This is a genomic window from Klebsiella sp. TF21-TM, from assembly GCF_019753495.1.
Taxonomy (GTDB): Bacteria; Pseudomonadota; Gammaproteobacteria; order Enterobacterales; family Enterobacteriaceae; genus Klebsiella; species Klebsiella quasipneumoniae.
Genome location: NZ_JAIJYL010000006.1, coordinates 1 through 220,592 on the forward strand (window position 1 = coordinate 1; position 220,592 = coordinate 220,592).

General features: G+C 58.7%; 224 protein-coding genes, 10 pseudogenes and 1 other annotated feature. Of the genes and pseudogenes, 118 read left to right on the forward strand and 116 right to left on the reverse strand.

The features are described from left to right. Positions 1-267 precede the first annotated feature (267 nt). Entirely contained in the window at positions 268-759 is a 492-nt protein-coding gene (locus tag K5R89_RS07520; protein ID WP_087827943.1) for a hypothetical protein, read from the forward strand. A 493-nt stretch (positions 760-1,252) separates the two neighbouring features. On the opposite strand, the gene K5R89_RS07525 is transcribed toward K5R89_RS07520, so the two are convergent. The 4 genes from K5R89_RS07525 to K5R89_RS07540 form a co-directional block, all read right to left on the reverse strand. Beyond that, positions 1,253-2,374 carry a cupin domain-containing protein gene (locus K5R89_RS07525; protein ID WP_004206634.1) on the reverse strand — a complete coding sequence of 374 codons (1,122 nt, stop codon included), beginning with the start codon at positions 2,372-2,374 and terminating at the stop codon, positions 1,253-1,255. Between the two features lie 85 nt (positions 2,375-2,459). Next, a complete protein-coding gene (gene phoQ, locus K5R89_RS07530) occupies positions 2,460-3,926 on the reverse strand; it encodes a two-component system sensor histidine kinase PhoQ (RefSeq protein WP_004206635.1) in 1,467 nt (488 codons plus the stop codon). Next, a complete protein-coding gene (phoP, locus tag K5R89_RS07535) occupies positions 3,926-4,597 on the reverse strand; it encodes a two-component system response regulator PhoP (protein ID WP_004206636.1) in 672 nt (223 codons plus the stop codon). The genes phoQ and phoP overlap by 1 nt, the downstream gene beginning before the upstream one ends. 41 nt (positions 4,598-4,638) lie before the next feature. Continuing rightward, positions 4,639-4,857: a hypothetical protein gene (locus K5R89_RS07540; RefSeq protein ID WP_137910536.1), complete on the reverse strand. Its 219-nt coding sequence runs from the start codon at positions 4,855-4,857 to the stop codon at positions 4,639-4,641. 21 nt (positions 4,858-4,878) lie between these two features. Between K5R89_RS07540 and K5R89_RS07545 the strand changes: the two genes are divergently transcribed. Together K5R89_RS07545 and K5R89_RS07550 are read left to right on the forward strand one after the other, a co-directional pair. Continuing rightward, positions 4,879-5,685: an AraC family transcriptional regulator gene (locus tag K5R89_RS07545; RefSeq protein ID WP_023289162.1), complete on the forward strand. Its 807-nt coding sequence runs from the start codon at positions 4,879-4,881 to the stop codon at positions 5,683-5,685. Between the two features lie 83 nt (positions 5,686-5,768). Further along, complete coding sequence (locus K5R89_RS07550) at positions 5,769-6,131, forward strand: cupin domain-containing protein (protein WP_087827586.1); 363 nt, start codon at positions 5,769-5,771, stop codon at positions 6,129-6,131. A 54-nt stretch (positions 6,132-6,185) separates the two neighbouring features. Here K5R89_RS07550 and purB read toward each other — a convergent pair whose 3' ends face one another. Genes purB through rluE form a run of 5 tightly spaced genes read right to left on the reverse strand, consistent with a single transcriptional unit; the run spans position 6,186 to position 10,544 of the window. Continuing rightward, the gene (gene purB / locus K5R89_RS07555; protein ID WP_004176557.1) at positions 6,186-7,556 is read right to left on the reverse strand and encodes an adenylosuccinate lyase; all 1,371 of its coding nucleotides are present in this window, start codon (positions 7,554-7,556) and stop codon (positions 6,186-6,188) included. Positions 7,557-7,559: 3 nt separating this feature from the next. Continuing rightward, positions 7,560-8,201, reverse strand: a complete 642-nt coding sequence (gene hflD / locus K5R89_RS07560) for a high frequency lysogenization protein HflD (protein ID WP_004140557.1) — start codon at positions 8,199-8,201, stop codon at positions 7,560-7,562. 54 nt (positions 8,202-8,255) lie between these two features. Then, positions 8,256-9,362 carry a tRNA 2-thiouridine(34) synthase MnmA gene (gene mnmA / locus K5R89_RS07565; RefSeq protein ID WP_012542211.1) on the reverse strand — a complete coding sequence of 369 codons (1,107 nt, stop codon included), beginning with the start codon at positions 9,360-9,362 and terminating at the stop codon, positions 8,256-8,258. 56 nt (positions 9,363-9,418) lie between these two features. Beyond that, positions 9,419-9,877: an NUDIX hydrolase gene (locus tag K5R89_RS07570; protein ID WP_004150802.1), complete on the reverse strand. Its 459-nt coding sequence runs from the start codon at positions 9,875-9,877 to the stop codon at positions 9,419-9,421. Between the two features lie 16 nt (positions 9,878-9,893). Continuing rightward, complete coding sequence (gene rluE / locus K5R89_RS07575; protein ID WP_217259094.1) at positions 9,894-10,544, reverse strand: 23S rRNA pseudouridine(2457) synthase RluE; 651 nt, start codon at positions 10,542-10,544, stop codon at positions 9,894-9,896. Positions 10,545-10,784: 240 nt separating this feature from the next. On the opposite strand from rluE, the gene icd reads away from it, so the two are divergent. Beyond that, on the forward strand, positions 10,785-12,035 hold the full coding sequence (gene icd / locus K5R89_RS07580) for an NADP-dependent isocitrate dehydrogenase (protein WP_023289166.1): 1,251 nt from the start codon (positions 10,785-10,787) through the stop codon (positions 12,033-12,035). A 112-nt stretch (positions 12,036-12,147) separates the two neighbouring features. On the opposite strand, the pseudogene K5R89_RS07585 reads toward icd, so the two are convergent. After that, a pseudogene (locus K5R89_RS07585) lies at positions 12,148-12,858 on the reverse strand (tyrosine-type recombinase/integrase); the annotation flags it as partial. A gap of 299 nt (positions 12,859-13,157) precedes the next feature. Between K5R89_RS07585 and K5R89_RS07590 the strand changes: the two are divergent. Together K5R89_RS07590 and K5R89_RS07595 are read left to right on the forward strand one after the other, a co-directional pair. Continuing rightward, the gene (locus K5R89_RS07590; protein WP_023289199.1) at positions 13,158-13,577 is read left to right on the forward strand and encodes a translesion error-prone DNA polymerase V autoproteolytic subunit; all 420 of its coding nucleotides are present in this window, start codon (positions 13,158-13,160) and stop codon (positions 13,575-13,577) included. 1 nt (position 13,578) lies between these two features. Then, positions 13,579-14,844, forward strand: coding sequence for a Y-family DNA polymerase (locus K5R89_RS07595; RefSeq protein WP_087827271.1), 1,266 nt, complete (start codon positions 13,579-13,581; stop codon positions 14,842-14,844). 5 nt (positions 14,845-14,849) lie between these two features. On the opposite strand, the gene K5R89_RS07600 is transcribed toward K5R89_RS07595, so the two are convergent. After that, positions 14,850-15,110, reverse strand: a complete 261-nt coding sequence (locus K5R89_RS07600) for a hypothetical protein (protein ID WP_137910534.1) — start codon at positions 15,108-15,110, stop codon at positions 14,850-14,852. A 527-nt stretch (positions 15,111-15,637) separates the two neighbouring features. Then, positions 15,638-16,315, reverse strand: a complete 678-nt coding sequence (locus tag K5R89_RS07605; RefSeq protein WP_087827273.1) for an SOS response-associated peptidase — start codon at positions 16,313-16,315, stop codon at positions 15,638-15,640. Between the two features lie 592 nt (positions 16,316-16,907). Here K5R89_RS07605 and K5R89_RS07610 point away from each other — a divergent pair. Continuing rightward, positions 16,908-18,005, forward strand: a complete 1,098-nt coding sequence (locus tag K5R89_RS07610) for a hsdR (protein WP_244350961.1) — start codon at positions 16,908-16,910, stop codon at positions 18,003-18,005. Between the two features lie 117 nt (positions 18,006-18,122). Here the strand turns inward: K5R89_RS07610 and K5R89_RS07615 are convergent. Together K5R89_RS07615 and K5R89_RS07620 are read right to left on the reverse strand one after the other, a co-directional pair. After that, a pseudogene (locus K5R89_RS07615) lies at positions 18,123-18,509 on the reverse strand (recombinase); the annotation flags it as partial. Positions 18,510-18,518: 9 nt separating this feature from the next. Then, entirely contained in the window at positions 18,519-18,932 is a 414-nt protein-coding gene (locus K5R89_RS07620; protein WP_040235833.1) for a hypothetical protein, read from the reverse strand. 239 nt (positions 18,933-19,171) lie between these two features. On the opposite strand from K5R89_RS07620, the pseudogene K5R89_RS07625 reads away from it, so the two are divergent. Continuing rightward, positions 19,172-19,339, forward strand: a pseudogene (locus tag K5R89_RS07625) (NADP-dependent isocitrate dehydrogenase); the annotation flags it as partial. Between the two features lie 273 nt (positions 19,340-19,612). On the opposite strand, the gene K5R89_RS07630 reads toward K5R89_RS07625, so the two are convergent. The 4 genes from K5R89_RS07630 to K5R89_RS07645 all read right to left on the reverse strand — a co-directional run bounded on the left by K5R89_RS07630 (position 19,613) and on the right by K5R89_RS07645 (position 21,641). Then, positions 19,613-20,326: a helix-turn-helix transcriptional regulator gene (locus K5R89_RS07630; RefSeq protein ID WP_085550708.1), complete on the reverse strand. Its 714-nt coding sequence runs from the start codon at positions 20,324-20,326 to the stop codon at positions 19,613-19,615. After that, positions 20,323-20,715, reverse strand: coding sequence for an amino acid-binding protein (locus tag K5R89_RS07635; RefSeq protein ID WP_032452460.1), 393 nt, complete (start codon positions 20,713-20,715; stop codon positions 20,323-20,325). Before K5R89_RS07635 ends, K5R89_RS07630 begins: the two co-directional genes overlap by 4 nt. Then, entirely contained in the window at positions 20,708-21,031 is a 324-nt protein-coding gene (locus K5R89_RS07640; protein WP_004203706.1) for an antibiotic biosynthesis monooxygenase, read from the reverse strand. The genes K5R89_RS07635 and K5R89_RS07640 overlap by 8 nt, the downstream gene beginning before the upstream one ends. A 136-nt stretch (positions 21,032-21,167) precedes the next feature. Next, the gene (locus K5R89_RS07645; protein ID WP_023289207.1) at positions 21,168-21,641 is read right to left on the reverse strand and encodes an OsmC family protein; all 474 of its coding nucleotides are present in this window, start codon (positions 21,639-21,641) and stop codon (positions 21,168-21,170) included. A 157-nt stretch (positions 21,642-21,798) separates the two neighbouring features. Here K5R89_RS07645 and K5R89_RS07650 point away from each other — a divergent pair, with 157 nt between their 5' ends. Together K5R89_RS07650 and K5R89_RS07655 are read left to right on the forward strand one after the other, a co-directional pair. Next, entirely contained in the window at positions 21,799-22,440 is a 642-nt protein-coding gene (locus K5R89_RS07650) for a GntR family transcriptional regulator (protein WP_087827277.1), read from the forward strand. Between the two features lie 290 nt (positions 22,441-22,730). Further along, positions 22,731-23,276: a cysteine hydrolase family protein gene (locus K5R89_RS07655; RefSeq protein ID WP_217259095.1), complete on the forward strand. Its 546-nt coding sequence runs from the start codon at positions 22,731-22,733 to the stop codon at positions 23,274-23,276. Positions 23,277-23,330: 54 nt separating this feature from the next. Here K5R89_RS07655 and K5R89_RS07660 read toward each other — a convergent pair whose 3' ends face one another. Together K5R89_RS07660 and K5R89_RS07665 are read right to left on the reverse strand one after the other, a co-directional pair. Beyond that, a complete protein-coding gene (locus K5R89_RS07660) occupies positions 23,331-23,558 on the reverse strand; it encodes a DUF1272 domain-containing protein (RefSeq protein ID WP_044522234.1) in 228 nt (75 codons plus the stop codon). Between the two features lie 111 nt (positions 23,559-23,669). Next, on the reverse strand, positions 23,670-24,863 hold the full coding sequence (locus K5R89_RS07665; protein WP_023289212.1) for a zinc-dependent alcohol dehydrogenase: 1,194 nt from the start codon (positions 24,861-24,863) through the stop codon (positions 23,670-23,672). A gap of 610 nt (positions 24,864-25,473) precedes the next feature. Here K5R89_RS07665 and K5R89_RS07670 point away from each other — a divergent pair. The 6 genes from K5R89_RS07670 to cydB all read left to right on the forward strand — a co-directional run bounded on the left by K5R89_RS07670 (position 25,474) and on the right by cydB (position 30,149). Next, positions 25,474-25,659 carry a general stress protein gene (locus tag K5R89_RS07670; protein WP_004150795.1) on the forward strand — a complete coding sequence of 62 codons (186 nt, stop codon included), beginning with the start codon at positions 25,474-25,476 and terminating at the stop codon, positions 25,657-25,659. 90 nt (positions 25,660-25,749) lie between these two features. After that, complete coding sequence (locus tag K5R89_RS07675) at positions 25,750-26,244, forward strand: ferritin-like domain-containing protein (RefSeq protein ID WP_217259119.1); 495 nt, start codon at positions 25,750-25,752, stop codon at positions 26,242-26,244. Between the two features lie 26 nt (positions 26,245-26,270). Further along, the gene (locus K5R89_RS07680) at positions 26,271-26,777 is read left to right on the forward strand and encodes a ferritin-like domain-containing protein (protein ID WP_023289214.1); all 507 of its coding nucleotides are present in this window, start codon (positions 26,271-26,273) and stop codon (positions 26,775-26,777) included. A gap of 15 nt (positions 26,778-26,792) precedes the next feature. After that, entirely contained in the window at positions 26,793-27,680 is an 888-nt protein-coding gene (locus K5R89_RS07685; RefSeq protein ID WP_050533966.1) for a manganese catalase family protein, read from the forward strand. A gap of 55 nt (positions 27,681-27,735) precedes the next feature. After that, complete coding sequence (locus K5R89_RS07690; protein WP_023289216.1) at positions 27,736-29,142, forward strand: cytochrome ubiquinol oxidase subunit I; 1,407 nt, start codon at positions 27,736-27,738, stop codon at positions 29,140-29,142. Continuing rightward, positions 29,139-30,149: a cytochrome d ubiquinol oxidase subunit II gene (gene cydB, locus K5R89_RS07695; protein WP_023289217.1), complete on the forward strand. Its 1,011-nt coding sequence runs from the start codon at positions 29,139-29,141 to the stop codon at positions 30,147-30,149. The genes K5R89_RS07690 and cydB overlap by 4 nt, the downstream gene beginning before the upstream one ends. On the opposite strand, the gene K5R89_RS07700 is transcribed toward cydB, so the two are convergent. From K5R89_RS07700 to K5R89_RS07710, 3 genes are read right to left on the reverse strand one after another with little or no spacing between them, the layout of a single operon-like run. Beyond that, positions 30,143-31,063 carry an HlyD family secretion protein gene (locus K5R89_RS07700; protein ID WP_023289218.1) on the reverse strand — a complete coding sequence of 307 codons (921 nt, stop codon included), beginning with the start codon at positions 31,061-31,063 and terminating at the stop codon, positions 30,143-30,145. The genes cydB and K5R89_RS07700 overlap by 7 nt on opposite strands. Continuing rightward, entirely contained in the window at positions 31,060-31,272 is a 213-nt protein-coding gene (locus K5R89_RS07705; protein WP_023289219.1) for a DUF1656 domain-containing protein, read from the reverse strand. The genes K5R89_RS07700 and K5R89_RS07705 overlap by 4 nt, the downstream gene beginning before the upstream one ends. Then, positions 31,265-33,322, reverse strand: coding sequence for an FUSC family protein (locus tag K5R89_RS07710; protein WP_217259096.1), 2,058 nt, complete (start codon positions 33,320-33,322; stop codon positions 31,265-31,267). The genes K5R89_RS07705 and K5R89_RS07710 overlap by 8 nt, the downstream gene beginning before the upstream one ends. 77 nt (positions 33,323-33,399) lie before the next feature. Here K5R89_RS07710 and K5R89_RS07715 point away from each other — a divergent pair, with 77 nt between their 5' ends. Next, positions 33,400-34,194 (forward strand): helix-turn-helix domain-containing protein, encoded by a 795-nt coding sequence (locus tag K5R89_RS07715; RefSeq protein ID WP_044522244.1) that lies wholly within the window; start codon positions 33,400-33,402, stop codon positions 34,192-34,194. Positions 34,195-34,253: 59 nt separating this feature from the next. On the opposite strand, the gene K5R89_RS07720 is transcribed toward K5R89_RS07715, so the two are convergent. After that, the gene (locus K5R89_RS07720; protein ID WP_023289222.1) at positions 34,254-34,451 is read right to left on the reverse strand and encodes a hypothetical protein; all 198 of its coding nucleotides are present in this window, start codon (positions 34,449-34,451) and stop codon (positions 34,254-34,256) included. Positions 34,452-35,019: 568 nt separating this feature from the next. On the opposite strand from K5R89_RS07720, the gene K5R89_RS07725 reads away from it, so the two are divergent. The 4 genes from K5R89_RS07725 (at position 35,020) to K5R89_RS07740 (ending at position 37,514) form a co-directional block, all read left to right on the forward strand. After that, positions 35,020-35,652, forward strand: coding sequence for a helix-turn-helix domain-containing protein (locus tag K5R89_RS07725; RefSeq protein ID WP_023289223.1), 633 nt, complete (start codon positions 35,020-35,022; stop codon positions 35,650-35,652). 45 nt (positions 35,653-35,697) lie between these two features. Then, complete coding sequence (locus K5R89_RS07730) at positions 35,698-35,853, forward strand: hypothetical protein (protein WP_048298651.1); 156 nt, start codon at positions 35,698-35,700, stop codon at positions 35,851-35,853. 428 nt (positions 35,854-36,281) lie between these two features. Next, positions 36,282-36,968, forward strand: coding sequence for an EAL domain-containing protein (locus K5R89_RS07735; protein WP_049014933.1), 687 nt, complete (start codon positions 36,282-36,284; stop codon positions 36,966-36,968). A gap of 135 nt (positions 36,969-37,103) precedes the next feature. Beyond that, positions 37,104-37,514, forward strand: coding sequence for a Spy/CpxP family protein refolding chaperone (locus K5R89_RS07740; RefSeq protein ID WP_023289225.1), 411 nt, complete (start codon positions 37,104-37,106; stop codon positions 37,512-37,514). 84 nt (positions 37,515-37,598) lie between these two features. Here K5R89_RS07740 and K5R89_RS07745 read toward each other — a convergent pair whose 3' ends face one another. Continuing rightward, positions 37,599-39,101: a UbiD family decarboxylase gene (locus K5R89_RS07745; RefSeq protein ID WP_023289226.1), complete on the reverse strand. Its 1,503-nt coding sequence runs from the start codon at positions 39,099-39,101 to the stop codon at positions 37,599-37,601. Between the two features lie 120 nt (positions 39,102-39,221). Here K5R89_RS07745 and K5R89_RS07750 point away from each other — a divergent pair, with 120 nt between their 5' ends. Beyond that, positions 39,222-40,121 (forward strand): LysR substrate-binding domain-containing protein, encoded by a 900-nt coding sequence (locus K5R89_RS07750; RefSeq protein ID WP_023289227.1) that lies wholly within the window; start codon positions 39,222-39,224, stop codon positions 40,119-40,121. Here K5R89_RS07750 and K5R89_RS07755 read toward each other — a convergent pair. Both K5R89_RS07755 and K5R89_RS07760 read right to left on the reverse strand, forming a co-directional pair. Further along, positions 40,118-41,902, reverse strand: coding sequence for a diguanylate cyclase (locus K5R89_RS07755; RefSeq protein WP_101989508.1), 1,785 nt, complete (start codon positions 41,900-41,902; stop codon positions 40,118-40,120). The genes K5R89_RS07750 and K5R89_RS07755 overlap by 4 nt on opposite strands. Positions 41,903-41,974: 72 nt before the next feature. Then, positions 41,975-43,183 carry an HD domain-containing phosphohydrolase gene (locus K5R89_RS07760; protein ID WP_101989507.1) on the reverse strand — a complete coding sequence of 403 codons (1,209 nt, stop codon included), beginning with the start codon at positions 43,181-43,183 and terminating at the stop codon, positions 41,975-41,977. Between the two features lie 303 nt (positions 43,184-43,486). Between K5R89_RS07760 and fraE the strand changes: the two genes are divergently transcribed. The 4 genes from fraE (at position 43,487) to K5R89_RS07780 (ending at position 47,241) form a co-directional block, all read left to right on the forward strand. After that, on the forward strand, positions 43,487-44,530 hold the full coding sequence (fraE, locus tag K5R89_RS07765) for a fructose-asparagine asparaginase (RefSeq protein ID WP_044522254.1): 1,044 nt from the start codon (positions 43,487-43,489) through the stop codon (positions 44,528-44,530). Positions 44,531-45,204: 674 nt separating this feature from the next. After that, positions 45,205-46,119: a kdo(2)-lipid IV(A) palmitoleoyltransferase gene (lpxP, locus tag K5R89_RS07770; protein ID WP_023289231.1), complete on the forward strand. Its 915-nt coding sequence runs from the start codon at positions 45,205-45,207 to the stop codon at positions 46,117-46,119. Between the two features lie 89 nt (positions 46,120-46,208). Next, positions 46,209-46,847 (forward strand): leucine efflux protein LeuE, encoded by a 639-nt coding sequence (leuE, locus tag K5R89_RS07775; protein WP_004203730.1) that lies wholly within the window; start codon positions 46,209-46,211, stop codon positions 46,845-46,847. A gap of 130 nt (positions 46,848-46,977) precedes the next feature. Then, entirely contained in the window at positions 46,978-47,241 is a 264-nt protein-coding gene (locus tag K5R89_RS07780; protein ID WP_004203731.1) for a DUF2534 family protein, read from the forward strand. A 59-nt stretch (positions 47,242-47,300) separates the two neighbouring features. Here the strand turns inward: K5R89_RS07780 and K5R89_RS07785 are convergent, their stop codons facing one another. The 4 genes from K5R89_RS07785 to K5R89_RS07800 all read right to left on the reverse strand — a co-directional run bounded on the left by K5R89_RS07785 (position 47,301) and on the right by K5R89_RS07800 (position 48,791). Next, positions 47,301-47,426, reverse strand: a complete 126-nt coding sequence (locus tag K5R89_RS07785) for a hypothetical protein (RefSeq protein ID WP_004203733.1) — start codon at positions 47,424-47,426, stop codon at positions 47,301-47,303. Between the two features lie 118 nt (positions 47,427-47,544). Continuing rightward, positions 47,545-47,619 (reverse strand): protein YoaJ, encoded by a 75-nt coding sequence (gene yoaJ / locus K5R89_RS27850; protein WP_137910537.1) that lies wholly within the window; start codon positions 47,617-47,619, stop codon positions 47,545-47,547. Beyond that, positions 47,619-47,720: a YoaK family small membrane protein gene (locus K5R89_RS07795; RefSeq protein ID WP_004150782.1), complete on the reverse strand. Its 102-nt coding sequence runs from the start codon at positions 47,718-47,720 to the stop codon at positions 47,619-47,621. Before K5R89_RS07795 ends, yoaJ begins: the two co-directional genes overlap by 1 nt. 57 nt (positions 47,721-47,777) lie before the next feature. Then, complete coding sequence (locus tag K5R89_RS07800) at positions 47,778-48,791, reverse strand: sensor domain-containing diguanylate cyclase (RefSeq protein ID WP_087824675.1); 1,014 nt, start codon at positions 48,789-48,791, stop codon at positions 47,778-47,780. 300 nt (positions 48,792-49,091) lie between these two features. Between K5R89_RS07800 and K5R89_RS07805 the strand changes: the two genes are divergently transcribed. After that, positions 49,092-49,331: a DUF333 domain-containing protein gene (locus K5R89_RS07805; protein ID WP_023289245.1), complete on the forward strand. Its 240-nt coding sequence runs from the start codon at positions 49,092-49,094 to the stop codon at positions 49,329-49,331. Here the strand turns inward: K5R89_RS07805 and K5R89_RS07810 are convergent. Both K5R89_RS07810 and K5R89_RS07815 read right to left on the reverse strand, forming a co-directional pair. After that, a complete protein-coding gene (locus K5R89_RS07810; protein WP_221853862.1) occupies positions 49,321-49,659 on the reverse strand; it encodes a DUF488 domain-containing protein in 339 nt (112 codons plus the stop codon). The two genes, K5R89_RS07805 and K5R89_RS07810, sit on opposite strands and share 11 nt — an antisense overlap. Positions 49,660-49,663: 4 nt before the next feature. Beyond that, entirely contained in the window at positions 49,664-50,173 is a 510-nt protein-coding gene (locus K5R89_RS07815; RefSeq protein ID WP_023289247.1) for a DUF523 domain-containing protein, read from the reverse strand. Between the two features lie 145 nt (positions 50,174-50,318). Between K5R89_RS07815 and K5R89_RS07820 the strand changes: the two genes are divergently transcribed. Beyond that, on the forward strand, positions 50,319-51,011 hold the full coding sequence (locus tag K5R89_RS07820; protein ID WP_032452478.1) for a CTP synthase: 693 nt from the start codon (positions 50,319-50,321) through the stop codon (positions 51,009-51,011). A 31-nt stretch (positions 51,012-51,042) separates the two neighbouring features. Here K5R89_RS07820 and K5R89_RS07825 read toward each other — a convergent pair whose 3' ends face one another. Then, on the reverse strand, positions 51,043-52,218 hold the full coding sequence (locus K5R89_RS07825) for a CynX/NimT family MFS transporter (protein WP_072096660.1): 1,176 nt from the start codon (positions 52,216-52,218) through the stop codon (positions 51,043-51,045). Positions 52,219-52,325: 107 nt separating this feature from the next. Here K5R89_RS07825 and K5R89_RS07830 point away from each other — a divergent pair, with 107 nt between their 5' ends. Continuing rightward, positions 52,326-53,120 (forward strand): helix-turn-helix domain-containing protein, encoded by a 795-nt coding sequence (locus tag K5R89_RS07830; RefSeq protein ID WP_072096654.1) that lies wholly within the window; start codon positions 52,326-52,328, stop codon positions 53,118-53,120. On the opposite strand, the gene K5R89_RS07835 is transcribed toward K5R89_RS07830, so the two are convergent. From K5R89_RS07835 to K5R89_RS27370, 3 genes and pseudogenes are all read right to left on the reverse strand, one after another. After that, positions 53,104-53,550 (reverse strand): DUF441 domain-containing protein, encoded by a 447-nt coding sequence (locus K5R89_RS07835; protein WP_004203746.1) that lies wholly within the window; start codon positions 53,548-53,550, stop codon positions 53,104-53,106. The two genes, K5R89_RS07830 and K5R89_RS07835, sit on opposite strands and share 17 nt — an antisense overlap. Positions 53,551-53,667: 117 nt before the next feature. Then, positions 53,668-54,168, reverse strand: a complete 501-nt coding sequence (locus tag K5R89_RS07840; protein ID WP_023289251.1) for a YbaK/prolyl-tRNA synthetase associated domain-containing protein — start codon at positions 54,166-54,168, stop codon at positions 53,668-53,670. A 95-nt stretch (positions 54,169-54,263) separates the two neighbouring features. Next, positions 54,264-54,420: pseudogene (locus tag K5R89_RS27370) on the reverse strand (hypothetical protein). Here K5R89_RS27370 and K5R89_RS07845 point away from each other — a divergent pair. Continuing rightward, positions 54,415-55,551 carry a glycosyltransferase family 9 protein gene (locus K5R89_RS07845; RefSeq protein ID WP_072096653.1) on the forward strand — a complete coding sequence of 379 codons (1,137 nt, stop codon included), beginning with the start codon at positions 54,415-54,417 and terminating at the stop codon, positions 55,549-55,551. The pseudogene K5R89_RS27370 and the gene K5R89_RS07845 overlap by 6 nt on opposite strands. Positions 55,552-55,712: 161 nt before the next feature. Here the strand turns inward: K5R89_RS07845 and K5R89_RS07850 are convergent, their stop codons facing one another. The 3 genes and pseudogenes from K5R89_RS07850 to K5R89_RS07860 all read right to left on the reverse strand — a co-directional run bounded on the left by K5R89_RS07850 (position 55,713) and on the right by K5R89_RS07860 (position 56,871). Beyond that, the gene (locus K5R89_RS07850) at positions 55,713-55,955 is read right to left on the reverse strand and encodes a DinI family protein (RefSeq protein ID WP_004203750.1); all 243 of its coding nucleotides are present in this window, start codon (positions 55,953-55,955) and stop codon (positions 55,713-55,715) included. Positions 55,956-56,172: 217 nt separating this feature from the next. Continuing rightward, positions 56,173-56,448: pseudogene (locus K5R89_RS07855) on the reverse strand (IS3 family transposase); the annotation flags it as partial. Positions 56,449-56,565: 117 nt separating this feature from the next. Beyond that, entirely contained in the window at positions 56,566-56,871 is a 306-nt protein-coding gene (locus tag K5R89_RS07860; RefSeq protein ID WP_050584164.1) for a DUF596 domain-containing protein, read from the reverse strand. A 926-nt stretch (positions 56,872-57,797) separates the two neighbouring features. Between K5R89_RS07860 and K5R89_RS07865 the strand changes: the two are divergent. Beyond that, positions 57,798-58,250, forward strand: a pseudogene (locus tag K5R89_RS07865) (DUF4113 domain-containing protein); the annotation flags it as partial. Positions 58,251-58,256: 6 nt separating this feature from the next. Here K5R89_RS07865 and K5R89_RS07870 read toward each other — a convergent pair. Next, positions 58,257-59,162 (reverse strand): LysR family transcriptional regulator, encoded by a 906-nt coding sequence (locus K5R89_RS07870; protein ID WP_048297297.1) that lies wholly within the window; start codon positions 59,160-59,162, stop codon positions 58,257-58,259. Positions 59,163-59,329: 167 nt separating this feature from the next. On the opposite strand from K5R89_RS07870, the gene K5R89_RS07875 reads away from it, so the two are divergent. Then, a complete protein-coding gene (locus tag K5R89_RS07875; RefSeq protein WP_012542112.1) occupies positions 59,330-60,079 on the forward strand; it encodes an SDR family oxidoreductase in 750 nt (249 codons plus the stop codon). 88 nt (positions 60,080-60,167) lie between these two features. On the opposite strand, the gene K5R89_RS07880 is transcribed toward K5R89_RS07875, so the two are convergent. Both K5R89_RS07880 and K5R89_RS07885 read right to left on the reverse strand, forming a co-directional pair. Continuing rightward, positions 60,168-60,767 carry an ester cyclase gene (locus K5R89_RS07880; RefSeq protein WP_180265721.1) on the reverse strand — a complete coding sequence of 200 codons (600 nt, stop codon included), beginning with the start codon at positions 60,765-60,767 and terminating at the stop codon, positions 60,168-60,170. Beyond that, positions 60,764-61,873, reverse strand: coding sequence for an alkene reductase (locus K5R89_RS07885; protein ID WP_104466982.1), 1,110 nt, complete (start codon positions 61,871-61,873; stop codon positions 60,764-60,766). Before K5R89_RS07885 ends, K5R89_RS07880 begins: the two co-directional genes overlap by 4 nt. A gap of 100 nt (positions 61,874-61,973) precedes the next feature. On the opposite strand from K5R89_RS07885, the gene K5R89_RS07890 reads away from it, so the two are divergent. The 8 genes from K5R89_RS07890 (at position 61,974) to K5R89_RS07925 (ending at position 69,223) form a co-directional block, all read left to right on the forward strand. Next, positions 61,974-62,882 carry a LysR family transcriptional regulator gene (locus K5R89_RS07890; protein ID WP_050533954.1) on the forward strand — a complete coding sequence of 303 codons (909 nt, stop codon included), beginning with the start codon at positions 61,974-61,976 and terminating at the stop codon, positions 62,880-62,882. Positions 62,883-63,006: 124 nt separating this feature from the next. Next, entirely contained in the window at positions 63,007-63,864 is an 858-nt protein-coding gene (locus K5R89_RS07895) for a MurR/RpiR family transcriptional regulator (protein ID WP_110243559.1), read from the forward strand. A gap of 128 nt (positions 63,865-63,992) precedes the next feature. Further along, positions 63,993-65,321: an aspartate aminotransferase family protein gene (locus K5R89_RS07900; protein ID WP_048297302.1), complete on the forward strand. Its 1,329-nt coding sequence runs from the start codon at positions 63,993-63,995 to the stop codon at positions 65,319-65,321. Further along, positions 65,318-65,872, forward strand: coding sequence for a carboxymuconolactone decarboxylase family protein (locus K5R89_RS07905; protein WP_171005034.1), 555 nt, complete (start codon positions 65,318-65,320; stop codon positions 65,870-65,872). The genes K5R89_RS07900 and K5R89_RS07905 overlap by 4 nt, the downstream gene beginning before the upstream one ends. A gap of 127 nt (positions 65,873-65,999) precedes the next feature. Continuing rightward, positions 66,000-66,752: a glutamine ABC transporter substrate-binding protein GlnH gene (glnH, locus tag K5R89_RS07910; protein WP_023289263.1), complete on the forward strand. Its 753-nt coding sequence runs from the start codon at positions 66,000-66,002 to the stop codon at positions 66,750-66,752. Positions 66,753-66,803: 51 nt separating this feature from the next. Beyond that, positions 66,804-67,460 carry a glutamine ABC transporter permease GlnP gene (gene glnP / locus K5R89_RS07915; RefSeq protein WP_049014957.1) on the forward strand — a complete coding sequence of 219 codons (657 nt, stop codon included), beginning with the start codon at positions 66,804-66,806 and terminating at the stop codon, positions 67,458-67,460. Between the two features lie 2 nt (positions 67,461-67,462). Beyond that, positions 67,463-68,185, forward strand: coding sequence for a glutamine ABC transporter ATP-binding protein GlnQ (gene glnQ / locus K5R89_RS07920; protein ID WP_048295788.1), 723 nt, complete (start codon positions 67,463-67,465; stop codon positions 68,183-68,185). 21 nt (positions 68,186-68,206) lie between these two features. Next, on the forward strand, positions 68,207-69,223 hold the full coding sequence (locus K5R89_RS07925) for a C45 family peptidase (RefSeq protein WP_023289266.1): 1,017 nt from the start codon (positions 68,207-68,209) through the stop codon (positions 69,221-69,223). Here the strand turns inward: K5R89_RS07925 and K5R89_RS07930 are convergent. Next, positions 69,220-70,410 carry an MFS transporter gene (locus tag K5R89_RS07930; protein WP_087827928.1) on the reverse strand — a complete coding sequence of 397 codons (1,191 nt, stop codon included), beginning with the start codon at positions 70,408-70,410 and terminating at the stop codon, positions 69,220-69,222. The genes K5R89_RS07925 and K5R89_RS07930 overlap by 4 nt on opposite strands. 175 nt (positions 70,411-70,585) lie before the next feature. Here K5R89_RS07930 and K5R89_RS07935 point away from each other — a divergent pair, with 175 nt between their 5' ends. Next, a complete protein-coding gene (locus K5R89_RS07935) occupies positions 70,586-71,467 on the forward strand; it encodes a LysR family transcriptional regulator (protein ID WP_087827927.1) in 882 nt (293 codons plus the stop codon). A gap of 70 nt (positions 71,468-71,537) precedes the next feature. Here K5R89_RS07935 and K5R89_RS27375 read toward each other — a convergent pair whose 3' ends face one another. After that, positions 71,538-71,633, reverse strand: coding sequence for a hypothetical protein (locus K5R89_RS27375; RefSeq protein ID WP_227523333.1), 96 nt, complete (start codon positions 71,631-71,633; stop codon positions 71,538-71,540). A 91-nt stretch (positions 71,634-71,724) separates the two neighbouring features. Here K5R89_RS27375 and K5R89_RS07940 point away from each other — a divergent pair, with 91 nt between their 5' ends. Next, complete coding sequence (locus tag K5R89_RS07940) at positions 71,725-72,036, forward strand: hypothetical protein (RefSeq protein ID WP_044522295.1); 312 nt, start codon at positions 71,725-71,727, stop codon at positions 72,034-72,036. A gap of 122 nt (positions 72,037-72,158) precedes the next feature. Here the strand turns inward: K5R89_RS07940 and K5R89_RS07945 are convergent, their stop codons facing one another. Continuing rightward, a complete protein-coding gene (locus tag K5R89_RS07945; RefSeq protein WP_087827926.1) occupies positions 72,159-72,641 on the reverse strand; it encodes a glutathione peroxidase in 483 nt (160 codons plus the stop codon). A gap of 158 nt (positions 72,642-72,799) precedes the next feature. Here K5R89_RS07945 and K5R89_RS07950 point away from each other — a divergent pair, with 158 nt between their 5' ends. Beyond that, the gene (locus K5R89_RS07950; protein WP_072413014.1) at positions 72,800-73,363 is read left to right on the forward strand and encodes a hypothetical protein; all 564 of its coding nucleotides are present in this window, start codon (positions 72,800-72,802) and stop codon (positions 73,361-73,363) included. A gap of 45 nt (positions 73,364-73,408) precedes the next feature. On the opposite strand, the gene K5R89_RS07955 is transcribed toward K5R89_RS07950, so the two are convergent. Next, entirely contained in the window at positions 73,409-74,692 is a 1,284-nt protein-coding gene (locus K5R89_RS07955; protein ID WP_012968476.1) for a YeaH/YhbH family protein, read from the reverse strand. Positions 74,693-74,777: 85 nt separating this feature from the next. Continuing rightward, complete coding sequence (yeaG, locus tag K5R89_RS07960) at positions 74,778-76,712, reverse strand: protein kinase YeaG (protein ID WP_004203779.1); 1,935 nt, start codon at positions 76,710-76,712, stop codon at positions 74,778-74,780. Positions 76,713-77,128: 416 nt separating this feature from the next. On the opposite strand from yeaG, the gene K5R89_RS07965 reads away from it, so the two are divergent. Both K5R89_RS07965 and K5R89_RS07970 read left to right on the forward strand, forming a co-directional pair. Continuing rightward, complete coding sequence (locus K5R89_RS07965; RefSeq protein ID WP_023289272.1) at positions 77,129-77,875, forward strand: MipA/OmpV family protein; 747 nt, start codon at positions 77,129-77,131, stop codon at positions 77,873-77,875. A gap of 91 nt (positions 77,876-77,966) precedes the next feature. Further along, complete coding sequence (locus K5R89_RS07970; protein ID WP_048334776.1) at positions 77,967-78,821, forward strand: aldo/keto reductase; 855 nt, start codon at positions 77,967-77,969, stop codon at positions 78,819-78,821. A gap of 60 nt (positions 78,822-78,881) precedes the next feature. Here the strand turns inward: K5R89_RS07970 and K5R89_RS07975 are convergent, their stop codons facing one another. Together K5R89_RS07975 and gapA are read right to left on the reverse strand one after the other, a co-directional pair. After that, positions 78,882-79,766 carry a D-hexose-6-phosphate mutarotase gene (locus K5R89_RS07975; RefSeq protein WP_023289274.1) on the reverse strand — a complete coding sequence of 295 codons (885 nt, stop codon included), beginning with the start codon at positions 79,764-79,766 and terminating at the stop codon, positions 78,882-78,884. A 74-nt stretch (positions 79,767-79,840) separates the two neighbouring features. Then, on the reverse strand, positions 79,841-80,836 hold the full coding sequence (gene gapA, locus K5R89_RS07980) for a glyceraldehyde-3-phosphate dehydrogenase (protein ID WP_004203784.1): 996 nt from the start codon (positions 80,834-80,836) through the stop codon (positions 79,841-79,843). Between the two features lie 337 nt (positions 80,837-81,173). On the opposite strand from gapA, the gene msrB reads away from it, so the two are divergent. Both msrB and K5R89_RS07990 read left to right on the forward strand, forming a co-directional pair. Further along, on the forward strand, positions 81,174-81,587 hold the full coding sequence (gene msrB, locus K5R89_RS07985; protein WP_004203786.1) for a peptide-methionine (R)-S-oxide reductase MsrB: 414 nt from the start codon (positions 81,174-81,176) through the stop codon (positions 81,585-81,587). A gap of 43 nt (positions 81,588-81,630) precedes the next feature. After that, complete coding sequence (locus K5R89_RS07990; RefSeq protein WP_004203787.1) at positions 81,631-81,909, forward strand: YeaC family protein; 279 nt, start codon at positions 81,631-81,633, stop codon at positions 81,907-81,909. Between the two features lie 94 nt (positions 81,910-82,003). Here the strand turns inward: K5R89_RS07990 and yajD are convergent, their stop codons facing one another. The 5 genes from yajD to sppA all read right to left on the reverse strand — a co-directional run bounded on the left by yajD (position 82,004) and on the right by sppA (position 87,596). Beyond that, positions 82,004-82,348 carry an HNH nuclease YajD gene (yajD, locus tag K5R89_RS07995; protein WP_002901254.1) on the reverse strand — a complete coding sequence of 115 codons (345 nt, stop codon included), beginning with the start codon at positions 82,346-82,348 and terminating at the stop codon, positions 82,004-82,006. 160 nt (positions 82,349-82,508) lie between these two features. After that, complete coding sequence (locus K5R89_RS08000; RefSeq protein WP_032452507.1) at positions 82,509-83,762, reverse strand: glycoside hydrolase family 18 protein; 1,254 nt, start codon at positions 83,760-83,762, stop codon at positions 82,509-82,511. A 171-nt stretch (positions 83,763-83,933) separates the two neighbouring features. Then, positions 83,934-84,575 carry a bifunctional nicotinamidase/pyrazinamidase gene (pncA, locus tag K5R89_RS08005; protein ID WP_087827925.1) on the reverse strand — a complete coding sequence of 214 codons (642 nt, stop codon included), beginning with the start codon at positions 84,573-84,575 and terminating at the stop codon, positions 83,934-83,936. Positions 84,576-84,584: 9 nt separating this feature from the next. After that, the gene (ansA, locus tag K5R89_RS08010; protein ID WP_023289277.1) at positions 84,585-85,604 is read right to left on the reverse strand and encodes an asparaginase; all 1,020 of its coding nucleotides are present in this window, start codon (positions 85,602-85,604) and stop codon (positions 84,585-84,587) included. Between the two features lie 138 nt (positions 85,605-85,742). Then, complete coding sequence (sppA, locus tag K5R89_RS08015; RefSeq protein ID WP_004203792.1) at positions 85,743-87,596, reverse strand: signal peptide peptidase SppA; 1,854 nt, start codon at positions 87,594-87,596, stop codon at positions 85,743-85,745. A gap of 166 nt (positions 87,597-87,762) precedes the next feature. Here sppA and K5R89_RS08020 point away from each other — a divergent pair, with 166 nt between their 5' ends. After that, complete coding sequence (locus tag K5R89_RS08020; protein WP_117136851.1) at positions 87,763-88,314, forward strand: NAD(P)H nitroreductase; 552 nt, start codon at positions 87,763-87,765, stop codon at positions 88,312-88,314. Positions 88,315-88,786: 472 nt separating this feature from the next. Here K5R89_RS08020 and phoC read toward each other — a convergent pair whose 3' ends face one another. Then, the gene (gene phoC, locus K5R89_RS08025; protein WP_217259097.1) at positions 88,787-89,533 is read right to left on the reverse strand and encodes an acid phosphatase PhoC; all 747 of its coding nucleotides are present in this window, start codon (positions 89,531-89,533) and stop codon (positions 88,787-88,789) included. Positions 89,534-89,758: 225 nt separating this feature from the next. Between phoC and selD the strand changes: the two genes are divergently transcribed. From selD to K5R89_RS08040, 3 genes are all read left to right on the forward strand, one after another. Continuing rightward, on the forward strand, positions 89,759-90,802 hold the full coding sequence (gene selD / locus K5R89_RS08030) for a selenide, water dikinase SelD (RefSeq protein WP_217259098.1): 1,044 nt from the start codon (positions 89,759-89,761) through the stop codon (positions 90,800-90,802). Positions 90,803-90,806: 4 nt separating this feature from the next. Then, positions 90,807-92,753: a DNA topoisomerase III gene (locus K5R89_RS08035; RefSeq protein ID WP_181479646.1), complete on the forward strand. Its 1,947-nt coding sequence runs from the start codon at positions 90,807-90,809 to the stop codon at positions 92,751-92,753. Positions 92,754-92,927: 174 nt separating this feature from the next. Continuing rightward, positions 92,928-93,908 carry an NAD(P)H-quinone oxidoreductase gene (locus K5R89_RS08040; RefSeq protein WP_217259099.1) on the forward strand — a complete coding sequence of 327 codons (981 nt, stop codon included), beginning with the start codon at positions 92,928-92,930 and terminating at the stop codon, positions 93,906-93,908. 43 nt (positions 93,909-93,951) lie between these two features. Here the strand turns inward: K5R89_RS08040 and gdhA are convergent, their stop codons facing one another. Together gdhA and K5R89_RS08050 are read right to left on the reverse strand one after the other, a co-directional pair. Next, on the reverse strand, positions 93,952-95,295 hold the full coding sequence (gene gdhA / locus K5R89_RS08045) for an NADP-specific glutamate dehydrogenase (RefSeq protein ID WP_004176526.1): 1,344 nt from the start codon (positions 95,293-95,295) through the stop codon (positions 93,952-93,954). Positions 95,296-95,477: 182 nt separating this feature from the next. Beyond that, entirely contained in the window at positions 95,478-95,888 is a 411-nt protein-coding gene (locus K5R89_RS08050; RefSeq protein WP_049015058.1) for a pyrimidine (deoxy)nucleoside triphosphate diphosphatase, read from the reverse strand. Between the two features lie 86 nt (positions 95,889-95,974). On the opposite strand from K5R89_RS08050, the gene K5R89_RS08055 reads away from it, so the two are divergent. Then, positions 95,975-96,589: a CDP-alcohol phosphatidyltransferase family protein gene (locus K5R89_RS08055; protein WP_032452514.1), complete on the forward strand. Its 615-nt coding sequence runs from the start codon at positions 95,975-95,977 to the stop codon at positions 96,587-96,589. A gap of 51 nt (positions 96,590-96,640) precedes the next feature. On the opposite strand, the gene K5R89_RS08060 is transcribed toward K5R89_RS08055, so the two are convergent. The 7 genes from K5R89_RS08060 to K5R89_RS08090 form a co-directional block, all read right to left on the reverse strand. Beyond that, positions 96,641-97,948: a sulfurtransferase gene (locus tag K5R89_RS08060; protein WP_217259100.1), complete on the reverse strand. Its 1,308-nt coding sequence runs from the start codon at positions 97,946-97,948 to the stop codon at positions 96,641-96,643. 93 nt (positions 97,949-98,041) lie between these two features. Continuing rightward, the gene (locus tag K5R89_RS08065; protein WP_104466989.1) at positions 98,042-98,674 is read right to left on the reverse strand and encodes an ATP-binding cassette domain-containing protein; all 633 of its coding nucleotides are present in this window, start codon (positions 98,672-98,674) and stop codon (positions 98,042-98,044) included. Next, entirely contained in the window at positions 98,674-100,209 is a 1,536-nt protein-coding gene (locus K5R89_RS08070; RefSeq protein ID WP_217259101.1) for an ABC transporter permease subunit, read from the reverse strand. The genes K5R89_RS08065 and K5R89_RS08070 overlap by 1 nt, the downstream gene beginning before the upstream one ends. Further along, the gene (locus tag K5R89_RS08075; protein WP_217259102.1) at positions 100,182-101,360 is read right to left on the reverse strand and encodes an ABC transporter substrate-binding protein; all 1,179 of its coding nucleotides are present in this window, start codon (positions 101,358-101,360) and stop codon (positions 100,182-100,184) included. The genes K5R89_RS08070 and K5R89_RS08075 overlap by 28 nt, the downstream gene beginning before the upstream one ends. Before the next feature lie 2 nt (positions 101,361-101,362). After that, a complete protein-coding gene (locus K5R89_RS08080) occupies positions 101,363-101,923 on the reverse strand; it encodes a carboxymuconolactone decarboxylase family protein (protein ID WP_217259103.1) in 561 nt (186 codons plus the stop codon). Continuing rightward, on the reverse strand, positions 101,920-102,630 hold the full coding sequence (locus K5R89_RS08085) for a TVP38/TMEM64 family protein (protein ID WP_147733765.1): 711 nt from the start codon (positions 102,628-102,630) through the stop codon (positions 101,920-101,922). The genes K5R89_RS08080 and K5R89_RS08085 overlap by 4 nt, the downstream gene beginning before the upstream one ends. Further along, complete coding sequence (locus K5R89_RS08090) at positions 102,617-103,255, reverse strand: TVP38/TMEM64 family protein (protein ID WP_228744796.1); 639 nt, start codon at positions 103,253-103,255, stop codon at positions 102,617-102,619. The genes K5R89_RS08085 and K5R89_RS08090 overlap by 14 nt, the downstream gene beginning before the upstream one ends. On the opposite strand from K5R89_RS08090, the gene K5R89_RS27380 reads away from it, so the two are divergent. Then, positions 103,187-103,330, forward strand: coding sequence for a hypothetical protein (locus tag K5R89_RS27380; protein ID WP_023289292.1), 144 nt, complete (start codon positions 103,187-103,189; stop codon positions 103,328-103,330). The genes K5R89_RS08090 and K5R89_RS27380 overlap by 69 nt on opposite strands. A 155-nt stretch (positions 103,331-103,485) precedes the next feature. Here the strand turns inward: K5R89_RS27380 and xthA are convergent, their stop codons facing one another. Beyond that, positions 103,486-104,292, reverse strand: a complete 807-nt coding sequence (gene xthA / locus K5R89_RS08095) for an exodeoxyribonuclease III (protein WP_023289293.1) — start codon at positions 104,290-104,292, stop codon at positions 103,486-103,488. Between the two features lie 438 nt (positions 104,293-104,730). Between xthA and K5R89_RS08100 the strand changes: the two genes are divergently transcribed. The 6 genes from K5R89_RS08100 to spy all read left to right on the forward strand — a co-directional run bounded on the left by K5R89_RS08100 (position 104,731) and on the right by spy (position 111,583). Next, the gene (locus K5R89_RS08100; RefSeq protein ID WP_147733766.1) at positions 104,731-105,951 is read left to right on the forward strand and encodes an aspartate aminotransferase family protein; all 1,221 of its coding nucleotides are present in this window, start codon (positions 104,731-104,733) and stop codon (positions 105,949-105,951) included. Beyond that, positions 105,948-106,982: an arginine N-succinyltransferase gene (gene astA / locus K5R89_RS08105; RefSeq protein WP_217259104.1), complete on the forward strand. Its 1,035-nt coding sequence runs from the start codon at positions 105,948-105,950 to the stop codon at positions 106,980-106,982. Before K5R89_RS08100 ends, astA begins: the two co-directional genes overlap by 4 nt. Beyond that, the gene (astD, locus tag K5R89_RS08110) at positions 106,979-108,457 is read left to right on the forward strand and encodes a succinylglutamate-semialdehyde dehydrogenase (RefSeq protein ID WP_221853861.1); all 1,479 of its coding nucleotides are present in this window, start codon (positions 106,979-106,981) and stop codon (positions 108,455-108,457) included. The genes astA and astD overlap by 4 nt, the downstream gene beginning before the upstream one ends. Continuing rightward, on the forward strand, positions 108,454-109,779 hold the full coding sequence (gene astB / locus K5R89_RS08115; protein WP_044522417.1) for an N-succinylarginine dihydrolase: 1,326 nt from the start codon (positions 108,454-108,456) through the stop codon (positions 109,777-109,779). The genes astD and astB overlap by 4 nt, the downstream gene beginning before the upstream one ends. A gap of 9 nt (positions 109,780-109,788) precedes the next feature. Then, positions 109,789-110,754, forward strand: a complete 966-nt coding sequence (gene astE / locus K5R89_RS08120; RefSeq protein WP_217259106.1) for a succinylglutamate desuccinylase — start codon at positions 109,789-109,791, stop codon at positions 110,752-110,754. A 343-nt stretch (positions 110,755-111,097) separates the two neighbouring features. Further along, positions 111,098-111,583: an ATP-independent periplasmic protein-refolding chaperone Spy gene (spy, locus tag K5R89_RS08125; RefSeq protein ID WP_072096650.1), complete on the forward strand. Its 486-nt coding sequence runs from the start codon at positions 111,098-111,100 to the stop codon at positions 111,581-111,583. 87 nt (positions 111,584-111,670) lie between these two features. Here the strand turns inward: spy and cho are convergent, their stop codons facing one another. Then, the gene (gene cho, locus K5R89_RS08130) at positions 111,671-112,534 is read right to left on the reverse strand and encodes an excinuclease Cho (protein WP_023289300.1); all 864 of its coding nucleotides are present in this window, start codon (positions 112,532-112,534) and stop codon (positions 111,671-111,673) included. Positions 112,535-112,633: 99 nt separating this feature from the next. Beyond that, positions 112,634-113,461 carry an ammonia-dependent NAD(+) synthetase gene (gene nadE / locus K5R89_RS08135; RefSeq protein WP_023289301.1) on the reverse strand — a complete coding sequence of 276 codons (828 nt, stop codon included), beginning with the start codon at positions 113,459-113,461 and terminating at the stop codon, positions 112,634-112,636. A 282-nt stretch (positions 113,462-113,743) separates the two neighbouring features. Between nadE and osmE the strand changes: the two genes are divergently transcribed. The 8 genes from osmE (at position 113,744) to chbG (ending at position 119,668) form a co-directional block, all read left to right on the forward strand. Beyond that, on the forward strand, positions 113,744-114,082 hold the full coding sequence (gene osmE / locus K5R89_RS08140) for an osmotically-inducible lipoprotein OsmE (RefSeq protein ID WP_023289302.1): 339 nt from the start codon (positions 113,744-113,746) through the stop codon (positions 114,080-114,082). 278 nt (positions 114,083-114,360) lie between these two features. Beyond that, entirely contained in the window at positions 114,361-114,681 is a 321-nt protein-coding gene (gene chbB, locus K5R89_RS08145) for a PTS N,N'-diacetylchitobiose transporter subunit IIB (protein ID WP_002901547.1), read from the forward strand. Between the two features lie 19 nt (positions 114,682-114,700). Then, entirely contained in the window at positions 114,701-114,817 is a 117-nt protein-coding gene (locus tag K5R89_RS08150; protein WP_032429133.1) for a hypothetical protein, read from the forward strand. Positions 114,818-114,828: 11 nt separating this feature from the next. Further along, positions 114,829-116,187 carry a PTS N,N'-diacetylchitobiose transporter subunit IIC gene (chbC, locus tag K5R89_RS08155; RefSeq protein WP_217259107.1) on the forward strand — a complete coding sequence of 453 codons (1,359 nt, stop codon included), beginning with the start codon at positions 114,829-114,831 and terminating at the stop codon, positions 116,185-116,187. Between the two features lie 53 nt (positions 116,188-116,240). After that, on the forward strand, positions 116,241-116,588 hold the full coding sequence (gene chbA / locus K5R89_RS08160) for a PTS N,N'-diacetylchitobiose transporter subunit IIA (protein ID WP_023289303.1): 348 nt from the start codon (positions 116,241-116,243) through the stop codon (positions 116,586-116,588). 27 nt (positions 116,589-116,615) lie between these two features. Next, the gene (chbR, locus tag K5R89_RS08165) at positions 116,616-117,440 is read left to right on the forward strand and encodes a transcriptional regulator ChbR (RefSeq protein WP_004203825.1); all 825 of its coding nucleotides are present in this window, start codon (positions 116,616-116,618) and stop codon (positions 117,438-117,440) included. A gap of 110 nt (positions 117,441-117,550) precedes the next feature. Further along, complete coding sequence (locus K5R89_RS08170) at positions 117,551-118,897, forward strand: 6-phospho-beta-glucosidase (RefSeq protein WP_135732948.1); 1,347 nt, start codon at positions 117,551-117,553, stop codon at positions 118,895-118,897. Positions 118,898-118,909: 12 nt separating this feature from the next. Next, the gene (gene chbG / locus K5R89_RS08175) at positions 118,910-119,668 is read left to right on the forward strand and encodes a chitin disaccharide deacetylase (protein WP_023289305.1); all 759 of its coding nucleotides are present in this window, start codon (positions 118,910-118,912) and stop codon (positions 119,666-119,668) included. A gap of 56 nt (positions 119,669-119,724) precedes the next feature. Here the strand turns inward: chbG and katE are convergent, their stop codons facing one another. Beyond that, on the reverse strand, positions 119,725-121,983 hold the full coding sequence (gene katE, locus K5R89_RS08180) for a catalase HPII (protein WP_124074144.1): 2,259 nt from the start codon (positions 121,981-121,983) through the stop codon (positions 119,725-119,727). A 190-nt stretch (positions 121,984-122,173) separates the two neighbouring features. Here katE and cedA point away from each other — a divergent pair, with 190 nt between their 5' ends. Next, complete coding sequence (gene cedA, locus K5R89_RS08185; protein WP_008807754.1) at positions 122,174-122,428, forward strand: cell division activator CedA; 255 nt, start codon at positions 122,174-122,176, stop codon at positions 122,426-122,428. 57 nt (positions 122,429-122,485) lie between these two features. Here the strand turns inward: cedA and K5R89_RS08190 are convergent, their stop codons facing one another. The 4 genes from K5R89_RS08190 to hxpB form a co-directional block, all read right to left on the reverse strand. Beyond that, positions 122,486-123,877: an L-cystine transporter gene (locus K5R89_RS08190; RefSeq protein ID WP_023289308.1), complete on the reverse strand. Its 1,392-nt coding sequence runs from the start codon at positions 123,875-123,877 to the stop codon at positions 122,486-122,488. A gap of 135 nt (positions 123,878-124,012) precedes the next feature. After that, positions 124,013-124,603: a metal-dependent hydrolase gene (locus K5R89_RS08195; RefSeq protein ID WP_023289309.1), complete on the reverse strand. Its 591-nt coding sequence runs from the start codon at positions 124,601-124,603 to the stop codon at positions 124,013-124,015. A 91-nt stretch (positions 124,604-124,694) separates the two neighbouring features. Then, the gene (gene kduD, locus K5R89_RS08200; RefSeq protein ID WP_032452531.1) at positions 124,695-125,456 is read right to left on the reverse strand and encodes a 2-dehydro-3-deoxy-D-gluconate 5-dehydrogenase KduD; all 762 of its coding nucleotides are present in this window, start codon (positions 125,454-125,456) and stop codon (positions 124,695-124,697) included. Between the two features lie 149 nt (positions 125,457-125,605). Next, on the reverse strand, positions 125,606-126,274 hold the full coding sequence (gene hxpB, locus K5R89_RS08205) for a hexitol phosphatase HxpB (RefSeq protein WP_017898668.1): 669 nt from the start codon (positions 126,272-126,274) through the stop codon (positions 125,606-125,608). A gap of 188 nt (positions 126,275-126,462) precedes the next feature. Here hxpB and K5R89_RS08210 point away from each other — a divergent pair, with 188 nt between their 5' ends. Continuing rightward, positions 126,463-126,999, forward strand: coding sequence for a YniB family protein (locus tag K5R89_RS08210; protein ID WP_023283571.1), 537 nt, complete (start codon positions 126,463-126,465; stop codon positions 126,997-126,999). A gap of 29 nt (positions 127,000-127,028) precedes the next feature. Here K5R89_RS08210 and yciA read toward each other — a convergent pair whose 3' ends face one another. From yciA to K5R89_RS08230, 4 genes are all read right to left on the reverse strand, one after another. Continuing rightward, on the reverse strand, positions 127,029-127,427 hold the full coding sequence (gene yciA / locus K5R89_RS08215) for an acyl-CoA thioester hydrolase YciA (protein ID WP_002901629.1): 399 nt from the start codon (positions 127,425-127,427) through the stop codon (positions 127,029-127,031). Between the two features lie 107 nt (positions 127,428-127,534). Further along, entirely contained in the window at positions 127,535-128,074 is a 540-nt protein-coding gene (locus K5R89_RS08220; RefSeq protein ID WP_004203842.1) for a septation protein A, read from the reverse strand. Positions 128,075-128,128: 54 nt separating this feature from the next. Then, entirely contained in the window at positions 128,129-128,872 is a 744-nt protein-coding gene (locus K5R89_RS08225) for a YciC family protein (RefSeq protein WP_023289311.1), read from the reverse strand. 25 nt (positions 128,873-128,897) lie between these two features. Beyond that, positions 128,898-129,311 carry a YkgJ family cysteine cluster protein gene (locus tag K5R89_RS08230; RefSeq protein ID WP_023289312.1) on the reverse strand — a complete coding sequence of 138 codons (414 nt, stop codon included), beginning with the start codon at positions 129,309-129,311 and terminating at the stop codon, positions 128,898-128,900. 269 nt (positions 129,312-129,580) lie between these two features. On the opposite strand from K5R89_RS08230, the gene ompW reads away from it, so the two are divergent. Then, positions 129,581-130,219, forward strand: coding sequence for an outer membrane protein OmpW (gene ompW / locus K5R89_RS08235; protein WP_023289313.1), 639 nt, complete (start codon positions 129,581-129,583; stop codon positions 130,217-130,219). A gap of 78 nt (positions 130,220-130,297) precedes the next feature. On the opposite strand, the gene ybiX is transcribed toward ompW, so the two are convergent. From ybiX to K5R89_RS08250, 3 genes and pseudogenes are all read right to left on the reverse strand, one after another. Further along, a complete protein-coding gene (gene ybiX, locus K5R89_RS08240) occupies positions 130,298-130,975 on the reverse strand; it encodes a PKHD-type hydroxylase YbiX (RefSeq protein WP_032428774.1) in 678 nt (225 codons plus the stop codon). Between the two features lie 48 nt (positions 130,976-131,023). Beyond that, positions 131,024-133,309, reverse strand: a complete 2,286-nt coding sequence (locus K5R89_RS08245) for a catecholate siderophore receptor Fiu (RefSeq protein ID WP_217259108.1) — start codon at positions 133,307-133,309, stop codon at positions 131,024-131,026. A 322-nt stretch (positions 133,310-133,631) separates the two neighbouring features. After that, positions 133,632-133,970 (reverse strand): annotated as a pseudogene (locus tag K5R89_RS08250) (short-chain dehydrogenase); the annotation flags it as partial. 162 nt (positions 133,971-134,132) lie between these two features. Between K5R89_RS08250 and K5R89_RS08255 the strand changes: the two are divergent. Further along, positions 134,133-134,395: pseudogene (locus K5R89_RS08255) on the forward strand (MarR family transcriptional regulator); the annotation flags it as partial. 47 nt (positions 134,396-134,442) lie between these two features. Here K5R89_RS08255 and K5R89_RS08260 read toward each other — a convergent pair. Further along, the gene (locus tag K5R89_RS08260) at positions 134,443-135,351 is read right to left on the reverse strand and encodes a LysR family transcriptional regulator (RefSeq protein WP_217259109.1); all 909 of its coding nucleotides are present in this window, start codon (positions 135,349-135,351) and stop codon (positions 134,443-134,445) included. A 127-nt stretch (positions 135,352-135,478) separates the two neighbouring features. On the opposite strand from K5R89_RS08260, the gene K5R89_RS08265 reads away from it, so the two are divergent. Genes K5R89_RS08265 through K5R89_RS08275 form a run of 3 tightly spaced genes read left to right on the forward strand, consistent with a single transcriptional unit; the run spans position 135,479 to position 139,154 of the window. Then, positions 135,479-136,789 (forward strand): MFS transporter, encoded by a 1,311-nt coding sequence (locus K5R89_RS08265; protein WP_217259110.1) that lies wholly within the window; start codon positions 135,479-135,481, stop codon positions 136,787-136,789. A gap of 14 nt (positions 136,790-136,803) precedes the next feature. After that, positions 136,804-137,892: a tartrate dehydrogenase gene (locus K5R89_RS08270; protein ID WP_004203857.1), complete on the forward strand. Its 1,089-nt coding sequence runs from the start codon at positions 136,804-136,806 to the stop codon at positions 137,890-137,892. Positions 137,893-137,894: 2 nt separating this feature from the next. Continuing rightward, positions 137,895-139,154 carry a glycerate kinase gene (locus tag K5R89_RS08275; protein WP_217259111.1) on the forward strand — a complete coding sequence of 420 codons (1,260 nt, stop codon included), beginning with the start codon at positions 137,895-137,897 and terminating at the stop codon, positions 139,152-139,154. Positions 139,155-139,370: 216 nt separating this feature from the next. Here the strand turns inward: K5R89_RS08275 and trpA are convergent, their stop codons facing one another. Genes trpA through K5R89_RS08300 form a run of 5 tightly spaced genes read right to left on the reverse strand, consistent with a single transcriptional unit; the run spans position 139,371 to position 145,902 of the window. Beyond that, positions 139,371-140,180, reverse strand: coding sequence for a tryptophan synthase subunit alpha (gene trpA, locus K5R89_RS08280; RefSeq protein WP_023289322.1), 810 nt, complete (start codon positions 140,178-140,180; stop codon positions 139,371-139,373). Further along, positions 140,180-141,373, reverse strand: coding sequence for a tryptophan synthase subunit beta (gene trpB, locus K5R89_RS08285; RefSeq protein WP_032452535.1), 1,194 nt, complete (start codon positions 141,371-141,373; stop codon positions 140,180-140,182). The genes trpA and trpB overlap by 1 nt, the downstream gene beginning before the upstream one ends. A 9-nt stretch (positions 141,374-141,382) precedes the next feature. Continuing rightward, complete coding sequence (gene trpCF / locus K5R89_RS08290) at positions 141,383-142,741, reverse strand: bifunctional indole-3-glycerol-phosphate synthase TrpC/phosphoribosylanthranilate isomerase TrpF (protein WP_023289324.1); 1,359 nt, start codon at positions 142,739-142,741, stop codon at positions 141,383-141,385. 3 nt (positions 142,742-142,744) lie between these two features. Then, positions 142,745-144,340, reverse strand: a complete 1,596-nt coding sequence (trpD, locus tag K5R89_RS08295; protein WP_023289325.1) for a bifunctional anthranilate synthase glutamate amidotransferase component TrpG/anthranilate phosphoribosyltransferase TrpD — start codon at positions 144,338-144,340, stop codon at positions 142,745-142,747. Then, a complete protein-coding gene (locus tag K5R89_RS08300) occupies positions 144,340-145,902 on the reverse strand; it encodes an anthranilate synthase component 1 (protein ID WP_023289326.1) in 1,563 nt (520 codons plus the stop codon). The genes trpD and K5R89_RS08300 overlap by 1 nt, the downstream gene beginning before the upstream one ends. Before the next feature lie 33 nt (positions 145,903-145,935). Beyond that, positions 145,936-146,031: a sequence feature (Trp leader region), on the reverse strand. Between the two features lie 159 nt (positions 146,032-146,190). On the opposite strand from K5R89_RS08300, the gene rnm reads away from it, so the two are divergent. The 4 genes from rnm to rluB all read left to right on the forward strand — a co-directional run bounded on the left by rnm (position 146,191) and on the right by rluB (position 149,718). Then, positions 146,191-147,054 (forward strand): RNase AM, encoded by an 864-nt coding sequence (gene rnm / locus K5R89_RS08305; protein WP_023289327.1) that lies wholly within the window; start codon positions 146,191-146,193, stop codon positions 147,052-147,054. Between the two features lie 16 nt (positions 147,055-147,070). Then, positions 147,071-147,691 carry an L-threonylcarbamoyladenylate synthase gene (locus tag K5R89_RS08310; RefSeq protein WP_023289328.1) on the forward strand — a complete coding sequence of 207 codons (621 nt, stop codon included), beginning with the start codon at positions 147,071-147,073 and terminating at the stop codon, positions 147,689-147,691. 81 nt (positions 147,692-147,772) lie between these two features. Then, a complete protein-coding gene (locus K5R89_RS08315) occupies positions 147,773-148,435 on the forward strand; it encodes a response regulator (RefSeq protein WP_023289329.1) in 663 nt (220 codons plus the stop codon). 380 nt (positions 148,436-148,815) lie between these two features. Then, positions 148,816-149,718, forward strand: coding sequence for a 23S rRNA pseudouridine(2605) synthase RluB (gene rluB, locus K5R89_RS08320; protein WP_023289330.1), 903 nt, complete (start codon positions 148,816-148,818; stop codon positions 149,716-149,718). A gap of 60 nt (positions 149,719-149,778) precedes the next feature. Here rluB and cobO read toward each other — a convergent pair whose 3' ends face one another. Together cobO and K5R89_RS08330 are read right to left on the reverse strand one after the other, a co-directional pair. Continuing rightward, on the reverse strand, positions 149,779-150,369 hold the full coding sequence (cobO, locus tag K5R89_RS08325; protein WP_217259112.1) for a cob(I)yrinic acid a,c-diamide adenosyltransferase: 591 nt from the start codon (positions 150,367-150,369) through the stop codon (positions 149,779-149,781). After that, complete coding sequence (locus tag K5R89_RS08330; protein ID WP_032452539.1) at positions 150,366-151,127, reverse strand: YciK family oxidoreductase; 762 nt, start codon at positions 151,125-151,127, stop codon at positions 150,366-150,368. Before K5R89_RS08330 ends, cobO begins: the two co-directional genes overlap by 4 nt. Positions 151,128-151,382: 255 nt before the next feature. Between K5R89_RS08330 and sohB the strand changes: the two genes are divergently transcribed. Then, positions 151,383-152,429, forward strand: a complete 1,047-nt coding sequence (sohB, locus tag K5R89_RS08335; protein ID WP_064158365.1) for a protease SohB — start codon at positions 151,383-151,385, stop codon at positions 152,427-152,429. A gap of 62 nt (positions 152,430-152,491) precedes the next feature. Here the strand turns inward: sohB and K5R89_RS08340 are convergent, their stop codons facing one another. Continuing rightward, positions 152,492-152,743, reverse strand: coding sequence for a YciN family protein (locus tag K5R89_RS08340; protein ID WP_002901761.1), 252 nt, complete (start codon positions 152,741-152,743; stop codon positions 152,492-152,494). A 406-nt stretch (positions 152,744-153,149) separates the two neighbouring features. Between K5R89_RS08340 and topA the strand changes: the two genes are divergently transcribed. The 4 genes from topA (at position 153,150) to acnA (ending at position 160,540) form a co-directional block, all read left to right on the forward strand. Beyond that, the gene (gene topA / locus K5R89_RS08345) at positions 153,150-155,747 is read left to right on the forward strand and encodes a type I DNA topoisomerase (RefSeq protein ID WP_023289334.1); all 2,598 of its coding nucleotides are present in this window, start codon (positions 153,150-153,152) and stop codon (positions 155,745-155,747) included. A 343-nt stretch (positions 155,748-156,090) separates the two neighbouring features. Continuing rightward, a complete protein-coding gene (cysB, locus tag K5R89_RS08350; protein ID WP_004203875.1) occupies positions 156,091-157,065 on the forward strand; it encodes an HTH-type transcriptional regulator CysB in 975 nt (324 codons plus the stop codon). Positions 157,066-157,310: 245 nt separating this feature from the next. Next, positions 157,311-157,478, forward strand: coding sequence for a YmiA family putative membrane protein (locus K5R89_RS08355; protein WP_002901776.1), 168 nt, complete (start codon positions 157,311-157,313; stop codon positions 157,476-157,478). A 389-nt stretch (positions 157,479-157,867) separates the two neighbouring features. Further along, positions 157,868-160,540, forward strand: coding sequence for an aconitate hydratase AcnA (gene acnA / locus K5R89_RS08360; protein ID WP_023289335.1), 2,673 nt, complete (start codon positions 157,868-157,870; stop codon positions 160,538-160,540). A gap of 47 nt (positions 160,541-160,587) precedes the next feature. Here the strand turns inward: acnA and ribA are convergent, their stop codons facing one another. Further along, entirely contained in the window at positions 160,588-161,190 is a 603-nt protein-coding gene (gene ribA / locus K5R89_RS08365; RefSeq protein WP_023289336.1) for a GTP cyclohydrolase II, read from the reverse strand. 163 nt (positions 161,191-161,353) lie between these two features. On the opposite strand from ribA, the gene pgpB reads away from it, so the two are divergent. From pgpB to yciH, 5 genes are all read left to right on the forward strand, one after another. After that, entirely contained in the window at positions 161,354-162,121 is a 768-nt protein-coding gene (gene pgpB, locus K5R89_RS08370; protein WP_023289337.1) for a phosphatidylglycerophosphatase B, read from the forward strand. 135 nt (positions 162,122-162,256) lie between these two features. Further along, complete coding sequence (locus K5R89_RS08375) at positions 162,257-162,565, forward strand: LapA family protein (RefSeq protein WP_023289338.1); 309 nt, start codon at positions 162,257-162,259, stop codon at positions 162,563-162,565. Between the two features lie 6 nt (positions 162,566-162,571). Continuing rightward, the gene (lapB, locus tag K5R89_RS08380; protein ID WP_004203879.1) at positions 162,572-163,741 is read left to right on the forward strand and encodes a lipopolysaccharide assembly protein LapB; all 1,170 of its coding nucleotides are present in this window, start codon (positions 162,572-162,574) and stop codon (positions 163,739-163,741) included. Positions 163,742-163,932: 191 nt separating this feature from the next. Then, a complete protein-coding gene (gene pyrF, locus K5R89_RS08385) occupies positions 163,933-164,670 on the forward strand; it encodes an orotidine-5'-phosphate decarboxylase (protein WP_023289339.1) in 738 nt (245 codons plus the stop codon). After that, positions 164,670-164,996: a stress response translation initiation inhibitor YciH gene (gene yciH / locus K5R89_RS08390; RefSeq protein WP_002901782.1), complete on the forward strand. Its 327-nt coding sequence runs from the start codon at positions 164,670-164,672 to the stop codon at positions 164,994-164,996. Before pyrF ends, yciH begins: the two co-directional genes overlap by 1 nt. Before the next feature lie 129 nt (positions 164,997-165,125). Here the strand turns inward: yciH and osmB are convergent, their stop codons facing one another. The 3 genes from osmB to K5R89_RS08405 all read right to left on the reverse strand — a co-directional run bounded on the left by osmB (position 165,126) and on the right by K5R89_RS08405 (position 166,618). Then, positions 165,126-165,344: an osmotically-inducible lipoprotein OsmB gene (gene osmB / locus K5R89_RS08395; RefSeq protein ID WP_002901783.1), complete on the reverse strand. Its 219-nt coding sequence runs from the start codon at positions 165,342-165,344 to the stop codon at positions 165,126-165,128. A 271-nt stretch (positions 165,345-165,615) separates the two neighbouring features. Next, positions 165,616-166,365 (reverse strand): DNA-binding transcriptional regulator YciT, encoded by a 750-nt coding sequence (locus K5R89_RS08400; RefSeq protein WP_023289340.1) that lies wholly within the window; start codon positions 166,363-166,365, stop codon positions 165,616-165,618. Between the two features lie 73 nt (positions 166,366-166,438). Beyond that, on the reverse strand, positions 166,439-166,618 hold the full coding sequence (locus K5R89_RS08405; RefSeq protein ID WP_004203883.1) for a hypothetical protein: 180 nt from the start codon (positions 166,616-166,618) through the stop codon (positions 166,439-166,441). Positions 166,619-166,643: 25 nt separating this feature from the next. Here K5R89_RS08405 and K5R89_RS27385 point away from each other — a divergent pair, with 25 nt between their 5' ends. After that, on the forward strand, positions 166,644-166,769 hold the full coding sequence (locus tag K5R89_RS27385) for a hypothetical protein (RefSeq protein WP_254915175.1): 126 nt from the start codon (positions 166,644-166,646) through the stop codon (positions 166,767-166,769). A gap of 7 nt (positions 166,770-166,776) precedes the next feature. Here K5R89_RS27385 and K5R89_RS08410 read toward each other — a convergent pair whose 3' ends face one another. The 4 genes from K5R89_RS08410 to K5R89_RS08425 form a co-directional block, all read right to left on the reverse strand. Next, positions 166,777-168,711: an exoribonuclease II gene (locus K5R89_RS08410; protein ID WP_101990539.1), complete on the reverse strand. Its 1,935-nt coding sequence runs from the start codon at positions 168,709-168,711 to the stop codon at positions 166,777-166,779. 81 nt (positions 168,712-168,792) lie between these two features. Continuing rightward, a complete protein-coding gene (locus tag K5R89_RS08415) occupies positions 168,793-169,950 on the reverse strand; it encodes a carboxymuconolactone decarboxylase family protein (RefSeq protein ID WP_072413031.1) in 1,158 nt (385 codons plus the stop codon). Positions 169,951-170,138: 188 nt separating this feature from the next. Further along, the gene (gene fabI / locus K5R89_RS08420; RefSeq protein WP_023289343.1) at positions 170,139-170,927 is read right to left on the reverse strand and encodes an enoyl-ACP reductase FabI; all 789 of its coding nucleotides are present in this window, start codon (positions 170,925-170,927) and stop codon (positions 170,139-170,141) included. Positions 170,928-171,126: 199 nt separating this feature from the next. Next, entirely contained in the window at positions 171,127-171,669 is a 543-nt protein-coding gene (locus K5R89_RS08425; RefSeq protein ID WP_217259113.1) for a HutD family protein, read from the reverse strand. A gap of 209 nt (positions 171,670-171,878) precedes the next feature. Between K5R89_RS08425 and K5R89_RS08430 the strand changes: the two genes are divergently transcribed. From K5R89_RS08430 to hutH, 5 genes are read left to right on the forward strand one after another with little or no spacing between them, the layout of a single operon-like run. Continuing rightward, positions 171,879-172,724, forward strand: a complete 846-nt coding sequence (locus tag K5R89_RS08430) for a transporter substrate-binding domain-containing protein (RefSeq protein ID WP_217259114.1) — start codon at positions 171,879-171,881, stop codon at positions 172,722-172,724. A gap of 11 nt (positions 172,725-172,735) precedes the next feature. Continuing rightward, positions 172,736-173,455, forward strand: coding sequence for an ABC transporter permease (locus K5R89_RS08435; protein ID WP_217259115.1), 720 nt, complete (start codon positions 172,736-172,738; stop codon positions 173,453-173,455). A 9-nt stretch (positions 173,456-173,464) separates the two neighbouring features. Further along, entirely contained in the window at positions 173,465-174,196 is a 732-nt protein-coding gene (locus tag K5R89_RS08440) for an ABC transporter permease (RefSeq protein WP_023289347.1), read from the forward strand. 1 nt (position 174,197) lies between these two features. Continuing rightward, positions 174,198-174,992, forward strand: coding sequence for an ABC transporter ATP-binding protein (locus K5R89_RS08445; RefSeq protein ID WP_017900863.1), 795 nt, complete (start codon positions 174,198-174,200; stop codon positions 174,990-174,992). Next, positions 174,989-176,488 (forward strand): histidine ammonia-lyase, encoded by a 1,500-nt coding sequence (gene hutH, locus K5R89_RS08450; protein WP_180401841.1) that lies wholly within the window; start codon positions 174,989-174,991, stop codon positions 176,486-176,488. Before K5R89_RS08445 ends, hutH begins: the two co-directional genes overlap by 4 nt. A 29-nt stretch (positions 176,489-176,517) precedes the next feature. Here hutH and sapF read toward each other — a convergent pair whose 3' ends face one another. The 6 genes from sapF to K5R89_RS08480 form a co-directional block, all read right to left on the reverse strand. After that, positions 176,518-177,327 (reverse strand): putrescine export ABC transporter ATP-binding protein SapF, encoded by an 810-nt coding sequence (gene sapF, locus K5R89_RS08455; protein WP_004203898.1) that lies wholly within the window; start codon positions 177,325-177,327, stop codon positions 176,518-176,520. 1 nt (position 177,328) lies between these two features. Next, positions 177,329-178,321: a putrescine export ABC transporter ATP-binding protein SapD gene (gene sapD, locus K5R89_RS08460; RefSeq protein WP_023289349.1), complete on the reverse strand. Its 993-nt coding sequence runs from the start codon at positions 178,319-178,321 to the stop codon at positions 177,329-177,331. Next, positions 178,321-179,211, reverse strand: coding sequence for a putrescine export ABC transporter permease SapC (gene sapC / locus K5R89_RS08465; protein ID WP_004151901.1), 891 nt, complete (start codon positions 179,209-179,211; stop codon positions 178,321-178,323). The genes sapD and sapC overlap by 1 nt, the downstream gene beginning before the upstream one ends. Beyond that, complete coding sequence (gene sapB / locus K5R89_RS08470; RefSeq protein WP_017900865.1) at positions 179,198-180,163, reverse strand: putrescine export ABC transporter permease SapB; 966 nt, start codon at positions 180,161-180,163, stop codon at positions 179,198-179,200. Before sapB ends, sapC begins: the two co-directional genes overlap by 14 nt. After that, on the reverse strand, positions 180,160-181,803 hold the full coding sequence (gene sapA / locus K5R89_RS08475) for an ABC transporter substrate-binding protein SapA (protein ID WP_217259116.1): 1,644 nt from the start codon (positions 181,801-181,803) through the stop codon (positions 180,160-180,162). Before sapA ends, sapB begins: the two co-directional genes overlap by 4 nt. 333 nt (positions 181,804-182,136) lie before the next feature. Further along, positions 182,137-183,045 carry an SDR family oxidoreductase gene (locus tag K5R89_RS08480; RefSeq protein WP_167878222.1) on the reverse strand — a complete coding sequence of 303 codons (909 nt, stop codon included), beginning with the start codon at positions 183,043-183,045 and terminating at the stop codon, positions 182,137-182,139. Between the two features lie 107 nt (positions 183,046-183,152). Between K5R89_RS08480 and K5R89_RS08485 the strand changes: the two genes are divergently transcribed. Then, a complete protein-coding gene (locus tag K5R89_RS08485; RefSeq protein ID WP_101991859.1) occupies positions 183,153-183,995 on the forward strand; it encodes a helix-turn-helix transcriptional regulator in 843 nt (280 codons plus the stop codon). Here the strand turns inward: K5R89_RS08485 and K5R89_RS08490 are convergent. Continuing rightward, positions 183,962-186,283 (reverse strand): annotated as a pseudogene (locus K5R89_RS08490) (helix-turn-helix domain-containing protein). The gene K5R89_RS08485 and the pseudogene K5R89_RS08490 sit on opposite strands and share 34 nt — an antisense overlap. Positions 186,284-186,454: 171 nt before the next feature. Here K5R89_RS08490 and K5R89_RS08495 point away from each other — a divergent pair. Beyond that, positions 186,455-187,624 carry a M20 aminoacylase family protein gene (locus tag K5R89_RS08495; RefSeq protein WP_023289354.1) on the forward strand — a complete coding sequence of 390 codons (1,170 nt, stop codon included), beginning with the start codon at positions 186,455-186,457 and terminating at the stop codon, positions 187,622-187,624. 25 nt (positions 187,625-187,649) lie between these two features. Continuing rightward, entirely contained in the window at positions 187,650-189,041 is a 1,392-nt protein-coding gene (locus tag K5R89_RS08500) for an MFS transporter (protein ID WP_050533916.1), read from the forward strand. Here K5R89_RS08500 and pspF read toward each other — a convergent pair. After that, positions 189,032-190,021, reverse strand: a complete 990-nt coding sequence (pspF, locus tag K5R89_RS08505) for a phage shock protein operon transcriptional activator (RefSeq protein ID WP_072140441.1) — start codon at positions 190,019-190,021, stop codon at positions 189,032-189,034. The two genes, K5R89_RS08500 and pspF, sit on opposite strands and share 10 nt — an antisense overlap. A gap of 152 nt (positions 190,022-190,173) precedes the next feature. Here pspF and pspA point away from each other — a divergent pair, with 152 nt between their 5' ends. The 6 genes from pspA to K5R89_RS08535 all read left to right on the forward strand — a co-directional run bounded on the left by pspA (position 190,174) and on the right by K5R89_RS08535 (position 194,286). Beyond that, positions 190,174-190,842: a phage shock protein PspA gene (pspA, locus tag K5R89_RS08510; protein ID WP_004203910.1), complete on the forward strand. Its 669-nt coding sequence runs from the start codon at positions 190,174-190,176 to the stop codon at positions 190,840-190,842. Between the two features lie 55 nt (positions 190,843-190,897). Further along, entirely contained in the window at positions 190,898-191,122 is a 225-nt protein-coding gene (gene pspB / locus K5R89_RS08515) for an envelope stress response membrane protein PspB (protein WP_023289357.1), read from the forward strand. Continuing rightward, positions 191,122-191,481, forward strand: a complete 360-nt coding sequence (pspC, locus tag K5R89_RS08520) for an envelope stress response membrane protein PspC (RefSeq protein WP_004203911.1) — start codon at positions 191,122-191,124, stop codon at positions 191,479-191,481. The genes pspB and pspC overlap by 1 nt, the downstream gene beginning before the upstream one ends. Before the next feature lie 28 nt (positions 191,482-191,509). Beyond that, a complete protein-coding gene (gene pspD / locus K5R89_RS08525) occupies positions 191,510-191,728 on the forward strand; it encodes a phage shock protein PspD (protein ID WP_002901915.1) in 219 nt (72 codons plus the stop codon). A gap of 102 nt (positions 191,729-191,830) precedes the next feature. Next, entirely contained in the window at positions 191,831-193,228 is a 1,398-nt protein-coding gene (locus K5R89_RS08530; RefSeq protein WP_032452561.1) for a YcjX family protein, read from the forward strand. Further along, positions 193,225-194,286: a YcjF family protein gene (locus K5R89_RS08535; RefSeq protein ID WP_217259117.1), complete on the forward strand. Its 1,062-nt coding sequence runs from the start codon at positions 193,225-193,227 to the stop codon at positions 194,284-194,286. Before K5R89_RS08530 ends, K5R89_RS08535 begins: the two co-directional genes overlap by 4 nt. Before the next feature lie 99 nt (positions 194,287-194,385). Here the strand turns inward: K5R89_RS08535 and K5R89_RS08540 are convergent, their stop codons facing one another. Continuing rightward, the gene (locus K5R89_RS08540; protein ID WP_223825673.1) at positions 194,386-195,255 is read right to left on the reverse strand and encodes a LysR substrate-binding domain-containing protein; all 870 of its coding nucleotides are present in this window, start codon (positions 195,253-195,255) and stop codon (positions 194,386-194,388) included. A 143-nt stretch (positions 195,256-195,398) separates the two neighbouring features. Here K5R89_RS08540 and K5R89_RS08545 point away from each other — a divergent pair, with 143 nt between their 5' ends. The 3 genes from K5R89_RS08545 (at position 195,399) to K5R89_RS08555 (ending at position 199,580) form a co-directional block, all read left to right on the forward strand. Continuing rightward, a complete protein-coding gene (locus K5R89_RS08545) occupies positions 195,399-196,712 on the forward strand; it encodes a 6-phospho-beta-glucosidase (protein ID WP_048297344.1) in 1,314 nt (437 codons plus the stop codon). Between the two features lie 172 nt (positions 196,713-196,884). Next, positions 196,885-198,426: a transcriptional regulator TyrR gene (gene tyrR / locus K5R89_RS08550; RefSeq protein ID WP_023289362.1), complete on the forward strand. Its 1,542-nt coding sequence runs from the start codon at positions 196,885-196,887 to the stop codon at positions 198,424-198,426. 101 nt (positions 198,427-198,527) lie between these two features. Next, a complete protein-coding gene (locus K5R89_RS08555) occupies positions 198,528-199,580 on the forward strand; it encodes an AbrB family transcriptional regulator (RefSeq protein ID WP_023289363.1) in 1,053 nt (350 codons plus the stop codon). A gap of 70 nt (positions 199,581-199,650) precedes the next feature. On the opposite strand, the gene tpx is transcribed toward K5R89_RS08555, so the two are convergent. Next, positions 199,651-200,157 carry a thiol peroxidase gene (tpx, locus tag K5R89_RS08560; RefSeq protein WP_008805229.1) on the reverse strand — a complete coding sequence of 169 codons (507 nt, stop codon included), beginning with the start codon at positions 200,155-200,157 and terminating at the stop codon, positions 199,651-199,653. A gap of 102 nt (positions 200,158-200,259) precedes the next feature. Between tpx and ycjG the strand changes: the two genes are divergently transcribed. Continuing rightward, entirely contained in the window at positions 200,260-201,225 is a 966-nt protein-coding gene (ycjG, locus tag K5R89_RS08565) for an L-Ala-D/L-Glu epimerase (protein WP_048297345.1), read from the forward strand. Here the strand turns inward: ycjG and mpaA are convergent. Beyond that, positions 201,222-201,929 carry a murein tripeptide amidase MpaA gene (mpaA, locus tag K5R89_RS08570; RefSeq protein ID WP_032452569.1) on the reverse strand — a complete coding sequence of 236 codons (708 nt, stop codon included), beginning with the start codon at positions 201,927-201,929 and terminating at the stop codon, positions 201,222-201,224. The genes ycjG and mpaA overlap by 4 nt on opposite strands. A 72-nt stretch (positions 201,930-202,001) precedes the next feature. Between mpaA and K5R89_RS08575 the strand changes: the two are divergent. After that, positions 202,002-202,120 (forward strand): annotated as a pseudogene (locus K5R89_RS08575) (hypothetical protein). Further along, entirely contained in the window at positions 202,117-203,733 is a 1,617-nt protein-coding gene (locus tag K5R89_RS08580) for an ABC transporter substrate-binding protein (RefSeq protein ID WP_023289366.1), read from the forward strand. The pseudogene K5R89_RS08575 and the gene K5R89_RS08580 overlap by 4 nt, the downstream one beginning before the upstream one ends. 167 nt (positions 203,734-203,900) lie before the next feature. Here the strand turns inward: K5R89_RS08580 and K5R89_RS08585 are convergent, their stop codons facing one another. Next, a complete protein-coding gene (locus K5R89_RS08585; protein ID WP_217259118.1) occupies positions 203,901-204,287 on the reverse strand; it encodes a VOC family protein in 387 nt (128 codons plus the stop codon). A gap of 323 nt (positions 204,288-204,610) precedes the next feature. Beyond that, positions 204,611-205,495, reverse strand: coding sequence for a LysR family transcriptional regulator (locus tag K5R89_RS08590; protein WP_087827309.1), 885 nt, complete (start codon positions 205,493-205,495; stop codon positions 204,611-204,613). A gap of 171 nt (positions 205,496-205,666) precedes the next feature. Here K5R89_RS08590 and K5R89_RS08595 point away from each other — a divergent pair, with 171 nt between their 5' ends. The 3 genes from K5R89_RS08595 (at position 205,667) to K5R89_RS08605 (ending at position 209,025) form a co-directional block, all read left to right on the forward strand. Further along, a complete protein-coding gene (locus K5R89_RS08595; RefSeq protein ID WP_087827310.1) occupies positions 205,667-206,803 on the forward strand; it encodes an alpha/beta hydrolase in 1,137 nt (378 codons plus the stop codon). Between the two features lie 72 nt (positions 206,804-206,875). Then, complete coding sequence (locus K5R89_RS08600) at positions 206,876-208,078, forward strand: MFS transporter (protein ID WP_087827311.1); 1,203 nt, start codon at positions 206,876-206,878, stop codon at positions 208,076-208,078. 77 nt (positions 208,079-208,155) lie between these two features. Beyond that, complete coding sequence (locus K5R89_RS08605; RefSeq protein ID WP_023289371.1) at positions 208,156-209,025, forward strand: aldo/keto reductase; 870 nt, start codon at positions 208,156-208,158, stop codon at positions 209,023-209,025. A gap of 24 nt (positions 209,026-209,049) precedes the next feature. On the opposite strand, the gene K5R89_RS08610 is transcribed toward K5R89_RS08605, so the two are convergent. From K5R89_RS08610 to K5R89_RS08620, 3 genes are read right to left on the reverse strand one after another with little or no spacing between them, the layout of a single operon-like run. Continuing rightward, positions 209,050-211,248, reverse strand: a complete 2,199-nt coding sequence (locus tag K5R89_RS08610) for a glycoside hydrolase family 2 TIM barrel-domain containing protein (protein WP_087827312.1) — start codon at positions 211,246-211,248, stop codon at positions 209,050-209,052. Further along, positions 211,238-213,928, reverse strand: a complete 2,691-nt coding sequence (locus K5R89_RS08615) for a response regulator (protein ID WP_087827313.1) — start codon at positions 213,926-213,928, stop codon at positions 211,238-211,240. The genes K5R89_RS08610 and K5R89_RS08615 overlap by 11 nt, the downstream gene beginning before the upstream one ends. A gap of 2 nt (positions 213,929-213,930) precedes the next feature. After that, entirely contained in the window at positions 213,931-214,365 is a 435-nt protein-coding gene (locus K5R89_RS08620; RefSeq protein ID WP_087827314.1) for a globin, read from the reverse strand. A gap of 77 nt (positions 214,366-214,442) precedes the next feature. Between K5R89_RS08620 and K5R89_RS08625 the strand changes: the two genes are divergently transcribed. Genes K5R89_RS08625 through K5R89_RS08640 form a run of 4 tightly spaced genes read left to right on the forward strand, consistent with a single transcriptional unit; the run spans position 214,443 to position 216,768 of the window. Continuing rightward, entirely contained in the window at positions 214,443-214,730 is a 288-nt protein-coding gene (locus K5R89_RS08625; protein WP_032452579.1) for a hypothetical protein, read from the forward strand. 8 nt (positions 214,731-214,738) lie between these two features. Next, positions 214,739-215,953: a PP2C family protein-serine/threonine phosphatase gene (locus tag K5R89_RS08630; RefSeq protein ID WP_087827315.1), complete on the forward strand. Its 1,215-nt coding sequence runs from the start codon at positions 214,739-214,741 to the stop codon at positions 215,951-215,953. Beyond that, positions 215,943-216,281, forward strand: a complete 339-nt coding sequence (locus tag K5R89_RS08635) for an STAS domain-containing protein (protein ID WP_087827316.1) — start codon at positions 215,943-215,945, stop codon at positions 216,279-216,281. The genes K5R89_RS08630 and K5R89_RS08635 overlap by 11 nt, the downstream gene beginning before the upstream one ends. A gap of 19 nt (positions 216,282-216,300) precedes the next feature. Then, a complete protein-coding gene (locus K5R89_RS08640; protein ID WP_087827317.1) occupies positions 216,301-216,768 on the forward strand; it encodes an ATP-binding protein in 468 nt (155 codons plus the stop codon). A 45-nt stretch (positions 216,769-216,813) separates the two neighbouring features. Here K5R89_RS08640 and K5R89_RS08645 read toward each other — a convergent pair whose 3' ends face one another. After that, a complete protein-coding gene (locus K5R89_RS08645) occupies positions 216,814-217,002 on the reverse strand; it encodes a cold-shock protein (RefSeq protein ID WP_087827318.1) in 189 nt (62 codons plus the stop codon). A 302-nt stretch (positions 217,003-217,304) separates the two neighbouring features. Then, positions 217,305-218,219 (reverse strand): LysR family transcriptional regulator, encoded by a 915-nt coding sequence (locus tag K5R89_RS08650; protein WP_087827319.1) that lies wholly within the window; start codon positions 218,217-218,219, stop codon positions 217,305-217,307. Positions 218,220-218,327: 108 nt separating this feature from the next. Between K5R89_RS08650 and K5R89_RS08655 the strand changes: the two genes are divergently transcribed. After that, entirely contained in the window at positions 218,328-219,089 is a 762-nt protein-coding gene (locus K5R89_RS08655; protein ID WP_087827320.1) for an SDR family NAD(P)-dependent oxidoreductase, read from the forward strand. A gap of 143 nt (positions 219,090-219,232) precedes the next feature. Here the strand turns inward: K5R89_RS08655 and K5R89_RS08660 are convergent, their stop codons facing one another. Then, positions 219,233-219,799: a DJ-1/PfpI family protein gene (locus tag K5R89_RS08660; protein WP_023289387.1), complete on the reverse strand. Its 567-nt coding sequence runs from the start codon at positions 219,797-219,799 to the stop codon at positions 219,233-219,235. A gap of 599 nt (positions 219,800-220,398) precedes the next feature. On the opposite strand from K5R89_RS08660, the gene K5R89_RS08665 reads away from it, so the two are divergent. Beyond that, the coding region (locus K5R89_RS08665; RefSeq protein WP_142293027.1) for a type VI secretion system contractile sheath small subunit at positions 220,399-220,592 on the forward strand (194 nt) is incomplete at its 3' end.

The window sequence follows — 220,592 nt, forward strand, 5'->3', positions numbered from 1 at the left end:
AGCAGAGCGGGTACTTGTCTTCGTGCCGGATGGCGGCTGCGCCTTATCCGGCCTACGGTCCAACCGGTGACTGCTGAACCCGTAGGCCCGGCAAGCGCAGCGCCGCCGGGCGGTCAACAGCAGAGCGGGTACTCGTCTTTATGCCGGATGGCGGCTAACGCCTTATCGGGCCTACAGTCCAACCGGTGACTGCGGAACCCGTAGGCCCGGCAAGCGCAGCGCCGCCGGGCAAAAGCGATAAGGCTAATATTGAGGAGGGAACCTCACATGTCTGACTATCGTCGCAGTTATATCCCCGGCGGCTGCTGGTTCTTCACCGTTAACCTGCAAAATCGCCACAGCGATCTCCTGACGCGGCATATTACTCATCTGCGTATCGCTACAGCGCTGGTTAAAAGCAAAAAACCTTTTCTGATTAACGCCTGGGTGGTTTTACCGGAGCATATGCACTGCATCTGGACCCTGCCTGAGGGGGATACCGATTATTCCGGTCGCTGGCGGGATATTAAAAAAACGTTTACCCGGGCGCTGGCGCAGCGCCACATCTGGCAACCGCGCTTCTGGGAACATGCCATCCGTAATGAAGAAGATTACCGGCGGCATATGGATTACGTTTATATCAATCCCGTTAAGCGCGGTTATGTCCGTCGGGTGCAGGATTGGCCGTATTCGACCTTTCATCGTGATGTGCGCCGGGGATGGTACCCCCCGGAGTGGGCGGGTGAGGTAAGCGAATTTGATGCAGGCGAGAGGCGATAATGCTCGGGTAAGACATTGCCGCCATCGAAACCACGAAGTGCCGGATGGCGGCTAACGCCTTATCCGGCCTACGGTCCAACAGGTGACCGCAGACCCCGTAGGCCCGGCAAGCGCAGCGCCGCCGGGCGGTCAACAGCAGAGCGGGTACTTGTCTTCGTGCCGGATGGCGGCTGCGCCTTATCCGGCCTACGGTCCAACCGGTGACTGCTGACCCCGTAGGCCCGGCAAGCGCAGCGCCGCCGGGCGGTCAACAGCAGAGCGGGTGCCTGTCTTCGTGCCGGATGGCGGGTAACGCCTTATCCGGCCTACGGTCCAACCGGTGACCGCAGAACCCGTAGGCCCGGCAAGCGCAGCGCCGCCGGGCGGTCAACAGCAGAGCGGGTGCCTGTCTTCGTGCCGGATGGCGGCTAACGCCTTATCCGGCCTACGGTCCAACCGGTGACCGCGGAACCCGTAGGCCCGGCAAGCGCAGCGCCGCCGGGCAGGATGGCACTCAGTCGCCAAAGAACCAGTAGCCGCTGTTGACCAGCGCCGCCAGCATGGCGAGGAAAGAGGGATCTTCCAGCGCATCGCCAAAATGGTCGGCGCGCAGCGTCAGGTGGGTGGCTAAGGCGTCCAGCGCCGGGCGGTGCGGAGAGTTGATCTTCTCGCCATTGACGAACACCTCGCCGTCAATGCGCAGCACCCGCAGGCCGCCCAAGCGTTCCAGGGTATCGCCCTGCTGCAGGGCATCGTAAATTTCATCGGGCTGATACGGCGGCTCCGGCGGCGCGACGTCGAGCTCATGACGCGACTGAGTGATAAACTCGCCGAACCACTGCTTAAAGTGCTCCGGTTGGTTAATCAGCCCCAGCATCATCTCGCGCAGGCGGTCGAGTTCGGCCGGTAAAATATCCGCCGGATGGTCGCGGGAGGGCACGTCCGGATCGGCGTAGCGCTGGCTGCCCAGTTCGCGCTGGAGAACGTAGTCGGCAAAGCCGCTGAACAGCTCGCGGGCATTCGGCGCGCGATAGCCGACCGAATAGTTCAGCGAATTTTCCAGCGAATATCCCTCATGCGGGAATCCTGGCGGAATATAGAGAATATCGCCCGGCTCCATCTCTTCATCGATGATCGCCTCGAAGGGGTCAACCTGCAGCAGGTCCGGATGCGGGCAGTGCTGTTTCATCGGCACTTTTTCCCCGACGCGCCAGCGCCGACGGCCAGTGCCCTGGATGATAAACACATCATACTGATCCAGATGCGGGCCGACGCCGCCGCCCGGTACAGAGAAGGAGATCATCAGGTCGTCGATACGCCAGTCCGGCAGAGCGCGAAACGGGTGCATCAGCGCCGCCGACGGCTCATGCCAGTGGTTGACCGCCTGTACCAGCAGGGACCAGTTGTTTTCGCTCAGGTGATCGTAGCTTTCGAAGGGACCGTGACTGACCTGCCATTTTCCATCCTGATGGCTGACAAGGCGGCTATCGACCTCGCTCTCCATGGCCAGTCCAGCCAGTTCGTCCGGGCTCAGCGGGTCGATAAAATTGGCGAAGCCGCGCTTCAGTACCACCGGCCGTTTTTGCCAGTAGCGTTCGATAAAGTCGGGCCAGTTAAGCGTTAATTGATAATCCATATTGATATTCCACTGCAGGTGTCTGACAGGGATTATAACGGATGCGGCGCCCCGGCGATGCAGGCGCCGTGAAAAAACTCCACGATTAACTCTCTTTATCTTCCATCAGCTGGCGGCCAAACACCACCTCCATGCAGGCGCCGCCGAGCAGGCTCTCGCCGGCGATGATCTCCCCGTCATATTGTTCGACGATTTCCCGGGCGACGGAGAGCCCCACCCCCTGGCCGGGACGCAGAGTATCTGCCCGCTGACCGCGGTCGAAGACAGCGCGGCGCTGGCTCGGCGGGATCCCCGGCCCATCGTCTTCCACCAGAATGTGCAGATGGCTGTCGGTGGTCTGGCGCACGGAAACCTCCACGAACTCCAGACAGTACTTACAGGCGTTATCGAGAACGTTACCCATCACTTCCATAAAATCGTTCTGCTCGCCGACAAAACTGATCTCCGGCGAGATGTCGAGCGAGATATTGACCCCCTTGCGCTGATAAACCTTATTGAGGGCGGAGGTCAGGCTGTCGAGCAGGGGGGCGATCGGGTGCAGCTCCCGGCTCAGCAAGGTGCCGCCGCTGCGCATGCTGGCGCGATGCAGATAGTAACCAATCTGCTGCGAAATACGGCTGATCTGCTCCAGCATCACCGGCTCCGCCTCGTCGACGCTGATCTTCTCGCCGCGCAGCGAGCGCAACGTGCTCTGCATCACCGCCAGCGGCGTTTTCAGGCTGTGGGTGAGATCGGTGAGGGTGGTACGGTATTTGTCATAGCGTTCACGCTCGCTGCGAACCAGCCGGTTAAGGTTGCTGACCAGCCGGGTCAGCTCGCGGGTGGTGTTGGGATTGAGCTTCTCGCGGTGATGTTCCTCCAGCTCGCGCACCTCTTTGGCCAGCGACTCGATGGGGCGCAGGCTCCACCAGGCGGCGACCCACAGGAGGGGGATCACCAGCAACAGGTTGGCGGCCAGCACGTAGATAAACCAGCTCCACACCATATAGCTGCGCTTGAGCTCCACCGGGATGGTGTCGACCACCACGATACTGAGCTGGGGCATTTTGCTGGTGGCCGGGTAGAAGTTGATCGCCACCGAGTGGGTCATCTCCGAATCGTCGCCCTGTTCGCGGATGGCGTCCAGCTGTTCCTGAACCTCATGGTTATTGCGCAACAGCATACTGCTGCTGTCGACATCGGCTTCAATTTCATGGAAGCCATTGCGTTTCAGCCAATCCGGTTGAATGCGTTTTGTCAGCCAGGGAACATCGCGCTGCGCCCACAGCAGTTTGCCCTTCTCATCGTAAATAAGGGTCACCGTCGGGCTTTCCATATTCAGATTTTCCGGGATATCGACGTCAATGGCGCCGTTCTCCCATTTGGCCAGCATATAAAAGAGATTGCTCTCGCCGCGCAGCAGACGGAAGGTGGTTTTATCGAAGCTGACGCTGTAGCCCACCAGCGCCACCATGCCATAAGCCAGGGAGAGCACCAGCACCACCCCGGCGGTCGCCAGCAGGAAGCGAACCCGTAACGACAGCGGGAAAATATGCCGTAACAGTCCCTTCATCAGCGCAGTTCGAACAGATAGCCCTGGCCGCGCACCGTGGTGATGACGTCCTGCGGGTATTCAGCCTGAATTTTCTTACGCAGCCGGCCCATCAGCACGTCGATGGTATGGCTTTCACGCAGTTCGGCATCCGGGTAAAGCTGGAGCATCAGCGAATCCTTACTGACCACTTTGCCGCGATTGCGGATCAGGGTTTCCATAATGGTGTACTCAAAAGCCGTCAGCTTGATCGGCTGGTCGTTCACCGACAGCTCGCGCCGGGAGAGGTCGACCTGGAACGGCGGCAGAGAGATCACCTGCGAGGCCAGGCCGCTGTTGCGGCGCAGCAGCGCCTGCATGCGGGCGGCAACCTCTTCAATATGGAAAGGCTTGGTGACGTAATCATCCGCCCCGGCGCTCAGCACTTCGACTTTATCCTGCCAACCTTCGCGGGCGGTCAGCACCAGCACCGGCAGTGACACGTCGTGGCTGCGCCAGCGGCGGATCAACGATAATCCATCTTCGTCCGGCAGACCGAGATCGACGATGGCGATATCCGGGAGATGTTCGCCCAGATAGTAATCCGCTTCCTTGGCATCCTCTGCGGCATCGACCTGATGGCCCAGCTCCTGTAGCTGAACTTTGAGGTGGTGACGCAGCAGGGCATTATCCTCAACCACGAGTACGCGCATGGCTGTTCTCCCTAGCAATTTCGAAAGTAGTCTGACGCTTATTATATACGCAAAATATAAACAGCTGTTAAATAAAGCTTTTTATACAAACGGCGTGCAGCATCGCCGGGCAGGTCGGCGTTGGGCGGCGCCTTTTGCGCACGGGCATGGAACTCCTTCATTCTATGCTTAATTTCAGCAAACGCCCAGCGGCAGGGCGCGGGCAGCGGCGGGTTGGTGATGTTAATTTTTTGTGTAATAGTGCTGGAATTATCCCTCAATGACGCCGCAGGTTATCCATTATGTCTCAGCAGCAGAGCGCGGACTGGGTCAGGCTGGCGCAGTCGCCCAGTCGGACGGAGCGCATCGAAGCCTTCTTCGGCGGCCACGGCTATGAGCCGCACCGGCATGACACCTACGCCATCGGCCAGACGATCGCCGGCGTGCAGAGCTTTCACTATCGCGGCGGGCTACAGCACAGTCTGCCCGGCGGGACGATGGTCCTTCACCCGGACGAAATACACGATGGCGAGGCGGGCACCGAGGCGGGGTTTCACTACCGCATGGCCTATATCGAACCCGCGCTGATCCAGAAGATACTCGGCGGCAGACCATTGCCGTTTATCCCCGGCGGCCTGTCGGCGGATCCACGGCTACGTCGCGCCGCGCAACCGTTGTTGAAAGCGGTCACGGCTACCTTCGAGCCGCTGGAGGAAGAGGACGCCCTGTACGACCTGGCGCAGACCCTGGCCGTGGTCGGCGGGCAGCGTTCCCGTCGCCAGGCGTTTGATTATCAGGCGGCGGAGAGGGCCCGGGAGTATATCCATGCCTGTTTTATGCAGGATATGACCCTCGACATCCTGTCGCAGGTCAGCGGCCGGGACCGCTGGAGCCTGAGCCGCGATTTCAGAACGCTGTATGGCACCAGTCCGTGGCGATACGTCATGATGCGCCGGCTCGATTTTTGTCGCCAGCGGATGCGCGCCGGGGAGCGTCTGGTGGATATTGCCGCCGAGGCGGGCTTTGCCGACCAGAGCCACATGACGCGCCAGTTTATCAGCCGCTTTGGCCTCTCTCCGGGGCGCTGGCTGCGGGCGATCCGCGGCTAAGGCGGCGCAGGTTGCACAATCGTTCAAGCGTGACCGCGGCGCGGTGAACTATGCTGACTGCCTTTATCACAAGGAGACAGCCTATGTATCAACTCGTTAATTTTGCTCCTAAATTTTCCCTGTTCAGCGAACAATGGCAGCCCAAAGTGGTGGCCGAAATGAACGACTATCAGTTCAAGATCGTGCGCATCGCCGGCGACTTTATCTGGCACAGCCATCCGGAAACTGATGAGACGCTGATGGTGGTGGAGGGGGTATTGCGCGTGGACTTCCGCGACGGACATGTGCTGGTGAAGGCCGGGGAGATGATCGTCGTGCCGCGCGGGGTGGAACATAAGACCTCGGCGGAGATGGAAGCGAAGCTGCTGCTGATTGAACCGCGCGGGGTGCTGAATACCGGCCACGAGGGCGGCGAGCGGACGGCGGTGAACGACGTCTGGATCTGATCGCCTTCCGGCGATAAAACGCCCCTCTTTCCGGCGGAAAGAGGGGCAGGGCGATTACTTCAGCTCGTCAACCATGGTGGTTGCCCGACCGATATAGTTGGCCGGGGTCATCGCTTTGAGACGCACTTTTTCCTCTTCCGGCAGGGCGAGGCTGTCAATAAACTGCTTCATCCCTTCCGCGTCAACGCGTTTGCCGCGGGTCAGCTCTTTCAGCTTCTCGTACGGTTTTTCGATACCGTAACGACGCATCACGGTCTGGATCGGCTCAGCCAGTACTTCCCAGTTGTGATCCAGTTCGTCCAGCAGGCGATCCTGGTTCAGCTCCAGCTTGCTGATCCCTTTGAGGGTGGACTGATAGGCGATCAGCGCATAGCCGATGCCCACGCCGAGGTTACGCAGGACGGTGGAGTCGGTCAGGTCGCGCTGCCAGCGGGAAACCGGCAGTTTGCTGGCCAGGTGCTGCATGACCGCATTGGCCAGGCCGAGGTTGCCTTCGGAGTTTTCGAAGTCAATCGGATTCACCTTGTGCGGCATGGTGGAGGAGCCGATTTCCCCGGCGATGGTCTTCTGTTTGAAGTGGTTGAGCGCGATGTAGCCCCACACGTCGCGATCGAAGTCGATCAGAATGGTGTTGAAGCGCGCGATGCAGTCAAACAGCTCAGCGATATAGTCATGCGGCTCGATCTGCGTGGTGTACGGGTTCCACTGAATGCCCAGCGAAGTGACAAACTCTTCGCTGAACTGATGCCAGTCGACTTCCGGGTAGGCGGCGATGTGGGCGTTGTAGTTACCCACCGCGCCGTTGATTTTACCGAGGATTTCCACCTGGTTCAGCTGACGGTACTGGCGCTCCATACGGTAGGCGACGTTCGCCATCTCTTTACCCATGGTGGACGGCGTCGCCGGCTGGCCGTGGGTACGGGAGAGCAGCGGTACATCGCGGTACTGGGTCGCCAGATCTTTTACCGCGTCAATCAGCTTGCGCCAGTAAGGCAGAACCACTTCGTCGCGGGCGGTTTTCAGCATCAGCGCGTGGGAGAGGTTATTGATATCTTCGGACGTACAGGCGAAGTGAATAAACTCCGACACGGCGTGCAGTTCGGCGACGTCAGCGACTTTTTCTTTCAGAAAGTACTCTACCGCTTTCACGTCGTGGTTAGTGGTGCGCTCGATGGTTTTGATGCGCTCGGCGTCTTCGACGCTGAAATCGGCGACGATTTTGTCAAGGAAACCGTTTGCGTCGGCAGCAAAAGCAGGAACTTCCTTGATCGCTGCGTGGGCGGCCAGTTTTTGCAGCCAACGTACTTCCACCTGAACGCGGAATTTCAGCAAACCGAATTCGCTGAAGATACCGCGCAGCGCGCTGACTTTATCGCCGTAGCGGCCGTCTACAGGGGAAACGGCGGTCAGTGAGGATAATTCCATAGATCACAACTCCGGGGTTAAATGAGCAAGAATTTGCTTTGCCTGGTTAACCAGACGATTACGGGAAAACATAAGCTGCAGACGTCCGCCGCCCACCTGATGCCAGAGCACCGCGGCGCGAATCCCCGCCAGCAGCGCTGAGCGAACTTTCGCCTGCACCTGCGGGCTTTGCAGCACGGCAGGGGAGCCGGTCACCTGAATACGCGGGCCCAGCGGGCTTATCACATCGACATAGATGCCCGCCATGGCGCTGAGCAGCGTTTCGGACTGCAGGTCAAAGTGCTCCAGCTGACGGTGCAGGCCGGCGATGCGGTTGCCGAGCGTGTCCATCGCCCCTTTACTGGCGGCGAGCTTGCGCTCCAGCACCATCAGGCTCAGGGTATAGCGGGTGAGTTCCGCATTGAGGCCCTGACGGCTGCTGGTATTGAGCACCCCGAGCAGCGTTTCAAGGCCGAGGCGAAGATTGGCTTCACTGCCACCGAACACCGCCAGCGTCGACTCGGGATCGAGGTCGATGATGCTGTTCAGCGACACATGCAGGGCATCGCTGTCGCAATGTCCCTGATGCGCCAGTTGCTGAACCAGTCGCGCCGCCTGGCAAACGCCAGCCAGCGCCAGGGTGATGTCATAGTAATTCTTCGCCACACATACTCCTTGTCAGCCGCCGGGGCGGTTCGTCCCGGCGGAAATAACGCGCGTTCAGGACTGCAGAGGCAGTCGTTGTTCAATAATTCCGCCGCCGAGGCACACTTCACCCAAATAGAACACGGCGGACTGGCCCGGGGTCACCGCCGCGACCGGCTCATCGAAGCGGACTTCGATACGGTCTTCATCCAGCGCGGTAACGGTGCAGGGGATATCGGTCTGGCGATAGCGGGTTTTCACCGTGCAGCGCAGGGTGCCCTGCAGCGGTTCACGGTCAACCCAGTGCAGCTGTTGGGCAATCAGGCCGACGGACATCAGGCGCGGGTGGTCATGGCCCTGGGCGACGATAAGAATATTATTCTCCACGTCTTTATCGACCACGTACCATGGGTCTTCGCTACCCTCTTTGGTGCCGCCGATACCCAGTCCTTTACGCTGGCCCAGGGTATGGTACATCAGCCCCTGATGGGTGCCGATCTCCTCGCCGTCGACGGTGAGGATTTTGCCCGGCTGCGCCGGCAGATAGCGGCCAAGGAAATCGCGGAATTTACGCTCGCCGATAAAGCAGATGCCGGTGGAATCTTTTTTCTTCGCGGTGATCAGATCCAGCTCTTCAGCGATCTTACGCACCTGCGGTTTTTCCAGCTCACCCACCGGGAACAGGCTCTGGGCAATCTGCTCGTGGCTGAGGGTATAAAGGAAGTAGCTCTGATCTTTGTTGCCGTCGAGACCGCGCAGCAGCTGGCTTTTACCGTCGACATCGGCGCGGCGCACATAGTGCCCGGTGGCGATGTAGTCGGCGCCGAGGTCTTCAGCGGCAAACTCGAGGAAGGCTTTAAATTTGATCTCTTTATTGCACAGAATATCCGGGTTCGGCGTGCGGCCGGCTTTGTACTCTTCCAGGAAGAGCTCAAAGACGTTATCCCAATATTCGGCGGCAAAGTTAACGGTGTGCAGTTCAATGCCCAGCTTATCGCAGACCGCTTGCGCATCGGCAAGGTCGGCGGCGGCGGTGCAGTATTCCTCGCCGTCGTCTTCCTCCCAGTTCTTCATGAACAGGCCTTCCACCTTATACCCTTGCTGCAGCAGCAGGTACGCGGAGACCGAGGAGTCGACGCCGCCGGACATGCCGACGATCACTTTTTTCTGGCTTTCTGACATGGAAATACTCGCTACATTGAACTTCGAGGCGGCGTATTCTAGCACGCGCTCACCGTTCATTCACCCCCTGTGAACGGCCAGTTAAATGCGCCAATCAGCGACAGCGGCTGGCGCGGGTCCTGCAGGTAGCAGCGAATGCTTTCGGCAACCAGCGGCGAGCGCAGGTTTGGCGCGTTAAGAATTTCCTCAGCACTGAGCCACAGGCAGCGATCGATATCGCTGTCGTGCGGTTCAGTGGCGCACAGATCGCTAAGTTCGATGGCGAACAGGAAGCGCAGAAACGGGGTGTTATCGGGGGCCAGCCACTGATGCATGCGGATGAAGTGCTGCGGCGTGGCGCGAATGCCTGTCTCTTCCCACAGTTCACGTTCGGCGGCCTGCAGCAGCGTTTCATTGGCCTCGAGATGGCCCGCCGGCTGGTTCCACAATGCTTTGCCGTTAATGGTCTCTTCGACGATGAGAAATTTATCCTGGGCGTGAACCACGCAGGCAACAGTGACATGAGGTTTAAACATCGCTTTTCCTTTTCGGTTATTCGGCTTTGCGCCAGTCGCCGTTGGCCAGCCCGTCGAGGGTGTAGCCGCCCATGGCGTAGCGGATCAGCCGCAGGGTAGGGAAGCCGACGTGGGCGGTCATCCGGCGCACCTGACGGTTGCGTCCCTCGTAGAGCGTGATCTTCAGCCAGCGGGTGGGGATCGATTTGCGCTCACGAATCGGCGGGTTGCGCGGCCACAGCCAGGCGGGCTCCTCCACAAGTTCTACGCCGGCAGGCAGGGTGGGGCCATCGTTGAGGGTGACGCCGTCGCGCAAAGCGGCCAGCGACTCGGGCGTGGGTTCGCCTTCCACCTGGACGTAGTAGATCTTGCCGGTGCGTTTACCCGGCTGGGTCAGCTTCGCCTGCAGCGCGCCATCGTTGGTCAGCACCAGCAGCCCTTCGCTGTCGCGGTCAAGACGACCTGCGGCGTAGACGCCCGCCACGGGAATAAAATCTTTCAGCGTGCTGCGCCCGGCCTCGTCGGTAAATTGCGGCAACACATCATAGGGTTTATTGAACAAGATCACAGTTTTTGGCTGGCGTTCTTTACGTTGTCTGGTGACTTGTTGTGTGCTGAATCGCTCAACGCGATGTTTTCTAAATGAAGTTTTCTGCATGGTATTTTCAGGCTCTATCAATTGCCGCATTATAGCCTAATTACGAATGCCTTTCATGGACGCAAACATTCAGGTAGTATTGACATGCTCATTACAAATTATTAACAAAAAATTGCTCAAACCGATTCGCAACACAGGCAGGAAGGCGACACGGACGCGATAGCTCCGGTTAGCGGGAAGACCCGGTACTCCGAAGCTGGCCGACTCAGCCAACACCAGGCTCGCGTGAAGAGGGAAGAGCAGAACCAGAAGCGCTCGAAGGAGAGGTTAATGGAAAGCAAAGTAGTAGTTCCGGCGGAAGGTCAAAAAATCACCCTGCAAAACGGCAAACTGAACGTCCCTCATAATCCGATTATCCCGTTCATTGAAGGTGACGGTATCGGCGTTGACGTTACCCCAGCGATGCTGAAAGTGGTTGATGCCGCCGTTGAGAAAGCCTATAAGGGCGAGCGTAAAATTTCCTGGATGGAAGTTTACACCGGTGAGAAATCGACCCACGTCTATGGCCAGGATGTCTGGCTGCCAGCTGAAACCCTCGATCTGATTCGTGACTACCGCGTTGCTATCAAAGGTCCTCTGACTACCCCAGTCGGCGGCGGCATTCGTTCCCTGAACGTGGCGCTGCGTCAGGAGCTGGATCTCTACGTTTGCCTGCGTCCGGTACGTTACTACCAGGGCACCCCGAGTCCGGTTAAGCACCCGGAACTGACCGACATGGTTATCTTCCGTGAAAACTCCGAAGATATCTATGCCGGCATCGAGTGGAAAGCCGACTCTGCTGAAGCAGACAAAGTGATCAAATTCCTGCGCGATGAGATGGGCGTGAAGAAAATTCGCTTCCCGGAACATTGCGGCATCGGCATCAAGCCGTGCTCTGAAGAAGGCACCAAACGCCTGGTTCGTGCAGCCATTGAGTATGCGATCACCAACGATCGTGACTCTGTGACCATCGTTCACAAAGGCAACATCATGAAGTTCACCGAAGGCGCGTTCAAAGACTGGGGCTACCAGCTGGCTCGCGAAGAGTTCGGCGGCGAGCTGATCGACGGCGGCCCGTGGGTGAAAATCAAGAACCCGAACACCGGCAAAGAGATCGTGGTAAAAGACGTGATCGCCGATGCCTTCCTGCAGCAGATCCTGCTGCGTCCGGCGGAATACGACGTTATCGCCTGTATGAACCTCAACGGCGACTACATCTCTGACGCGCTGGCGGCACAGGTTGGCGGTATCGGTATCGCCCCGGGCGCCAACATCGGCGACGAGTGCGCGCTGTTCGAAGCGACTCACGGTACTGCGCCGAAGTATGCAGGCCAGGACAAAGTGAACCCGGGCTCCATCATCCTGTCCGCAGAGATGATGCTGCGCCACATGCAGTGGTTCGAAGCCGCAGACCTGATCGTCAAAGGTATGGAAGGCGCTATCGCCGCCAAGACCGTGACCTATGACTTCGAACGTCTGATGGAAGGCGCTAAACTGCTGAAATGTTCAGAGTTTGGCGACGCGATTATCGCGAACATGTAATCCCGTTGGTGGATTAAGTAAAAGCGGGAGCCGATGGGCTCCCGTTTTTTTTGGAGTGTGCGGAGGCTTCCCCAAAACTTCCCCAAAATTCTTCCCCAAAACTGATTGAAGATCATACTGCTTTTTTACCAACAACGATCCACTCTTTGCCGCGGTCATCATTGTATCTGTCAGTCATTTTCGTTGTTTTGTGGCCCAATAGTTTCTGAGTGTCTATTCCTTGCTCACGATACAAGCGCTCTGAAAGAGACCTCTGTTCATGGAAAGTCGGTGCTGTTCCTTCTTCCCAGGTAAGACCGCTTTTTTCCCGTGCTTTCTTGAACGTTGAAGTAAGTGTTTTGGCTGACACTTGGTCACCACGACTAGCCTGTGAGGTGCTATGGCGAAAATGAACAAGATATTGACTCACCACAGCATCTCTACATTTTGAAATAACATCACTCAGAGTAATATTTAACGCTTCATTTCTGAGAGAAAGGGGAATGGCTAAACGAGTTCCTGTTTTCTCCTGCTCAATATGCAGCGTATCATCCCATACATCCGAAAACTTCATAATGCAAATACCCCCGAGGCGTTGCCCTGTTACAATGGCAAGCAACATTCCACATTGCAAATAAGGTTGTTGTTGTTCGGAGGATGTATAAATAGCCTCCCATTCCTCCAGAGATAGCCTTTGTCTGCTTATCTTATTTCGTGGCTGTTTCGTTGTCTGGGCAGGGTTGTATCCTGGAGGAACATAACCAGCATGTTGAGCCTCTTTAAAAACATCTATTAGTACCATGCGTACAACTTGAGCCATCCTGTTATGACCCTCTCTGCGCATCAGTGACAGTGTAAGCATCATCGTCACGATCTGGCGCCAGGAGTCCAGCGGTTGCCCGGCCCGGTCGGGAACGGTGGCCGCAGGCCCATTGACCAGCTTATCCAGGCGATCGGCGTTATCGAGCAACTGTTCGCAAAACCATCAAACAGGCAAGGCCTGAAAACACTTTTAGACTTACCTTACTCGTTACATCAATGTGTTACGTCAATGGCATAAATTGATAGCCAGAGCCTATATTGATATGTCGCTCTGTTAAAACTACTGTATATAAAAACAGTATTAATGTGAGCGAGTCTATTATGCAGTTCTACACGCCCCTTGAGTTACGTCAGATCATGCTGCTCCCGTTGTACAGCGACCTTGTGCAATGTGGTTTTCCTAGTCCAGCGCAGGATTATGTTGAGCAACGTATCGATCTGAACGAGTTGCTCGTTAACCACCCCAGTGCGACGTATTTTGTCAAAGCCGCCGGCGACAGCATGAAAGACGCCGGCATAGGGGAAGGTGATCTTCTGGTCGTGGATAGCTCAAGAACAGCAGTTCATGGCGATATCGTTATTGCTGCTGTGGATGGGGAATTTACCGTTAAGAAGCTGCAGCTGCATCCAAGGGTTCAGCTTAACCCAATGAACCCTGCATATTCGCCGATAGTAGTCGGTAGCGAGGATACTCTCGACGTGTTCGGGGTGGTTACGTACATCATTAAATCAGCTGGCTAAGATGTTTGCGCTTTGTGATGTGAATTCATTTTATGCATCGTGCGAGACTGTATTTCGTCCTGACCTGAAAGGGCGTCCGGTGGTCGTCCTGTCAAACAACGACGGCTGTGTGATCGCCCGCTCGCCAGAGGCGAAGCCCTTCGTCAAAATGGGTGAGCCTTATTTCAAGCAAAAGGACATGTTTCGCCGGCACGGTATTATCGCGTTTAGCAGCAACTATGAGCTTTATGCCGATATGTCCAACCGAGTGATGACAACGCTGGAGGAACTCTCTCCACGCTGCGAAATTTACAGTATTGATGAGGCATTTTGCGATCTTACTGGTGTTCGTAACTGTCGAGATCTTACCGATTTTGGCAGAGAAATTCGCGAGACGGTTCTGCGCAGGACACACCTCACGGTTGGCGTCGGCATAGCCCAGACTAAAACTCTGGCAAAGCTGGCCAATCATGCGGCGAAACAGTGGCACCGGCAGACCGGAGGCGTGGTGGATCTGTCTAATCTTGATAGGCAGAGGAAGTTGATGGCTTTGATTCCGATGGATGAGGTTTGGGGCGTTGGGCGCCGTATCAGTAAAAAACTGGAGGCCATGGGCATTAAAACGGTACTGCAGCTGGCGGATACCGATATCCGTTTTATCCGGAAACACTTTAACGTTGTGTTGGAAAGAACAGTGCGGGAGCTGCGCGGAGAGCCTTGTCTCGGTCTGGAGGAGTTCGCACCGGTAAAGCAGGAAATCGTTTGCAGCCGTTCGTTCGGCGGTCGTATCACTGAATACCATGAGATGCGCCAGGCGATATGTTCATACGCATCGCGCGCAGCTGAGAAACTTCGTGGTGAGCACCAGTATTGCCGGTTTATCTCCGCATTTGTCAAAACCAGCCCCTTTGCGCTGAACGAGCCGTATTACGGGAACAATGCATCAGTAAAGCTGCTAACGCCAACCCAGGACAGCAGGGACATCATCACCGCGGCGACAAAATGTCTCGATGCAATCTGGCGAGACGGGCACCGTTACCAGAAGGCCGGCGTGATGCTGGGCGATTTCTACAGTCAGGGAGTGGCCCAGCTAAACCTGTTCGATGATAACGCTCCCCGGAGGGGGAGTGAGAAACTGATGGAAGTTCTAGATCATCTCAATGCAAAAGGCGGAAGAGGAACTCTGTATTTTGCAGGGCAGGGGATCCAGGCTGCCTGGCAGATGAAGCGAGAAATGCTCTCGCCTCGATATACTACTAGATACAATGATCTATTAGTTGTTAAATAATTATATTATTCTGATTGTTCGTACTTTTTACTTTGACTCATGCGAATGCCACTTAGTTCTTCTGGCGTAAAGATATAAACACCCTTTGTCTTATTTGCGTCTTTTATTTTTATGGCGATAATATTATCGCCATAATTTCTAATTAACTTGTACTCTTCATTTTTATATGTAAAAACATTGAAATTATCAGTGGTTCGAGCTATGAAAGTACCCATTCCACTTGTAATGGCAAAAAATATTAAAGAAAAGAAAAAGGTAAAGGACATAGCGTTATCAATATATGTTTGTATCCCTTTTTTGTTTTCATCTGGACTGTGTTTGTTGGGGGGCGGGTTTTGCGATAAATTAATAGTAAGGCTAACGCATAGAAAAAGGTATGCAATAGTTACTATAGTAAACGTTTGTGTTTTGAATCCAGATGTTAAGAAGAAAATAAGATTGAATAGTATCCACACTGGAGCGAAACTTAATGTGGTTATGATATACTTGTTTTTTATTTTTTTTGCTATGAGATATCACAATAGGGATGGTCGACATCATATATAGAGCCATAATAAATGCAAGGAAAAGAGAAACAGTAGTGATAATGCTACCCGGTGTTACAGAGATTAATTCTGTAGGGATGCCAAAGTAAACAGAAAATCCCCTTTCATATATATATGCCCCCGTGTAGCAAAGTGCAGTAGCCAGTGCAACTATTAATGTCTCTTTTTTAAAAAAACTATGAAGATTTATATTGCCCATTTCATGACCTCATTATGTATGGTGAAAATTCATACATGAAAGGAGCAGTTTAACCTTTTTGAACAATTTTAATAAGCTCTGCACCCTGATTCTTCACGTTACCTACCGCGCGCGAAACGGGGTGCCATGTAAAGTGGTCTGCTGGTACCGCACCATCTGCAATTATCTCCTCCGCCTCTTTACCTCCTACATCCTGCCTCATCCATTCGCGGGCGGCTTCAGGAGTGAGTACTAGCGGCCGGCGGTCATGAATATCGACCAGCCCTTGATCGGCCGCAGCGGTCACAATCAAAAACCCCTCTACTTCATCTCCGCGCTCGAAAGGGACGCTGCCAATAGTCGCCATGAAGATGGGCTTGCCGTCTTTACGGTGAATGAAGTAAGGCTGTTTCCTGTCGCCTTCCTTTTTCCATTCAAACCAGCCGTCTGTAAAACAAATTGCTCTCCCGTGTTGCCATAGAGGCTTGAACATTCTGCTTGTCGCCGCGGTTTCTACTCGAGCATTAATCAGCGGTGGTTTATCCCACCACCCTGGCGCGTAACCCCAATGAACCGGGTCGAGGTGCAACTGCTCGTCGCGTTCACTCAGGAGTAAAACTTTAGTCCCTGGCGCCACATTGTACCGGCCGATTGGTTCTGGATTATAGGCGATGTCACGCTCAGCTTCTTCGGCAAGGTAAGCCAGATATTCTTCGCGTGTCTGTGATTGGGCAAATCGTCCGCACATGGTTACCTCCAGTAGTTATTCGGAAAGTATAGAAGACAGAAAATTGAGCACTTTTTAGGGAGGGAAATAGCCCCGGAGTAGTTGTTATTGATGGGGTTTCTCCCCCGTTTCACCCCACTAACTCCCCGCGCAAAAAGCAGGCATAAAAAAACCAGCCTTAGAAGGCTGGTTTCTCTGGGTTTTTTGGTCGGCACGAGAGGATTTGAACCTCCGCCCCCCGACACTCCATGACACCGCTTTCAAAACGCTGAAAGCCGCGCCATTGCTGGTGGTGTGATGTATTCGTATGTATAAACAAAAAGTGCTTTTTTGAAAAATCTGCGCTATACACATCAATGAGTTAGGAGGTAGTTTCTCCCCATATAATTCTGGTGTATTAACTTCGAAAGTGGCGTAAAACAAAATCAACCAAGATGATGATTAATAATTACATAACCATTCTGAGATACCACTAACGCGTCCAAGTAATGAACTCACGTTAGAGCGGGAAAGTAGTCCACGTTTGTCGATCATATAAACTTGAACGTTTACACTAAGACATACAGACTTTGCTCCAATGTCTATGGGGTGGAAATCATTAAAGGAGAGAATGATGTGCGATGATGACTCAGATCAAGATGTTCCGAAGCAACGTGAGCTCAGTCAGGATGTGCTGGCATTGATCAACAATGGTTTGGAGTTTTTGGATAAGGCCAGGATGGAGTTAGAAAGCTCTAAACTGAAATTTTCTATTGTCAGTTTTTGGACCGCGGTTGAAATTTTATTGAAGGTACCATTGGCTCATGAGCACTGGTCATTGGTATGCAGTCCGAAGAAACCAATAAAAAAACAGGCTTATCTTGCCGGCGATTTTCAATCAGTAACCTATGAAGAAACCCGGGAAAGATTGAAGGACGTACTTGAAAACCCTCTTGATAAAGAAACGAATGATGCCTTTGATAAAGTTAGAAAGCATCGTAACCGTGTTGTACATTTCTTCCATCCAACTTTCAGTGCTGCTGAAGAACATACAATACTCAAAGAACAAGCAGACGCTTGGTTCGCTCTTAACCGATTATTAAGGGACGATTGGAAAATTATCTTCCGAGCTAACCATAATTTTAAGTTGGCTTTAAACGAAACGCGCCTGATAAGAGGGAATGAATTTTACGCTAAAATACGGCTTAAGCAAGTTCAGCCAGAACTCGAACAAATTGCTAAACAAGACATTCAGATAGGTAACTGCACGGAATGCCATCAGGATGCAACAGTAACTGAAACGATAATCATTAGTAATGAAAATCGTAAGCTTGAAGTTACACGGTGTAAGGTATGCACAAGTTCAGTACGAAAAATTACTTTAGCTTGCCCAAGTTGTGAAGTAATTCATGTACTACCTGAAGGTGATGAAGAATTCGAATGTAAAGATTGTGGATACTCATCTGAAAGATATGAATTGTTTGATGAGGAGCTTGTTTACAGTTTGGATCAGCAAGAGTTTTCGGATTTTCCTGCTGGATGTACAAATTGTATGAAACCTGACAGCGTTTGTATCTTCGGAGAAGGGTTTTTATGTGTCGAATGTTTGAATTATTATAAAAAGATGTCTCAATGCAAATATTGTGAACATCTTAGCAACCAGGTTCCTTTAAATAGTCGTGCCTACGGATGTGAATTTTGTGATGGTCCTCAAAATTATATTGGTGACTAAGGTGTTGCCTGAAATATAAATTTCGGCACAGACTTATATTTTATGTTAAGTTTTTTCTCTGTGCCATGGGGGTGGTAATTGATAATAGTGTTAATAAATTTTTTTAATATAATCGCATTACCTAGATTGAATTTCTCCGTGGGGTACAACAACCCAATCTATATGGTTTTGTGTGTAGATCTTTGTCGACTTTGCATCGCTATGCGCCATTCGTCCTTGTGGACCTATACCCTGCTGATCGAAAAGATGAGCGGCCAACGCCCGGATTTCGTGAAAGGTTGGTCTTTCATCCATCGTCAGTTTATCGTATAAACCTTGTTTATCTCGCACCGCGGAAAAGGACCGGCTCAGATAATCTGGAGCAACATGTGTCGGGTGTGAAACCTCTTTACTATGTTTAATTTTCCGCTCAGGAATCCGATGAGCGACAAATGGGATGACCACATTATCGCGGTTGCCGTCAATAATCCATTTCAATTCTTCCCCGAGCGGGATTGCGACATAACGGTGGTACTATTTGACATATGCAGCGCAGGTGTTGCATTTGTATTTGCCAAAGACTTTAAAATGACCACTAACACTACTCATTGAAGACAGTTTATTCTCAGGCCCTTCATAGCATTTTGGGCAAAAAGGTCCATTTGCCTTGCCTTCAATGGGCGTGCGACGCCAATATACAGCATCGCGAAACTCACATTCATCAGAAGCGTTAAGTTTCGCTTGCAGCTCTTCAATTTTCTGTTTCATTTCGAACATTTCAATCTGAGCATCAGCTAGGTCAATCTTAGCATCAGATAACGCTGAATAAAGCTCGCTAAACTTAAGCCTCATCTCAGCATCATTATAAGCGCTAGTCGCATTTTTAAGGTCTTTAGCTAAATCAAAGGCTGTTTTTAGTGCTGCTAAACCAGAAACGATATCTGCCATGCTTTATACCTCTCGTCTATGCGAAGCCTAAAGAATTTAACTCAGGAAGCACATTGTACATTGGAGGAGGTATGAGCGAATGTGAATACCGTCAACTTAGTTTCCTAAAGTTCATTCCCCAAAACGAAGATTTAAATTAGCTAAATCAACAAGTTAAATAATGTGATTTAAGGTGGTAAAAATTCGATTAAATGGCGAAATCAATAATAAAATTAGTCACTTAAATATTTATGTCGTAGATATTGCTGCGCCACATGCAGTGGTTCGAAGCCGCAGACCTGATCGTCAAAGGCATGGAAGGCGCTATCGCCGCCAAGACCGTGACCTATGACTTCGAACGTCTGATGGAAGGCGCTAAGCTGCTGAAATGTTCAGAGTTTGGCGACGCGATTATCGCGAACATGTAATCCCGTTGGTGGATTAAGTAAAAGCGGGAGCCGATGGGCTCCCGTTTTTTTAGCGCATGCAGGCCGTTATTTTACCGGGCGCTCGCTGCGCGGTGCCATCGCCGATTTCCCGCAACACAATGTCCATCAAAGCCATGCACCTCGTGACAGGGATAGCTCAGTTTACCGCGAGATCGCGAGCGGGTATGGATTGAACGCCAGGGGCCATACTGATGGCCCGACTGGCTTAAACCGGCTCCGTTCGGCGAAAATGTGATATAGCCTAAACTCAGGCTATCCGTTCACCTTCAGATTAAACAGTCGGGACAGCGCCGCTCTGCCGCTATCCGTCACTTGCACTTCCCGATATCCCGGCGCGCGGGTTATCCATCCTTTTTGCTCAAACAGCGCCAACAGCGCCGATCCGGCGTCGCCTCCCAGATGAAAACGTCTTTCGCTCCAGTCAAGACAGGGGCAGCAAGGCTTACGTCGCGGTCGAACGTTAAGTACTGCGCCCAGGCTTTCAAGCTGGGTTTTACCGGCTGACGTCAGGGACTGCCCATCTGCCGTCAGCCATTTTTCCCGCAGCATAAACTCATAAATATTCACCGCCAGTTCGCCCGCCAGATGGTCGTAGCAGGTGCGGGCGTAGCGAAGCGTAACCGGCGTGCTGGTGGCCAGCGCCTTATGCGCCTGCATTGAGACGCCCATCAGGTTTTCCAGCAGCCCGGCGATATGCGGGCCCGCCAGACGGTAATAGCGGTGGCGCCCCTGCGCGAGACACACCACCAGCCCGTTGCTGAGCAGCCGGGCAAGATGTCCGCTGGTGGTGGAGGCGGAGACCTCGGCGACCGTGCTGAGCTCGGTCGCCGTCCATGCGCGCCCGTCCATCAGCGCGCAGAGAATACTGACCCTTGACGGGTCGGAGAGGGCTGAGGCCACCATCGCCATCGCGGTTTCCAGTGCCGCCTCTGGCTCACTGTCTTGCTGCGTTTTCAGGAGATTCATTCAGAAAGTATGGCCCATTTTTTGGTCACTTCCGCTGCCCGGGTGTCATCATCGGTAAGGAGAATGAGCCGGTTACGGTGGTCGCTGTACTGTACCAGAATATTAATACCGTTGCGGGCCAGGGTGTCGGCAATGTCTCCCAGTTCCCCGGGTCGTTCCTGGGGTAACTTGCGTATCAGAGGACGGCATACATCGCTGACTGTAAATCCGGCCTCGGTCAGCACCCTGCGGGCTGTCTCACCGTCTGCTACCAGAAAATGTGCATGTCCGGCATCAGGCGTGGTGAATACCCCACCACCTTCGAGACCCACACCGTTGTTGCCCAGCGCTATACCCATTGCGCCAAGCGAGCCCGGCGTGTTGCTGAGAATGACGTGAATATCATACATCTGGCTGTGCTCCCCGATCCGATGAGTAATCCCGGAACACGCGGGCAACGCGTATTCTGTAATATGAAAAAATCGATGCTTTGCCTTCGCGCTGGGCAGCCAGATGCCGCTCATTTTGCTGCCAGTTGGCCACCGATGCTTCATCTTCCCACCAGGATAACGAAAGGATTTTGCCGGGTGAATTCAGGCTCTGAAAACGCTCGATGGCGATAAACCCCGGCGTGTCTGAAAGCAAAGGCGTCAGCCCGGCCGCCAGCTGAAGATATCTTTCCTGTGCTTCCGGTAAGGCGTCGGCCTCAAAAAGTACCGCAATCATAAGTCTGCTCCGTGGTGAATTTCCCTGCAGTCTAATGACGGCCAGAGCAGGATGCTTCGGTGTGCAGCGAAATGTGGCTGAGGTTGGATACCCCAGCCACATTTCCTGAGCGCCGGATGACCGCGCCAGAAACGAGTTACTCTGCGTTAAAGATAATAAATTCAGGCTGGTAGCTGACCGGGAAATTGACCGAGCGGGCGATAAAACAGACGTGATGGATCTGCTGATGAATGGCCGCGGCGGCGTCGAGATCGGTACCTGGTAATACGGTGATTTTCGGCCTGAGGGTAGCAGAAATAAAGCGACCCGCGCCCCCTTTTAATACTTCGCCCGTTGCCACCGGCGAGTCCTGATATTCCATGACCGTAATGCCGGCATCTGAGGCCAGATGTAAGTACCACAGCATGTGACAGGCAGAGAGAGAAGAGAGCAGGAGATCTTCCGGGTTCATTTTGCCGGGATCGCCGCCCAGTAATGGATCATTTGAACAATGAATGGGTTCTTTTCCCTTTACCGCGATATCCCAGGTTCGGGCATAAGCCTTGTAACCAGAGGTACCCGTGCCCTGATTGCCGGTCCATGTGATATGACTGGTATAAGCATGTTCCATTGGTTTGCCTTTCTCTAGAGAGGGATGAATTTCTTCACTGCGGTATCGTCCAGGTGCATTGCCTGAACGAAGCCGCAGGTAGAATCGCAAGGTTGTCATAACGTTGGCTAGAATGGCATAATGGTATACCATTTATGAATGATGTAAAGAGAGCCAAATGAACGCTGCTACCCGTTCGACCGCCGACATCCTTGCCAGTGAGTTAAAAATCTTAATCAACAAGGGGGCATTGCGAGATGGCGACCGGCTTGTGGAGCGCGACCTGGCCTGCCAGTTTTCTGTCAGCCGTATCCCAATGAGAGAAGCGATACAGCAGCTTGAGCGCGAAGGTCTGGTTGAGATTTACAGAAATCGCGGCGCGGTGGTGAAAACGCTGACGGCCGCAGATGTCGATGAAATTTATCAGCTGCGGGCACTCCTGGAAGGTGAAGCCATTTTTCATAGCCTGGAAAATATGGACCCGGAAACGCTTGCCCGGGCAGAGCTGGTGCATCAGCTGCTGAGCAGCGCTTCTGAACCCGAGCAGCAGGGGAGGTATAACCGGGAGTTTCATGAACTGCTGTATCGGAAGTGTAACAATCAGCGCCTGTTGAAGATGATCGGTGAATTGCGCGAGCAGATTGAAAGATATGAGCTTTTTCAGAACAGACTGCTGTCGGATACGCTGAAATTCCAGGATGAGCATCAGCAGATCCTGATGGCCTGCCAGCAAAATAATCCGCAGGAGGCTCGGGCATATACCGTGAAACATATTCTTTCAGCAGGCGAAACCCTTCGCGCCTATATTGTAAGCCGTTAATGGTTGCGTAAAGCGGCTGCGTTGTTCAGGCATAAATTGCAATCCGTCTCAGCTCAATGCTATAAGAAAAGAGCCGTTATAATGGCGCTTATGTTTTATCTGTAAAGAATAAGTGAAGGTCAGATAATGATTACGTCAGTGCAGCCAACCACCACCGTCACCACCACGACCGTAACCTGCGGTGATGTGGGCGTATCTGTGACCGGCTCCTGACAAACAGATCCTCACTCCCCGCCAATGTGGACGGGGAGCGTCTTCTCCGTTCGTGACAGACTGAATGGAGACCCATCATGATTTCATCTGAACATGTCCTGTTAATTATCGATATGCAGCAGGGGCTTTTCCGTGGCCCGGTTTCCCCGTATCAGGCCGATGCGCTTCTGGCGAACGTTTGCCTGCTGATTGAAAAAGCGAGACAGGCTGAGGTGCCAGTCTTCTTTGCCCGCCATACCGGGCCTGACGACTCTCCGTTCTCCGCGCAAAGTCCATTAACCCAACTGCTGCCTGAGATGGGGGTTAACTGCGAGCGGGATATCGTTTTGATTAAAAAATACCCCTCCTGTTTCCAGCAAACTGACCTTGAGCATCAGCTCGCCCAGGCCGGCGTAAAACAGCTGGTTATTGCCGGGATGAAAACCGAATTCTGCGTGGACACGACCTGCCGAGCGGCATCGGCGCTGGGATTACGGACGGTGTTGATCTCGGATGCGCACTCAACCATGGATAACGAACGTTTATCAGCGCCTGACATCATTGGCCATCACAATGTCACCCTTGCGGGGCCCTTTGTGACGCTGTCGACTGCGGCAGAGTGGCGCTTTTCGGCAGAGAAATAAGGATGAAGAAAGGGAGCCTGAGGGCTCCCGTTCGCGACGCCTGCTCATCCGGTTTTACTGCGTAGGGCGACGCAGGGTGGAGGCGGGGTGACGCCGGAGCGCCTCTTCGGGACGCACCGGGCGCCGCACCAGCTCGCCGCCGCAGTTCGGGCAATGGCCGTTCAGCCGGGCCGTCATGCAGTCCTGGCAAAAGGTACACTCGAACGAACAGATAAACGCTTCGGGTGAGTCTGGCGGCAGATCTTTATCACAGCATTCGCAATTCGGGCGTAACTCGAGCATGACCTTCTCCTGTGGTTAATGGCGGTATCCGCCACGGCGGGCCAGCGGATACTGTTTTTATATCACGGCCCGCACTGGCCGCCGAAGGGTTTCGCTGCGTTAACCTCCGCCTCAAAGCGTTGCCTTTCCGGGCTGCATCCCCGGCACGAGGATCACTTTGCGGCATGCCTCTTCACGCTTCTCAAAGATCTGATAGCCGCGCGCGGCCTCCTCCAGCGGCATATGGTGCGTGATAATCTCCTCCGGGGTGAGCAACCCTTGCTCAATTAGCGCCAGCAGATCCGGCAACCAGGCATGGACGTGGGTTTGCCCCATTTTGAAGGTCAGCCCCTTATCAAAGGCATCGCCAAACATAAATCCATGAATGAAACCAGCGTAAACCCCGGGCACGCTGACGATGCCGCCGCGGCGCACGGCGGCGATGCACTGGCGCAGCGCTTTCCCGCTGCTGCCCTCGATTTTCAGGGTGCTGAGGACGGTTTCCGTGAGGCTGCCTTTCGCCTCGAAGCCGACGGCGTCAATCACCGCGTCGACGCCGCGATGGCCGGCGGTGTTGTCGATAATCCACTGCGCCGGGTCGTCATGGTGGTCGAAGTTTATCGGGATCGCGCCATAGCGCTGCTGCGCGAAGTCGAGTCGGTAATCATTATGATCAATGATGAATATCTGCTCTGCGCCATTGAGCCTGGCGCAGGAGGCGCAAAGCAGGCCAACCGGGCCGGCGCCAAAAATAGCCACGCTGCTGCCGGGTTTGACCTCGGCGTTTTTTACCGCCTGCCAGGCGGTGGGCAGAATATCCGACAGAAACAGCACCTTTTCATCGGGTAAGGTGTCCGGCACTTTAAACGGGCCGGTATTGGCTTTGGGAACCCGCACATATTCCGCCTGGCCGCCGGGGATCCCGCCGTACAAATCACTATAGCCAAACAGCGCCGCGGGTGGCGAAATACCTTTGCGATTGAGCGTCGCCCCCTGGCCGCTATTGGTGCTTTCGCAGGCGGCATATTGCTGCAGGCGACAAAAGAAGCAGTCTCCGCAGGCAATGACAAACGGGATAACCACCCGATCGCCTTTACGAACCGCGGTGACGTCCGAACCGGCGTCCACCACTTCCCCCATAAATTCATGGCCGAAAATATCACCATGGTGCGTGCCGGGGATCTTTCCGCGGTAAAGGTGCAGATCGGAACCGCAGATCGCCGTCGCCGTGACGCGCAGAATAATATCGTCCGGCGCCTCAAGGGCCGGGTCGGGCATGGTGTCAACGCTGACATGATGGGGGCCATGATAAGTGAGTGCTTTCATAGAGTCTTCTCCTGGAGAGAATGGCTGATCGCATCAGGCGCAAAGGCAAAGTGACCTGACGCTAATGCCGCCGATAAACCACCGTGAAAATAAAGCGTAGAGTACTAATAATGGAACTGCATGATATTCCAGTCGCTGAATATATGCCACGCTTCGCTTATTTATTGGCGTTATTTGCCTGTTTCCCCTGAATATGCCAGGCTTAATCGGGCATGATATTCGCTCCATTTTATTTTCCAGCCGCTTCCCCAGCGGCTTTTTTTTTGCCTTAAAAACAAGAAAAATTCCTAATTTCAGTCGGGCTACAGGCAATACTGCCGCTTCGTTATATAACCCAACGGGAGTAACCCGCCGGTATAAATAATTCTTTGCCGCATGGGGGGGCTCTACGCATTATTTCCCTGAACACAGTAAGTTAGCGGAAATGTGCCGTCTGGTTGTTTTTGATATGTTTTATAGAATTATTCCGAATTGCTGCTAAAAGGTATCGGAAACACCGGATAATAATTTGACTAACCAGCATTACCCGCTAGATTTAAATATCGAACGACGAGTGATACGGAATATTTTCGTATCGTACTGACATAACCGATATACATGAGGTGAAAATATGGCAGAGCATCGTGGTGGTTCCGGTAATTTTGCTGAAGACCGTGAAAAAGCTTCTGAAGCAGGTCGTAAAGGTGGTCAGCACAGCGGCGGGAACTTTAAAAATGATCCGCAGCGTGCGTCCGAAGCGGGTAAAAAAGGCGGACAAAACAGCCACGGCGGTGGCCGCAAGTCTGATAATTCCTGATTATCCTTTTCCTTGCACCCTGAAGTGAAAGTATCTCCTGCGAGTCTGTCACGGGCTCGCAGTTATTTTCTGACTCCAGAAGGTATTTCTATGAATATGAAAAGCATTGAAGATGTATTTATTCACCTGCTCTCAGATACCTACAGCGCAGAGAAACAATTAACCCGCGGGCTGGCTAAACTGGCCAGAGCGGCGTCCAGTGAAAAACTCAGCGCGGCGTTCAATGCTCATCTTGAAGAAACCCAGGGCCAGATTGAACGTATCGACCAGATCGTTGAGCAGGAATCCGGTCTGAAAATCAAACGCATGAAATGCGTGGCCATGGAAGGATTAATTGAAGAGGCCAATGAAGTCGTTGAGAGCACGGAAAAAAATGAAGTACGTGATGCCGCGTTAATTGCCGCTGCGCAAAAGGTCGAGCATTACGAAATTGCCAGTTACGGTACCCTGGTGACCCTGGCGGAACAGCTGGGTTATAAAAAAGCGGTCAAACTGCTGACCGAAACCCTGGAAGAAGAAAAACAAACCGATGTGAAATTAACCGACCTGGCGGTAGGTAATATTAATAAAAAAGCAGAAAAATAAACGCTCCCTGACACGAGGAAATCACGATGAATCACATTGAACATTATCATGACTGGCTACGAGATGCGCATGCCATGGAAAAACAGGCAGAATCCATGCTGGAATCAATGGCTGGCCGTATCGATAATTATCCGGATCTCCGTGCCAGAATCGAACAGCATATTAATGAGACCAAACGGCAAATTACCGTGCTGGAAGAGATCCTCGACCGCAACGAGATTTCGCGCTCGGTGATTAAAGATTCGATGAGTAAAATGGCGGCTCTCGGCCAGTCCATCGGCGGGATGTTTCCTTCCGATGAAATAGTCAAAGGCTCGATCAGCGGGTACGTCTTCGAGCAGTTTGAGATCGCCTGCTATACCTCTCTGCTGGCGGCGGCTGAAAAAGCGGGCGATACCGCTTCCATTCCGGCCATTGAGGCCATCCTGGCGGAAGAGCAGGCCATGGCCGACTGGCTGATCAAACATATTCCTCAGACCACGGAGCAATTTCTCCTGCGTTCAGATGCTGACGGCGTAGAAGCGAAAAAATAACCAGGAGGCAGGCCTATGTTTCGTCATGTGAAACAACTGCAGTATACCGTGCGCGTTGCTGAACCCAATCCGGGGCTCGCGAATTTACTGCTCGAACAGTTTGGCGGCCCTCAGGGCGAGCTGGCCGCCGCGTGTCGTTATTTCACTCAGGGATTAAGCGATGACGATCCCGGCCGCAAAGACATGCTGATGGATATCGCGACAGAGGAGCTGAGCCATCTGGAGATCATTGGCACCCTGGTCGGCATGCTAAATAAAGGCGCCAAAGGGGCGCTGGCGGAGGGCACCGAAAGCGAGGCGGAACTCTATCGTTCGCTCACCGCCAACGGCAACGACAGCCATATTACGTCGTTACTGTACGGCGGCGGTACCCCGCTGACCAATTCGGCGGGCGTGCCGTGGACGGCGGCCTACATTGATACTATCGGCGAACCCACCGCCGACCTGCGGTCGAACGTCGCGGCGGAGGCGAGGGCGAAGATCGTCTATGAACGGCTGATCAACGTGACCGACGATCCCGGCGTAAAAGACGCGCTGGCGTTCCTGATGACCCGCGAAGCGGCGCATCAGCTCTCTTTTGAGAAGGCGCTGCAGTCAATTCGCAACAACTATCCGCCGGGCAAACTGCCGCCCATTAGCGAGTACGCGAACACCTACTACAATATGTCTGAAGGTGGAGAAGTACGCGGCAGCTGGAACAGTGACAAACACTTCGATTATGTCCAGGATCCGCAGCCGGCCGTGGATGGCGGAGATGGCAGCGCCTCTGTCGGCCTGACGCCGGAGCAGGAAGCGCTGTGCAAAGCGATGCTGAAGCGAACAGAGTCTGACCCGCAGGGTGATCCTTTGACCGGCGCTGAACTGGGCGCCGGTAAGCAAAACACCTCATCATCGGCTAAGTGATGTTCGCATAAGCCCCGGCTGTGGCCGGGGCGTTTCATAATGATGGGTGCGGATTATGTTTGAATTTGACGCGTTTCATCTGGCCCGACTGCAATTTGCCTTTACCGTTTCCTTCCATATTCTGTTTCCGGCCATCACCATCGGCCTTGCCAGCTACCTTGTGGTGCTGGAAGGGATGTGGCTGCGAACCCGGGATAACGTCTGGCGCTCGCTCTACAACTTCTGGCTGAAAATTTTCGCCGTCAATTTTGGCATGGGCGTGGTTTCCGGATTAGTCATGTCCTATCAGTTCGGCACCAACTGGAGCGGATTCTCCCAGTTTGCCGGCAGTATTACCGGCCCGCTGCTGCTGTATGAAGTGCTGACCGCCTTCTTCCTCGAAGCGGGATTCCTCGGCGTGATGCTGTTCGGCTGGAGCAAGGTGCCGCCGGCGCTGCATTTTTTTACCACCTGCATGGTAGCCCTTGGCACCCTGGTCTCCACCTTCTGGATCCTCGCCTCCAATAGCTGGATGCAGACGCCGCAGGGTTTTACCCTCGAAAATGGCCACCTCATCCCGCAGGACTGGCTGGCGATTATCTTTAACCCCTCATTCCCGTATCGCTTGTTCCATATGGCGATCGCCGCGTTTCTCAGCAGCGCCATGTTCGTCGGGGCCTCCGCCGCCTGGCATCTGCTGCGCGGCAACGACTCGCCGGCCATCCGCAAAATGCTGTCGATGGCGATGTGGATGGCGCTGCTGGTGGCGCCCATCCAGGCGGTGGTGGGGGATATGCATGGCCTTAACACCCTTGAGCATCAGCCGGCGAAGATTGCGGCGATTGAAGGACACTGGGAAAACCGGCCGGGCGAGGCCACCCCACTGCTGCTGTTTGGCCTGCCGGATATGGAAGAGGAGCGGACCCGCTATGGCCTGGAGATCCCGGCGCTGGGCAGCCTGATCCTCACCCACAGCCTGCATAAGCAGGTGCCGGCCCTGAAAGATTTCCCGAAAGAGGACCGGCCCTATTCGCCCGCCGTGTTCTGGTCGTTCCGTATCATGGTTGGGATGGGCGTGTTGATGATCGCCTTAGGGATCTGCAGCGCATGGCTGCGCTATCGGCGGCGGCTGTACCATTCGCGTCCCTTCCAGTGGTTTGCGCTCTGTATGGGGCCCGCCGGTCTTATTGCGCTGGTCGCCGGGTGGGTGACCACCGAGATGGGCCGTCAGCCGTGGGTGATCTACGGTTTGCTGCGCACCCGGGACGCGGTGTCGTTGCACAGTACGCTGCAGATGGCTATCAGCCTGCTGGTGTTTATCGTGGTCTACTGCGCGGTGTTTGGCGTGGGGTATTACTATATCTTCCGGCTTATCAAAAAAGGGCCGCAGCCGGTGACGGAGCTGACCTCGCAAACCGCAGGCACCCCGGCGCGTCCGCTCTCGGCGGCAGAGCCGGTGCGGGATGAGGAGAACGCATCATGAGCATCGATATCTCGGTGATTTGGTTTGTCATCATTGTCTTCGCCACGTTGATGTATATCGTGATGGATGGTTTCGATCTAGGCATCGGGATGCTGTTCAGCGTGGTGCATGACGCCGAAGAGCGCGATGTAATGGTTAACAGCGTGGCGCCCGTCTGGGATGGTAACGAAACCTGGCTGGTGCTCGGCGGGGCAGGGCTGTTCGGCGCGTTTCCGCTGGCTTACGCGGTGATCACCGATGCACTGGTTATCCCGCTGACGGCGATGCTCATCGGCCTGATTTTCCGCGGCGTGGCGTTTGAGTTTCGTTTTAAAGCGGTTCCCTCGCATCGCACCTTCTGGGACTATGCCTTCGCCGGCGGCTCGCTGCTGGCGACCTTCAGCCAGGGGATTGTCGTCGGCGCCTTTATCAACGGCTTTGCGGTAGCCGACCGCCGCTTCGCCGGCTCGACGCTGGACTGGCTTACCCCCTTTAACCTGTTCTGCGGTCTGGGGCTGGTGGTGGCCTATCTGCTGTTGGGCACCACCTGGCTCATCATGAAAAGCGAAGGCGCGCTGCAGCAGCGGATGCGCGAGCTGACCCGCAAGGTGCTGCTGGCGCTGATGGTGGTGATCGCGGTGGTCAGCGTCTGGACGCCGTTGGGCTGGCGCTACGTGGCGGAACGCTGGTTTACGCTGCCCAATTTCTTCTGGTTCGTGCCGGTGCCGATCCTGGTGCTGACCCTGAGCCTGTGGATCTGGCGCCTGAGCGCGCGCCCCGCCAGCCACGCTCGTCCCTTTATCCTGACGCTGGGCCTGATATTCCTCGGCTTCAGCGGGCTGGGGATCAGCGTCTGGCCGAACATTATTCCGCCGCACATCTCCCTGTGGGATGCCGCCGCGCCGCCCTCCAGTCAGGTGTTTATGCTGCCGGGGGCGCTGCTGATCATCCCGGTGATCCTGATGTATACCGCCTGGAGCTATTACGTCTTTCGCGGCAAAGTGTCCGGCAGTGAAGGCTATCACTGAGAGGACAGCAAGTCGGCTACTGATGATTGACCGGCGCGCCGCGCCGTCCGGTCAGGGATGACCGAAATGGTCGCGGACAGACCGGCGACCCGCTCCACCCCCGCGGGCAGGGTATCGATATGGATACGCACCGGCACACGCTGCGCCAGCCGCACCCAACTGAACGTTGGCTCGACCTGCGGCAGGCCCAGGGCGCCGGTTTCATCATTGGTATCGCCGATCCCGTGCCCGATGCTCTCCACATGGCCGGTAATAACCGGGTCGTAGCCCATCAGCGTGATGTGCGCGGTATCGCCAATGTGGATGTGGCGCAGACGGGTCTCTTCAAAATACCCCACCACCCAGAAGCTCTGACCATCGATAATGGCGACGGTCGTCACCCCGGCGGTGGCATAGTCGCCGGGGCGCAGCCGGAGATGGGTCACGTAGCCGGATACCGGCGCCCGCACGGTGGCATGCGCTACATTCAGCTGCGCCAGCGCCAGTGCCGCCAGCGCGCCCTGGTAGTTAGCGGCCGCGACGCTGGCCGCGCTGTTGGTCTGTTTCAGATCTTCGCTGGAGATGACGCCCTGGATCTGCGCCCGACGTCTGGCGGCATCCTGGCGCATCGCCATCTCCTGGCGTCGGGCTTCCACCTCCGCCTGAGCGCTGCTGACCGCCAGCTTCAGCCAGCGCGGATCGATGGTATAGAGTACCTCTCCCCGATTGACCCACTGGTTGTCTTTCACCGCCACGCTGGCCACCGGCCCCGAGACATTGGGGGCGATCTGCACCACGTCGGCCCGCATCCGGCCATCGCGGGTCCAGGGCGTCTGCGCCTCCTGTTTCCAGAAAATGAAAGCCAGTAGCGCGGCGGCGGCGACGGCGCCTAAGGTCAGGGCATAGCGGCCCAGAAGTGTCAGATACAGTGTCATACGGATAACCCCAGCGTGTGAACGCCCTGCAGGAGCAGGAAGAAAAGCGCGATAAAAAGGGACAGCCCCCACAGCGGCCGGCACGGCAGGCGACCCGGGCCGCGGGCGGAGAAGATAAGCGGTTGCAGCAACAGTGTAGCGAGCAGGGCGATAAGGCCGACAATCAGCAGCCCGGGGAAAAATACCCCGCCCAGCGCGAGGTCACGCATGGTTCTGGCTCTCCTCAGGCTGGTGTAAGGCGCAATACAGCGCGATGAGCGCTTCCGCGCGTTCGCGCGAGGCGGCATCGGTCGCCGGTAAAGCCTGGGCCAGCAGCGCATTGACCGGTTGCTCCAGGGCCGTCATGTCCGGCTGCGGGTTCAGCGCGTCCAGGAGCGCTTGCACTGCGTCCGCCGACGCACTGTCCGCCTGCTGATAGCGACGGCGCAGATGGATCACGGCGAGACCGGTACGAATATCGCGCAGCATCTTGTCAAGCAACTGACCGGCTGCCGGTCCGCTCTGCGGCAGGCGGGGCAGCAGTAATGCGGTACGGTCGATCATCAGGTTGGTCCAGCGGTGGGCATTGTGCGCCAGCCGGCCGCGAGCGGCGCGGCGGATATCGCGCTGGCACAGCGTCAGCAGACGACGGATAGCGGTTTCCGCCTGCACGGTTTGCAGCAGGCGCATACCAAACGCCGCATAACCGACGGCGATAAACAGCGCGAGCGCGGTATTGATCGCCGTCGCGAAGTCGCCGCGGTAGCTGGCCCCCAACTCGCACAATATCGGCAGCGTCAGGGTGATGCCCATCGCCATAAAGGTGGTGGCTGGCCGCGCCTGCAGCGAGCCGGCCAGCAGATAGACCGGGGCGAGCACCGCCGCCAGCAGCGCAAATTCGTTCACCTGCGGCAGCAGGACGAAGCTGTAGAGCAGGCTGAACAGCACGCCCCACACGCAGCCGATCAGGTATTTCACCAGATGCGCCGCCGGCGCGTCGAAGCTGGCGAACAGGCTACAGCAGACCCCGAGGATCGAGACCGCGGTGCCGCCATCGGGCCAGGCGGATCCTATCCAGATCAGGCAGCCGCTAAGGATGATGACGAAGGCGCCGAAGGAAGTCCGCAGGGCGCTGAGCGGATCGCGATGGAAAACATAACCCTTCGCCGCGCCGGCGTCGGGGGGCAGGGCAGGCGACCGCCGACGATAAACCGCCTTCGCCAGCCGCTCGCTCTCCTGCAGGAGGCGGATGGCTTCCGCCAGATGGCGCGCCAGGCTGAGCCGCAGCGCCTCGTCCATGGTCTGCGCGTCAGCAGCGTACCGGACGATGAGCCGCTCGCAGCGGGAGAGCAGTCCGTCTGCCGAGGGCGGCGTCCTGGCGGCTTGCGGGCCTGTCAGCCAGGCCTCTGCCTCCGCCAGCAGCGCCTGCAGGTCGTCAGGTGGCGGCCCGCTCCTCTGTAAACGGTCATATAATTCGCCATTGACGATCAACAGTCGCGCCAGCCGGTCGTGGATCGCTTTTCTCGCCTGGCGGTGAGGGACAGACTGGCCGTCATCCCAGGGCAGGTGGTGGTTGATGCCCTGGAGAAACTGCAGGCTCAGCGCCAGCCGCAGCGTTTCCGCCGCCACCGGCTTGCCTGCCAGCGTATCGGCGATCCGCTGGCGGGCGGTTGCCAGCGTCTGTGCCAGCGTGCTGTTAAACCGCCCGGCGATGCGCACCGGCAGCACGAAGCGATGGATCAGGCCGGCGCATAAGATACCGATGGCGATCTCTTCCACCCGGGTGACGGCGAGATCAAAGATCGTCCCGGGCGCGGAGACGGCGGGAAAGCCAATCAGGCTCGCAGTGTAGCCCGCCAGCAGGAAGGCGTACCCGCGCGGCGTGCGTTCAAGCAGGGACAGGCAGAGGCTACCCGCGATCCACAGGGCCAGCACGACGCTGCACAGGATCGGCTGGTTAACGAAGGTGGGCACGATGATCACGGTGGCCGCCGCGCCGACGACGGTCCCGACCAGCCGATAGACGCTACGGCTCAACGAGGCGCCCGCCGAGGTCTGCGAGACGATATAGACGGTGATGATGGCCCAGGAAGGCCGCTGCAGACCGATGGAGAGCGCGAGATAGTAAGCCAGCATCGCCGCGGCGAAACTCTTCGCGGCATAGATCACCGCCTGGCCATCGCTGCGCAGCGTGGCTGAGGGTGTTTGCGGCATGAAACGGCGCGCGACGGCGCCTGCGGCCCATAGCCAGCGGGCCTGACGAAAGAGGATGATGTTCATGCCGCCGATTATTGCCGGCTTGCGCTTGCGGAGAAATACTCTATTCTGTCAAAAAATACCTGAATCTTGCCAACCGTATGCCATCACCCTTTGCCAATACGCTGTACGATCCGGACGCGTCTTCCTGCCCGGCCGTCGCGCGCCATCTTGATTTTGTCGAGTATGAAGCCGAAGTGCCGGTGCATAGCCATCGCAAAGGACAACTGATTATCGTGCTGTATGGCGCGGTGCGTTGTCGGGCGGAAAATAACCTGTGGATCGTGCCGCCTCGCTGCGCGGTATGGATCCCTGGCGGTATTGCCCACAGTGTGACCGCCACCTGGAACGCGCGCCTCAACTACCTGTTTATTGAACCCGGGGCGGCGGCGCTGCCCGACAGCTGCTGCGCGCTGGCGCTCTCTTCCCTGATCCATGAGCTGGTGGGGCGGCTCACCCGCGAAGGGGCGGACTACGCGGCGGATAGCCATGCCGGGAGACTGACCCGGGTGACCCTTGACGAGCTGGCGACCATGCCGGCGCAGCGCCTGAATCTGCCCGTCTCAGCGCACCCCAAAATACGCGCCATGGCCGACAGGCTGGTGAGTCATCCTGACGATCGCAGTACCCTGCCGGTGTGGGCGAAACGTCTGGCGCTGAGTGAACGCTCCCTGGCGCGCCTGATGCAGCGGGAGACCGGCCTCACCTTCGGACGCTGGCGCCAGCAGCTGCATCTGATTATTGCCCTGCAGGAGCTGGCCAGCGGCGTTTCGGTACAAAACGTGGCGGCTAAGCTGGGGTATGAGTCGGTGAATGCTTTCATTACCCTGTTTAAAAAAACGATGGGGACGACGCCGGCGCACTATTTTGCCGAACGGCAGACCGGCACTCGTTAAGAAAAAGGGACGGGCGACGACCGCTGGCCTGACGCCCGCCAGAGAGGGCGGGCAGGGACTTAGGCTTTCGGCGACTTGATCTTAATAATAAATCGCTCATTCAGCCGGGTGATCCTCGCGCCAATGTCGCCAAACTCGGTGGCGATTTTAAAAAAATCGTCCGCGGCGACGTCGAAATCGAGTTCAATTTTCTGATGTTGTCCTGTCGCCAGTAATTCATAGAAATGGTCAAGGCTGCGGGCTTTTTCGCTGGGCATCGTATTTCTCCATGGTCAACCAATCAGCAGGGCGTTTATGACTTATCGCGCTTTCCGGATTATTCAGCAGAATGGCAATGGGGCCTGATATAAGATTATGCAATGACAGTAAGAGTGGGGTAGGGCGATATTATTCCGTGTTGTTAAACCGTGCGGTCGCGCGTTTGCCGGCGATACCATGACGGCAGGAACAATCCTGTGGCGTCGGCTGATGATAGACATTGTTTGATGACAATTTGATGTCAGTAAAATGAACCTGCAAGGGCTCGGGATTTCATATCGCTAAATAATTTTTATTCTGTGGCTGATAAGGTAGTTCTTAACTACTTTATGGTGATGGGGCTTTATTTTTTATGGCCAACGGCGAGGGAACAACGATGCAATTACTTGATTTATTCGCAGGCTTATTGTGGTTAAGCAGCGTTATTTTCCTGCTGTTTGTTCTTGATGTGGTCATCACCCGTTATCTTTATCGTAAATAACCGGCAGCGGCGACGGCGCTCGGCGTAGGGTACAGCGCCGGAGGATGATAGTATAACGCCGGGACTGATTCAGGAAGGAATGCGCGGTGGCCGGGAGAGTTGATTACGATATTGAAAAATACCAGTTTACCGAAGCCGGTGAAACGTCGCGACTGCGGGAGCAGTGGCGCGAAGTCTATCAGGAGTGCCGTCAGCTGCAGGCCGGGGCAGAGGAGCGCCTGCGCATTGCGTTACTGAACGTCGACTATGTCACCAGCTTCGAGCTGCCTTTTCGCCTGCTGCTGGTCCGCGCGCCGCAGCTGATCGCCGACGTCCGCGAGACGCTGCAGCTCAGCCGTAAAGCCGCCGTTTTCAACGGCAAACGTTACGGCTGCGTCTACAGTTTGAAGCAGGATTTACAGGCTGTACCGGAGAGCTTTCATTACCACCTGACAAACCGCATTCGTCGCGTCGAAGCGACGGGCCTGACGGCGGCGCCGTACCAGCAGATCGCCCGGGAGATTAAACCTGCCCGGGATCGACTCCGCCAGGCATTAATCGCCGGCCTGCCGGTTACCGCGCTTGATGCCCTGTTCTGGTTCGGCAGTCAGCGGGTGGCGGCGGACATTGCCCAGCTGCGCCGGTCCGGTATGGCTATTGTCACTGAGGAGGTGGAGGTCAGCGACAATCTGTTCAATACCACCCGGCGGGTACCGGTTTATCGTCTGACCAGCGCGTGAGCGGGTCTCGCTTCGCCCAGCCGCTGCCTCTGCAGGCAGTCGACCATTGCGCCATCAAACCAGACGCACAGCCCTCTGGCGGCATGCCGCGGAGCCGGTTCCCGCCACGCGCTGACGCTGAGCATGATCAGCATCAGCGCCAGCGGAACCACGTATATTCTTTTCACTTCCCTTTTCCCGCTTCGCCTTTTCTGCCAGTAAGGTAGCGGGAAAATATGACGTTTCGTTGACCCGGCTGCCTGATTTATCGCCCGCAGAAGGCATGGCCGGCGGGGCGTGCCGGGTGATGCGTTATTCATCTTCGGCATAACAATATGACAAAAACTGGCGGCTTGTTTTTTTCGTTTTTATTACATCATGCTTTTTATCCTGCAGGGAAAAAGCATGATGTCGCCATGCCTGGCGGCGGGGTTATCTTGTAACTGGCTGGTTTGAAACGATATTTTGATTGTGATTTACGCGGGTCTGACAGCGGGGGCAAATTTATATTAATTCACTTTACCGATCAATAAATTATATCTTGATAGCTTTTAGCTATCGAATGTTTCTTATCGATCATTTTAAACTATTTTTGTTAGCGGGAAATATATGACATGCTTTAACCCTTTCTTATTTCTGGTATTTTTTAAATGGTTAATGAAAACGTGAAAAATACCTCTTATCGCTTCGTTCTGGAGCCCGCTATTAGCGATGGTGGCGGCTACCACTCGTGGGAATTGCTCACTAAAGACATTATAGCACCCGCACAAAATAACACCTCAGCGCCCACGTTTTCTTTCTCCACGCTCACCGAAAGCGATAAGCTTGCACTATTTACCCGACAAATCGAGTTGCTTTCCGTATTTGATTTTTCCCAGGTCGATAATAAGCCGATCTCTCTGAATATTGATGATTTATTAAGCCATTTTATTCTGACCGACCGCTATCTCTGTGATTTTCTGCGCTCCTGTAAAAACATTGCTCTGGAAATAAATGAGAATTTTCATGAATTTATCGCTGGCCGTGAACTGACGGCGCTGAGCACGCTGGCGGCGCTTTGCCCGGTCTGGCTGGATGACTTTGGGCGCGGACGAACGACGTTCCGGCTGCTGGAGCGATTTCGCTTTGATTGCGTCAAAGTGGATAAAGACTATTTCTGGGACAAAGAAAACGATCCCGCATTGCCCGGGCTGTTACAGGCTATTCATACCCTGACCGGGCATGTGATTGTGGAGGGGATCGAAACCGAAAAGCAAAAACGGCTCATCACTGCGGCCGGGGATATCATTGGTCAGGGCCGTTACTGGAAGGATGAATATATCTTTCTTTGCTGCTGAGCGCCCGCCGGGGCCAGGTTTCGGTTACCTGCCATTCTTTTCTTATCCAGTTTTAAACGAATGCTTTGTTACAGATAGTCTTTATTCCCGCGATGATAATCCAGTCTCTTTTACTTGCCTGAAGGATAACTCATTGTGAATACACGCTTGCGTAACACCCTGATCGCCATTGCGCTGACCACCTGCTTCACCGCCGCCAGCCAGGCGTCGACCTCGGCTGACGTGCCGTCTGTCTCGCAGGACCCGGTCGTCCAGCACCTGAAGCTGAGTGAGGATCAGGTCGCCAAAATCCAGGCGCTGCGTCAGGGCTTCGAGAACAGTGTGAGCCAGATTAAAATCAGCGGCTATCAGGACGGCGCCCTGGCCGACGTGATTCACTCCGGGAAATGGGATGAAGCCAAAGTCAAACAGCAGCTGGCTGCCTTTAGCCAACTGGATCAGCAGGTGCGCTATTATCGCGTGAAATACTACTTCGACGTCAGCCAGGTGCTGACCGCCGAGCAGCGTGAGCAGGTGAAAAAAGACCTCGCCGCGGCGATCAACTAACCCGCCTCCGCCATCCGCTCCGGATGGCGCTGCATCGGACGACAGACGCCGCGTTTCCGGCGCCTGTCGCCCCGCTTGACTGACTTACTGACCGTGGCCGTTTTCCAGACGGGCAAAATACTCCGGGGCAAACGGACGCGGGTCGACATCGGCAAACGGCGCACGCTCAAAGTGCGCTTTCAGCGCCCAGGGAACCGTGCAGTCAAAAATCGTCTTGCAGCTGATACCTTCCCCGCGGATCGACGGACTGTATTCCGGCGTCTGGGAAGGATCGAGCTGGTGACCGCGGATACCGGGGAGGGTGGTGATGCTGACATCCCCCTGCATGCGGGTGGTCATCGCCCACAGGATATCGTCGCTGTCAAAGATATCGACATCCTCATCAACCAGAATGATGTTTTTCAGTTCGGAATAGGTCGCCAGCGCCAGCAGCGCAGCCTGTCCCTGACGTCCTTCGTCGGCGGGCTGACGTTTTTTCACCTGCAGGATCCCCAGAAACTTACCGCCGCCCGCGGTGTGGGCATAGACGTTTTGTAAAAAGCCCGGGATGGCGGCCTCGACGGCATTCCAGATACTGGCTTCGGTCGGCAGCCCGGCGAGGGTGGTATGTTCTTCCCCCGGTCCCACCAGCGTCTGCAGGATGGCATTGTGCCGCATGGTTACCGCTTTGACTTTGATCACCGGCAGCGACGGGTTGGCGCCGCCGCAGTAGCCGGGAAATTCCGGCATCGCGTGGCCGCTGTTGGTGTGTTGATCTTCTCTGACGCGCACGCCGGGAAGCAGTTCGCCTTCAATGACGATCTCGGCGCGGGCGATGGCTTTCTCCGGGACGCTGACGCCCTGCACCAGCTCCACCGGGCGCTGACGCAGCGCGCCGGCGACGCCCAGTTCGTTATAGCCAAACGGCGTGGTGGGGGCTTCGAAGCAGGCGCCAATATAGATGGCCGGATCGAGACCCATGTTGATGGTTATCGGCAGCGGTTTGCCGGCAGCCTCGGCTTTCTGGCGAAACACTTCGATATGGCGGCCGGCGGCAAGAAACATCGACAGCTCATCCCGGCCCTGCACGCACAAGCGGTGGATGGTGACGTCGGTGAGCGAGGCGTCGTCAGGATCGCTGGCCAGCGCCAGGCCCAGGCAGAAGAAGGGGCCGGCGTCGATCGGGGTGTTGGTGGGTGCCGGGAGCAGGGTGCGCAAATCAAAGTCCGGATCGTCGGCCAGAAAAACCTGCTCCTGACAGGGGGCGCTGCCGGCCGGAACCACCACCGGCGCAACCGGTGTTTTCACCGCTTTACCCACCTCCAGCGCCAGCTGCGAAGCTTCGCAGCCCAGCAGCAGCGCCGCCCGCTGGCGGCTGGCGTGCATGCCCACCAGAATGCGTGAATGCGGATAGCCTTTAATATTGTTAAACATCATCGCCGGGCCTATGCGGGTGGGGCGCTTCACGGTGCCGCCGGCGCCGATATGACGATAGACGCCGGCCAGCTCGGCGTTAGGGTCCACCGGATGATTGGTTTCGAGGTATTGATTGTCATGCTGTTGCAGCAGCGCGATGGCGTCGCGCAGATCCTGAATCGGTGCGGTCATGATGTTCTCCTTAGCGTGTCGATGCGCACAGTATGCTTCGCAGGCTAATGGTTATCAATTGCATCATTCATGCGTTATTGATAAGATTTTTGTTATCAATAAAACCCATGGAGTCCGGCCATGTCCTTGCGAGCGTTACGCCATTTTGTGGTCGTTGCCGAAGAGTTACATATGCACCGGGCGGCGGAGCGGTTACATATCGCCCAGCCCGCCCTCAGCCAGCAGATTAAACAGCTCGAGCAGCGTCTGGGGGTGGTGCTCTTCTCCCGCGCCAACCGCCGTCTGACCCTGACCGCCGCGGGCGAGGCCTTTTGGCAGAAGACGCGGCTGGCGCTGGAGATGGTCGACCAGGCGGCACTGGACGCCCAGCGCACCGCGCGGGGCGAGCAGGGAAGGCTGCATCTGGGGTATGTCTCCAGCGCGATGTACGACAGTAAACTGCCGGGGCTGCTGCGCGAGCTGCGCGCCGACTGGCCGGGGATTGAGCTGTCGCTGGTGCATGGCGATGTGCAAATGCTCTACGAAGCGCTGCTGGATCTGCGCCTGGATATCGCCATCATCCGCGCGCCGCTGGCCTCGCCGCCGGAGGCGCTGGTGGTCAGGCCGTTTGTGCGGGAAAAGCTCTGCCTGGCGCTCTATCAACAGCATCCGCTGGCGGGCGTGGGGGCGCTCAATCTGGCCTCATTGCGCGCGGATAACTGGATCTCGCTTGACGATCCGCAGGGCACCGGGCTGGAGCAGGTGTTTATTGACGCCTGCCGCGTCGCGGGCTTTACGCCGCAGGTGGCGCAGCGGATTAACGACGTCACCTCGATGATTAGCCTGGTCTCCGCCGGGGTCGGGGTGGCCCTGGTTCCGGTCTCGGCGCGGGCCTTACGCCTCGATAACGTGGTGTATATCGATCTTCAGGACCGGCTGGCGGAGAGTGAGCTGAGCATGGTTTACCACCGCCATATTCGTTCGGCGGTGGTGCGGAAAGTTATCTCGCTGCTCAATGCGACCGAGCAATCACCCGGTTAGCTGGTCTTCAGGCGGCCAAAGCTGACAATCCTTGAGCGGCCCAGCTCTTTCGCCCGGTACAGCGCGGCGTCCGCCGCGCGCAGCAGGCTGTCGCTTTGGGTATGCTGCGGGTAGCTGGCGATGCCAATCGACACATCCACCTGGCCTATCTCGGTCAGACCATCGCGCAGCGTCATCGCATGCACCTGGGTATAGATCTCGCTGGCGCACTGGTGCGCCTCGGCTTCGTCAAGGCCGGGGAGCAGCACCAGAAACTCCTCGCCGCCGTAGCGGAAAGCCGTGCCGATATCGCGTACCGCACGCTGCACGATGGTGGCGACGCTCTTAATCACCAGATCCCCGGCCTCGTGGCCGTAGCGGTCATTGATGGCTTTAAAATGATCGATGTCGATCATCAGACAGCTCAGCGGGGTGTGGGTATGGACCGCCAGCGCCATCTGTGAATGCAGCGCTTCGTCAAGATGATGGCGATTACGCAGGCCGGTCAGGGAATCGAACAGCGCTTTTTCCAGCAGGGCGCTGCGTAAGCGCTGATTGGCCAGCGCCAGGCCCAGCGCTTCCGCCATCAGCTCAAGGTAGGCCCGGGAAGGGGCGTCACTGGCGGTAACGTTCTGAAAGGTCAGCAGCCCGATGGCTTCGCCCTGGGCGATGAGCGGTACGCAGAGCGACTGGCCGGCGTGCGCCTCCGGCAGATGATAGCAGGTGATATCGGGTTCGCCCTGCACCGGCGGATGGCTGAGTCCCCGACGTATCGCCCAACAGTCGTCGGGTGAAAAGGGCGTCGTCTCCCCGGCGGGCGCCAGCCACTGCGCCACGCAGCGCATCTGCCAGGGGTCGGTATCCAGAATATACAGTTTCCCGGGGATCGTCGGGGCGATATTCGGCGCAAACAGTTCCGCCACCTTAATCACATCCTCAATGGTTTCACAGCCCTGCAGACGCTGGGTCATGCGCGCCAGCAGTTCGCGGATCGCCCAGTCAGCGTCGCGCTGCTGCTCCAGCTGCTGGCGGGCCAGGCCGTTCTCGCGAAAAATGCGGATGGCCTGGGCCATATCGCCAATCTCATCCACCTGAGTAAACTGCGGCGTCTCCACCGCATAGTCCTGGGAGGCGAGACGCTGCACCACGTCGCTCAGGCGAACCACCGGGTAGAGCACCCGCCGCTTGAGAATAAAGCCGAGGACGAACAAAAACATCAGCGCGGTCAGGCCGACCATGATTTCCGACAGGGTGCGCCAGATCCGCGAGCGTTCGGTGGCCTGGTCAATGGCGACGGCGGCGCGATTTTCGAGCATCTGGCGGAAGCGATCGATCTGCGTCTGCATGCGTTCCAGCTCGGTCTCGTATGCATTGCCGTACAGCACGGCGATGGCCGCTGGCGCATCGCCGTGGGCGACATGCGTCAGGGCGGCCTGTTGTTCATCCTGCAGTTCAGCGGCAATCTGCAGGCCATCGTGGAGCAGCGCCAGCTCCTCGCGGCTGGCGCCGTTATCTTTCAATCTGGCCAGCCGCAGCTCAATGCTTTTGTCGGTCCGCTGCAGCTGCTGGTACTGCTCCAGCGTCTCCGGAGAGGGCTTAACCACGTATAGCCGGGCGAGGTCAGACAGCGCCCAGGCGTCGTTTTCCACCTCGTCGGAGAGGGTATCAAAGACCTGGCGCTGCTGTACCGCCTGGCGTTCGACGCGGTCTGCGCTGGAGGCCATGAGCATGGCGCTCCCGGAGGCCAGCGTCAGGCCGACGGTGATCCCGTAGGCCCAGTTGGTGATGGTGGCGATTCTCACCCTGTGTTTCCTTGCATGCAGATGAAGCTGTTTTAATTATAGAACCCGTCCCCGTCACGACGGCGGTCCGCTTCAGGGACGGTGCTCGCTGCGGGGGTGTTCGAGGGTCTGAAGAATGATGGCGTGTAGCGTTTCCGCATGGTGGCGCAAAACGAGAAAGACATCGCGATCCAGAGCGCCATTTATAACATCCGTTTCCATAATCTGTAAGGCCTCCTGCCAGGCCATCCCTTTACGATAAGGGCGATCTTCGGTCAGGGCGGTGAAAATATCGGCGATGGAGATAATGCGGTCGGCGAGGGTCAGGTGATCCTTTTCGAGATGCAGAGGGTAGCCGCTGCCGTCCAGTTTTTCATGATGATTCGAGGCCCAGTTGATAATGTCGCCAAGCTCGCTGTAGTCGCTAAGGAGATCCCCGGTCATGTAGCTGTGCTCGCGTACCTGGCTCAGCTCGTCGTCATCCAGCTCCCCCTCTTTTTCCAGAATAGAAAGAGGGATATAAACCTTACCAATGTCGTGCAGATAGCCGGCAACCTGTATTTGCTGGCAGATGGGCTCCGGCAGCTGCATCCAGTGGGCAAGCTGGCGGGCGATTTCCCCCACCATAATACTGTGGCTGGCGGTAAAGCTGCTGTAGGTGTCGACAATTTTGGCAATCAGCAGGCAGACATCTTTCAGACCGTCAATATCCAGATACAGCGTGTTGATGGGGGCAATAATTTCCAGCAGCCGTTGAATATGCCCGGGATGCAGGTGCTGCCAGAAGCTCGCATTTTCAGCGACCTCGCACAGGGTATCGCAGAGTAACGGATCGATCTCCCGGTGCAGGGTGACGAACTGCTCCACCACTGCCCGCGTGGGCCAGGCGGTCACGCGGCTATCCGCCGGCAGCAGCCGTTCAAAGGCATCGGCGAAATAGACAATATGCTGTTCGCGGCTGCCGCGGTGCTCCGGGCTAAAGTGGTGGTCGCGAATCAAGGGGACGATGGGCCGGAAGGTGGCTAACCCCTCGAGCATCGCCGCCCCCTGGCGCTGATGCGGATCGTGGATATTATCGATGGCATCCAGCGAATGAATGGTGCGTCTATCACCCAGTACGCCGATATCGTGCAGCAGCGCGGCGCAAAAGATGGTCTGCTGCCGCTCGGCAGGCAAGCCCAGCCTTTGCGCCAGCGTCAGGGCGATTAAGGCCGTTCGTTGCATATGCCGGTGCAGATCAGGGTTAATGATCTGAATGACGTTGGTGGTCAGCATCAGGGCCGACTTCAGGGCAATACGCATTTCTGTTCTCCGTTCGCGTCACCCGGCGGGCATAAATGACCTCGGGGGTGACGGAAGTGTCGATAATCTGATCCCAATGCGTGTTGTGTGTTGCTGAAAGGGTAAAAACTCATAATGTATGGGTTCATGGCGCCTGCCCGGTTCAGATCCAGTCATGCACCAGATTTGGGCGATGTTGATGCGAGAACCTTATTATTGTCTGATAGTTAACCATTTACCCCCCGTAAAAGATATCAATTCTGGCAAGCCCTTTGCATTAAGCAAGCGTAAGTTTGATTAATGTCTATGAAGGGAGTGACTTGTATGAATTTTAGAGCATTACTTGCCATTGCGTTACTGACGATGAGCAGCCTGGCGTTTAGCGAGACGCGCTTACCGCATATTGTCATTTTAGCCACCGGTGGGACGATTGCCGGCTCGGCGGCCAGCAATACCCAGACGACGGGCTATAAAGCCGGGGCGATTGGCGTGCAGACGCTGATTAACGCCGTGCCGGAAATAAGTAAAATCGCCCACGTCGAAGGTGAGCAGGTGGCGAATATCGGCAGTGAGAATATGACCAGCGATATTATTCTGCAGCTCTCGAAGCGGGTGAATGCGTTATTAGCCCGGGATGATGTCGATGGCGTGGTGATCACTCATGGCACCGACACCCTCGATGAAACCCCTTATTTCCTCAATCTGACGGTGAAAAGCAATAAACCGGTGGTCTTTACCGCCGCGATGCGTCCGGCGACGGCGATCAGCGCCGACGGGCCGATGAACCTGCTGGAAGCCGTCACCGTCGCCGCCGACCCGGATGCCCGTGGGCGCGGGGTCATGGTGGTGCTTAACGACCGCATCGGCGCGGCGCGCTTCGTCACCAAAACCAATGCCACCTCGCTGGATACTTTCCGGGCGCCGGAGGAGGGGTATCTTGGCGTCGTGGTGGGGGGAAAACCCCAGTTTGAAACGCGGGTGGATAAAATTCATACCCTGCGCTCGGTCTTCGATGTGCGTCAGCTGAAGGCTCTGCCGAAAGTGGTGATCATCTATGGTTACCAGGACGACCCGGAGTATATGTACGATGCGGCGATCGCCCATCATGCCGACGGTATTATTTACGCCGGCACGGGGGCGGGTTCTGTATCGGTACGTAGCGCCGCTGGTATTAAAAAAGCGCAGCAGGCGGGTATCGTGGTGGTGCGCGCCTCCCGCACCGGCAGCGGCGTGGTGCCCCCGGACGACAGCCAGCCAGGGCTGGTGGCCGATTCCCTCAACCCGGCGAAAGCGCGTATTCTGCTGATGACGGCGCTGACGCAGACGAAAAATCCGCAGCTGATCCAGCAATACTTCCACACTTATTGATCCTCTACGGCCAGGGCGTGGTTCGCGCCCTGGCCGCGTTGTTCTCTCAATGACCCGACGCGAGTGCAAACCGGCGGCGGATCATTGTCCGTCATTCACCCCCGCCTGTTTTTATGCGCGAGGCGTAAAGAAATATTTTTTTAGCAGCCGGCGAGGGCGCCATTAAAATGCCTCCGCAGGAAAAGACGAGTATTTTTAAAGCAGGCTTAAATAAGCCTATTCTTAATTATTGTCTTAAGGCGAATTTAATCTTCCTTATTCTGATAGATTAAACAGGATACATTCCACGGCGCGCGCGCTTTAATTATCACGCCCACAAATGACGATGCGACGCGATGCGCCACGCCGCTGGCCGCGCGGCTTAGCGGACGACATCTCCCCGCAGGCAGGGCGCCCCCCATGAAGAATTCGGTTTTTTCTGCTAGTAACGCGGATGATTAGCGTGAAAATGATATACATGATGAATATATTAAAAAGGCCGCAAGATTTAAGTTTACATTTGGTAACATTTGTGCCGCAATTATGTTTTTTTGTCAGCACGCAGTTTTTTACTTGCCGGAAGGAATTTCGCCGGATTAGTATTGTCGAACTTGCTGTACGTACCGCCTAATGATGATAAATGGACTCTGTTTTCCTTAAGCGTTACCACATAATTAATGTTTACAGGAAAAATCATGGCCTGCGTATTTCATAAACAACTTTTACACCCGCGCAACTGGCTGACCTGGTTCGGGCTCGGCATTCTCTGGTTGATCGTGCAACTGCCTTATCCGCTGCTGCATTTTATCGGCACCAGCGCGGGTCGTCTTTCCCGACGCTTTCTCAAACGCCGCGAACATATCGCCCGGCGCAATATTGAGCTCTGCTTCCCGGAGATGTCGCCGGCGGCGCGCGAGACCCTCATCGATCAAAACTTTATGTCGCTGGGAATGGGACTGATCGAAACCGGCATGGCCTGGTTCTGGAGCGATGAGCGGGTTAAAAAATGGTTTGATGTCGAGGGCTTTGCCAACCTTAATCATGCGCTTAGCGGCGGGAAAGGGGTGATGGTCGTCGGCGTACACTTTATGTCGCTGGAGCTGGGCGGGCGCGCCATGGGGCTGTGTCGTCCAATGATGGCCACCTATCGTCCGCACAACAGTCCGCTGATGGAGTGGGTGCAAACCCGCGGTCGCCTGCGCTCGAACAAAGCGATGATCGATCGCAACAACCTGACCGGCCTGGTACATGCCTTAAAATCAGGCGAAGCGGTATGGTTTGCTCCGGACCAGGATTACGGCCCCAAGGGCAGCGTGTTTGCGCCGTTTTTCTCCGTCCCGCAGGCGGCTACCACCAACGGCACCTATGTGCTTTCCCGTTTATCGGGGGCGAAAATGCTGAGTATCAGCATGGTGCGCAAGCTGGATCGCCAGGGCTACAGCCTGCACATTAGCGAAGTGATGAATGACTATCCGGGTGAGGATAAGCAGATCGCCGCCGGCTATATCAACAAGGTGATTGAGCGCGAGATCCTGCGCGCCCCCGAGCAGTATCTGTGGGTGCATCGCCGTTTTAAAACCCGCCCGCTGGGTGAACCCTCCGTCTATTAACCTTCCCGCACAGGCTGCGCTTTCAAAATCCCGACAGTTGGGGTAACGTGAGCCGGATCATGTTTTAGTCGTGCGCGAAGGAGTGCAGAGTGTTCGCTGAGTTTGGTGTTCTGAATTATTTGACCTACCTGGTCGGGGCGGTGTTTATCATCCTCGTCCCTGGCCCTAATACGTTTTTTGTGCTGAAGACGGGCATTGCCCACGGCGTAAAGAAAGGCTATCTGGCGGCGGCGGGCGTCTTTATTGGCGACGCGGTGCTGATGTTTCTGGCCTTTGCCGGCGTGGCGACGCTGATTAAGACCACGCCGGTGCTGTTTAACGTCGTCCGTTACCTCGGGGCGATTTACCTGCTGTGGCTGGGGGGCAAAATGCTCTATGCGGTGCTGACCCAGCGTGACGGCCAGGCCGACGCCAGCGCAGAGCCGGCGAGCGCAATCCTTAAGCGCTCCCTGACCCTGAGTCTGACCAACCCGAAAGCGATTCTGTTTTATGTGTCGTTTTTCGTGCAGTTTATCGACGTCAACGCCAAAGCACCCGGGGTGGCGTTCTTTATTCTGGCGCTGACCCTCGAGGTGATAAGCTTCTGCTATATGAGCTTTTTGATCCTCTCCGGCTCGTTTGTCACCCGCTACGTCAAAACCCGCAAGAAGCTGGCCAAACTTGGCAACAGCCTGATTGGCCTGGTTTTCGTTGGGTTCGCCGCGCGCCTGGCTACCCTGCAGTCCTGATCCCCACGGGCCGGTTACCCACAGACCGGCCCGCCGCCTCTTATTCTGCCCTGTAACAAAAACCCTTCATTTTTTATTGCATTGGTGTTACATATACAGCCGTTTATCGCTCAGCAAAAAGGAAGCCCGGATGATTCTGCAAAAACTCCTCAGCAATAAAAACTGCAAAAAATACTGTCTGTCGCTCGCGGCGGTGTTTGCTATCGCGCTGGCGGTGGTGGGACGGGCGACCTTTGGCGGCGTGGTGAGCGAGTACAATATGCCGTACTCGGAGTGGACGACGTCCATGTTCTTCCTGCAGGGGGCGATGGTGACGGTGTACAGCATCGTCTTTACCGCGCTCTTCGCTATTCCGCTCGGCTTTATTTTCCTTGGCGACGAGCGTCAGGATTAAGCGTCAATGGGCGAACCAACGTTCGCCCTGTTTTATCGGCTCATCAACAGCGTGAAGCATTAATCATCGTCATGATAGTGATGATGGTGGTGATGGCGATGGTGGTGATAGCCATCGTCAACAATGCATCCCGATAACAGCGTGCACAGCGCAATAATCAACGGTAACACGATCGGTTTTTTCATCCTTACTTCTCCCGCTATTTTTCTTTCCCCGGGGCCGAGAATGCCGCGGCGGATAACGTGAGTGTAAAGCGTTAACTTATTGATGGGATAGGACAACTCCGCAATATCGCCGCGGCGATCACCACCAGCCGAACTGGGCGCCGGCCACCGCCACGATGGCGACAACCAGCATAATAATGGTGCTTTTTTTCATTATGCCCCGCCCGGCGCCGCATAGCCGCCGACAAAAAACCAGCCGAGAAAGACGACGGCGATGATAAAGATCGCCACCGGGAAAAGAATACCCAATTTCATGATAGTGTCCCTGTACCCACGAATGATGCCCAGCATGATACTGGATATCGTGTGACTTTAGTCAATATGAATAAAATTCTCCTGCCGACGAGACTTTTTATCCTGATACATCGCCTCATCGGCAGCGCGTAAGGCCGCTTCAACATCAATACTCTGCGGATCGCAGATGACCACCCCGAAGCTGGCGCCCTCATAGTTGATACGCTGTTCGCCGAGGAAGTAGACGCCGCACAGGGCCTGGCGCAGGGTGGTGACATACGCCTGCTGCGCCGCGGGCGGCGGGGCGCTACCGACGATCAAAAACTCATCGCCGCCAAGGCGGCCAACGATATCTTCCCGGCGCGCGACGGCGGTGAGTCGTTCGCCGACCTGCACCAGAAAGCTGTCGCCGCACGGATGGCCGAATCGATCGTTAATGGCTTTGAAACCGTCGAGATCGATAAAAATGAGCGCGACCTGTTGCTGCTGAGCGCGGGCGGAGGCAAAGCGTAGCGCCAGCTGCTTAAACAGCGCGCGGCGATTAGGGAGCTGGGTGAGCTCATCGGTCGACGAGTGCAGCTCCAGCGCGACGTTTGCCGCCTGCAGCTGTTGCACCAGGGTGTCTTTTTCCACGTAGTGGGAAATGAGCTTCGCGAACAGGCCCATGACCTGTTCACCTTCAAGATTATAAGGCTGTTGTTGCCGGCTGGTGGCGCAGAGGGTGCCGAACAGAGAGCCGTCGGCCAGGCGCACAGGAATGCTTAAAAAGGTGGCGATCCCCAGCTCCTGGGCGGCGATGCAGGAGTGCCAGCGACGGGCGACGTCATTGCTAAACGTACACTGATCCTCAAGGGCGCGTTTGCACAGAGATTCATCCCAGGGTACGGAAAATCCTTCCGGGATCTGCATTTCGCTGCTGTTGTGGGCGAACATGATCTGCTGCCGCTGGGCGTTGATATCGATGCGGGTAAGGTAGGTGGACTCCATTCGCGTCACCGCCTCCAGCATCTCCAGCAGCTGGCGCACCAGGGTTTCCAGGGACTGTTCCGTAGCGAGGGTTTGCGACACCCGGGCAAGAATAAAATCTGACATGAATAATACAGCTCCAGCACGCCAAACGTCACCCCAGCATATTGGGCTGCAAACGGACATCAGCGTCGAGTAAACAGTGATATTTTTAAATTTATCACATCTGTCTGGGGAATACTTGTCGACACGGCGGGAAAAAAGCCCCGTCGGGGGCGACGGGGAAAAACTCATTGATTATGGAATGATCTGTTCTCTGGTCAGTTCGAGAACAGGGGCTACTCTACGGGGGAAAAGTGCAGGCAAGATGGAGAAAACGTGGAGATTCAGGCTAAAATCCCCGGGAATTGAAGAAAGGGAGAAAAGATGAAAAAGTTACTGGCTATTTTGCCCCTGGCGCTGGCCGGCTGCGCCCAGCCGCAGCCCACCGCGCCGACGAAAACCATCGGCATGGCCAATCCCGCGTCGGTCTACTGTCAGCAATCCGGCGGCACCCGGGTGCCGGTGCAAACGCCGCAGGGCGTCAGCACCCAGTGCAAGCTGCCCAGCGGCGAAACCCTCGATGAGTGGGCGCTATGGCGCCGGGACCATCCGGCTAAATCGTAACCGGCAGGGCCGCCAGCCAGGCGGCCAGCACCCGGGCATGATTCTGCTCGGTGTTCTTCGCGGCGTACAGCAGCGTCAGCGGCTGGCGCTGCCCCAGCGCCGCCAGCCGCAGGCCCGTTTCGCGATGGGCATCGAGCTCCTGACGATAGCGCTGGCTGAAGTGGTCGAAATCGATCGCCTCGCCGTGAAAGGCTTTCCGCAGCTCAGCGGACGGCGTTAACTCTTTACACCACTCATCACAGGCCAGCGCCTCTTTTTTAATCCCTCGCGGCCAGAGGCGGTCGACCAGCACCCGGTAGCCGTCGCTGCTTTCCTGTGGATCGTACACCCGTTTACATTGAATCATCATCCTGCTCCCTCTGTGCCATCCAGGCGAGCAACTGCGGGATCTGCCCGTCGGAAAATACCGTGATGCCGTGAGCGCGCAGCAGGTCGGCGGCCACGCCGGCGCCCGCTTTGCGCCGCCCGCGAAAGGAACCGTCATAGATAAACTGACTGCCGCAGGTGGGGCTGCCGTCGGTGAGTAATGCCGCCTGACATCCCGCTTCCCGGGCGGCGCTGAGCGCCAGCCAGGCGGCCAGCTGATAATGTCCCGTGACGTCGCGGCCGTCGCTTTCCACTATCCGCGCCCGTCCGGCAAGCACATCGCCGCCGGCGCCGCCGAGGATCTCCGCCGGCAGGCGGGGCGTCGGCAGACCGGCCGCCAGCTCCGGGCAGTGGATCACCAGACGATCCGCCTGCTGCCAGCGGGACAGGGTCGCCGCCAGCTGCGCTTTCTCGCTACCGTTATATCGCACCTGGAATCCCATCAGGCAGGCGCTGACCAAAAGCTTACTTTTCATCCTCTCTCCCTTTTGCGCTTGCTCCAGTATACCTCACCCACCGGCCACGGCGGGGGGGTGAAAATAAGGATTGTGTTCCGCGGAGGGGATCGCTATCCTGACGTGCCTTGTGCTGCTCGTCTCGTCCAGACATAAGGAACCTGCTATGAAAACCCCTTTACGCCTCGCCCTCGTCGGCGATTATCACCCCGATATTGTTGCCCATCAGGCCATTCCCCTGGCGATAGACGATGCTGCCGCCGTGCTGGAGCAGCCGGTGAAATATGACTGGCTCGCCACCCCGTCGATCGCCTCCGGCGACGCGCTGGCGGAGTACGATGCCGTCTGGGTCGTTCCCGGCAGCCCGTATCGTCACCCGGAAGGCGCGTTTGCCGCTATCCGCTATGCCCGTGAAAACAGCATTCCTTTCCTCGGCACCTGCGGCGGCTTTCAGCATGCGGTGATTGAATACGCCCGTAACGTGCTCGGCTGGCAGGACGCGGGCCATGCGGAAACCGACAGCGAAGGGCGGATGGTGATCGCTCCCCTCAGCTGCTCGCTGGTGGAGACTTCTGCCGTCGTCGAGCTGCGGGCGAATACGCTGATTGCCCGCGCCTATGGTCGGGAGAGCATTGAAGAGGGCTACCACTGCCGCTACGGGGTGGATAGCGCGTTTGCCGCGGAGCTGGAGCAGGGCGATCTGCGCGTCACCGGCTGGGATGAAGAGGGCGAGATCCGCGCCGTCGAGCTGGTGACGCACCCGTTTTTTGTCGCCACCTTGTTTCAACATGAACGCCACGCGCTGGACGGGCGTCCTGCGCCGCTGGTGCAGGCGTTGCTGCGCGCCGCGGCACAATAACCCTACCGGCAGCGGGCGCTGCCGGTCATCTTCAGGGATGAATCTCCCGGTCGCGCCCGGCGAGGGCGCCGCAGACCGCCATCACCAGCGAAATCAGCGCCACCGCCAGCAGCGGAATATGCCAGTCGCCATTGGCATCGTGGATCCTGCCCATCAGCGGCGGTCCGCAGGCGGCCAGCAGATAGCCGACGCTCTGCGCCATCCCCGACAGCGCCGCGGCCTGGTGCGCCGAGCTGGCGCGCAGGCCGATAAACGTCAGGCCGAGGATCATCGTGGCCCCGGAGCCAAAGCCGAACAGCAGCGTCCAGCCGATGGCCAGCCCTGGCAGCAGCCACAGCCCGGCGGCGCTGATAGCGCACATCAGGGCGACCAGCACCGCGATCCCGCGCTGGTCGCGCAGCCGATGCAGGATCAGCGGTATCGCCAGGCCGGGCGCGGCGGTCGCCAGCTGCAGCAGGCCATGCAGCGAGCCGGCCTGCGCTTCGCTATAGCCCATACTCTGCAGAATCGACGGCAGCCAGCCGATAATCACGTAATAGACCAGCGAGTTGATGCCGAGAAACAGCGTCACCTGCCAGGCCAGCGCCGACCGCCAGATCCCCCGGTTATGCATGGCGCCTGAGCCGGTCAGCGGCGCCTCCGCTTGACGCCGGGACTGCGGCAGCCAGCTGACGAGCGCCAGCAGCGGGAAGATCATCAGCAGCAGCAGCGCCCCGCGCCAGCCGAATCCGGCCATCGCCACGGGGACCACCAGCGCCGAGCCAAGCGCCGCCGCGCCGCCCATCGTCAGGGAATAGGCGCCGGTCATCCGGGCGACATGCTGCGAGAAATCCCGTTTAATCAGCCCGGGCAGCAGCACGTTACCCAGCGCAATGCCGCAGCCGATCACCGCCGTGCCGATAAACAGCCATGCAGCGGAGGGCAGGGAGCGCAGGGCAATGCCGGCGCAGATCAGCAGCATCGCCAGCAGCAGGCTGCGCTCCATGCCGAACCGGCGGGCAACCCCAGCCGCCAGCGGCGAGACAAGGCCAAAGGCCAGCAGCGGCAGGGTGGTGAGCAGCCCGGTCTGCGCGGTGGTCAGGCCATAGTCGCTACGAATCGCGTCCAGCAGCGGCGCCGCGCCGGTAAAGACCACGCGCAGGGTGGTGGCGATGAGCAGGATACCGGCAATCAGCAGCGCGGGGCGGCGGCCGGTGGAGGAGATCACAGAAGACATATCATTCTCAAGGTAACTAACGAGGGGGGTTACGATAGCGACTTTGTCCCCTGTTTAAATCAAGCTAAAATGACAGATTATCGCTAATATCGGACAACATGATGATCGGACTGGGTCTGGATGGTTATGAACCGGACAGTGGCCACGAATCGGCTATTGCCTTTCGTATTCGGGTGGTGGAGGCGGAGCAGTATATTCCGGCGCATTCCCACCGTAAGGGGCAGCTGATCCTCGCCCTGCACGGCGCCTTGACCTGCGAGGTGGAGAACGCGATGTGGATGGTGCCGCCGCAGTATGCGGTGTGGGTCCCGGGGCAGCTTTCCCACAGTAACCGCGCCACCCCCGGCGCCCAGGTGTGCTTCCTGTTCATCGAGCCGGGCGCCGCGCCGATGCCGGACCGCTGCTGTACGTTAAAGATTTCCCCACTGGTGCGTGAGCTGATCCTCACCCTGGCGGAACGCGGCGGCGAGTCGCTGGCCGCCCCCGCCACGGCCCGGCTGGTGCAGGTGCTGTTTGATGAGCTGCCCCGGCAGCCGCAGGAGCACCTGCAGCTGCCGGTATCGAACCACCCGAAAATTCGTCAGATGGTGACGATGATGGCCGAGGATCCGGCGCGCTGGCAGACCCTGAGCCAGTGGGCGGCGGAGTTCGCGATGAGCGAGCGCAATCTGGCGCGGCTGGTGGTGCGTGAAACGGGGCTGAGCTTTCGCCGCTGGCGCCATCAGCTGCAGCTGATCCTTGCGCTGCAGCAGCTGATCCGCGGGCAGACGGTGCAGCAGACGGCCCAGGCGCTGGGCTACGATTCCACCACCGCCTTCATCACCATGTTTAAGAAAGGGCTCGGACAGACGCCGGGCCGCTATCACGGCAGCCTGGCTACGACTTCCCAATAAACAACGAGATGATCCCGGCGGCAATCAGCGGCCCGACCGGGACGCCGCGAAACAGGGCGACGCCGAGCACCGTACCGACCAGCAGTCCGGCCACCAGATGCGGCTGGGAGCCCATCAGCGAGACGCCGCGCCCGCCGAGCCACGAAACAAACACCCCGACCGCAATCGCCAGCAGTGATTTCCAGTTCATAAAGGAGTGGATCAGGGTCGACGGCGGCAGCGTGCCGCTGGCGATGGGCGCCATCACGCCGATAGTCAGAATGATGATCCCGACGGTCAGTCCCTGTTTCTCAATCCAGGGAAAGAAGGCGTTCAGCGGCGTGACGCGCACGATAATCAGCACGAGGATGGAGATCGCTACGGTGGTGTTATGGCTGATAAAGCCGAGCGCCGCCAGACCCAGCAGGATCAACAGGGTGGTATCAAACATGTACAGAGGTCCTTGCCAAAAAAAGAATGCCAAAAAATATCCCGCTTACTCTACGCATCGTGGCGTGAATAAACAGGATTTTTGCGCCATGCGGCGGAAATCAGGGCCGATGCCCGGTTAGCTAAGACGGCGAAAGGTCGCGATCTCCGGTCGGGCGATATGTAAATAGTCTTCGGTATCGAGAATGATCGACCGGTCCAGGCGCCCGGCGTTAAAGGCGATTTGTGGAAAGCGCTCAAACAGCAGCGGGTCGGCCACCAGGCGCAGCGCCGGATGGAAGCTGAAGGGGGGAATGGCGCCGAACACGCAGGCGGTGAGCGCCTCCACTTCCGCCGGGCTGGCCAGCGAGGCTTTGCTGCCGCCGATATGCCGGGCCAGGCTGGCCAGATCGGCCTGCTGATCGGCGGCGAGGATCGCCAGCACATGCTGGTTGACGCCGTTTCCTTTCACTTTACAGACTAACGCTTTCGCGCCCTGGCCAAGCGCGGTGCCGCGGATCGCCGAGACGGCTTCGCACTGGCCGACCGCGTCATGCGCCATCACCCGGTAGCGCGCCTGGTGTTCGTCGAGCAGCGCGCACAGCCGCTGGTGGATATTACCTTCTACTGCTTCAAGCATAGCGTCCTCCTGACATCATCAAGCAGCCAGCTTAGCGCTGTTGCGCCAGCCTGCCAACGGTGGGCCGGGAAATTCACCATTCGCTCATTATTGCTTCACAGTGCTGTGTTGCAATCCCGCAGGGCTGGATGAGTTTTGTAAATAAAAAAAAGAATGATTTTCATTTTCAATCGAACTTTTTTTATTTCGCTCAGTCTTTATCGGACGACACAGAATATTAATGATTGCCGTAATGAGGTTAGGATGATGCACGATGCAACCATGCAGGGTTCCCCACGCAAGAAGTTTAATAAAATAAGGGAGCTCAACAGACGGCGAAATTACTTTACTAAGAAAGTACGTAATGCCCTGCGGGTGGGAGTGGCGAAAGCGCTCTGGGATCGCCGACGCCGTCAGCCGGTGGATTTGTCGTCCGCGAAAACTGTCTTACTGATGCGCAATGAGGGGGCGGTCGGCGATGTGGTTGTGGATTCCGCGCTGGTGAAATGCCTGCATCAGTCAGGCTATATCGTTGATTTCCTGCTGACGACCTCTAATAGCCAGGTGATGCGTTATAACCCGCGGATCCGCCATATTTATGAAGCTGACCCGGTCACGTCCGCCGATTTTTTGCGAAAATTTAATCATAACGTTCCCCGCGACGTTATTAATGAACTGGCTAATAATAAGTACGATATTATTATTGACCCTTCGCTGTTCGATATTCCCGTGCATCGTCTACGGCTTTTCCGACAAATAAAAGCGAAATCGGTGCTCGGGTTTAATAAATGGCCGTCGATTAAGCACTACTCCCACTCATTTGATTTTGACTGCCAGCGCTGGCACGTGACGAAAACGTTCGAGTTGATCGCCGACTATCTCAAACTGGACACCTGCGGGCTGGATGCTTACGACCTGGCGATCCCCGGGCCGATTATGCAGGAGGTGGCGCAGTATCTGGCGTCGCTGAGCGGAAAAGCGGTAGTGATTAATATTTTTGCCGGCCATGCCGACCGGAGTCTCTCCCAGACGCAGCTGGCCGAACTCCTCGACAAGCTGCTGGCTCGCCATCCGGGGATCGCGGTGATTCTGCTCGATCACCGGCGCGAGATCCGCATCCCGCTGCCGCCGGAGGTGGTGGTTAATCCATTTAACACGTTGCACCATGCGATGGCGCTGATTGCCCAGGCGGAGCTGATTATCTCCCCGGACACCTCGGTGGTGCACATGGCGGCGGCGTGGAACAAACCGCTGATCGCGGTCTACAAGGACGTTCTGCTCAACAACCGTCTGTGGGCGCCGGGCTATGACAACGCCAGGCAGGTTATCGTTAAATGCGGGAAGGTGCATCAGCATCGCGAGCTGGTGGATCGGATAATGGCGGCGCTGCCGGAGACGCTGTGAGGCGATGAGGGGAGGCTCACCTGCTGGCCGTATGCAAGAGCCAGCAGGTGAGCGAAGGTTGCATTGCCAGTCTGCAACCGCCGCTATTGTACTGTTGCCCGTGGCTCTGCCACATCCGGGAAAGCTCTTAAAGAGGGGGGGGCCGCGAGGGACGGGCGGGATTACTCTTCAGTGAGCCACATGTCCGCCTCTTCAAACATCTCCTGCACCGTGCGGCTGATCAGCTCTTTTTCATGCTTGCTGGCGTCGGTGTTGATCGCCGGGAGCGTCATCATCGGCTTCACCCGCACCTCCGCCTCCGGAAAAATGCGCTGCATGCGTTTGGTCAGCTCGTTAAGAATGGTCTCTCTGGCGCCCGGCAGCCCGGCAAAATTGCGCTTGTCATAAATCAGTTCCACAAACATCTTCTGTCCTCTGTATGCTGATCGCGGGCGATAGTTTTACTGTATTAATGTACAGTGTCAAGCGATTGCCGCGGCGCTGCGCATCCGCCACCACGCGCGACGGGCGGGTTGCGCGCAAAAGCAGCAAACGGTTCGCCACCGACGACGGTGACCTTCAGTGACATCAAGGAGTTATTTCAGTGCTGGCGATTGATAGCTGGAGCCGATATTGACCCTGTAGTGCCAGTTTGCGTGAGAGAGTGGGCTTCATCGACCAGCCGACCACGTTACGGGCGAAGTGATCGTTAACTACTGCCAGATATAACCATCCCAGCCAGGTGTGGATATAAGTAATATTGGTAACCCAGACCTGATTGGCCCGGACAACGGTAAACTGCCGCTACACGCGATTAGGAGCGACCACTGCAGGTCTGCCGGCGATACGATTTGGTGATTTATAACCGCGTGCAGCTTTAATCCGGTTCAGTTGCATGATGCGGCCCACCCGGTTTTTATCTTCGCTCGCTGTGGTCAACTCACGGGAGGACTTTCACCTCTAAGATCGCGCCCATGCTGGGCGCACACATTCTCCCCGTCCTAAATGACGAGGAGAATGTTAAAATATCATTATCTAAGTCCAATCCTGGTAACCGTTTTCGTGAATCCAGACAATACCCGCTGGGCAGTTTTCACTCAAAAACCAAAATCCTTCAAATGCATCGCAATCCATATCATCCTCAGTTTTGGGAAATGCTATTTCAAAAGCTTCGATCTGCTTGTCGATGCTTCCTGAGAGGAACTTTCCATGGCGAGCAAGTTTGATCTCACCATCTTCCAGCAAACGCCTAATAAACCAGATATAAAGCGCTTTTTCTTCTTCATATGTTAGCTTATAGGTGCCATCAACGCTTTCGGGGTCGATATTTTTCCATAGCATGGTAGTAGAAGCCCCTCGAAGAAACTCTTTCCTTTCTTGGTATTTTTTTTCGGTTAAATACATCACGTTATCTCGTCTCCTACCTAAATTTAACTTCAAATCTGTTTAATGACGTTTTGGAGGCAGCTTTAATATCGGAATTCCCAATGATATCAATTGTCCACCTTGCCCCAGTGTCCTCTGCTGAAGCTGAAAAATTTCGTAAATTGATTGTTTGATTATCATTTATTTTTGCCTACATCAGCCTACCGCCTGGAAGAATCTGCTCTTTAAATGGGATGCCACCTGTCAGAGATGTAGCAAAGCTAATTATCTCCGGCGGCTTTCGGGAGTGAGGGGGCAGGTGTGGTATAGCGGAGCATGTCGCGCTGCTGTTGCGTCTGTTCCAGTAATGCCTTTTGTTGTTGCTCAATAGCATTCTGATCAGCAGGACTCAGCGGCGCTGCAGATAGACCTGCTGATATTAAAGCTGCTAAAAGAAGCCCATACTTGGCAGAGGGCAGACACAACATCAAAAACTCCGTTTTTTGAATTGTTATGAAATCTAATGTAACGATTTGTAATTAAATATCCATTAAAATTTTATTTTTGAATAAAAATTATTATTACCGGAGTATGCTGTCAGGCGGCATAAAAGGCGGACACTGGATGAAAACAAGGCTCAGAACTCAGTCCGCCGGGACCCGGTGTAGCCGGCTACCATTTTGATAGATTCAGCCTTATCCACCCCCTCCCTGGAAAGCCATACCCGCTCAAAACGTCTCAGACGCTTCTGTACGCAGTCGGGGAATATCTCCGCGTTAGCGCCGTTCAGGCGCTTGTGAGCGTGTACCCCCTGAACTCACGGCAGCACCCCTTACAGCGATGAAGAAGAGTAGTTACAACACCTATCATTAAAAGCGATGGTGTTTCCCGGCCTTCGCCCGCGGGCAGCAGAAAAGCTGCGCGGTGAGCATCAGTACTGCCGGTTCGTCTCCGCCTTTGTCAAAACCAGCCCCTTCGCGCTGAATGAACCCTATTACGGCAACAGCGCCTCGCTGAAGCTGCTGACGCCGACGCAGGATTCCCGGGATATTATCTCCGCGGCGACAAGCTGCCTGGACGCCATCTGGAAAGCGGGGCACCGCTATCAGAAGGCCGGGGTGATGCTCGGCGATTTCTACAGCCAGGGCGTCGCCCAGCTGAACCTGTTCGACGAGCTTGCCCCGCGGCAGAACAGCGCCAGGCTGATGCAGGTGCTCGACCAGCTGAATGCGAAAAACGGCAGGGGGGCGCTCTATTTTGCCGGCCAGGGGATCCAGCAGCAGTGGCAGATGAAGCGAGAGATGCTATCGCCGCGCTACACCACGCGATACGGCGACCTGCTCCGCGTCAGATAACGCGCTTTATCCTTGCACCGCGTCCGGAAAAACTGCCGCCAGCCAGTCAATAAAGACGCGGAGCCGGGGCGGGACGTGCCGGTGCCGGGCATAGACGACGTGAAAAGGATAGGGGGCCGGGCGCCAGGCGGCGAGGATCTCCACCAGTTTGCCGCTTGCCAGCGCCGGTCTTAGCGAATAGGTAAAGGTCTGCACAATGCCTAAGCCCGCCTCGACGGCGGCAATATGCGCGTTGCTCTCATTGATGCCGAGATGGGGCTCTGTCTTGAGCTCGGTACTGACGCCGTGACGCGTAAAGCGAAACGGAAACGCTCTGCCGCTGGCCGGCGACAGATAGCTGATGAGCTGGTGACCATGATGGAGTTCATCCGGCGAGGCGGGCGTGCCGCAGCGCTGAAGATAGCCCGGGGTGGCGCAGGTAACCAGCGTCGCCTCGCCGATTTTACGGGCGATCAGCGTCGAGTCTTCCATCGGCCCGCCGCGGATGGCGCAGTCAATATTGCCGCTGATGAGGTCCGCGGGTTTATCGGCCACCTGCAAATCAATACGGATATCCGGCCAGGAGGTCATAAAGTCCGCCAGCAGCGGGATCAGCACATCGCGCGCGGTCGACCCGCCGATGGCGATCCGCAGATGGCCCTTCGGCTTATTGTGGGCGGTATTGAAGGAGGCGTCGATCTCTTCCAGGTCTTCCAGCAGGCAGCGAGCTTTTTCATAGTACTCCCGTCCTTCCGGCGTTACGGTAATACGCCGGGTGGTGCGCTGCAGGAGGGAAACCCCCAGGTGCGCTTCCAGTTGCTTGATGGTTTTGCTGAGCGTGGCGTTGGGCATATCCAGCGAGTCCGCGGCGCGGGTAAAGCTGCCGGCTTCGACAACGCGGGTGAAGGCTTTGAGGGCTGAAAACCGGTCCATTATTCGCAGTATCCTGGTTAGCGGGCGTCCATTATCCACGGAGGGGAAAAGTGTTTTTCAGATTAGGCCATTTTTCCGCCTCTGTGAGGCGATTACAGTGCTTTCCATACCCGGCGGGGCGCTTTCGCGAGCCTGGCCTGTTTATACTCTAACCAAGGAAATGCATCATGAGCAAAAAACTTGCGGATAAAGTGGCGTTAGTGACCGGCGGCAGCACCGGGATTGGCCTGGCGTCGGCGAAAGCGCTGGCGGAGCAGGGCGCGAAGGTGTATATCACCGGCCGCCGACAGGAGGAGCTGGATGCGGCGGTAAGATTCATCGGGCCCGCCGCCCGCGGGATCCGCGCCGACGCCGCCGTGTTAAGCGACCTTGACGCGGTATTTGCGACCATTGCCGACGAGTCCGGCCGCCTGGATGTGCTGTTCGCCAATGCTGGCGGCGGGGATATGCTGCCGCTGAGCGCCATCACCGAAGCGCACGTCGAGCGGATTTTCGCCACCAACGTGCGCGGGGTGGTGTTCACGGTGCAGAAAGCGCTGCCGCTGCTCACCGACGGCGCCTCGGTAATTTTGACCGGCTCTACGGCGGCGGTCAAAGGGACGGCTAACTTCAGCATCTATAGCGCCAGTAAAGCTGCGGTACGCAGCCTGGCGCGCTCCTGGGCGCTGGAGGTGAACGACCGCGGGATCCGCATCAATGTCGTCAGCCCGGGGCCGGTGCGTACCCCGGGTCTGGGAGGACTGGTGGCGGAGGCGGACCGTCAGGGCCTGTTCGATGCTCTGGCCGCCAGCGTACCGCTCGGACGGCTGGGCGAGCCGGAGGAGATTGGTCGGACGGTGGTGTTTTTAGCGTCGGATGAGTCGAGCTTTATTAACGCCGCAGAGATCTATGTCGACGGTGGAATGGCGCAAATCTAAGCACAGTCTGTCGCCAGGCGAGCCGCCCTGGCGGAGACCGGGGCGGCTCGTGGTTTTGGCGAGCGTTGACGCACCGTCCGGGAGCAGCTTATTGCGTGCCCAGCTGTTTCATCAGCGTCAGGTTATCTTCAATATGCCAGTTGGCGGCAATTTTACCGCCGCTGATCTGATAGATATCGGTGGCGATAAAATCGATATTTTGTCCTTTACCCTGCCGGGTGCCGAAGGTCCCGGTAAAGTGGCCATGAAAATGTAAGTGTGAGACCACCCGGTCACCGGCCACGATCATTTGTTCGACATCACAGCGTAAATCCGGCACCGCCTGGCGAAACGCTCTGGAGGCGAGGATCGCTCCTTCCGGCCCCTGTTGGCGCCCTTCCGGGGGCGTTTTATCGATAAAATTCCCCGCCAGCGCCGCCCTGGCCAGCGCGTCATCGCCGGTATTCCAGAACGTGGCGTATTGCCTGGCGACATATTCATTGGCGGCGCGTGTGGCAGCGGGAAGGCTGCTATCAACGATGAGCTGGGCTGGCTTCAGCAGATCCTGCGGGGCTGAAAACGCGGAGCCGGACATTCCGGCAAGCAGCAGCGCGGTGGCGCAGCGACGGCGCGTGAGGCCGCGCCTGGCCAGCGTGCGGGCAACAGCGACACCACGCCCGGCAGGTAACATTTTGTCGATCAATTTCACTCTTTATGCTCCGTATAGAAGGGATAGTCGGTATAGCCCGCCGCCGTTCCGCCAAACAGCGTGCCGGGATCGCTGACGGTCGCCAGCGGCCAGCGGTGCTGAAGCCGCTGCGGCAGGTCGGGATTGGCAATAAACGGCCGGCCGAAAGCCACCAGGTCGGCGAGACCGGCGCCAAGAATGCGCTCCGCCTTCTGCTGATCGTAATTCCCGGCCACGATCAGCGTGCCGCTGAAGGTTGCGCGCAGCGTGTCGCGGAAGTGCAGGGGAACGGCTGGGGCATCGTCCCAGTCCGCCTCCGCCAGGTGGATAAAGGCGATACCCTGCTGTTCGCACCAGGCCGCCAGGGCAAGGATGGCGTCGATCACCTGCGGGTCATTCATCCCGCGCTGGGTAATGAAGGGGGAAAGGCGGATGCCCGTCCGCTCGCGGCCGATAGCGTCGCCGATGGCGGTCAGCACCTCCTGGGCAAAACGGATCCGGTTGTTCAGGCTACCGCCGTACTCATCGGTGCGCTGGTTGGCGGTACGCCGCAGGAACTGGTCGATCAGATAGCCATTGCCGCCGTGCACCTCCACGCCGTCAAACCCCGCCGCGATCGCATTGCGCGCCGCCTGGCGGTAATCGGCGACAATACGCTGGATATCCGACCGGGAGAGCGCCCGCGGCGGTGGGCAGTCCACCATCTGGCCCCGGCCCTGCTCATCCACCACCCAGACCTGGGCGTCCGGCGCCAGCGCCGAGGGGGCCACGGGTTGACCATCCGCATGAAAACGGGCGTGCGACATGCGTCCCACGTGCCAGAGCTGAGAAAAAATAACGCCGCCGGCCTGGTGTACGGCCCGGGTCGTCAACTGCCAGCCGGCAATCTGGTCTGCGGAATGCAGGCCGGGCGTCCAGGAGTACCCCTGTCCCTCGGGAGAGATTTGCGTCGCTTCCGTGACGATCAATCCGGCGCTGGCGCGCTGGCGGTAATACTCCGCCATCAGCGCGGAGGGGATATTTCCCGGCTGCAGGGCGCGCGCCCGGGTCATGGGGGCCATGACGATGCGGTTTTTCAGCGGCAGCGTACCGATGCGATGACGATCAAAAAGTGAGAGCGTATTCATAATGATGTCCCTTGCGAGTGGAATGGAAATCACTTTACAGTCGGGATCTGATTTTGATAATTAGACGAAAAATAGATTCACTTTTCGGGAAATGCGAAAAATGGGCAAACTGGAAGATATGGCGCTGCTGGTGGCCGTCGCCGAGGCGGGGGGACTCTCCGCCGCCGGCAGACGGTTGTCGCTCTCGCCGGCCACCATGACTGCACGTCTGAAGGCGATGGAAGAGCGTTATCAGACCCGCCTGTTCCATCGTTCCACGCGGGCTATCACCCTGACCAACGCGGGGGAAGATTTTTATCATGCCGCGCGGCGCGTGCTGGAGGAGGCGCGCCACGCCGAGTCGTTGCTGACGCAAAAAGAGGGGGTCCTGAGCGGCGATATTCGCCTTTCCGCCCCCTCCGACTTTGGCCGACAATACCTTAGCCCGGCCATCGTCGACTTTACCCGCCGTCACCCGGAAGTGACCTTTTCCGTCTACTTAGGCGAGCGCGTGGAGGATCTGGTCGCCAACCGGCTGGATATGAGCATTCGCGTCGGTAACCTGCCGGACAGTAGCCTGGCCATCCGCCACATTCGTCCTAACCATCGGGTGCTGGTGGCCTCGACGGCTTACCTTGCCGCCCGTGGAATGCCTGCTTCGCCCGAGGCGCTGCATAATCATCGCTGCCTGGCGCTGGAGCGGCACGGCGTGGTGATGAACGAGTGGCGCTTTGAGGAGGCGGGAAAAGAGCAGGTCATCCGGGTAACGCCGGCGATGGTCTGCGACGATGGGGCACTGCTGCGGCAGTGGGCGCTCAGCGGGGCGGGGATCGCCGGTAAATCATGGTGGGATGTGAAGAGGGATGTCGAGGAGGGGCGGCTTCAGGTGCTGTTTGCCGACCGCTTCACCGGTTTCAGCCGGTTAGACCGCAAGGAGGTTGGGCTGCAGTTTGTCTTTCCCCAGCGAAAGCTGCAGCCCCCTCAGGTATCGGCGTTTATGGCGTTTTTTATCGACTGGCTTGAGAGGTGACGGGCACGGCGGTTAGTCATGGTCAGAACCGCAAAGGATGGCCTCCGGGTGTTATGCCAGCCTATAGAGTCTTGATCTCAAATATGATTAGATAGCTTTCACTTAAAACCAGTCAGTGGCTGCCATGAATCTCAGGGAAAAAATCATTAATGAATTCGGCGGGTTGTCGCCCGAGCTGCAACGCGCCGCCGAGTTCTCACTGCAAAATGCCAGTCAGCTGGTGGTGTTATCCATGCGCGCCTTCGCGGCGGAAGCCGGGGTAAAACCGGCGACGCTGCTGCGTCTGGCGCAGCGGCTGGGCTACCGCGGCTGGAGCGAGCTAAAAAGCGATTTCATTGACGACCTAGGGCTGCGCAATGATACATACGTATCAAAAGCGGAAAAAATGATGGCCCGCGGCACGCAAACGCAGCTGTATAAAGAGGTATTTCAGGCGCATCAGGCGAACCTGACCTTTACGCAAAACGAAAATGCCCAGCAGATGGAGCAGGCGGTGACCTTGCTCGATAGCGCGGAGAATGTCTATATCTGCGGATTCCGCGCCAGCTTTCCGATCGCGTGGTCGCTGTTCTATGTCTATCGACTGTTCAACCGCCAGGTGTCATTGATCGATGGCCTGGCCAGCAATATCGAAGTCTTTACCCGCGAACTGACCAACCGGGACTGCGTCTTACTCACCAGCTTTGCGCCCTATTCGCGCGAATCACTGGATGTTTTACAGGCAGCCCGGCAGGCAGGGGCGAAGATCCTCGCCATTACCGACTCGCCGGTTTCCCCCTTAGCGCAGGCGGCAGACTGCACGCTGCTGTTTTCCATCGACAGTCCGTCATTTTTCCCTTCCGTGGTCTCCGGCATGGGGCTGGCGGAGTGTCTGCTGGCGATGCTGGTGGTGCGCCACGGCCGGGAGGCGGTGAGTAAAATTGAAAGTGCCGAACGCTATCTCATTGAGTCTGGCGCCTACGTGATCCCCGGTAAGTCCTGATAAATGATTCAAATGTATCAGTTATAAGTATAATGGATGCATTTATATCTTTAATTCGTTGACGTGATCCAAATGGATCCTGCAAGATACGCTCAATTAATGTAGCGGATTCAGGAGCAGAACCCAGTATGAGTCATGTCATTCACCGCAGCCTGCGTAGCACGCCGATGGTGGCCTCACGTGCGCAAGGGGCCTATATCTTTGATGCCCAGGGAAAACCGTATCTTGATGCCTGTGGCGGGGCGGCGGTTTCCTGCCTCGGACACGCGCATCCTGATGTGCTGGCGGCGATGCACCGCCAGATCGATCGGCTGGCCTATGCGCATACCAGCTTTTTCACCAGCGATGCCGTCGAGCAGCTTGCCGAACATCTCACCCGCACGGCGCCCGGCGAGCTTAACTACGCCTACTTTGTCTCGGGCGGTTCTGAGGCGGTAGAGACGGCGCTGAAGATGGCGCGGCAGTACTTTGTGGAGATCGGCCAGCCATCGCGCACCCGCTTTATCGCCCGTCAACAGAGCTATCATGGCAATACGCTGGGCGCGCTGGCGGTGGGGGGGAACGAATGGCGCCGTCGCCAGTTTGCCCCCTTATTAATGGATGTTATCCGCGTCTCCGCCTGCAATGAGTACCGCGATCGCCGGGCTGACGAGACCCAGCAACAGTATACCGAACGTCTGCTCAATGAGCTGGAGCAAGCCATCCTTGAGGCCGGCCCGGAAACGATCATCGGTTTCTGTGCGGAAACCGTGGTGGGAGCGACGACGGGAGCCACGCCGCCGACGCCGGGCTATCTGCAAGGGGTCCGCCGCCTGTGCGACAAATACGGCATCCTGTACATCGCGGATGAGGTGATGTGCGGTATGGGGCGGACCGGGACGCTGCATGCGTTTGAACAGGACGACGTGGTGCCCGATTTAGTGACCATCGCCAAGGGACTCGGCGGAGGCTATCAGCCGATTGGGGCGGTACTGGCGAGTGAGACCATCGTCTCCGCGCTGAAGGCGGGCAGCGGGTTGTTCCAGCACGGTCACACTTACATTTGTCATGCCACCGCCGCGTCGGCAGCCCTGGCGGTGCAGCAGGTGATCGCGCGCGATAATTTACTGGACGCCGTCAAACAGCAGGGCGCCTATCTGCACAAGGCGCTGCGCGAGGTGCTGGGGGAGTTACCGCATGTCGGTGATACGCGCGGACGCGGCCTGTTTGCGGGGGTCGAACTGGTGCGCGATAAAGACGACAAAACGCCATTCGATCCTGCCCTGAAGCTGCACGCCGCGATCAAAGCAAACTGTATGGCGCGCGGACTGATGGTCTATCCCATGGGCGGCACGATCGATGGCCAGTCTGGCGACCACATCCTGATTGCACCGCCATTTATCATCACCCCGGCGCAGCTCGATTTTGTGGTCGATACGCTGAACAGCGTGATCCGCGAAGAGACGGGGAAATTATGATCAATCGTTTACCGCCCCTGGCGGAACAGGAATGGGACGATCGGCAGCGTCAGTTAGCGGAAGAGATCATCAACGGACCGCGCGGCGCCTTGCTGCCGCCTTTTGAGCCGCTGCTGCGTAGCCCCGAGCTGATGGCGCATGCCCAGCGTATGGGGGAGTACCTGCGCTATCGCAGCGCGCTGGGCCAGCGTCTTTCTGAACTGGCGATTTTGCTGACCGCGCGGCACTGGTCGCAGCCGGTAGAGTGGGCGATCCATGCGCCGATAGCCCGCGAGAAAGGGATCTCTGCCGCGGCGGTGCAGGCGATTAAGGAAAGGCGCCGGCCCGCGGATCTGCGGCCCGATGAGCAGGCGATCTATGACTTCTGTCAGCAGCTGCATCAACAGCAAAAGGTCAGCGATGAGACCTGGCAACAAGCCATTGAGTTATGGGGCGAGAAGGGCGTGGTGGATCTGATTGGAATAAACGGTTATTACAGTTTTCTCTCCATGGTGATGAACAGCGCGCAAACGCCAGTACCGGATACCTCTGACGCTCTGTTTTCTGAATAAGTTATCGATTTTATTCGGGCGCATAAAACTGCGCCCGGCATATCAGCTCTTATTATTGGTTCTTCCGGCGAGATATTTCGCAGGATGACGTTCGTTGTAGGCTATTTCAATGACGCTGAGGGTAATTATGAGTGGGTTATTTAAGAAATTAAAGCTGACGCTGGCATTAGTTATTTGTTCAGCCAGTTTTGTGACAGCAGCAGAAGATAAAATAACGGTGGGTGTCGATACTGCCTTTGTTCCATTTGAATTTAAACAAGGCGATAAATATGTCGGCTTTGATATCGATCTGTGGGACGCGATTGCGAAGAAAATGCATATCAGCTACGAATTAAGGCCGATGGATTTCGGCGGCCTGATCCCCGGTCTGCAGTCGCGTAATCTGGATGTGGCGATGGCGGGAATAACGATTACCGATGCGCGCAAGCAGGTCGTGGACTTCAGCGAAGGATATTATAATGCCGACCTGCTCATGGCCGTGAAAAGTACCGACAACTCCATTGTTAAATTCAGTGATTTGACCGGGAAAAAAGTCGGCCTTAAGCAGGGGACGGCGGCAGCCAGCTTTATGAAAAGCAAATATAAAGCGAATTATATCGAGTTCCCGAATATCGATAACGCCTACCTTGACCTGCAGGCCGGTAATCTCGATGCCGTGGTTCATGATTCACCTAATGTCCTTTACTACGTGAAGACGGCGGGTAACGGCAAGGTCAAATCCACCGGTGAGACGGACAGCATTCTGCCACAGCAGTATGGCTTTGCGATGCAGAAAAACAGCAGCCTGACGCCAAAAGTCAACCAGGCCCTGCAGGCTCTGCGCGCCGATGGCACCTACGACAAGATTTACGTAAAGTGGTTTGCTAAACAGCCGAAATAACCCTGCCAGGTCGGAGCGATCCGACCTCATATTTTCTTTACGGGTAGAAGCATGAATTTTGACAGTCGCTATATTTGGGATGCATTGCCGCTGCTGATGCAAGGTTTGCAGCTGACGCTGATTATTTCGTTATCAGGTTTATTAGGTGGATTAATCATTGGCTTGCTGGCCGGGACCTGCCGCGCATTAGGCGGAACAATATCCAAAACGGTATCGCTGGTGTTTGTAGAAGTCATCCGCGGGACGCCAATTATGGTGCAGGTGATGTTTATCTACTTCGCCCTGCCGATGGTGTTGCCAGTGCATATTGACCCGGTTCCCGCCGCCATTATCACCATTGTGATTAACTCCGGGGCTTATATAGCGGAGATCACCCGGGGCGCGATTCTGTCGATTAATAAAGGATTTAAAGAAGCCAGCCTGGCGATGGGATTATCGCCGCGCAGCACCCTGTGGCATGTCATTATGCCGCTGGCTTTTCGGCGGATGATCCCGGCATTAGGCAATCAGTGGATTATCAGTATAAAAGATACCTCGCTGTTTATTGTCATTGGCGTGGCAGAATTAACCCGTCAGGGACAAGAGATTATTGCCGGCAATTTTCGGGCGCTGGAGGTGTGGACGGCGGTGGCGATGATTTATCTGTTTTTGACATTGTGCCTGAGCTTCCTGCTGAAACAACTTGAGAAAAGGATCCATATTTTATGAGCATGGTTGAATTTAGCGCGGTAGCGAAAAACTTCGGCGCCACTCAGGTGCTGCACGATATCAATTTAAAGATTGAAGCGGGCGAGGTGGTGGTGATCATCGGTCCTTCCGGTTCGGGAAAATCGACCCTGCTGCGCTGCATTAACAAGCTGGAGGAGATCTCTTCGGGAACGCTGCTGGTGGCGGGCATGCACATTACGGATCCGCATGCGAATGAGTGTGATATTCGCCGCGAAGCCGGTATGGTGTTTCAACAGTTTCATTTATTCCCGCATCTGACCGCCCTGGAGAATGTCATGTTTGGTCCGCTTCGCGTGCGCAAGCAGAGCAAGGCCGCGGCGCGGGAGCAGGCGCTGGCGTTGCTGGACCGCGTGGGGCTGCGTGAACGCGCCAACCACTATCCGGCAGAGCTCTCGGGCGGTCAGCAGCAGCGCGTGGCGATAGCGCGCGCCCTGGCGGTGAAACCCAAAATGATGTTATTTGATGAGCCAACATCCGCCCTCGATCCCGAACTGCGGCATGAGGTGTTAAAGGTCATGCGATCCCTGGCCGAAGAGGGCATGACGATGGTGATTGTGACCCATGAGATTGGCTTTGCCAGAGAGGTGGCTTCCCGGTTGATCTTTATTGATGGCGGCACCATTGCCGAAGATGGTTCACCTGAGGCGCTGCTCACGGCCAGCAGCAATCCGCGTCTGCAAGAGTTTTTGCAACACGTATCCTGAACATAAGTGAATGATGACTATATGAAAACAATCGCAATCCGTGGTTCCGCCTATGCGGTCGGTCAGCAGCTTGGCGTGTTTGGTCGTGAGGCCTGGCATACTAAAATCAGGCAAACGGCGCTGTGGCAAACCGTAACCGCCCTGAAAACGGCGGAACAGACCCAGCGCATGCGCGCAGCCGTGCAGGCGCAGTTCCCGCTGATTTGGCAGGAGCTGGAGGGCATGGCGGAGGGGCTGCAGGCGCCGGTGGATGAGGTGTTCGCCTGGAACTGTCGCGGCGATCTGGTACGTTCGACGTCAGATGGCTGCACCACCCTGGCGGGGAGAAGCCCGGAGGGCGCGTTGATCATTGCGCACAATGAAGACGGCTTCCCGCAGCTGCGTGAAGAGTGCGCCATCGTCAGCGTAACCCCTGAGGTGGGCCTCGCCTTCACCAGCTTTGCCTATCCCGGCTCCCTGTGCGGGCATACCTTCGCGGTGAATGAGAAGGGGATAGTCAATACGGTCAACAATATTCGCGCCGTGCATCGTCCGGACGGCATGCCGCGCCAGATTGTGGCCCGCGCATCGCTGAACGCCGCCACCTTAGAGGAAGCCGTCACTTTGCTGAGCGCCACGCCGCGCGCGGGCGCGTTTCACCACACCCTGGGCCAGATGGGCGATAGCCGTCTGTTTAGCGTGGAAGCCACCGGCTCCGGCAGCTCGGTGCTCGAGTTGTCCGCCACCGGCGGGCATGCCAACCATCTGATCCATCCCCAGCTTGCGGCCATTGAACAGATCGTGACCGGGAGCTCCGGTTCGCGCCAGCGGCGCCTGGACGCGTGGCTGGCGACGAACCCGCCGCTGGATGGCGTGACAGCGAAAGCGATGCTCTCCGACCAGCAGGATCCGCTGTTACCGATTTACCGGCTGTCTCCCGACGATCCGGATGAGGAAAATACGCTGGCGACGGCCATTTTTACCTTGAGCGCGACCCGCGTCGTGTGGCAGGTCTTCACTCTGGACCGTGAAAACGCGGTCTTACAGGGCAGCGTTTAGCGGGCCGAGGGCGCTTTCAGTAGGGCGATCAGCAGCGTACTGCCCACCATGATCCCCGCCGCCAGCCACACCATTCCCGACAGGCCAGCTGAGGCGATCAGCTGGCCGCCGACAAGCGCCCCGGTGCCGATGGCGGCATTAAAAATGGCCACGTAAATGGCTGATGCCGGCTGGGCGACCGCGCCCGCGCTGCGCAGCAGCCAGGTCTGTAAGCCGACGAACACAATCGCGATGCCGGCGCCCCACAGGGCTAACAGTAGCCCGCTAAAACAGAACGGCAGTGGCGCAAGACGGGCGGCGCCAAGGATCGCCAGCGCGCCACCGCTCAGCAGCAGCGCAGCGAAAATCAGCCCCTTCAGATGACGATCGATAAGCTTACCGGCGATAACGTTACCCAGCAGCCCGGAAACCCCTGACAGCAGCAGCAGGCCGGAGAGGGCGGTCGCCGGGACTCCCTGCAGATTTATCAGCAGCGGTTCAATGTAGGTGAAGGCGGCAAAGTGTGCGGTAATGATGCAGGCCGTGGCGCCATACAGACCACCGAGCAGCGGATTGCGGAAAATATCGCGATAAACACGCAGCCTGACGGAGGCAGGGGCGGCCAGCGGGGGCAGCGTTGAGTACAGCGCCGCAGCGGCGGCCAGTGACAGCAAGGCCATCGCCATAAACGCGTGTCGCCAGCCCGCCAGGGTGGCGATAAAGCTCGCCAGCGGTACCCCCACTACGCTTGCCGCCGACACGCCGCCAAAAATGATCGCCGTGGCCAGCCCCAGCCGGTGCGGCGGCACCAGCTGCGCGGCGACGATGCCAATTAAGGCCCAGAAGGCGCCATGGGCCAGGGCGCCAATCATGCGGGCGCTCATCAGGGCGAACATCGAATAAGACCGGGTTGCGGCGAGGCAGGAAAGCGCCAGGAACAGCATCAGCCCGACCAGCAGCGCCTTGCGGGAAATACGCGCCGGCATCGCGCCGGAAAGCAGAGCCGCCAGGGCGCCCACCCAGCCATAGGCGGTGACGGCGAGGCCCATGCCGGATTCCGTCTGGTGAAAATCCGCCGCCAGGGCGCTGAGCATGCCCACCGGCGCCAGTTCGCTGGTGACGATCGAAAAGGCGCAGATCCCGAGCGCAACGACGGCTATCCAGACGCGCGCCGGCGCCGGGTGGAGGGGTAAAGCAATCTCTTTCATATCAGGCGTATCCTTAGGAAAGGTGCGTTCCGCGCGGTGCGCGGACGTTCAGGTGAGGAGCGAGCAGGCGACCGGATGGCCTGGTTGTCTCCGCGAGTGGCGTGCAGTATCATCCCTGTGAAACTGATAAAAAAGAGCGGAAAACGGAGAGTCGTTTTCCGTAAATGGAAAATAGATGACCGCAGAATTTAACTGGGATGATGCGCGCATATTCCTCGCCATCGCCCGGGCGGGAACGCTGAGCGGCGCCGCCGACAAGATGAACATGGGGATTGCCACGGTCTCCCGCCGGCTGGATCGGCTGGAGCAGGCGTTGAACGTTCCGCTCTTCAGCCGCCATCAGAGTGGCTATCGCCTGACCGACGATGGCGAAGCCCTGCTCGCGCGGGCTGAGGCGCTGGAATACGCAGGCCTGGCGTTCGGCGAAGCGGCGCAACTGCAGGGGCATGTCGCCGGGGTTGTCCGCCTGGCCACCGCGGACAACCTGGCCACGCATTTTATTCTGCCCTCCCTGAAAGGGCTCCTGGACCAATATCCCGAGCTGCGGGTGGAGGTGCTGAGCGGCGTGCAGTCGGTGAACCTGCACCGTCGGGATGCCGATCTGGCGATCCGCATGGTCAAGCCTGAGGCCGGGCATCTGACGTTAAAGCGTCTGGGGACGGTGGGGTTTGGCGTCTATGGCGCCGCCGGCTATCTGGCCGGCGCGGACGGCCAGTCGCTGAGCGAGGCGGACTTTGTGGGGTGGCCGGAAACTCACCAGCACCTGCCGGCCGCCCAATGGATCACGCGCACCCTGCGCGGCCGGCCGTGTAAAGTCGAAGCCAATACGCTCGTGGCCCAGGTTTCCGCGGTATCCGCGGGCCTCGGCCTGGGCGTCCTGCCGCACTTTATGGCGCGGGCCAGCGGCCTGCAGTGCCTGCAGCCGGAGATCGGCGCGGATCAGACCCTCTGGCTGGTGATGCATTCCGACCTGGCCGGGTCAAGACGCGTGCGGGTTCTCGCCGACCATCTCATCGCTCTCTTTGCGGATCATCAAGAGCGGCTGGCGATGCCCTGAAGGGACGCGGCTTGGGCGTGTATCGATAAGACCCCCCGGGGCTGACGAGCCACGATTTTTTCCGCGCCCGCTAACCGTCATACTCACCGCGCAATATTCGGCCCAATGCTGCGCCGCAGTCGAAAATACTACAGAGTGAGGGGATATCCTCGTCCGGCAAAATAATTTTGCGTTGTTGCCAGCGCCGCCTTGTTGCGCTCCCCCAAAAATGCCTGTCGATGTTAGGGTGAGAGGTTGATTACCACAGGAGAACGCAAATGATTGTCAGGACCTGGCACGGCTGTGTGCCATTGCAACATGCCGAGGGGTTTGCAAAGCACCTTGAGCGGACCGGCGTGGAACACGCCCGGGGTATCTCCGGCAACAGGGGCGCGCTGGTGCGCCGGGAAAACCAGGGCGAATGGGCGCATTTCTTTCTCGCCACCTACTGGCAGGATCTCGCGGCGGTCAAAGCCTTCGCAGGCGAAGACTATCACGTCGCGGTCACCTATCCGGACGACGAAGTATTCGAACTGCTCTCCGACCCCTACGTGTTTCAGCATGAGGTTGAGGCCGTGTCGCCGCTGTAGGCTGCGTATCGGGCAGGCGGAAGTTAGGCCAACCACAGACGGTTGCTGGCCGCGTGAGATCGACCTCTACCTTGCCATGGGCAGCCAGCCACCGTTGGGTGAGCGTGGAATGACAGGAACACTTAGCCTTTGAGTGCGGCAACAATGGCGGCTTCCATTTTCTCCGGCGTCGTGAACGGCGCAAAACGCGTGAGGGGAGTGCCGTCGCGACCGATGAGGAACTTGGTGAAATTCCACTTGATCCGTCCGCCGAGCACGCCGGGCAACGCTTGTTTCAAATAACGAAACAGCGGATGCGCGGCGGGGCCGTTGACGTCCACTTTCTCAAACATCGGGAAGCTCACGCCGTAGTTAACGTGACAGGTCTGCTCGATTTCATCCGCACCGCCGGGTTCCTGCTTGCCAAACTGGTTGCAGGGGAAACCAAGCACAACCAGCCCCTGAGCCGCGTACTTTTGGTAGAGCGCTTCAAGGCCAGCATATTGCGGCGTGAAGCCACAATGGCTGGCCGTATTCACCACCAGAACCACCTTGCCAGCATAGTCAGCCATGGAGAGGGGCTGTCCGCGCAGGCGGGTAGCCGTCAATTGATAAAAAGGGGTCATAGCAGGCTCCTGAGAGTAGAAACAGTTCAACGCTGACGATCGCGCGAATGTTTGAAGCAGATTAGGCAGTTATGATACACAGGGTTAGGGATTTGTACCTGGAGTGTTAAAAAAACGCCAGATGTCATAGAAAAAATCGCGAACAGGAACGGCTGAAAATGGTGAAATATATCTTATCGCTGGTCGTAGTGGCGATGCTCGCAGGCTGTACCAGCGCGCCAAACTTGCCGCCTCGGGATACCATTGTGGCGGTGAAACCCACAGAGTCCGGTATTGTCGCCAGCTCAGCGAAATACAGTTACCGCTTTGTCCGTGACGGTGTGCCTGAGGAATATCAGCGTTATAAGACCTTTTATGAGCGCTTTCACCAACAGGCTTCCGGCGTGCGGGTTAACTTTGTCGTGGAACAACATGAGGTAACGGCGGAATATCTGGTGGTGATGGATCAGCGCAAACTGGATGCCGGGCAGCATAGCGAGCTGGTAAATCAGTATCATGCGGTGCAGATTGATAACGATCGCCTCGGGGTGTTGTTTAAAGCGACAGGGTTTTGGACGGCATCGGACGCGTCAGATCTGGCCGCCGCCTACCAGTTAGCTCACCCCGTTGTGGTATCAATCAATGATAAGACCAAAACGATTAGCTCGCTTGGCGCCGTCGCCATGGCCCCGTTGTTTCCGTTTTACATGATGTATGGCTGTGCCATCGGGCCTTGTGTCTGAAGAAAATAGCCAGCAAGTCACTCGACTCACTGGCTGAGTATTTCACTACGCTTCACTTTTAGACGATTGTTTGTGAAACAGTTCGCGGAATACCGGGTAGATATCCTCCTGGTCGCGGATATGCTGCATGGCGAAATTATCAAAGGTCGCCTGCAGGTGTTCATACTCGCGCCACAGGGTCTGATGCGCCCGGCGGGTAATTTCGATATAGCTGTAATAACGCACCACTGGCAGAATTTTCTTCGCCAGCAGTTCGTGGCACAGCGGGGAGTCGTCGGCCCAGTTGTCGCCATCCGACGCCTGGGCGGCGTAGATGTTCCACTGCGCCGGGTCATAACGCGCCTGCACCACTTCATCCATCAGCTTCAGGGCGCTGGAGACGATGGTGCCGCCGGTCTCCTGAGAGTAGAAGAACTCGTGTTCATCCACCTCTTTCGCCTGAGTATGGTGGCGGATGTAGACCACATCGACGTTTTTATAGGTCCGGCTGAGGAACAAATACAGCAGGATATAAAAGCGCTTGGCCATGTCTTTGGTGGCCTGGTCCATCGAGCCTGAGACGTCCATCAGGCAGAACATTACCGCCTGGCTGGAGGGCTCCGGCCGTTTTTCGTAATTTTTGTAGCGCAAGTCAAAGGTGTCGATAAACGGCACCCGTTCAATTTTAGCCCGCAGTTCGGCAATCTCTTTGCGCAGGCGCTCCTCCTCCAGCAGCTGCACCGGTTCGCTGCGGCTGATGGTCTCCAGATCCTCCTCCAGGGCGCGCAGTTCACGGCGCTTGCCGGCGGTCATCGCCGTCCGGCGGGCCAGCGAGTTCTGCAGCGAACGCACCACGCTGATGTTGGCCGGCACCCCGTTAGAGGTAAAGCCCGCGCGATGGGTTTTAAACTCGTTAAGCTGCCGGTGCTGATTTTTCTTCAGGTTCGGCAGGGCGAGATCTTCGAACAGCAGATCCAGGTACTCATCTTTCGAAATCTGGAAGACAAACTCATCCTTCCCTTCGCCATCGGCGCTGGCTTGCCCCTGACCGCCGCCGCCGCCGCCGCCGCCCCCTTGCGGGCGTTCGATGCGGTCGTTTTGCACGAAATGGTCGTTGCCCGGGTGGACGCGGTTGCGCAGCCCGCCGCGACCCTGATGAAACATCGGCTCGTTGATATCGTCCGTCGGGATCGAGACGGATTCTCCGCTCTCAATATCAGTCACCGAGCGCTTGTTGATGGCCTCGGAGATCGACTGTTTAATCTGCGCCTTATAACGGCGCAAAAAGCGCTGACGATTGACGGCGCTTTTGTTTTTCCCGTTCAGGCGTCGGTCTATGAACCAGGTCATATGCCCTCCTGTACTGCATTAGCCAACTTTACTTATCATCATTCAGCTGCAGTTGGCCCGGCGGCGCACCGCCGGGCTGGACGCATCAGGACGATTTACGAACCCGCAGGTACCACTCGCACAGCAGGCGAACCTGTTTGCGGGTGTAGCCTTTCTCCATCATGCGGTCGACAAAGTCGTCGTGTTTTTTCTGCTCATCGGTTGAGGTTTTGGCGTTAAACGAAATGACCGGCAACAGCTCTTCGGTATTGGAGAACATTTTCTTCTCAATAACCGTGCGCAGTTTCTCATAGCTGGTCCAGTTCGGATTACGTCCGCTGTTGTTGGCTCTGGCGCGCAGCACAAAGTTGACGATTTCATTACGGAAGTCTTTCGGGTTGCTGATCCCGGCCGGCTTCTCAATTTTCTCCAGCTCGGCATTCAACGATTCACGGTCAAACAGCTGCCCGGTGTCCGGATCGCGATATTCCTGATCCTGGATCCAGAAGTCAGCGTAGGTGACATAGCGATCGAAAATGTTCTGCCCGTACTCGGAGTAGGATTCCAGATAAGCGGTCTGGATCTCTTTGCCGATAAACTCGGCGTATTTCGGGATCAGATAGCCTTTGAGGAACTCCAGATAGCGCTCGGCCTGCTCCTGCGGGAACTGTTCGCGCTCAATCTGCTGCTCCAGCACATAGAACAGATGCACCGGGTTGGCCGCCACTTCAACATGGTCGAAGTTAAACACCCTTGAGAGGATCTTAAAGGCAAAGCGGGTGGAGAGCCCGTTCATCCCTTCATCCACCCCGGCATAGTCGCGATACTCCTGATAGGATTTCGCTTTCGGGTCGGTATCCTTCAGGCTCTCGCCGTCATAGACCCGCATTTTCGAGTAGATGCTCGAGTTTTCCGGCTCTTTCAGGCGCGACAGAATCGAGAAGCGCGCCAGCGTTTCCAGAGTGCCCGGGGCGCATGGCGCATGCGTCAGTTCGCTGCTGTTGAGCAGTTTTTCATAGATACGGATCTCTTCGGAGATCCGCAGGCAATAAGGCACTTTGACGATATAGACGCGGTCGAGGAAGGCCTCGTTGTTTTTGTTATTACGGAAGGTCACCCATTCCGATTCGTTGGAGTGGGCAAGGATGATCCCGTTAAACGGCAGGGCGGAGATCCCTTCGGTCCCGTTATAGTTACCCTCCTGGGTCGCGGTCAGCAGCGGATGCAGCACCTTGATCGGCGCCTTAAACATCTCGACGAACTCCATGATCCCCTGGTTGGCGCGGCACAGCGCACCGGAGTAGCCGTAGGCGTCCGGGTCGTTCTGCGCATAGTGTTCCAGCTTACGGATATCCACTTTACCCACCAGCGCCGAAATATCCTGGTTGTTCTCATCGCCTGGTTCGGTTTTGGCGATGGCGACCTGCTCGAGAATCGATGGCCAGACTTTGACCACGCGGAATTTCGTGATATCGCCGCCAAACTCATGCAGGCGTTTGGCCGCCCACGGCGACATAATGGTGCCGAGATAGCGGGTAGGGACGCCATACTCTTTCTGAAGGATCTGCGCATCCTCCTGCGGATTGAACAGGCACAGCGGGTGATCGTTAACCGGGCTGCGCTCGCCGTTGGCGCTCAGCACATAGATAGGCACGCGCTGCATGAGGGCTTTCAGCCGTTCAGCCAGCGATGATTTACCGCCGCCCACCGGTCCCAGCAGATAGAGGATCTGTTTCTTCTCTTCCAGCCCCTGGGCGGCATGCTTGAGGTAGGAAACGATCTGCTCAATGGCGTCTTCCATACCGTAAAACTCTTCAAACGCTGGATAGCGTGCGATGACCCGGTTTGAAAAGAGACGGGATAGCCGCGGCTCGAGAGCCGTATCAACCATGACGGGTTCACCAATGGCCATCAACAGACGTTCTGCCGCATTGGCATAGGCACTGCGATCTTGCCGGCAGATGGTAAGAAACTCCTGCAGTGTGAACTCTTCGTCCTTGGCAGCTTCATAGCGCTGGCGATAGTGATCGAATATATTCATGGCATGCCGTCCTTTCGTTTTTTAGCACAGGTTGAGAGCCGTTCATATGAATAGTGGGGGCCCCCGGAAGACATAAGCTGAACATCGCTCTCCTGGTATCCAGCAACCCTTATGCCAGGTTGCGGGTGGGGTAGCGTGAATGTGCCCTGCAATTACACCTTCTAAATTTAAGCGTAGATGCATTTAGAAATCTTGCATGCCGCAGAAAATCAATTTCAATGACATATCAATAACTCATCCTGAAAAAGACGCTTTTTGATTCGCCGGGACGTGAAGCTGTCATCGGGCTGTCACCAGATGGTAAGAGAAGGGTGGGAAAGTGAACGATTTGTGTCATATCGGGTAAAGAATTTGAGGCATGAGACCTACGACGGTAAACTGCACGGGCTGATTATTTGACAACGGGAATATGGATTGTGACTAAAATCAAACTTCTGGCACTCGGCGTGCTGATTGCGACCTCCGCCAGCGCGGCGCATGCCGATGGGAAGTTCACGCTTGGGGCTGGCGTCGGCATCGTTGAGCATCCGTACAAGCAGTATGATGCGGATGTTTATCCGGTGCCGGTCATTAGTTATGAGAGCGATAACTTCTGGTTCCACGGTCTGGGCGGGGGTTACTACCTGTGGAATGACACCAACGATAAGCTGTCGATAACGGCCTACTGGTCGCCGATGTACTTCAAGCCGGGCGACAGCGATAGCGAACAAATGCGTCGCCTGGATAAACGTAAATCGACCGTGATGGCCGGTCTTTCTTATGTCCACAACACGCCCTATGGCTTCCTGCGCACGACGATTGCCGGCGATACGCTGGATAACAGCAACGGTATCAACTGGGATCTCGCCTGGCTGTACCGCTACACCAACGGGAACCTGACGCTGACGCCGGGCATTGGCGTCGAGTGGAACAGCGACAATCAGAACGAATACTACTATGGCGTCTCGCAGCATGAGTCCCGTCGCAGCGGGATGCGCAGCTACGATCCGGACAGCAGCTGGAACCCGTATCTGGAGCTGGCGGCCAACTATCGCTTCCTCGGCGACTGGAGCGTATACGGTATTGCGCGCTACACGCGTCTGTCGGATGAAATTACCGATAGCCCGATGGTGGACAAATCCTGGAGCGGTCTAATCTCAACCGGGATCACCTACACCTTCTGATTGTGCATTATTACAGTGCGCTTTATGCATCAAAACAGGGCTTCGCGCCCTGTTTTGCTTTATGGTGGTGCAGGGCGCGAAGAAGGAGACGATGGTGAAAAAAACAGTATGCTTTGGCGAGCAGGCGGCAGTTCCGGCCATCGGGCTGGGGACCTGGTATATGGGCGAGAACGCGGCGCAGCGTCAGCAGGAGGTGGCTGCACTGCGCGCGGGCATCGACCATGGCCTGACGGTAATCGATACCGCGGAGATGTATGCCGACGGCGGGGCGGAGGAGGTGGTGGGCCAGGCGATCCGCGGCCTGCGCGACCGGGTGACGTTGGTCTCTAAAGTCTATCCCTGGCACGCCGGCGGAGCGGCGATGCGCCGCGCCTGTGAAAACAGTCTGCGCCGGCTGCAGACCGACTATCTGGATATGTATCTCCTGCACTGGCGGGGCGATATCCCCCTGCAGGAGACGGTCGAGGCGATGGAAAGGCTGGTGGCCGAGGGCAAAATCCGCCGTTGGGGCGTCTCCAATCTGGACACCGACGATATGCAGGCGCTGTGGCGCACGGCGGGCGGCGAACGCTGCGCCACCAACCAGGTGCTCTATCATCTCGCGTCGCGGGGAATTGAATACGATCTGCTGCCCTGGTGTCAGCAGCACACCCTGCCGGTGATGGCCTATTGCCCGCTGGCGCAGGCGGGGCGCTTACGCGATGGACTTTTTCAGCATACCGATATCATCAATATGGCTAACGCGCGGGGCGTGACGGTGGCGCAGCTGCTGCTGGCCTGGGTGATTCGTCATCCGGGAATGCTGGCGATCCCGAAAGCGGCGACTATCGAGCATGTGGTGCAGAATGCCGCCGCGCTTGATATCGTTCTCAGCCCGCAAGAGCTTGCGCAGCTGGATCGCCTCTATCCGCCGCCGCCGCGGAAAACCCGGTTGGATATGGTTTAACCCACAGCGCATCGAGGTGGAGAAGAGAAAAAGCCCCGTGATAAACGGGGCTTTTTGCGGTTAGCGTTTTTTCACGCTGATGGTTTGCGCCAGGCGAGACGGGGTCTCTTCACTGGCTTTCTGCGGCTGGGTCACGCAGCAGGTTTCGACGCAAACGAAGGTTTTATAGCCATCGTCCGGCATGTCGCCCATGCTGACGGACAGCGCCGGGCCCGGGTTCCAGGCCACCACGTTGTGCTGATGATGATGCACCACGTCGATCGTGCGGCTGAGCGCGTCGTCGTGGATCACGCTGCAGCCTTCGGCGTCGAGATAGACGCGGTCGGTACGATCCGGGAAGGTCTGCACGCCGTTGTTCAGAACGCCTTCTTCGGCGTTCTTTACTTTATCGATATAGCGCTCGCCAAGACCGCTCACTTTCACCGCTGCGATATCGCCGACGTTGAAGTAGCTGTGCAGGGCAGAGGTGGTCTCGAATTCGCCGTGGGCTTCCAGCTCGATTTCGCAGGTCTTGCCCAGCTTGAAGCGGGCATAGAGGGTGAACTCATGCGGCCACAGCTTCATGGTTTCAGCGCTGTTCTGCAGCGCAAAGGTCAACATCACGCCGCTGTCGTCTTCATCATGCCCTTCCAGGGTCCACGGCAGGTTGCGGGCAAAGCCGTGCGACGGCAGGCCCTGCTGCGCCGATGGGCCAAACCACGGCCAGCAAATCGGCACGCCGCCGCGCAGGGCGACGCCCTGTTTAAATGGGGTGTTGTTGCTCAGCCACAGGACTTCTTCTTCACCGGCGGGTTTCCAGGAGAGCAGGTGCGCCCCCTGCAGCGCCACAGAGGCTTTCACCTGCGGATGGTCGATGACAATCAGCTCCAGGTCGTCCAGCTGGCGACGGGAGATAACGGGCGAAATGGTTTCATTCACCGGGAGAGCAAAAATTTTATTTATCATTGTGCAATCCTATCTCTGCAGACAAAAAAAAGAGCGACCGAAGTCGCTCTTACAGATTACTTTTTCATCTCAACTTATTTGGAGATGTGGGCAATCAGGTCCAGAACTTTGTTGGAGTAGCCAGTTTCGTTGTCGTACCAGGAAACCAGTTTAACGAAGTTGTCGTTCAGTGCGATACCTGCTTTAGCATCGAACACGGAAGTGCAAACTTCGCCGTTGAAGTCGGTAGAAACAACGTCGTCTTCGGTGTAACCCAGAACGCCTTTCATTGCGCCTTCAGAAGCGGCTTTGATAGCTTTCTTGATTTCTTCGTAGGACGCTGCTTTTTCCAGACGAACGGTCAGGTCAACAACGGATACGTTCGGAGTCGGAACGCGGAACGCCATACCGGTCAGTTTGCCGTTCAGTTCTGGCAGTACTTTACCTACTGCTTTAGCAGCGCCGGTAGAGGACGGGATGATGTTCTGAGCTGCGCCGCGGCCGCCGCGCCAGTCTTTGTGAGACGGGCCATCAACGGTTTTCTGAGTAGCGGTGGTTGCGTGGACGGTGGTCATCAGGCCTTCAACGATACCGAAGTTGTCGTTGATGACTTTAGCCAGCGGTGCCAGGCAGTTGGTGGTGCAGGATGCGTTGGAAACGATATCCTGGCCAGCGTAAGTGTCGAAGTTAGCGCCGCGAACGAACATCGGGGTGTTGTCTTTGGACGGGCCAGTCAGAACGACTTTTTTCGCGCCAGCGGTGATGTGTTTACGAGCGGTTTCGTCGGTCAGGAAGATACCGGTTGCTTCAGCAACAACGTCAACACCAACTTCGTCCCACTTCAGGTTAGCCGGGTCACGTTCAGCGGTAACACGGATTTTTTTACCGTTAACGACCAGATGACCGTCTTTCACTTCAACGGTGCCGTCGAAACGACCGTGAGTGGAGTCATACTTCAGCATGTAAGCCATGTACTCTGCGTCTAACAGGTCGTTGATTGCAACGATCTCGATGTCAGAACGTTTCTGAGCAGCACGGAAAACAATGCGACCGATACGGCCAAAACCGTTGATACCTACTTTGATAGTCATATATTCCACCAGCTATTTGTTAGTGAATAAAAGGTTGCCTGTAAAATTACAAAAACCTTACGCAGCGTCAAGCGGAATCGTGTCAATCATTGCGACAAATCAATCCTGAGCACACCTTGCGCGATTGATTTGCCTCACTCTCCCTTTGAGCCCAATTCCATATGGGGGCTGCGCGCGGAATTTTAAAGGGCATTTAAGATAAAAACGTGATTTAAGTCACAATTATCTGGCTGCCTGTGGGCACCGGATAAGTTTAGAACAAAAGTGTACGCTTCATTGTTAATGTTTTGTTAGAATTGGGGCGAAAGTTGTCCATTGCAAAGCGAGATGTAAGCCCATGGCAAATAAACCCTCCCCGGAAGAGCTGAAAAACGGCTTGAGCGAAATGCAGTTTTACGTGACCCAACATCATGGCACCGAACCGCCTTTCACCGGACGGCTGCTGCACAACAAGAAAAATGGCGTGTATCACTGCCTGGTGTGCGATGCGCCGCTGTTCAACTCCCAGACCAAATACGACTCCGGCTGCGGCTGGCCGAGCTTCTACGAGCCGGTAAGCGAAGAGGCCATTCGCTATCTGGACGACAGCTCCCACGGCATGCAGCGCATTGAAATCCGCTGCGGAAATTGTGATGCCCATCTCGGTCACGTGTTTCCGGATGGCCCGCAGCCGACCGGCGAGCGCTATTGTGTCAATTCGGCGTCGCTCAGCTTCACCGATGAGCAGAACGGCGAGCAGATTAAGGGCTGAAGAAACGATTCAGCAAATTATTCCAGGTGGAGGTGAGCGGAAGATGGATATTGAACAAATTATCGACAGCATGACCCCGGAAGTGTATCAGCGTCTGGCGACGGCGGTAGAGCTGGGAAAATGGCCGGATGGCGTGGCGCTGACGCCGGAGCAGAAGGAAAATAGCCTGCAGCTGGTGATGCTGTGGCAGGCCCGGTATAACACCGACGCCCAGCATATGACCATCGACACCCGCGGGCAGATGGTGATGAAGAGCAAACAGCAGCTGAAGGAAGATTTCGGCATCGTGCCGAAGCCAATAGCCACCGTGAAGTTGCAATAAACCGCCGGCCGGCGGGGAGACGTTCCGGCGTCGGGTGATCCGGCGCCGGACTAGGGTAGCGTCAATGACCGCGCCCGGCGGCCAGTCGCTTCGCTTACTTTTTATTCATCATCGCTTTCAGGTCGGCAAACGGGTTGTAGGTGGCCTCGCCGACGCTCTTTTGCGCATCTTCGCCCGCTACCACCGTGGAGCCATACTGATCGGCTTCGGTGTACTTGGAATGTTCGTGATCGTGACAGTAAAGGCACAACATCTCCCAGTTGCTGCCATCTTCCGGGTTATTGGAGTGGTCGTGATCGATATGGTGCACCGTCAGCTCGCGCAGATTGGAGTAGACAAACTCCCGTGAGCAGCGTCCGCATACCCAGGGAAAGAGCTTGAGCGCCTTTTCGCGGTAACCCACTTCCAGACGTGCGTAATTTTTGGGGATATAGGCCATGGCCCCCTGCCTCCTGTCAAACGGTTAAGCTGCGCCAGCCCCTGGCGCAGCGGATAACAGGCATCATAACCTATCCCGGGCGGCGCGATATACCTGCATTGCCGGCGATGCTGCCTGCGTCACGCCGCCCGGCGGCGGCGATGCGGCGGAACAGCCGCGATTAGTGTTTGATCCCCAGCGATTCCGCCAGCTGGCGGGCCAGCTGGTTCTGGTCATCGGCGCCATACTCCCAGAACATCGCTCCGGCGAGGCCTTTCGCCTTGATGTAGTCCGCTTTAATGGCCACCGAGCGCGGGTTCTCGTAGGAGAGGGCGAACAGCGGCTTGCCCTCCGCGGACTGCACCGACAGCCACGGGACTTTCGCCTCATCGTCCCAGTGCTCGGTAAAGCGTTTCTGCGGATCGTTGAGCAATTTGCCCACGATATCATTGTATTTCACGTAGGTGTCTTTGCTCAGGTCATAGCCCAGCGAGGCAAACAGCGCGATCTGCTGTGGACCAAAATAGGGCTGGGTGACCGGGTTCTTTTGCGCATCCGCTTTACTCCAGTCAATCCCCGGCTCGACCGCCCGTTTCGGCACCCGGCCATAAAAACCAATTCCGAGGTTCATCTGGCTGGGTTTAAGCCCGGCGGCCAGGTAATTGTTGACCACAAAATCGGCGCTGTATTTATCCGCCGCGGCGACCGTCGGCCAGTGGCTGGAGTCATACAGGTTCGAGTTGAAGTACTGCGTGCCGTAGGCCATGTCGTAGGTCATCAGGTTGATGTAGTCGAGCGATGACGCAATCGCTTTGACGTCCACCCAGCTTTTCGGGCTTTCGGCGTTGGCGCCCACGGCGATAGTGACCAGTTTCCTGGTACCAAACGCTGCGCGCAGCTCTTTTAACAGCGCGGTAAAGTTATCGCGATCGGCCGGTTGACTGGCAACCAGCCCCCAGGCGCCGTTGACCGGAAACTCCCAGTCGAGGTCAATCCCATCCAGACCATATTTTTCAACAATTTCCTGCGCAGACTGAATAAACACCTTCCGGGTTTCTTTGCTTGCCGCCGCGCCGGAGAAACCGCGCGCCCCCCAGCCGCCGACCGACAGCAGGACTTTGAGGTCCGGGTTCTGTTTACGCAGGGCCGGGAGCTTTTGCAGATCCGCCTGCACCTTCGGCGACAGCCAGATCTCGTGCAAATGAGCAGGATCCTTCAGGGCTGCGTTGGTCTCGTCTTTTTCATCGTTATAGATAAGGCCAAACGAGTAGTTGAGATGGGTGATCTGCCGGACGTCCAGCTTGTCGATATCCCCGCCCGGCCCGGCAGTGACGTCGCCGCCGCCGTTGAAATAGCCGACGGACATCAGCGGTTGGGCAGAGAGCGCGGAAGCGCAAAGCAGGGGCAAGGCTGCCAGCAAGGGCAAACGTTTCATAGTGGTTCCTCTTTGACATAAAAAAAATAACCGCGCCACGGAAATGGCGTGGCGAAAAAACAGCCTTGCCAGACTACCAGCAATAACCTGTTGAAACTGCGAGAGAGTTCAATTTATGGACGATAACGAAGCGGTAGAAAAAGCCCCGGCGCGGGCGCGCCGGGGGCGGGATCAGGCGTGGGTTTCCCGCCAGTCGTCGAGGGTATAGAGCGTGGCGCCTGCGGCGGCCATCTCCATAAACGCCTGGCTGCTGTCCTGCGGCTGAAGATTCACCCCGCGGCAGCCGTCGGTGATGACGTTGACCGTGTAGCCCAGCGCCAGGGCATCCAGCACGGTGAACTTAACGCAGTAATCGGTGGCGAGGCCGAGCACGGTCAGCTCCACGATCCCCTGACCACGCAGCCAGCCGTCCAGTTCAGTTTTCTGCCGGTGACCGTTGTCAAAAAAAGCGCTGTAGCTGTCAATGACCCGGTTTTGCCCTTTGTGGAACACGGCGGCGATGGCCTGCTGCTTGAGCAGGGGATGCAGCGCCGCGCCTTCGCTGTGCTGAACGCAGTGATCCGGCCAGAAAGTTTGCGCCAGGCCATCCAGGTCGCCCACGGTGTAGGGCTCCACCTGGTGCTGGCTGGCGAAGCTGCCGTGATCCGCGGGATGCCAGTCCTGGCTGGCGACGATGGGCTCGCCGCGCGCCAGGCTCCAGTCGATAAGCGCATTGGCCACCTCGACGGTGCTGTCGCCTTCGGGAACCGCCAGCGCGCCGCCGGCGCAGAAGTCGTTCTGCAAATCAACCAGTAACAGCGCTCGATGCGCCATACGTCCTCCTTAAGCTTCGTCAGGGGTCAGTTCGCCACGCAGATTCTGCTGCATCGCCGCGCGAATGGCGTCAACGTCCAGCTGCTGGCTCAGCAGATAGTGTAGCTTGGTCAGCGTCGCTTCCACCGTCATATCGAAACCACTGATGACTCCCGCCTGGGCGAGGGCATTGCCGGTGGCATAGCCGCCCATGTTCACTTTCCCGGACATACACTGCGTCAAGTTGACCACCACAATGCCGCGCTGGCTGGCTTCCGCCAGCACCTGAATAAACTCGCCATTCTGCGGCGCATTGCCGACGCCGTAGGAGCGGAGGATCAGCGCTTTCACCGGCTGGCGCAGGAAATTACGCACCACGTCGGCGGAGATGCCGGGGTAAATCGTCACCACGCCAATCGGCTGCGGGGTGATGGGGTGCACGATAAGCTCACCGCGGCCCTGCGGCGCCGGCGGGGTACCGAGACGGCGGATATGGATCCCGGCCTCCAGCAGCGGCGCGAGGTTTGGCGAGGCGAAGGCGTCAAAGCCGTCGGCATGGGCTTTAGTGGTACGGTTACCGCGGAACAGCCGATTGTTGAAGAACAGCGCCACTTCGTTAATCGGATAGTTGGCGGCGACGTACAGGGCATTGAGCAGGTTGATCTGGCCGTCGGAGCGCAGCTCGGCCAGCGGGATTTGTGACCCTGTCACAATCACCGGTTTACCGAGGTTTTCCAGCATGAACGACAGCGCAGAGGCGGTAAACGCCATGGTGTCGGTACCGTGGAGGATCACAAAGCCATCATACTCCTCGTAATGGCTGCGGATATCGTCAGCGATGTGCTGCCAGTCCTCAGGGGTCATATCGGATGAATCCATCAGCGGATGGTATTCATGGATCGTGAAGTCCGGCATCTCCGGGCGATGGAACTCAGGCATCAGCGCCAGTTGACGCTGGAGATGGCCGGAAACGGGTACATAGCCGTGTTCAGAGCGCTGCATACCGATGGTCCCACCGGTGTAGGCAACGTAAATCGATTTTTTTTGCATAGCATCGCTTAGGTTGGTCGTAGACAGGCGCAGTATAAAGAGACGGAGGAAAAAATACAGTGTTGGCCGCTCGCTTTGTGGCGGCGCTGGCAGGTGCGGAAAAAAGGCTGCCCCGGGAGACGGGGCAGCCGCTGCGTATTAACGGATGTTGGCGCAGGTCAGGCAGAAGGCATAGCGGTTCTGCGGGTCGTTAAACGCCGCCAGCTTGTCGCTTTCGGCTTTCACCGTCTCGGCTGCCGCGGCCACCGGCGCAGGCAGCCAGGCCTGAATGGCGGCCGGCAGCGAGGCGCGTACCGAACCGGTCAGGCTGTCCAGCACCATCGAGAAGAAGGTGGGCTCTTCCTGATAGTAGTTGAGGTGCCAGGTTTTCAGCTTCGCCAGCTCGGCGGCCTTGGCCACCGCGTCGTCGAAGTCGCCGAGGCTGTCGACAAGACCGTTGGCTTTGGCATCTTCCCCGGTCCAGACGTGGCCCTGGGCAATCTGGTCGATTTTCTCCGGCGTGCTCTTACGCGCGTTAGCCACCAGGGTGATAAAGCGTTGATAGCCGTTCTCAATGCTCAACTGCATCAGCTGCTGCACTTCCGGCGGCAGCGCTTTGGTGCTGGAGATATCCGCCAGCGGCGATGTGGCGACGCCGTCGGTATGGACGCCAATCGACCCGAGGGTGTTTTCCACGGTGTTGATCACCCCAAAGATGCCGATGGAGCCGGTGAGGGTGCTTGGGTTCGCGACAATGTAGTCCGCCGGCGTGGAGATCCAGTAGCCGCCGGAGGCCGCCATGCCGCCCATTGAAACGACCACCGGTTTACCCGCGGCTTTGGCTGCCGCCAGCTCTTCGCGAATGATTTCCGAGGCGGTCACGCTGCCGCCCGGGCTGTTGACGCGCAGGACGATGGCCTTAATTTTCGGGTCGAGGCGCGCATCGCGAATTTGCGCAGCGGTGGTGTCGCCGCCGACGTTGCCCGGGGTCTCCTCGCCGTCCATGATGGCGCCGTTGGCGAAGATCACCGCGATGGCGGAACCCTGGTCAGACGGTGTTTTCACGTTGTAGTCGTAATAGCTGATCGCCCGGTAATTGTTATCCGCTTTGCTCCAGCCAAACTGTTTGGTCAGCGCCTTTTCCACTTCCGTGGAGGTCGCCAGCTCATCCACCAGCTTATTGTCCAGCGCATATTTCGCCGTATCGCCGCCCACCTTACGCAGGCCATCGATAATGCCCTGGGCGCCCGGGAAGAGCTGCTGGGCGGTGATCTGCCGGTTGGCGGCGATGGTGTTGAGGTAGTTCTGCCACAGTTCGCCAATCCAGCGGCTGTCCGCTTCGCGGGCGGCAGGGGACATGTCATCGCGAATGAAAGGCTCGACGGCGGATTTATAGGTGCCGACGCGGAAGACATGGGTGGAGACTTTCAGCTTATCCAGCAGCGACTTGTAGTACAGCCCGTTGGTGGCGAAGCCGTGCAGGTCCACCTCGCCCTGCGGAGAGAGCCAGATTTTGTTGGCAAAGCTCGCCAGGTAGTACTGGCCCTGGCTGTAGCTGCTGCCGACGGCATACACCGGTTTGCCGCTGTCGCGGAATTCGCGCAGCGCTTTACCGATGTACTGCATGGAGGGCTGATCGCCGCCGACGAAGTTTTTCAGATCCAGCACAATACCGGTGATATTACGGTCATCCTTCGCCTGACGGATGGTCTGCACGATATCGAACAGAGAATTCTCCTGCAGACGGTCCGAGCTGGCGCCAAACAGCTGGCGGCCAATTACGCCGAGCTTGCTGCTGGCGGACGGTTTATCCACCACCACGCCGGTAATATCCAGCAGCAGCGCGCCGCGCGCGGCATGTTCGCTGGTGGTGCTGCTGAACTGGCTCCAGATGCCGATACACACCAGCACCAGCACCAGGAAGATCGCATTGAGGGCCAGTTTGCGAATAAAGTTGAGTATCCGCCACGTCCATTTAAAAAAGCTGGCAATCAGTCGCCAAAGGGTTCGCATGTATTCTCCCTAACGTTATCTAAAAATGGGCAGGCCGCAGGGGCCGCCGCGTCTGGCTATCCTAAAGAGTGAGCCGTCGGTTGTCAGCAGGAATCACCGACCGCGCTGTAACAAAATCCTTGTGCATGTTAATTTTATGAAAAATGACATCACAGGAGTTATACAGATGGATGCTCTCGACCTACTGCTTAATCGCCGCAGCGCTTCCCGCCTGGCGGAACCGGCCCCGGCCGGCGAACAGCTGGAAAACATTCTGCGCGCCGGGCTGCGCGCCCCGGATCATGGCACCCTGCAGCCGTGGCGCTTTTACATTATCGCCGATGACGGCCGCGAACGCTTTAGTCAACTGCTGGAAAAGGGGGCCCTGGAGGCCGGCCAGGATGAGAAGGGCATAGAGAAAGCCCGCAATGCGCCGTTTCGCGCGCCGCTGATCATTACCGTAGTGGCGCGCTGTGAAGACCACCCGAAGGTGCCGCGCTGGGAGCAGGAGATGTCCGCTGGCTGCGCGGTGATGGCGATGCAGATGGCGGCCCTGGCCCAGGGATTCAACGGCATCTGGCGCAGCGGAGCATTGACCGAGAGCCCGGTGGTGCGGGCCGGCTTCGGGTGCCGCGAGCAGGATAAAATCGTCGGCTTCCTCTATCTGGGCACGCCGCAGCTGAAAGCCTCAACCACCATTGCCCTGCCGGATACCGCGCCGTTTGTGACGCGATTCTGAGTCAGCGCGTGTTACGCCGGGTGGCGGCTGCGCCTTACCCGGCCTACATTCGTGCGACCTGTCGTTAATTTATTCACCATTGTTGCTGAAACTGCCGGTGCTGGCCGCCCCCTGTGTGCTCCCTGCGCCATGCCAGACATAACGCAGAAGACATATCGGGAGCGCCATCTGCCCGGACATAACACAGGAGTGGTAGCCCTGCTAAGCGCAGCGCGAGCAGGGAAATTTACGATTGCGCCGTTATTTCGCCGGGTGGCGGCTGCGCCTTACCCGGCCTACATAACCATCCTTATATCAGACGGATACCCCTTAATGTAGGCCCGCGCAAGCACAGCGCCGCCGGGCGATGGCAGCAGGCTCGGAGCCGCATCTATGCCGGGCGGCGGCGTGCGCCTTACCCGGCCTGCAGCCCCAAAGGTAGCCCGGACAAGGCGCGCCAGGCGCCGTATCCGGGAGTTCAACGGCGATGACGTTACTTCTGCGTTTTGGCGAATTCGTCTTTGGCTTTCTGCAACTGCTGCTGGAAGGCCGGGTTGGTGTGCAGCGTGGCGACCACCGCGGAGCCGACGATGCGCGCCGCATCGACATCGCTCTGCCAGTGATAGCCGCAGATCACCCGGCTCTCGCCGAGCTCATAGCCGCGCTTCAAAATTTCGTTCTGCCGCTGCGGGTTGATCTCCGCCAGCACCAGGGCGGTGGCCCAGCCGATGGAGGTATGCCCGGATGGGTAAGAGCCGTTTTTCGCCAGCTTGTCCTGCTCGGTGGTGTTGCAGGTGGAGACACCGTAGAAGGCAAACGGGCGAATGCGCATATACCTCTCTTTCGCGCCGCGGGTCGCCAGATCGCCGGCGTCTTCAATCATATTGGTCAACAGCTTATGGAGCTGCGGCGCGTCCTTTTCGGTGATCGGCGAGCCAAAGGCGCTGGAGAAGGCGTTAGCCACGCCGCCCGCGCTGAGGTTGGCATCCTCTGCCGCCAGCTTCCCGCGCTCGGTGTTGCGCAGCAGGCGCCCCTGCTCATACATCGCCTGATCGTTTAAGAACGCGATACTGCCCACCGCCGGCGGCGGCGGCAACAGCGCCAGGCTGTCGATGGCCTGGGCATTGGTCAGATAGTAGAGATCGGGCTTGGTGGTGACATCGTTACCGGGGGGAACCAGCGCGAAGGCGTTAACGGAGAAGAAACTGGCCAGGCAAAGGGCAAGAACACGCTTTTTCATTAGAATTTCCTTACGTCATAATCATTCCAGAGAAGACAGTCCTGGGTTGTCACATTTCTGTCATCTTTAAGTAAAAGTGAAAATGGTCGGGAAAAAATTGCCGCGTCTCGCAAAAACGGCTTTTTGTCTGCTTAATGAGCAACCATACGCGATTTCAGACTGTCGTACTTACCACCCTGACGTTTGGGCGCTAACATAGCGGGATTGCAATGACAGGAGATGTCCATGAGCGAGCAAGCCATTCGTTTAACGCAATACAGCCACGGAGCCGGTTGTGGTTGTAAAATTTCCCCGAAAGTGCTGGAAACCATCCTGCATAGCGAGCAGGCGAAGTTTGTCGACCCGAACCTGCTTGTCGGCAACGAAACCAGCGATGATGCCGCCGTTTACGATCTTGGTAATGGCACGTCAATCGTCAGCACCACCGACTTCTTTATGCCGATTGTCGATAATCCGTTCGACTTTGGCCGCATTGCCGCCACCAACGCCATCAGCGATATTTTCGCCATGGGCGGGAAACCGATTATGGCGATTGCCATTCTCGGCTGGCCGATCAACACCCTGGCGCCGGAAATCGCCCGCGACGTGGTGGAGGGCGGGCGCTTTGCCTGCCAGCAGGCCGGGATCGCGCTGGCGGGCGGCCACTCCATTGACGCTCCGGAGCCAATCTTTGGTCTGGCGGTCACCGGCGTGGTGCCCACCGAGCGCATCAAGAAAAACAGCACCGCGCAGGCGGGCTGCAAACTGTATCTCACCAAACCGCTGGGGATCGGCGTGCTGACCACCGCGGAGAAAAAATCGCTGCTCAAGCCAGAGCATCAGGGGCTGGCGACGGAAACCATGTGCCAGATGAACCTCGCCGGCGCCGCGTTTGCCGCTATCGACGGGGTGAAGGCGATGACCGACGTCACCGGCTTTGGCCTGCTCGGCCACCTCAGCGAGGTGTGCCGCGGGGCCGGCGTGCAGGCGCAACTGCGCTATGCCGATATCCCGAAACTGCCGGGGGTGGAGGAGTATATCGCCGCCGGCGCGGTGCCGGGCGGCACCGGGCGCAACTTCGCCAGCTACGGCCATTTGATGGGCGAGATGCCGACGGCGTGGCGCGATCTGCTGTGCGACCCACAGACCTCAGGCGGTCTGCTGCTGGCGGTGGCCCCGGTGGCGGAGGCGGAAGTCCAGGCCGCCGCGGCGGAGTTCGGTATTAAGCTGGCCGCCATCGGCGAGTTGGTGACCGCCCGTGGCGGGCGACCGATGATCGAGATCCGTTGATTCGATGCGGTTGTTTATTGCAGAAAAACCGAGTCTCGGTCGGGCTATCGCCGATGTGTTGCCTAAACCGCACCGCAAAGGCGATGGCTATATTGAGTGCGGCAACGGGCAGGTGGTCACCTGGTGTATCGGTCACCTGCTGGAGCAGGCGCAGCCGGACGTCTATGACAGCCGCTATGCCCGCTGGAATCTCACCGACCTGCCGATTGTGCCGGAGAAATGGCAGCTGCAGCCCAAACCTTCGGTCACCAAACAGCTGAATGTGATCAAGCGCCTGCTCGGCGACGCCGAGGAGGTTATCCACGCTGGCGACCCCGACCGTGAAGGGCAACTGCTGGTGGACGAGGTCCTCGACTACCTGCAGCTGGCGCCGGAGAAGCGCCAGCAGGTGCAGCGCTGTCTGATAAACGATCTCAACCCGCAGGCGGTGGAGCGGGCGATCAACCGCCTGCGCGCCAACAGCGAGTTTGTGCCGCTTTGCGTGTCGGCGCTGGCGCGGGCGCGCGCCGACTGGCTGTACGGCATCAATATGACCCGGGCCTATACTCTGCTGGGGCGCAACGCCGGCTATCAGGGGGTGCTCTCCGTGGGGCGGGTGCAGACCCCGGTGCTCGGCCTGGTGGTGCGCCGCGATGAAGAGATTGAAAACTTCGTCGCCAAAGATTTCTTCGACGTCAAAGCGCATATCGTCACGCCGCAGGAGGAGCGCTTTGTCGCGACCTGGGTGCCGAGCGAAGCCTGCGAACCTTACCAGGATGAAGAAGGGCGCCTGCTGCATCGTCCGCTGGCCGAGCACGTGGTTAAGCGTATCGAAGGCCAGCCGGCGCTGGTGACCGGCTATAACGATAAGCGCGATTCCGAACCCGCGCCGCTGCCGTTTTCGCTGTCGGCGCTGCAGATTGAGGCGGCCAAACGTTTCGGCTTCAGCGCGCAAAACGTGCTGGATATCTGCCAGAAGCTGTATGAAACCCACAAGCTCATCACCTATCCGCGTTCGGACAGCCGCTACCTGCCGGAAGAGCATTTCGCCGGCCGCCATTCGGTGCTGAATGCGATTGCCGTCCATGCGGCGGATCTGCTGCCGCAGCCGGTGGTGGATCCGGAGATCCGCAACCGCTGCTGGGATGATAAAAAGGTCGACGCGCACCATGCGATTATCCCGACCGCCCGCAGCAGCCAGGTCAAACTCACCGATAACGAAGCGAAGGTCTACACCCTGATCGCCCGGCAGTATCTGATGCAGTTCTGCCCTGACGCGGTGTTCCGTAAATGCCAGATTGACCTTGAGATCGCCAACGGCAAATTTGTCGCCAAAGCGCGTTTTCTGGCCGAGGCGGGCTGGCGGACGCTGCTTGGCAGCAAAGAGCGCGATGAAGAGAACGACGGCACGCCGCTGCCGGTGGTGGCCAAAGGCGATGAACTGCTGTGCGAGAGGGGCGAGGTGGTGGAGCGCCAGACGCAGCCGCCGCGCCACTTTACCGACGCCACGCTGCTGTCGGCGATGACCGGGATTGCCCGCTTCGTGCAGGATAAAGATCTGAAGAAGATCCTCCGCGCCACCGACGGCCTCGGCACCGAAGCAACCCGCGCCGGGATTATCGAACTGTTGTTTAAGCGCGGTTTCCTGAGCAAAAAGGGGCGCTATATTCACTCCTCGGAGGCCGGAAGGGCGCTGATTCATTCCCTGCCGGAGATGGCCGGGCGACCGGACATGACCGCCCACTGGGAGTCGGTATTGACGCAAATCAGCGAGAAACAGTGCCGCTATCAGGATTTTATGCAGCCGCTGGTGGGGACGCTGTATCAGCTGATCGAGCAGGCGCGCAGCACGCCGGTGCGCCAGTTCCGCGGTCTGGTGGCGCCTGGCGGGGCGAAAAAATCCTTCAGTAAGGGCAAAGGCAAAGCGAAAGGCAAAAAAGCGGCAGACGATGCCGCGCCGCCGCCGCAATAACCCGCCCGGCGGCCGCGAGGATGCGCTTCCCCGCGGCCGCCGTTTCTCCCCCCGCCAGGTCAATGGTCTACACTAAACAGCCGGGAAGGGGTTGACGACCCCCTCAGAACAGGGATGCCCATTGCCCTTCCCGATGCCGTTGCTCATTTCTCTCCCAGGCGATAAGGAGGACCCGTGAAATATATCGCTATCAGCCAACCGGGTGGCCCGGAAGTATTGCAGATCCGCGAAGGTGAGATCCCCACCGTCGGGGAGCATGAGGTGCTCATCAAGGTGAAAGCGGCGGGCGTCAACCGGCCGGATATTCTGCAGCGCCAGGGGCTGTATCCCATGCCTGAGGGTATCACCCCCGTGCCCGGCCTCGAGGTGGCGGGCGTGGTTGTGAAGGTCGGCGCGCAGGTCACAACCTTTGCCCCCGGGGATCGCGTCTGCGCGCTGACCAACGGCGGCGGGTATGCCGAATACTGCGCCGTCCCGGCAGGCCAGACGCTGCCGATCCCGGCGGGCCTCAGCTTTAGCGAAGCGGCCGCCATTCCGGAAACCTTCTTCACGGTGTGGGCGAACGTTTTCCAGCTCGGTAAGCTGCAGTCCGGCGAGAGCATTCTGATCCACGGCGGCGCCAGCGGGATTGGCACCACCGCGGTCCTGCTGTGTCACGCGCTGGGGATGAGCGTCTATGCCACCGTCGGCCAGGACGAAAAAATTGCCGCGCTGCGACCCTACGCCACGGCGATCAACTACAAAACCGAAGATTTCGCAGAGAAAATTCACCAACTGACCAACGATGAAGGGGTGGATGTCATTCTGGATATCGTGGGCGGCCCTTACTTTAACCGCAACCTGGGGTTACTGAAAAAGGATGGACGGCTGGTGATCATCGGCTTTATGGGCGGGCGAATCGCTCATGAGGTGGATATTCAGACCCTGATGCTCAAGCGGGCGACCGTCACCGGCTCCACCATGCGCGGCCGGACGACGGCGGAGAAACAGGAGATTGCCGAGGCGCTGCGGCGCCACGTCTGGCCGCTGCTTGAGGCAGGGAAATGCAAGCCGATGATCTACGCCAGCTACCCGATGGCGGAGATTGCCGAAGCGCATGCCTGTCTGGACAGTGGTCAGCATCTGGGGAAAGTGGTGATCACGATGACGTCGTGAGACGCCTCCCGGCGGGCAGCCGCCGGGAGGGCGTCAGGGGAGGTTAAATCACGCCCTGGGCGAGCATGGCATCCGCCACCTTCACGAAACCGGCGATATTGGCGCCGCGCACGTAGTTGGTCTGCTTCGCTTCACCGCCGTACTGCACGCAGGCGTGGTGGATATCCAGCATAATGTGATGCAGGCGGGCATCCACTTTTTCCGCTTTCCAGCCCATGCGTGCGGCGTTCTGCGCCATCTCCAGACCGGACGTCGCCACGCCGCCGGCGTTGGCCGCTTTGCCCGGGGCAAACAGCACGCCAGCTTCAAGGAACAGATCGGTCGCGGCGATGGTGGTCGGCATGTTGGCGCCTTCCGCCACGGCCTTCACGCCGTTGGCAATCAGCTGGCGGGCGGCATCGACGTCCAGTTCGTTCTGAGTGGCGCAAGGCAGGGCGATATCCACCGGCACTGACCATGGCTGCTGGCCTTCGAGATAGGTGAGGCCAAACTCGCGGGCGTAGTCGGCCACCCGGCCGTGGGCACGCTCTTTGATGTCGATCAGGCGGGCCAGTTTTTCTTTGGTGAAGCCCGCCTCGTCAACGACGGTGCCGTTGGAGTCGGAGGCGGTGACCACCCGCGCGCCGAGCTCCATCGCTTTCTCAATGGCGTATTGCGCGACGTTGCCGGAGCCGGAGACCGCCACGCGAGCGCCTTCGAAGCCGAGGCCGTGACGTTTGAGCATTGCTTCGGTGAAGTAGATCAGGCCGTAACCGGTGGCTTCCGGACGGATCAGGCTGCCGCCGAAGGAGAGGCCTTTACCGGTGAAGACGCAGGCGCTGTTGTTAGAGAGTTTGCGCATCATGCCGGCCATAAAGCCGACCTCGCGGCCGCCGACGCCGATATCGCCCGCCGGTACGTCGGTATCCGGGCCAAGATGGCGATAGAGCTCGGTCATCAGCGCCTGGCAGAAGCGCATCACTTCGCCATCGCTCTTGCCTTTAGGATCGAAATCGCTGCCGCCTTTCCCGCCGCCCATCGGCAGGGTGGTCAGGGCGTTTTTGAAGGTCTGCTCGAAGCCAAGGAATTTGAGAATCGACAGATTCACCGACGGATGGAAGCGCATCCCGCCCTTATACGGGCCGATGGCCGAGTTGAACTGCACGCGCCACGCGCGGTTGACCTGGACCTGATTGCGGTCGTCCACCCACACCACGCGGAACTGGATCACGCGCTCCGGTTCCACCAGACGTTCCAGCAAAGCAAGCTGACGATAGCGCGGATTTTCCTCAAGGAAAGGCCACAGGGTGGTCATGACCTCCCGGACGGCTTGAGCAAATTCGGTTTGATGAGGATCGCGCTGTTGAACGCGGGTGAGAAAGCCTTCCAGAGTGCACGTCTGATCCATAGATATAAGTTCCCCTTATGGTTGTGGTTGCGTGTATTTATTATGATTCGGTCCTTGAAAAAACCGATTTTCCGACTATAACACCGCTAATCCTTAGGCAAGCAAGGAAAAATTAAGCCGTCAGCAAAATTTATAATTGTCCGCCCGTCATAACTAAAAACGATGACGAGGCGGCGAGCGGATCAGCGGGGAGAAAGGGACGGGCGATGGGCGATAAAGGCGTGCAGGAGGGGGATATCGGCCGGGGCGAGATCGAGGGTTAAGGCGTCGGCAGGAAGGCACCAGCGCAGCTGGCTGTGATAGTGGGCCAGCGGCACGCCCTGAAAGTTCGGTACCCACCAGGCGTGCAGATGGATCTGGCGACCGGAGACTTCCCGCTGATGGCTGGCGATATAGCATGCCGGGTGGGCGATGATGCCCATCTCCTCCCGCAGCTCCCGGGCCAGCGCCTGCGGCTGGCTTTCACCCGACTCCACTTTGCCGCCGGCGAATTCCCACATTCCCGGCTGGTCGGCGTGGGGCGGGCGCTGCGCCAGCAGAATTTTGCCATCCTGTTCAATAATGGCGGCGACAACTTCAATCATTTTTAGCATAAGCATCAACGTTAATAAGACCAAACTGGCCTATTATCACCGCCATAGACCTTTACTGACAACCGCCAACTCTGCTGGAGACCCCCGTGCTTGATAGCCACTTGCATCCTCGCCTCAAACCTCTGCTTAACGCTGCCGCCGGCGCGCTTGACCGCCCGGGTATTTCGCCAGACGGGCTGACGCTGCTCGGTTTTGCCATCGGTGCGCTGGCTCTGCCATTTCTGGCATTAGGATGGTATGGCGCGGCGCTGGCGGCCATTCTTCTCAACCGCCTGCTGGACGGCCTGGACGGCGCCCTGGCGCGGCGGCGCGGGCTTAGCGACGCCGGCGGTTTTCTCGATATCTCTTTGGATTTTCTCTTCTATGCCCTGGTGCCGTTCGGTTTTATCCTGGCGGATCCGCAGAATAACGCCCTGGCGGGCGGCTGGCTGCTGTTTGCCTTTATCGGCACCGGCAGCAGCTTTCTCGCCTTTGCCGCGCTGGCGGCAAAGCACCAGATCGCCAATCCCGGCTATGCCCATAAATCGCTGCACTATCTCGGGGGGCTGACGGAGGGGACGGAGACTATCCTGCTGTTTGTCCTCAGCTGCTTGTTTCCGGCGCATTTCGCCTGGCTGGCGTGGCTGTTTGGCGCGCTATGCTGGCTGACGACGGCGACGCGTATCGCCAGCGGCTACCGGACCTTAAAGCGGGTGGCGTGAGCGGAAAATCGCGCGTCGCCGGCAGGGGGCGACGCGCGCGGGTGGGACGCGTTACTGGCTGCTTTCCGGGCCGCGCTCGCCGCGGGCGACCGGATTGTGCGGGTTGCTGCTCCATTCGTACCAGCCGCCGTCATAGACAGCGACGTGCGGCCAGCCCATGGCCCGGGCATACATGAAGGTTTCCGAGGCCCGCCAGCCGGTCCCGCAATAGAACGCCACCTGCTGGTTCGGCAGGATGTTCCACTGGCGCCACAGGGCAGCGATATCGTCGGCGCTGCGCATGGTGCCGTCCGGGTTATGGAAGTCTTCCATGTGCGTGGAGTCGCTTCCGGCATGGCCCCAGCGGGCGCCGGCGATATCGCCCTTCGGTTTGATATAGCTGTAGCCGCTGGTGGTGCCGATAAACTCCGGCCACGAGCGGACGCTGACCAGCGAGGCGTCCTGACGGTGGAGCAGGCCGCGGGCCTGCTCGGTATCCAGCATCAGCTGCGGCTGGCCGGGGATCGGCGCGCCAAAATCTGGCGCCGGCTGCGGCGTCGGCGGCATGCCGCGCTCCACTGGCAGACCGGCGTCGGACCAGGTCTGCCAGCCGCCGTCCAGCAGGCGCACGTCTTTGACGCCGGCGTACAGCATGATCTGCGCCACCCGCGCCGCGGCGTAGACGTCGCGACCGTAGAGGATCACCGTGGTGTCATGGCGGATGCCGTGCTTCGCCAGCATCGCCTTCAGCTGCGCATCGGACACTTTATTCCAAAGGGGTTCGCTCTCCACCTCATTGGTGTCGATATAGCCCGCGCCCGGGATATGGCTCAGCAGATAGAGCTTCGGCGCTCCCCAGGCGGCCTCAAACACTTTCCAGTCGCCGGCCGGGGCGGCAGCCACGCTTTTCCCTTGCTGCAGATCGTGCAGCCACTGCGGGTAGACCAGCTGTTCAAAGTGCGGCAGCTTTTGCAGACGGTCGCCCTGGCTCAGAGCGTCGCTCAGGACGTTGAGCCGGGTGAAGCCCGCTTGTTTCAGTCGCGCCGCGACGCTGGCGTTATCCTCAGGACTGCCGTACAGCGCGATGGGGGTATCGGGCTGGAGCTGGTGCTGTTTAGCCCAGCTGTGGAGCTGCTCGTCGCTCATGGCGCCGAGCCAGCGGGCGGAAAGGTTCAGCGCCTGCGGCTCATGCCCTTCCTGGCCGTTGACGTGCTGCGGCCAGCCGTTGTAATAAGCGCTCAGGCGGGTGTCGATGGCCACGCCGTGCTGCTGTTGCAGATGGGAGAGGGTGAGCGCTGGCATGGTTTCAGCGGCGCAGGTGGTGGTAGCAGCAAGCCCCATGAGCAGGGCGAGTGCGGTCAATTGAGAAACACGTTTCATCGAAATGCCCGACGGTAAAAAGTGGAGGGCGTATTCTCCGCTTGCCAGGTGTTGATTTCTTTGCGGTAACGCAGGTTTGCACGCTATTGCGTTTCATTGCCAGCGCTCCATCGCCAGGCACCGCCCCGTCGGCGGACAGTCATCGCGATCGTGGGTCACCAGGATCGCCGGAATGGCCTGGCGGGCCAGTTCCTCAAATACCCAGCGGCGGAACGCGGCGCGCAGGGTAGCATCCAGGCGGCTGAAGGGCTCATCCAGCAGCAGCGCCTCGGGGCGCGCCAGCAGGGCGCGCAGCAGACTCACCCGCGCCCGCTGTCCGCCGGAGAGCGTGGCCGGGTCGCGCGCGGCGAAGCCATGCAGCCCGGCGCGACTGAGCGCCTGCTCCACCGCGGCTTTCCGCGCCTCGCCGCGCACGCTTTCCGGTAGCGCCAGCTGTAAATTTTGCCCGACGCTGAAATGGTCGAACAGCAACGGGTCCTGAAACAGGATGCCGATGCGCCGGCGCTCCGTCGGCAGCGTATCGCAGCGCCGATCGTTGAGCCACAGCTCGCCCTCGGCGCGGAAGTCGCCGGCCAGAGCGCCAATCATCCATGCAAACAGCGTCGATTTTCCGCTGCCGGAAGGGCCCATCAGCGTCAGCACTTCACCCGGGGCCACCGAGAAGGCGACCTCCCGCAGCAGCGGCTGACGTTTCACGCTCAGGGTCAGATGGTTTACGGTTAGCACTAGCGAAGTCCTCGTCGATAGCGGCCCGCCAGCCAGGCCAGCAGGGCCGTCAGGGTAAAGCATACCGCCGGCAGCAGTAATTGCCACAGCGCCTGGGCGGCGAGCGTCTGCGCCTCGCCGCCGCTGCTGAGCGCCACCGCCTGGCTGGTAAGCGTCGGGATACGGCCTGCCCCCAGCCATAGCGTTGGCAGATACTGCGCAATGCTTACCGAGAAACCCACCGCCAGGGCGGTTAGCAGCGGGCGGGTCAGCGAGGGCAGGGTCAGCAGCCAGAAAATACGCGTGGGATCCCAGCCGAGCGTGCGGGCGATCACCGCCATCCGCGGATCGCGCTGGCGCCAGGCCGGGCGCAAAATAAACAGCATCCACGGCACCACCCACAGCAGATGGCCCCACAGGACGGTCCACCATTCGCCGTCTAGCCAGGCGTACAGCGCCAGCCGGTACTGGCCGTCGGCCAGCGGCAGGGCCGGCAGCACCAGCGGCAGCCAGACCCAGCCATCTCCCCGCGCCGGGCCGCAGGCCAGCCACAGCAGGCAGACGGCCGCGCCGAGGGCGCAGGCCGCCAGCGCCAGACCAAGGCTGTTAATCAATGCCTCGGTCTGCGGCGGCGCCGAGCGCGCCAGCCCCGCCAGCAATAGCGCGCACAGCAGGCCGCTCAGCGGCAGGGCACTCGCCAGCAGGCGGCCGGGCAGGGCGTGGGGATGGGGATGCCGAACGCCGCGCAGATCGGGCAGTCGTTGACGCTGTAACCGCCATCCGCCCCAGGCGACCAGCGCCAGCCCGCCGAGGATCGCCAGCAGCAGCAGGCTGGCCAGCGCCCCTTTCGCCTGCTGCAGGTCATCGCCCTGGCTTAACCACTGCCACGCCAGCACGGCGAGGGTGGGTGGATTGCCGGGCCCCAGCACCAGGGCGACGTCTACCGTCGACAGGCTCCAGGCCGCGGCGGCCAGCAGCACCATGCCGAGGGCGGGCAGCAGCCCAGGCAGCACCAGCCAGCGCAGGCACTGCCAGCGGCCATAGCCGAGGCTCTTTAGCGCTGTCGCCTGGTCGGCGAGGCGCGCCTCCCCCAGCAGGCCGTAGATCACCCACAGCACAAAGGCGCTCTCTTTCAGGGCCATCGTCAGGCCAAGCCCGATGCCGTACCGGTCGACCGGCGGCGTCAAAAACGGCAGCCGCTGCCAGATCCAGCCGCCTTCGGCGAACAGCAGCAGCGCCGCCGTCGCCAGGGCTAGATGGGGCACCGCCAGCAGCAAGGGCAGGCGGGAAGCCAGTCGCCGCCAGCGGGCCGAAGGCCAGAGGGCGGCGACGATGGTCAGGGCGATCAGTAACGCGCCGCCGACGGACAGCAGCGTGGAAACAAGGGTGGCGGCCAGCGCCTGGCCCAGCTGCGGGTCGGCGAACAGCGCCCGCCAGTGGACCGGGGAGAGCGCCGGCCACACCAGCCCTGCGGCGGCGGGGAATAAGGGCAGATAGATGGCCGCCATCGTCCCCCAGGCCAGCAGAATCAGTGGGTACCGTAGCGGCGCAGCCATTCCTGCTCCAGTGCGTCAACCCACGCCGCGTGCGGCTCGGCAAGCACCGGCGGCAGATCCTGCGGCAGGGTGGCCGCCAGCGCCTGGCGCTGCTTGTCAGGTAGACGCTGCGGGTCCAGGACGCTTGGATCGCCCCAGACGGCGGCATCCGCCTTGCGCAATTGCGCCTCAGGGGAGAGCAGGAAATTGGCCACCACTTTGGCGGCGGCGACGGCGCGCGCGTTGGCCGGAATAGTCACGAAATGAACGTTGCCAAGGGTCCCTCCGGTAAAGCCGAAGCTGTAGCTGTCCGCTGGTAACTCCCCGCTGGCGGCCTTCTGCCGGGCATGGAGCGGATTAAACGTCAGCGACAGGCGGAGGGTGCCCTGGTTGAGCATGGCGTCCATCCGCGCCGGCGACGCCGGGAAATCCTTGCCCGCCCGCCACAGCGCCGGGTGCAGCGTATCGAGATAGCGCCACAGCGGGGCGGTGACCGCCGCGAAAGTCGCCGTCTGCGGCGGCTGGCGCAGGGCGGCAGGCTGGTCGGTGAGGGCGATCAGCAGCTGCTCCAGCAGGGCGGTACCCGTAAAGTCCGGCGGCCGCGGGTAGGTCACGCTGCCGGGATGGGCTCTGGCGAAGGCCAGCAGCGCCTGCGGGCTGGTGGGTGGCTGCGGCGTTTGCCCGCGGCGGGCGATAAACGTCAGCTGGGCGCTGCCCCACGGCGACTCCGCGCCCTCGGTGGCGACAGAAAAATCTTCCTGAACCGGTTTTTGCAGATCGACATAGCGCCAGTTGGGCAGGGATTCTGCCCAGCCGGTGAGCAGCAGGTTGGCCTGTTTTAGGGTGTGAAAGTTCTCGCCGTTGATCCACAGGAGATCCACCGACCCGCCGCGGCGACGGCCGGCCTGCGCCTCAGTCTGGATGCGTTTCACCGCGTCGGCGGCATCGGCGATAGGGACAATACGCAGATCGATCGCGTAGTGGCGTTTGACCTCCTCGCTGACCCACGCCAGATAGCGGTTGACGGCCGGGTCTCCACCCCAGGCGTTAAACCAGACGGTCTGGCCGCGGGCTTCCGTCTGGGTCTGCCGCCAGCTGTCGTCGGCTTGAACCACCAGCGGCCAGAGCAGCAGCAGGCACAGACAGAGGCTGAAATCACGCAAACGGCGCATCGTTACTCCTTATGGTGCGGGGAAGAACCAGGTATCTTGCACAGCCCCTGGGCCGGGATCGCCATCGCGGCGTTGAACCGCGCAGATAAATTTTGCAGGCCAATCAGGGCGGTCAGCTCGGTGAGCGCTCGGGCGTCAAAATGCGCCGCCATCGCGCTGCGCAGGGCATCATCCACCTCCGGCGGCGTCTGACTGGCGGCTTCGGCATAGGTCAGCGCCAGACGCTCTTGCTCGCTAAACAGCGTACTGTTGCGCCAGTCGGCGACCGCCAGCAGTTTGTCGCGACCTCCGCTCCGCGCCGCGAGGGTCATGCTGGTGATATCGATGCAGAATTCGCAGTGGCACAGCTGGGCGATGCGGGCGCTGACCAGCGAGCGCAGCACCGGATCCAGCGGCGAGCGGCGGCGTTCAATATAGCCCACGAACAGCGAGACCAGGTAAAACAGCCACGGGATCCGTCCCCACCAGCGAATGGGGCTCAGCACCTGGCCGTAATGACGACGGTGCAGCCAGGCCTGCGGACGAAGGATCAGGGGGACAGTATCCAGCGGGGGTAAGCTCATGGCGACGATCTCTTATGACGTTCACGGTAAATATTTTTGGCGATGGAGATGACCACCGCCAGGGCAAAAAGCAGCGAAAGGCCAGTGGCCAGCCAGAAGGCGCCTCCGGTCAGCAGACTCCCGGCCCAGGAATAGACGATGGTCGCCGGCAGCTGTCCCACGCCGGTGGCCAGCATAAAGGGCCAGAAGCGCAGCGAAGTCAGTCCGGCGGCATAGCTGACCGGATCAAAAGGGACAAACGGCAGCAGGCGACAGACCAGGATCGTCTGCGGGCCAAAGCGGGCGAAATAGCCGTCGACGCTGCGCAGCACCGTGCGGCCGGTGAGTTTCTCCACCACCTCGCGCCCCAGCGCTCTGGCGATGCAGAAGCAGAGCCCGGCGCCGACCATGGCGCTGAACCACGACAGCGCGCCGCCCCAGAAGGCGCCGAACAGCGCGGCGTTCGCCAGGGTGATCAGGAAGGCCGGCAGCGGGGCGACGATCGCCTGGAGGATCATCAGCGCAAAAGAGACCAGCGCCGCCTGCGCCCCCCAGGCGGCGATAAAGTCTTTAACATGCTGGGGATCCAGCGACGCTAGCGCCGTCAGGCTGTGCTGCAGAAAGGCTCGCCCGCCGGGGAACCACAGCCAGGCGGCCAGAGCGGCAACGACCACCACGGCGAGGGCCAGCCGGGCGCGGCGCAGGTGACGGCGATCAGGTCGGGTCATGGCGCACCTCCTCGCCGGGCGCTGCCACACGGCGGGCGCGGGCAAACCGTTTGCCCATCTGCACCAGGGCAAACAGCAGCCCGCCGGCGAGGCTCAGCTTGAGCGCGAAGGCGAAGGTCGCCCCTTCGCGAGCCAGTTCGCTGGCCATCACCGAATAGATCACCAGGCCCGGCAGGGTGGTCACGGCGGAGATCAGGGTAAAAGGCCAGAAGGGGATCGCCGTCAGGCCGTAGGCGTAATTCTGAATGTTGTAAGGAAAGAGCGGCACCAGGCGGGTGAGGATCAGAAAATCGCTGCCGCTGCGGGCGATACCGCGCTCAATGGCCTGGAAAACGGCGGTATGGCCCACATAGCGCTGCAGCAGATCGCGCCCAAGCCAGCGGGCGATCAAAAACGACAGCGAAGAGGCGACAGTGGCGGCGGCAAACGAGAGCAGAGAGCCGGTCAGCGGGCCGAAGAGCATCCCGCCGGCGATCACCAGCAGGCTGCCGGGGATCAGGCACAGGGTGGCAATGATAAACAGCGCTGCATAGACCAGATAGCCCCAGGCGCCCTGATGGCGCAGGGTCTCCTGCAGCAGATGCAGGTGAGTCAGCAGATCGTGGAGACCGACGCGGTGGCTGATAACGGCCAGCGTGGCCGCCAGCGCGATGAGTCCCAGCCCTTTACCAATGGCCGGATGATGGCTTCTTTTTCATGAAGGGGTCTCCTGTACAGCCTGGACGCGGTGGACATTAAAAAGTGCGCGCGACAGTATCCTGTTCAGACGACGGCCACAATGGTTTACCGTCGCTTTGTTGATTTTGCTCAGGAAATTCTGCCCCCCGCGCGGCGGGAGGCAGGTCAGGACGTGGCTTACGGCCGGAAGGTGGCCCACACCGGCGCGTGGTCGGACGGTTTTTCCATCCCGCGGATCTCATAATCGATTCCGGTCTCCACGCAGCGCTGGGCCAGAGGCTGGCTGGCCAGCAGCAGGTCGATGCGCAGCCCGCGGTTATCGTCGAAGCCTTTGGAGCGGTAATCAAACCACGAGAAGTGCTCCTGATTGTCCGGGTTAGCCTGACGCCAGGTATCCACCAGGCCCCAGCCCAGCAGACGGTCCATCCATTCCCGCTCTTCCGGCAGGAAGGAACATTTGCCGGTGCGCAGCCAGCGTTTGCGGTTCTCTTCACCGATACCGATGTCGAGATCGGTAGGGCTGATGTTCATATCGCCCATGATCAGCACCGGATTCTCTTTATTGAGCTCGGTCTCCAGATAGTTCTGCAGATTCTGATAGAACGCCGCTTTGGCCGGGAATTTGGTCTCATGATCGCGGCTTTCACCTTGCGGGAAATAACCATTAATCACCGTAACGTTACCGAACGGTGACGGGATCTCGGCCATGATGATGCGGCGCTGAGCCTCTTCGCCATCGTCCGGGAAACCGCGGCGGACGGCAATCGGCGTCTCTTTGGTCAGCAGAGCGACGCCATAATGGCCTTTCTGGCCGTGATAAAAGACGTTATAGCCGAGTCTGGCGACCTCTTCGAGAGGGAACATATCGTCGTGAACTTTGGTTTCCTGCAGGCCAATCACGTCCGGCTGGTGCTTTTCGACGATGGCGGCCAGTTGGTGTGGGCGGGCGCGCAGGCCGTTGATATTAAAAGAGACGAATTTCATAGTCGCTGCCACTGTGCAAGGTGAATAGTGCAGGGATGGTAGCAGAAATTCGCCAGGCTGGCTGCCATCCGATGCGTCATTCTGCCAATCGCTGCGCATGAGCGTGCCGTGGGTGCCCCTTTTGCGGGCACGCCGCGCCAAAAAAGGGCAAATAGCTACGATAAATTTCGCAGAAGATCACAATTACAGAATTATATCTTACCTTTGCATAACTTATCTTCTTTAATCACTGTTCATCCCCCTTTATCGGATACTTATTCACTAAGTATGCATTTTATGTGAATAGCGACAGGTTGTAACTCATTGATATTGCGTTATCTCATCCGGTTTATGCATTTTTATCGCTGGCTGGCACGAACCGTGCAATCTACATTTACAGCGTAATAACTCATATTTATTAACATTATTGCTACTTTTAATTTACCGGAAGAGGTCGATATGTCTCAGTCAATTACGCGTAACCACTTTGATGAATGGATGATGCCGGTCTACGCGCCAGCGGCTTTTATTCCGGTGCGGGGCGCCGGGTCGCGGCTGTGGGATCAGCAGGGCAAAGAGTATATCGATTTTGCCGGAGGCATCGCCGTGAACGCGCTGGGGCATGCGCATCCGCGTCTGGTGCAGGCCCTCACCGATCAGGCTGGCAAGTTCTGGCATACCGGCAATGGCTATACCAATGAGCCAATCCTGCGTCTGGCCAAAATGCTTATCGATGCCACCTTCGCCGACCGGGTCTTCTTCTGTAACTCCGGGGCCGAGGCCAATGAGGCGGCGCTCAAGCTGGCGCGTAAATATGCCCACGATCGCTTTGGCAGCGAGAAAAGCGGCATTGTCGCCTTCCAGAACGCCTTCCACGGGCGGACGCTGTTCACCGTTTCGGCAGGCGGTCAGCCGGCCTACTCCCGGGATTTTGCCCCGCTGCCGCCGCAGATCCAGCATGCGGTGTTTAACGATCTCGCGTCGGCAAAGGCCTTAATCAATGACCAAACCTGCGCGGTGATCGTCGAGCCGGTGCAGGGCGAAGGCGGCGTGGTGCCGGCCAGCGTCGAGTTTTTACGCGGCCTGCGCGAGCTTTGCGACCAGCACAACGCCCTGCTGATTTTCGATGAAGTGCAGACCGGGGTCGGGCGCACCGGCGAACTGTATGCCTATATGCACTACGGCGTGACCCCCGATGTGCTGACCACCGCCAAAGCGCTGGGCGGCGGCTTCCCCATCGGCGCGCTGCTGGCGACAGAGGCCTGCGCCAGCGTGATGACCGTCGGCACCCACGGCACCACCTACGGCGGTAACCCGCTGGCGGGGGCGGTGGCCGGCGAGCTGCTGTCGATCGTCAATACCCCGGAAGTGCTCTCCGGCGTCAGACAGCGCCATCAGTGGTTTTGCGAACGCCTGCAGGCGATCAACGCCCGCTATGGTCTGTTCAAGGAGATCCGCGGCCTGGGGCTGCTGATCGGCTGCGTGCTGAACGACGCCTGGGCCGGGAAGGCGAAAACCCTCAGCAACCTGGCGGCGGAAGAGGGCGTGATGATCCTGATCGCCGGCGCCAACGTGGTGCGTTTCGCGCCGGCGCTGAACGTCAGTGAAGAAGAGGTGAACAGCGGGCTGGATCGCGTTGAGCGGGCCTGCGCGCGATTCCTGGCGGGAGTTTCATCATGATGGTTATTCGACCGGTGGAGCCGGGCGATCTGCCCGGGCTGCTGAAGCTGGCGGCGGAGACCGGCGGCGGGCTGACCTCGCTGCCGGTGGATGAAGCCACCCTCGCGGCGCGGATCGCCCGCTCACAGCAAACCTGGCGCGGCGAGCTGCCGAAAAGCGAGCAGGGCTATGTCTTTGTGCTGGAAGAGAGCGAGAGCGGCGCAGTGGTGGGCATCTGCGCGATAGAGGTGGCGGTGGGGCTCAACGATCCCTGGTACAACTACCGGGTCGGCACCCAGGTCCATGCCTCGAAGGAGCTTAACGTCTATCAGGCGCTGCCGACGCTGTTTCTCAGTAACGACCACACCGGCAGCAGCGAGCTGTGTACCCTGTTCCTCGACCCGCAGTGGCGCAAAGAGGGCAATGGCTATCTGCTGTCGAAATCGCGCTTCTTATTTATGGCCGCCTTTCGCGAGCGCTTTAATGAGAAGGTGGTTGCCGAGATGCGCGGGGTGATTGACGAGCACGGCTATTCCCCGTTCTGGGAGAGCCTGGGCAAACGCTTTTTCGCCATGGAGTTTTCCCGCGCCGACTACCTGTGCGGCACCGGACAGAAGGCTTTCATTGCCGCCCTGATGCCCAAGCACCCGCTGTATATCGATTTCCTCACCCCCGAGGCGCAGGCGGTGATCGGCAAAGTCCACCCGCAGACCGCCCCGGCCCGGACGGTGCTGGAGAAAGAGGGGTTCCGCTACCTGAACTACATCGATATTTTCGACGGCGGCCCGACCCTGGAGTGCGATATTGACCGGGTGCGGGCGATCCGCAAAAGCCGTCTGGTGACCACCGAGGCCGGCGAAACGCCGCCCGGCGACGGGCCGCTGTGTCTGGTGGCGAACGAACAGTACCACCAGTTCCGCGCCCTGCTGGTGCATGCCGACCCGAATGGCGACACCCTGACCCTCAGCGCCCGCGAGCTGGATATGCTGAAGTGTCATGCCGGCGACCAGGTGCGCATGGTGCGCCTGATCCCTGAGGAGAAAACCGCATGAGTCTGTGGATTAACGGCGTGTGGCGGCCCGGCGATGGGCCGCGCTTCAGCAAACAGGATCCGGTCAACCTGAAGGTTGTCTGGCAGGGAGAAGCGGCGGACGCCGGGCAGGCCGCCGAGGCGGTGGCGCCTGCCCGCCAGGCGTTCCCTGCCTGGGCGCGGCTGCCGTTTGCCGACCGCCAGGTCATCGTCGAAAAGTTTGCCGCGCTGCTGGAGGCCAGCAAGGCGGAGCTGACGGCGATTATCGGCGCCGAGACCGGAAAGCCGCGCTGGGAGGCTGCCGGGGAAGTGACGGCGATGATCAACAAGGTGGCGATCTCGGTGAAGGCGTACCACACCCGCACCGGCGAACAGCACAGCGAGCTGCCCGATGGCGCCGCGACGCTGCGTCACCGGCCGCATGGCGTGCTGGCGGTCTTTGGCCCCTATAACTTTCCCGGCCATCTGCCGAACGGGCATATCGTGCCAGCGCTGCTGGCGGGCAATACCGTGGTGTTTAAACCCAGCGAACTCACCCCGCACAGTGGCGAAGCGGTGGTGAAGCTGTGGGAGCAGGCCGGCCTGCCCGCCGGGGTGCTCAACCTGCTGCAGGGCGGTCGGGAAACCGGCGAGGCGCTCAGCGGCCAGGCGGATATCGACGGGCTGCTGTTTACCGGCAGCTCGACCACCGGTTTTCATCTGCATCGCCAGCTGGCCGGACAGCCGCAGAAGATCCTCGCGCTGGAGATGGGCGGCAATAACCCGCTGATCGTCGACGATCCGCGGGACGTCGATGCCGCGGTGCATCTGACCATCCAGTCCGCCTTTATTACCGCCGGCCAGCGCTGCACCTGCGCCCGGCGTCTGCTGGTCCGGCGCGGAGAGGCGGGAGATGCTTTCCTCTCCAGGCTCGTGACGGTGAGCCAACGGCTGATCCCCGCGGCGTGGGACGCCGAGCCGCAGCCGTTTCTCGGCGGGCTTATCTCTGAACAGGCCGCGCAGAAAGTGCATCAGGCCTGGCTGCAGCGGGTCGCCGCAGGCGCAGCCACCCTACTGGAGCCGCGCTTATTGCAGGCCGGGACGTCGCTGCTGACGCCGGGGATTGTCGACATGAGCGACGTGGCCCAGGTCGAGGATGAAGAGGTGTTCGGCCCGCTGCTTGGCGTCTGGCGCTACGACACTTTCGAGGAGGCGATTGCCCAGGCCAATGCCACCCGCTTCGGGCTCTCCTGCGGGTTAATCTCCCCGGAACGGGAGAAGTTCGATCGGCTGCTGCTCGAGGCGCGGGCCGGGATAGTCAACTGGAACAAACCGCTGACCGGGGCGGCGAGTACCGCGCCGTTCGGCGGCACCGGGGCCTCTGGCAATCATCGCCCCGGGGCCTGGTATGCCGCCGATTATTGCGCCTGGCCGATGGCCAGTCTCGAATCGCCGACCCTGACGCTGCCCGCCAGTCTCAATCCGGGGCTCGACTTTCGGGCCGGGGAGGCGTCATGACCGCCCGCGAAGTCAACTTTGACGGTCTGCCCGGACTGACCCATCACTACGCCGGGCTCTCCTTTGGCAATGAGGCCTCCACCCGGCACCGCTTTCGGGTGTCGAACCCGCAGCTGGCGGCAAAGCAGGGGCTAAAAAAAATGAAAGCCCTCGCCGACGCCGGCTATCCGCAGGCGGTGATCCCCCCTCAGGAGCGGCCCAACGTGCCGCTCCTGCGTCAGCTGGGCTTTAGCGGCAGCGATGAACAGGTGGTGGCTCGCGCGGCTCAGCAGGATCCGGATCTGCTGTCGGCGGTGAGTTCGGCCTCGGCGATGTGGGTGGCCAACGCCGCGACGGTCTGTCCCTCCGCCGATTCGCTGGATGGCCTGGTACACCTGACGGTGGCGAATCTGCAGGATAAATTCCACCGCGCCAGCGAAGCCCCCACCACCGGAGCGTTGCTGCAGGCGATATTCCCGGACCGCACGCGATTTGCCATCCACCCGGCGCTGCCTGCCTCGGCATGGTTTGGCGACGAAGGGGCGGCGAACCATAACCGTCTCGGCGGCGAATATGGCGCCCCGGGCGTTCAGCTCTTTGTCTATGGCCGCCGCCGGGGAAGCGAAGAGGCGCCGCGTCGCTATCCGGCGCGGCAAACTCTTGAGGCCAGCCAGGCGGTGGCGCGCCTTAACCAGGTCAATCCCCGCCAGCTGATCTTCGCCCGCCAGCATCCGGCGGCGATCGACATGGGGGTTTTTCATAACGATGTCATCGCGGTGAGCAATCGTCAGGTCCTGTTCTGCCATGAGCAGGCCTTTGCCGACCAGAACGCGGTTTTGCAGCAGCTGGCGCAGCAGGTGCCGGGCTTCACCCCGCTGGTGGTTCCTGCAAGCCGGGTCACGGTGGAAGAGGCGGTTGCCACCTATCTGTTCAATAGCCAACTGTTGAGCCGGGCGGACGGCAGCATGGCGCTGATCCTGCCCCAGGAAGCCCAGGCGCATCCGGGCGTGTGGAACTATCTCAATGAGCTGCTGGCCGGGGATAACCCCATCGCCGCGCTGCAGGTGTTTGATCTGCGCGAGAGTATGGCCAACGGCGGCGGTCCGGCGTGCCTGCGTCTGCGGGTAGTGTTGACGGCCGAGGAGTATCAGGCGGTCAATCCGCACGTCCTGATGAACGATACGCTGTTTGCCACCCTCAATGATTGGGTGGATCGCTACTATCGCGATCGTCTCACCCAGGCCGACCTCGCCGACCCCCAGCTGCTGCGGGAAGGGCGCGACGCGCTGGATCGGTTGACCCAGATCCTGCAGCTCGGTTCGGTTTATCCATTTCAGCAATAAGGGGGCGCGGTGGAACACTTTCTGGCATTAACCCTGGCGGGGCGTTTGCCCCATCACTTTCACGGCGAGACGGCCCACTTCCGCTGGCACTGGCTTGGGGAGGGGATCCTTGAGCTGACGCCGCATGCGCGCTGCGAGCGCGGGCTGGTGCTCTCCTGCGCCATCCATGGCAACGAAACGGCGCCGGTGGAGATTGTCGACCGGCTGGTGCAGCGGCTGGTTCGGGAGGAACTCCCCCTGCGCTGGCGGCTGCTGGTGATCGTCGGTAACCCGCCGGCGCTGCGGGCGAATAAACGCTATCTGCACAGCGATATGAACCGGATGTTTGGCGAGCGCTGGCGGCAATTCCCGGCCAGCGAGGAGACGCAGCGGGCGCAGCGGCTGGAGCAGGCGGTGGGCCGCTTCTATCGCGACCACGATGGTCCGCGCTGGCACCTCGATCTGCATACCGCGATCCGCGGGTCGCTGCATCCGCGCTTCGGGGTGCTCCCGGCCCGCGATACGCCCTGGGAGGAGGATTTTCTTCACTGGCTGGGCGGCGCCGGGCTGGAGGCGTTGGTGTTTCATCGCCAGCCAGGCGGGACCTTCACTCACTTCAGCTGCGAGCGGTTCGCGGCGCTGGCCTGCACCCTTGAGCTGGGCAAAGCGCTGCCGTTGGGGGAAAACGATCTGACGCAGTTTGCCGCCGCCGAGGGGGCTATCTCCCGGCTGCTGGTGGGGGATCTGGCCATTGCCGACGGCCCGGTGCCGTTGCGCTACCGGGTGGTGCAGCAGATCACCCGCCATAGCGATGATTTCCGTCTGCATATGGCGGATCGGACGCTGAACTTCACCCCCTTCGCCCCAGGCACGCTGCTGGCGGAGGAGGGGGAGATGCGGTATGTGGTGGGGGCTGAGCCGGAGTATGTTCTGTTTCCCAATCCGGCGGTGGCGAGGGGGCTGCGGGCTGGCCTGATGCTGGAAAAACTACCCTGAGGGCAAGCCGTCCACCGGGCGGCCTGCATAATTTCGCGCGTCGTTTTACATCTTCTTATTTTTTCGTGCGCCAGTGTAAATTTGCAGATTATTCCTGGTAAAATGCTTTGTTTTTAATCTCCCCTCCTTTATACTCTCCATAATTTCTCTGCAAAACAGTAGGTTATTTATTTTTTATTGCAATTCCTCGTTCAAATTCCTTATTTTCTCCATAATTGGTGAGAAACTGTTTTTTACACTTTCATTGTTTTACTCTTGCTCTGACTAATTGACGATTAACGTCGTAAAGTTAATCTCGTCAACACGGCAACGCGCCGTAAGAATAACGTAAAGTAAGGATTGAATGATGAAGAAACTCACTGCACTGTTTGTTGCCTCTACTCTGGCTCTGGGCGCGGCTAACCTGGCACACGCCGCCGATACCACCACCGCGCCGAGCGACAGCAAGCCGATGATGATGCATCATAAAGGCGGCCCGGGTCAGCATGACATGATGTTTAAAGGCCTCAACCTGACCGATGCGCAGAAGCAGCAGATCCGCGACATCATGAAGAGCCAGCGCGAAAACATGAAGCGTCCGTCCCTTGACGAACGCCGCGCGATGCACGAGCTGATCGCCAGCGATACTTTCGACAAGGCGAAAGCGGAAGCGCAGATCGATAAGATGGAGGCGCAGCATAAAGCGATGGCGCTGTCCCGCCTGGAAACGCAGAACAAGATCTACAACATTCTGACCCCAGAGCAGAAAAAACAGTTCAATGCCAATTTTGAGAAGCATCTGACAGAACGCAACGCGCCGGCAGGTAAAATGCCTGCACCCGCTGAATAATGTAGCGTACTGAATCAAGACCGCCGGTCTTGCCCAATAATGCCATCAGGCGTTGGGCAGGGCCGGCGGTTTTTTCTTTCTGGCTTCTCAGCTAAGCGGGTGCAGCGGGTAGTTGCCGCTGAGCAGAGGCTTACAGAGAATTTTGTAACCATCCTGGTCGAATCCGGCGGGCAGGCGGGTGAGCTCAGCGGCCTGGTCGAGCGAGTCGACGGCCCCCAGCCACAGCCAGTTATGAATGACATGATACTGCGTCATATCAGGGCCGCGCTCCTCCAGCGCCACCGGTCCTGCCCAAGGCCAGCACACCAGCTGCAGCTTGCTCATCTGCGCCAGCAGACGCTGGCGGTGCGCCTCCACGCTCTCCTTTCCACAGCAGGCGCCGGCGCAGCGGCCCAGCGCGGATCGAAAGCAGGCGCGACCGCGGCTGAGCGGCTCCAGACCGAGCAGGCCATAACAGAGGCGCTGTTCGTCAGCGAGGCTCTGCAGCATCTGCAGCGCCGCCCGCCGGTTGGCGAACAGACCATAGAGATGCTGCTGATGAGAGAAATCAACCTCGCGGGCATAGACAATCTGCGGCCGGTCGTCCGCAAGCAGCCAGGCGCAGAGTTGCTTGTTACGCCGTAGCCGCTTGTTAAACAGCGGCTGCTGTTCTTTAATTAACCGCGCCTCCAGCAGCAGGGCCCCCAGCTCGCCAGCGGTGCGCTGCCAGGTAATACGCCGGGACTGACGCAGCATCGCGGCCTCTTCAGGCGTGCGCAGGTGGGAGAGCACCCGGCTGCGCAGGTTAACGCTCTTGCCGATATAGAGCGGCATCGTGTCGCTGTCGCCGTGAAACTGATAGACGCCCGGCAGCTTCGGCAGCGCCTCCAGCCACGGGCGAAGGTGTTCGGGATATTCATAGATCGCCGCCGCCTCAAACTCCAGACGCGGGGCAGATTGCTTTCTGGCCACAATAACTCCTGATACTGTCTATCTATCCAGTATAGCAGGCGGTTTTTGCGGCGAAAAGCGCAAAAAATAACCCCGGCGCGGGCCGGGGCGGGGGAGGGACTATTTTTTCCAGAAATCGTCAAAGACGGTGATGGGCGGCCGACGCTTGTGTTCGGTTTTCAGATACCAGCCTTCGATCGTTTTGGCGATGCTGGGGTCCAGCGTTTTGCCTTCCAGATAGTCGTCGATATTCTCATAGGTGACCCCCAGCGCCACTTCATCCGGCAGGGAGGGGCGATCGTCTTCCAGATCGGCGGTCGGCAGCTTCTTATACAGATGTTCCGGGCAGCCGAGATGGGCCAGCAGCTGTTTGCCCTGACGTTTGTTCAGGCGGAAGATCGGGTTGATGTCGGTGCCGCCGTCGCCATATTTAGTGAAGAAGCCGGTAATCGCTTCCGCCGCATGGTCGGTGCCGACCACCACCCCTTTGGTCATCCCGGCGATGCTGTACTGGGCTTTCATGCGCTCACGGGCTTTTTCGTTGCCGCGAACGAAGTCGCTCAGTTCGATCCCCGCTTCGCGCAGGGCCTGTTCGCTTGCCAGCACCGAGGCTTTGATATTCACCGTCAACACGCGGTCAGGCTGAATAAAGGCGATGGCATCCTGGCAGTCCTGCTCATCCGCCTGCACGCCGTAGGGTAAACGGACGGCGATAAACTGCAGGCTGCTGTCGCCAGTTTCGGCGCGCAGTTCATTGATCGCCATCTGGCACAGTTTCCCCGTCAGGGTCGAGTCCTGGCCGCCGCTGATACCCAGCACCAGCGATTTAATAAAAGGGTAAGTCTGCAGATAGGATTTCAGGAAATCGACGCTGCGGCGGATCTCGCCTGCGGCATCAATCTGCGGCTTCGCGCCCAGCGCCTGAATAATCTCTTGTTGTAGCGTCATCGCGCCCTCCGAAAGTGAATCTGTTTGGCAACCTGTTGGCTTAAAGCTACCTCTTTGCCGCTGAAACGACAAGGACCGGGGTTTTGACTGCCGGAAAAGAAGGCAATCAATGACATAGGATTTCATTATAGATGCCCGCGCGCAGGAGAAAGCGCCGGTCGTCGGCGGAGCGTCAATCCTGTTTACGCAATAACACAATCAGACATGATTTCGCTGTTCGGCTTGAAAAATAACACTATTTATTCCAGGCTTATCGTTACACAGTGGAAGAGAGGAACCAAAATGAACAAAAGCTTAGCAGGAATACTGGGCGTCACCGTCGCGTTAACCTTACTCGCGGGCTGTACCGCTTACGATCGTACCAAAGACCAGTTTACCCAGCCGGTGGTGAAAGATGTGAAGAAAGGAATGTCGCGTGAGCAGGTGATGCAGATCGCTGGCAAACCTTCAACGGAAGTGACGATGGTCCATGCCCGCGGCACCTGCCAGACCTATATCCTCGGTCAACGAGATGGTAAAGTGGAGACCTACTTTGTGGCCCTCGACGAAACGGGGCACGTGATGAACTCCGGCTACCAGACCTGCGCTGAGTATGATACGGATCCGCGCAACGCTAAGTAAGCGCCCTACTGTTGACTGAGTTGTACGTAAGCCCGACCACTGGTCGGGCTTTTTTGTGAGTCCTGATGCTTATTTAATTGCGCGAATTATTTGGATGAAAATGTGAGGGTAGTCAAAACCGGAGGTCAATGAGAGACAATTCTGTTCAACAGGGAATTATCACGACGGCTCAGGTTGCCGTATACTCAACCCATAAACAGAATTAACCGGATGTTACCAGTCTTACCGGCTCTCAGCGGTTACTGAAGGCCCTGGTCTCACACATTGAGGAAGCGTTCATGGAAAAGAAACATATTTATCTGTTCTGCTCGGCAGGCATGTCCACGTCACTGCTGGTCTCCAAAATGCGGGCGCAGGCGGAAAAATACGAAGTCCCGGTCATTATTGAAGCCTATCCTGAGACTCTCGCGGGTGAAAAGGGACCGGAAGCCGACGTTGTATTATTAGGGCCACAAATTGCGTATATGTTACCGGAAATTCAGCGCCTGCTGCCGAATAAACCGGTAGAAGTCATCGATTCTCTTCTGTATGGCAAGGTGGATGGTTTAGGGGTATTGAAAGCCGCCGTCGCGGCCATTAAGAAAGCTGCAGCACAATAATTTTAAATTTTAAAACTCGATATATTTTGACGCCTGGCGGCATCCCGTTGCCGGACGTCAAAGAATAAAGAGTTTATTTTCCCGTCAAAGAGTAATTTCATACATCATCGCCGTAATAGTTTATTGCGGCTTTTAAGGGTATTGACTATGAGTAAAGTGATCGACTCGCTTGAAAAGGTACTCCTTCCTTTTGCACTGAAAATAGGAAAGCAGCCGCATATTAATGCGATTAAAAATGGATTCATTAAATTAATGCCGTTGACCCTCGCCGGGGCCATGTTTGTATTAATTAACAACGTTTTTCTGAGCTTCGGCGAAGGCTCTTTCTTTTATTCCATGGGCATTCGCCTGGATGCCTCCACCATTGAAACCTTAAACGGTTTTAAGGCTATCGGCGGTAACGTCTATAACGGCACCCTCGGCATTATGTCGCTGATGGCGCCATTCTTTATTGGCTCCGCGCTGGCGGAAGAGCGCAAAGTCGACCCGATGGCCGCAGGCCTGTTGGCGGTCGCGGCCTTCATGACCGTGACCCCGTATAGCGTGGGCGAAGCCTATGCCGTCGGCGCCAACTGGCTGGGCGGGCAGAACATCATCTCCGGCATGATTATCGGTCTGGTCGTCGCGGAGCTGTTCACCTTCGTGATCCGTCGCAACTGGGTGATCAGACTGCCGGACAGCGTGCCGGGGTCGGTATCGCGCTCTTTCTCCGCGCTGATCCCTGGCTTCTTGATCCTCTCCATCTTCGGCATTATCTCGTGGGCCCTGTCGAGCTACGGCAGCAACTTCCACCAGATCATCATGGACTCCATCTCTACGCCGCTGGCGGCGATGGGCAGCGTGGTCGGCTGGGCATACGTCATCTTTAACTCCCTGCTGTGGTTCTTCGGGGTGCACGGTTCGCTGGCGCTGACCGCGCTGGATAACGGCATCATGACGCCGTGGGCGCTGGAAAACATCGCGCTGTACAACCAGTACGGATCGGTTGATGCGGCGATCGAAGCGGGTAAACAGTTCCACTTCTGGGCCAAGCCGATGCTCGACTCCTACATCCTGCTGGGGGGTTCCGGGGCGACGCTGGGTCTGATCATCGCCATCTTTATCGCTTCCCGTCGCGCTGACCATCGTCAGGTTGCGAAGCTGGCGCTGCCGTCAGGCATCTTCCAGATTAACGAACCGATTCTGTTTGGCCTGCCGATCATCATGAACCCGGTCATGTTCATCCCGTTCGTGCTGGTCCAGCCGATTCTGGCGGCCATTACTCTCGCGGCCTACAGCCTGGGGATTATCCCACCGGTGACCAACCTGGCGCCGTGGACCATGCCAACTGGCCTGGGGGCGTTCTTCAACAGTAACGGCAGCGTCGCCGCTCTGCTGGTCGCCCTGTTCAACCTTGGCGTCTCCACCCTGGTCTACCTGCCGTTTGTGGTGCTGTCGAATAAAGCGCAGACCGTCATCGAGCAGGAAGAGAGCGAAGAAGACATCGCCAACGCACTGAAATTCTGATACCGCGCGGTACGGGCAGCGTCCCGTACCGCCTGAGAAATGAGGGAAATATTATGTTTGATCTGGACAACATCGACGCGGTAGAGACCCCGGAAAACGACCTCGAAGAGGTGGTGATGGGGCTGATTATCAACTCCGGACAAGCCCGTAGCCTGGCCTATGCCGCGCTAAAACAGGCCAAGCAGGGGGATTTTGCCGCGGCGAAATCGATGATGGAGCAGTCGCGTCAGGCGCTGAGCGAGGCGCATCGCGTGCAGACCCAGCTTATCGAAAGCGACGAGGGCGAAGGGAAAATGAAGGTCAGCCTGGTGCTGGTGCATGCTCAGGATCACCTGATGACCTCCATGCTGGCCCGCGAGCTGGTTGCGGAATTGATTGAGCTGCACGAGAAGGTACAATAGGCCATCACGACGATGAGGCAGCCCAGGATGATGACCACCGAGATCAGTACCGCCAGAGAACAGCAGTTGTTCAACGGGAAGAACTTTCATGTGGTCATCTATAACAAAACGGAAAGCGTGAGCGGGCTCCACCAGCATGATTACTACGAATTTACCGTCGTATTAACCGGGCGCTATTACCAGGAGATCAATGGCAAACGGGTGTTGCTGGAGCGCGGGGATTTTGTCTTTATCCCGATGGGCTCGCACCACCAGAGCTTCTACGAATTTGGTGCGACGCGCATCCTTAACGTCGGCATCAGCAGGCGCTTCTTTGAGAAACACTATCTGCCGCTGCTGCCGTTTGGCCTGGTGGCGTCGCAGGTCTATGCCGTGCAGAGCGCTTTTCTCGGCTATATTGAGTCGGTCATCGCCTCACTCAATTTTCGCGAAACGGAATTTGACGAATTTATCGAGCTGGTCTCCTTTTATGTCATTAACCGTTTACGTCACTATCGCGAAGAGCCGGTTGCAGACGTCGTCCCACAATGGTTAAAAAATACCGTTGAGGCCATGCACGATAAACTGGAGTTTGGCGAGAGCGCCCTCGAGAATATGGTTCGGCTATCGGGCAAAACGCAGGAGTATTTAACCCGGGCGACCCAGCGCTATTATGGTAAAACGCCGATGCAGATAATTAACGATATCCGTATCAACTTTGCCAAAAAGCAGCTGGAAATTACCAACTATTCGGTGACGGATATTGCCTATGAATCAGGGTACAGCAGCCCGAGCCTGTTTATTAAAACCTTTAAAAAGCTGACCTCGTTTACGCCGAGCAGTTATCGCAAACATTTGACCAGTATTAATTAAACCCGCGCGGTATTAGCCGCCCGGCTTACACCGTAACTAATTTAAGTTAACTGTCCGCATTTATGCGGAGAGCGGCCTGCGCCCAGGCGCAGCGCCTAAGGGAGAAAAAAATGAGCCAGAAATTAAAAGTCGTCACCATTGGCGGCGGTAGCAGCTATACCCCGGAATTACTGGAAGGTTTCCTGAAACGTTATCATGAACTGCCGGTGACAGAGCTGTGGCTGGTGGATGTGGAAGAGGGCCAGGAGAAGCTCGATATTATCCATGCGCTGTGCGAGCGGATGGTGGAAAAAGCCGGCGTGCCGATGAAGGTTTATAAAACGCTGAACCGCCGCGAGGCGCTGCAGGGCGCGGATTTCGTTACCACCCAGCTGCGGGTGGGCCAGCTGAAGGCGCGTGAAAAAGATGAGCGCATCCCGCTGAGCCACGGCTATCTTGGCCAGGAGACCAACGGGGCGGGCGGGCTGTTTAAAGGGCTGCGCACCATCCCGGTGATTTTCGACATCGTGAAAGATGTGCAGGAGATCTGCCCGGACGCATGGATCATTAACTTCACCAACCCGGCGGGCATGGTCACCGAGGCGGTCTATCGCCACACCAGTTTCAAACGCTTTATCGGCGTGTGCAACATTCCCATCGGCATGAAGATGTTCATCACCGACGTGCTGCAGCTCAGCCCGAGCGATGAGCTGAACATCGACCTGTTCGGTCTGAACCACCTGGTGTTCGTCCGCGATGTGCTGGTTAACGGCGTCTCGCGCTTCGATGAACTGCTGGACGGCGTTGCCTCCGGCCGCCTGACCGCGAACTCGGTAAAAAATATCTTCGACCTGCCGTTTAGCGAGGGGCTGATCCGCTCCCTGCGCCTGATCCCATGCTCCTATCTGCTCTATTACTTTAAGCCAAAAGAGATGCTGGCGATTGAGATGGGCGAGTACTATAAGGGCGGCGCGCGCGCCCAGGTGGTGCAGAAGGTGGAGAAGCAGCTGTTCGAGCTGTATAAAAATCCGGATCTCAAGGTCAAGCCGAAGGAGCTGGAGCAGCGCGGCGGCGCCTATTACTCCGATGCCGCTTGCGAAGTGATCAACGCTATCTATAACGACAAGCAGACTGAGCACTATGTGAATATCCCGCATCATGGCCATATCGATAATATCCCGGCGGACTGGGCGGTCGAGATGAGCTGCACCTTAGGTCGCGATGGCGCGAAGCCGACGCCGCGCATCACCCATTTCGACGAGAAGGTGCTGGGGCTTATCTACACCATCAAAGGGTTTGAAATGGCGGCCAGCCGGGCGGCGATCAGCGGCGAGCTGAACGACGTGCTGCTGGCGCTGAACTTAAGCCCGCTGATCCATTCCGATCGTGACGCCGAGCAGCTGGCGCGGGAGATGATTCTGGCTCATGAAAAATGGCTGCCGAACTTTGCGGCGACGATCGAAAAACTGAAAGCGTAACGGGAGCGGCAAATGGAACGGGTATTGATCGTCAACGCCGACGACTTCGGCCTCAGTAAAGGGCAGAACTACGGCATTATCGAAGCCTGCCGCAACGGCGTGGTGACATCGACTACGGCGCTGGTCAACGGCGCGGCTATTGACCACGCCGCCCAGCTGAGCCGCAGTACGCCGGAGCTGGCGGTCGGGATGCACTTTGTGCTGACGCTGGGCGAACCGCTGTCGGCCATGCCGGGGTTAACCCGCGACGGCCGGCTGGGCAAATGGATCTGGCAGCAGGCGGAAGAAGATACCCTGCCGCTGGAGGAAATTGCCCACGAGCTGGCGTGTCAGTACCGTCGTTTTATCGATCTCTTCGGCCATGAGCCGACGCATCTCGACAGCCATCACCATGTGCATATGATCGCCGCGATCTATCCCATCGTCGCCGCTTTTGCCCGCGATAAAGGCATCGCGTTGCGCATCGATCGCCAGGTGGCGGCGCAGAGCGGTCTCGATCAGCAGGCGGCGCGCAGCAGCGCAGGCTTCAGCAGCGAGTTTTACGGGGAAGCTGTCTCTGAGGCGCTGTTCCTGCAGACGCTGGACGCCTCAATCGCCCGCGAGGAGCGCTCCCTGGAGGTGATGTGCCATCCGGCCTTTGTCGACCAGACCATCATGGGCAGCGCCTACTGCTACCCGCGGCTGGGCGAGCTTGATGTGCTGACCTCTGCCTCGCTGAAAGCGGCGGTGGCCGACCGGGGTTATCGCCTGGGAACCTACCGCGACGTGTAAGCCCGACGGGGGAAAGGAAAGTGAGTCAAGCCCGGCACACCGTGCCGGGCTTTTTGCTACGCCGGAATAGCGGCGATTTTCGGGCTTCTCGACCACACCCGGTGGGCCGTCATCAGGGCGAGCAGTTTATCTGCCGCCGGGGTGTCGAGAGCATCGCTAACGATGACGCCCTCTTCGCCCTGTGCCGGGACCTGGAGAACCGACGTTAACTGCCGCGCATCGCCTGCCAGCAGGATCGGCTTCAGGTGCTTATAGGCCTCCAGCAGGTAGTAGCGCGCATCGCCGCTCTGGCTCAGGGCGCTGAGGTCGCCGCCGGGTACCACCACGGCATCCACCGTCAGCGATGGGGAACCGGCGAAGGTGCCGGCGATCGGCACGGGAGAACCATCGTCGGCGATGACCTCGCCCATCCGCGAATAGAGCAGTTTACTGTGCACGCCCTGGGCCTGTAGCGCCTGCAGGAGATGGACCAGGTCCTGCGCCGAGGTACGCTCATTGAGCAGCACCGCCACCACGCGACCTTTCACATCCCCTTCGGCGTCCGCATAGAGGCTGAGGGTGGGATCTTTCTCCACGCCGTTGACCGGGGAGGGCAGAGTGAGGCTGCGCTGCTCATCGCTCAGTTCGATACCTAAATTCGCCCCGACCGCTTCCGCCAGCCGGGTATCAATATGGGCCAGGTGATCGACCACCCGCTCGCGGATCCAGGTGCGGACCACTTTGCTGAGCTCGAAGCTGAAGCCATCGATAATATGCTGCTGCTCAATCGGCGTCTGGCTCAGCCAGAACAGACGCGGCTGGGCGTAATATTCGCCGAATGAAGGGCTGCGCTGGCGGATCTTCTCACCGTCGACGCGCTCGGCAAGGGACTCGAAACCGCCGCGTTTGGCGGCTGGCGGCGTCTCGCGCGGCCAGTTGTCGTTGATCGAGTTGGGTTCGTAGTTGGCCGGGTTGGTGTCAATCTCCATCCGGTGCATACCGTCGCGCTGGAAGTTGTGGTACGGGCAGGTTGGCCGGTTGATCGGGATTTCATGGAAATTCGGTCCGCCGAGGCGGCTAATCTGCGTATCGGTGTAGGAAAAGAGACGCCCCTGCAGCAGCGGATCGTTGCTGAAATCGATGCCCGGTACGATATGCCCGGGATGGAAGGCCGCCTGTTCGTTCTCGGCAAAGAAGTTGTCCGGGTTGCGGTTGAGGACCATTTTGCCGACCCGTTGCACCGGCACCAGCGCCTCAGGGATCAGCTTGGTGGGATCTAACAGGTCGAAGTCAAAATCAAATTCGTTTTCCTCGGGGATCAGCTGCAGCCCGAGCTCAAATTCCGGGTAGTCCCCGGCTTCAATGGCCTCCCACAGGTCGCGGCGATGAAAATCGGGGTCACGGCCGGTCAGCTTCTGCGCTTCATCCCACACCAGCGACGCCTTGCCGGCGACCGGTTTCCAGTGGAAGCGAACAAAGGTGGCTTTGCCCTCGGCATTGATCAGGCGGAAGGTGTGGATCCCGAAGCCTTCCATGGTGCGATAGCTGCGCGGGATGCCGCGATCGGACATCGCCCACATCACGTTGTGCAGCGTTTCCGGCTGCAGGGAAACGTAGTCCCAGAAGGTGTCGTGAGCGCTTTGTCCCTGGGGGATGGCCCAGTGGGGCTCAGGCTTCACGGCGTGGACAAAGTCGGGAAACTTCAGCGCGTCCTGAATGAAGAAGACCGGGGTGTTGTTGCCGACGAGGTCAAAAATCCCCTCGTCGGTGTAAAACTTGGTGGCGAAGCCGCGAATATCGCGAACGGTGTCCGCCGACCCCGCGCCGCCCTGCACGGTGGAGAAGCGCACAAAGACCGGGGTGATTTTATCGGCTGCCGAGAGAAAATCGGCTTTGGTCAACGCTGTCAGACTTTTGTAGGGCTGGAAGTAACCGTGGGCCGCTGAGCCGCGGGCATGTACGATACGCTCCGGAATTCGCTCATGGTCGAAGTGGGTGATCTTCTCCCGCAGAATGAAATCTTCCAGCAGCGTTGGGCCGCGGGCGCCGGCGCGCAGCGAGTTCTGATCGTCGGCAATGCGCACGCCCTGGTTGGTGGTCAGCGGATAGTCTTCTCCGCCTTTGCGCTGCGGCTCCAGGGCGTCAAGTTTGCTGCTGTGGGTATCAGGCGCTTTCAGGCTGCCAGGGGCGGTCGGTTCAGCGCCAGGGGCGGTGGGTTTCGGCGTGGGGCGCCACTCCCGGTCATCCGGCGCCAGCGAGTCGAGACCCGGCTGCGCTTCCTCGCTGCCGTGAACCGGTGCCTGCTGGTGGTGCGGGTTTGGGTGCTTATCAGACATTGCTCGTCTCCTGCTTTCATTGCTAAAAGTGGTCGTTGATAAACCAAAACCCTTCTAACTATAGAACATTACGCTGGCTGCGCCCGGCGAGGGGGCAGGGAGTTATCCTAAAATGCGCATCGGCGGCAGGGGGGCGACGAACGGGGCCACGATCGGCTATGATAGAGGTTTCTGTTTCCCGCTTTGCTTAGTGAATCCATTTGTTATGAAACCATTGCGCCAACAAAATCGCCCTGTCATTAGCTACGTGCCGCGCGTGGAGCCTGCGCCCCCGGAACATGCCGTGAAAATGGACCATTTTCGCGATGTCTGGATTTTGCGCGGGAAGTATGTCGCCTTTCTGCTGATGGGGGAGCATTTCCGCCGTTCACCGGCGTTCAGCGTGCCGGAGTCGGCGCAGCGCTGGGCTAACCAGGTGCGTCAGGAAGGTGAGATTGAAGCCTGAATCTGCTGCAGAAATAAAAAAACCGCTGATTATCAGCGGTTTTTTTGTGCTTACCGTTTAGCGATGCGCCAGTTCGGCCTCTTCTTCGCTATCGAAAATCGACTTGTCGGTCTGGCGCAGCCACTGACTGGTCAGCGTCCCGGCGGTCATGGAGCCGTTAACGTTCAGCGCGGTACGCCCCATATCGATCAGGGGTTCGACGGAGATCAGCAGCGCCACGAGGGTCACCGGCAGGCCCATCGCCGGCAGGACGATCAGCGCGGCGAAGGTGGCCCCGCCGCCCACCCCGGCGACGCCCGCCGAGCTGACGGTGACGATGCCCACAAGGGTGGCAATCCACATCGGATCCAGCGGGTTGATGCCTACGGTCGGTGCGACCATCACCGCCAGCATGGCCGGGTAGATACCGGCGCAGCCGTTCTGACCAATGGTGGCGCCAAAGGAGGCGGAGAAGCTGGCAATCGACTCCGGTACGCCGAGACGACGGGTCTGCGCTTCCACGTTCAGCGGAATGGAGGCGGCGCTGGAGCGGCTGGTGAAGGCGAAGGTAATCACCGGCCAGACTTTACGGAAGTACTTCAGCGGGCTGATGCCGTTAATCGCCAGCAGCAGGCCGTGAACGACAAACATGATGCCCAGCGCGATGTACGAGGCCACCACGAAGCCGCCAAGCTTGATGATATCCTGTAGATTCGACCCGGCAACCACTTTGGTCATCAGCGCCAGCACGCCGTAAGGGGTCAGCTGCATCACCAGACGAACCAGCTTCATCACCCAGCCCTGCAGGGTATCGATGGCGGTCAGTACGCGCTGGCCTTTTTCCACATCCTCTTTCAGCAGCTTCAGGGCTGCGACGCCGAGGAAGGCCGAGAAAATGACGATGCTGATGATCGAGGTCGGGTTAGCCCCGGTGAGGTCAGCAAACGGGTTCTTCGGCACGAAGGAGAGGATCAGCTGCGGGACGCTGAGATCGGCCACTTTACCCACATAGTTGCTCTGAATGGCGTTCAGACGGGCGGTCTCCGCGCTGCCCTGGACCAGCCCCTCGGCGGTGAGGCCGAACATGTTGGTCACCAGCACGCCAACCAGGGCGGCGATCAGGGTGGTGAACAGCAGAGTACCGATGCTCAGGAAACTGATTTTCCCCAGCTGCGAGGCATTGTGCAGGCGGGCCACGGCGCTAAGGATTGACGCGAAGACCAGCGGCATAACGATCATTTGCAGCAGCTGGACATAACCGTTGCCGACGATATTGAACCACTGGATGGAGTCTTTCAGCACCTGGCTGTCAGACCCATAGATCAGCTGTAGCGCCAGACCGAAGATCACGCCAATCGCCAGGCCGACCAGGACCTTCCTGGCCAGGCTCCACTGTTTATGGCGAGTTTGCCCCAGCGCAAACAGCAATACGGCGAACACGACTACGTTCGCTATTAATGGAAAGTTCATCCCCGTTCTCCTGATATTTTTATAACCTGGGCTGGTGGATAACCAGCTCTTATGACCGCAAGGTTAGCAGAAGGCGTTATCAAGGACTTATATTCAAATGGAATGGGTTATAACCAAATGGCGTTTTCTGCCGGTTTATCGCCCACTCTGGTGACTTATGAAGCGATTGAAGGTGATCTGCAGGGAATTAATCACCCCGGAAGACCAGCGTATCGCGCTGTTGTCCGCCAGCGTCTGCGGCATCCAGACGGCATAGACGAATAGCGCCATGCATAAGGCGCGCTCCAGCTGGTTGCCTTTGCGCGGCGCAAGGATCGGCAGCCGGAAGCGCCAGCGACAGGGCCATAGCAGCGGCACTCCGGCGGGGGTGAGCATATCGGCGAGAATGTGGCTGAGATAGCCCAGCACCAGGCCCTGGAGGGCGTCCGCCGGGACAATCCAGCTGTCAGGCACCTTGAGGTAGAATAGCGTCAGCGCGCCAAACACCGCCAGCAGGCTGTGGGTGAAGCCGCGGTGGCCAAAGGCCCGCGCCACGGGCCTGGAGATCCAGCTCAGCCGCTGGCCAAGAAACGACTTTGGGTGATCGATGTCCGGCAGCAGGCAGGTCAAGACCGCGGAGGGCACAATATGCCACCAGTCGCCCTGCGCCAGCACCGGCGTTAACTCTGCGTTTTTGGCAAATACTGCGCAGGCGATTGAAAAGAAGAGATGGCCTTCCGCCGTCATGATAACACACCCTAAACTGTCGATTCATACAGTATAGGGTTTTTATACAGTGCACGGAAGAGGTGACGGTGTAACTCTTTGTCACAAATTCTCAGCGCGCCAGCCATCCGCCGTCGACGGCCAGGGTATAGCCATGAATATAGTCGGCGGCGGACGAGGCGAGAAACACCGCCGGCCCCTGCAGGTCACCCGGCACCCCCCAGCGACCGGCGGGGATACGCTCAAGGATTGCCTGGTTACGCTCTTCATCTTCGCGCAGCGCCTGGGTGTTATTAGTGGCCATATACCCGGGCGCAATGGCGTTGACGTTGATACCCTGGCCAGCCCATTCGTTGGCCAGCAGGCGGGTCAGACCCAGCACGCCGCTTTTCGAGGCGGTATAAGAGGGGACGCGGATCCCGCCCTGAAACGAGAGCATCGAGGCGATGTTAATAATTTTCCCGCCTTCACCCTGGCGAATGAACTGCCTGGCGACCGCCTGGCAGAGGAAGAAAACCGCTTTCAAATTCAGATCGATGACCGCGTCCCAGTCGCTTTCCGTGAAGGTCAGGGCGTCATGGCGGCGGATAATCCCGGCGTTGTTAACCAGAATATCGACCCGGCCCATCGCCGCCACCGCCTGGTCGACCAGAACGGTCATATCATCCTGATGGCTGAGATCCGCCTGAATGGCATGAAAGCGGCGGCCCAGCGCCTCAACCTGCGCGGCCGTGTCGTGGGGGATTTTGCGATTGATGCCGACGATATCGCATCCGGCCTGCGCCAGGCCCAGCGTCATTCCCTGTCCCAGGCCGGTATCGCAACCGGTCACGATGGCGACCTTACCCGTCAGGTCGAAGGCGTTCAGTACCATATTCACCTCTGCGTGCTGATCTTCAGGCGTACGATGACGCCACCTGTGCCCAGCATAGAGGCAGGAAAACAAAATTACAATTAAAATGAAACGGTGTTTTGATTTTGTTGCCGGCGGCGTGACGGCGATCGCGTCAGCCGCCAGCGGCCTTACCCGAGCAGCGCCTCGACGGTCAGGGCCTGCAGTGACGGCAGCTTGACGTCCGCCAGCACAAAGCGCGGGTCGCGGCTGTTCTCCGCTTCCGGCACCACGATAGCGCGCATGCGCGCAGCTTTGCTGGCGATCATGCCGTTGACCGAGTCCTCCAGCGCGACGCAGCGCTGTGGGTCGACCCCGAGGGCGGCGGCGCAGTTGAGATACACCTGCGGGTGCGGTTTGCTCCAGGGCAGATGCTCCGCCGAGGCGAGGGCATCAAACTGATCGCGCAGCTCGAACATATTGAGCACTTTCTCCAGCATCACCAGCGGCGAGGCTGAGGCCAGCCCAACCTTTAACCCCTGGGCTTTACACAGGGCCACGGCCTCGCGCACCCCCGGCAGCAGCGGACGTGAGGCTTCCACCAGTTCGATGGCGCGACGGATAATGCGCGCGGTGGCTTCCGCGCGGTCCACGCCGCGCCACGGCTGCTGCGCGTACCACAGATCCACCACCAGGTCGATTCGCAGACCCAGCAGGTCGGGCAGTTCATCGCGGCGGCGGGTATCCACCCCCAGGCTCTCCATGACCTCGACCTCCGCCTGATCCCAAAGCGGCTCAGAGTCAATCAGCAACCCGTCCATATCAAAAATCGCAGCCTCAATGCGGCGCTTCGCTGACATATGTCCTTCTCCTGTTGCGTAATCAGATAAACGAATCGGCATTCATGGTATATCATACCGCGCGTTATTGGGCGAAATTCGCCGTGGAAGATAGACTTATACCCGACACATTCGGGTAAGCGAGGAGCGCCTGCGCCACGCAACGGGCGGCAGGCGAACCACTAACGCGTCTTTAACAAGGGGAACTCATGACGTACCAACAAGCTGGACGCATTGCGGTCATCAAACGTATTTTGGGATGGGTCATCTTTATTCCCGCCGTGCTGTCGACGCTGATTTCTGTCCTCAAATTTATGTATGAGCACAGTGAAAAGAAACCCGGCATTGACGCGGTAATGATGGATTTTGCGCACGTCATGATTGAGATGATGCGCTTTAACACGCCGTTCCTGAACTTTTTTTGGTACAACTCACCGCTGCCGGATTTTCACCACAGCCTGAACATCGGCTTCTGGATTATCTTCATTCTGGTGTTCGTCGGTATGGCGCTGCAGGCCTCCGGCGCGCGGATGGCGCGGCAGGCGAAATTTCTCCGCGAGGGGATTGAGGATCAGCTGATCCTCGAGCAGGCGAAAGGCGCGGAAGGGTTAACTCGCGAGCAGCTCGCCGAACGCATTGTGGTGCCGCGACATACGATCCTGGTGCAGTATTTCCCGCTGTACGTGCTGCCGGTGATCGTAATTGTCATCGGCTACTTCTTCTTTTCGCTGCTGGGCTTTCTCTAAGCCAGGTGCCCGGTTAGCCGGGCGCCATCTTATTCCGCCGGCAGAGGGCGTGGTTTACCCTGATTATCGACGGCAACGTAGATAAACAGCGCTTCCGTCGCCTTGTAGCGCTGGCCAATTGGTTCTGAAGAGACTTTTTTCACCCACACTTCGATGTTAATGGTCACCGAGGTATTGCCGCGCTTCACGCAGCGGGCATAGCAGCACACCACGTCGCCGACGGCCACCGGGCGTAAAAAGGTCATCCCATCCACGCGCACGGTCACCACGCGACCCTGGGCGATCTCTTTGGCCATAATGGCGCCGCCGATATCCATCTGCGACATCAGCCAGCCGCCAAAAATATCCCCGTTGGCATTCGTATCCGCCGGCATTGCCAGGGTGCGTAAAACCATTTCGCCCTTCGGGGCGAGATCTGTTGTTGTCATGCTCTACTCTGTTGTGGTCAAAGACGATCAGCGGGATGCTACTATGAAAACGGCGGAGAGAGAATAGGGGATAGCGCCCGCGGAGGCGGGCGCAGGCTGCCGGGGAATTAGTGGTGGTCGTCCTGCGGCATATGGCGGTAGATGTAGATCCCGCTCAGCAAGGTAAAGACCAGCGTGAGAGCGGTTAAACCGAAGACCTTAAAGTTAACCCAGATATTCTGCGGCAACCAGAAGGCGATATAGATATTAGCCAGCCCACAGAGGATAAAAAACGCCGCCCACGCCAGGTTTAGACGCGACCAGACCTGCTGCGGCAGGGTCAGCTCTTTACCCAGCATGCGCTGGATAAGCGGCTTTTTCATTACCCACTGGCTGAACAGCAGCGCGCCGGCGAACAGCGCATAGATCACCGTCACCTTCCATTTAATAAACTCATCATTGTGGAAGAAGAGCGTTAATCCGCCGAAGACGGCCACCAGCACGAAGGTGATCAGCGCCATTTTTTCGATTTTACGGTAGCGCACCCAGCTGTAGATCAGCACGATGGCGGTCGCCACAATCAGCGCCGTGGTAGCGGCGTAGATATCGTAAAGCTTGTAGAAGGCGAAGAAGACCACCAGCGGTAAAAAATCCAGAAACTGCTTCATACATCGATCCCGTCTGTCAGGACGGACCGGGAAATTCCCCGGTCCAGGTTAAAATTAGCTACGGATAAGCATATACACGCGGAATAAATAGATCAGCAACAGGGCGGAAATCAGGTTGCTGATGGTGTTGATGACCACCGCGCCGACGTTCGGCGTCAGCACGGCAAAGCTGGAAGCGAACAGCAGCAGCAGGGTTTTCGCCACCAGCCAGCCGATAATGGCCGGCGCCACCAGCCGCAAATTGGCCCAGGCTAGACGCATGCTGCTGCGCATGGCGCTGAGGATGCCCATTTTGTCCTGCACCAGCATGATCGGCGCAAAGGCCAGCACAATGGCCAACAGGACGCCGGGCACCAGCACTAACATCATCCCCATCTGCACCAGGAAGGTGGTGAAGAGGATCAACAGCAGCAGCTTCGGCAGCACCGGCGCCGAGGCGCCGATAGCGCGCAGAGCGCTGACGCGATGACCGGCAGAGACCAGCTGGATGAGCAGCAGGACGCCGCCGGCGAGGATCGCATTGCCCACCAGACCCGAGAAGGTCGATGCCGCCGAGGCGCGCAGCAGAACCTGCTGCTGCTCCGGCGTCATATTCTGCACCAGCTCGAACAGGCCTGCGCTACCGGCGAGGTTATCGCCTTCGCTGAGTATCGACAGCTGCTCGTCGCTGGGTGAAAAGGCATGGCCAAGTACTACCGTAATGAACGCGCACAACAGCGCAATCAGCAAAATGGTAATGAACTGATTACGAAAAAAATTCCCGGTGTCACGGTAGACGGACTTCGCCGTGATAGACATGCATTCTCCTTGAGTGTCGCAGGTGTTAACTAGCCGGCGATTGTACCGCAAATCGTTCCGTCGTAGCACTCTCTGCGCCGGTCAGGGCAGGTATATCTTTGTAAAGAGGCCGCAATGGCGGCAGGCCATAGCGCGCTCGCGCCCGGTTGCAGGCGTCGTTTTCCTCGCCATCTTCCCCGGACATGGCGAATTCGCGACATGGCGAGGGACGGTTTTCATAGATAGTGCAGTGGACGGCGTCGCCGATCTCGCCCGATAGCGCCGCGCAGCGGCCCTGGCGTTGATTGGTGCCGCTCATGCAGCGCAGGAAAGGGGTTAGCGGCTCGGTCAGCGCGGAGGGCACCAGGCCACCCGCGTCGTCGGCTTCCGCCCAGTAGAAAGAGACACGAAAATACGCACAACAGGCACCGCACGTCATGCACGGGTTGATTTCACTCATAATTACACCTGAAAAAAACGCATCAACACAGATTGTCGGCAGTTAACTTATCCAGCCGCCTCAGCGGCGGCAAGAGGGGCAGAAATAATTTTTTTCGTGAAAAGTGAAAATTGATGTGCGACCGATTCAGCGTATTGCGATCGGTATCAAAAATTAATCTGGATCAATAAATGTTAAATCTAAGGTTTTAGTGTGATCTAAAACAGATCAAACGTAACTCGTTATAGGTATATTTGGCCGCGCTGAAAAACCATAATGAGGAAGTGGATATGAAGAAGTTAGCAGCGGCGGCATTAATTCTAAGCACTCTTTCCACCGGCAGCGTCTGGGCGCATGAAGCGGGTGAATTTTTCATTCGCGCCGGGACCGCCACCGTCCGACCGACGGAGGGCTCTGACAATGTGTTAGGCAGCCTGGGCGGTTTCAACGTCAGTAACAACACTCAGCTGGGTTTAACCTTTACCTATATGGCGACCGATAACATCGGCGTGGAACTGCTGGCGGCAACGCCGTTCCGCCATAAGGTTGGTACCGGGCCAACCGGCACCATCGCCACCGTCCATCAGTTGCCACCCACCCTGATGGCGCAGTGGTACTTTGGCGATGCGCAAAGCAAGGTGCGCCCGTACGTGGGAGCGGGGATTAACTACACCACCTTCTTTAATGAAGACTTTAACGATAACGGCAAGGCGGCCGGGCTTTCCGATCTGAGCCTGAAGGACTCCTGGGGCGCGGCAGGGCAGGTCGGCCTCGATTACCTGATTAACCGTGACTGGCTGCTGAATATGTCGGTGTGGTACATGGATATCGATACCGATGTGAAATTCAAAGCCGGCGGCGTGGACCAGAAAGTCAGCACCCGCCTGGATCCGTGGGTGTTTATGTTCTCCGCAGGCTATCGGTTCTAACGCCTGCTGCAAACTGGCCAGCGGACGGCCAGTTTGTTGCCTCCTCACTCCTCCCTGCGATACCCCTTCGCCTGCGGATCACACTTCCGTCCACTGGCGCAGCAGGTTGTGATACATATTGAGCAGGGAGAGCACCTCTTCTCCGTCGCCAAAGCGAGTTTTGAGCGACTGAATCGTCCGGTCCAGGTCGTAGAGCATCGCGCGCTGCTTATCGTCGCGGACCATCGACTGGATCCACAGGAAAGAGGCCTGGCGTACGCCGCGGGTGACCGGGGTGACGCAGTGCAGGCTGCTGGCGGGATAGAGCACCAGATGCCCGGCCGGGAGCTTCACCCGATGCTGGCCATAGGTGTCTTCAATGACCAGTTCGCCTCCCTCATAGCTTTCCGGTTCGCAGAGAAACAGCGTCGCCGATAAATCGGTCCGCATCCAGCCCGCTTCGCCGTTCTGACGCACCGCGCCATCGACATGAAAGCCGTAGGTCTCCCCCGGCCCGTAGCGATTAAACAACGGTGCGGAAATCGTCCGCGGCAGCGCGGCGGAAAAAAACTGCGGATGGCCGCGCAGCGCGTCGAGTACGGCGGCTTGCAGACGGGCGTACAGCGGCGTGCGGGTATCGATCTGTTGGTTTTGTTTGACGGTCGCCCCCTGGCTGCCGACGGTAACCCGCCCGTCAACCCATTCGGCCTGCGCCAGCAGGCGGGCATATTCAGCCACCTGGTCCGCCGTTAGCACGTCAGGAATGTGATACATCATTGCGGTGTCCTCTCAAAAAGGTGGGGCGCGATGGCCCCACATACAGACTCAGAAATGGACGTTCGCCGTCAGCATAAAGGTACGGGGTTCGCCCGGATGATAGCGATAGCCGCTCTTGTTGATGGAAGCCACGTAATCGGTATCAAACAGGTTGTACATATTGAGCTGCAGATCGAGGTTGCTGTTGACCCGATAGCCCAGTTTGGCGTCGGCGACCCAGTAGCCCTCGGTGTGATCCGGGGTACCGACCGCGCCATCGCTGCCCCGGCGCAGGCTTCCGACATAGCGCACGCCGCCGCCGACGGACAAATCGCTGGTGGCCTGATACTGCGTCCACAGCGTAAAGGCATGTTTCGGGGTGTAGGCCAGCGCGGAAGAGCCATCCTGCGCCACATTCTGCCCCTCTGTCACCTTGGCATGCTGCTGGGTGTAGCCGGCGATGATCGTCCAGTCCGGGGTCAGGTTCCCGGTCGCGGAGAGCTCATACCCCTCCACGCGTTTTTTGCCGTATTGCGACCAGGTTCCGTCATCGTTAGCGGCCACTTCGTTTTCAATATCGGTACGGAATAACGCCGCGCTGAGCAGCAGGCGTTTGTCGAGGATCTGCCACTTGGTGCCCAGTTCGCTGGATTTCGCCTTCTGCGGTTTAAAGTCGGTCCGGTTGGCGCTGTTGCCGCTGCCGCTGGCGGCCAGCGCGAAGCTGCTGCCCCCCGGCGGTTGCTGCGAGATGGCATAGTTGACGTAGATATTGCCCTGCTCGGTTAAGCGATACAGCGCCCCGGCCTTCCAGTTAACCAGGTTACCGGATTTGGCGGTATCGACTGTGGTGACCGGGCTGCCGGTCGACTGTGCTGGCGGGCAGGCGACAGCCCCGCGTCCGCTGCCGCCGCAGGCGGTGGCGCTGTCATATTTGGTATGGTAACTGTCGAGACGCAGCCCGCCGTTGACCTCAACCCGATCGGTCAGCGCCAGCGTATCGAAGGCATAAATGCCGAAGGTATCGGTCTGGCCGTTGGCGTTCGCCCCGTTTCTGTCCAGCCCGCCAAACGACAGGCTGCTCACCGGATGATAGAGATTCACCGCCGGGGCGGTGAGGGCGTTGACGCCATAGTTGGTCTGGTTTTCCCGGGTAAACTCCACGCCGGCGCTGACGTCATGGCCTATCGAGCCGGTATTGAAGGTCGAGGTGATATTGGTCTGGTTGGTCAGAATGCGGTTGCTGACATCTTTGGTATTAACCAGCCGTGACCAGCTCCAGGTGTTGACGTCATTGATGTCGGGGGCGGTGATATTGCTCGCGCCGCCCATCACCGCAGTCAGAAGATACTCCTGCTTCACCCGCGACCAGCGGGTGGTATTGCGCACGGTGGTATTGTCCGTCAGATCGTGTTCGAAGCGCAGGGTGCCGCTGTCGGTGGTGGATTTATCGTAATCGGAGTCGGTGCCATAGAAATTGCTGGTATTGACCTTACCGGCGGAATTGAGCGCGGCATACTTCGGCGAAGGCGCCGAATAGCCCGGCAGGCCGACGGTGGGGATCCCGCCATCCGGGGTGTTGTTCTGCCGGACGTGGAGATAGTTCAGATACAGACGGGTGGGCGTATCGAGGCCAAAGGCCAGCGACGGAGCGATGCCGTAGCGCTCGTTCTCAATCTTATCCCGGCCGGCGTCGTGGGTTTTTTCGCCCATCAGGTTGAGGCGAAACGCGGCGTTGTCGCCGAAGGCCTGGTTAAGATCAAGGGTACCCCGGCGCGACCAGGCGCTGCCGATGCTGGCCGAACCGTCGATCCCGGAGTCAAGGCGCGGCTGCTTGCTGATCATATTGATCGAGCCGGAGGGGGCGCTGCGGCCATAGTCTGTGCCGGCGGGCCCTTTGATGACTTCCACCTGCTGGGTATTGAAGGTATCCCGCGTCACGCTGCCGATATCGCGAATGCCGTCCACATAAATACTGTTGGAGGTGTCCACACCGCGCATAAAGATGGCGTCCCCGGTGGTTGAGCTGCCATTCTCCCCGGCGTAAAACGCCCCAACGCCAGGGACGTTTTTGAGGGCGTCAGTCAGGTTGGTGACGCCCTGATCTTTAATGACCTGTTCGGGGATCACGGTGATGGTGCGAGTGGTATCCACCAGCGGTTTATTAAACTTGGGATCGGCGGAGGCCCCGGGAGAATAAAGCGAAGGCGGGGCGGCTTCCACCACCAGCGTCTCTTCATTATTTTTGACTGATTTTTCCGCTGCCATGCCGGTTGCCGGCGCGGCCCCCAGACACAGACCCGTAAACAATGCCAATGAGTTGAAACTGCCAAACGGCAGAGAAGCGTTTTTTTCCATGATAAATGCAGGCTTATTTTTAGTTATTCGCACATATCACGCCGCGCAAAAGCGACGTTATTCGTCGTCTGGCTTGCGCTGACCCGGCGTGACTCTATAAATGATAAAAAGAATAGTTATCATTCGCCTTAATATTTACACAGAAAGGTTGACGTTTAAACTGATTTCTTCACCCCCGTTTACAAATTTCATAAATTTTGAACAAAAAAGCGGGTTAGCTCGGCAAAGGCGGCGGGACAAAGTGGTACCTGACGTGGAGACCTGGGATCAATGACGCCGGGCGGGCGCCGGAGGACGTCCGGAGGCAGGCGTCCCGGCGGGCTTACCAGGGCACCGTGCGGCCCTGGTAATCCAGATACTCCAGTCCCGGGCGCCGCTGCTTGTCGAGCAGGACGTTCACCAGGCGTGGGATGGTCTCTTCGATAGTCAGGGGGATGTCGGCCCCGCCGAACTCGGTGCGGATCCATCCCGGAGCCATCACTACCAGCGGGTGGGAGGCCGAAGTGGGGCGAGCGGCGAAGCTGCGCATGAACATATTCAGCGCGGCTTTACTTCCGCGGTAGAGCTCCCGCTGGCCGCCGAGATTGTTCGTCAGACTGCCCTGGCCGGAGGACATCACGCCCAGCAGCCCCTGCGGCTTGACCGCTGGCTGCGACAGCTGGTGCGTGAGGTGTGTTGTGAGTAAAAAAAAGCCCGCACAAGTGCGGGCAAAAATACTGGAAGCAATGTGAGCAATGTCGTACTGAATACCTGAGTTATTTACTCAACTATTCAGTAATGAGAAAGATAATATTTCTCATTTAAGATATCAACCCCATCTTTTGTGCGGAAGCGATTTTTATCCAAGGGTAAAGACCGTGCGCTGCTGGATATCATCAGCGTGATGAACCAGCCGGTGCGCGATGAGCCGATCCTCCAGGCGGCCGGCGTCCAGCTGGAACAGATGCTGTTTCCGCTGCTGGTGGCGGTAGGGCGCCATGGCCCGGTGGGGGGGAGCTGGCGGATCATTTAGGGCGCGATTACACCACCGTCAGGCGCCCGGTGAAGAAACTGGAAGCCCAGGGGCTCGCCTGTAAGCAACCGAACTAAATTCTCGCGTGTTGCCGCCCCGGCGCAACAATCATCTTTTTCCGTCACAAATCACGGGTCAGCTCGTCGATGTTGTCGGAAAGTATCTCCAGTAGAGATCGCACATAGACAGTGTTATTTCCCTGATGCCACATCGCGCTGAGGGGAAGGCCTTCGATATGTTTTTTGGGCGCGAGCTTAAGGTATTTCACGCCGTCCGCATTCATATCTTTATATGACGCAGGCACCAGAGCAATGCCCAGTCCAGCGGCAACAAAACTCAGGATAGTCTGCTTCTCTTCGGCATACTGCGCGATGACAGGCATGCTGCCACCCTCCTTGAAAATATTCATTGTCAGGTCATGGCTGTGACGCCGGGTGCCTCTTTCCGGCACGATAACCGGCTCGTGTCGGAAGTCATCGATACTGACTTCGTCATAACTGACCAGGCGGTGGTTAGCGGGCACGGCGAGCACGCAGGTTTCATTGGCGATAAAACGTGTTGTCAGCGTGGCATCAATATGTTCCGGCGGACGTACAAAGACCACATCCAGCCATCCTGAAATGAGTCGGGGGATAAGTTTGTGAGATTTATCTTCCGTAAGATGAATGTCTGCCTCCGGAAAACGCCTGACGAAAAGATTAAGCAGTTCAGGAAGTAATCCTTTGGCTGCGCTATCGATAGCTCCGATCCGCAACGTCCTTTTCTGCAACAGGCTATTTTTACGGAATCGCTGCCGTAGCGCATCGAAATCAGCAATGACCGTTTTGGCCTCATTTAAAAAGGCGGCACCTTCAGGCGTTAGCGACACATTGCGGGTCGATCGATTCAGTAGTCTTATTCCCAAATCATCTTCCAGCAGTTTTATGAAGCGACTCAGTGACGCAGGCATCATTTCAAGTTTACGGGCAGCACGGCCGAAGTGAAGCTCATCACCCAATACCACAAAGCAACGTAGCTGATTTATATCCATTTTTTCACCAAAACCTGATTATGCAAATTATTTATATAAAGCCATGCCGATGATAAAGCGGTTCAAAACTTCATACTGGGTTTATTACAAAACGATAACAACCCTACATCACTATGGAGCATCCGTCATGAAAAACGACCTCGAAAAGAAGGTGATGCGCAAGATTACCCTGCGCATTATTCCTTTCATCATGCTGCTGTACTTCATTGCCTTCCTCGACCGTGTCAACATTGGCTTTGCCGCCCTGACCATGAATCAGGATCTGGGTTTTTCACCCACCGTTTTTGGGCTGGGCGCCGGCATCTTCTTCCTGGGGTACTTTCTGTTTGAGGTGCCGTCAAACTTAATTCTCCATAAAGTAGGGGCCCGCATCTGGATCGCCCGCGTCATGATCACCTGGGGCCTGGTCTCTGGCTGCATGGCTTTTGTGCAGGGTACGACGAGCTTCTACATTCTGCGTTTTCTACTCGGCGTAGCGGAAGCCGGTTTCTTCCCGGGAATTATCCTTTATCTCAGTTATTGGTTCCCGGCAGCCAGACGCGCGCAGGTTACCGCCATCTTTATGGCCGCAGCCCCGCTCTCTACAGCATTGGGATCGCCTGTTTCTGCCGCCCTGCTGGAGATGCATGGCTTTCTCGGCTATGCCGGCTGGCAGTGGATGTTTGTGCTGGAAGCCTTGCCAGCGCTGATACTCGGCGTTGTGGTTCTGTTCTTTCTTACCGATCGTCCGGCCAAAGCCAAATGGCTGACTGACGAAGAGCGTGCATGGCTGGAAAACACCATGCAGGCCGAGGAGCTGGCCCGGGCGGCAAAACAGAACCACAGCAGCGCATGGAAAGGACTGGCGGATAAGCGGGTACTGGCTCTGGCGCTGGTCTATTTCGGTACTTCTGCCGGCTTGTACACACTTGGCATCTGGTCCCCGCAAATCATCCGCAGCTTCGGTGCTACCTCACTGGAGATTGGCTTCCTCAACGCCTTCCCGGCGGTCATCGGCGTCATCGCCATGATCCTGTGGGCGCGGCATTCTGACCGCACCAGAGAGCGCAGCTGGCATGTGATTGGTGCCTGCCTGCTGGCAGCAGCCGGTCTGATTTACGCCGGTAACGTCAGCACACTGTTTACCGTGATTGTTGCCTTAACCCTGGTCACCGCAGGCATCAGCGCCTCGAAACCGCCCCTTTGGAGTATGCCTACCGTGTTCCTCAGCGGCCCGGCTGCGGCCGCGGGTATTGCCACGATTAACTCCATCGGCAATCTGGGCGGCTTTGTCGGCCCGATGATGATTGGCGTGATCCGCGAGCAGACCGGTAGCTACACCTGGGGCCTGTACTTTGTCGCCGGACTGCTGGCTATTTCGGCCCTCATTGTCCTGATCCTTTCTGCCAGGGCGGGTAAACCGCAAACGGCAGAACTCACTCATCCTCATACTCATTAACCGGAGAATTTACTATGCGTAACTATAAAATTGCCGCCATACCTGCCGACGGTATTGGTCCTGAAGTCATCTCGGCAGGTGTTGAAGTGCTGCATGCACTGACACGCCACGATCCGCAGCTGAAGTTTGATGTGGAGACCTTTGACTGGGGGTCGGACTATTACAAAAAACATGGCGTGATGATGCCGGAAGAAGGGCTGAACACACTAAAAAAATTTGATGCCATTTACTTCGGCGCGGTGGGCGCACCGGATGTCCCTGACCACATCACACTCTGGGGTCTGCGCCTGCCAATTTGCCAGGGGTTTGACCAGTACGCCAACGTGCGTCCAACCAAAATCCTGCCGGGTGTCACCTCACCGCTGCGCAACCGCGGGCCCGGCGATCTTGACTGGGTGATTGTGCGCGAAAACTCCGAAGGTGAGTATTCCGGTAACGGCGGCCGTGCACACCGTGGCTTACCGGAAGAAGTCGGCACCGAGGTGGCCATCTTCACCCGCGTCGGGGTTACTCGCATTATGCGCTATGCCTTCAGACTGGCGCAGTCTCGTCCACGTAAACTGCTGACCGTGGTGACTAAATCCAACGCCCAGCGCCACGGAATGGTGATGTGGGATGAGATTGCCGCCGAGGTGGCGCAGGAATTCCCGGATGTGCAGTGGGACAAGATGCTGGTCGATGCGATGACGCACCGCATGACGCTGCATCCCCAGACCCTGGATACCATCGTTGCCACCAATTTGCATGCCGATATCCTTTCCGATCTGGCCGGCGCGCTGGCGGGCAGTCTGGGCGTAGCGCCGACCGCCAATATTGATCCGGAACGCCGCTTCCCTTCCATGTTCGAACCTATCCATGGTTCAGCTTTTGATATCACCGGCAAAGGCATTGCTAACCCGATAGCAACCTTCTGGACTGCGGTACAGATGCTTGAACATCTGGGAGAGCGTAACGCCGCGGCGATGATTATGGAAAGTATCGAATATGTTTGTGAGAAAGGCATTCTGACGCCAGATGTCGGTGGAACGGCCAGTACCGCGGACGTCACCCGCGCTGTAGTGGAATTTATTGAAGCCAGAGCAAATATCGCCGAGACCGTATAACCATGATAAATGAACAGCCTGCAGAGATCCTGCAGGATATTTTTCAGCATGCTGTCGACAGCGCCCGAGCCGGGCCTGCGATCCTGTCTAACCTGCCGGAAAAACCGCGTGGCCGCTGCGTGGTAATCGGTGCCGGTAAAGCCTCGGCGGCAATGGCAGCGGCTGTGGATGCAGCCTGGCCGGATGTGGATGTGTCTGGCGTGGTGGTGACGCGTTACGGTTACGCGGTGCCTGCTGGTCGCATCCGGATTATCGAGGCTGCTCATCCGGTATCGGATTCGATGAGCGAAGTTGCCGCAATGCTGATTGTGGAAGCGCTGCGCGGATTGACCTCTGATGACCTGGTGCTGGCGCTCATTTCCGGTGGCGGTTCGGCGTTGATGGCGCTGCCCGCACCAGGATTAATATTGAAAGATAAGCAGGCCATTACCCGCGCGCTACTGCACAGCGGTGCCAATATCAAAGAGATGAATCTGGTACGTCGTCATCTCTCCGCGGTGAAAGGCGGCAAGCTGGCAAGAATGGCGCAACCGGCCCGTATTGTGTCACTGATTATCAGCGATGTGCCGGGGGATAACCCGGCAGATGTGGCATCAGGTCCTACTGTCGCCGATGACAGCACGCCGCTTGATGCGCTTCGGGTACTTCAGCGCTACGGTATTCAGACCCCGGAACCTGTTCATAAACTGCTAAGCCAGCCGGCAGGCCCGGTTGAAAGCGCAGTGAACAGCGAAGTAAAACTCATTGCCACGCCGCAGCTGGCTTTGCAGGCTGCCGCGCTGGCTGCGTGCAGACACGGACTGACGCCGCTTATTCTCGGCGATGCGTTAGAAGGCGAAAGTCGTGAAGTGGCCATTGTTATGGCCGGGATTGCTAAATCCGTGAAGCAATATGGTCATCCGGTTTCCGGTCCGGCAGTGCTATTGTCGGGGGGCGAAACCACCGTGACGGTAAGTCAGGGTCAGCACGGGAAAGGGGGGCGTAATACTGAATTTGCGCTCAGTCTGGCCTGTGCGTTGCAGGGAGAAAGCGGTATATGGGCAATCGCTGGCGACAGTGATGGTATCGACGGAACGGAAGATGCAGCAGGTGCGCTGGTATTCCCGGACACGCTAACACGCGGCAAAATGGGTGGTCTAAATGCGGCTAGTTATCTTGATGCACACGATAGCTATAGCTATTTTCATGCGCTCGATGACCTGGTAATGACCGGCCCAACGTTAACCAACGTCAATGATATTCGGGTAATATTGATTGCCTGACCTATCGCTCTCCTGTACCAGGGAGAGCGATATTTTTACTTTCAACATGGTGCAAATCTTCGGTATCCGCCCGCCATCAATTTCCACGTTAAAGCGCATCGCCTGGCGTCAAGGTGTCGATCATCGTTCAGTCTGATGTGCAGGCGTGCAAGATGACGTGGAAGGGGAGCTAACGCGAGGAAATCGCCGCCCGGCGCAAGGCCAGGCGGCTGACGGTCAGGCGGTTTTGGTCGCCGCCTTCAGGCTCTGGACGAAGGCTTTCAGCTCGTCGAGCATGGCCTGCGGCTCATCAAGATGGCGTTCGATGATTTTGACGATGGCGGAACCGGAGATCGCCCCGGCGGCGCCGGCGTCAATGGCGGCGCTCACCTGCTCCGGCGCGGAGATGCCAAAGCCCTGCAGCGGCGGCGCGGCGTGATATTCCGCCAGCTTCTCCACCAGATGGTGCAGCGGCAGCGCAGCGCGATTTTCCGCACCCGTCACCCCGGCGCGCGACAGCAGATAGGTGTAGCCGCGGCCATATGAGGCAATCTGGCGCAGTAAATCGTCATCCGCATTGGGCGGGCAGATGAAAATCGGCGCGATGTTATGGCGCATCGCCGCCTGGCGGAACGGGGCGGACTCTTCCACCGGCACGTCGGCGACCAGCACCGAGTCGACGCCGACGCGGGCGCACTGGGCATAGAACTCATCGATACCCGGGCTGAAGACGAGGTTGGCGTACATCAGCAGGCCGATTGGGATCGTCGGATGCTTCTGGCGGATCGCCGCCAGCATCTCAAAGCACTGCGCCGGGGTCACCCCCGCGGCGAAGGCGCGCAGGGCCGCGCCCTGGATGGTCGGGCCGTCCGCCAGCGGGTCGGAGAAGGGGATCCCCAGCTCAAGGGCATCGGCGCCGCCTTCGATCAGCGCATCGATAATTTTCAGCGACTGCTCCGGTCCCGGATCGCCAAGGGTCACAAAGGGGACGAAGGCGCCTTCCTGGCGGTTTTTTAGTTGGGCAAACAGCGTCTCATAGCGTTCCATCAGATTTCCCCTCGCGCTTTCAGGATGTCGTGTACGGTGAAAATGTCTTTATCGCCGCGGCCGGAGAGGTTAACCACCAGCAGCTGCTCTTTTTCCGGGTTTTCGCGCATCATCTTCAGCGCGTGGGCCAGGGCGTGCGAGGACTCCAGCGCCGGGATGATCCCTTCGTGGCGGGAGAGCGCTTTGAACGCGTCCAGCGCTTCGTCGTCGGTGATCGACACATAGTCGGCGCGCCCGGTGCTGTTCAGAAACGCGTGCTGCGGCCCAACGGACGGGAAGTCCAGCCCGGCGGAAATGGAGTAAGATTCCTCGATCTGGCCGTCGGCGGTTTGCATCATCGGCGACTTCATGCCGAAGTAGATCCCAACGCGACCATGCTTCAGCGGCGCGCCGTGCTCCCCGCTTTCGATACCGTGCCCGGCAGGCTCTACGCCGATCAGGCCGACGTGGGTTTCCTCGATAAAATCAGCGAACATGCCGATGGCGTTTGACCCGCCGCCGACGCAGGCGATCACCGCGTCCGGCAGGCGTCCCTCTTTTTCGAGGATCTGCGCTTTGGTCTCTTCGCCAATCATGCGCTGGAATTCACGCACGATGGTTGGGAACGGGTGCGGACCGGCGGCGGTGCCCAGCATATAGTGCGCCTTCTCGTAGCTGCCGGACCAGTCGCGCAGCGCCTCGTTACAGGCATCTTTCAGCGTGGCGGAACCGCTGTGCACCGGGATCACTTCGGCGCCCATCAGGCGCATACGGAAGACGTTCGGCGACTGGCGCTCGACGTCCTTAGCGCCCATGTAGATACGGCATTTCAGGCCGAGCAGGGCGCTGGCCAGCGCTGAGGCGACGCCGTGCTGGCCGGCGCCGGTCTCGGCGATAATTTCGGTTTTGCCCATCCGTTTGGCCAGCAGAGCCTGGCCCAGTACCTGGTTGGTTTTGTGCGCGCCGCCGTGCAGCAGATCTTCGCGTTTCAGGTACAGGGTGGTGCGGGTCCCTTCGGTCAGGTTCCGGCATTTGGTCAGGGCCGTCGGACGACCGGCGTAGTTTTTCAGCAGGTCGGTGAATTCCGCCTGAAAGGCCGGGTCCTTCTGCGCGCTGACAAAGGCTTCTTCCAGCTGGCGCAGGGCGGGCATCAGGATCTGCGGCACATACATGCCGCCGAATTCGCCGAAGTAGGGGTTCAGTAAAGTGCTCATTATTGCTCCTTAATATGCGCGCAGCGTCTGGAAAACGGAGGCCAGCTTGCTGGCGTCTTTAATCCCGGGTTGCGACTCTACGCCTGAATTGAAATCGAGTCCGGCACAGCCGCTTTTGGCCGCTTCCACACAGTTATCGGCGCCGAGGCCGCCGGCCAACATAACGTTGCGCAGATCCTGGCCCTGCAGCAGGCTCCAGTCAAAACGCTGGCCGCTGCCGCCCTGGCCGTTGTCGAGCAGATACTTATCGACATGGCGGAGTGTACGGGCCGGCAAGGTTTCGCCAACGCTCAACGCCTTCCAGATGCGGACGTTATCCGCGAGGGCGTCGCGCAGCGCGTCGATATAGGCCTGGTCTTCATCACCGTGCAGCTGCACGGCGGCCAGCCCCAGGGCCTGGGCGCGGGCGACCACCTCGTCCAGCGGCGCATTGCGGAAGACGCCGACGTACTGCAGCGGCGCGGCGGCGATCACCGCTTTGGCCTGGGCATCATTTACCGCCCGCGGCGAGGTCGGGACGAAGATCAGGCCGCCGTAAATGGCGCCGGACTCCCAGGCCACCTGGGCATCCTGTGGGCGCGTCAGGCCGCACACTTTGTTCTCGCCGAGCAGCACGCGTTTGACCGCCGCTTCCAGATCCGCCTGCTCCATCAGGGCGGAGCCGATCAGGAAGCCGTTGGCGAAGTGGCTCAGCTCACGCACTTCGGCATAGGTATGGATGCCGGATTCGCTGATCACCGTGACATCCGGGCCGAGACGCGCCGCCAACTGACGGGTGCGGTTAAGGTCAATCGACATATCGCGCAGGTCGCGGTTGTTAATGCCCACCACCTTCGCCTTCAGAGCGATGGCGCGCTCCAGCTCCTCTTCGTTGCTGACTTCGGTCAGCACGCCCATATTCAGGCTGTGAGCCACCGCGGAGAGCTGACGATATTGTTCATCGTCGAGCACCGAGAGCATCAGCAGGCAGGCGTCGGCCTGATAGTAGCGCGCCAGGTAGATCTGGTAAGGGTCGATGGTGAAGTCCTTACACAGGATCGGCTGCGGCGCGACCTTGCTGACGATCGGCAGAAAATCGAAGCTGCCCTGGAAATATTTCTCATCACACAGCACCGAGATCGCCGAGGCGTAGTGTTTGTAGATGCTGGCGATCGCCGCCGGATCGAAATCTTCGCGAATCAACCCCTTCGACGGCGAGGCCTTTTTGCACTCGAGAATAAACGCGGTGCGGGTGCCGGCCAGCGCGTCATAGAAATTGCGCTGCGTCGGGACGACCTCATTCTGAAAACTGGCTAACGGTTGTTGTTGTTTGCGGGCTTCCACCCAAATCGCTTTGTCGGCAACGATTTTTGCTAAAACGGTCTGCATTCTTTACCCTCTTGCCGCTAAGGCGGTCACTCTGTCATAGGCCGCGCCGCTGTGCAGCACATCCAGTACCTGCTGAGCGTTAGCTTTCAGATCTTCATGCCCGTGTAAACGCATCAACATGGCGACGTTGGCGGCGACGGCGGCTTCGTGAGCGGCTTCACCTTTACCTTGTAGCAAGCGCGTCAGAATGTCACGGTTTTCTTCCGGCGTACCGCCCGCCAGCTGCGCCTGATGGTAAGGCGTCAGGCCGAAGTCGTCGGCGGTCAACTGATAGCTTTTGATTTCTCCGGCATGCAGCTCGGCGACCACCGTGGGCGCATGCAGCGAGACTTCATCCATCCCGCCGCTGTGCACCACGGCCGCGCGCTGATAACCGAGTACGCGCAGGGTTTCCGCAATCGGCAACACCAGCTCCGGGCTGTAGACGCCAATCAGCGCCAGCGGCGGATGCGCCGGGTTGATCAGCGGTCCCAGCACATTAAACAGGGTACGGGTCTTCAACTGCTGACGGACCGGCATCGCGTGGCGGAAACCGGTGTGATACTTGGGCGCGAACAGGAAGCAGACGCCCAGCTCATCGAGCGCCGCGCGGGATTTATCGGCGTTCATATCGAGATTAATGCCGAAGGCCGCCAGCAGGTCGGAAGAGCCTGATTTACTGGAGACGCTGCGGTTGCCGTGCTTCGCCACTTTCAATCCACAGGCGGCGGCGACAAACGCGCTGGCGGTGGAGATATTAATGCTGTTGCTGCCGTCGCCACCGGTGCCGACGATGTCGGCAAACAGGTAGTCCGGACGCGGGAACGGCGCGGCGTTTTCCAGTAGCGCGGTGGCGGCGCCGGCAATTTCCTGCGGCTGCTCGCCGCGCACTTTCATGCTGACCAGCGCGGCGGCCAGCTGTTCAGGCTTCACTTCGCCGCGCACCACGGCGGAGAACAGCTGGTGGCTCTCCTGCTGACTCAGGGTTTCCGCCTGGTACAGTTTCTCCAGGATCGGCTGGAGGGTATTGGTATGCTCCAGCTTCTGCAGCGCCCAGGCCAGAGTCTGCTCCAGCAGTCGCGCGCCCTGGGTGGTGAGGATGGATTCCGGGTGGAACTGGAAGCCGCACACCCGGTCCGCATCGTGACGCACCGCCATCACCATACCGTTGAAATTGGCGTTAATCGTCAGCCCGGCGGGAATATTGCTGCCGACCAGCGAGTGGTAGCGCGCCACCGGCAGCGGATTAGCCAGACCGGCAAACATCGCCTGGCCGTCGTGCTCAATGCTGGAGGCTTTGCCATGGAGGATCTCGCCCGCCTGGCCGACATAGCCGCCGTAGGCTTCGACAATGGCCTGGTGGCCGAGGCAGATGCCGATGATCGGCAGCTTGCCCCGCATGCGGGTCAGCAATTCCGGCATGCAGCCGGCTTCGCTTGGCGTACCCGGGCCAGGGGAGAGCATCAGCACCGGGTTGTCCATGGTGCCCAGACGCTCAATCAGCGCCTGCGCCGGAACGGAGTTACGGTAAATCACCACGTTATGGCCGTTTGCGCGCAGCTGGTCTGCCAGGTTATAGGTGAAAGAATCGATATTATCGAGCAGCAGAATGTCAGCCATCAGAAAATCTCCTTCGCGTGATGGGCCTGGGCAATGGCGCGCAGCACCGCGCGGGCTTTATTTCGGGTCTCATCCGCTTCCGACTGGGGAACCGAGTCGAGCACAATGCCGGCTCCGGCCTGGACGGTAGCGATACCCTCCTGCACGTAGGCGGAACGGATGACGATGCAGGTGTCGAGGTCGCCGTGGGCGGTGAAATAGCCCACCGCGCCGCCGTAGCTGCCGCGTCGTTTACCTTCGGCGGCGGCAATCAGCTGCATGGCGCGAACCTTCGGCGCGCCGCTGAGAGTGCCCATGTTCATGCAGGCGCGGTAGGCGTGCAGCACATCAAGATCCTGACGCAGTTCACCCACCACCCGGGAGACCAGATGCATGACAAAGGAGTAACGGTCAACCTTGGTTAAATCGGCGACATAGCGGCTGCCCGGGGTGCAGATGCGGGCCAGATCGTTGCGCGCCAGGTCCACCAGCATCAGGTGCTCGGAAAGCTCTTTGTGATCGGTGCGCATTTCCAGCTCGATACGGCTGTCGAGATCGCGATCCAGCGAACCGTCGGCGCGGCGGCCGCGCGGCCGGGTGCCGGCGATGGGGTAGATCTCAATCTGACGGCTGACGGCATCGTACTTCAGCGAGCTCTCCGGCGAGGCGCCGAACAGGGTGAAATCGTTGTCCTGCATAAAGAACATATACGGGCTGGGGTTACTCTTCTTCAGCACATCATAGGCGGCCAGCGGCGACGGGCAGGGCAGCGAGAAGCGGCGGGAAGGGACCACCTGGAAGATTTCCCCGGCGCGGATCGCGCGCTGCATTTTGCGCACCACCGCGCCGTACTCTTCATCGCTCTGGTCAACGTCGCAGCGCATTTCGGCCACGGTGGTGACCGGCAGCGGCAGCGGCGGCTCGTTCAGCTGCTGGCGCAGCTGGCTCAGGCGCTGCTCCAGGCGCTGTTTTTCACTCTCCAGCGGCGTGAACAGGCTCGCCTGAATGCGGGTATGCTTGGTCTGATGGTCGATGACCAGCAGGGTCTCCGCCAGATAGAAACAGTAGTCCGGGCAGGCGGTGTCGCTCTGCAGCGGCGGCAGATCTTCAAAGCCGGCCACCAGGTCATAGGCGAATAGGCCGCCGAAGAACATCGCTTCACGCTCGTTGGCCGGGACGGTCACCAGCTCCTGCAGGAGACGGAAGGCGTCAAACACTGACAGCGAGCAGAGGCGGGCGTCTTCATCGAGCAGGGAGCTGACCGCCGGGAAGGTCAGGATGCGGCCATTGGGCTGGCGCTGATTGGCGATCCCGGAGGGCAGCGCGCCGTCCAGCAGCTCCAGCAGCGCGGCGCCGTTGGCGGAGAGGGCCTGAATGGTGACAGTGTCACCGAGGGCAGTGATGCGCAGCGCGCTGTCGACCAGCAGCAGGCTTTTTAAGTCATCTTTGCTGTCGATGTCAGCCGATTCCAGCAGCAGGGTGGCCGGACGGGCGCCGCACAGTTGGTGGAATAACGCCGTCGGGTTCTCCCGGTAGATGGCGTCGCTGGTGAGAAGCTCGAGTGCCGGTTTGGATGTTTGCATTATTGTTCTCGCCTGTTCGTATTATTTTTGTCCAATAAAAAGCCCGCTCATTGGCGGGCCGGGTATCTGTATGCTGAATGCAAAACGCGATCACGCCGCCCGTTATCAGGAGGTGCGCCACCAGCTGTGCAGAGTGATAAAGTGCATTTTCATCGTGATACCCCTTCATGTGAACTTGCGTACTAGTTAACTAGTTCGATGGAATAAAGTCAACCCTTGTTTGCAGATTTTCTCTGCCTGTCGGTATGATAATGCGCTTATTTACGTTGATGTCCAGCAGGAGTCCTTTTGAGCGATAGCCAATACGCAGTGATTTACGATCTGCACAGCCATACCACCGCCTCTGACGGGCGGCTGACTCCGCAGGAACTGGTCCATCGCGCCCATGAGATGCGCGTTGGCACGCTGGCGATCACCGACCATGACAGCGTGGCGGCTATCCCGGCGGCCCGGGAAGAGATTGCCCGCGCCGGATTACCCTTGACCCTGGTGAACGGCGTCGAGATTTCCACCCTCTGGGAGAATCACGAGATTCATATTGTGGGTCTCAATATTGATATTGCGCACCCGGCGATGACCGCCCTGCTGGAGGAGCAGAAAGCGCGGCGCCAGCAGCGCGGCCAGATGATTGCCGAGCGTCTGGAGAAGGCGCGCATCCCCGGCGCCTGGGAAGGGGCGCTGCGGCTGGCGGACGGTGGCGCCGTCACCCGCGGCCATTTTGCCCGTTTTCTGGTGGAGGCCGGCCACGCGAAGAACATGGCGGAGGTCTTCAAAAAATACCTTGCCCGTGGGAAAACCGGTTACGTGCCGCCGCAGTGGTGTACAATAAAACAAGCAATTGATGTCATTCATCATTCTGGCGGCAAGGCGGTGATAGCCCACCCCGGACGTTACGATCTTTCCGCCAAGTGGCTGAAGCGGCTGTTGGCCCACTTTAGCGAGCAGGGCGGTGATGCCATGGAAGTGGCCCAGTGCCAGCAGGCGCCCCACGAACGCGCTCAACTGGCCGCCCTGGCCGTGCAGTTTGGTCTTCTGGCGTCGCAGGGATCCGATTTCCATCAGCCCTGCGCGTGGATCGAGCTTGGCCGTAAGCTCTGGCTCCCTGCCGGCGTCGAAGGCGTCTGGCACAGCTGGGAAGCGGCCGCCGAATAAAAATTGAGAGGGAAGTATGAGCCAGTTTTTTTATATCCATCCGGATAACCCGCAGGCGCGGTTGATTAACCAGGCGGTGGAGATTGTGCGTAAGGGCGGGGTGATCGTTTATCCTACCGACTCCGGCTACGCGCTGGGCTGCAAAATTGAAGACAAGGGCGCGATGGAGCGGATCTGCCGCATCCGTCAGCTGCCGGACGGCCACAACTTCACCCTGATGTGCCGCGACCTGTCCGAACTGTCAACCTACGCCTTTGTGGACAACGTGGCGTTTCGCCTGATGAAAAACAATACGCCGGGCAACTACACTTTTATCCTCAAAGGAACGAAAGAGGTGCCGCGCCGGCTGCTGCAGGAGAAGCGTAAAACCATTGGTATGCGCGTCCCGTCCAATCCCATCGCTCAGGCGTTGCTTGAGACCTTAGGCGAACCGATGCTCTCCACCTCGCTGATGCTGCCCGGCAGCGACTTTACCGAATCCGACCCGGAAGAGATCAAAGATCGTCTGGAGAAAGTCGTGGACCTCATTATCCACGGCGGCTTCCTTGGACAGCAGCCGACCACGGTTATCGATCTCACTGAAGACGCTCCGGTGGTGCTGCGCGAAGGCGTCGGCGACGTGAGGCCGTTTCTGTAATCTGACGAAAAGTGGGCTGAAGCAACGCTCGAAGGTCAGGAGCCTGTCTGGCTCCTGAAAGTCTCATGGGAGAACCTGGTTATGCTTCATGAGCTGATATCGTTAATCAATGTTGTTATTTGGCCCGCTATTGTTCTGTTTTTTCTATGTCGATTTGGAACTGCAATCAACCGGTTTCTTGAAAACCTCAGCCGCCTTTCCATTAAAGGTCCCGGCTTTGAAGTCGAGACCTTCAATAAAGGGGCTGAGTCTAGTGCCAATCTTGCCGCTGCATTGGCCAGCAAAGGTACCATTGCTAAAGGCGAGGGTAATGTAGAGCAAAGCGTTCTGGATGACGTCAACGTAGTGACTCAGGCTGTAACGCCGAGAGTATTGCGAAGAGCGGGTGATGCCGTCATCTTATGGGTTGATGACAGACCCAATGGTAATCGCTTTGAACGTCAGTCCATGGAAGCTCTGGGCATAAGGTTTGTTAATGTAGTATCTACCGACGAGGCTCTCGAAAGACTAAAAAATCAGTCGTTTGATGTGATTATTTCCGATATGAAGAGGCCTGGGGATGATCGTGCGGGATATACTCTCCTGGATGAGCTAAGAAGAAAGGGCAAAGACATTCCATACATTATCTATGCGAGCTCCAATGCTGCTCAGCATAAGGAACAAGCAAAACAGCATGGCGCTTTAGACGCGACCAATAATCCGCCGGAATTATTTCGCCTGGTCATGGGGGCGTTAAAAAAATAATTATCCATCAAATCCAGAGGATGGCTTCTGCATTCCACCCCTTGCTAAATCCACGCTGGAGGCGGGTTATCTGTAAATTTCCTTTCCCGGATTGATAATCAATGACCCACCAGGTCTTTATAGGTTCAGGCTGCTCGCAAATCTAAGCGTCCGCGCAAAATCTGTTCCATACTCAAGGCGCGGTGTGGCGAACAGAAGCTTTCCCGACGAAGTTAGTGTAGTATGTTCGGCCACGATTACGGGCTCGCGGTGAATGTTTTGCGCATGCCAGCGAGACTTTACGTAAAAAGTATATACGTAACAATGAGTTGTTGATAAAGGCCTCATTGTTTCATAAAGCATACCAGACGCCTGGGAAGGCGACACCTTAAGGAAGCTCAATGAGCGAGAAACTGCAAAAAGTGCTGGCCCGCGCCGGCCACGGCTCCCGCCGTGAAATTGAAGCGAAAATCGAAGCTGGCCGCGTCAGCGTCGATGGCAAAATCGCCACCCTCGGCGACCGTGTGGAAATCGTCCCCGGTTTAAAAATTCGTATCGATGGCCATCTGATCTCGGTGAAAGAGTCCGCTGAGCAGATCTGCCGCGTGCTGGCTTACTACAAGCCGGAAGGCGAACTGTGCACCCGTAACGATCCGGAAGGGCGCCCGACGGTGTTCGATCGTCTGCCTAAACTGCGCGGCGCGCGCTGGATTGCCGTTGGTCGTCTGGACGTCAACACCTGCGGCCTGCTGCTGTTCACCACCGACGGCGAACTGGCAAACCGTCTGATGCACCCGAGCCGTGAAGTCGAGCGTGAGTACGCCGTTCGCGTTTTCGGCCAGGTGGATGAAGATAAGCTGCGTCAGCTGTCTCGCGGCGTGCAGCTAGAGGATGGTCCGGCGGCGTTTAAAACCATTAAATTCACCGGCGGTGAAGGGATTAACCAGTGGTATAACGTCACCCTGACCGAAGGGCGTAACCGCGAAGTGCGTCGCCTGTGGGAAGCGGTCGGCGTGCAGGTCAGCCGCCTGATCCGCGTGCGCTATGGCGATATTTTGCTGCCGAAAGGCCTGCCGCGCGGCGGCTATACCGAGCTGGACCTGGCGCAGACCAACTACCTGCGCGAGCTGGTGGAACTCACTCCGGAAACCAGCTCTAAGGTCGCCGTTGAAAAAGATCGTCGCCGGTTGAAAGCCAATCAGATCCGCCGGGCGGTGAAGCGCCACAGCCAGAGCAGCGCTAACCCGCGCCAGGGTAATAACAGCAACCGCCGTTCCAGTACCCGCAATAAGACCAACGGTTAATGTTGCGCGTTCCGGTGGTTTTGCGCCGGAACGCGGACTTCCTTTCGCCGTATCCGGCCCTCAGTAGTCAATCCCCATCTGTGCTTTAATGCCGGCATCAAAAGCATGTTTCACCGGGCGCAGCTCGCTGACGGTATCCGCAAGTTCAATAATATCGCGATGACAGCCGCGGCCGGTGATGATCACCGACTGGTGGGCAGGACGCTCACGTAGGGCGCTCAGCACCGCCTCCAGCGGCAGGTAATCGTAGGCCACCATGTAGGTCAGTTCGTCCAGCAGCACCAGATCGAGCTGGTCGTCGGCAAGCATACGGCGGGCATGCTCCCAGACCGCCAGACAGGCGGCGGTGTCGCTGTCGCGGTCCTGGGTGTTCCAGGTAAAGCCTGTCGCCATTGCCTGGAATTCGACGCCGTGTGGCTCCAGCAGATTACGCTCGCCGTTAGGCCAGGTCCCCTTAATAAACTGGATCACGCCGACTTTTTTGCCGTGGCCGACGGCGCGGGTCGCGGTGCCAAAGGCGGCGGTGGTTTTGCCTTTGCCGTTGCCGGTAAAGACCATCACAATGCCGCGTTCGTCCTGGGCCGCCGCCACCCGGGCGTCAACTTTATCTTTCAGCCGCTGCTGGCGTTCGCGGTAGCGTTCATCACTCATTGGGCAATTCCTGGTTTACGCCCCGGTTGGGCGTCGAAGGTCATTCCCGTCTTGCGACGACTGTCGTCGCCCATCAGCCACAGATAGACGGGCATAATGTCAGCGGGGGTTTTCAGTTTCAGCGGATCTTCCGTCGGAAACGCGCTGGCGCGCATGCCGGTGCGGGTACCGCCAGGGTTGATGCAGTTCACGCGCAGGTGGCGGCTTTGGTACTCGTCGGCCAGCACCTGCATCATCCCTTCGGTGGCGAATTTGGAGACGGCATAGGCGCCCCAGTTGGCGCGACCCTGACGACCGACGCTGGATGAGGTAAAGACCAGCGAACCTGATTCGGAACGGAGTAATAAAGGAAGAAGCGCCTGGGTCAGCATAAAGGTGCCATTGACGTTCACCTGCATCACCTGCTGCCAGACCTCCGGTTTCTGCTCATCCATCGGGCAGATATCGCCGAGCAGGCCAGCATTGTGCAGCACGCCGTCAAGGCGGGGATAGTGCATGCTGATCTGCTGCGCCAGCTGCTGACACGCCTGCGGCGTGCAGGTTAGCAGGTCGAGAGTAAACCAGCGGGGGGAAATACCGCCCTCGCGTTCAATCTCCTGGGCGACGGCGCGCAGTTTTTCGTCGTTGCGGCCAAGCAGAATCACGCTGGCGCTGTAGCGGGCGTAGGTCAGGGCCGCTTCACGGCCAATTCCGTCGCTGGCCCCGGTGACCAGAATGATGCGATCTTTCAGCAAGTGGCGTTGCGGTTGATAATGCACGGCGACTCCTTTGGCGATCGGCTCTCGATCGCGCTTCATCTTTGGTATCTCACTTTTGCGCTGTTATGCCTGAAAGCGCCCGCCATTGCAATCGGCGAAGCGGAAAGTATTCACAAAATTAATATCTTGCAACGATTTCAGCCTCGCTGAAAAAAAACGGAATCCGCTGCGCAGAGGACACAAAGCACAAAGACTTCTCGCCAGGGGCTGATGTACACTGTGCAGCAACGTCAGTGCTTTACACAAGGTGAAAACGTGGAATTACTTGCTCAATATGGCTTGTTTTTAGCCAAGATCGCGACCGTTGTCGTCGCTATCGCGGTGATTGCCGCTATTATCGTCAACCTGGCCCAGCGCAAGAAGCAGCGCGGCGAGCTGCGGGTGACGAATCTTAGCGAGCATTATAAAGAGATGAAGGAGTCGCTGGCGGTGGCCCTGCTGGATGGCCCGCAGCAGAAGCAGTGGCATAAGTCGCAGAAGAAAAAACAAAAGCAAGAGGCGAAGGCGGCGAAAGCGCGGGCGAAGCTGGGTAACGTGGAGCCGGAAGGCAAGCCGCGCGCCTGGGTGCTGGATTTCAAAGGCAGCATGGATGCCCATGAGGTCACCAGCCTGCGCGAAGAGATCACCGCGGTGCTGGCCGCGGCGAAAGCGCGCGATCAGGTGGTGATTCGTCTGGAAAGCCCCGGCGGGGTGGTGCACGGCTACGGGCTGGCTGCCTCTCAGCTGCAGCGCTTGCGTGACAAACAGATCCCGCTGACGGTGGCGGTCGATAAAGTGGCGGCCAGCGGCGGCTATATGATGGCCTGCGTGGCGAACAAAATTGTCTCGGCGCCGTTTGCGATCCTCGGCTCTATTGGCGTGGTGGCGCAGATCCCAAACCTGCACCGTTTCCTGAAGAACAAAGATATTGATATCGAACTGCACACCGCCGGACAGTACAAACGAACGCTCACTATGCTGGGTGAAAACACTGAAGAAGGACGGCGCAAGTTCCGCGAGGATCTCAATGAGACGCACCATTTGTTCAAGGATTTCGTCCATCGGATGCGCCCGGGCCTTGATATTGAGCAGGTGGCCACTGGCGAGCACTGGTACGGGGTACAGGCGCTGGAAAAAGGGCTGGTGGATGCGGTTGAAACCAGCGATGAGCTGCTGCTGGGATTAATGGAAAGTCACGACGTGATCGGGGTGCGTTATCAACAGCGTAAGAAAATGCTCGATCGCTTCACCGGTAGCGCGGCGGAGAGTGCCGATCGACTGCTGCTGCGCTGGTGGCAGCGCGGACAGAAGCCGCTGATGTAGATGATAAAACGCGAGGCTCTGCCTCGCGTTCTCGTTTAGAGCGGTCTTAATCTACGCCGGTCTTAATCGACAAGGTGATATTTGTCCGACAGCTCATGGGCGAGGTACTTAAACATATTAAATACCGCTGTACTCTTTGGCGTCGGCAGACCCTGCTCATCAAGATAAAACTCACCGCTAAACACCAGGACATTGTTGCGCTGAACGACGTCGGTGGCTTCGATACCGGCTAACGTATCCTCATGTTCGCGAATAAGTTTGTTGGCTTTTTCGAGCAGCGTCTGGCGATCGATTGGTTGGGTTGTACCTTGCATAACGGACTCCTCTTTTTCTCCGGGCGTAGTTTACGCCGCGCGGGGGCGCGGGGCAAATTTTCCATGGACAAAACAGGGGTAATCGTAACCAGTGGAGAAACAGCCGTTTACTGGCGTGATTCGCTTTTGCATGCTAATAAAGTTGCGTAACGAATTTTATCAGGTACAGTGTGACGCTTTCGGCGATCTGGCAACAGATTTGCTTGACATTCGGCCAAAAATTCTTCGTGCTATGTCACCTGACGAAAAAAGGTCAGTAAACTCAAGCGCCTGGTTTTACGGAGTTGAAACAGGTGTTCTGGGTTGATATTCACCGACGGTGCCGCAACATATGAGGCAGTCGCCAGTGGAGGGTGTATGAATGTGCGATGTATTCCTGGATGAATCAAATTAGGTAAAGGTGAATATGGGTAAAGCTCTCGTTATCGTTGAGTCCCCGGCAAAAGCCAAAACGATCAATAAGTATCTGGGTAATGACTACGTGGTGAAATCCAGCGTCGGTCATATCCGCGATTTGCCGACCAGTGGATCAGCTTCCAAAAAGAGCACCGACTCTACCGCCACCAAAGGGGCTAAAAAGCCTAAAAAGGACGAACGTGGTGCTCTGGTTAACCGCATGGGCGTGGACCCATGGCATGACTGGAATGCGCATTATGAAGTACTTCCGGGTAAAGAAAAGGTAGTTTCAGAACTCAAACAGTTGGCGGAAAAAGCTGACCACATCTATCTCGCAACCGACCTTGACCGCGAAGGGGAAGCCATTGCCTGGCACCTGCGGGAAGTCATCGGCGGCGATGAGCAGCGTTACAGCCGCGTGGTGTTCAATGAGATCACCAAAAACGCCATTCGTCAGGCTTTCGAAAAGCCGGGCGAGCTGAATATCGATCGGGTTAACGCCCAGCAGGCGCGTCGCTTTATGGACCGCGTGGTGGGTTATATGGTTTCGCCGCTGCTGTGGAAAAAAATCGCCCGTGGTCTTTCTGCCGGGCGCGTGCAGTCCGTCGCGGTCCGCCTGGTGGTGGAGCGTGAGCGTGAAATCAAAGCGTTCGTCCCGGAAGAGTACTGGGAAGTTGATGCCAGTACCACCACGCCGGGCGGCGACGCGCTGCCGCTGCAGGTGACCCATAAGGATGATAAGCCATTCCGTCCGGTCAGCCGTGATGAGACGATGGCGGCGGTTTCGCTGCTGGAAAAAGCCAGCTACAGCGTACTGGAGCGGGAAGACAAGCCGACCAGCAGTAAGCCGGGCGCGCCGTTCATCACCTCCACCCTGCAGCAGGCGGCCAGCACCCGTCTCGGCTTCGGCGTGAAAAAGACCATGATGATGGCTCAACGTCTCTATGAGGCGGGGCATATCACCTATATGCGTACCGACTCCACCAACCTGAGTCAGGACGCGCTGAACATGGTTCGCGGTTATATCAGCGATAAGTTTGGTAAAAAATATTTGCCGGAAAGCGCGAATCAGTACGCCAGCAAAGAAAATTCACAAGAAGCGCACGAAGCGATTCGTCCGTCTGATGTGAACGTGCTGGCGGAAACGCTGAAAGATATGGAAGCGGATGCGCAGAAACTGTATCAGCTGATCTGGCGCCAGTTTGTCGCCTGTCAGATGACGCCGGCGCAGTACGACTCCACGACGCTGACCGTGGCGGCGGGCGATTTCAAACTGAAAGCGCGCGGTCGTACCTTACGCTTCGACGGCTGGACCAAAGTGATGCCGGCCCTGCGCAAGGGCGATGAAGACCGGACCCTGCCGCTGGTCAAACAGGGCGACCAGCTGAGCCTGGTCGAGCTGACGCCTGCGCAGCACTTTACCAAGCCGCCGGCGCGCTTCAGCGAAGCCTCGCTGGTTAAAGAGCTGGAAAAACGCGGCATCGGCCGTCCGTCGACCTATGCCTCGATTATCTCCACCATTCAGGATCGTGGTTACGTGCGAGTGGAAAACCGTCGTTTCTACGCGGAGAAAATGGGCGAGATCGTCACCGACCGACTGGAAGAGAACTTCCGCGATCTGATGAACTACGACTTCACCGCGCAGATGGAAGATCGTCTCGATCAGGTGGCTAACCACCAGGCCGAGTGGAAAGAGGTGCTGAACCACTTCTTCGGCGATTTTACCACCCAGCTGGAGACGGCGGAGAAAGATCCGGAAGAGGGCGGCATGCAGCCGAACCCGATGGTGCTTACCAGCATCGACTGCCCGACCTGCGGCCGTAAAATGGGTATCCGTACCGCCAGCACCGGCGTTTTCCTCGGCTGTTCGGGCTATGCCCTTTCGCCGAAAGAGCGCTGCAAAACCACCATTAACCTGGTGCCGGAAAACGAAGTCCTCAACGTGCTGGAAGGCGATGACGCCGAAACTAACGCGCTGCGCGCCAAACGCCGCTGCCAGAAGTGCGGTACGGCGATGGACAGCTACCTTATCGATCCCAAGCGTAAACTGCACGTCTGCGGTAACAACCCGACCTGCGATGGCTATGAGATTGAAGAGGGCGAGTTCCGCATCAAGGGCTATGACGGTCCGGTAGTGGAGTGCGAGAAGTGCGGCTCCGAGATGCACCTGAAGATGGGGCGTTTTGGGAAGTACATGGCTTGTACCAACGACGAGTGTAAGAATACGCGTAAGATCCTGCGCAATGGGGAAGTGGCGCCGCCGAAGGAAGATCCGGTGCCGCTGCCGGAGCTGCCGTGTGAGAAGTCTGACGCCTATTTCGTACTGCGTGACGGGGCCGCGGGCGTCTTCCTGGCGGCCAACACCTTCCCGAAATCACGGGAAACGCGCGCGCCGCTGGTGGAAGAGCTGTACCGCTTCCGCGATCGTCTGCCGGAAAAACTGCGTTATCTCGCCGATGCGCCGCAGCAGGATCCGGAAGGCAATAAGACACTGGTGCGCTTTAGCCGTAAAACGAAGCAACAGTACGTAGCGTCCGAAAAAGAGGGCAAAGCGACCGGCTGGTCTGCCTTCTTTATCGACGGTAAATGGACGGAAGCTAAAAAGTAACTGACCATTATCAGGCAGGAAAAGGGCGCTTTTCCTGCTCTGGCGGCCGGCAGGGGCCATGGATGCCTCTGCCGTGTCGTTTTCCTTTCTCTCCGCGCTTTTCACCCTCTTATAACCACCTATATTATTTTTCGTTACCGTCTATACAGTGTTGATATAAATGATATAGTGGTTATAGTTAATGCCTTTTTTATTATTAAAACGTCTTATACATCATCGCTTTCAGGATGCGTTGCGGCGCCACTATGGTCAACTGCCGGGAGGCCTGGCCTTCACCGGCGACAAGTTGCCTGAACGTAAAGTGTATTAAGCGGCTTCATTTTACGCGCAAACGGATATCAGCATGAAACTACAACAGCTTCGCTACATCGTTGAGGTGGTTAACCATAACCTGAATGTTTCATCCACCGCCGAAGGGCTTTATACCTCTCAGCCAGGCATCAGTAAGCAGGTGCGTATGCTGGAAGATGAGCTGGGCATCCAAATCTTTGCCCGCAGCGGCAAGCATTTGACTCAGGTGACGCCTGCCGGGCAGGAGATCATCCGTATTGCCCGCGAGGTGTTGTCGAAAGTCGATGCCATCAAATCTGTCGCCGGGGAGCATACCTGGCCGGACAAAGGGTCGCTATACGTGGCGACCACCCATACCCAGGCGCGCTATGCGTTGCCCGGGGTGATCAAGGGCTTTATTGAACGCTATCCGCGGGTGTCGCTCCATATGCATCAGGGTTCGCCAACCCAGATCGCCGAAGCCGTGTCGAAAGGCAACGCCGACTTCGCCATTGCTACCGAAGCGCTGCATCTGTATGACGACCTGGTGATGCTGCCATGCTATCACTGGAACCGGTCGATAGTGGTGACGCCGGAGCATCCTCTGGCCTCCAGGGGCTCGGTATCAATAGAAGAGCTGGCGCAGTACCCGCTGGTGACCTATACCTTTGGCTTCACCGGCCGCTCCGAACTGGACACCGCGTTTAACCGTGCGGGCCTGACGCCGCGCATTGTCTTTACCGCTACCGATGCCGACGTCATTAAAACCTATGTTCGCCTGGGGCTGGGGGTTGGGGTGATTGCCAGCATGGCGGTAGATCCGGTCTCCGATCCGGACCTGGTGAAGCTGGATGCCAACGGTATTTTCAGCCACAGCACCACTAAAATAGGTTTCCGCCGTAGCACCTTCTTACGAAGCTACATGTATGATTTTATTCAACGTTTTGCACCCCATCTGACCCGGGATGTCGTGGATACCGCAGTGGCGCTACGGTCGAATGAAGATATTGAAGCGATGTTTAAAGATATAAAACTTCCGGAAAAATAACCCCGTTAAAATTAATGGCATTCCGTGTAAGGAGTGCCATTAACTATCATGGCCCTTATTTAACAACTTAAACCTCGAACCAATCACAAAATTAAGAATTTCTGATAACACGTTTTTCATAATGCCCGCCGCGATCAAATAACCGGTCAAATATATTCCATCAGGCCTAAATTCACTGGATTAATCGTTTATCCATAATTAAGATTTATCTGTACCTGATGATTTGAGCAATTGGTGGTGACAATATGATAAGTAATATCGATTACATGAAACTGGCGATGTCATACGAAAATGACAAAACCGAAATCGATCCCGTTCTGCGTAGTCGCGTATGGGGCGTAGTGTTGGTAGGGCTGGCGATGTTCTGGAGCATCATCGCGCTCACCATCTGCAACATCTGGATTGTCAGCTAAAGCTGTAGGTCATCGTTGTAGATACATGTCATTTTTATGACAGTGAAAGGAAACTGTAATATAAAATCAGTGAACGGCAATACAGGGAGAATATATTTTGCCGCGGGATTCATCCAACCTGAAATCAATCACAAGAGCTAATCGGCCAGCAGGTAATGATTAGCTCTTTTTTTGTCCTCGTGTACTAATACAATATCGCTTAAAAGACCTCTCTGCACTATTTTGGTGCTATTTCTTCTGCGCGTAGATAATTCCCTTTTAACCCCTCTCCGTCACATCAGATTTAGCAATTTGGGTTGTTATCAAAGTGTTATGCCCAGCATGTGTTATCTTTAATGGAGACCCTGAGGAGAATCGGGGTATGCCATCCCTGAGATAAAGGAGGAGCTATGTCGTCAACCCTACGAGAAGCCAGTAAGGATACGCTGCAGGTTAACGCGAAAACCTGGCATTACTACAGTCTGCCGCTGGCGGAGAAGCAGCTGGGCGATCTCAGTCGACTGCCCAAGTCGCTGAAGGTGCTGATGGAGAACCTGTTGCGCTGGCAGGACGGTGACTCGGTGACTGAAGAAGATATTCGCGCCCTTGCCGGTTGGCTGCAGCAGGCCCATGCCGACAGGGAGATTGCTTATCGTCCGGCCCGCGTCCTGATGCAGGACTTTACCGGCGTACCGGCGGTGGTGGATCTGGCCGCCATGCGCGAGGCGGTGAAACGCCTGGGCGGCGATACCGCGAAGGTGAACCCGCTGTCGCCGGTCGACCTGGTGATCGACCACTCGGTGACGGTCGACCGCTTCGGCGATGACGAAGCCTTTGAAGACAACGTCCGCCTGGAAATGGAACGTAACCACGAACGCTACGCTTTTCTGCGCTGGGGGCAGCAGGCCTTCAGCCGCTTCAGCGTGGTGCCGCCGGGCACCGGGATTTGCCACCAGGTCAACCTGGAATATCTCGGACGGGCGGTGTGGAGCGAAGAGGTGAATGGGAAGTGGATGGCGTGGCCTGATACCCTGGTGGGCACCGACTCCCATACCACCATGATTAACGGGCTCGGCGTGCTGGGCTGGGGCGTGGGCGGGATTGAAGCGGAAGCCGCCATGCTTGGCCAGCCGGTGTCGATGCTGATCCCCGATGTGGTAGGCTTTAAGCTCAGCGGCAAATTGCGCGAAGGCATTACCGCTACTGACCTGGTCCTGACGGTCACCCAGATGCTGCGCCAGCACGGCGTTGTCGGAAAATTTGTTGAGTTCTACGGTGACGGTCTGGATACCTTGCCCCTGGCCGACCGCGCCACCATCGCCAATATGGCGCCAGAGTATGGCGCCACCTGCGGTTTCTTCCCGATCGATGACGTGACGCTCAGCTATATGCGCCTCAGCGGACGTAGCGAAGAACAGGTGGCGCTGGTGGAAGCCTATGCCAAAGCGCAGGGCATGTGGCGCCAGCCGGGCGATGAGCCGGTCTTTACCAGTACCCTGGCGCTGGATATGGGCAGCGTTGAAGCAAGCCTCGCCGGGCCGAAGCGGCCGCAGGATCGCGTGGCGCTCGGCGATGTGCCGAAAGCCTTTGCCGCCAGCGGCGAGCTGGAGGTTAACCACCTTCAGCGTCAGCGCCAGCCGGTGGCGTATACGCTGAACGGGCATCACTATTCGCTGCCGGATGGCGCTGTGGCCATTGCGGCGATCACGTCCTGTACCAACACCTCCAACCCCAGCGTGCTGATGGCCGCCGGCCTGCTGGCGAAAAAAGCCGTCGAACGCGGACTGCAGCCGCAGCCGTGGGTGAAAGCTTCTCTGGCCCCGGGCTCGAAAGTGGTGTCGGATTATCTGGCCCATGCCGGCCTGACGCCTTACCTCGACCAGCTCGGCTTCAATCTGGTGGGGTATGGCTGTACCACCTGTATCGGTAACTCCGGCCCGCTGCCGGAACCTATTGAAGAAGCAATCAAAAAAGGCGACCTCACCGTCGGGGCGGTGCTCTCCGGTAACCGTAACTTCGAAGGGCGTATCCACCCGCTGGTGAAAACCAACTGGCTGGCCTCGCCGCCGCTGGTGGTCGCTTACGCGCTGGCCGGGAACATGAACATCGATCTTACCCGCGAGCCGCTGGGGCAGGGCAGCGACGGCGAGCCTGTCTATCTGAGAGATATCTGGCCGAGCGGGGAGGAGATTGCCCGCGCGGTGGAACAGGTCTCCACGGAGATGTTCCGCAAAGAGTACGCGGAAGTGTTTTCCGGGACAGAGGAGTGGAAGGCGATCAAGGTGGAGGCGTCAGATACCTACGACTGGCAGGAAGATTCGACCTATATTCGCCTGTCGCCGTTCTTTGACGAGATGGGCATTGAGCCGCTGCCGGTGGAGGATATTCACGGCGCGCGGATCCTCGCCATGCTGGGCGATTCAGTGACCACCGACCACATTTCGCCGGCGGGAAGCATCAAAGCCGATAGTCCGGCAGGCCGCTATCTGCAGGAGCATGGGGTTGCCCGGCGCGACTTTAACTCCTACGGCTCCCGTCGCGGTAACCATGAGGTGATGATGCGCGGCACCTTCGCCAATATCCGCATCCGCAACGAAATGGTGCCGGGGGTGGAAGGGGGCATGACCCGCCATCTGCCGGACCGCGAACCGGTGGCGATCTACGATGCAGCGATGCTGTATAAAGCTGAGGGCATACCGCTGGCGGTGATTGCTGGTAAGGAGTATGGCTCAGGTTCTAGTCGCGACTGGGCGGCGAAGGGGCCGCGCCTGCTGGGGATCCGGGTGGTGATCGCCGAGTCCTTCGAACGTATCCACCGCTCCAACCTGATCGGGATGGGTATTCTGCCGCTGGAGTTCCCGCAGGGCGTCACCCGTAAAACGCTACAGTTGACCGGCGAAGAGCGGATTGATGTCAGTAACCTGCAGTCGCTGCAGCCCGGCGCCACGGTGCCAGTGACCCTCACCCGCGCTGACGGCTCGCAGGAGGTGATCGCCTGCCGGTGTCGTATCGACACGGCGACCGAACTCACCTACTACCGCAACGATGGCATTTTGCACTACGTTATCCGCAATATGCTGTAAAACGAAGGGCCAGCATCGCTGGCCCTCTCTTTACGCTGCCGCCGGTATTATTCCGCCGGCTTGCTGTTCAGCAGATGGCCCATCTTGGCGGCTTTGGTGTCCAGATAGTGGGCGTTTTTCGGGTTGCGCCCGACGATCAGCGGAACGCGCTCCACAATGTTAATCCCGGCTTCGCTGAGGATTTCCACTTTTTTCGGGTTGTTGGTTAACAACCGCACTTGCTCAACGTTGAGCAGCTTGAACATATCGGCGCACAGAGTGAAGTCGCGTTCATCGGCGGCGAAGCCAAGCTGATGGTTCGCTTCGACAGTGTCATAACCCTGATCCTGCAGCGCGTAGGCGCGGATCTTATTCAATAAACCAATGTTGCGACCTTCCTGACGATGATAGAGCAGGATCCCCCGGCCTTCTTCGGCGATATGCGACAGGGCCGCCTCCAGCTGAAAGCCGCAATCACAGCGCAGGCTAAACAGGGCATCGCCCGTCAGACATTCTGAATGGACGCGGGCGAGCACCGGCGACTGCCCTGAAATATCGCCGTATACCAGCGCGACATGATCCTGTCCGGTTGCCAGTTCTTCAAAACCCACCATCAGGAAATCGCCCCAGGGGGTTGGCAGTTTGGCTTCTGCCACACGTTTAAGCTGCATGTGATTCTCCAGATTCTGTCAGCACCTGAATGTGCTTTCTGTTTACCGCTATTTTGCCACAACGCCGGGACGTTCTCCTAATCACGAACGGTTAGCCGCGCGGAAAGCGCACAAACGATCTACTTTCCGCTATGATGTTCATCTACAAGGAGAAGGAGAGAAAATGCTGTTGATTGCCCGACGAACCGCTCTCGCGGCGGCGCTGCTGCTGGTCATGCCCCTCACGGTCTGGCTGTCTGGTTGGCTGTGGCAGCCAGGACTGCCGGTGGTATGGCTGAAAAGCCTCTGGTGGGTGACGGAAACGGTGACCCAGCCGTGGGGAATTATCACCCATGTTGTGCTGTGCGCCTGGTTTCTCTGGTGCCTGCGCTTTCGCCTGCGCGCGGCGCTGATCCTGTTCCTCATTCTTGCCGCCGCCATCCTGGTGGGACAGGGGACCAAATCCTGGGTCAAGGCGCGGGTTCAGGAGCCGAGACCGTTTGTCATCTGGCTGGAAAACGCAAGGCAGGTGCCGGTGACGCAATTCTACGCGTTAAAGCGCAAAGAACGCGCTAAACTGGTGCATGAGCAGCTGGCGCAGGCGCAGGACATCCCGCCGTTTTTACGCAAACACTGGCAGAAAGAGACCGGGTTTGCATTCCCGTCAGGCCATACGATGTTCGCCGCCAGCTGGGCGCTGCTCGCTGCCGGGCTGCTGTGGCCGCGTCGGCGCTGGGGCACGATCGCGGTACTGCTGGCGTGGGCGACGGCGGTGATGGGGAGTCGCCTGGCGCTCGGTATGCACTGGCCGCTGGATCTCATCGTCGCTACGCTGATCTCCTGGCTGCTGGTCACGGTGGCCTGCTGGCTGACGCAGCGTCTTTGCGGGCCGCTTTCGCCGCCGGGGGAAGAGGCGCAGGATATTAAAAAACGGATGCCTGAAGCGGAATAATGTTGATTTTAGCGGCATCCGACCGCATATCCTGTCGAGTTGCCGTGCTTTTTCGTTCCACCGCTGCGGCGAAAATGATACTTTATAGGGCTGAAAGCGGGCTTTTTACGCGCAACCCACAGAACGGGAAGTCATGTGAAATATTTACTCATTTTCTTACTGGTGTTAGCAATCTTCGTCATTTCAGTGACGCTGGGTGCGCAGAATGACCAACAGGTCACTTTCAACTATTTGCTCGCTCAGGGTGAATTCCGCATTTCGACGCTGCTGGCGGTGCTGTTCGCCGCGGGCTTTGCTATCGGCTGGCTGATCTGCGGCCTGTTCTGGCTGCGGGTGCGCGTCTCGCTGGCGCGCGCGGAGCGGAAAATTAAGCGCCTTGAGCACCAGATTGCTCCTGTCAGCCCGGCGGCTGTCGAGGCAGGCGTGCCTGCGGTGAAGGAATAACCTCTTATGCTGGAGTTGTTGTTTCTGCTTTTACCCGTTGCCGCCGCCTACGGCTGGTACATGGGGCGCAGAAGTGCACAACAGTCCAAACAGGACGACGCGAGCCGCCTGTCACGGGATTACGTGGCGGGGGTAAACTTTCTGCTTAGCAACCAGCAGGATAAAGCCGTCGATCTGTTCCTTGATATGCTGAAAGAGGATACCGGCACCGTTGAGGCCCACCTGACCCTCGGCAACCTGTTCCGCTCGCGCGGCGAGGTCGACCGCGCGATCCGTATTCACCAGAGTCTGATGGAAAGCGCGTCGCTCACCTACGACCAGCGCCTGCTGGCGGTGCAACAGCTGGGGCGCGACTATATGGCCGCCGGGCTGTATGACCGCGCGGAAGATATGTTCAAACAGCTGGTGGATGAGACCGATTTTCGCCTTGGCGCGCTGCAGCAGCTGCTGCAGATCTACCAGGCGACCAGCGACTGGCAGTCGGCTATCGAGGTGGCTGAAAGGCTGGTGAAGCTGGGGAAAGAGAAGCATCGTGGCGAAATCGCCAACTTTTGGTGCGAACTGGCCCTGCAGCAGATGGCGGCCAACGATCTGGATAAGGCGATGGCGCTGTTGAAGAAAGGCGCCGCCGCGGACCGCAACAGCGCCCGGGTTTCGATCATGATGGGCCGGGTGTGGATGGAGAAGGGCGACTACGCCAAAGCGGTGGAGAGCCTCGAGCGGGTTATCGATCAGGATAAAGAGCTGGTGGGTGAGACGCTGGAGATGCTGCAGACCTGCTACCAGCAGCTCGGCAAAGCCGATGAATGGGAAGTTTTCCTGCGCCGCTGTGTGGAGGAGAACGCCGGGGCGACCGCCGAACTGATGCTGGCGCAGATCCTTGAGCAGCGGGAAGGGGTCGAAGCGGCGCAAAACTACGTGACCCGGCAGCTTGAGCGCCACCCGACCATGCGCGTATTCCATAAGCTGATGGACTACCATCTCAACGAAGCGGAAGAAGGGCGGGCGAAAGAAAGCCTTGGGGTGCTGCGAAACATGGTCGGCGAACAGGTGCGCAGCAAACCGCGCTACCGTTGTCAGAAATGCGGCTTTACCGCTCATACTCTCTACTGGCATTGTCCGTCCTGCCGCTCCTGGGCGACCATCAAACCTATTCGCGGCCTCGACGGCCAGTAAGGTCAAAAAAAAGAGGCGCTTTAGTTACAACATACTTATCATTTCTTCCCCGTCACCGCCTGCAGCCCCGGCATCGCCATCGGCCGCGCAGGGCAAAACAGCAGCCTGTTATTTTGTTAGCTTCACAGGTAGAATGCTGCCCGTTTACCTTTTTTGCGCCCTCTGGCGCCCATCAACACTAAGGTCTGGTCATGACGTCAACAGCTATCCCATCTTCCCGCGCTGTCACTTCCTCTCCCGTTGTGGTTGCGCTCGACTATGATAATCGCGATAAAGCGCTGGCATTTGTCGACCGCATCGACCCGCGCGACTGCCGCCTGAAGGTGGGCAAAGAGATGTTCACCCTGCTGGGACCGCAGTTTGTCCGCGATCTGCATCAGCGTGGGTTTGAGGTGTTCCTGGACCTTAAGTTTCACGATATTCCCAACACTACCGCCCGCGCGGTGGCGGCCGCTGCCGAGCTTGGCGTATGGATGGTGAATGTCCATGCCTCCGGCGGCGCGCGGATGATGACCGCGGCACGCGAAGCGCTGCTGCCCTTTGGTCAAGACGCGCCGCTGCTCATCGCCGTTACCGTCCTCACCAGCATGGAGTCCAGCGACCTGCAGGATCTGGGCATTACCTTATCCCCGGCTGACTACGCGGCGAAGCTGGCGGCGCTGACCCAACGCTGCGGCCTCGACGGGGTGGTGTGTTCAGCTCAGGAGGCGGTACGCTTTAAGCAAGAGCTGGGGCAGGCGTTCAAGCTGGTCACCCCGGGTATCCGTCCGCAGGGCAGCGACGCTGGCGATCAGCGGCGGATCATGACTCCCGAGCAGGCTCAGGCGGCAGGTGTGGACTATATGGTTATTGGCCGCCCGGTTACCCAGTCGACCGATCCAGCCGCGACGCTGCGGGCGATCAACGATTCTCTGCGCAAGGGGGCATAATGAGCGATTCCAACAGCCGTCTGGTCTACTCCACCGAAACCGGGCGTATCGACGAGGCGAAACCGGCGCCGGTGCGCCCGAAAGGCGACGGTATTGTGCGGATCCAGCGCCAGACCAGCGGCCGCAAGGGCAAAGGCGTCTGTCTGATTAGCGGAATTGATGCCGACGATGCGGCGCTCACTGCGCTGGCGGCAGAGCTGAAGAAGAAATGCGGCTGCGGCGGCGCGGTGAAAGATGGCGTGATCGAGATCCAGGGCGACAAACGGGATTTACTGAAGTCGCTGCTCGAGGCGAAAGGGATGAAGGTGAAGTTAGCCGGCGGCTAATTGTTATTTCAACCCTAATTAATGGCCTGGTGAAATAACAAGGCCGCGGTGAATGCCGCGGCCTTGAATGTTTTAACGTGCGTAAGTCAATTCGTGTGAATTATTCTTTTATTTCGTCAGATAAATATATTATTTGCCGACCTGGTGACCAATAATACCACCGACTGCTGCGCCACCCAGGGTACCGAGTGCGCTACCGTCAGTTAACACCGCACCGCCGATGGCGCCGGCACCTGCGCCGATAGCAGTGTTACGATCGCGTTTAGACATGTTAGAGCAAGCGCTCAGAGACATTGCTACAGTGACAGCCAGAACAACAGCAGCCATTTTTTTGCTCGTTGAAGTCATCATTTTTTTCTCCTGAATAATCTATTCATGGATTACAGCGCTCCTGTAAGCATAGCCTGATAAAGCAGCTTTAGGGCAATTCCATGAAGTTAGGGTGCGCAGGTATCACGAAAATCACGCAGGTGATAGTCACTTCCTGTTATATCGCTAATAATAATTTTACTTTTTTTAAAATTTAGCGTCAGGTAAAAAGTCTTAATTACCGGCTCGGAATACTCTCAGAGCGTTAACGCGCCCGTCCGACGCTTGGCTGGGACGGGGCGGAGACACATCAGACGTAGGGTACAATATCCACAGTCAGGCCGCTGCGCAGCAACTGCTCACGGCAGTCGTTCGGCAGACGATCGTCGGTGATAACACGATTGAAGCGGCCGGCTGGCCCAAGCGGATAGGGGTGCACCGCGCTGAATTTTGAGCTATCGCTGAGGATAATCGCTTCGCAGTGCTTCTCCAGAACGGCGTTAACCACGTCCGCACGCATCATATCGCGACCGGTAAAGCCGGTTTCCGCCTGCCAGCCATCGATCCCGATAAAGGCTTTACTGAAATGCACCTGCTGGATGAACTGGCGGGTCAGTGGGCCAACCATACTTTCACTGCGTTTCTGATAAATCCCGCCCAGCAGGATCACCTCTCCCGGCGTCTCTTTCAGCAGATGGGCGATATAGCTGCTGACGGTGATGATGGTGATATCGCCGCGTTCGGCCAGGGTGCGCGCCAGCAGGGCGTTGCTGCTGCCGTTTTCGATAAATACCGTTTCGCCGGCATTCACCAGCGCCGCGGCGCGGCTGGCCAGTTCACGCTTAATGGCGAAATGGGTCATCATGCGGGTTTCGACATCTTCACTGTCCAGTGGGACGGCGTAGCCATGGGTACGGCGCAGATAGCTCTGCTTCTCCAACAGGTTCAGATCCTGACGGATGGTGACCTCTGAAACTCCGGTCATCTTCGCCAGATCGGCGACGCTCATGCGGCCTTTATCGATGACCACTTGCAAAATACTTTGTTGTCGGGCGTTCATAGCAACATCACTGTTAGGGGGCTATACGGCGAGCAACCGGTCAGCATCGCCGGTTGCGGCATGTGGGCGATAATCAGATTTCCCAGGGCGCTTTGGGTGGTTTGTTTTGCTCGGCGTCGTCTGCCGCCAGCGCCAGCAGCTCCGCTTTGAGGATCTCCAGATTATGGATCGCAGAGTGGTAATCACCGGCAACCAGAATATCCAGCACGGTATCGATACGTTGGGCGAGCAGGTGGGCATTCACATCTGACATGGCATTATCCTGGTAACAAAAACGAATGAAATCAATGATGCTAAAAATGGGTGAAAAAGAGAAGCGAAAAAAACGCACAACCTTAATCGGCGCGACGGAAATGGCGGGACAGGGAGGAAAGAAGGAGCGGTTCCCGGAGGAACCGCTGTGATGAGACGTCAGGCAGCCGGACGAGCAATGATGCTACGAGTTTCCATGCGGACTTCAGCGATAGTGACATCGATAACATCGGTCACTTTGTAGACCACTTCTCCCTTGATCTGCACGGTGCCGTTTTCCTGGCTGCAGACCAGTTCGTCGCGCACGGCGTGAAGGAACGGGGCCGGAATAAAGGCGACCGCGCCATTGTCCACCAGACGCACGCGCATCCCGCCGCGGCTGATGTCGATGATCTCCGCCGCAAAGCGGGTATCGGTGCCGGCTTTATCGTTGAGGAAACGGGCATACAGCCAGTCGGCGACATCGCGTTCGGCCATGCGGTTGAGACGACGGCGCTCCGCCATCTGCACGGTGGCTTCATCCTGCGGGCGCGCAATGGTTTCGCCTTTGATGATGGCCTTAAGCAGACGGTGGTTGATCATGTCGCCATACTTACGGATCGGCGAGGTCCAGGTGGCGTAGGCCTCAAGACCGAGACCAAAGTGCGGGCCCGGCTCGGTGCTGATTTCAGCAAACGACTGGAAACGACGTATGCGGCTGTCGAGGAAACCGGTCGGCTGGGCGTCCAGTTCGCGGCGCAGCTTGCAGAAACCTTCCAGGGTGAGCACTTCCGTCGGATCAACGTGTACGTCGTGGGTCTTCAGCAGGGCAGCCAGCTGTTCGGTATTCGCCGGGTCGAAGCCGGTGTGGACGTTATAAACGCCGAAGCCGAGCTTGTCGCGCAGAATGCGGGCGGCACAGATGTTGGCGGCGATCATCGACTCTTCGACAATACGGTTGGCAATACGACGCGGTTCCGCGACGATGTCCAGCACTTCGCCTTTTTCGCCGAGGACGAAACGGTAATCCGGGCGGTCTTTAAACACCAGCGCGTGGGTCTGACGCCATTCGCTGCGACGCTGACACACGTCCTTCAGCAGCGTAATTTGCTGCGCGATCGCCTCGCTGCCCGGCTGCCAGCTGCCGCGGCCTTCCAGCCAGTCAGAGACGTCGTCATAGGCCAGCTTGGCTTTCGATTCGATGGTGGCGGCAAAGAACTCGATGTTGTCTTCAATGGTGCCATCGGCCGCCAGGGTCATCCGGCAGGCCAGCACCGGGCGCACTTCATCGGCACGCAGGGAACACAGGTCGTCTGACAGTTCGCGCGGCAGCATCGGGATGTTGAAGCCCGGCAGATAGTTGGTAAAGGCGCGTACTTTTGCGGCGTTGTCCAGCTTGCTGCCTTCGGCAATCCATGCGGTCGGGTCAGCGATCGCCACCGTCAGCAACAGTTTGCCGTCGGCGCCAGATTCGACATACAGCGCATCGTCCATATCTTCGGTGCTGGCGCTGTCAATGGTGACGAAGTCGAGGGCGGTCAAATCGCGGCGTGTCAGCCCTTCGTCAAGCATCTCGGTGGCGACGCCGTCCGGTGCCTCTTTTTCCAGATTATGGCGCGCCAGCGTCACCCACCACGGGACAAAGTGGTCGTCGCTGAAGGTGATGAACTGGGTCAGCTCCGCGTAAAATCCGCGGTCGCCTTTTAACGGATGACGGCGCATTTCAGCGACGGCCCAGTCACCCTGTTTGAAATCATGCTCAACGCCACGGGCGGCGCGGCAGGGAATGGCGTCTTTCAGCAGCGGATGGTCAGGAACGATAGCGAGGCGATCGTCTTTCTTCTGGACTTTACCGACGAAACGGGTCAGGAAAGGCTCAACCAGCGACTCCGGCTCGGCGCTTTCGCGTTCTTTTTCAGAATGGATCACCGCAACGATACGGTCGCCATGCATCACTTTTTTCATCTGCGGCGGCGGAATGAAGTAGCTCTTCTGAGCGTCCACTTCGAGGAAGCCAAAGCCCTTTTCCGTGCCCTTAACGACCCCTTCCGCGCGCGGCGTTTGGGAATGCAGTTGCTGTTTAAGCTGCGCTAGCAGCGGGTTATCCTGAAACATAATTAGGTATTTTCGTGGCTAAAAGAGCGGCTGACATTTTTACGCGATTATGCCTGTCGCAGCAAGCGCTGTTTCAGCAATTTACGTCTGCTGACGCACATTGCCGAGAGCGATTTTCAGACGATTCATCCAGCCGCACAGCCCGCTCCAGGTTAACAGATCGATCGCTTGTTCCGCTGAGAGTCCATATTCGCCGAGGGGTGTTAACTGGGCGGCGCTAAACCGGTCCGGGGAGCGGGTTAACAACTGTACCGCGGTAACGAGCGCGCGCGACTGAGGATGCTGCCCAAGCCAGCGATGGAGAGCCTGATCGCCCTCCCGTAAATGGCTGGCGAACGCTTCTTCACCGTGCCAGTGGGGGAGCCAGGCGTCAAAACAGGTGGCGCTGCCATTGGTGCGCGCGGTGAGTAAGGCGACCTGCGGGCCAAAGGTATCGTTGCCGCTGAGCTGGCGTAACAGCGTCTCCAGCGGCGCCATCAACTGCGGGTCGCAGGCCAGCAGCGGAGCCAGCGGGCCCAGGCCGGGCAGCGACTGCCAGCTGGCGATGCGCCGCTGGCGCTCGTCATCGGCATACTGCAGATCGGGATCTTCTATGTCGGTTTGCCACTCTCCCGGCGGGATGGCGAACAGGCCGGCGGGCGCCTCCTCTTGCTGCGGCATGCCGGGGATCCAGCGCACCGGGAAGCCCTGCGCCGCCTGCAGCACGGCAATCGCCCGCGCCTGGAAGCCGACGAAACCGATAATCTGGTTGATCAGGATAATATCCCGGCTGGTCAGGCCCACTTCGTCCAGCTGGCTGCGGGAAAGGGCGTTAATGACGGAGGGTGAACCGGCGAGCTGACGAGCGTATTGGGTGATCTGCGCCAGACGACGGTTGCTCTCGCGCGAAGAGTCGGGCCCCGGCAGGGGCGCCAGGCGGGCGGCATAGTGGTTACACAGCCGCTGGACGCCGTAGACCTGGGCGACGGTCAGCGCAGTGCTCAGGCGATCGTAGGCGGTAAAGGTTTGCAGGCGGCTTACCGGCACCTGGTCGGGAAACAGCCCCTCGGCGAGCTGGCGCGCGGGGCGTAGCCAGCCTGTATGGGCGTGTAGCCAGGCGTCCGGCAGCGTCAGGTCCAGCAAAAAGCGGTCTTCAACATGGGCGGCTTCAGGGACGAGCGGCAGGACATCCACCGGGCAGATTGTTGACTGGGTTTCGTGATACCAGTGGTTTTTGCCATTCACGCGGCGTGGCTCCATGGGCTTTCCTTGTTCGGTATGTGGCGAACCGCCGTTCCGCGGATCGTTTATGCAGAACTATCCTGGCGTAACCCGGAAGCAGGAGAAAATATTGATACGTGCTAACAAATAGCCGATTGGAATAACAGGGGGAGCGCAAGGCCTGGGAAGGGAAAACCCTCCTCACCGGGGCGAGGAGGGGAAGGAACTTATTTCAGTTCCAGCTCGTTCATAGCGGCGATACTGAACCCGCCATCAACGTGAACGACTTCACCGGAGATACCCGCAGAGAGGTTGGAGCACAGGAAGGCTGCGCTGTTACCCACGTCTTCAATGGTGACGGTGCGACGGATCGGGGTGACCGCTTCGCAGTGCGCCAGCATTTTACGGAAATCTTTGATACCGGACGCGGCCAGGGTACGGATCGGACCGGCGGAGATAGCGTTGACGCGAACGCCTTCCGGACCCATCGCGTTCGCCATATAGCGCACGTTCGCTTCCAGAGAGGCTTTCGCCAGACCCATCACGTTGTAGTTCGGGATCGCGCGCTCGGCGCCCAGGTAGGAGAGCGTCAGCAGAGCAGAATCCGGGTTCAGCATCGTGCGGCAGGCTTTAGCCATCGCCACGAAACTGTAGGCGCTGATGTCGTGCGCGATTTTGAAACCTTCGCGGGTGACCGCGTTGACGTAGTCGCCGTCTAACTGGTCAGCCGGGGCATAACCGATAGAGTGGACGAAACCATCGAATTTTGGCCAGACTTTTTCCAGCTCGGTGAACAGCGCGGTGATGCTCTCATCTTCAGCAACGTCGCACGGCAGCACAATGTCAGAACCCAGCGCGGCAGCAAACTCTTCAACGCGACCTTTCAGTTTTTCATTCTGATAGGTGAATGCCAGTTCCGCGCCTTCGCGGTGCATTGCCTGCGCAATACCGTAGGCGATGGACAGTTTGCTGGCGACGCCAGTGATCAAAATGCGCTTACCGGAAAGAAAACCCATAGCTTTAATCCTTATCGTTATTGCTTATTTTTACTTTAACAATCATAACGTTAACATTGTTATTTCAAAATAACTCAAATTTAGCCGGGAATTATATCCCACTGACGACCCCTTGTGTCACGATATTTTTCAGCCGGCCCGCGCCGCGCGGGGTAAAAGCCGATCGCGCTGGCTCAAGTATACCATTTTTCTCTGCTGACTATTTGAGCGCAATCGCCGCCAGCAGCAGACGCCCATAGGCGCTGAGAGGCCGCAACTCCCCCGGAGCGTCGCCGTGCCAGCAGAGCCCGCTGCCGACGGCGCAGCGCCGTCCGGCCAGATCCCATTCACCCTGCAGTACATAAGCAACCCCGTTAGTGGCCGGTCGCTGCCTGTCGCTCACCACTTCAACCTGCGCGAGGGCTCGCCCGCGCTGGGTCATGACATTGAAGTCCAGTCCAGGCTCAACGATCCCGACGCTGGACAGCGCCCATTCGCCGGGAAACGCCCACGGCTGCCAGCGCGCCAGCGGATGGTCGATCTCCTCCCCGCGTAGCCGTAGCGGTCGCCCCGCCAGCAGGACGATCGTCCGATCGACGCCGGGAAAAGGGGAGAAAGGGCCATCGGCCTGCAGGGTGGCAATGCTCGCGCGCCAGAGAAAAGGGGCATCTACGGAAGGAACGGCGATAATTTCGCGCGTGGCGCCGGCACCGTTCTTCCACGGCGTGACGGGTAAAGTAGCGTAATCAAAATAGGTGATCATAGTTTGCTCGGCGGAAATCTGGAGTGGATAGTATTTGTTACACGCTTGTCTCAAAGCTCTTACAAATTATTTACAACGGGGCTCACAAATCCATCATTGAGCGCGTGTGCGGGTTTGTCAATGCTTGTATATACATGAGCAGTCATCTGCGAATTATCTTATCGCCTTGACCAGAGCCATCATGACAAAACGCGATCGGGAGAATGAAAATGCAACAGCGTATTACTTTCCGCCAGGCCTGCCTGGTCACCCTGTTTTCGGGGCTACTGCTGTCTGGTGGCTCAACATACGCTAAAGAGTGGAAATCGATCACCATCGCTACGGAAGGCGGCTATGAACCCTGGAATCTAACCCTTCCCGGCGGGAAACTCAGCGGTTTCGAGCCCGAGCTTATGGCGAATTTATGCCAGCGGATGCAGATCGAATGCAAACTGGTGGTGCAGAACTGGGATGGCATGATTGCCGGACTTAACGCCGGAAAATATGACGTGATCATGGATGCTATCGTCGTCACCCCAGAGCGCTCGAAGGTCGTGGCGTTTACCCAGGCATACGCAGCCACGCCGGCCTCTTTCATTGCGGTAAAAGGGTCGCTGCTACCGCCGTCCCCGGCGGTCAAACTTCATGATGATGAGAAAGAGATTCAGGCGGCGATTGCGCCTCTGCGCGCGGCGTTGAAAGGGAAAACCATCGGCATCGCTTCCGGCACCGTGTACACCCCGTTTATTGATAAGTATTTCAAGGATATCGCTGACGTCCGGGAATATAACAACTCAGCGGATGCGATCCTCGACCTGCAGGCTGAGCGCATCGATGCGGTGTTTGATGATATTACCTTTGCCAACACCACCCTGTCGCGTCCGGAGAATAGCAATCTGGCATTGAGCGGTCCGCTGATGAGCGGCCCAATCTGGGGAGGCGGTGAGGCGATGGGCGTGCGCCTCGCCGATACCGAACTCAAAGCGAAACTGGATAGCGCCATTCAGGCGGCGCTGGCCGATGGGACGGTAAAAAAACTGAGTGAGAAATGGTTTAAAAGCGACGTGACTCCCTGAGCGAGGCAACCATGTTAAATCTTCTGAGTTTGGGTGAAAACGGGTGGGGGACGCTGATCCTCAGCGCAACGCTGACTACGTTGCTGCTGTCGCTCGCGGCGCTGGCCGTCGGTGCGGGGGTGGGCGGCGTTATCGCCGCCGCGAAGCTGTCCCGCCACGCGCCAGCGCGCTGGTTCGGCGCCGCCTGGTCGGTGGTATTCCGCGGTATCCCTGAATTACTGGTGATCTATCTGTTTTATTTTGGCGGCTCAGGGATGATTTCATGGCTGGGGCGCCTGTTTGGCGCAGACGGCTTTATTGAGGTTCCGCCATTTCTGATTGGCGCTCTGGCGATTGGCTTGATCTCCTCCTCGTATCAGGCGGAAGTCTACCGTGCTGCTCGTCTGGCGCTGATACCCGGTGAAGTGGAGGCGGCTTCCGCCATTGGCATGCCGCGCTGGCGGATCCTGCAGCGCATCCTGTTGCCGCAGATTGTCCGTTATTCGCTGCCGGGTTTGTCCAACGTCTGGCAAATGAGCCTCAAAGACTCGGCGCTGGTATCGGTGACCGGGATGGTTGAACTGATGCGCGCCAGCCAGATTGCCGCTGGCTCTACCCGCGATTATTTCCTGTTCTATCTCATCGGCGGCGGCTGCTATTTGATCCTGACGCTGCTCTCTAACCGCGCGTTTACCCGGGCGGAGAGCCGTCTGAACCGCGCCTGGCTGCGTCGCAGCGCCGCGCAGGCGTAAGGAGCCCATATGATTATCGATTTTGCCTTTCTCGGTGAGACGTTGTTGAAGCTCGGCGCGGCGCTACCGGTGACGCTGGGGCTCTTTATCTGCTCTTTTTTGCTCGGCGGCGTGTTGGCTCTTGGCGTTCTGGCGCTGCGAATGAGCCGCTGGCCGCTGGCAAGCGGTTTCGCCAAAGGCTATATCCTGATCTTTCGCGGTTCGCCATTGCTGATCCAGTTGTTTCTCATTTATTACGGGCTGGGTCAGTTTGGGGTGATCCGCCACAGTTTCCTGTGGCCGCTGCTGCGCGAACCCTTTATCTGCGCCGTTCTGGCGCTGGCGCTCTGTACGGCGGCCTATACCGCGGAAATTCTGCGCGGCGGGTTGCTGGCGATACCGCCGGGCCAGATTGAAGCCGGCCAGGCTTGCGGTATGTCGCGCTGGCTGCTGCTGCGGCGGATCATTGCCCCGGTGATGCTGCGCTATGCGCTGCCAGCCTACTCCACGGAGGCCATTTTATTGGTCAAGTCGACGGCGCTGGCAAGCCTGGTGACCGTCTGGGACGTCACGGGGGTGGCCCAACAGATTATTCAGCGTACCTACCGGACGATGGAGGTATTCCTCTGCGCGGCGGCCATCTACCTGCTGCTCAATTTCATCATTGTGCAGCTGTACGCCCTGCTTGAACGGCGTTTAACCCCGCATACCCGACAAAATCCGGCGACCGTGTCGCTCAAGCCGATAACCAAAGGAGAGTAAGATGCTCGATTCACGTCCGGTGACCTTATCGGTCAGCGATATTCATAAGTCCTTTGGCTCCCTGGATGTCCTGAAGGGGATCACCATCCAGGCGCAGCAGGGCGATGTCATTTCGATCCTCGGCGCCAGCGGATCCGGTAAAAGTACGCTGCTGCGCTGCATTAACCTGCTGGAAACGCCCGATGCCGGAGTGGTCAGCGTCGGCGGCGAGACGATTGAAATGAAGCATCATGCCCGTGGGCATCGGCTGGCGGCGAACCCCCGGCAGATAGAGCGCCTGCGCTCGCGGCTGGGGATGGTCTTCCAAAGTTTTAACCTCTGGTCGCATATGACGGTTCTGCAGAATGTCATTGAGGGGCCGCATTATGTGCTCAAGCGGGACAAACGGACCTGCATTGAACAGGCTGAGCAGTTGCTGGAGCGAGTGGGGATGTTGAACCGAAAGGATTTCTATCCTGCGCAACTCTCCGGCGGCCAGCAGCAGCGCGTGGCGATAGCCCGCGCGCTGGCCATGGAGCCGGACGTCATGCTCTTTGATGAACCTACCTCAGCGCTGGATCCCGAACTGGTCGGCGAGGTGCTAAAGGTGATGCGCAGCCTGGCGGAGGAGGGACGGACGATGCTGGTGGTCACCCACGAGCTGGGATTCGCCCGCCATGTTTCCAACCGGGTGGTCTTTATGCACCAGGGGACGATTGACTGCGACGGTGCGCCAGAGGCGCTGTTTGGCAGCCAGGGGTCCGCGCGCTTCAAGCAATTTATCTCCAGCCACCAACAGCCAGGACAGGTCGTATGAAAATGATCCAGTGGGGCGATGCGCCGATACGCTGGCAGGAGGTGGCTTGCGTTGCCCGGGGCGAGGCGACCTTGAGCCTCAGCGACAGCGCCTGGTCGCGTATCGCGCAAGGGCGGGCGATTGTCCAGCATATCGTTAAAGCCGGCCAGGTAGCCTATGGGATCAACACCGGGCTGGGGGCGCTGTGCAATATTACGCTGCCGGAAGCGCAGCTACACCAGCTGTCGCGCAATACGTTGCTCAGCCACGCCTGCGGGGTGGGACCGTTGCTGGAGGTCGCCCCAACCCGGGCAATTATGTGCGCCGCGGTGGCCAATTTCAGCCACGGTAAATCCGGGATCTCCGCCGGGATAGTGCAGCAGCTGTTGGCGTTTTTGCAGCATGGCGTCACCCCTCAGGTGCCCTCCCAGGGGTCAGTTGGCTATTTAACGCATATGGCGCACATTGGCCTGGCCCTGATGGGGGTTGGCGATGTGCTCTGGCAGGGGCGAACGTGGCCAGCGGCAGAGGTCCTGTCGCAGCTAGATCTGCAGCCCATCGCGCCGGGAGCGAAAGAGGGGCTGAGCCTGGTCAACGGTACGCCGTGCATGACCGGTCTGGCCTGTCTGGCGTTAGACGACGCCGAGCGCTTAATGAACTGGGCCGATGTCACCGGCGCGATGAGCTTTGAAGCGCTGCGCGGCCAGCTTGTGGCATTCGATGCCGAGATCCTGGCGCTGAAAGCCAGCCCCGGGATCCAGACCAGCGGCCAGCGGCTGCGTGAGCTACTGGCGGACAGCCGTCTGCTGGCCGAAAGTGAAGGACTTCGAACCCAGGATGCGCTAAGCCTTCGCTCGATGCCTCAGGTGCATGGCGCCTGCCGCGATCAGTTTAGCCACGCGCAGACGCAGATAAATATCGAACTCAACGCCTGTACTGATAATCCGCTGATCCTGGGAACCGTTGAGCAGTGGCGGGTGGTCTCCCAGGCGCATCCGCACGGCGAATCGGTGGCGATGGCCTGCGATTTGCTGGCCATTGCCATGGCTGAGCTGGGCGCCATCGCTGAACGACGCCTTGACCGGCTGGTGAATCCTCTGGTGAGCGGGTTGCCGGCGTTCCTGGTCGCCCGACCGGGCGTGAATTCAGGCATGATGATTGCCCAGTACGTCGCCGCATCGTTGTGCGCGGAAAACAAGCAGCTGGCGCAGCCGGCGGTGCTGGATAATTTTGTTACCTCGGGTCTGCAGGAGGATCATTTAAGCCTGGGCACCGGCGCAGCGCTGAAACTGCAGCGCCTGCTGGGCAACCTCTATCAGATCCTGGGCATCGAATATTTACTCGCCGCCCAGGGGCTCGATTTTCACGAGCCGCAGAAGCTGGCGGCGGGCACGCGCCGGGCGCGAGACCTGCTGCGCGAAAGCGTGCCTGGCTGGGAGGACGATCGCTGGCTGGCGCCGGACATCGCCAGCGCGGTGGCCATCCTTAAGCGCACCGCTGGCCACGCGCCGGCGTGAGGTCAGCGGGCGAGGTGAATGAGACGGCGCTATTTGCCGTCTTTGCGCCAGGCGTCGGCGGTGAGAGCCTCACCGAAGTGGCCGGCGATCAGGCGTCGGGTCAGGTCATGCAGCGGTGAGGCCAGCACATCGGCGGTGCTGCCGCGCTCAACCACTTCCCCGTTATGCATCACCAGCACCTGATCGCTGATGTGCTTCATCATTCCCAGGTGCTGGGTGACATAGATGTAAGAGATACCCTGTTTCTCCTGCAGCTCCAGCATCAGGTTGATGAGCTGGGAACGCATCGACATATCCAGCGAGGCCAGCGCCTCATCGCAGACGATGACCTTCGGGCGCAGGATCAGCGCCCGGGCGAGGCCAAGACGCTGCTTCTGACCCGGGGCCAGCATATGGGGATAGTAGCTGACGTGGTCCGGCAGCAGGCCGACCATGCGCAGGGTGTCGATGATCTGTTTCTGCCGCGCTTCGGCGTCGAGGTCGGTATTCAGCCGCAGCGGAAAATCGAGGATCTGCGAGATGCGCTGGCGCGGGTTTAGCGACGTCGACGGATCCTGAAAGATCATGCGAATCTTCTGGCTGCGGTAGGAGTAATCCCCGAAGGTCAGCGGATGGTCATCGATCAGCACCTCGCCGCTGGTGGGCTCCACCATGCCGGCCAGCATCTTCGCGAGGGTGGATTTTCCGGAGCCATTCTCGCCGATAATCGCCAGCGTCTGCCGTTCGCGCAGGGTAAAACTCAGCGGCTTAACCGCCTCCACCGTCTGGCGGTGAAACCAGCCGGTGCGATAGCGAAAGGTCTTACTGAGTTGGCGCACTTCCAGCAATGTTTCGACCATTTCACTCTTTCTCCATGTTCAGCGGGAAATGACAGGCGTACAGGTGATTGCGCGCCCCGGTAAGACGCGGGGTTTCAATACACTCGCGCTGGGCGTACGGGCAGCGCGGCCCCAGCCGACAGCCGATGGGCAGCTGCTCCAGCAGCGGTATCGCCCCCGGCAGGGTGTTGAGACGGCTTTTATGCGGCATGGCGCTGCCAAAATCCGGGATCGCGCGGATTAACGCCTGGGTGTAGGGGTGATGCGGCAGGGTGATCAGCTCTTCGCTGGGCCCGCTCTCCACCGTCTGCCCGCAGTACATGACGTTGATTTTATCCGCCCATTTGCTGAGCATCTGCAGATCGTGGCTGATCAGCAAAATGGTGGTGTTGTTGTTCTGGTTGAGCCGCGTCAGCAGGCGGATAATCTGCGCCTGCGTCGTGGGCTCCATAGCGTTAGTCGGTTCATCGGCGATCAGCAGGCGCGGCTGGTTGGCCAGGGCGATGGCAATCATCACCTTCTGGCACTCGCCTTCGGTCAGCTGATAGGGGAAGCTGCGCATGGCGTCTTTGTGATCTTTAATCCCGACGCGGTGCAACAGCTCGATGGCCCGACGTTTACGCCAGCCCAGCCGCTGCCACCAGCGGCCCTTGTAGGTCCAGCCAGGGATACTCTGGATCAGCTGCTGGCCGATGCGTTCAGAGGGGTCGAGGCACGACTGGGGCTCCTGGAATATCATCGACACGTTGTGGCCGATCAGTTTCCGGCGTTCGCGGTTCGACAGCCGCAGCAGATCGATGTCGTCGAAACGCATGCGGTCGGCCGTGACCCGCCAGTTGTCTTTTGTCACGCCGCAGATAGCTTTGGCGATCAGGCTCTTCCCGGAGCCGGATTCCCCCACCAGGCCACGGATTTCGCCTTCGGTCAGGGTCAGGCTAACGCGGTCGACGGCTTTTACCCAGCCTTCGTTGGTTTTAAATTCGATGGTTAAGTGACGAATATCGAGTAACGGCATTATTCTACCCCGGCAATGATCGCCCGGCGAATACCGTCGCCCAGCAGGTTGACCAGCAGTACGCTGAGCATAATCGCGGCCCCGGGCAGCATCACGGTCCACGGCGCAACATAGATAAGCTCCAGCGCATCGCCCAGCATCGCTCCCCATTCCGGCGAAGGCAGCTGAGCGCCGAGGTCAAGAAAGCCCAGCGCGGCGATATCCAGAATAGCCATCGACAGGGCGCGGGTGATCTCGGTCACCAGGCCGGAGGCGATATTGGGCAGGATGGCGAACAGCAGAATATTCAGCGTCGACGCCCCGTCGAGGCGGGCGGCGATGATGTACTCTTTCTCCAGCTCATCGTGGACCATGCTGTAGACGGAGCGCACCATGCGCGGCAGCAGCGCCAGCCAGACGGCAAACATCGCATGGCTGAGGTGCGGCCCGGCAAAGGCGACGACGATGATCGCCAACAGCAGCGAGGGGATGGAGAGCAGGGTATCGAGAATATGGTTCATCACCGCCGAGCGCAGGCCGTGGGTCGATCCGGCAATGACGCCCAGCACCAGGCCAAACAGCGTGGCGCCGAGGGTAACGACAAAAGCGCCGCCGACGGTCGGCGCCGCGCCGCTCAGCAGTCGGCTGAGCACATCGCGCCCCAGGTCATCGGTTCCGAGGAAGAAAGAGACTTCCCCATAGCGCGACCACGATGGCGGCAGCAGCTGGTAGCCGAGGAACTGCTGGTCGATGCCGTAGGGGGCGAACCAGCCGCCAAAGACGCAAAGCAGCAGCAGCCCCGCGCAGCCGTACAGGCCGATCATCGCCGTGGTGTCGCCATAGAATTTACGCCATACGGTGCGCAGCGCGCCGGGCGGACGCTTTTCCAGATAAACGCTATCGTAGGGCATACCATTCCTTATGTTTCAGTGGGTTAGCCATGGCACCGAGAATATCGGAAATCACGTTGACAATAATCACCAGCGCGCCAATCACCATCACTCCGGCGGAGATCGCCGCGTAGTCCTGCTGACGAATGGCGTTGATAAGCCACCGGCCCAGCCCTGGCCAGCTGAACACCATCTCCGTGATCATCGCCAGGGTGAGCATGGTGGAAAACTGCAGGCCGAGGCGCGGGATCACCGGCGGCAGGGCGTTGTGCAGCACGTGGCGCAGTAAAATTTTGCGTCGCGAGACGCCGCGGGTGGCGGCCGCCTTGACGTAGTTGGTGTCATACACCTCGCTGGTGCTAATGCGCATCAGGCGGATCACTTCGGTAGTGGGGGCTACCGCCAGGGTCAGCACCGGCAGCACCATATGCCGGGCGGCGCTGACGATCATCTCATGGCGCCACGGCGAGTCCGAAAGCCAGGCGTCAATCAGCGCGAAACCGGTGACGTTTTTCACCTCATACAGCAGGTCGAAGCGGCCGGAGACCGGAAGCCAGCCGAGGGTCAGGGAGAAGAAGAGGGTCAGGAGCAGCGCCAGCCAGAAGACCGGGATCGAGAAACCGACCAGCGCGACGGCGCTGATCAGGGTATCGGGCCATTTGTTGCGCATCACGCCGGCGATCATCCCCACCGGAATGCCAATCAGCAGGGCAAAGCCGAAGGCGAGGATGCACAGCTCCATGGTCGCCGGGAACACCTCGCGCAGCTGTTCGGAAATCAGCTGGCCGTTAATGCTGGAGACGCCAAAATCCCAGTGCAGCACCCCTTCAAACCAGAACAGCCACGCATTCCACAGGGTCGCGCCCTGCAGCGGGGCATGGGGAGTGAAGTAGCTCAGGCTGAAGCCGACAAAGGTCAGAAAAAAGAGGGTGACCAGCAACAGCAGCAGACGGCGCAGGGTAAAAATAATCATGGTTTTTTCACCTCTTCGGTTTTCTCCCGCGATACGCCAGCGAACGAAGCGTTACCGAAGGGGCTAAGCACCAGGCCTTTCATATCATAGCGATAGGCCTGCAACCGCAGCGATGAGGCCAGCGGCAGGACCGGCAGTTCACGAGCGAGGATGCGCTGGGCCTCTTTGTAAGCGTCCATCCGCGAGGAGAGCTGCTGCGAGAGCAGCGCTTTTTGCAGCACGTCATCGAATTCCCGGTTACACCAGTGGGCGAAGTTGGTTTGCGAGGCGATCGCCGCGCAGCTCAGCAGCGGCCGGAAGAAGCTGTCCGGATCGTTACTGTCCGTCGCCCAGCCGGAGAGCGTCAGGTCATGGTTCATGTCCATCAGCCGCGCCTCCTGGAAGCGCCCCTCCACCGGCATGATGATCACCTTGACGCCAATCTGCGCCATATCCGCCTGGATCAGCTCTGCTGTTTTCAACGGGCTGGGGTTCCACGCCTGCGAGCTGGTGGGAACCCACAGCTTGAGGGTCAGATTTTCCAGCCCCAGGGCCTTCAGGCGGGTACGGGCCTCCTGGGGATTATATTCGGTAATCTTAGCGTCGTTATCGTAGGCCCACGAGGCGCGCGGCAGCATCGACGCCGCCGTCTCCGCGGTGCCATAGTAGATAGACTGCATCAGGCGCTGGTTGTTAATGGCCAGCGCCAGCGCGTGGCGCACCTCCGGGTTGTCCAGCGGCGGCTTGGCGGTGTTGAAGGCCAGCCAGGCAATGTTCATCCCCGGACGCAGCGTCAGGCGCAGGCGCGGGTCGTCACGCAGGATCGTCAACTGGCTGGCGGCCGGCCAGGCCAGCACGTCGCATTCGCCGGTCAGCAGTTTCGACAGGCGGCCGGTTCCACCGGAGCCGAGGTCAACCACCACCTGCGGCATCAACGGCTTGCCGCGCCAGTAGCCGGGGTGGCGCTGCAGGCGAACATACTGCCCGGAGCGGTACTCAGACAGCTGGAACGGGCCGGTGCCCACCGGCTGGCGATCGAGCTGTTCCTGACGATCGTCCTGCGTTAAGCGGGCGGCATATTCGGCGGAGGTAATCGACGCATAGTGGGTGGCCAGATGCCAGAGGAATGATGCATCCGGCCGCTTGAGGCGAAACTCCACGGTCTGATTATCGAGCTTGCGGACGCTCTCCACGCTGTCAGCAAACTGCAGGCTGTCGAAGTAGGGGAAGCTGCTGCCGTTGACGTTGTGCCAGGGGTGATCGCGGTTAAAAATGCGGCCAAAGGTGAAAATCACGTCATCGGCGTTGAAATCCCGCGTCGGGGAGAACCATGCCGTGTGTTGAAACGGGACGTGGCGGCGCAGGTGAAAGCGGTAGGTGGCGCCGTTATCGAGGACTTCCCAGCTCTCCGCCAGCTCGGGGACCAGCCGATAGGTATAAGGGTCGACGTCAAGCAGGCGATCGTAGATCTGCGCGGCCAGCGTATCGACGATCAGGCCGCTGCTCACTTTCTGCGGATTAAAGGTATTAACCTGGCCGCTGACGCAATAGACGAAACCGCTGTCGCGAATATCGGCGCGGTCGGGGAGCGCAGGGGCGGCAAAAGCCTGCCCACACAGCAGGGAAACCGCTGCCAGGAGAGATGACAATTTCAGGCGCATATTTTCTGTTTGATTATAGAGTTGAACTCTATCTTATTAAGATTCATAGACATTCACCACCGCCTTCAACAAGCCTGAGGGATAATGCGGTTACCGGGTGCGTATAGTATTCAGTCAATTGATTAAAATAGTCGCGGAACCGAGTCTGTATAATGAAACATGGTAACTTTTTATCGCCGATATCGCCAGTCAGCTCTGTTTGGCCGCGGTTGACCGGACGGTGGAAGCGACGCAAACGCCGGGGATAAATTCAGTATAGCGGGGAGAAAGCAGAGGGTTCGACGGGCGGGTAACCCTACCCGTCGGATGTCATACAGGGGGGAAAGTATTTGCTTATCGTGACAATGTCACTTTTTGATAATCCATATTCCGTAAATCCTCCAGCAGCCCGGGGCCGACCGGCTGCCACTGCAATCGCTCGCGAGTCCATGCCGAGCTGGCGCGCAGGTCAAGGGCGGTAAAGGGGGCAAACCAGCCGAACCAGGCGTCAGCCTGGGCTTCATCCAGCTGTGTCAGCGGCAGATTTAAGCCCCGGGCGATGACTGCGGCAATCTCCCGTAACGCGATCCCCTCTTCAGCCACCGCATGGTAGCGCTCGCCCGCAGCGCCCTGCAGCAGGGCGCTGACGTACAGGCGCGCGACGTCATCGACATGAGCGGCGGACCAGCGGTGGTTCCCCTCGCCGCGCAAGGCCACCGCGCCGCTGGCGACCGCGCGTTCGATATAGCTGGTCAGCAGCCCCTGGCGCACGGTGTCATGCACCTGCGGCAGGCGAACGACCCGGACGTCCACTCCCGCCTCCAGCAGCTGCTGGCCGGCAAGTTCTGAGGCGGTCCGCGGGCTGGGGTGCGCGGCGTTAAAGCACGACTCGCGGGCCGGGGCGCCGCTCCCGTCGTCGCCCATCAGCGTGCCGGAGGTGATGACCAGCGGCCGCGCGCTGCCCCGCAGCGCCTGGCCCATGGTGAGGATCGCTTGGCGGTCTTTCTCGCAGTTGGCGGCAAAGCGGCTGAAGTCGTGGTCGAAAGCGGTATGGATCACCGCGTCGGCGCTCTCGACGCCCGCCAGCAGCGAATCCGGGGCGTCCAGCGTGCCGCGGCGCACCTCGACCCCTGCCGCTTCCAGGGCCTGCGCCGTGGCGTCGCTGCGCGCGAGGCCGATAACCTGATGGCCCGACGCCTGCAGCGCCGGAAGAATACGCGAGCCGATAAATCCGCTCGCGCCGGTAAGAAATATACGCATTATGAACCTCCTGAACGGGTTATCAGGCGTATCCTACCCGCGATGTCATACTGTAAAAGTAGAGACATTATCGGGGTATAAATTCTAACAGGCAGACTTACAGGCAGATGATGAACACTACTGACAATCATGCTTTAGGTGATTTTCTCCGCGCCAGGCGCCAGCGTCTCGACCCGGCAACGTTTGGCTTCCCGGCGGGACGCCGGCGCACGCCGGGCCTGCGCCGTGAAGAGGTCGCCCAGCTCGCCAGCATCAGCCCGACCTGGTATACCTGGCTTGAACAGGGGCGCGGCGGGGCGCCTTCCCGCGAGGTGCTGGAGCGGATCGCCCGCGGTCTTCGGCTGACCACCCCGGAGCGCGAACATCTGTTTATACTCGCCTTCGGCCATCCGCCGCAGACCCGTTTGACGATCACAGATGATATGACGCCGCGGCTGCAGCGGGTGCTCGATGCCTTCGCCATTCCGGCGATTATCCGTACCGCCAGCTGGGACGTGATCGCCTGGAACGCGGCGGCGGCCAGGGTGCTGACCGACTACGGCCAGCTGCCGCTGGCGGAGCGCAACGTGCTGCGCCGCCTGTTTACCCGGCCTGAGGCCCGCTGCACCCTGGAGGACTGGCAGACGGTGGGGCAGCTTATCGTTAACGCCTTTCGCGCCGACGTCACGCGGATGGGCGCCACGACGGAAACTGACCAGCTGATCGCGGAGCTCAGCCAGCAGAGCGTCGAATTCGCCCGTTTCTGGCAAAGCCACGACGTCGCCGGCCACGGCGAGGGCTATAAGCGCATTCACCACCCGCAGATGGGCCCGCTCGATCTGGAGTTCACCTCTTTTGCCGTGGAGGGCCGCCCCGATCTGTCGCTACTGGTTTTCAACCCGGCGACGACGGAGAGCCAGCGCAAAATTCACGGTTTGCTTCAGGCGTCGGGATCCTCATCGGGGGAGTACTGAGGGGTAAATTCGTACAGGGCCAGGGCGTTGCTCTCCAGCGAGTCGACCCGCAGCCAGTGGCCGTCGAGTCGGGCTTCCTCCACGCTGAGCGCCGGACGGGCCTGATGCATCAGCCACTGATAATCTTCGGCGTCGGGGCCGCTGCGGCTGCGAAAGGCGTCCACCAGCGGGAACAGCGCGCCGTGGTGCTGATCGAAGAGGTGCTGTTTGATGCGCCAGCGGCCCTTGAGCCCCTGCAGCCGCACACTGTACGGCTGGCTGAAGCGTTGAATAAAAGCCGCTTCGCTGGAGAGCCAGGGGTTGTAGACCACCGTATTGCGCAGCAGCAGCTGGTAGTGCCCCTGGTGATGGAGCAGCAGCAGGTTTTTGTCGTGAAACAGGATCTCGCCGCGCAGCCGTCGCCAGAGCCACAGCACCCAGTAAACCGGGCGCGGCAGCCCGTGCAGATAGTGCAGCGCCAGGCTGGAGGTATCCAGCTTGCCGTTGGCGCGGGCTTCGCCCTGGAGGCCGGAGTTTAACCAGAAGCCCGCCAGCCAGACCTGGTCCGCGACCCCCAGCAGATTATCCATCAACAGCGCGCCGCGAAAAAAGCGCCCGTTGGTGTCCCGCGTATCGCCGGTCAGCGTATTCCACGAGAGCAGCCATAGCGGCAGGTTAAGCTGCCGTTGACGCAGGGCGCTGTGGATCTGTCGCAGCTTATGCGCCGGATAGTGCTCGCTGGAGGCCAGACTGCTGCTGTCCGCCTGAGCCAGATCCAGCCGTTCGTTGGCATCCGCCTGGCAGGCGAGAAAATCGGCTTCCGCCAGCAGCGGCGAGTGGAACAGCGGATCGTCCCCGGGCGCGCTGGCGGCAAAGCGGTGCCAGATCCCCAACTGCGGCTGCGGCAGCAGACGGTGAAGAACCTCGCGCTGCTGCCGCCAGGCGGCCTGGCGGGCCGCTTCGCTGGCCTGCGGCGACCAGTGCCAGACAAAGCGCCAGCTGCTGAGCGTCGTCAGTGGAAAATGGTTGGCGGCGAGTTGCAGGAAGCGCTGCAGCAGATCGCTGCGGGTGGTGACCCCGGTATGCAGGATCACCTACCAGCCCATCGCCGCCAGCCAGCTGAAGATCTGCTGCAGGTTGTACCAGCAAGCGTAGCCAGCCATCTGCGGATCGTCCCAGCCGGTGCCGAACAGGCGGCTGCTGAGAAAGGCATCGTTGATATCAATGGCATACACCGGCAGGGCGCGGTGCAACTGCTCCAGTTCGCGGCGCACGTCCTCCCGCAGCAGATCGTCCAGCTCGCGCACGGTCACCACCATCCGGGTATGGCGCAGCACCGCGGCGCGCGCCGGTCGCTGGTGCAGGTTGATCTCCCGGGTTTGCGGCGGATTGATCAACAGCGGCTGACTCTCCCGGTCGCGTTGTTCCGGCTCATTAAGGCGGGCGTAGAGCCGGTCCAGGGCCACCGGCTGCCAGCGATCGCCCTGCGGCGGGCGCGGTCGGCCCGGCTCCCGGGGGGACCGCTCGCGATACTGGCGCGGCGTCACCCCATGGTGGCGCTTAAACAGGTCGCTCATCATCCGCGTGCTGGCGAACCCCTGCTCGCGGGCAATTTGCTGAACGGGTTTGCGGGTGGTTAACAGCTGATCGGCAGCGTGGCGCAGGCGCAGCGCGGTGAGGTACTGAACAAAACTGACGCCAACCTCCTTGTGAAACAGGCGTGACAGCCAGGCCTCGGAGACAAACTCGGCGGCCGCCACCTCCTGTAAAGAGAGACGGCGCTGATAGTTGGCGTCGATCCGCGCCACTACGCTGGCTATCCTCCGGCTCCATTTTTCAGCATCGCGCCGTGGCGTGAAGGCAATGGGCTGGCTGAAGCGCGTGGCCAGCAGCAGCGCTATCTCACTCAGCCAACGGTTGGCCTCCAGCCGGTAATGGCCGGGATGATTGACCAGGCCGCTCACCAGCAGCTGGCGCATCAGGCGGCGCAGGCCGTCATCGGCATCGCGGGTGCGCGGCGATATCTGGTAGTCGACGGCAAAAAAGGCGTTGTCGAGGCGGGCCAGCCAGCTGGCGGAGAGGGTGAGGATCATCACCGCGTTGCCCCCGGCGCTGCGCAGGCTCCAGCGACGGTTGCGGTTAACGATCGCCAGCCCGTCGACGGCAAGCTGCTGCGGCGCACCTTCCGCCTCCGCCAGATTTACGCTCCCCTCCAGCACCCACAGCAGCGTCAGCAGATCGCTCTCCGGCTGGCTTAGCTGACGCACATCGCGCACGGTGACGCTAAAGTCGCCTGAATGCTGCTCCACATGGTTCTCCTCTGTAGACAAAAAGCAACCGGTTGTTTTTTGTCATAACCGATATGTATGAAAAACACTCATTCATTTCTCGTCAATATAAAACAAAAAAGCGCGCCTGAAAGCTGTTTCACCCGCATAAACTCGAAAGTGTCGTGCAAACACAACACAGGAATAACAAAAATGACACATCCGTTGCTTGAAGCCTTGCAGGTCAACGAGGCGCAATTTATTGCCTTACGTCGCCGGTTCCACCAGCAGCCGGAGATCGGCTTTGAAGAGCATCAGACCAGCAGCGAGGTCGCCCGACTGCTTGGCGAATGGGGATACGAGGTTCATCGCGGCCTGGCGGGCACCGGGGTGGTGGGTACGCTGCGCGTCGGCCAAGGAAAAAAACGCCTCGGCCTGCGGGCGGATATGGATGCCCTGCCGATGCAGGAGCGGAGCGGGAAGCCGTGGGCAAGCCAGGTTGACGGACGCTTTCACGGCTGCGGCCATGACGGGCACACCACCACGCTGCTCTACGCGGCTGAATATCTGGCGCGCACCCGCCAGTTTAACGGGACGCTGCAGCTGATTTTCCAGCCCGCGGAAGAGTTGCTGTACGGCGGGCGGGTGATGGTCGAGGACGGTCTGTTTGACCAGTTCCCCTGCGACGCCATCTTCGGCCTGCACAATATGCCGGGTCAGCCGCTGGGTAAAATTGGTCTGCGCGACGGGGCGATGATGGCCTCCTCCGATACGCTGCATATTGAAGTGAAGGGCGTTGGCGGCCACGGCGCGGTACCGGAGCATACGGTGGATGCCACGCTGGTGGCCTGCCATATTACCCTCGCGCTGCAGTCCATCGTCTCGCGCAATATCACCCCGTTTGAGCCAGCGGTCGTGACCGTCGGCAGCATCCAGGCCGGACATGCGCCCAATATCATTAACGATCATGTGTTGATGAAGCTCACGGTGCGCACCCTCAATGAGCAGGTACGCGAGACCGTGCTGCAGCGGATCCATGATATTGCCGTGGCTCAGGCGGAGAGCTTTAACGCCACGGCTACGCTGACCCACGTCAACGGCAGCCCGGTATTACGTAACGATCCGGCGGCCAACGCCATGGTGCGGGAGGTGGCCACAGCGCTGTTTGGCGCAGAGCAGGTGGGCGAGGTGAAGCCGTTTATGGGCAGTGAAGATTTCGCCTTCATGCTGGAGCAGCACCCCCACGGCAGTTATTTCACTATCGGCGCTGGCGACGAGCCGGATCGCTGCATGGTGCATAACCCGGGCTATGACTTCAACGACGCGCTGTTGCTTAGCGGCGCGGCGCTGTGGTGCGGCCTGACGGAACACTATCTGCGTTAATCACCGGAAACGGGAGGGCCATGCAATGAGCACTGTCACCGTAAGCGACACCCCCTATGTCGGCAGCGATCGTCTGCTGGTGGGGATTGTGCTGAGCGTTTTAACCTTCTGGCTGTTTGCCCAGTCGGTGATTAACGTCGTGCCGGCGATGAAAAGCAGTCTTGATATTTCTCTTGAGACCTTAACCCTGGCCGTCAGCCTCAGCGCGCTGTTCAGCGGCTGTTTCGTGGTGGCCAGCGGCGGCCTGGCGGACAAGTTTGGCCGCATGCGAATGACCACCCTCGGGCTGGGGCTGAGCATCGCCGGCAGCGCCATGCTGGTACTGGCCCAAGGGCCGGGGCTGTTCCTCGCCGGCCGGGTGCTGCAGGGGCTGTCGGCGGCGTGCATTATGCCGGCGACGCTGGCGCTGATTAAGACCTGGTACCAGGGGCGCGCGCGTCAGCGGGCGGTCAGCTTCTGGGTCATCGGCTCGTGGGGCGGCAGCGGCCTGTGCTCCTTCGTCGGCGGAGCTATCGCCACCGGCCTGGGCTGGCGCTGGATCTTTGTCTTTTCCATCGCCGTTGCCCTGGCGGCGCTGGCGTTACTGCGCGGCACGCCGGAGAGCCGCAGCGCCAGCGCCAGCCAGCAGAAGCTGGACGTTGGCGGCCTGCTGAGCCTTATCGCCGGGCTGGTGCTGGTGAATCTGTTTATCAGCAAAGGCCACGGCTGGGGCTGGAGCAGTCCGCTGTCGTTGAGCATGCTGGCGGGGGCGCTGATCGCTGGCGCGGTGTTTATTCGCAGCGGGCTGCGCAAAGGCGAGGCGGCGCTGATCGATTTTGCGCTGTTTCGCAACCGGGCGTACGGCGCGGCGGTGCTGTCGAACTTTCTGCTCAACGGGGCGATTGGCACCATGATGATCGCCAGCATCTGGCTGCAGCAGGGGCACCACCTGACGCCGCTGGAGAGTGGAATGATGACCCTCGGCTATCTGGTTACCGTACTGGCGATGATCCGGGTCGGCGAGAAGCTGCTGCAGCGCTACGGCGCCCGGCTGCCGATGATGGCCGGCCCGGTGCTGACCGCCATCGCCATCGGCCTGATATCCTGCACCTTTCTCGATAAGGCGCTCTATATCGGCGTGGTGTTCGGCAGCAATGTGCTGTTCGGCCTCGGGCTGGGCTGCTACGCCACGCCGTCAACGGATACGGCGGTGGCCAACGCGCCGGAGAACAAAATTGGCGTCGCCTCGGGGATCTACAAGATGGGCAGCTCGCTGGGCGGGGCGATGGGGATTGCCGTGACGGCGTCACTTTTCGCGCTGTTTTTGCCGCTCGGTATGGCCCATGCCGCCCAGTATGCCCTGTGGTTCAACGCCGCCTTATGCCTGGGGGCGATGGCGGTAAGCGCGCTGCTGCTGCCGCGCGCCTCTCACAGCTGATGCTTTTTCAGCAGCGCGCGGAGCTGATGATAGGTTAAGCCCAACAGCTCCGCCGCCTGCTTCTGATGATACTTCGCCTGCTGCAGACTCCGCTGCAGCAGGCGTTTTTCCTGCTGTAGCTGAAAATCGCGGAGATCCAGCGGCAGGGCGGGCAGTTCGTCCCCGGACGCGGCCTCCGGCACGGAGGCGGCGGTCTGACGGAAAGGGTTGAGGATAATGGCGTCCAGTTCATGCTCGCTGTCGCCGTGGCGATAGACCGAGCGCTCGACGACGTTCTTCAGTTCACGAATATTTCCCGGCCAGCGGTAGCCGAGCAGCGTGGCGGTGGCTCGTTCGCTGAAGCCGGGAAACAGCGGCAGACCGAGCTCGCGGCACATCTGAATGGCAAACTGGTTGGCGAGCAGCATGATGTCGCTCTGCCGTTCGCGCAGCGGCGGGAGCTGCACCACGTCGAAGGCCAGACGGTCGAGCAGGTCGGCGCGGAAATGGCCTTCCTCCACCATCCGCGGCAGGTCGGCGTTGGTGGCGCACACCAGCCGGACGTTGACCTGCAGCGGCTGGCTGCCGCCCACGCGCTCCAGTTCGCCATATTCAATCACTCTTAACAGCTTCTCCTGCACCAGCATCGGGGCCGTCGCCAGCTCATCGAGAAACAGCGTCCCGCCGTCGGCGCGCTCGAAGCGTCCGGGATGGCGCTTGCTGGCGCCGGTGAAGGCCCCGGCTTCGTGGCCAAACAGCTCCGAATCGAGCAGGTTATCATTCAGCGCCGCGCAGTTCAGCGAGATAAACGGCCCCTGCCAGCGGGCGGAGAGGTAGTGCAGACGGTTGGCGATAAGCTCTTTCCCGGTACCGCGCTCGCCGATGACCAGCACCGGTTTGTCCAGCGGAGCCAGCCGGGAAACCTGTTCCAGCACCTCGAGAAAGCTGTTGGCCTCGCCCAGCAAATTATCCTTGTACTGCGCCATGATGAATTTCGCCATTAAGTAGTGTGATTAACCAGGTGACTGTAGCAATGCCCTGCCTGTTTCGCAACCACTCTGTTTAAAATCAATAAGATAAAAAGTTGGCACGCCATTTGTATTAGCTAAGCCACAGGTGAATGCCTGCAACCAGAACTATGAGGACTGAAATTATGGGTATTTTTTCTCGTTTTGCCGACATCGTGAACGCCAACATCAACTCCCTGCTGGAGAAAGCCGAGGACCCGCAAAAGCTGGTGCGTCTGATGATCCAGGAGATGGAAGACACGCTGGTTGAGGTACGTTCCACGTCGGCCCGCGCGCTGGCGGAAAAGAAACAGCTGACCCGTCGTATTGAGCAGGCGGTCGCCCAGCAGGCGGAATGGCAGGAAAAGGCCGAGCTGGCCCTGCGCAAAGAGAAAGAGGATCTGGCCCGGGCGGCGCTGATCGAAAAACAGAAGCTGACCGACCTTATTGCTCAGCTGGACCACGAAGTGCAGCTGGTGGATGAAACGCTGGCGCGCATGAAGAAAGAGATTGGCGAGCTGGAGAACAAACTCAGCGAAACCCGCGCTCGTCAGCAGGCGCTGGCGCTGCGTCATCAGGCGGCGAGTTCGTCCCGCGATGTGCGTCGCCAGCTGGACAGCGGTAAACTGGATGAGGCGATGGCGCGCTTTGAATCCTTTGAACGTCGCATCGATCAGATGGAAGCGGAAGCGGAGAGTCACCGCTTTGGCAAGCAGCAGACGCTGGATCAGCAGTTTGCCGAACTGAAAGCGGACGATGAAATCAGCGAGCAGCTGGCGGCATTGAAAGCCAAAATGAATCAGTCCAACCAGTAAGTACGATTGCGCGGCGCGGCGTTGCGCCGCGGCTCACCCCCTGTAAGGAGTACACATGAGCATGCTTTTTCTCGCCATTCCGTTGACGCTGTTTGTGCTGTTTGTTCTGCCGGTCTGGCTGTGGCTGCACTACAACAATCGCGGCGCCAACGGGACGCTGACGCAAAATGAGCAGCAACGGCTGCTGCAGTTGACCGATGACGCGAAGCGGATGCGCGAGCGCATTCAGGCGCTGGAAGCGATCCTGGATGCCGAACATCCGAACTGGAGAGACAAATAATGGCTGGACTGGATCTGAATAAAAAATTGTGGCGTATCCCGCAGCGCGGGATGGTCAAGGGCGTCTGCGCGGGTATTGCTCAGCATCTTGATGTCCCGGTGAAGCTGGTGCGCCTGATTACCGTGCTGGCGATGATTTTTGGCCTCTTTTTCTTCGTCCTGGTGGCCTACATCATTCTGACCTTCGCCCTGGACCCGATGCCGGACAGTGAGCTTTACGGCCACAAAGCGCCGAGCAATGGCGATCTGCTGGCCGCCGTGGATGCCGAACTGGCCTCCGGCGAACAGCGTCTGCGTGAGATGGAACGGTACGTCACCTCCGACACCTTCACGCTGCGCAGCCGCTTTCGTCAGCTGTAAATCCTGTTGTTAACGAGTGAGGCAACGCATGAATAGCAAATGGCAACGCGCCGGGCAGCAGGTTAAGCCCGGCCTGAAAATCGTCGGTAAGCTGGCGCTGCTGACCGCGCTGCGTTATGGCCCGGCGGGCGTTGCCGGCTGGGCGGTCAAATCGGTCGCGCGACGGCCGCTGAAAATGCTGCTGGCGGTGGCGCTGGAGCCGCTGCTCAGCCGGCTGGCCAACCGCGTCACGCGCGGGATGAAATAACGCCGCCGTGGGGAAGGCGCAAAAGGATTAACGTTCTCCTGCTTATCCCCGGCAGATAGCTTATGATGACGAGACACACCTTCAGGGCATAACGGACTGGCGATGAAGCGACTGAAAACTGAATTGAATGCGCTGGTCAACCGCGGGGTTGACCGGCATTTACGGCTGGCGGTGACCGGCCTGAGCCGCAGCGGCAAAACGGCGTTTATCACCGCGCTGGTCAACCAACTGCTGAATATTCACACCGGCGCCCGCCTGCCGCTGCTGAGCGCTGCGCGCGAAGAGCGACTGCTCGGCGTCAAGCGCGTACCGCAGCGGGACTTCGGCATTCCGCGATTCACCTACGATGAAGGGCTGGCCCAGCTGTACGGCCAGCCCCCCATGTGGCCAACCCCGACGCGCGGCGTTAGCGAGATCCGTCTCGCGCTGCGCTACCGTTCCAACGACTCCCTGCTGCGCCATTTTAAAGACACCTCCACGCTGTATCTGGAGATCGTCGACTATCCGGGCGAGTGGCTGCTCGATCTGCCGATGCTGGCGCAGGATTATCTGAGCTGGTCGCGGCAGATGACCGGACTCCTGCAGGGACAGCGTGCGGAGTGGTCGACCCGCTGGCGGCAGTTGTGCGCCGGGCTGGATCCGCTGGCCCCTGCCGACGAGGCACGGCTTGCCGAGATCGCCGCCGCCTGGACGGATTATCTACACGCCTGTAAGCGTGAAGGGCTGCACTTTATCCAGCCCGGACGCTTTGTCCTGCCCGGCGAAATGGCCGGCGCGCCGGCACTACAGTTTTTCCCATGGCCTGACGTCGATGCCGTCGGCGAAGCCAAGCTGGCGCAGGCCGATAAACACAGCAACGCCGGCATGCTGCGCGAACGCTACAAGTACTACTGCGAAAAGGTGGTGAAGGGGTTCTACAAAGAGCACTTCCTGCGCTTCGACCGACAGATTGTGCTGGTGGACTGCCTGCAGCCGCTGAACAGCGGGCCGCAGGCGTTTAACGATATGCGCCTGGCGCTGACCCAGCTGATGCAAAGCTTCCATTACGGGCAGCGCACCCTGTTCCGCCGGCTGTTTTCGCCGGTCATCGACAAGCTGCTGTTCGCCGCCACCAAAGCCGACCACGTCACGGTGGATCAGCACAGCAATATGGTGTCGCTCCTGCAGCAGCTGATCCAGGACGCGTGGCAGAATGCCGCCTTCGAGGGGATCAGTATGGATTGCCTGGGGCTGGCGTCCATTCAGGCGACCCAGAGCGGGCTGATTGAGCTGAACGGCGAGAAAATCCCCGCCCTGCGCGGCAATCGGCTGAGCGACGGCCAGCCGTTGACCATCTATCCCGGCGAGGTGCCGGCGCGCCTGCCGGGGCAGGCCTTCTGGCAGCAGCAGGGATTTCAGTTTGAAAACTTTCGTCCGCAGGTCATGGATGTCGATCGGCCCTTGCCGCACATTCGCCTCGACGCGGCGCTGGAATTTTTGATTGGAGATAAACTGCGATGAGCGAACCGTTAAAACCGCGGATTGATTTTGATGGCCCGCTGCAGGCGAAAAAAACGCCGCCGCTGAAAAGCGCCCGCGCCTTCGACCGACGGGAAGCCGACAACTTCGCGCCGGCGCTTCTGGTGACCGGCGAAGAGGAAGAGGGGGCGGCAGAGGCGGTGGTGGAATCGGTGCTGCGGCCGAAACGCAGTCTGTGGCGGCGGATGGTCAGCGCTGGCCTGGCGATCTTCGGCGTCAGCGTCGTGGCGCAAGGGGTGCAGTGGACCGCCAACGCCTGGCAGACGCAGGACTGGATTGCGCTGGGCGGCTGCGCTGCCGGGGCGCTGATCGTCGGCGCCGGCGTCGGATCGGTGGGCACCGAGTGGCGCCGCCTGTGGCGACTGCGCCAGCGCGCCCACGAACGCGATGAAGCCCGCGATATGCTGCACAGTCACGCGGTCGGCAAAGCGAAATCCTTCTGTGAGAAGCTGGCGCAGCAGGCGGGTCTGGATCAGTCGCATCCGGCGCTGCAGCGCTGGTATGCCGCCATCCACGAAACGCAAAGCGACCGGGAAGTGGTCAGCCTCTATGCCCAGCTGGTGCAGCCGGTGCTCGATGCCCAGGCGCGGCGGGAAATCAGCCGTTCGGCGGCGGAGTCGACGCTGATGATCGCCGTCAGTCCGCTGGCGCTGGTGGATATGGCGTTTATCGCCTGGCGCAATCTGCGGCTGATCAACCGAATTGCCACCCTGTACGGCATTGAGCTGGGGTATTACAGCCGCCTGCGTCTGTTTCGCCTGGTGCTGCTGAATATCGCTTTCGCCGGCGCCAGCGAACTGGTGCGCGAGGTGGGCATGGACTGGATGTCGCAGGATCTGGCGGCCCGGCTGTCGGCGCGCGCCGCGCAGGGCATCGGCGCCGGTCTGCTTACCGCCCGCCTTGGTATCAAGGCGATGGAGCTGTGCCGCCCGCTGCCGTGGATCGCCGATGATAAACCGCGGCTCGGCGATTTTCGTCGCGAGCTGATTGGGCAGCTGAAAGAGACCCTGCAGAAAAGCAAAACCAGTCCGGAGAAGTAACCTCCGCTCAGAGACATCGCCGGGCGGCGGTTTGGCCTTGCCCGGCCTGCGAGGTCGAGTCAAGGCTTGCGCACCTGCCGCGCCGCGGGCAATGTCCGGTCATACGCATTCCGCCGCCAGCCACTCGCTGAAGGCGCGAAAGCGCGGGCGCGAGCGGTTCTCCTGCGGACAAATCAGATCATAGCCAAAGGGAGATTCCGCCTCGTCTTCGGACAAGGCTACCAGTCTCCCGGTGGCGAGCAGCGGCTGGATCAGCGTTTTACGCCCCATCACGACCCCGAGTCCATTCAGCGCCATCTCAATGGCCAGCGAGTGGTTGTTCACCGCGTAATACCGGCCGTCAAAGGGTAACGCCTGTCCGCTTTGCTGGCACCACAGGCGCCATTCGGCAAACTGATCCTGCACGTCGGTGGATTCGCAGGCATGGATCCAGACGATCGCCGCCGCGTCACCGCCGCTCAGCGGGCGATACTGCCGGCGATACTCCGGAGAGCAGACCGGCAGCAAACTTTCCGCCATCAACCGTTGTTGATAAAGATCGGGATAGCGCGTGGCGCCGTAATAAATCGCGAGGTCCACCCGCTCCTCGTTAAAATCCATCACCCCGGCGCGGACGCGAAACTGTAGATTTAGTCCCGGCCACTGGGCCTGGAAGCGGGGCAGACGCGGCATCAGCCAAAGATGGGCCAGGGTCGGCGCAATACCAATATGCAGCGTGCCGCGCAGATCCTGTTCGCGAATATCCTCAATTTCATCGTTAATCGCCCGCAGCGAATGGCTCAACGTCGTCAGCAGGCGTTTGCCTTCCTCCGTCAGCGCCAGTTTACGCGTCATGCGAATAAACAGGCGAAACCCGATATGCATCTCCAGCTTGCGGATCCGATGGCTGACCGCCCCCTGGGTCAGGTTCATTTCATGCGCGGCGAGGGTAAAACTCAAATGGCGGGCGGTCACCTCAAAGGTCTGCAGCAGCGCAAGGATGCTTTGTTGTTCAAGCACAGGTTGTCTCCCTTATGCATTAATTTGCTTCATGCATAGACCGATTTAATTCGTTTGTTACGCCAGTTTGGCCGGTTTTAAATAGTTATATCGTAACTAAACCGAGGTATACCATGTCAGGACTCAAAATTGTGGTGATTGGCGGCGGCTCCAGCTACACCCCGGAACTGATTGAAGGTTTGCTTAACCGCTATCACGAGATGCCGGTCGCTTCGCTATGGTTGGTGGACATTGAAGAGGGCAGAGAGAAAGTCGAGATCATCGCCGGACTGGCGCGGCGAATGATCGCCAAAGCCGGGCTGATCATCGAGGTGGTGGCTACCCTGGATCGGGAGAGCGCCCTGCGCGATGCCGATTTCGTCTGCTCGCAGTTTCGCGCCGGCTGCCTTGACGCCCGCATCAGCGATGAACGTATTTCCCTCAAGTATGGCCTGATCGGCCAGGAGACCAACGGCCTTGGGGGCTTCGCCAATGCCTGCCGTACCATTCCCATCGCCCTGGCGATTGCTGCCGATATGGAACGACTCTGCCCTGACGCCTGGCTGCTGAACTTTACCAACCCGTCGGGGATGGTGACCGAAGCGATCCTGCGCCACAGTCGCATCAAAGCCGTCGGCCTGTGTAATGTGCCGGTGATTATGCAAAAAGGGGTGACCACCCTGCTGCAATGCGCTGACGAAAAGGAGGTAGTGATGCAGGTCGCCGGCCTGAACCACTTTATCTTCGTGCGCCAGATCCTGCACAAAGGAAAAGAGTGGCTGCCGGAGGTCATCGCCGAGATCAATGCCGGTCGGGATCCGCTGGTGCCGCGCAACATTCCGCCGTTCCGTTGGCCGTCACATCTCCTGCAGGGCTTAGGCATGATCCCCTGCGCCTATCTGCGTTATTACTACATGAAGGACGATCTGCTGCGTCAGGAGCTGGCGGAGGCGGGCGGCGAAGGGACCCGTGGCGAAGTGGTTAAGCAACTGGAAAAAACCTTGTTTGAACAGTACAGCGACCCGCACCTCGCGGTTAAACCGAAGGCGCTGGAGGGCCGTGGCGGTCAGTACTATTCCGAGGCGGCCTGCGAGCTGATGAATGCCATCTACAACGACAAGCGCATTATCATGCACGTCAACACGCGCAACAACGGCGCCATCAATGGCCTGCCGGATGACTGTGCGGTGGAGGTCAGCTCGCTGATCACCGCTTCCGGTCCGCTGCCCCTCAACGTGGCGCCGTTCCCTGACGATACCCTGCGTTTGCTGCAGCTGATGAAATCTTTCGAACAGCTGACCATCGAGGCCGCCATCACCGGCAACCGCCATACGGCGTGGCGCGCGCTGGTGCTGAATCCGCTGATTGTCAGCGGCGAGAAGCTCGAACAAGCGTTGGATGAAGTGATCGCCCATAACCGCCAGTGGCTGCCTGCCTTCCATGCTTAACCCCCAATTAACCGGCCGGATGGCCGGTTAATTGACCACTGACCGCCTGACTTTACGGCGCAACGCCCATTTTTCCGCCATGCTGTCAATAATTGTTGACAGTTAGCTTCCCGAAAGTCCATTCCTGGCCTATTATTCTCCGGTCATTGGCACTTTTAGGGTGAACACTCCCATGCGTCTTGAAGTCTTTTGTGAAGACCGCCTCGGTCTGACTCGTGAATTGCTCGATTTGCTGGTGCTGCGCGGCATTGATCTGCGTGGTATCGATATTGACCCTATTGGCCGTATCTACCTCAATTTTGCCGAACTGGAGTTCGCCACCTTCAGCAGCCTGATGGCGGAGATCCGCCGTATCGCAGGCGTGACAGACGTGCGCACCGTGCCGTGGATGCCATCCGAGCGTGAACATCTGGCGCTGAGCGCGCTGCTGGTGGCGATGCCGGAGCCGGTGCTGTCGCTGGATACCAAAGGCAGGGTCGAACTGGCCAACCCCGCCAGCTGCCTGCTGTTTGGCCAAAGCCAGGCGAAGCTGCGCAACCATCCGGTGGCGCAACTGATCGACGATTTTAACGTCCAGCGCTGGCTGGAAAGCAGCCCGCAGGAGACGCTGGCGGAGCATGTGGTGGTGAATGGGCAGAATTACCTGCTGGAAGTGACCCCGGTTTATCTGGAAGGGGAGCATAACGAGCGAGTGCTGACCGGCGCCGTGGCGATGCTGCGCTCAACCGTGCGCATGGGACGCCAGCTGCAGACCATGACCAGCCAGGACACCAGCGCCTTCAGCCAGATCCTCGCGGTGGGGCCGAAAATGCGCCACGTGGTGGAGCAAGCGCGTAAGCTGGCGATGCTCAGCGCGCCGCTGCTGATTGTCGGCGACACCGGCACGGGTAAAGATCTGCTGGCGCACGCCTGCCATCTGGCCAGTCCGCGGGCGGGCAAACCCTATCTGGCGCTCAACTGCGGCTCCATTCCCGAGGACGCCGTTGAGAGCGAGCTGTTCGGTGACGCGCTGCAGGGCAAAAAAGGCTTCTTCGAGCAAGCTAACGGCGGCTCGGTGCTGCTGGATGAAATTGGCGAGATGTCGCCGCGAATGCAGACCAAACTGCTGCGCTTCCTCAACGACGGCACCTTCCGCCGCGTCGGCGAGGATCATGAAGTGCACGTCGATGTGCGGGTGATCTGCGCGACGCAGAAAAACCTGGTCGAGCTGGTGCAGAAAGGGCTGTTCCGGGAAGATCTTTACTATCGCCTCAATGTCCTGACGCTGTATCTGCCGCCGCTGCGCGACTGCCCGCAGGACATTATGCCGCTGACGGAGCTGTTCGTGGCGCGCTTTGCCGATGAGCAGGGTATCCCCCGACCGAAGCTCTCCGCCGATCTCAGTACGGTGCTCACCCGCTACAGCTGGCCCGGCAACGTCCGCCAGCTGAAGAATGCGGTCTATCGCGCGCTAACCCAGCTGGAAGGATTCGAGCTGCGTCCGCAGGACATTTTGCTGCCGGACCACGACGTCGCCTCGCTGCCGGTGGGCGAGGAGGCCATGGAAGGATCGCTGGACGATATTACCCGCCGCTTTGAGCGCTCGGTATTGACCCAGCTCTATCGCAGCTACCCCAGCACCCGTAAGCTGGCGAAGCGGCTGGGGGTGTCGCATACCGCCATCGCCAATAAGCTGCGCGAATATGGTTTGAGTCAGAAAAAGGGCGACGAATAATCGCTGAACGCCGGCGACGCTCGTCGCCGGTATCCCGGCCTGCAAAGCGGGCTAAACCTGTATATACTGGTTTTTTAATCCTTTTTCCGGGGTGGTGCATATTGGCGTCGCGTCGCGCGATCGGGCAATGGCTGACATTGCTGCTGCTCTCAATTCTCTTTTCCTCGCTGCTGTTACGCATTCATCTGCCGGCAGCGCTGCTGCTGGGGCCGCTGATTGCCGGTCTCATTTTGAGCCTGCGCGGGGTGAAGCTGAGGATCCCCCGCGCCTGTTATCTGGCGGCGCAGGCTATCGTCGGCTGTATGATCGCCCGCGCCATTAACCCCTCCGTTTTTGGCGTGCTGTTCAACAACTGGGCGCTGGTGCTGGCGATCCTGTTAACGACCCTGGCGATCAGCGGCCTCACCGGCTGGCTGCTGGTCCGCTACAGCGCGCTGCCGGGCGCCACCGGCGCCTGGGGAAGCTCTCCCGGCGGGGCGTCGGCAATGGTAGTGATGGCTCAGGAGTACGGGGCTGATGTACGCCTGGTGGCGCTGATGCAGTATCTGCGAGTGCTGTTTGTCGTCGGCGCGGCGGCGCTGGTGGTGCGCTATGCCCTGGGCAACGAGGCGCAAACAATGAGCCAGGCTATCGTCTGGTTTCCACCGTTGACCCTTCATTTCCCTTTAACGCTGCTGCTGACAGCGGCGGGCTGCTGGCTGGGCGTGCGGCTGCGCATTCCTTCCGGCGCCATGCTGCTGCCGATGCTGCTCGGCGCGCTGGCCCAGGGGGGCGGCTGGGTGATGCTGGAGCTGCCGGAGTGGCTGCTGGCGATGGCCTACGCGGTGCTGGGCTGGACGGTGGGACTGCAGTTTAACAAGGCGGTGTTTCTGTTGGCCCTGAAGACGCTGCCGCAGATTATCGCCTCCATTCTTGGGCTGATCCTGATGTGCGCCCTGATGGCGCTCGGCCTGACCCACATTCTGCAGATGGATTTCATGACCGCCTATCTGGCCACCAGCCCTGGCGGACTCGACACGGTGGCGATTATCGCCGCCGGCACCCGGGCGGATATGTCGTTTATTATGGCGCTTCAGACGCTGCGGCTGTTTACCATCCTGCTGACCGGCCCGGCGATGGCGCGGGCTATTTCCCGCTATGCGCCGCGGCAATAAAAAGCCCCCGCAGAGCGAGGGCTGAGTACATAGCATGTCCGCAGGCGCGATGCCCCCGGGCAGTCTGTTATCAGGCTTTCAGGGCGGCCAGCGCGGCGTCGTAGTCCGGCTCTTCGGTGATTTCGTTCACCAGCTGGCTGTAGACAACCTGATCGTTTTCATCGATAACGACCACCGCGCGAGCGGCCAGGCCCGCCAGCGGACCGGCGGCGATGGCGACGCCGTAGTCAGCGAGGAACGAGGCGCCGCGCAGCGTGGAAAGGGTCACCACGTTGCTCAGGCCTTCCGCGCCGCAGAAGCGGGACTGGGCGAACGGCAGGTCAGCGGAAATGCACAGCACCACGGTGTTGTCCAGTTCAGCGGCCAGCTGATTGAATTTACGCACTGATGCGGCGCACACGCCGGTATCAATGCTCGGGAAAATATTCAGTACTTTACGTTTGCCGGCGTACTGGCTCAGCGCGACGTCAGAGAGATCTTTGGCGACCAGCGTAAACGGCTGCGCTTTAGCGCCTGCCTGCGGAATGGTGCCCTGAACAGAAACGGGGTTGCCCTGGAAATGCACGGTTTGTGACATGGTTATCTTCCTGTTTACATATAGTTAACGTCGCGAGTAGTGTATGACATCCGCCAGCTACACGGCAAACCCTATTTAACATTTACCAGAGAGGACAAGGGAATGCGCAACGTGCGAGTGTATGAGGAAGCCTGGCCGCTCCACACCCCCTTTGTGATCGCCCGCGGCAGCCGCAGCGAGGCAAAAGTGGTGGTGGTGGAACTGGAAGAGGACGGTGTGAAAGGGGTGGGGGAATGCACCCCGTATCCCCGCTATGGCGAGAGCATCGCTTCGGTCATGGCCCAGGTGATGGCGATCGGCGAGCAGCTGGAGGCGGGACTTACCCGCGAACAGCTGCAGCGGCTGCTGCCGGCAGGCGCCGCGCGCAATGCCATTGACTGCGCCCTGTGGGATCTGCAGGCGCGGCGCGAAGGCAAAACCTTGCCCCAGCTGCTGGGGGTGACGTTGCCAAACCGGGTGATCACCGCCCAGACGGTGGTCATTGGCACGGCGGATCAGATGGCGGCCAGCGCCGCGGCGCTGTGGCAGAAGGGCGCTCAGCTGTTGAAGGTGAAGCTCGACGACCGGCTGATCAGCGAGCGGTTAATCGCTATCCGTCAGGCGGCGCCGGAGGCTACGCTGATTGTCGACGCCAATGAATCCTGGCACAGCGAGGGGCTGGCGGCGCGCTGCCAGCTGCTGGCGGACCTCGGCGTGGCGATGCTTGAGCAGCCGCTCCCTGCCGACGCCGATGCGGCGCTGGAAAATTTCGTCCATCCGCTGCCGATTTGCGCCGACGAGAGCTGCCATACCCGGGAGAGCCTGCCCAGGCTGCGCGGACGCTATGAGATGGTCAATATCAAACTGGACAAAACGGGCGGCCTGACCGAAGCGCTGGCCCTCGCCGAGGAGGCAGAACGACAGGGCTTTGGACGGATGCTGGGCTGTATGCTCTGCACCTCGCGCGGGATCGCCGCCGCGCTACCCCTGGCGCCGCTGGCGCGCTTCGCCGACCTCGACGGCCCGACATGGCTGGCGGTGGACGTCGAGCCGGCGCTGCGGTTCAGCACCGGCGTGCTTCATCTTTAAGCCTGCCAGCGCAGCAGGTCGGTCATCGCCGGCAGGTAACGCTCGGTTGCCTCGTCGGCGGAGACCGGCGGGAACTCAGCGGTAATGCAGGGGAGTCCGATATCAGCGCACCAGCTGCCAAAGGAACCTGGGGTGTCGTAGCCCACGCTGCCGACCAGCGGTAGTGAGAAGGCGTCGGCCAGCCAGTGTCCCAGCGGGCTGTGTCCCGGGTCTTCGATGCAGGCCAGCGGATCGTGAAAGGAGACCACCCACGCCGGATGGATCTGATGGATCAACTGACACAGGGCCTGGGTCTCTCGCTCCGAGCCCGGCTGTTCGCCGGTCAATAACACCACGTCTCGTTCCGTCGCCGCGCTGTTCCAGCGGTACACCGTTTCCCCTTGTCTCCAGTTAGCGGCCGGAAAGTTACGGTTGAGGTCAACGCCGCGGGCGTTGGCGCGCAGCCCGAGCTGACAGCCGTCAGGATTGACCGTCAGCACCACGTGGTGGCGGCGCAGCTCCGGCTTCAGGGTGCGCAGGGCGCAGGAGAGGGTCACAATCGACGAATTCTCATCGCCGTGGGTGCCGGCAATAATCAGGCCGCTGCGGCTGTCGGCCATCGGCGCAGGAAACCACAGCAGCGGCGCGCCCAGTTCCGAGCTGCCGTACTGCCGGGTCCCCGGCGGAAAGTCGCCGCGCTGCGGGCGAGGACGTGAAATAGACATAGGGCTTCCTGTGTGTCGTTATTATGTAGTGTTGGCGAAAAGCGTGCTGGAATCAAACCCATTCCCTGAGGCGTGAAATCCGACGGCACATCAATTTTCTATCATATGTTGTTTGCAATTTCAGGTGATGAAACAAATAATTATCGCTCTGTTGGCGGTGTTTTTTTCTCATTTTAAAGGGGATCTTATGAAGTATCCTGTCGCTTTGACATGCGGCGCGCTGTGGTTAGCCAGCGTATCTTCTCTGGCCTGGGCGGCGGACGTACCGCCGGGCACGGTACTGGCGGAAAACCAGCTGTTAGTGCGCCATATCAAAGATGAACCCGCCTCGTTAGATCCCGCTAAAGCGGTGGGCCTGCCGGAAATCCAGGTGATCCGCGATCTGTTTGAAGGTTTAGTCAATCAGGATGCGAAAGGCAACCTGATCCCGGGCGTGGCGACCCGCTGGCAGAGCAACGATAACCGCGTCTGGACCTTTACCCTGCGCGATAATGCCCGCTGGTCCGACGGCACGCCGGTCACCGCTGAGGACTTCGTCTATAGCTGGCGGCGTCTGGTGGACCCGAAAACCACCTCGCCGTTCGCCTGGTTTGCCGCGCTGGCGGGGATCGCCAACGCGCAGAACATCATTGACGGCAAAGCCGCGCCGGAGACCCTGGGGGTCACCGCCGTCGACGCCCACACCCTGCGGGTGCAGCTGGATAAGCCGCTGCCGTGGTTCAGCAACCTGACCGCCAGCTTTGCCTTCTACCCGGTACAAAAGGCGAACGTCGACAGCGGGGCAAACTGGACGCGGCCCGGCAGCCTGGTGGGCAATGGCGCCTATGTTCTGAAAGATCGCGTCGTGAATGAAAAGCTGGTAGTGGTGCCCAACACCCACTACTGGGATAACGCCAAAACGGTGATCCAGCAGGTCACCTTTGTGCCGATCAACCAGGAGTCCGCCGCCACCAAACGCTATCTGGCCGGCGATATCGATATCACCGAATCTTTCCCGAAAAATATGTATCAGAAGCTGCTGAAGGATATTCCGGGGCAGGTGTATACCCCGCCGCAGCTGGGCACCTACTATTACGCCTTTAATACCCAAAAAGGGCCGACGGCGGACGAGCGGGTGCGACTGGCGCTGAGTATGACCATCGATCGCCGGGTGATGGCGGAGAAGGTGCTGGGGACCGGGGAAAAACCGGCCTGGCGCTTTACCCCGGACGTAACGGCGGGCTTCACGCCGCAGCCGTCGCAGTTTGAGAGCATGAGTCAGGCTGAGCTTAATGCCCAGGCGAAAGCCCTGCTGGCTGCCGCTGGCTATGGCCCGAATCGTCCGCTGAAGCTGACGCTGCTGTATAACACCTCTGAGAACCACCAGAAAATTGCCATCGCGGTGGCGTCGATGTGGAAGAAAAACCTCGGCGTGGAAGTGAAGCTGCAGAACCAGGAGTGGAAAACCTATATCGACAGCCGTAACACCGGCAATTTCGACGTGATCCGCGCCTCGTGGGTGGGAGACTACAACGAGCCGTCCACCTTCCTGTCGCTGCTGACCTCCACCCACAGCGGAAATATCTCCCGCTTTAACGATCCGGCATACGACAAAATCCTCGCCCAGGCGGCGGTGGAAAATTCAGCCAAAGCGCGTAACGACGATTACAACGCGGCGGAGAAGATCATTATGGTCAAAGCGCCGATTGCGCCGATCTATCAGTACACCAACGGTCGGCTGATTAAGCCGTGGCTGAAAGGCTACCCGATCACCAACCCGGAAGATGTGGCCTATAGCCGTACCATGTATATCGTTAAACACTGATGCGTACTGGCCTCCTGCTCAGGGCAGGTAGCCATAGCTGAACCCGGAGCTGGCGCGGATTACGGCGCCAGTTTCTCCTGCTCACCTTCTCCCGCCACAGTAGAAAGCATCACTTTTCTGGTAGTATGGCCGACTGAAACCAGGTCTAACCCTCTGAAAGCGAAGCATCAGAAGATCTCATCCGCTGGGTTTTTGTCATGATGCTCAACGTATTCGGCAATCATACCATCCGGATGCTGAACCAGCATGTTCCAGCCGGTTGGCACGATCTTCACCGGGTTGATAATCGTTGCTCCGGTGGAAGGCAGATGTTTCTCCCAGGCGGAAATGTCGTTGACCAGGAAAGTGGCCTCGGTAGCGCGAAAAGGCGCCAGGCTTTTCTCGGTTCCGCCGATTAAAAGCACCGAACCCACCTGCGCCAGTTTGAGGTCGTATTCGGGATAGTCGAAGCGCAACCTCGCCTTCTGCGCGAAGAGGTTTTCATAGAACGAAACGGTTTCTTCATAACAGCTCAGCAGCACGCATCGACGGATCAGAATATTGAGGACTTTCATTACGCCTCCTTTGCCATTGACGTAGCGATAGCCTGGCAGTCCTGAGGTGGAATGCAATGCTTAAGCGTTTTAGAGGTATTTCAAGAACAGGCGTGGGTAGGCGAAGAAAAAGGGTTTGCGCAGCAGGGAAATATGCGTTGTTTAACTTGTTACGAAGCGGTGCTGTATTATAACTTTATAATCAAATAGGCAAGTCGCAAAATTAATACTGATATAAGATCATTTCCGCCTTGCATGACAATTTGCATAGTTCGGAATTAAGCGAAAGCTCTGAGCTCAGCCCCCTCCGCCAACCGATACCTGCTACGCGCAGGCAACCTCTGCTATATTCGCAATGTATCAATAACCGCTCTCAGCGCGGGCGACACATTGCGGTGCGGGTAATAGAGAAATGAACCTTCCAGACGCTGGCTATAACGTTGGAGCACCCGGATAAGCGTGCCCTGCGCTAGATCGTCGGTAATCAGTTCTTCCGGGACATAGGCCAGCCCCAGACCGAGCCTGGCCGCTTTGGCTTCCATATAGCTATCGGCGAAAGCCCACTGTCCCTGCGGCGGATGAGTGATTTTTTTGCCATCCACGTTAAGTTCCCAGGCGTAAAGGCTGCCGTCGCCAAACTGATAAGCGATGCAGGGGTGGACGACTAAATCGGCGGGCGTTTGTGGAAAGCCGTAGCGTCGAAAATGTTCCGGTGTACCCACCACCGCCATCTCCATATCGGGAGAAATGCGCACCGCAATCATGCCACTTCCGACTTCCGGGCCCAGACGTACGCCCGCATCGAATCGCTCCGCAATAATATCGACAAACCGGCTTTCGCTGATCAGTTCCAGTCTGATATCGGGATAGCGTTGTTTAAATACTGCCAGCTTCGGCAGCAGGACTTTATCAATGGCATGCTGGCTGGCATTGATGCGTACCGTACCGGAGGGCGTTTGACGATAGTGGGCCAGCGTGGCGAGTCCCATATCTAAGGCGTCGAAACCGGATTCGACATTGTGATAGAGCTGTTCACCCGCCTGAGTGAGCGACAAACGGCGGGTGGTGCGCACCAGAAGCTGAACGCCCAGGCGCTCTTCAAGTTCACGAACCGCACGGCTGATCCCGGACTGCGCCAGGCCGAGTCGTTGCGCTGCGGCGGTAAAACTGCCTTCCCGCACCACCTGCATAAACAGATAAAGGTCATTATAGTTTTCTCGTTTCGCCATTCTACCGCCTCGTAATCCGCATGCCATTTAGAACAATATGGTATTAATCTTAGCATTTTTCACCCACTAATCAGCACTATTACTGCTGGCTACACTAAGCCCACGACAACAAAGCGCAGCAGCGTTGTCTACTGGAGAATTGCATTGATCACGTTTATTTAGGGGACTTTGATGACGGTTTTCACCAAAAAACTGACAGCCGCGATACCTGCCATGCTGCTTTGCGCCTCAATAAGTGGAGTCACAACGATGAGTTATGCTGATACGACTAACCCGAATACGCCTGTCTCTTTGATTGAAAAATGGGACAAAACATTTCCTGAGAGCGTGAAAGTGGATCATCGTAAGGTGACCTTCCACAACCGCTACGGGATTATCTTAGCAGGAGACCTCTACTTGCCGAAGGATCGCGGCGACCGCAAACTGGCCGCCATTGCCGTTAGCGGTCCTTTCGGCGCGGTAAAAGAGCAATCCAGCGGCCTGTATGCCCAGACGTTGGCCGAGCATGGGTTTGTCACCCTGGCGTTTGACCCATCCTATACGGGTGAAAGCGGTGGCTACCCACGTAATGTGGCCTCGCCGGACATCAATACCGAGGATTTCAGTGCCGCGGTGGACTTTCTGGGCCTGCAAAAAGAGGTGGATCGCCACCGTATCGGTTTGCTCGGCATTTGCGGATGGGGCGGTATGGCCTTAAACGACGCGGCGATGGATACGCGCGTCAAAGCGGTGGCGACCAGCGTCATGTATGACATGAGCCGCGCGATGGGGCATGGAGTCGGCGATGGCAAAGACCGCTACACGACCGCCGACCGCCGAGCGGTACTGCAGTACCTGAACGCGCAGCGCTGGAAGGATGCGGTAAACGGCACTTTCGCCCCCGGCGGGCATGACATTTATGTTGATGATAAAGGCAACGTCAGCGCTGCCGATCGTATTTTGCCGGAAACCTTGCCCGCCAATCCCAATCCGGTCCTGAAAGAGTTCTTCGATTATTACCGTATGCCGCGTGGTTTCCATCCGCGTTCGGTTAATTCAACCGGGGCATGGAATGCGACGATGCCGCTGTCGTTTATGAATATGCCGCTGCTGAATTATGCCGGCGAAGTGACTATTCCGACGCTTATCGTGACTGGCGAAAAAGCCCATTCTCGCTATTTTGCCGAAGCTGCCTATAAGGCTATTGGCAGCAACGAGAAAGAACTGGTGATTGTCCCTGGCGCAAACCATGTCGATCTTTATGACAACGCCGCAGGCAAAATTCCCTTTAGTCAGTTTGAGCAGTTCTTTAAAACCAACCTGAAATAGATCTCCGGTGCCGGAGACATCCCCAAAGCCGCCACGCGCCTGCGGGCGGCTTTGTATTGTCGGAGATAAACAATGACTGCATTAAGTAACACCCGGGCACACTGGAGCGGCGTCCTGGCGATGACGCTCTGCGTATTTGTACTCATTGCCTCAGAATTTATGCCGGTCAGCCTGTTAACGCCCATCGCTGGCGATTTAGGCGTCACCGAGGGATTAGCCGGTCAGGGCATTGCCATTTCAGGCGCGCTGGCGGTGCTGACCAGCCTGACCATTTCTCGCCTTGCGGGAGCACGGGATCGTAAATACTTTCTGTTAGCGCTCACGGCGCTGATGGCGGTCTCGGGAATGATGATTGCCCTGGCGTCCAGCTATCCAGTTTATATGCTGGGCAGGGCGCTCATTGGGATCGTCATCGGCGGCTTCTGGTCTATGTCGGTCGCAACAGCCATTCGCCTGGTGCCGCAACGTCAGGTCCCCCGCGCATTGGCCATCTTTAACGGCGGCAACGCGCTGGCCACCGTTGTGGCAGCGCCGCTGGGCAGCTACCTGGGGGCCACCGTCGGCTGGCGCGGCGCCTTTTTATGTCTCATCCCGCTGGCGATGGTGGCCTTCGTCTGGCAATGCGTTAGCCTGCCGTCGATGAAAAGCCAGCGCACACCACAGCCGCAGGGAACCGTGCTGGGTTTGTTCCGCCGCTCGACGGTATTCCTTGGGTTGCTGGCCTGCGGGCTGTTTTTTATGGGGCAGTTTACCTTATTTACCTATGTGCGACCGTTTCTGGAGACCGTGACCCGAGTCAGTTCCTCTGGTCTGTCCCTGATATTGCTGGCGATGGGTACCGCCGGTTTTGTCGGCACGCTGCTTATTTCGAGCGCGCTGAACGCCCGGTTTTATCCGACGCTGGTGGCTATCCCTTTGGTCATGGCCGCGATTGCCGGAACGCTTCTGCTGGCCGGACACCACCCGGGATCAGTCGCCGTACTGTTAAGCCTGTGGGGCCTGCTGGCGACGGCCGCACCCACCGGCTGGTGGACGTGGATTGCGCGGACGCTGCCCGAGGATGCGGAGGCGGGCGGTGGTCTGATGGTCGCCGTTATCCAGCTATCGATTGCCCTCGGGTCAACGGCAGGCGGCCTGGTGTTTGATATCCTGGGATGGCGCAGCAATTTTGCACTGAGCGGTCTGTTACTGCTGGCGGCGGCAGGGGCGACTTTTCTGCTCTCTGCCAAAATCAGCTCATCTCAGCGCACGCCGATTAATGAGCTGGATGCATAAGTCAAATCACAAATGACAGGGTAATCACGGCGACGTTTATGGCCTACCATGATGGTTAAACAAGATGAGGGATGACCATGGAATATTGCGTATTAAGTAACAACCGTAAAATGCCGATGCTGGGTTTTGGCGTTTTTAAGGTGACCGATAAAGCAGAGTGTAAGCGGTCGGTGCTGAACGCCATTCGCACCGGCTACCGCCTCATCGATACCGCCGCCGTCTACGATAACGAAGATGCGGTGGGGGAGGCCGTTCGCGAAGCCATCGCCGAAGGTCTGTGTACCCGCGAGGCGCTGTTTATTACCTCCAAACTGTGGGTTCAGGACATGGCCAACGCCGGAATGGCGAAAGCCGGGATTGCCGCGTCCTTAAAAAAATCCGGGCTGGAATACTTCGATCTTTATCTGTTGCATCAGGCGATGGGCGATTATTTCAGCGCCTGGCGCGCGCTGGAGGAGGCTTATGAAGCCGGTACCCTCAAAGCGATCGGCGTATCCAATTTCTACGCCCATGTGTTAGCTAACTTCTGCGAAACCGTCAGAATCAGGCCGATGGTGAATCAGGTCGAACTGCATCCTTATTTCGCCCAGCCCGCGGCGCTGGAAACCATGAAGCACTATCATGTTCAGCCGGAAGCCTGGGCGCCGTTAGGCGGTGGCAGACATAATCCGTATGAAGAGGCCATGCTGCAGGAGATTGCCGATGCCCACCAAAAAACCGTTGCTCAGGTGGTCCTGCGCTGGAACGTGCAGCGAGGCGTCACGGTCATTCCTAAATCCACCCGCCAGGAGCGTATTGAAGAGAACTTTGCCATCTGGGATTTCTCGCTCACTGCGCGCGAAATGGCGCAAATTAGCGATCTGGATTTAGGTTACGTTGGCGAAGCAGTGAAACACTTTAACCCTGAATTCGTTCGCGGCTGTCTGGGGGTGAAAATCCACGACTGATCGTGGCTCAGCGTGAAGCCTGCTTCATTTAGCTGCCTGCGCCGCGGCGACGGGTTCGGTATGCTGGTTAGCGCCCACGCGTGTGCCGCGACGGTTGTCGATGCGGTAGTCGACCGTCACGGGCTGCGGGCCGGCAGGGGTGACGGTCAGCTCCCTGATCATCTGGCCGGCGTCCGGTTGCAGGGTCAGCGTGGTTTCCCCCTGAGCGAGCATCTGGCCATTTTGCCTGACCTGCCAGGTCAGGCGACAATCCTCGCAGGCCGTCCAGGTATCGTTAATCGCCCACAGGCGCACCGTCGCCGGGCTGCCCTGACGCCAGCTGGCGGTCACCGGCTCGATGGATGGCAGGATCGGCTGATAGGCGCGCTGCAGGGCATAGTAACCCGCCTTCGGCTGGCGCAGATAATCCACCACCCCCCAGTTGATGGAGGGCCATGTCTCGACAAACATAAAGTGGAACAGGGCGGTCACCGGCTGATAACGTTGGCGGCGATAGCTCTCCGCTGCCAGCGCCACCAGCCTGGCCTGATACGCCTGGGTGTTTTCAATCATCTCCTGAATAGTGTTGCCTCGTGGAATACCGGCAAATTTAAAGGTCTGGAAAGGCTGAAAATTATGGTACTTCCATCGCACCCAGCCGGGGTCGTCGGCGGCGGTGGTTTTCGGCCACAGCAGACGGGCCGGGATAATGGTCTTCAGGGTGGAGAGGCGGGGCAGCGCCTGGGCGCCAAACTCGGAAATAATCCCGGTTTTCGCCGGGGAGAGCAGGTCGCGCAGGGTGCCGAAATACCAGCCCGCCCAGTAGTGCTCTTCAACAGCGGAAAAGCGATGCACGATGCGGGAGGTATCTTCCGCCAGCGCATCGCCCACCCGCTGCGTCAGGGTCTGGTTTAAGGTTTTACGCCAGTCGGGGAAGCGTTTCTCCATCCACGGCGAGTTCCACGGCGGCTCGTTGTGACCGCCCCAGACAATAATCGCCGGCGAATTGCCGAACTGGTCCATCATCGCCCGGGTCTGGCGCACCGCGTTATCGGCAAAGGCGACGCTGTCATCATAACCCCACTGCAGCGGAACATCCTGCCAGATCATCAGCCCCATCTCATCGGCCACCTCATACAGCGCACGGCCCGCCACGTGGCCATGAACGCGGATGGCGTTGGCGTTCATGGCCGTGACTAGCCTGAAATCCCGGCGATATTTTTTCCGCGTCATGGTGCTCAGCCACGGCGAGCCAATATAGTTGCTGCCCTTGATGAACAGCCGTTTGTCATTGATGCGCCAGCCCTGATTGTCCGCCAGCGCTTCCACCTTACGTAATCCGGTGCGGGTGACGGCGGTATCCATGATCCCCCGGTTATCCGCGAGGGTGGCGCGCACCCGGTAGAGGTTAGGTTTGCCAGCACCCACGGGCCACCAGAGCTTTGCTGAGGGCATGGGCAGCGAGACGCGCAGGACGCCTGCGGTGTTCTCCAGGGTGACCGCGAAGGCCTGTTGAAAACGCGGGCCGGAAAAATTGTCCGGGGTGGCCGTCAGGCGCAGCGTGACGGGGCCGGGGGTCACGGCGCGATAGCGGATTTCGGCACGCAGAATGGGCTGCTCCAGCCCCTGTCGCCAGTCCGGACGCAGGATCACCTCGTCGAGGGTGACGCCGCGGCTCAGATGGAGCTTCACCGGCGCCCAGATCCCCCCGGAATTGGCATCCTGCCCCTGAACCGACCAGGCGCCGCCCGGGCGGGTATCGTGCTGGTTCAGGATCCCTTTCATCAGCGTTTTGTGCAGCGGCCAGATCGTTTGCGGGTCTTCATAGGGGCTGTCGACCCGCACGGCGAGCTGATTATGGCGGCGAACGACCCCGGTGATGTCCACCGGGAAGCGCTGAAAATACCCTTCGTGCCGGGCCAGCGTCTTGCCGTTGAGCGCCACCTCGGCAAAGTAATCGACGCCGTCAAACACCAGGGTGGCCATGGCGTCCGGCGTCAGGCCATGCAGGGTAAACTGATGGCGATACCACAGGGCGCCCTGATGATCGTATCCGGCGCTGTACCAGTTTGCCGGTACCCGCAGCGTGCGCCAGTCGCCATCCGAAGCCTGCGCGCCGTCGAAGGCGCTGTCGTTGGCGTCATGCACCCGCCATTGTCCGGCCAGTGACCAGGTCACCGGCGCTGAGCCGGCGTGCGCCAGCGGCAGGCAAACCACCAGCAGCAGAAGACGTCTAGCGATCACGGGGAGCCTCCTGCATTCTGCGCCGCAGCCACAGGTGGCAGCCCGCAATCGCCTCGGCCAGCGTGTCTTGCAGGTCGCCCGGCACGCTCTGGTCGGGCGAGGCTGCCTGGGTCTCCAGTTGCTGGAGCACCCCGGAAAGGCGCTGAAAGCCAAGGGTGGCCGCCTCGCCGCGCAGTTTGTGGGCGGCGCGACGCCACGTCTCCCGGTCATTAGCGTTAATGGCGTGGGTAAGGGCGGCGGCGGCAGCGTCAAGCCCAGCAGCGAAGAGCCCCAGCAGCTCCTCGACCAGCTCAGGATCGCCGGCGCACTGTTTCAGCAGGCGGGCCTCGTCCGGCAGGCCTTGCTCTTCCTCCGGACCGCTATCTTCCGCCGCGCCGACGCGGGCGATGGCCTCCCGTAGCGCCTCCTGGCTCACCGGTTTGGCGATATAGCCGTCAAAGCCCATCGCCAGACAGCGCTCTCTATCGCCCTGCATCGCGTGGGCGGTCATAGCCATCGCGGGCTGGTGCTCCCGGCCGAGCGCCTGCGTCTCTTCACGCAGCAGGCGGATGGCGGTTTCACCGTCCATCTCCGGCATTTGCAGATCGATCAGCAGGAGATCCCAGCGGTCGGCGCGCCAGCGCGCCAGCGCCTCCCGGCCGTTGTTCACCACCTCGCAGCGGTGACCAAGCTGTTCCAGCAGCCGTCTGGCGACCTTCTGATTAACCAGATTGTCCTCGGCCAGCAGGATATGCAGCCCGGCCTGCTCTCTGACCGGTTCCGCAACGGGGGCTGGCGCTGTCGCCGCCACCGGCGTGGGAACCAGAATGCCGGCGATAACCTGATGCAGTTCGCGCTGCGCCACCGGTTTATGCAGATAATGGGCAATGCCGATGCGCTTGAGCATATTGGCGTCAAAATGGCGGCTCATGGAGCTGAGCATAATAATCTGGCTTTGCCGGGCCTCGGGCAGGGCGGAAAGCTCCAGCGCCAGGGATACGCCGTCCATATCCGGCATCTGCGCGTCCAGCAGGATCAGCGGCCAGGGCGGCCCTTCGGCGGCCCGGCGTAGCGCCTCGCCGGCGTTGTCCACGCAGCTTGGCATCAGCCCCATCTGGCGAAGCATGGCGTCGAGCAGGCGCAGGTTGGTGCTGTTGTCGTCAACCACCAGCACCCGCTGGTGGTTAAAGTGGCCCAGCGGGGCGCTGTCGGCGGCGGCGTGCAGCGCTGCCAGCGGCAGGGTGAAGGCAAATTCGCTGCCCGCCCCGGGCTGGCTCTCCACCGTCAGCTCGCCGCCCATCAGGCTGACCAGGCGGGCCGAAATGGTTAACCCCAGACCGGTGCCGCCGTAGCGGCGGGTGGTGGAGCTATCGGCCTGGCTGAAAGCTTCGAAGATCGCCTTTTGCTTCTCCGCGGCGATGCCGATGCCGGTATCGCGAATGCGAAAGCGCCAGCGGTTTTCGTCGCCGGCCGGCGCTATCGCCAGCAGAACCTCCCCCTGATGCGTGAACTTCAGCGCATTACCCAACAGGTTGGTCAGGATTTGCCGCAGCCGGGGGCCATCGACGATCAGCACCTCGGGCACCGCTGGGGAGATATCCACCAGCAGCTCAATGCCCTTTTCGCTGGCGGCAGGCATATGCGGGCGGATCAGCGACTGAACAAAGGGGCGGATCTCCAGCGGCTCTTCGTCCACCTGCATCTTGCCCGACTCAATGCGTGAGAAATCAAGAATGTCGTTAATAATGTGCAGCAGCGACTGGGCTGAGCTCATCACCAGCGAAAGGTACTCCCGCTGCTCCGCGGTCAGCGGCGTGTCGAGGCAGAGCTGCGTCATGCCGAGAATGCCGTTCATCGGGGTGCGGATTTCGTGGCTCATATTGGCGAGGAAGGCGCTTTTCGCTTCGTTCGCCTCGCGGGCTTCCTTCGCCGCCTCAATGGCCAGCAGCTCTGCGGCTTTGCGCCGGGTAATATCCTGCAAGGTGCCGATCACCCGCTCTGCCTGCTGCTGCATATTGAGGGTGACGATCTGCCCCGAGAGCAGCATCCAGCGCCAGCCCTGCGTGGGGTGCTGGACGCGAAGTTCACATTCAAAAACCGGCATATGCTCGTTTTGCGAGGCGATCATCGCCTGCTGCAGGGTGGCGCGATCGTCCTCGTGGACCAGATTGAGCATAAAACGCAGTGGAAAGCGCCACTGCGCCCGTGACTGGCCGACCATCGCCAGCAGAGTGTCATTGACCTGCAGGCTGTCGCCGGAGACCTGCCAGTCCCAGATGCCGATCTGGATCGACTCCGCGGTGAATAAAAAGTCGTCGTGAAGCTGGTGACGCGAGCGTCGGGCCTCGTCAAGCTCGGTGATGTCGGTATGCAGGCTGACAATCCCGCCATCCGCCAGCCGCTGATGCTGAACGTAAATCCGGCGGTTGCCCGACTGACGGACCTCGCAGTGGTTCGTCTGGCGGCAGTTGCGGATTATCGCCTCGCGCAGCGTCTGTTGCCGGCCTGGGTCGATGTTATATCCGGCATCGATAAACTTCTCCGCCAGGCTCTCAAGAGAGGCGCCGACGGCGAGCCAGGGCGCGATCGTTGGATAAAACAACGCCACCTTATCATTCCAGGCCTGCAGTCGTTCGCGCTCATCGTAGATCATCACCGCCGAGGGCAGGAGGTTGAGGTCGGTACGGTTAGCGGCATGCATGATTACTGGCCAGCGGTTTGATAGTGGAGCTCTGCCTGGCGGCGCAGATACTCAAGCCCAGGGGCGATGGCCATTGCCCATGCGGTGAGGATCTCCTCATCGCACAGCGGATCGCTGGCGCGGACGGTTTTGAGCATCGCTTCCCGCCAGAGGGCAAAAAAACGCGGCGGCAGACGCAGGCCTTCCTCGCTCTGCGCCCGCGCCAGCCGTTCCAGGAAATCGGGTACAAAGAGGTCGCCGTTGACCGCCAGCATGGCGAAAAAGCTTTTAAAGATCATCTGCTGGCCTTCTTCGCCAGAGCGTTGTGAGAAGTGCTGCTCGGTTTCCGCAGACATATGGATAAAAGTAGTGTAGAAGGCTTCGAAGAAGCGCTGTTTGTCGTGCTCCGGTAGGACGCGATTCAGGCTGGCTTCAAAGAGATCGCGATAAAACTTCATGGTGCGCTCCTCATGACCCGTTCGCCCGGCAGGCAGCGGCGGGGCGGGTTAGGATCCACAGGCGACACGCGCTGGCCATGCATGAGTTTTCCCCTTACAGGATTTCCTCGTTGCTATTCTGCGGTAAAGCGGGCCGCCGCTCACCCATCTTTATCCAGCATCAGCCACACGATACTTTTGTTGACCAGCCATTTATCACAGGTTTGTCGCTAAAGTCGATTGGCGTTGCCGTCAGGTTGGAGTATAGCCTGGTTGACAACCCCATTGCTGATGAGCAAGCCAACCCGCTACTGACTAAACTGATAGCGTACAGCGGCAAGTTTCGTGAAGGCACGATCAGCCTTATCTGGTTCTTGCCGATTTAGGAGGCGCGATGTCGGCACAGCACGTCCTGATTGTTGAAGATTCGCTGGTTTATCGTCGGCTGCTAAGCCGGATGTTGACGCAGTGGGGCTATATCGTCAGTGAGGCGGAAAACGGCGTCGCTGCGCTGGCGATCCTCGAAAACCAGCCCGTCAGCCTGGTGATAAGCGACTGGGAGATGCCGGAGATGAATGGCCTGACGCTGTGCCGGGAAGTTCGCCGTCGCCAGTTTGGTCACTACGTTTATCTGATATTGCTTACCGCCCGCGAAGACCCTGGCGATTTAACGCAGGGGTTTGAGGCCGGGGCCGATGATTTTCTCAGCAAACCGGTAGAGCAGAGCGAACTGCGGGCGCGGCTGCACGCCGGGTCGCGGATCCTCTCCCTTGAGGCTGACCTCGCCGCGCGCAATGCGCGGCTGAGCGAAGCGCTGCGACAGATTGAACAGGATCTGGAGCTGGCGGCGCGCATTCAGCAGTCGGTTCTCCCGGCTCATCAGCTGCGTCATCAGGGATTTTTCTCCGACTGGATTTTCCTGCCCTCGGCCTGGGTGTCGGGGGATATTTTTAACGTCTTCCCGTTGGGCGATCGGCTCGGATTTTACTGCGTGGATGTCTCCGGACACGGCGTGGGGGCGGCGATGATGTCGCTCGCCGTCGCCCGCCAGTTTCTGCATGGCAGGGCCGTTGAGCGCTTTCTTTTTACGGCAGACAACCAGCCGGCGTCGCCTGCTGAAGTGGTGGCGATCCTTAATGGTCGTTTTTGCAGTGACGAAACAGAGATTGTCAGCTATTTCACCCTGATCTATGGCGTCATCGACCTGAAGACCGGCGCGGGCAAACTCTGTCAGGCCGGGCATCCCACGCCTTTTATCGTGAGCCCGGACGCAGCCGTCCGTCCGGTCGGCATCGGCGGGGCGCCGGTGGGGTTGATAGACCATCTCTCGTGGGCAGATGTCAGTTTCTCACTGGCGCCAGGAGAGCGGCTGTGCCTGTTCAGCGACGGCATCACCGAATGTGAAAACCGGAGCGGTGAACAGTTTGGCGAGGCGCGTTTACAAGCGTGGCTGCAGGACAGCGTGACGCAGCCGCTGCCCGCGCTGCTGCCGGGGTTTGCCCGGCACCTGATCCGCTGGCGCAGTGGCGACGGGCAGGAGACTCAGGCGATGGCCGATGATGTTTCACTCTTGATTATTGAACGTACAGGGGACAGTGATGAAAATTGAAACCGAACGGCAGGCCTCGGTGACGATCCTGACGCCGGCGGTGCGTCGGCTGGATGCGTCCGTCGCGGTAGCCTTTAAAGCGGCAATCGCCCAGGAGATAGGCGAAGATCGCACCGATCTGATTGTTGATTTCAGTAAAATCGATTTTATCGACAGCAGCGGTTTGGGAACGCTGGTTTCGCTGATGAAAATGATGAATGGTAAAGGAGAAATGACACTGTGCGCGCTGAACCCCGGCATCCGCAATATGTTTACCCTGACCAGGATGGATCGTATTTTTCGTATTTGCGAGGATCGCTCTTCAGCCCTTGCGAAGTTCAATCCGTGATGCGCCCGTGAATAACGTCATGCTGTTTCCTGCCCAACTCAGCTCGCTTTCACCGCTGGCGGCGTGGCTGACTCAACAATTGGCGCCGCTGCCCGTCGGGGAGGAGTGGCGCTTCGCGCTCGATCTTGCCGCCTGTGAGACGGCCGCCAATATCATTCGCTATGCGCTGCATGAGGATCGGCAACGCGTTTTTCGTGTCGAATTTATCGCGGCGGAGGACCGGGTGACGCTGCGCTTTATTGATGCAGGAGAGGGCTTTCCGGCCGAGCGCCTGACGCTGGCGCGTAGCGATGAGCGCTTCGATGTCGATCCGTTAGCGGAAAGCGGCCGAGGTTTGCGGCTCATTCTGCGCGCGGTGGACTATTTTAATGTGGAAAGCCGCGCCGGGGAGAATGTGACGACCCTGATAAAAGCGTTGCCGGATGCCGGCCTTCGCCATTCCACCGACGGTGCGTCAGGTGAAGGACCAGAGGTTGCCCCCAGGTGAATCACCGGGGGGATTTTCCCGCCCGCGTTCACCAGCTTCATCGTCTTATGGCTGTGCCTGAGCGGTGGACAGCGCGCCCAGGTGATAAGTGCGAATAGTATCTAAGGTCATCATGGCCGATTTGCAGAAAATGCATTTCGCACCAAAGGGATTTTTTTCCGTCACGTCAAACTGGGACGTTCTGTACTGGGAGCCATGGCAGCATGGGCATCTAAAATGGATATGTTCAATCATAATGTAAACCTTGTATGGGTAATGTTCTGTTGAAAAGACAATGGTCGTTTTCAGGGAAATTAACGCGGCTGATTTTTGTTAGTGGTAAGCCGGGTATTGGGTCAGACGGAGGGCTTTTTTAACGAGCCAACAGGGATCTGACAGGGCCTGTTTACAGAAAAAGCAAAATACTAACGGGACTGCTCAAAGGAAGGTGGTATCAGGGATAACGCCTGGAGATGAGAACACGTGCTTCGATAATAATTTTTCGTCTGGTAAATCGACTTAATGATTAACGCACGAGCCGCAAATAATAGCAAACGTTATTTTAGCCTTCCGGATGCCTGCTGCGCCAGGGGCGCCTTCATCAGCGCCGTCACCCAGTCGATAAATACCTGTACCCGGGCAGAGAGCTGCCGGCTGCTGGGATAGAGCAGGGAGAGCGGCAGCGGCGCAGGGCGAAAATCAGCCAGCACCTCCGTTAACCCACCGGATGCCAGATCGGCCTCAAGGCGGGACAAGGGTGCCTGATACAGGCCAAAGCCCAGCCTGGCCGCTTCGGCGCCGACGTCGGCAGCGGAAGTCAGCAGCCGACAGGGCAAACTGACCTCGGTCTGGCGGCCATCCAGGGTAAAACAGAGCGGCAAGGTACGGTGCGTGCGCGATGAAACAAAACCGATCGTCACGTGTCCCGCCAGCCCGTCAATCGTATGCGGGGTACCGTACCGGGCGAGATAGGCCGGGCTGGCGCAGGTGATCTCCTGCAGCATAGCGAGCGGCCGGCAAATCATCTCGCTATCGGGAAGATGGCCGCCGCGAATGACGCAATCTACCCCTTCGCGGACCAGATCGACGTCGCGCTCGCTTTCGCCAATCTGCAAGGTAATGGTCGGATAGCGGGCGAGAAACTGCGGTAGCGCGGGCAGCAGCAGGGTTCGCGCCAGATTGCCCGCCACGTCCACCCGGAGGGTGCCGGAGATGCTCCCTCCGGCGCTGCGGTTGGCCTCCTCCAGGGCCGCCAGGATGGAGACGCAGCGCTGATAATACAGCGACCCCTCCGCCGTCGGCTGCACGTGCCGGGTGGTGCGCTGCAGCAGGCGCGCCCCAAGGCTGGCCTCCAGCGCCTTAATGGCTGCGGTCGCCACCGGCCGGGAAAAACCCAGATCCGCGGCGGCAGCGCTGAACGAACCCCGTTCGACGATACGCACGAACAGGGTCAGGGTATCCAGTTTATCCATGACATTGTTCCAGCAGGCAAAACAATCCTGTCGTACCATGCGGTCTTATCGTCGGCATTCAGAGGCCTATAATCGCTCATGTTTTCAGCAGAGATAAAAGGGGGAAACATGAACAATAGCGCAAAAATCGCCCTGGTGACAGGCGGCAGCCGTGGCCTGGGCCGCGCGACCGTTGAAGCGCTGACTCAGCGCGGCGTGAACGTGGTATTGACCTACAACGCGCATTTCGCCGAGGCGAACGATGTGGTCGCGTGGGTTGAAGCCCAGGGCTCGCGGGCGATCGCGCTGCCCTTCAGCGCCGGCGAAACCGACACCTTTGACGGGTTTGTCAGCACCTTTCAGGCGGCCCTGGCGGAGCTGGGGGCCGATCGGTTTCATTACCTGGTCAATAATGCCGGCAATGCCAGCGGCATGGGGTTTCTGAACGCTACCGAAGCGGAGCTCGATGCGCTTTATCGCATCCATGTGAAGGGTGTTTTTTTCCTCAGCCAAAAATTATTGCCGCTGCTGGCCGATGGCGGGCGAATTGTGAATATCTCGTCCGGACTGACCCGTATCGTGATGGCGAATCGGGCGCCCTATGCAGTCATGAAGTCTGCGGTGGAAACCCTGACCCGTTATATGGCGTTTGAGCTGGGCGGCCGCGGGATCACGGTGAACTGCGTGGCGCCGGGCGCCATCGCCACGGATTTCAGCGGCGGGGTGGTGCGGGATAACCCGCAGGTCGCTCAGGCGGTGGCGAACATGACGGCGCTTGGCCGACCGGGGGTGCCAGAGGATATCGGGCCGATGATCGCCTCGCTGTTATCCGATGATCATCGCTGGGTTAATGCCCAGCGCATTGAAGTTTCCGGGGGAATGCGCATCTGAGGCGAGGAGACAATCCGGCCAGCGTTTCGCTGAGCTGAATCAGGTTTGGCGGCAGCGGAAACGGCCGTTCGAAAACCGCCGGGCCGGTAACAAAGAGAGCGCCAGCGCGGCGATAGTCCGTTCACTTAGTCAGAGAAAATGCGTTACTCCGCCAGCAGGGCGGCGAATTTCGCCAGCCACTGCGGGTGTGCCGGCCAGGCGGGGGCGGTGACCAGATTGCCGTCAACATGCGCCTGATCGATACCGATATCGGCATAATGCCCGCCGCTCAGGCGCACCTCCGGGGCGCAGGCCGGATAGGCGCTGCAGGTCCGCCCCTGCAGAATCCCGGCGGCGGCCAGCAGCTGTGGCCCGTGGCAGACGGCGGCGATAGGTTTACGTGCGGCGTCGAACGCCTGGACCAGTTTAATGACCTGTTCGTTCAGACGCAGATACTCTGGCGCGCGTCCGCCGGGGATCAGTAGCGCGTCGTAATCCTCGGCCTTCACCGCGGCAAAATCGGCGTTCAGAGTGAAGCGGTGCCCCGGCTTTTCGCTGTAGGTCTGGGCTCCGTCAAAATCATGGATCGCCGTCATCACATAGTCGCCGGCGGCTTTATCCGGGCAGACGGCATCGACCTGGTGGCCAATCATCTGCAGTGCCTGAAAAGGGACCATCGTTTCGTAATCTTCGGCGTAATCGCCGACCAGCATCAGGATCTTCTTGCTCATTATTTTTACTCGTTGTGGGAGAAAGGTGTCATAGATATAGCCTGGCGATCCGCAGAATGCGACCTCCTCAGGATGCCGAAGACGGTGGCGTGCGCATCTTGTAACCGGGTTCATATTTTTTTGGTAACGACAACTTTTTTCGCCATCGCGCTGTGGTCAGTCGCCCAGAAAAATAGGCTCTTCAGCCACTGACGACTGTCTGCAGAGGAACATATCGCTGGGTCCGCAGTCATTCCTCGCCACGTTCGCTGGCCGGTTAGCGCAAACCAGTTGCTGAGAAAAAGGTTGCTCTTGAATGTTTTGCCGTGCGGGTGACGATAAATTGCGTTGCGAGGGGATGATTTAATTCCAGGTGCTGTTATCGCTATGTTTATTCTTATATTTTCTTTGGGATGTAATTTATTCTTATTATTGTTTTAGGTTTTGTATTTATTTATTAAATATTTATTTTGGCGCTAAGGGAAAATGAAATCATTCACCTTGTGAGTATATTCAATAAATCTTCTTGTTAAGTTGATCGATAATCTATTTCTGTTTTATTATCCTCAGGCTTTTACCGTCAACTCTTCAATAATTATTCCCTGAGGAAAGGAACTGCTATGGCTGATACGTTCCAGAATGAAGTGCCTAAGGCTCGCATTAATCTTAAATTATCTCTCCACACCGGCGGCGTGCAAAAAAAAGTTGAGCTGCCATTAAAGCTACTTACCATTGGCGATTTTAGTCACGGTAAAGAAAACCGGCCATTATCGGAAAGAGAAAAAATTAACGTCAATAAAAATAACTTTAACAG

What these genes read in the sequence shown, in the direction of transcription:
- yciH (WP_002901782.1), top strand. Translation starts at nt 164,670, where the DNA reads ATGAGCGATTCCAACAGCCGTCTGGTCTACTCCACCGAAACCGGGCGT.
- K5R89_RS07700 (WP_023289218.1), bottom strand. Translation starts at nt 31,063, where the DNA reads ATGACACTGTATCTGACACTTCTGGGCCGCTATGCCCTGACCTTAGGC.
- hxpB (WP_017898668.1), bottom strand. Translation starts at nt 126,274, where the DNA reads ATGTCAGCGAAGCGCCGCATTGAGGCTGCGATTTTTGATATGGACGGG.
- msrB (WP_004203786.1), top strand. Translation starts at nt 81,174, where the DNA reads ATGGCAAATAAACCCTCCCCGGAAGAGCTGAAAAACGGCTTGAGCGAA.
- K5R89_RS08075 (WP_217259102.1), bottom strand. Translation starts at nt 101,360, where the DNA reads ATGCGCCGTTTGCGTGATTTCAGCCTCTGTCTGTGCCTGCTGCTGCTC.
- K5R89_RS07735 (WP_049014933.1), top strand. Translation starts at nt 36,282, where the DNA reads ATGGTTAATGAAAACGTGAAAAATACCTCTTATCGCTTCGTTCTGGAG.
- trpA (WP_023289322.1), bottom strand. Translation starts at nt 140,180, where the DNA reads ATGGAACGCTATGAGACGCTGTTTGCCCAACTAAAAAACCGCCAGGAA.
- K5R89_RS08050 (WP_049015058.1), bottom strand. Translation starts at nt 95,888, where the DNA reads ATGCTAAAAATGATTGAAGTTGTCGCCGCCATTATTGAACAGGATGGC.
- K5R89_RS08100 (WP_147733766.1), top strand. Translation starts at nt 104,731, where the DNA reads ATGTCTCAGTCAATTACGCGTAACCACTTTGATGAATGGATGATGCCG.
- K5R89_RS07895 (WP_110243559.1), top strand. Translation starts at nt 63,007, where the DNA reads ATGAATCTCAGGGAAAAAATCATTAATGAATTCGGCGGGTTGTCGCCC.
- K5R89_RS07950 (WP_072413014.1), top strand. Translation starts at nt 72,800, where the DNA reads ATGGTGAAATATATCTTATCGCTGGTCGTAGTGGCGATGCTCGCAGGC.
- K5R89_RS08220 (WP_004203842.1), bottom strand. Translation starts at nt 128,074, where the DNA reads ATGAAGCAGTTTCTGGATTTTTTACCGCTGGTGGTCTTCTTCGCCTTC.
- K5R89_RS08585 (WP_217259118.1), bottom strand. Translation starts at nt 204,287, where the DNA reads ATGAAAGTCCTCAATATTCTGATCCGTCGATGCGTGCTGCTGAGCTGT.
- K5R89_RS08600 (WP_087827311.1), top strand. Translation starts at nt 206,876, where the DNA reads ATGACTGCATTAAGTAACACCCGGGCACACTGGAGCGGCGTCCTGGCG.
- K5R89_RS08620 (WP_087827314.1), bottom strand. Translation starts at nt 214,365, where the DNA reads ATGAAGTTTTATCGCGATCTCTTTGAAGCCAGCCTGAATCGCGTCCTA.
- cydB (WP_023289217.1), top strand. Translation starts at nt 29,139, where the DNA reads ATGAGCATCGATATCTCGGTGATTTGGTTTGTCATCATTGTCTTCGCC.
- K5R89_RS08170 (WP_135732948.1), top strand. Translation starts at nt 117,551, where the DNA reads ATGAGCCAGAAATTAAAAGTCGTCACCATTGGCGGCGGTAGCAGCTAT.
- K5R89_RS07875 (WP_012542112.1), top strand. Translation starts at nt 59,330, where the DNA reads ATGAGCAAAAAACTTGCGGATAAAGTGGCGTTAGTGACCGGCGGCAGC.
- K5R89_RS07685 (WP_050533966.1), top strand. Translation starts at nt 26,793, where the DNA reads ATGTTTCGTCATGTGAAACAACTGCAGTATACCGTGCGCGTTGCTGAA.
- sapA (WP_217259116.1), bottom strand. Translation starts at nt 181,803, where the DNA reads ATGCGCCTGAAATTGTCATCTCTCCTGGCAGCGGTTTCCCTGCTGTGT.
- icd (WP_023289166.1), top strand. Translation starts at nt 10,785, where the DNA reads ATGGAAAGCAAAGTAGTAGTTCCGGCGGAAGGTCAAAAAATCACCCTG.
- yciA (WP_002901629.1), bottom strand. Translation starts at nt 127,427, where the DNA reads ATGACAACAACAGATCTCGCCCCGAAGGGCGAAATGGTTTTACGCACC.
- K5R89_RS07890 (WP_050533954.1), top strand. Translation starts at nt 61,974, where the DNA reads ATGGGCAAACTGGAAGATATGGCGCTGCTGGTGGCCGTCGCCGAGGCG.
- K5R89_RS08210 (WP_023283571.1), top strand. Translation starts at nt 126,463, where the DNA reads ATGACGTACCAACAAGCTGGACGCATTGCGGTCATCAAACGTATTTTG.
- K5R89_RS07670 (WP_004150795.1), top strand. Translation starts at nt 25,474, where the DNA reads ATGGCAGAGCATCGTGGTGGTTCCGGTAATTTTGCTGAAGACCGTGAA.
- K5R89_RS07750 (WP_023289227.1), top strand. Translation starts at nt 39,222, where the DNA reads ATGTCCTTGCGAGCGTTACGCCATTTTGTGGTCGTTGCCGAAGAGTTA.
- pspA (WP_004203910.1), top strand. Translation starts at nt 190,174, where the DNA reads ATGGGTATTTTTTCTCGTTTTGCCGACATCGTGAACGCCAACATCAAC.
- ribA (WP_023289336.1), bottom strand. Translation starts at nt 161,190, where the DNA reads ATGCAGCTTAAACGTGTGGCAGAAGCCAAACTGCCAACCCCCTGGGGC.
- astD (WP_221853861.1), top strand. Translation starts at nt 106,979, where the DNA reads ATGAGTCTGTGGATTAACGGCGTGTGGCGGCCCGGCGATGGGCCGCGC.
- chbA (WP_023289303.1), top strand. Translation starts at nt 116,241, where the DNA reads ATGTTTGATCTGGACAACATCGACGCGGTAGAGACCCCGGAAAACGAC.
- K5R89_RS07590 (WP_023289199.1), top strand. Translation starts at nt 13,158, where the DNA reads ATGCAGTTCTACACGCCCCTTGAGTTACGTCAGATCATGCTGCTCCCG.
- fraE (WP_044522254.1), top strand. Translation starts at nt 43,487, where the DNA reads ATGAATTTTAGAGCATTACTTGCCATTGCGTTACTGACGATGAGCAGC.
- mpaA (WP_032452569.1), bottom strand. Translation starts at nt 201,929, where the DNA reads ATGTCTATTTCACGTCCTCGCCCGCAGCGCGGCGACTTTCCGCCGGGG.
- K5R89_RS07955 (WP_012968476.1), bottom strand. Translation starts at nt 74,692, where the DNA reads ATGACCTGGTTCATAGACCGACGCCTGAACGGGAAAAACAAAAGCGCC.
- pgpB (WP_023289337.1), top strand. Translation starts at nt 161,354, where the DNA reads ATGCTGTTGATTGCCCGACGAACCGCTCTCGCGGCGGCGCTGCTGCTG.
- K5R89_RS08245 (WP_217259108.1), bottom strand. Translation starts at nt 133,309, where the DNA reads ATGGAAAAAAACGCTTCTCTGCCGTTTGGCAGTTTCAACTCATTGGCA.
- osmB (WP_002901783.1), bottom strand. Translation starts at nt 165,344, where the DNA reads ATGACTTCAACGAGCAAAAAAATGGCTGCTGTTGTTCTGGCTGTCACT.
- K5R89_RS07975 (WP_023289274.1), bottom strand. Translation starts at nt 79,766, where the DNA reads ATGATAAATAAAATTTTTGCTCTCCCGGTGAATGAAACCATTTCGCCC.
- K5R89_RS08270 (WP_004203857.1), top strand. Translation starts at nt 136,804, where the DNA reads ATGCGTAACTATAAAATTGCCGCCATACCTGCCGACGGTATTGGTCCT.
- K5R89_RS08650 (WP_087827319.1), bottom strand. Translation starts at nt 218,219, where the DNA reads ATGGATAAACTGGATACCCTGACCCTGTTCGTGCGTATCGTCGAACGG.
- K5R89_RS07805 (WP_023289245.1), top strand. Translation starts at nt 49,092, where the DNA reads ATGAAAAAGTTACTGGCTATTTTGCCCCTGGCGCTGGCCGGCTGCGCC.
- K5R89_RS07600 (WP_137910534.1), bottom strand. Translation starts at nt 15,110, where the DNA reads ATGTCCTTTACCTTTTTCTTTTCTTTAATATTTTTTGCCATTACAAGT.
- K5R89_RS08400 (WP_023289340.1), bottom strand. Translation starts at nt 166,365, where the DNA reads ATGAACGCCCGACAACAAAGTATTTTGCAAGTGGTCATCGATAAAGGC.
- K5R89_RS07820 (WP_032452478.1), top strand. Translation starts at nt 50,319, where the DNA reads ATGAAAACCCCTTTACGCCTCGCCCTCGTCGGCGATTATCACCCCGAT.
- K5R89_RS07720 (WP_023289222.1), bottom strand. Translation starts at nt 34,451, where the DNA reads ATGCCCAGCGAAAAAGCCCGCAGCCTTGACCATTTCTATGAATTACTG.
- K5R89_RS08315 (WP_023289329.1), top strand. Translation starts at nt 147,773, where the DNA reads ATGCTTCATGAGCTGATATCGTTAATCAATGTTGTTATTTGGCCCGCT.
- K5R89_RS08310 (WP_023289328.1), top strand. Translation starts at nt 147,071, where the DNA reads ATGAGCCAGTTTTTTTATATCCATCCGGATAACCCGCAGGCGCGGTTG.
- K5R89_RS08300 (WP_023289326.1), bottom strand. Translation starts at nt 145,902, where the DNA reads ATGCAAACATCCAAACCGGCACTCGAGCTTCTCACCAGCGACGCCATC.
- K5R89_RS07595 (WP_087827271.1), top strand. Translation starts at nt 13,579, where the DNA reads ATGTTTGCGCTTTGTGATGTGAATTCATTTTATGCATCGTGCGAGACT.
- K5R89_RS07780 (WP_004203731.1), top strand. Translation starts at nt 46,978, where the DNA reads ATGATTCTGCAAAAACTCCTCAGCAATAAAAACTGCAAAAAATACTGT.
- K5R89_RS08190 (WP_023289308.1), bottom strand. Translation starts at nt 123,877, where the DNA reads ATGAACTTTCCATTAATAGCGAACGTAGTCGTGTTCGCCGTATTGCTG.
- K5R89_RS07645 (WP_023289207.1), bottom strand. Translation starts at nt 21,641, where the DNA reads ATGGAACATGCTTATACCAGTCATATCACATGGACCGGCAATCAGGGC.
- ycjG (WP_048297345.1), top strand. Translation starts at nt 200,260, where the DNA reads ATGCGCAACGTGCGAGTGTATGAGGAAGCCTGGCCGCTCCACACCCCC.
- K5R89_RS08445 (WP_017900863.1), top strand. Translation starts at nt 174,198, where the DNA reads ATGCTCGATTCACGTCCGGTGACCTTATCGGTCAGCGATATTCATAAG.
- astA (WP_217259104.1), top strand. Translation starts at nt 105,948, where the DNA reads ATGATGGTTATTCGACCGGTGGAGCCGGGCGATCTGCCCGGGCTGCTG.
- K5R89_RS08000 (WP_032452507.1), bottom strand. Translation starts at nt 83,762, where the DNA reads ATGAAACGTTTGCCCTTGCTGGCAGCCTTGCCCCTGCTTTGCGCTTCC.
- K5R89_RS08545 (WP_048297344.1), top strand. Translation starts at nt 195,399, where the DNA reads ATGTCAGGACTCAAAATTGTGGTGATTGGCGGCGGCTCCAGCTACACC.
- lpxP (WP_023289231.1), top strand. Translation starts at nt 45,205, where the DNA reads ATGGCCTGCGTATTTCATAAACAACTTTTACACCCGCGCAACTGGCTG.
- fabI (WP_023289343.1), bottom strand. Translation starts at nt 170,927, where the DNA reads ATGGGTTTTCTTTCCGGTAAGCGCATTTTGATCACTGGCGTCGCCAGC.
- astB (WP_044522417.1), top strand. Translation starts at nt 108,454, where the DNA reads ATGACCGCCCGCGAAGTCAACTTTGACGGTCTGCCCGGACTGACCCAT.
- topA (WP_023289334.1), top strand. Translation starts at nt 153,150, where the DNA reads ATGGGTAAAGCTCTCGTTATCGTTGAGTCCCCGGCAAAAGCCAAAACG.
- K5R89_RS07815 (WP_023289247.1), bottom strand. Translation starts at nt 50,173, where the DNA reads ATGAAAAGTAAGCTTTTGGTCAGCGCCTGCCTGATGGGATTCCAGGTG.
- K5R89_RS08415 (WP_072413031.1), bottom strand. Translation starts at nt 169,950, where the DNA reads ATGGAGCCACGCCGCGTGAATGGCAAAAACCACTGGTATCACGAAACC.
- phoQ (WP_004206635.1), bottom strand. Translation starts at nt 3,926, where the DNA reads ATGAAGGGACTGTTACGGCATATTTTCCCGCTGTCGTTACGGGTTCGC.
- rluE (WP_217259094.1), bottom strand. Translation starts at nt 10,544, where the DNA reads ATGCGGCAATTGATAGAGCCTGAAAATACCATGCAGAAAACTTCATTT.
- sapF (WP_004203898.1), bottom strand. Translation starts at nt 177,327, where the DNA reads ATGGTCGAAACATTGCTGGAAGTGCGCCAACTCAGTAAGACCTTTCGC.
- pncA (WP_087827925.1), bottom strand. Translation starts at nt 84,575, where the DNA reads ATGGCGCATCGAGCGCTGTTACTGGTTGATTTGCAGAACGACTTCTGC.
- spy (WP_072096650.1), top strand. Translation starts at nt 111,098, where the DNA reads ATGATGAAGAAACTCACTGCACTGTTTGTTGCCTCTACTCTGGCTCTG.
- K5R89_RS07935 (WP_087827927.1), top strand. Translation starts at nt 70,586, where the DNA reads ATGACCGCAGAATTTAACTGGGATGATGCGCGCATATTCCTCGCCATC.
- K5R89_RS08035 (WP_181479646.1), top strand. Translation starts at nt 90,807, where the DNA reads ATGCGGTTGTTTATTGCAGAAAAACCGAGTCTCGGTCGGGCTATCGCC.
- K5R89_RS08430 (WP_217259114.1), top strand. Translation starts at nt 171,879, where the DNA reads ATGCAACAGCGTATTACTTTCCGCCAGGCCTGCCTGGTCACCCTGTTT.
- pspD (WP_002901915.1), top strand. Translation starts at nt 191,510, where the DNA reads ATGAATAGCAAATGGCAACGCGCCGGGCAGCAGGTTAAGCCCGGCCTG.
- K5R89_RS07850 (WP_004203750.1), bottom strand. Translation starts at nt 55,955, where the DNA reads ATGTTTGTGGAACTGATTTATGACAAGCGCAATTTTGCCGGGCTGCCG.
- K5R89_RS08640 (WP_087827317.1), top strand. Translation starts at nt 216,301, where the DNA reads ATGCTGTTTCCTGCCCAACTCAGCTCGCTTTCACCGCTGGCGGCGTGG.
- K5R89_RS08020 (WP_117136851.1), top strand. Translation starts at nt 87,763, where the DNA reads ATGGATGCTCTCGACCTACTGCTTAATCGCCGCAGCGCTTCCCGCCTG.
- acnA (WP_023289335.1), top strand. Translation starts at nt 157,868, where the DNA reads ATGTCGTCAACCCTACGAGAAGCCAGTAAGGATACGCTGCAGGTTAAC.
- K5R89_RS07795 (WP_004150782.1), bottom strand. Translation starts at nt 47,720, where the DNA reads ATGAAATTGGGTATTCTTTTCCCGGTGGCGATCTTTATCATCGCCGTC.
- K5R89_RS07640 (WP_004203706.1), bottom strand. Translation starts at nt 21,031, where the DNA reads ATGATTGCGGTACTTTTTGAGGCCGACGCCTTACCGGAAGCACAGGAA.
- K5R89_RS08660 (WP_023289387.1), bottom strand. Translation starts at nt 219,799, where the DNA reads ATGAGCAAGAAGATCCTGATGCTGGTCGGCGATTACGCCGAAGATTAC.
- K5R89_RS07870 (WP_048297297.1), bottom strand. Translation starts at nt 59,162, where the DNA reads ATGGACCGGTTTTCAGCCCTCAAAGCCTTCACCCGCGTTGTCGAAGCC.
- ansA (WP_023289277.1), bottom strand. Translation starts at nt 85,604, where the DNA reads ATGCAAAAAAAATCGATTTACGTTGCCTACACCGGTGGGACCATCGGT.
- K5R89_RS07990 (WP_004203787.1), top strand. Translation starts at nt 81,631, where the DNA reads ATGGATATTGAACAAATTATCGACAGCATGACCCCGGAAGTGTATCAG.
- K5R89_RS08655 (WP_087827320.1), top strand. Translation starts at nt 218,328, where the DNA reads ATGAACAATAGCGCAAAAATCGCCCTGGTGACAGGCGGCAGCCGTGGC.
- glnH (WP_023289263.1), top strand. Translation starts at nt 66,000, where the DNA reads ATGAGTGGGTTATTTAAGAAATTAAAGCTGACGCTGGCATTAGTTATT.
- K5R89_RS07680 (WP_023289214.1), top strand. Translation starts at nt 26,271, where the DNA reads ATGAATCACATTGAACATTATCATGACTGGCTACGAGATGCGCATGCC.
- K5R89_RS07885 (WP_104466982.1), bottom strand. Translation starts at nt 61,873, where the DNA reads ATGAATACGCTCTCACTTTTTGATCGTCATCGCATCGGTACGCTGCCG.
- ompW (WP_023289313.1), top strand. Translation starts at nt 129,581, where the DNA reads ATGAAGAAGTTAGCAGCGGCGGCATTAATTCTAAGCACTCTTTCCACC.
- rluB (WP_023289330.1), top strand. Translation starts at nt 148,816, where the DNA reads ATGAGCGAGAAACTGCAAAAAGTGCTGGCCCGCGCCGGCCACGGCTCC.
- K5R89_RS27380 (WP_023289292.1), top strand. Translation starts at nt 103,187, where the DNA reads ATGGCGCAGGGTCTCCTGCAGCAGATGCAGGTGAGTCAGCAGATCGTG.
- phoP (WP_004206636.1), bottom strand. Translation starts at nt 4,597, where the DNA reads ATGCGCGTACTCGTGGTTGAGGATAATGCCCTGCTGCGTCACCACCTC.
- K5R89_RS07525 (WP_004206634.1), bottom strand. Translation starts at nt 2,374, where the DNA reads ATGGATTATCAATTAACGCTTAACTGGCCCGACTTTATCGAACGCTAC.
- trpCF (WP_023289324.1), bottom strand. Translation starts at nt 142,741, where the DNA reads ATGCAGACCGTTTTAGCAAAAATCGTTGCCGACAAAGCGATTTGGGTG.
- cobO (WP_217259112.1), bottom strand. Translation starts at nt 150,369, where the DNA reads ATGAGTGATGAACGCTACCGCGAACGCCAGCAGCGGCTGAAAGATAAA.
- K5R89_RS08625 (WP_032452579.1), top strand. Translation starts at nt 214,443, where the DNA reads ATGCATGAGTTTTCCCCTTACAGGATTTCCTCGTTGCTATTCTGCGGT.
- K5R89_RS27385 (WP_254915175.1), top strand. Translation starts at nt 166,644, where the DNA reads ATGAAATCAATGATGCTAAAAATGGGTGAAAAAGAGAAGCGAAAAAAA.
- pspF (WP_072140441.1), bottom strand. Translation starts at nt 190,021, where the DNA reads ATGGCGAAATTCATCATGGCGCAGTACAAGGATAATTTGCTGGGCGAG.
- K5R89_RS07650 (WP_087827277.1), top strand. Translation starts at nt 21,799, where the DNA reads ATGAACGCTGCTACCCGTTCGACCGCCGACATCCTTGCCAGTGAGTTA.
- K5R89_RS07660 (WP_044522234.1), bottom strand. Translation starts at nt 23,558, where the DNA reads ATGCTCGAGTTACGCCCGAATTGCGAATGCTGTGATAAAGATCTGCCG.
- K5R89_RS08630 (WP_087827315.1), top strand. Translation starts at nt 214,739, where the DNA reads ATGTCGGCACAGCACGTCCTGATTGTTGAAGATTCGCTGGTTTATCGT.
- K5R89_RS07655 (WP_217259095.1), top strand. Translation starts at nt 22,731, where the DNA reads ATGATTTCATCTGAACATGTCCTGTTAATTATCGATATGCAGCAGGGG.
- sapC (WP_004151901.1), bottom strand. Translation starts at nt 179,211, where the DNA reads ATGCCCTACGATAGCGTTTATCTGGAAAAGCGTCCGCCCGGCGCGCTG.
- nadE (WP_023289301.1), bottom strand. Translation starts at nt 113,461, where the DNA reads ATGACGCTACAACAAGAGATTATTCAGGCGCTGGGCGCGAAGCCGCAG.
- K5R89_RS07630 (WP_085550708.1), bottom strand. Translation starts at nt 20,326, where the DNA reads ATGAATCTCCTGAAAACGCAGCAAGACAGTGAGCCAGAGGCGGCACTG.
- K5R89_RS08440 (WP_023289347.1), top strand. Translation starts at nt 173,465, where the DNA reads ATGATTATCGATTTTGCCTTTCTCGGTGAGACGTTGTTGAAGCTCGGC.
- K5R89_RS07940 (WP_044522295.1), top strand. Translation starts at nt 71,725, where the DNA reads ATGATTGTCAGGACCTGGCACGGCTGTGTGCCATTGCAACATGCCGAG.
- phoC (WP_217259097.1), bottom strand. Translation starts at nt 89,533, where the DNA reads ATGAAAAAGCGTGTTCTTGCCCTTTGCCTGGCCAGTTTCTTCTCCGTT.
- K5R89_RS07635 (WP_032452460.1), bottom strand. Translation starts at nt 20,715, where the DNA reads ATGTATGATATTCACGTCATTCTCAGCAACACGCCGGGCTCGCTTGGC.
- sapB (WP_017900865.1), bottom strand. Translation starts at nt 180,163, where the DNA reads ATGATTATTTTTACCCTGCGCCGTCTGCTGCTGTTGCTGGTCACCCTC.
- K5R89_RS07845 (WP_072096653.1), top strand. Translation starts at nt 54,415, where the DNA reads ATGCACGATGCAACCATGCAGGGTTCCCCACGCAAGAAGTTTAATAAA.
- tpx (WP_008805229.1), bottom strand. Translation starts at nt 200,157, where the DNA reads ATGTCACAAACCGTGCATTTCCAGGGCAACCCCGTTTCTGTTCAGGGC.
- cysB (WP_004203875.1), top strand. Translation starts at nt 156,091, where the DNA reads ATGAAACTACAACAGCTTCGCTACATCGTTGAGGTGGTTAACCATAAC.
- K5R89_RS08615 (WP_087827313.1), bottom strand. Translation starts at nt 213,928, where the DNA reads ATGCATGCCGCTAACCGTACCGACCTCAACCTCCTGCCCTCGGCGGTG.
- K5R89_RS08530 (WP_032452561.1), top strand. Translation starts at nt 191,831, where the DNA reads ATGAAGCGACTGAAAACTGAATTGAATGCGCTGGTCAACCGCGGGGTT.
- purB (WP_004176557.1), bottom strand. Translation starts at nt 7,556, where the DNA reads ATGGAATTATCCTCACTGACCGCCGTTTCCCCTGTAGACGGCCGCTAC.
- K5R89_RS07925 (WP_023289266.1), top strand. Translation starts at nt 68,207, where the DNA reads ATGAAAACAATCGCAATCCGTGGTTCCGCCTATGCGGTCGGTCAGCAG.
- K5R89_RS07840 (WP_023289251.1), bottom strand. Translation starts at nt 54,168, where the DNA reads ATGCTTGAAGCAGTAGAAGGTAATATCCACCAGCGGCTGTGCGCGCTG.
- K5R89_RS08080 (WP_217259103.1), bottom strand. Translation starts at nt 101,923, where the DNA reads ATGAGCTTACCCCCGCTGGATACTGTCCCCCTGATCCTTCGTCCGCAG.
- selD (WP_217259098.1), top strand. Translation starts at nt 89,759, where the DNA reads ATGAGCGAGCAAGCCATTCGTTTAACGCAATACAGCCACGGAGCCGGT.
- ybiX (WP_032428774.1), bottom strand. Translation starts at nt 130,975, where the DNA reads ATGATGTATCACATTCCTGACGTGCTAACGGCGGACCAGGTGGCTGAA.
- xthA (WP_023289293.1), bottom strand. Translation starts at nt 104,292, where the DNA reads ATGAAATTCGTCTCTTTTAATATCAACGGCCTGCGCGCCCGCCCACAC.
- K5R89_RS08265 (WP_217259110.1), top strand. Translation starts at nt 135,479, where the DNA reads ATGAAAAACGACCTCGAAAAGAAGGTGATGCGCAAGATTACCCTGCGC.
- pyrF (WP_023289339.1), top strand. Translation starts at nt 163,933, where the DNA reads ATGACGTCAACAGCTATCCCATCTTCCCGCGCTGTCACTTCCTCTCCC.
- K5R89_RS07760 (WP_101989507.1), bottom strand. Translation starts at nt 43,183, where the DNA reads ATGCGTATTGCCCTGAAGTCGGCCCTGATGCTGACCACCAACGTCATT.
- sppA (WP_004203792.1), bottom strand. Translation starts at nt 87,596, where the DNA reads ATGCGAACCCTTTGGCGACTGATTGCCAGCTTTTTTAAATGGACGTGG.
- K5R89_RS07785 (WP_004203733.1), bottom strand. Translation starts at nt 47,426, where the DNA reads ATGAAAAAACCGATCGTGTTACCGTTGATTATTGCGCTGTGCACGCTG.
- K5R89_RS07675 (WP_217259119.1), top strand. Translation starts at nt 25,750, where the DNA reads ATGAATATGAAAAGCATTGAAGATGTATTTATTCACCTGCTCTCAGAT.
- K5R89_RS07905 (WP_171005034.1), top strand. Translation starts at nt 65,318, where the DNA reads ATGATCAATCGTTTACCGCCCCTGGCGGAACAGGAATGGGACGATCGG.
- osmE (WP_023289302.1), top strand. Translation starts at nt 113,744, where the DNA reads ATGAACAAAAGCTTAGCAGGAATACTGGGCGTCACCGTCGCGTTAACC.
- mnmA (WP_012542211.1), bottom strand. Translation starts at nt 9,362, where the DNA reads ATGTCAGAAAGCCAGAAAAAAGTGATCGTCGGCATGTCCGGCGGCGTC.
- K5R89_RS08260 (WP_217259109.1), bottom strand. Translation starts at nt 135,351, where the DNA reads ATGGATATAAATCAGCTACGTTGCTTTGTGGTATTGGGTGATGAGCTT.
- chbC (WP_217259107.1), top strand. Translation starts at nt 114,829, where the DNA reads ATGAGTAAAGTGATCGACTCGCTTGAAAAGGTACTCCTTCCTTTTGCA.
- K5R89_RS08595 (WP_087827310.1), top strand. Translation starts at nt 205,667, where the DNA reads ATGACGGTTTTCACCAAAAAACTGACAGCCGCGATACCTGCCATGCTG.
- lapB (WP_004203879.1), top strand. Translation starts at nt 162,572, where the DNA reads ATGCTGGAGTTGTTGTTTCTGCTTTTACCCGTTGCCGCCGCCTACGGC.
- K5R89_RS08485 (WP_101991859.1), top strand. Translation starts at nt 183,153, where the DNA reads ATGAACACTACTGACAATCATGCTTTAGGTGATTTTCTCCGCGCCAGG.
- gdhA (WP_004176526.1), bottom strand. Translation starts at nt 95,295, where the DNA reads ATGGATCAGACGTGCACTCTGGAAGGCTTTCTCACCCGCGTTCAACAG.
- K5R89_RS08070 (WP_217259101.1), bottom strand. Translation starts at nt 100,209, where the DNA reads ATGGCTGCGCCGCTACGGTACCCACTGATTCTGCTGGCCTGGGGGACG.
- K5R89_RS08405 (WP_004203883.1), bottom strand. Translation starts at nt 166,618, where the DNA reads ATGTCAGATGTGAATGCCCACCTGCTCGCCCAACGTATCGATACCGTG.
- K5R89_RS07520 (WP_087827943.1), top strand. Translation starts at nt 268, where the DNA reads ATGTCTGACTATCGTCGCAGTTATATCCCCGGCGGCTGCTGGTTCTTC.
- K5R89_RS08275 (WP_217259111.1), top strand. Translation starts at nt 137,895, where the DNA reads ATGATAAATGAACAGCCTGCAGAGATCCTGCAGGATATTTTTCAGCAT.
- K5R89_RS08225 (WP_023289311.1), bottom strand. Translation starts at nt 128,872, where the DNA reads ATGTCTATCACGGCGAAGTCCGTCTACCGTGACACCGGGAATTTTTTT.
- K5R89_RS08195 (WP_023289309.1), bottom strand. Translation starts at nt 124,603, where the DNA reads ATGACGGCGGAAGGCCATCTCTTCTTTTCAATCGCCTGCGCAGTATTT.
- glnQ (WP_048295788.1), top strand. Translation starts at nt 67,463, where the DNA reads ATGGTTGAATTTAGCGCGGTAGCGAAAAACTTCGGCGCCACTCAGGTG.
- tyrR (WP_023289362.1), top strand. Translation starts at nt 196,885, where the DNA reads ATGCGTCTTGAAGTCTTTTGTGAAGACCGCCTCGGTCTGACTCGTGAA.
- yeaG (WP_004203779.1), bottom strand. Translation starts at nt 76,712, where the DNA reads ATGAATATATTCGATCACTATCGCCAGCGCTATGAAGCTGCCAAGGAC.
- gapA (WP_004203784.1), bottom strand. Translation starts at nt 80,836, where the DNA reads ATGACTATCAAAGTAGGTATCAACGGTTTTGGCCGTATCGGTCGCATT.
- K5R89_RS07800 (WP_087824675.1), bottom strand. Translation starts at nt 48,791, where the DNA reads ATGTCAGATTTTATTCTTGCCCGGGTGTCGCAAACCCTCGCTACGGAA.
- K5R89_RS08230 (WP_023289312.1), bottom strand. Translation starts at nt 129,311, where the DNA reads ATGAGTGAAATCAACCCGTGCATGACGTGCGGTGCCTGTTGTGCGTAT.
- K5R89_RS08085 (WP_147733765.1), bottom strand. Translation starts at nt 102,630, where the DNA reads ATGACCCGACCTGATCGCCGTCACCTGCGCCGCGCCCGGCTGGCCCTC.
- K5R89_RS07665 (WP_023289212.1), bottom strand. Translation starts at nt 24,863, where the DNA reads ATGAAAGCACTCACTTATCATGGCCCCCATCATGTCAGCGTTGACACC.
- K5R89_RS07835 (WP_004203746.1), bottom strand. Translation starts at nt 53,550, where the DNA reads ATGTTTGATACCACCCTGTTGATCCTGCTGGGTCTGGCGGCGCTCGGC.
- trpB (WP_032452535.1), bottom strand. Translation starts at nt 141,373, where the DNA reads ATGAGCACTTTACTGAACCCCTACTTCGGCGAATTCGGCGGCATGTAT.
- hutH (WP_180401841.1), top strand. Translation starts at nt 174,989, where the DNA reads ATGAAAATGATCCAGTGGGGCGATGCGCCGATACGCTGGCAGGAGGTG.
- K5R89_RS07930 (WP_087827928.1), bottom strand. Translation starts at nt 70,410, where the DNA reads ATGAAAGAGATTGCTTTACCCCTCCACCCGGCGCCGGCGCGCGTCTGG.
- K5R89_RS08340 (WP_002901761.1), bottom strand. Translation starts at nt 152,743, where the DNA reads ATGCAAGGTACAACCCAACCAATCGATCGCCAGACGCTGCTCGAAAAA.
- K5R89_RS07830 (WP_072096654.1), top strand. Translation starts at nt 52,326, where the DNA reads ATGATGATCGGACTGGGTCTGGATGGTTATGAACCGGACAGTGGCCAC.
- K5R89_RS07970 (WP_048334776.1), top strand. Translation starts at nt 77,967, where the DNA reads ATGGTGAAAAAAACAGTATGCTTTGGCGAGCAGGCGGCAGTTCCGGCC.
- chbB (WP_002901547.1), top strand. Translation starts at nt 114,361, where the DNA reads ATGGAAAAGAAACATATTTATCTGTTCTGCTCGGCAGGCATGTCCACG.
- K5R89_RS08060 (WP_217259100.1), bottom strand. Translation starts at nt 97,948, where the DNA reads ATGAAACGTGTTTCTCAATTGACCGCACTCGCCCTGCTCATGGGGCTT.
- K5R89_RS08535 (WP_217259117.1), top strand. Translation starts at nt 193,225, where the DNA reads ATGAGCGAACCGTTAAAACCGCGGATTGATTTTGATGGCCCGCTGCAG.
- K5R89_RS08435 (WP_217259115.1), top strand. Translation starts at nt 172,736, where the DNA reads ATGTTAAATCTTCTGAGTTTGGGTGAAAACGGGTGGGGGACGCTGATC.
- K5R89_RS08645 (WP_087827318.1), bottom strand. Translation starts at nt 217,002, where the DNA reads ATGATTGAACATATCCATTTTAGATGCCCATGCTGCCATGGCTCCCAG.
- K5R89_RS08495 (WP_023289354.1), top strand. Translation starts at nt 186,455, where the DNA reads ATGACACATCCGTTGCTTGAAGCCTTGCAGGTCAACGAGGCGCAATTT.
- K5R89_RS07690 (WP_023289216.1), top strand. Translation starts at nt 27,736, where the DNA reads ATGTTTGAATTTGACGCGTTTCATCTGGCCCGACTGCAATTTGCCTTT.
- K5R89_RS08500 (WP_050533916.1), top strand. Translation starts at nt 187,650, where the DNA reads ATGAGCACTGTCACCGTAAGCGACACCCCCTATGTCGGCAGCGATCGT.
- K5R89_RS07550 (WP_087827586.1), top strand. Translation starts at nt 5,769, where the DNA reads ATGTATCAACTCGTTAATTTTGCTCCTAAATTTTCCCTGTTCAGCGAA.
- K5R89_RS07610 (WP_244350961.1), top strand. Translation starts at nt 16,908, where the DNA reads ATGTGCGATGATGACTCAGATCAAGATGTTCCGAAGCAACGTGAGCTC.
- K5R89_RS07745 (WP_023289226.1), bottom strand. Translation starts at nt 39,101, where the DNA reads ATGACCGCACCGATTCAGGATCTGCGCGACGCCATCGCGCTGCTGCAA.
- K5R89_RS07945 (WP_087827926.1), bottom strand. Translation starts at nt 72,641, where the DNA reads ATGACCCCTTTTTATCAATTGACGGCTACCCGCCTGCGCGGACAGCCC.
- K5R89_RS08635 (WP_087827316.1), top strand. Translation starts at nt 215,943, where the DNA reads ATGAAAATTGAAACCGAACGGCAGGCCTCGGTGACGATCCTGACGCCG.
- katE (WP_124074144.1), bottom strand. Translation starts at nt 121,983, where the DNA reads ATGTCTGATAAGCACCCAAACCCGCACCACCAGCAGGCACCGGTTCAC.
- glnP (WP_049014957.1), top strand. Translation starts at nt 66,804, where the DNA reads ATGAATTTTGACAGTCGCTATATTTGGGATGCATTGCCGCTGCTGATG.
- K5R89_RS07710 (WP_217259096.1), bottom strand. Translation starts at nt 33,322, where the DNA reads ATGAACATCATCCTCTTTCGTCAGGCCCGCTGGCTATGGGCCGCAGGC.
- chbG (WP_023289305.1), top strand. Translation starts at nt 118,910, where the DNA reads ATGGAACGGGTATTGATCGTCAACGCCGACGACTTCGGCCTCAGTAAA.
- K5R89_RS07570 (WP_004150802.1), bottom strand. Translation starts at nt 9,877, where the DNA reads ATGTTTAAACCTCATGTCACTGTTGCCTGCGTGGTTCACGCCCAGGAT.
- K5R89_RS07605 (WP_087827273.1), bottom strand. Translation starts at nt 16,315, where the DNA reads ATGTGCGGACGATTTGCCCAATCACAGACACGCGAAGAATATCTGGCT.
- K5R89_RS08410 (WP_101990539.1), bottom strand. Translation starts at nt 168,711, where the DNA reads ATGTTTCAGGATAACCCGCTGCTAGCGCAGCTTAAACAGCAACTGCAT.
- K5R89_RS08590 (WP_087827309.1), bottom strand. Translation starts at nt 205,495, where the DNA reads ATGGCGAAACGAGAAAACTATAATGACCTTTATCTGTTTATGCAGGTG.
- K5R89_RS07860 (WP_050584164.1), bottom strand. Translation starts at nt 56,871, where the DNA reads ATGCTATGGAAAAATATCGACCCCGAAAGCGTTGATGGCACCTATAAG.
- K5R89_RS08580 (WP_023289366.1), top strand. Translation starts at nt 202,117, where the DNA reads ATGAAGTATCCTGTCGCTTTGACATGCGGCGCGCTGTGGTTAGCCAGC.
- K5R89_RS07715 (WP_044522244.1), top strand. Translation starts at nt 33,400, where the DNA reads ATGCCATCACCCTTTGCCAATACGCTGTACGATCCGGACGCGTCTTCC.
- sapD (WP_023289349.1), bottom strand. Translation starts at nt 178,321, where the DNA reads ATGCCGTTACTCGATATTCGTCACTTAACCATCGAATTTAAAACCAAC.
- K5R89_RS08355 (WP_002901776.1), top strand. Translation starts at nt 157,311, where the DNA reads ATGATAAGTAATATCGATTACATGAAACTGGCGATGTCATACGAAAAT.
- K5R89_RS07900 (WP_048297302.1), top strand. Translation starts at nt 63,993, where the DNA reads ATGAGTCATGTCATTCACCGCAGCCTGCGTAGCACGCCGATGGTGGCC.
- K5R89_RS07705 (WP_023289219.1), bottom strand. Translation starts at nt 31,272, where the DNA reads ATGCGTGACCTCGCGCTGGGCGGGGTATTTTTCCCCGGGCTGCTGATT.
- K5R89_RS08425 (WP_217259113.1), bottom strand. Translation starts at nt 171,669, where the DNA reads ATGATCACCTATTTTGATTACGCTACTTTACCCGTCACGCCGTGGAAG.
- K5R89_RS08605 (WP_023289371.1), top strand. Translation starts at nt 208,156, where the DNA reads ATGGAATATTGCGTATTAAGTAACAACCGTAAAATGCCGATGCTGGGT.
- pspC (WP_004203911.1), top strand. Translation starts at nt 191,122, where the DNA reads ATGGCTGGACTGGATCTGAATAAAAAATTGTGGCGTATCCCGCAGCGC.
- K5R89_RS07620 (WP_040235833.1), bottom strand. Translation starts at nt 18,932, where the DNA reads ATGGCAGATATCGTTTCTGGTTTAGCAGCACTAAAAACAGCCTTTGAT.
- chbR (WP_004203825.1), top strand. Translation starts at nt 116,616, where the DNA reads ATGATGACCACCGAGATCAGTACCGCCAGAGAACAGCAGTTGTTCAAC.
- pspB (WP_023289357.1), top strand. Translation starts at nt 190,898, where the DNA reads ATGAGCATGCTTTTTCTCGCCATTCCGTTGACGCTGTTTGTGCTGTTT.
- trpD (WP_023289325.1), bottom strand. Translation starts at nt 144,340, where the DNA reads ATGGCTGACATTCTGCTGCTCGATAATATCGATTCTTTCACCTATAAC.
- yajD (WP_002901254.1), bottom strand. Translation starts at nt 82,348, where the DNA reads ATGGCCTATATCCCCAAAAATTACGCACGTCTGGAAGTGGGTTACCGC.
- kduD (WP_032452531.1), bottom strand. Translation starts at nt 125,456, where the DNA reads ATGGTACTGAACGCCTTCGACCTGACGGGTAAGGTCGCCATCGTGACC.
- K5R89_RS07545 (WP_023289162.1), top strand. Translation starts at nt 4,879, where the DNA reads ATGTCTCAGCAGCAGAGCGCGGACTGGGTCAGGCTGGCGCAGTCGCCC.